General features: G+C 71.9%; 211 protein-coding genes, 5 tRNA genes and 2 pseudogenes (1 of these 218 only partly in view). 89 read left to right on the top strand and 129 right to left on the bottom strand.

The features are described from left to right. A protein-coding gene (locus tag ACTWLT_RS08385) for a snapalysin family zinc-dependent metalloprotease (protein WP_445317785.1) crosses the window boundary here: on the top strand, positions 1–96 show its final stretch. 480 nt of this gene lie to the left of the window's left edge; 96 of the gene's 576 nt are visible here — the last part of the coding sequence; its start codon lies off the left edge, out of view; the stop codon is at positions 94–96. A gap of 59 nt (positions 97–155) precedes the next feature. Here the strand turns inward: ACTWLT_RS08385 and ACTWLT_RS08380 are convergent, their stop codons facing one another. From ACTWLT_RS08380 to ACTWLT_RS08370, 3 genes are all read right to left on the bottom strand, one after another. After that, the gene (locus ACTWLT_RS08380) at positions 156–1,067 is read right to left on the bottom strand and encodes a hydroxymethylglutaryl-CoA lyase (protein ID WP_445317852.1); all 912 of its coding nucleotides are present in this window, start codon (positions 1,065–1,067) and stop codon (positions 156–158) included. Positions 1,068–1,249: 182 nt separating this feature from the next. Next, a complete protein-coding gene (locus ACTWLT_RS08375) occupies positions 1,250–2,587 on the bottom strand; it encodes an acetyl-CoA carboxylase biotin carboxylase subunit (protein WP_445317784.1) in 1,338 nt (445 codons plus the stop codon). Positions 2,588–2,659: 72 nt separating this feature from the next. Further along, positions 2,660–3,259 (bottom strand): TetR/AcrR family transcriptional regulator, encoded by a 600-nt coding sequence (locus tag ACTWLT_RS08370; protein ID WP_445317783.1) that lies wholly within the window; start codon positions 3,257–3,259, stop codon positions 2,660–2,662. A gap of 109 nt (positions 3,260–3,368) precedes the next feature. Between ACTWLT_RS08370 and ACTWLT_RS08365 the strand changes: the two genes are divergently transcribed. Beyond that, positions 3,369–4,634, top strand: a complete 1,266-nt coding sequence (locus ACTWLT_RS08365; protein ID WP_445317782.1) for an MFS transporter — start codon at positions 3,369–3,371, stop codon at positions 4,632–4,634. A gap of 15 nt (positions 4,635–4,649) precedes the next feature. Here the strand turns inward: ACTWLT_RS08365 and ACTWLT_RS08360 are convergent, their stop codons facing one another. Then, complete coding sequence (locus ACTWLT_RS08360; RefSeq protein WP_445317781.1) at positions 4,650–5,807, bottom strand: FAD-dependent oxidoreductase; 1,158 nt, start codon at positions 5,805–5,807, stop codon at positions 4,650–4,652. A 107-nt stretch (positions 5,808–5,914) separates the two neighbouring features. Between ACTWLT_RS08360 and ACTWLT_RS08355 the strand changes: the two genes are divergently transcribed. The 3 genes from ACTWLT_RS08355 (at position 5,915) to ACTWLT_RS08345 (ending at position 8,307) form a co-directional block, all read left to right on the top strand. Then, positions 5,915–6,496, top strand: a complete 582-nt coding sequence (locus tag ACTWLT_RS08355; RefSeq protein ID WP_445317780.1) for a TetR/AcrR family transcriptional regulator — start codon at positions 5,915–5,917, stop codon at positions 6,494–6,496. Positions 6,497–6,565: 69 nt separating this feature from the next. Then, entirely contained in the window at positions 6,566–7,123 is a 558-nt protein-coding gene (locus tag ACTWLT_RS08350) for a SigE family RNA polymerase sigma factor (RefSeq protein WP_445317779.1), read from the top strand. Then, a complete protein-coding gene (locus tag ACTWLT_RS08345; protein WP_445317778.1) occupies positions 7,120–8,307 on the top strand; it encodes a hypothetical protein in 1,188 nt (395 codons plus the stop codon). The genes ACTWLT_RS08350 and ACTWLT_RS08345 overlap by 4 nt, the downstream gene beginning before the upstream one ends. Before the next feature lie 66 nt (positions 8,308–8,373). On the opposite strand, the gene ACTWLT_RS08340 is transcribed toward ACTWLT_RS08345, so the two are convergent. From ACTWLT_RS08340 to ACTWLT_RS08330, 3 genes are all read right to left on the bottom strand, one after another. Further along, positions 8,374–9,276, bottom strand: coding sequence for a sulfurtransferase (locus tag ACTWLT_RS08340; RefSeq protein WP_445317777.1), 903 nt, complete (start codon positions 9,274–9,276; stop codon positions 8,374–8,376). Between the two features lie 105 nt (positions 9,277–9,381). Further along, positions 9,382–9,828, bottom strand: a complete 447-nt coding sequence (locus ACTWLT_RS08335; RefSeq protein ID WP_445317776.1) for an imidazolonepropionase-like domain-containing protein — start codon at positions 9,826–9,828, stop codon at positions 9,382–9,384. A gap of 2 nt (positions 9,829–9,830) precedes the next feature. Next, positions 9,831–10,598, bottom strand: coding sequence for an SGNH/GDSL hydrolase family protein (locus ACTWLT_RS08330; RefSeq protein ID WP_445317775.1), 768 nt, complete (start codon positions 10,596–10,598; stop codon positions 9,831–9,833). A gap of 234 nt (positions 10,599–10,832) precedes the next feature. Here ACTWLT_RS08330 and ACTWLT_RS08325 point away from each other — a divergent pair, with 234 nt between their 5' ends. The 4 genes from ACTWLT_RS08325 to ACTWLT_RS08310 are packed head-to-tail and all read left to right on the top strand — an operon-like array spanning position 10,833 to position 14,218. After that, on the top strand, positions 10,833–12,602 hold the full coding sequence (locus ACTWLT_RS08325) for a proline--tRNA ligase (RefSeq protein WP_445317774.1): 1,770 nt from the start codon (positions 10,833–10,835) through the stop codon (positions 12,600–12,602). A 57-nt stretch (positions 12,603–12,659) separates the two neighbouring features. Continuing rightward, on the top strand, positions 12,660–13,085 hold the full coding sequence (locus tag ACTWLT_RS08320; protein ID WP_252416973.1) for a CBS domain-containing protein: 426 nt from the start codon (positions 12,660–12,662) through the stop codon (positions 13,083–13,085). Positions 13,086–13,127: 42 nt separating this feature from the next. Further along, the gene (locus ACTWLT_RS08315) at positions 13,128–13,556 is read left to right on the top strand and encodes a SufE family protein (protein WP_445317773.1); all 429 of its coding nucleotides are present in this window, start codon (positions 13,128–13,130) and stop codon (positions 13,554–13,556) included. 20 nt (positions 13,557–13,576) lie between these two features. Then, positions 13,577–14,218, top strand: coding sequence for a DsbA family oxidoreductase (locus ACTWLT_RS08310; protein WP_445317772.1), 642 nt, complete (start codon positions 13,577–13,579; stop codon positions 14,216–14,218). Between the two features lie 64 nt (positions 14,219–14,282). Here ACTWLT_RS08310 and ACTWLT_RS08305 read toward each other — a convergent pair whose 3' ends face one another. The 6 genes from ACTWLT_RS08305 to ACTWLT_RS08280 form a co-directional block, all read right to left on the bottom strand. Further along, a complete protein-coding gene (locus ACTWLT_RS08305) occupies positions 14,283–14,831 on the bottom strand; it encodes a YbaK/EbsC family protein (protein WP_252417153.1) in 549 nt (182 codons plus the stop codon). A gap of 95 nt (positions 14,832–14,926) precedes the next feature. Next, positions 14,927–15,121: a hypothetical protein gene (locus ACTWLT_RS08300; RefSeq protein WP_252416971.1), complete on the bottom strand. Its 195-nt coding sequence runs from the start codon at positions 15,119–15,121 to the stop codon at positions 14,927–14,929. Between the two features lie 37 nt (positions 15,122–15,158). Beyond that, on the bottom strand, positions 15,159–15,941 hold the full coding sequence (locus ACTWLT_RS08295) for an SDR family oxidoreductase (protein ID WP_445317771.1): 783 nt from the start codon (positions 15,939–15,941) through the stop codon (positions 15,159–15,161). Positions 15,942–16,046: 105 nt separating this feature from the next. Beyond that, complete coding sequence (locus tag ACTWLT_RS08290) at positions 16,047–16,700, bottom strand: GAP family protein (protein ID WP_445317770.1); 654 nt, start codon at positions 16,698–16,700, stop codon at positions 16,047–16,049. 52 nt (positions 16,701–16,752) lie between these two features. Further along, complete coding sequence (locus tag ACTWLT_RS08285; RefSeq protein ID WP_445317769.1) at positions 16,753–18,144, bottom strand: MFS transporter; 1,392 nt, start codon at positions 18,142–18,144, stop codon at positions 16,753–16,755. 59 nt (positions 18,145–18,203) lie between these two features. After that, positions 18,204–18,521, bottom strand: coding sequence for a hypothetical protein (locus ACTWLT_RS08280; protein ID WP_445317768.1), 318 nt, complete (start codon positions 18,519–18,521; stop codon positions 18,204–18,206). Between the two features lie 152 nt (positions 18,522–18,673). Between ACTWLT_RS08280 and ACTWLT_RS08275 the strand changes: the two genes are divergently transcribed. Together ACTWLT_RS08275 and ACTWLT_RS08270 are read left to right on the top strand one after the other, a co-directional pair. Then, entirely contained in the window at positions 18,674–23,191 is a 4,518-nt protein-coding gene (locus ACTWLT_RS08275; RefSeq protein ID WP_445317851.1) for a cation-translocating P-type ATPase, read from the top strand. A gap of 62 nt (positions 23,192–23,253) precedes the next feature. After that, positions 23,254–24,054, top strand: coding sequence for an MBL fold metallo-hydrolase (locus ACTWLT_RS08270; protein ID WP_445317767.1), 801 nt, complete (start codon positions 23,254–23,256; stop codon positions 24,052–24,054). Between the two features lie 85 nt (positions 24,055–24,139). On the opposite strand, the gene ACTWLT_RS08265 is transcribed toward ACTWLT_RS08270, so the two are convergent. Then, a complete protein-coding gene (locus ACTWLT_RS08265; protein ID WP_252416965.1) occupies positions 24,140–24,559 on the bottom strand; it encodes a CBS domain-containing protein in 420 nt (139 codons plus the stop codon). A 78-nt stretch (positions 24,560–24,637) separates the two neighbouring features. After that, the gene (locus tag ACTWLT_RS08260; protein ID WP_445317766.1) at positions 24,638–24,931 is read right to left on the bottom strand and encodes a hypothetical protein; all 294 of its coding nucleotides are present in this window, start codon (positions 24,929–24,931) and stop codon (positions 24,638–24,640) included. Positions 24,932–25,336: 405 nt separating this feature from the next. On the opposite strand from ACTWLT_RS08260, the gene ACTWLT_RS08255 reads away from it, so the two are divergent. Then, positions 25,337–26,170, top strand: a complete 834-nt coding sequence (locus tag ACTWLT_RS08255) for a hypothetical protein (RefSeq protein WP_445317765.1) — start codon at positions 25,337–25,339, stop codon at positions 26,168–26,170. Between the two features lie 43 nt (positions 26,171–26,213). On the opposite strand, the gene ACTWLT_RS08250 is transcribed toward ACTWLT_RS08255, so the two are convergent. The 7 genes from ACTWLT_RS08250 to gyrB form a co-directional block, all read right to left on the bottom strand. Continuing rightward, a complete protein-coding gene (locus ACTWLT_RS08250; protein WP_445317850.1) occupies positions 26,214–27,629 on the bottom strand; it encodes a PP2C family protein-serine/threonine phosphatase in 1,416 nt (471 codons plus the stop codon). 22 nt (positions 27,630–27,651) lie between these two features. Next, positions 27,652–27,727: transfer RNA gene (locus tag ACTWLT_RS08245), tRNA-Ala, on the bottom strand. Positions 27,728–27,770: 43 nt separating this feature from the next. After that, the gene (locus ACTWLT_RS08240) at positions 27,771–27,899 is read right to left on the bottom strand and encodes a DLW-39 family protein (protein ID WP_208869723.1); all 129 of its coding nucleotides are present in this window, start codon (positions 27,897–27,899) and stop codon (positions 27,771–27,773) included. Between the two features lie 42 nt (positions 27,900–27,941). Further along, a tRNA-Ile gene (locus ACTWLT_RS08235) sits at positions 27,942–28,015 on the bottom strand. A gap of 150 nt (positions 28,016–28,165) precedes the next feature. Further along, a complete protein-coding gene (locus ACTWLT_RS08230) occupies positions 28,166–29,074 on the bottom strand; it encodes a DUF3566 domain-containing protein (protein WP_445317764.1) in 909 nt (302 codons plus the stop codon). 4 nt (positions 29,075–29,078) lie between these two features. Continuing rightward, the gene (gyrA, locus tag ACTWLT_RS08225; protein ID WP_252416958.1) at positions 29,079–31,601 is read right to left on the bottom strand and encodes a DNA gyrase subunit A; all 2,523 of its coding nucleotides are present in this window, start codon (positions 31,599–31,601) and stop codon (positions 29,079–29,081) included. A 130-nt stretch (positions 31,602–31,731) separates the two neighbouring features. Continuing rightward, a complete protein-coding gene (gyrB, locus tag ACTWLT_RS08220; protein ID WP_252416957.1) occupies positions 31,732–33,678 on the bottom strand; it encodes a DNA topoisomerase (ATP-hydrolyzing) subunit B in 1,947 nt (648 codons plus the stop codon). 522 nt (positions 33,679–34,200) lie between these two features. Between gyrB and ACTWLT_RS08215 the strand changes: the two genes are divergently transcribed. Next, entirely contained in the window at positions 34,201–34,755 is a 555-nt protein-coding gene (locus tag ACTWLT_RS08215) for a hypothetical protein (RefSeq protein ID WP_252416956.1), read from the top strand. Here ACTWLT_RS08215 and ACTWLT_RS08210 read toward each other — a convergent pair. Beyond that, positions 34,740–35,234 carry a MarR family winged helix-turn-helix transcriptional regulator gene (locus ACTWLT_RS08210; RefSeq protein ID WP_445317763.1) on the bottom strand — a complete coding sequence of 165 codons (495 nt, stop codon included), beginning with the start codon at positions 35,232–35,234 and terminating at the stop codon, positions 34,740–34,742. The two genes, ACTWLT_RS08215 and ACTWLT_RS08210, sit on opposite strands and share 16 nt — an antisense overlap. 116 nt (positions 35,235–35,350) lie before the next feature. Between ACTWLT_RS08210 and ACTWLT_RS08205 the strand changes: the two genes are divergently transcribed. Beyond that, entirely contained in the window at positions 35,351–35,575 is a 225-nt protein-coding gene (locus ACTWLT_RS08205) for a hypothetical protein (protein ID WP_252416954.1), read from the top strand. A gap of 7 nt (positions 35,576–35,582) precedes the next feature. On the opposite strand, the gene ACTWLT_RS08200 is transcribed toward ACTWLT_RS08205, so the two are convergent. From ACTWLT_RS08200 to dnaA, 5 genes are all read right to left on the bottom strand, one after another. Then, entirely contained in the window at positions 35,583–36,224 is a 642-nt protein-coding gene (locus tag ACTWLT_RS08200; protein ID WP_445317762.1) for a DciA family protein, read from the bottom strand. Then, the gene (gene recF, locus ACTWLT_RS08195) at positions 36,214–37,347 is read right to left on the bottom strand and encodes a DNA replication/repair protein RecF (RefSeq protein WP_445317761.1); all 1,134 of its coding nucleotides are present in this window, start codon (positions 37,345–37,347) and stop codon (positions 36,214–36,216) included. Before recF ends, ACTWLT_RS08200 begins: the two co-directional genes overlap by 11 nt. A 16-nt stretch (positions 37,348–37,363) precedes the next feature. Next, the gene (gene gnd, locus ACTWLT_RS08190; RefSeq protein WP_445317760.1) at positions 37,364–38,236 is read right to left on the bottom strand and encodes a phosphogluconate dehydrogenase (NAD(+)-dependent, decarboxylating); all 873 of its coding nucleotides are present in this window, start codon (positions 38,234–38,236) and stop codon (positions 37,364–37,366) included. 40 nt (positions 38,237–38,276) lie between these two features. Then, positions 38,277–39,410 carry a DNA polymerase III subunit beta gene (gene dnaN, locus ACTWLT_RS08185; protein ID WP_252416950.1) on the bottom strand — a complete coding sequence of 378 codons (1,134 nt, stop codon included), beginning with the start codon at positions 39,408–39,410 and terminating at the stop codon, positions 38,277–38,279. A 786-nt stretch (positions 39,411–40,196) separates the two neighbouring features. Continuing rightward, entirely contained in the window at positions 40,197–42,026 is a 1,830-nt protein-coding gene (dnaA, locus tag ACTWLT_RS08180; RefSeq protein ID WP_445317759.1) for a chromosomal replication initiator protein DnaA, read from the bottom strand. A gap of 630 nt (positions 42,027–42,656) precedes the next feature. Here dnaA and rpmH point away from each other — a divergent pair. From rpmH to ACTWLT_RS08135, 9 genes are all read left to right on the top strand, one after another. Next, positions 42,657–42,794 carry a 50S ribosomal protein L34 gene (gene rpmH, locus ACTWLT_RS08175; RefSeq protein ID WP_007453904.1) on the top strand — a complete coding sequence of 46 codons (138 nt, stop codon included), beginning with the start codon at positions 42,657–42,659 and terminating at the stop codon, positions 42,792–42,794. A 34-nt stretch (positions 42,795–42,828) separates the two neighbouring features. Beyond that, positions 42,829–43,245 carry a ribonuclease P protein component gene (gene rnpA, locus ACTWLT_RS08170; RefSeq protein ID WP_445317758.1) on the top strand — a complete coding sequence of 139 codons (417 nt, stop codon included), beginning with the start codon at positions 42,829–42,831 and terminating at the stop codon, positions 43,243–43,245. Then, entirely contained in the window at positions 43,242–43,535 is a 294-nt protein-coding gene (gene yidD / locus ACTWLT_RS08165) for a membrane protein insertion efficiency factor YidD (protein ID WP_252416947.1), read from the top strand. Before rnpA ends, yidD begins: the two co-directional genes overlap by 4 nt. A gap of 2 nt (positions 43,536–43,537) precedes the next feature. Continuing rightward, on the top strand, positions 43,538–44,524 hold the full coding sequence (gene yidC, locus ACTWLT_RS08160) for a membrane protein insertase YidC (protein ID WP_252417151.1): 987 nt from the start codon (positions 43,538–43,540) through the stop codon (positions 44,522–44,524). 211 nt (positions 44,525–44,735) lie between these two features. Further along, a complete protein-coding gene (locus ACTWLT_RS08155; protein ID WP_445317757.1) occupies positions 44,736–45,356 on the top strand; it encodes a Jag family protein in 621 nt (206 codons plus the stop codon). A gap of 106 nt (positions 45,357–45,462) precedes the next feature. Further along, positions 45,463–46,218 (top strand): 16S rRNA (guanine(527)-N(7))-methyltransferase RsmG, encoded by a 756-nt coding sequence (gene rsmG, locus ACTWLT_RS08150; RefSeq protein ID WP_445317849.1) that lies wholly within the window; start codon positions 45,463–45,465, stop codon positions 46,216–46,218. Positions 46,219–46,683: 465 nt separating this feature from the next. Next, positions 46,684–47,781, top strand: a complete 1,098-nt coding sequence (locus ACTWLT_RS08145) for a ParA family protein (protein ID WP_445317848.1) — start codon at positions 46,684–46,686, stop codon at positions 47,779–47,781. 27 nt (positions 47,782–47,808) lie between these two features. Then, entirely contained in the window at positions 47,809–48,828 is a 1,020-nt protein-coding gene (locus ACTWLT_RS08140) for a ParB/RepB/Spo0J family partition protein (RefSeq protein WP_445317756.1), read from the top strand. A gap of 1,586 nt (positions 48,829–50,414) precedes the next feature. Beyond that, positions 50,415–51,446 carry a hypothetical protein gene (locus tag ACTWLT_RS08135; protein WP_445317755.1) on the top strand — a complete coding sequence of 344 codons (1,032 nt, stop codon included), beginning with the start codon at positions 50,415–50,417 and terminating at the stop codon, positions 51,444–51,446. 87 nt (positions 51,447–51,533) lie between these two features. Here the strand turns inward: ACTWLT_RS08135 and ACTWLT_RS08130 are convergent, their stop codons facing one another. Together ACTWLT_RS08130 and ACTWLT_RS08125 are read right to left on the bottom strand one after the other, a co-directional pair. Continuing rightward, positions 51,534–52,538 (bottom strand): D-alanine--D-alanine ligase family protein, encoded by a 1,005-nt coding sequence (locus ACTWLT_RS08130; RefSeq protein ID WP_252416944.1) that lies wholly within the window; start codon positions 52,536–52,538, stop codon positions 51,534–51,536. Between the two features lie 7 nt (positions 52,539–52,545). Beyond that, complete coding sequence (locus ACTWLT_RS08125) at positions 52,546–53,859, bottom strand: aminotransferase-like domain-containing protein (RefSeq protein WP_252416943.1); 1,314 nt, start codon at positions 53,857–53,859, stop codon at positions 52,546–52,548. 295 nt (positions 53,860–54,154) lie between these two features. On the opposite strand from ACTWLT_RS08125, the gene ACTWLT_RS08120 reads away from it, so the two are divergent. Beyond that, entirely contained in the window at positions 54,155–54,820 is a 666-nt protein-coding gene (locus ACTWLT_RS08120) for a GNAT family N-acetyltransferase (RefSeq protein WP_074315552.1), read from the top strand. Between the two features lie 19 nt (positions 54,821–54,839). Here ACTWLT_RS08120 and ACTWLT_RS08115 read toward each other — a convergent pair whose 3' ends face one another. From ACTWLT_RS08115 to murJ, 7 genes are all read right to left on the bottom strand, one after another. Beyond that, a complete protein-coding gene (locus ACTWLT_RS08115; RefSeq protein ID WP_252416941.1) occupies positions 54,840–56,006 on the bottom strand; it encodes an N-acetylmuramoyl-L-alanine amidase in 1,167 nt (388 codons plus the stop codon). Between the two features lie 170 nt (positions 56,007–56,176). Further along, on the bottom strand, positions 56,177–56,500 hold the full coding sequence (gene trxA / locus ACTWLT_RS08110; RefSeq protein WP_007453873.1) for a thioredoxin: 324 nt from the start codon (positions 56,498–56,500) through the stop codon (positions 56,177–56,179). Between the two features lie 29 nt (positions 56,501–56,529). Beyond that, on the bottom strand, positions 56,530–57,480 hold the full coding sequence (gene trxB, locus ACTWLT_RS08105) for a thioredoxin-disulfide reductase (protein ID WP_252416940.1): 951 nt from the start codon (positions 57,478–57,480) through the stop codon (positions 56,530–56,532). Positions 57,481–57,658: 178 nt separating this feature from the next. After that, complete coding sequence (locus tag ACTWLT_RS08100) at positions 57,659–58,657, bottom strand: RsmA family anti-sigma factor (protein WP_445317754.1); 999 nt, start codon at positions 58,655–58,657, stop codon at positions 57,659–57,661. Further along, the gene (sigM, locus tag ACTWLT_RS08095; RefSeq protein ID WP_445317753.1) at positions 58,654–59,367 is read right to left on the bottom strand and encodes an RNA polymerase sigma factor SigM; all 714 of its coding nucleotides are present in this window, start codon (positions 59,365–59,367) and stop codon (positions 58,654–58,656) included. Before sigM ends, ACTWLT_RS08100 begins: the two co-directional genes overlap by 4 nt. A 43-nt stretch (positions 59,368–59,410) precedes the next feature. After that, on the bottom strand, positions 59,411–61,018 hold the full coding sequence (locus tag ACTWLT_RS08090) for a protein kinase family protein (RefSeq protein ID WP_445317752.1): 1,608 nt from the start codon (positions 61,016–61,018) through the stop codon (positions 59,411–59,413). 447 nt (positions 61,019–61,465) lie between these two features. Continuing rightward, positions 61,466–63,223: a murein biosynthesis integral membrane protein MurJ gene (gene murJ / locus ACTWLT_RS08085; protein ID WP_445317751.1), complete on the bottom strand. Its 1,758-nt coding sequence runs from the start codon at positions 63,221–63,223 to the stop codon at positions 61,466–61,468. Between the two features lie 126 nt (positions 63,224–63,349). On the opposite strand from murJ, the gene ACTWLT_RS08080 reads away from it, so the two are divergent. Then, positions 63,350–64,810 carry a CCA tRNA nucleotidyltransferase gene (locus ACTWLT_RS08080; RefSeq protein ID WP_252416935.1) on the top strand — a complete coding sequence of 487 codons (1,461 nt, stop codon included), beginning with the start codon at positions 63,350–63,352 and terminating at the stop codon, positions 64,808–64,810. 67 nt (positions 64,811–64,877) lie between these two features. On the opposite strand, the gene ACTWLT_RS08075 is transcribed toward ACTWLT_RS08080, so the two are convergent. Next, entirely contained in the window at positions 64,878–66,395 is a 1,518-nt protein-coding gene (locus ACTWLT_RS08075) for a flotillin family protein (protein ID WP_445317750.1), read from the bottom strand. A gap of 27 nt (positions 66,396–66,422) precedes the next feature. Then, positions 66,423–66,944 (bottom strand): NfeD C-terminal domain-containing protein, encoded by a 522-nt coding sequence (locus ACTWLT_RS08070; RefSeq protein ID WP_445317749.1) that lies wholly within the window; start codon positions 66,942–66,944, stop codon positions 66,423–66,425. Positions 66,945–67,092: 148 nt separating this feature from the next. Here ACTWLT_RS08070 and ACTWLT_RS08065 point away from each other — a divergent pair, with 148 nt between their 5' ends. Together ACTWLT_RS08065 and ACTWLT_RS08060 are read left to right on the top strand one after the other, a co-directional pair. After that, positions 67,093–67,572 (top strand): methylated-DNA--[protein]-cysteine S-methyltransferase, encoded by a 480-nt coding sequence (locus ACTWLT_RS08065; protein ID WP_445317748.1) that lies wholly within the window; start codon positions 67,093–67,095, stop codon positions 67,570–67,572. A 112-nt stretch (positions 67,573–67,684) separates the two neighbouring features. After that, positions 67,685–68,638 (top strand): hypothetical protein, encoded by a 954-nt coding sequence (locus ACTWLT_RS08060; RefSeq protein WP_445317747.1) that lies wholly within the window; start codon positions 67,685–67,687, stop codon positions 68,636–68,638. A gap of 92 nt (positions 68,639–68,730) precedes the next feature. Here ACTWLT_RS08060 and ACTWLT_RS08055 read toward each other — a convergent pair whose 3' ends face one another. Then, positions 68,731–69,810 (bottom strand): inositol-3-phosphate synthase, encoded by a 1,080-nt coding sequence (locus ACTWLT_RS08055; RefSeq protein ID WP_252416930.1) that lies wholly within the window; start codon positions 69,808–69,810, stop codon positions 68,731–68,733. Between the two features lie 23 nt (positions 69,811–69,833). Beyond that, the gene (locus tag ACTWLT_RS08050; RefSeq protein ID WP_252416929.1) at positions 69,834–70,472 is read right to left on the bottom strand and encodes a PadR family transcriptional regulator; all 639 of its coding nucleotides are present in this window, start codon (positions 70,470–70,472) and stop codon (positions 69,834–69,836) included. Positions 70,473–70,645: 173 nt separating this feature from the next. Here ACTWLT_RS08050 and ACTWLT_RS08045 point away from each other — a divergent pair, with 173 nt between their 5' ends. The 3 genes from ACTWLT_RS08045 to ACTWLT_RS08035 all read left to right on the top strand — a co-directional run bounded on the left by ACTWLT_RS08045 (position 70,646) and on the right by ACTWLT_RS08035 (position 75,745). Then, positions 70,646–71,089: a DUF5318 domain-containing protein gene (locus ACTWLT_RS08045; RefSeq protein ID WP_445317746.1), complete on the top strand. Its 444-nt coding sequence runs from the start codon at positions 70,646–70,648 to the stop codon at positions 71,087–71,089. Positions 71,090–71,286: 197 nt separating this feature from the next. Next, the gene (locus ACTWLT_RS08040) at positions 71,287–74,127 is read left to right on the top strand and encodes a transglycosylase domain-containing protein (protein ID WP_445317745.1); all 2,841 of its coding nucleotides are present in this window, start codon (positions 71,287–71,289) and stop codon (positions 74,125–74,127) included. A 127-nt stretch (positions 74,128–74,254) separates the two neighbouring features. Beyond that, a complete protein-coding gene (locus ACTWLT_RS08035; protein WP_445317744.1) occupies positions 74,255–75,745 on the top strand; it encodes a glycosyltransferase family 87 protein in 1,491 nt (496 codons plus the stop codon). Between the two features lie 6 nt (positions 75,746–75,751). Here the strand turns inward: ACTWLT_RS08035 and ACTWLT_RS08030 are convergent, their stop codons facing one another. After that, the gene (locus tag ACTWLT_RS08030; RefSeq protein WP_445317743.1) at positions 75,752–77,911 is read right to left on the bottom strand and encodes a hypothetical protein; all 2,160 of its coding nucleotides are present in this window, start codon (positions 77,909–77,911) and stop codon (positions 75,752–75,754) included. After that, a complete protein-coding gene (locus ACTWLT_RS08025) occupies positions 77,908–78,699 on the bottom strand; it encodes a deoxyribonuclease IV (protein WP_252416924.1) in 792 nt (263 codons plus the stop codon). The genes ACTWLT_RS08030 and ACTWLT_RS08025 overlap by 4 nt, the downstream gene beginning before the upstream one ends. Positions 78,700–79,338: 639 nt before the next feature. On the opposite strand from ACTWLT_RS08025, the gene rpsF reads away from it, so the two are divergent. From rpsF to rplI, 4 genes are all read left to right on the top strand, one after another. Next, complete coding sequence (rpsF, locus tag ACTWLT_RS08020) at positions 79,339–79,629, top strand: 30S ribosomal protein S6 (RefSeq protein WP_007073791.1); 291 nt, start codon at positions 79,339–79,341, stop codon at positions 79,627–79,629. A 78-nt stretch (positions 79,630–79,707) separates the two neighbouring features. Further along, a complete protein-coding gene (locus ACTWLT_RS08015; protein ID WP_445317742.1) occupies positions 79,708–80,253 on the top strand; it encodes a single-stranded DNA-binding protein in 546 nt (181 codons plus the stop codon). 41 nt (positions 80,254–80,294) lie between these two features. Beyond that, the gene (gene rpsR / locus ACTWLT_RS08010) at positions 80,295–80,534 is read left to right on the top strand and encodes a 30S ribosomal protein S18 (protein ID WP_013289355.1); all 240 of its coding nucleotides are present in this window, start codon (positions 80,295–80,297) and stop codon (positions 80,532–80,534) included. A 14-nt stretch (positions 80,535–80,548) separates the two neighbouring features. Next, on the top strand, positions 80,549–80,995 hold the full coding sequence (rplI, locus tag ACTWLT_RS08005; RefSeq protein ID WP_252416922.1) for a 50S ribosomal protein L9: 447 nt from the start codon (positions 80,549–80,551) through the stop codon (positions 80,993–80,995). Between the two features lie 81 nt (positions 80,996–81,076). Here the strand turns inward: rplI and ACTWLT_RS08000 are convergent, their stop codons facing one another. Further along, positions 81,077–82,615, bottom strand: a complete 1,539-nt coding sequence (locus ACTWLT_RS08000; protein WP_445317741.1) for a hypothetical protein — start codon at positions 82,613–82,615, stop codon at positions 81,077–81,079. 281 nt (positions 82,616–82,896) lie between these two features. On the opposite strand from ACTWLT_RS08000, the gene ACTWLT_RS07995 reads away from it, so the two are divergent. Then, positions 82,897–87,111 (top strand): replicative DNA helicase, encoded by a 4,215-nt coding sequence (locus ACTWLT_RS07995; protein ID WP_445317740.1) that lies wholly within the window; start codon positions 82,897–82,899, stop codon positions 87,109–87,111. A 13-nt stretch (positions 87,112–87,124) separates the two neighbouring features. Here ACTWLT_RS07995 and ACTWLT_RS07990 read toward each other — a convergent pair whose 3' ends face one another. The 5 genes from ACTWLT_RS07990 to ACTWLT_RS07970 all read right to left on the bottom strand — a co-directional run bounded on the left by ACTWLT_RS07990 (position 87,125) and on the right by ACTWLT_RS07970 (position 92,915). Beyond that, positions 87,125–87,802, bottom strand: a complete 678-nt coding sequence (locus ACTWLT_RS07990; RefSeq protein WP_445317739.1) for a maleylpyruvate isomerase N-terminal domain-containing protein — start codon at positions 87,800–87,802, stop codon at positions 87,125–87,127. Positions 87,803–87,905: 103 nt separating this feature from the next. Beyond that, on the bottom strand, positions 87,906–88,298 hold the full coding sequence (locus tag ACTWLT_RS07985) for a TFIIB-type zinc ribbon-containing protein (protein WP_252416918.1): 393 nt from the start codon (positions 88,296–88,298) through the stop codon (positions 87,906–87,908). A gap of 19 nt (positions 88,299–88,317) precedes the next feature. Then, positions 88,318–88,950, bottom strand: coding sequence for a phosphoribosyltransferase (locus ACTWLT_RS07980; protein WP_445317738.1), 633 nt, complete (start codon positions 88,948–88,950; stop codon positions 88,318–88,320). 41 nt (positions 88,951–88,991) lie between these two features. After that, positions 88,992–90,344: a glycosyltransferase 87 family protein gene (locus ACTWLT_RS07975; protein ID WP_445317847.1), complete on the bottom strand. Its 1,353-nt coding sequence runs from the start codon at positions 90,342–90,344 to the stop codon at positions 88,992–88,994. Positions 90,345–90,386: 42 nt separating this feature from the next. Next, a complete protein-coding gene (locus ACTWLT_RS07970) occupies positions 90,387–92,915 on the bottom strand; it encodes a putative bifunctional diguanylate cyclase/phosphodiesterase (RefSeq protein WP_445317737.1) in 2,529 nt (842 codons plus the stop codon). Between the two features lie 685 nt (positions 92,916–93,600). Here ACTWLT_RS07970 and ACTWLT_RS07965 point away from each other — a divergent pair. The 5 genes from ACTWLT_RS07965 (at position 93,601) to ACTWLT_RS07945 (ending at position 99,712) form a co-directional block, all read left to right on the top strand. Continuing rightward, the gene (locus tag ACTWLT_RS07965; RefSeq protein ID WP_445317736.1) at positions 93,601–96,705 is read left to right on the top strand and encodes an AfsR/SARP family transcriptional regulator; all 3,105 of its coding nucleotides are present in this window, start codon (positions 93,601–93,603) and stop codon (positions 96,703–96,705) included. Positions 96,706–96,971: 266 nt separating this feature from the next. Continuing rightward, on the top strand, positions 96,972–97,463 hold the full coding sequence (gene moaC / locus ACTWLT_RS07960; protein WP_445317735.1) for a cyclic pyranopterin monophosphate synthase MoaC: 492 nt from the start codon (positions 96,972–96,974) through the stop codon (positions 97,461–97,463). Beyond that, positions 97,460–97,930 carry a MogA/MoaB family molybdenum cofactor biosynthesis protein gene (locus ACTWLT_RS07955; RefSeq protein ID WP_445317734.1) on the top strand — a complete coding sequence of 157 codons (471 nt, stop codon included), beginning with the start codon at positions 97,460–97,462 and terminating at the stop codon, positions 97,928–97,930. Before moaC ends, ACTWLT_RS07955 begins: the two co-directional genes overlap by 4 nt. A gap of 100 nt (positions 97,931–98,030) precedes the next feature. Further along, entirely contained in the window at positions 98,031–99,287 is a 1,257-nt protein-coding gene (locus ACTWLT_RS07950; RefSeq protein WP_445317733.1) for a molybdopterin molybdotransferase MoeA, read from the top strand. Continuing rightward, positions 99,284–99,712, top strand: coding sequence for a molybdenum cofactor biosynthesis protein MoaE (locus ACTWLT_RS07945; RefSeq protein WP_445317732.1), 429 nt, complete (start codon positions 99,284–99,286; stop codon positions 99,710–99,712). The genes ACTWLT_RS07950 and ACTWLT_RS07945 overlap by 4 nt, the downstream gene beginning before the upstream one ends. A gap of 5 nt (positions 99,713–99,717) precedes the next feature. Here the strand turns inward: ACTWLT_RS07945 and ACTWLT_RS07940 are convergent, their stop codons facing one another. Beyond that, positions 99,718–101,163 (bottom strand): glycosyltransferase 87 family protein, encoded by a 1,446-nt coding sequence (locus ACTWLT_RS07940; protein ID WP_445317731.1) that lies wholly within the window; start codon positions 101,161–101,163, stop codon positions 99,718–99,720. A 218-nt stretch (positions 101,164–101,381) separates the two neighbouring features. Beyond that, positions 101,382–101,927, bottom strand: a complete 546-nt coding sequence (locus ACTWLT_RS07935) for a DoxX family protein (protein WP_445317730.1) — start codon at positions 101,925–101,927, stop codon at positions 101,382–101,384. Between the two features lie 134 nt (positions 101,928–102,061). Here ACTWLT_RS07935 and ACTWLT_RS07930 point away from each other — a divergent pair, with 134 nt between their 5' ends. Next, positions 102,062–102,610, top strand: coding sequence for a GNAT family N-acetyltransferase (locus ACTWLT_RS07930; RefSeq protein WP_252417146.1), 549 nt, complete (start codon positions 102,062–102,064; stop codon positions 102,608–102,610). 33 nt (positions 102,611–102,643) lie between these two features. Here ACTWLT_RS07930 and ACTWLT_RS07925 read toward each other — a convergent pair whose 3' ends face one another. The 3 genes and pseudogenes from ACTWLT_RS07925 to ACTWLT_RS07915 all read right to left on the bottom strand — a co-directional run. After that, positions 102,644–103,885 (bottom strand): DUF8462 domain-containing protein, encoded by a 1,242-nt coding sequence (locus ACTWLT_RS07925; protein ID WP_252416908.1) that lies wholly within the window; start codon positions 103,883–103,885, stop codon positions 102,644–102,646. 133 nt (positions 103,886–104,018) lie between these two features. Beyond that, a complete protein-coding gene (locus ACTWLT_RS07920) occupies positions 104,019–104,426 on the bottom strand; it encodes an LppU/SCO3897 family protein (protein ID WP_308209434.1) in 408 nt (135 codons plus the stop codon). A 449-nt stretch (positions 104,427–104,875) separates the two neighbouring features. Beyond that, positions 104,876–105,163, bottom strand: a pseudogene (locus ACTWLT_RS07915) (LppU/SCO3897 family protein); the annotation flags it as partial. Between the two features lie 576 nt (positions 105,164–105,739). Here ACTWLT_RS07915 and ACTWLT_RS07910 point away from each other — a divergent pair. Beyond that, positions 105,740–106,744 (top strand): EamA family transporter, encoded by a 1,005-nt coding sequence (locus ACTWLT_RS07910; RefSeq protein ID WP_445317729.1) that lies wholly within the window; start codon positions 105,740–105,742, stop codon positions 106,742–106,744. A 10-nt stretch (positions 106,745–106,754) separates the two neighbouring features. Next, positions 106,755–107,408, top strand: coding sequence for an A24 family peptidase (locus ACTWLT_RS07905; protein ID WP_445317728.1), 654 nt, complete (start codon positions 106,755–106,757; stop codon positions 107,406–107,408). A gap of 277 nt (positions 107,409–107,685) precedes the next feature. Here the strand turns inward: ACTWLT_RS07905 and ACTWLT_RS07900 are convergent, their stop codons facing one another. From ACTWLT_RS07900 to ACTWLT_RS07880, 5 genes are all read right to left on the bottom strand, one after another. Further along, on the bottom strand, positions 107,686–110,871 hold the full coding sequence (locus ACTWLT_RS07900; RefSeq protein WP_445317727.1) for a UvrD-helicase domain-containing protein: 3,186 nt from the start codon (positions 110,869–110,871) through the stop codon (positions 107,686–107,688). Positions 110,872–110,932: 61 nt separating this feature from the next. Next, positions 110,933–112,177 (bottom strand): metallophosphoesterase, encoded by a 1,245-nt coding sequence (locus tag ACTWLT_RS07895; RefSeq protein WP_445317846.1) that lies wholly within the window; start codon positions 112,175–112,177, stop codon positions 110,933–110,935. A gap of 13 nt (positions 112,178–112,190) precedes the next feature. Next, complete coding sequence (locus ACTWLT_RS07890; RefSeq protein WP_445317726.1) at positions 112,191–112,445, bottom strand: MoaD/ThiS family protein; 255 nt, start codon at positions 112,443–112,445, stop codon at positions 112,191–112,193. Positions 112,446–112,448: 3 nt separating this feature from the next. Further along, the gene (moaA, locus tag ACTWLT_RS07885) at positions 112,449–113,462 is read right to left on the bottom strand and encodes a GTP 3',8-cyclase MoaA (protein ID WP_445317725.1); all 1,014 of its coding nucleotides are present in this window, start codon (positions 113,460–113,462) and stop codon (positions 112,449–112,451) included. After that, entirely contained in the window at positions 113,459–114,373 is a 915-nt protein-coding gene (locus ACTWLT_RS07880) for a fructosamine kinase family protein (RefSeq protein WP_445317724.1), read from the bottom strand. Before ACTWLT_RS07880 ends, moaA begins: the two co-directional genes overlap by 4 nt. Positions 114,374–114,567: 194 nt before the next feature. Between ACTWLT_RS07880 and ACTWLT_RS07875 the strand changes: the two genes are divergently transcribed. Both ACTWLT_RS07875 and ACTWLT_RS07870 read left to right on the top strand, forming a co-directional pair. After that, positions 114,568–115,614 (top strand): DUF4192 domain-containing protein, encoded by a 1,047-nt coding sequence (locus ACTWLT_RS07875; RefSeq protein ID WP_445317723.1) that lies wholly within the window; start codon positions 114,568–114,570, stop codon positions 115,612–115,614. Between the two features lie 131 nt (positions 115,615–115,745). After that, a complete protein-coding gene (locus ACTWLT_RS07870; RefSeq protein WP_445317722.1) occupies positions 115,746–116,453 on the top strand; it encodes a GAP family protein in 708 nt (235 codons plus the stop codon). A 9-nt stretch (positions 116,454–116,462) separates the two neighbouring features. Here the strand turns inward: ACTWLT_RS07870 and fdhD are convergent, their stop codons facing one another. After that, on the bottom strand, positions 116,463–117,329 hold the full coding sequence (gene fdhD / locus ACTWLT_RS07865) for a formate dehydrogenase accessory sulfurtransferase FdhD (protein WP_252416897.1): 867 nt from the start codon (positions 117,327–117,329) through the stop codon (positions 116,463–116,465). 101 nt (positions 117,330–117,430) lie between these two features. Here fdhD and mobA point away from each other — a divergent pair, with 101 nt between their 5' ends. The 3 genes from mobA (at position 117,431) to ACTWLT_RS07850 (ending at position 119,602) form a co-directional block, all read left to right on the top strand. Further along, entirely contained in the window at positions 117,431–118,099 is a 669-nt protein-coding gene (gene mobA / locus ACTWLT_RS07860; protein WP_445317721.1) for a molybdenum cofactor guanylyltransferase, read from the top strand. After that, the gene (locus tag ACTWLT_RS07855) at positions 118,096–118,362 is read left to right on the top strand and encodes a DUF6457 domain-containing protein (RefSeq protein WP_445317720.1); all 267 of its coding nucleotides are present in this window, start codon (positions 118,096–118,098) and stop codon (positions 118,360–118,362) included. The genes mobA and ACTWLT_RS07855 overlap by 4 nt, the downstream gene beginning before the upstream one ends. Positions 118,363–118,495: 133 nt before the next feature. Next, positions 118,496–119,602, top strand: a complete 1,107-nt coding sequence (locus ACTWLT_RS07850; RefSeq protein ID WP_252416894.1) for a T3SS (YopN, CesT) and YbjN peptide-binding chaperone 1 — start codon at positions 118,496–118,498, stop codon at positions 119,600–119,602. A gap of 7 nt (positions 119,603–119,609) precedes the next feature. Here ACTWLT_RS07850 and ACTWLT_RS07845 read toward each other — a convergent pair whose 3' ends face one another. Together ACTWLT_RS07845 and ACTWLT_RS07840 are read right to left on the bottom strand one after the other, a co-directional pair. Continuing rightward, entirely contained in the window at positions 119,610–120,566 is a 957-nt protein-coding gene (locus tag ACTWLT_RS07845) for a zinc-binding dehydrogenase (RefSeq protein WP_445317719.1), read from the bottom strand. A gap of 81 nt (positions 120,567–120,647) precedes the next feature. After that, the gene (locus ACTWLT_RS07840) at positions 120,648–121,106 is read right to left on the bottom strand and encodes an Lrp/AsnC family transcriptional regulator (RefSeq protein WP_074315467.1); all 459 of its coding nucleotides are present in this window, start codon (positions 121,104–121,106) and stop codon (positions 120,648–120,650) included. A gap of 59 nt (positions 121,107–121,165) precedes the next feature. Between ACTWLT_RS07840 and ddaH the strand changes: the two genes are divergently transcribed. Next, on the top strand, positions 121,166–121,999 hold the full coding sequence (ddaH, locus tag ACTWLT_RS07835; RefSeq protein ID WP_445317718.1) for a dimethylargininase: 834 nt from the start codon (positions 121,166–121,168) through the stop codon (positions 121,997–121,999). Between the two features lie 75 nt (positions 122,000–122,074). Here the strand turns inward: ddaH and ACTWLT_RS07830 are convergent, their stop codons facing one another. Together ACTWLT_RS07830 and ACTWLT_RS07825 are read right to left on the bottom strand one after the other, a co-directional pair. Beyond that, a complete protein-coding gene (locus tag ACTWLT_RS07830; RefSeq protein WP_445317717.1) occupies positions 122,075–123,262 on the bottom strand; it encodes an ABC transporter substrate-binding protein in 1,188 nt (395 codons plus the stop codon). Positions 123,263–123,341: 79 nt separating this feature from the next. Further along, positions 123,342–124,139, bottom strand: coding sequence for an alpha/beta hydrolase family protein (locus ACTWLT_RS07825; RefSeq protein WP_445317716.1), 798 nt, complete (start codon positions 124,137–124,139; stop codon positions 123,342–123,344). Between the two features lie 85 nt (positions 124,140–124,224). Between ACTWLT_RS07825 and ACTWLT_RS07820 the strand changes: the two genes are divergently transcribed. Next, positions 124,225–124,827 carry a bacterial proteasome activator family protein gene (locus ACTWLT_RS07820; protein ID WP_252416890.1) on the top strand — a complete coding sequence of 201 codons (603 nt, stop codon included), beginning with the start codon at positions 124,225–124,227 and terminating at the stop codon, positions 124,825–124,827. A 20-nt stretch (positions 124,828–124,847) separates the two neighbouring features. Here the strand turns inward: ACTWLT_RS07820 and ACTWLT_RS07815 are convergent, their stop codons facing one another. The 3 genes from ACTWLT_RS07815 to ACTWLT_RS07805 all read right to left on the bottom strand — a co-directional run bounded on the left by ACTWLT_RS07815 (position 124,848) and on the right by ACTWLT_RS07805 (position 127,368). After that, positions 124,848–125,660, bottom strand: a complete 813-nt coding sequence (locus ACTWLT_RS07815; protein ID WP_252416889.1) for an HAD family hydrolase — start codon at positions 125,658–125,660, stop codon at positions 124,848–124,850. Beyond that, on the bottom strand, positions 125,660–126,481 hold the full coding sequence (locus tag ACTWLT_RS07810) for an HAD family hydrolase (RefSeq protein ID WP_252416888.1): 822 nt from the start codon (positions 126,479–126,481) through the stop codon (positions 125,660–125,662). The genes ACTWLT_RS07815 and ACTWLT_RS07810 overlap by 1 nt, the downstream gene beginning before the upstream one ends. A gap of 155 nt (positions 126,482–126,636) precedes the next feature. Next, the gene (locus tag ACTWLT_RS07805; protein WP_445317715.1) at positions 126,637–127,368 is read right to left on the bottom strand and encodes a hypothetical protein; all 732 of its coding nucleotides are present in this window, start codon (positions 127,366–127,368) and stop codon (positions 126,637–126,639) included. Positions 127,369–127,499: 131 nt separating this feature from the next. Here ACTWLT_RS07805 and ACTWLT_RS07800 point away from each other — a divergent pair, with 131 nt between their 5' ends. From ACTWLT_RS07800 to ACTWLT_RS07790, 3 genes are all read left to right on the top strand, one after another. Continuing rightward, entirely contained in the window at positions 127,500–127,931 is a 432-nt protein-coding gene (locus ACTWLT_RS07800) for an OsmC family protein (protein WP_252416886.1), read from the top strand. Positions 127,932–128,082: 151 nt separating this feature from the next. Then, on the top strand, positions 128,083–128,430 hold the full coding sequence (locus ACTWLT_RS07795; RefSeq protein WP_445317845.1) for a metallopeptidase family protein: 348 nt from the start codon (positions 128,083–128,085) through the stop codon (positions 128,428–128,430). A 106-nt stretch (positions 128,431–128,536) separates the two neighbouring features. Continuing rightward, the gene (locus ACTWLT_RS07790; protein ID WP_252416885.1) at positions 128,537–129,259 is read left to right on the top strand and encodes an AIM24 family protein; all 723 of its coding nucleotides are present in this window, start codon (positions 128,537–128,539) and stop codon (positions 129,257–129,259) included. 52 nt (positions 129,260–129,311) lie between these two features. Here ACTWLT_RS07790 and pheA read toward each other — a convergent pair whose 3' ends face one another. The 5 genes from pheA to ACTWLT_RS07765 form a co-directional block, all read right to left on the bottom strand. Further along, complete coding sequence (gene pheA, locus ACTWLT_RS07785) at positions 129,312–130,268, bottom strand: prephenate dehydratase (RefSeq protein WP_252416884.1); 957 nt, start codon at positions 130,266–130,268, stop codon at positions 129,312–129,314. Positions 130,269–130,277: 9 nt separating this feature from the next. Continuing rightward, positions 130,278–130,796 carry a hypothetical protein gene (locus ACTWLT_RS07780; RefSeq protein ID WP_252417142.1) on the bottom strand — a complete coding sequence of 173 codons (519 nt, stop codon included), beginning with the start codon at positions 130,794–130,796 and terminating at the stop codon, positions 130,278–130,280. A gap of 141 nt (positions 130,797–130,937) precedes the next feature. Beyond that, positions 130,938–131,327 (bottom strand): ACT domain-containing protein, encoded by a 390-nt coding sequence (locus ACTWLT_RS07775; RefSeq protein WP_252416883.1) that lies wholly within the window; start codon positions 131,325–131,327, stop codon positions 130,938–130,940. 75 nt (positions 131,328–131,402) lie between these two features. Next, positions 131,403–131,861, bottom strand: a complete 459-nt coding sequence (locus ACTWLT_RS07770; RefSeq protein ID WP_445317714.1) for a hypothetical protein — start codon at positions 131,859–131,861, stop codon at positions 131,403–131,405. A gap of 164 nt (positions 131,862–132,025) precedes the next feature. After that, positions 132,026–132,766, bottom strand: a complete 741-nt coding sequence (locus ACTWLT_RS07765; protein WP_252416881.1) for a hypothetical protein — start codon at positions 132,764–132,766, stop codon at positions 132,026–132,028. Positions 132,767–132,929: 163 nt separating this feature from the next. Here ACTWLT_RS07765 and ACTWLT_RS07760 point away from each other — a divergent pair, with 163 nt between their 5' ends. Beyond that, entirely contained in the window at positions 132,930–134,147 is a 1,218-nt protein-coding gene (locus tag ACTWLT_RS07760) for an arginine deiminase (protein WP_252416880.1), read from the top strand. A 66-nt stretch (positions 134,148–134,213) separates the two neighbouring features. Here the strand turns inward: ACTWLT_RS07760 and ACTWLT_RS07755 are convergent, their stop codons facing one another. The 15 genes and pseudogenes from ACTWLT_RS07755 to ACTWLT_RS07685 form a co-directional block, all read right to left on the bottom strand. Next, positions 134,214–135,101 carry a DUF5926 family protein gene (locus ACTWLT_RS07755; protein WP_252416879.1) on the bottom strand — a complete coding sequence of 296 codons (888 nt, stop codon included), beginning with the start codon at positions 135,099–135,101 and terminating at the stop codon, positions 134,214–134,216. Between the two features lie 61 nt (positions 135,102–135,162). Then, positions 135,163–135,579 (bottom strand): ATP-binding protein, encoded by a 417-nt coding sequence (locus ACTWLT_RS07750; protein ID WP_445317844.1) that lies wholly within the window; start codon positions 135,577–135,579, stop codon positions 135,163–135,165. Positions 135,580–135,646: 67 nt separating this feature from the next. After that, complete coding sequence (locus ACTWLT_RS07745; protein ID WP_252416878.1) at positions 135,647–137,101, bottom strand: PAS domain-containing sensor histidine kinase; 1,455 nt, start codon at positions 137,099–137,101, stop codon at positions 135,647–135,649. A gap of 57 nt (positions 137,102–137,158) precedes the next feature. Further along, positions 137,159–137,947 carry a glycerophosphodiester phosphodiesterase gene (locus ACTWLT_RS07740; RefSeq protein WP_445317713.1) on the bottom strand — a complete coding sequence of 263 codons (789 nt, stop codon included), beginning with the start codon at positions 137,945–137,947 and terminating at the stop codon, positions 137,159–137,161. 10 nt (positions 137,948–137,957) lie between these two features. Further along, positions 137,958–138,293: a rhodanese-like domain-containing protein gene (locus ACTWLT_RS07735; protein WP_445317712.1), complete on the bottom strand. Its 336-nt coding sequence runs from the start codon at positions 138,291–138,293 to the stop codon at positions 137,958–137,960. A gap of 58 nt (positions 138,294–138,351) precedes the next feature. Continuing rightward, a complete protein-coding gene (locus ACTWLT_RS07730; RefSeq protein WP_510182479.1) occupies positions 138,352–139,266 on the bottom strand; it encodes an LCP family protein in 915 nt (304 codons plus the stop codon). Between the two features lie 234 nt (positions 139,267–139,500). Continuing rightward, complete coding sequence (locus ACTWLT_RS07725) at positions 139,501–140,760, bottom strand: LCP family protein (RefSeq protein WP_445317711.1); 1,260 nt, start codon at positions 140,758–140,760, stop codon at positions 139,501–139,503. Between the two features lie 205 nt (positions 140,761–140,965). Further along, positions 140,966–142,201: an LCP family protein gene (locus ACTWLT_RS07720; protein WP_445317710.1), complete on the bottom strand. Its 1,236-nt coding sequence runs from the start codon at positions 142,199–142,201 to the stop codon at positions 140,966–140,968. Between the two features lie 76 nt (positions 142,202–142,277). Next, positions 142,278–143,255 carry an NAD-dependent epimerase/dehydratase family protein gene (locus ACTWLT_RS07715; RefSeq protein ID WP_445317709.1) on the bottom strand — a complete coding sequence of 326 codons (978 nt, stop codon included), beginning with the start codon at positions 143,253–143,255 and terminating at the stop codon, positions 142,278–142,280. A 92-nt stretch (positions 143,256–143,347) separates the two neighbouring features. Continuing rightward, on the bottom strand, positions 143,348–145,021 hold the full coding sequence (locus ACTWLT_RS07710) for a monocarboxylic acid transporter (RefSeq protein ID WP_252416872.1): 1,674 nt from the start codon (positions 145,019–145,021) through the stop codon (positions 143,348–143,350). Beyond that, a complete protein-coding gene (locus ACTWLT_RS07705; protein WP_252416871.1) occupies positions 144,999–145,364 on the bottom strand; it encodes a DUF485 domain-containing protein in 366 nt (121 codons plus the stop codon). Before ACTWLT_RS07705 ends, ACTWLT_RS07710 begins: the two co-directional genes overlap by 23 nt. A 186-nt stretch (positions 145,365–145,550) precedes the next feature. Further along, a pseudogene (locus ACTWLT_RS07700) lies at positions 145,551–146,105 on the bottom strand (flavin reductase family protein); the annotation flags it as partial. Then, complete coding sequence (locus ACTWLT_RS07695; protein ID WP_445317708.1) at positions 146,095–146,967, bottom strand: alpha/beta fold hydrolase; 873 nt, start codon at positions 146,965–146,967, stop codon at positions 146,095–146,097. The gene ACTWLT_RS07695 and the pseudogene ACTWLT_RS07700, both read right to left, overlap by 11 nt. 102 nt (positions 146,968–147,069) lie before the next feature. Further along, positions 147,070–148,704: an ABC transporter permease gene (locus ACTWLT_RS07690; RefSeq protein WP_445317842.1), complete on the bottom strand. Its 1,635-nt coding sequence runs from the start codon at positions 148,702–148,704 to the stop codon at positions 147,070–147,072. 53 nt (positions 148,705–148,757) lie between these two features. Continuing rightward, positions 148,758–149,522 carry an ABC transporter ATP-binding protein gene (locus ACTWLT_RS07685; protein ID WP_252416869.1) on the bottom strand — a complete coding sequence of 255 codons (765 nt, stop codon included), beginning with the start codon at positions 149,520–149,522 and terminating at the stop codon, positions 148,758–148,760. Between the two features lie 172 nt (positions 149,523–149,694). Between ACTWLT_RS07685 and ACTWLT_RS07680 the strand changes: the two genes are divergently transcribed. Together ACTWLT_RS07680 and ACTWLT_RS07675 are read left to right on the top strand one after the other, a co-directional pair. After that, entirely contained in the window at positions 149,695–150,195 is a 501-nt protein-coding gene (locus ACTWLT_RS07680; RefSeq protein ID WP_445317707.1) for a SigE family RNA polymerase sigma factor, read from the top strand. After that, a complete protein-coding gene (locus ACTWLT_RS07675) occupies positions 150,188–151,048 on the top strand; it encodes a hypothetical protein (protein WP_445317706.1) in 861 nt (286 codons plus the stop codon). Before ACTWLT_RS07680 ends, ACTWLT_RS07675 begins: the two co-directional genes overlap by 8 nt. Before the next feature lie 13 nt (positions 151,049–151,061). On the opposite strand, the gene ACTWLT_RS07670 is transcribed toward ACTWLT_RS07675, so the two are convergent. The 10 genes from ACTWLT_RS07670 to ACTWLT_RS07625 form a co-directional block, all read right to left on the bottom strand. After that, a complete protein-coding gene (locus ACTWLT_RS07670) occupies positions 151,062–152,702 on the bottom strand; it encodes a sodium/solute symporter (RefSeq protein WP_252416866.1) in 1,641 nt (546 codons plus the stop codon). A gap of 1 nt (position 152,703) precedes the next feature. After that, entirely contained in the window at positions 152,704–153,117 is a 414-nt protein-coding gene (locus tag ACTWLT_RS07665) for a DUF485 domain-containing protein (RefSeq protein ID WP_252416865.1), read from the bottom strand. Between the two features lie 44 nt (positions 153,118–153,161). Further along, on the bottom strand, positions 153,162–155,054 hold the full coding sequence (locus ACTWLT_RS07660; RefSeq protein ID WP_445317705.1) for a DUF4153 domain-containing protein: 1,893 nt from the start codon (positions 155,052–155,054) through the stop codon (positions 153,162–153,164). Then, positions 155,051–156,100 carry a sensor histidine kinase gene (locus ACTWLT_RS07655; protein ID WP_445317704.1) on the bottom strand — a complete coding sequence of 350 codons (1,050 nt, stop codon included), beginning with the start codon at positions 156,098–156,100 and terminating at the stop codon, positions 155,051–155,053. The genes ACTWLT_RS07660 and ACTWLT_RS07655 overlap by 4 nt, the downstream gene beginning before the upstream one ends. Positions 156,101–156,129: 29 nt before the next feature. Then, positions 156,130–156,807 carry a response regulator transcription factor gene (locus ACTWLT_RS07650; RefSeq protein ID WP_445317703.1) on the bottom strand — a complete coding sequence of 226 codons (678 nt, stop codon included), beginning with the start codon at positions 156,805–156,807 and terminating at the stop codon, positions 156,130–156,132. A gap of 172 nt (positions 156,808–156,979) precedes the next feature. Continuing rightward, positions 156,980–157,639 carry a DUF5701 family protein gene (locus ACTWLT_RS07645; RefSeq protein ID WP_445317702.1) on the bottom strand — a complete coding sequence of 220 codons (660 nt, stop codon included), beginning with the start codon at positions 157,637–157,639 and terminating at the stop codon, positions 156,980–156,982. A 65-nt stretch (positions 157,640–157,704) separates the two neighbouring features. Continuing rightward, positions 157,705–158,466, bottom strand: a complete 762-nt coding sequence (locus tag ACTWLT_RS07640) for a LytR/AlgR family response regulator transcription factor (RefSeq protein ID WP_445317701.1) — start codon at positions 158,464–158,466, stop codon at positions 157,705–157,707. Between the two features lie 31 nt (positions 158,467–158,497). Further along, complete coding sequence (locus tag ACTWLT_RS07635) at positions 158,498–159,724, bottom strand: sensor histidine kinase (protein ID WP_445317700.1); 1,227 nt, start codon at positions 159,722–159,724, stop codon at positions 158,498–158,500. Between the two features lie 40 nt (positions 159,725–159,764). Beyond that, the gene (locus ACTWLT_RS07630) at positions 159,765–161,336 is read right to left on the bottom strand and encodes a sugar transferase (protein ID WP_252417138.1); all 1,572 of its coding nucleotides are present in this window, start codon (positions 161,334–161,336) and stop codon (positions 159,765–159,767) included. Positions 161,337–161,600: 264 nt separating this feature from the next. Further along, positions 161,601–162,461, bottom strand: a complete 861-nt coding sequence (locus tag ACTWLT_RS07625) for an Fpg/Nei family DNA glycosylase (protein WP_252416858.1) — start codon at positions 162,459–162,461, stop codon at positions 161,601–161,603. An 80-nt stretch (positions 162,462–162,541) separates the two neighbouring features. Here ACTWLT_RS07625 and ACTWLT_RS07620 point away from each other — a divergent pair, with 80 nt between their 5' ends. Next, positions 162,542–163,813, top strand: a complete 1,272-nt coding sequence (locus tag ACTWLT_RS07620; protein WP_445317699.1) for a glycosyltransferase — start codon at positions 162,542–162,544, stop codon at positions 163,811–163,813. Positions 163,814–164,081: 268 nt separating this feature from the next. On the opposite strand, the gene ACTWLT_RS07615 is transcribed toward ACTWLT_RS07620, so the two are convergent. The 5 genes from ACTWLT_RS07615 to ACTWLT_RS07595 all read right to left on the bottom strand — a co-directional run bounded on the left by ACTWLT_RS07615 (position 164,082) and on the right by ACTWLT_RS07595 (position 167,858). Further along, positions 164,082–164,804, bottom strand: coding sequence for a CDP-alcohol phosphatidyltransferase family protein (locus ACTWLT_RS07615; protein WP_445317698.1), 723 nt, complete (start codon positions 164,802–164,804; stop codon positions 164,082–164,084). Then, complete coding sequence (locus ACTWLT_RS07610; protein WP_445317697.1) at positions 164,779–165,846, bottom strand: iron-containing alcohol dehydrogenase family protein; 1,068 nt, start codon at positions 165,844–165,846, stop codon at positions 164,779–164,781. Before ACTWLT_RS07610 ends, ACTWLT_RS07615 begins: the two co-directional genes overlap by 26 nt. After that, entirely contained in the window at positions 165,834–166,565 is a 732-nt protein-coding gene (locus ACTWLT_RS07605; protein ID WP_252417137.1) for a phosphocholine cytidylyltransferase family protein, read from the bottom strand. The genes ACTWLT_RS07610 and ACTWLT_RS07605 overlap by 13 nt, the downstream gene beginning before the upstream one ends. Positions 166,566–166,644: 79 nt before the next feature. Continuing rightward, positions 166,645–167,412 carry a hypothetical protein gene (locus ACTWLT_RS07600; RefSeq protein ID WP_445317696.1) on the bottom strand — a complete coding sequence of 256 codons (768 nt, stop codon included), beginning with the start codon at positions 167,410–167,412 and terminating at the stop codon, positions 166,645–166,647. Further along, on the bottom strand, positions 167,409–167,858 hold the full coding sequence (locus ACTWLT_RS07595) for an NUDIX hydrolase (protein WP_445317695.1): 450 nt from the start codon (positions 167,856–167,858) through the stop codon (positions 167,409–167,411). Before ACTWLT_RS07595 ends, ACTWLT_RS07600 begins: the two co-directional genes overlap by 4 nt. A 114-nt stretch (positions 167,859–167,972) precedes the next feature. On the opposite strand from ACTWLT_RS07595, the gene ACTWLT_RS07590 reads away from it, so the two are divergent. The 4 genes from ACTWLT_RS07590 to corA all read left to right on the top strand — a co-directional run bounded on the left by ACTWLT_RS07590 (position 167,973) and on the right by corA (position 171,600). Further along, positions 167,973–168,365 (top strand): CBS domain-containing protein, encoded by a 393-nt coding sequence (locus tag ACTWLT_RS07590; protein WP_252416852.1) that lies wholly within the window; start codon positions 167,973–167,975, stop codon positions 168,363–168,365. A gap of 102 nt (positions 168,366–168,467) precedes the next feature. After that, entirely contained in the window at positions 168,468–168,926 is a 459-nt protein-coding gene (locus ACTWLT_RS07585; protein ID WP_445317694.1) for an ester cyclase, read from the top strand. A gap of 106 nt (positions 168,927–169,032) precedes the next feature. Beyond that, entirely contained in the window at positions 169,033–170,127 is a 1,095-nt protein-coding gene (locus ACTWLT_RS07580) for an aminotransferase-like domain-containing protein (RefSeq protein WP_445317693.1), read from the top strand. 327 nt (positions 170,128–170,454) lie between these two features. After that, positions 170,455–171,600 (top strand): magnesium/cobalt transporter CorA, encoded by a 1,146-nt coding sequence (corA, locus tag ACTWLT_RS07575; RefSeq protein WP_445317692.1) that lies wholly within the window; start codon positions 170,455–170,457, stop codon positions 171,598–171,600. Between the two features lie 73 nt (positions 171,601–171,673). Here corA and ACTWLT_RS07570 read toward each other — a convergent pair whose 3' ends face one another. After that, positions 171,674–172,444 carry a hypothetical protein gene (locus tag ACTWLT_RS07570; RefSeq protein WP_445317691.1) on the bottom strand — a complete coding sequence of 257 codons (771 nt, stop codon included), beginning with the start codon at positions 172,442–172,444 and terminating at the stop codon, positions 171,674–171,676. A gap of 84 nt (positions 172,445–172,528) precedes the next feature. Here ACTWLT_RS07570 and ACTWLT_RS07565 point away from each other — a divergent pair, with 84 nt between their 5' ends. Together ACTWLT_RS07565 and ACTWLT_RS07560 are read left to right on the top strand one after the other, a co-directional pair. Then, the gene (locus ACTWLT_RS07565) at positions 172,529–173,059 is read left to right on the top strand and encodes a peptidylprolyl isomerase (RefSeq protein ID WP_252416847.1); all 531 of its coding nucleotides are present in this window, start codon (positions 172,529–172,531) and stop codon (positions 173,057–173,059) included. 100 nt (positions 173,060–173,159) lie between these two features. Then, positions 173,160–174,071, top strand: a complete 912-nt coding sequence (locus tag ACTWLT_RS07560; RefSeq protein ID WP_445317690.1) for a rhomboid family intramembrane serine protease — start codon at positions 173,160–173,162, stop codon at positions 174,069–174,071. A 9-nt stretch (positions 174,072–174,080) separates the two neighbouring features. Here ACTWLT_RS07560 and ACTWLT_RS07555 read toward each other — a convergent pair whose 3' ends face one another. After that, on the bottom strand, positions 174,081–174,512 hold the full coding sequence (locus ACTWLT_RS07555; RefSeq protein ID WP_445317689.1) for a PH domain-containing protein: 432 nt from the start codon (positions 174,510–174,512) through the stop codon (positions 174,081–174,083). Positions 174,513–174,638: 126 nt separating this feature from the next. Here ACTWLT_RS07555 and ACTWLT_RS07550 point away from each other — a divergent pair, with 126 nt between their 5' ends. From ACTWLT_RS07550 to ACTWLT_RS07520, 7 genes are all read left to right on the top strand, one after another. Further along, entirely contained in the window at positions 174,639–175,811 is a 1,173-nt protein-coding gene (locus ACTWLT_RS07550) for a thiolase family protein (RefSeq protein WP_445317688.1), read from the top strand. 64 nt (positions 175,812–175,875) lie between these two features. After that, on the top strand, positions 175,876–176,877 hold the full coding sequence (locus tag ACTWLT_RS07545; RefSeq protein ID WP_445317687.1) for an aminoglycoside phosphotransferase family protein: 1,002 nt from the start codon (positions 175,876–175,878) through the stop codon (positions 176,875–176,877). A 106-nt stretch (positions 176,878–176,983) separates the two neighbouring features. Continuing rightward, positions 176,984–177,913 (top strand): DUF1906 domain-containing protein, encoded by a 930-nt coding sequence (locus ACTWLT_RS07540; RefSeq protein ID WP_445317686.1) that lies wholly within the window; start codon positions 176,984–176,986, stop codon positions 177,911–177,913. A 132-nt stretch (positions 177,914–178,045) separates the two neighbouring features. Then, a complete protein-coding gene (locus tag ACTWLT_RS07535; protein WP_445317841.1) occupies positions 178,046–178,558 on the top strand; it encodes a hypothetical protein in 513 nt (170 codons plus the stop codon). A 103-nt stretch (positions 178,559–178,661) separates the two neighbouring features. Next, complete coding sequence (locus tag ACTWLT_RS07530; protein WP_445317685.1) at positions 178,662–179,354, top strand: response regulator transcription factor; 693 nt, start codon at positions 178,662–178,664, stop codon at positions 179,352–179,354. 46 nt (positions 179,355–179,400) lie between these two features. Next, complete coding sequence (locus tag ACTWLT_RS07525; protein ID WP_445317840.1) at positions 179,401–180,831, top strand: sensor histidine kinase; 1,431 nt, start codon at positions 179,401–179,403, stop codon at positions 180,829–180,831. A 56-nt stretch (positions 180,832–180,887) separates the two neighbouring features. Then, positions 180,888–181,502: a hypothetical protein gene (locus tag ACTWLT_RS07520; protein WP_445317684.1), complete on the top strand. Its 615-nt coding sequence runs from the start codon at positions 180,888–180,890 to the stop codon at positions 181,500–181,502. Positions 181,503–181,547: 45 nt separating this feature from the next. On the opposite strand, the gene ACTWLT_RS07515 is transcribed toward ACTWLT_RS07520, so the two are convergent. Both ACTWLT_RS07515 and ACTWLT_RS07510 read right to left on the bottom strand, forming a co-directional pair. After that, positions 181,548–183,149 (bottom strand): ricin-type beta-trefoil lectin domain protein, encoded by a 1,602-nt coding sequence (locus ACTWLT_RS07515; RefSeq protein ID WP_445317683.1) that lies wholly within the window; start codon positions 183,147–183,149, stop codon positions 181,548–181,550. Positions 183,150–183,323: 174 nt separating this feature from the next. Further along, entirely contained in the window at positions 183,324–185,501 is a 2,178-nt protein-coding gene (locus ACTWLT_RS07510; RefSeq protein WP_445317682.1) for a glycosyltransferase family 39 protein, read from the bottom strand. Positions 185,502–185,624: 123 nt separating this feature from the next. On the opposite strand from ACTWLT_RS07510, the gene ACTWLT_RS07505 reads away from it, so the two are divergent. Together ACTWLT_RS07505 and soxR are read left to right on the top strand one after the other, a co-directional pair. Continuing rightward, the gene (locus ACTWLT_RS07505) at positions 185,625–186,329 is read left to right on the top strand and encodes a glycosyltransferase family 2 protein (protein WP_252416836.1); all 705 of its coding nucleotides are present in this window, start codon (positions 185,625–185,627) and stop codon (positions 186,327–186,329) included. Positions 186,330–186,394: 65 nt separating this feature from the next. After that, positions 186,395–186,853 carry a redox-sensitive transcriptional activator SoxR gene (soxR, locus tag ACTWLT_RS07500; RefSeq protein WP_445317681.1) on the top strand — a complete coding sequence of 153 codons (459 nt, stop codon included), beginning with the start codon at positions 186,395–186,397 and terminating at the stop codon, positions 186,851–186,853. A 15-nt stretch (positions 186,854–186,868) separates the two neighbouring features. Here soxR and ACTWLT_RS07495 read toward each other — a convergent pair whose 3' ends face one another. Further along, positions 186,869–187,843 (bottom strand): NAD(P)H-quinone oxidoreductase, encoded by a 975-nt coding sequence (locus tag ACTWLT_RS07495; RefSeq protein WP_445317680.1) that lies wholly within the window; start codon positions 187,841–187,843, stop codon positions 186,869–186,871. Between the two features lie 172 nt (positions 187,844–188,015). Between ACTWLT_RS07495 and ACTWLT_RS07490 the strand changes: the two genes are divergently transcribed. Further along, a tRNA-Ser gene (locus tag ACTWLT_RS07490) sits at positions 188,016–188,102 on the top strand. A gap of 5 nt (positions 188,103–188,107) precedes the next feature. Here ACTWLT_RS07490 and ACTWLT_RS07485 read toward each other — a convergent pair. Continuing rightward, entirely contained in the window at positions 188,108–189,316 is a 1,209-nt protein-coding gene (locus tag ACTWLT_RS07485; protein ID WP_445317679.1) for a low temperature requirement protein A, read from the bottom strand. 79 nt (positions 189,317–189,395) lie between these two features. Further along, complete coding sequence (locus ACTWLT_RS07480; protein ID WP_445317678.1) at positions 189,396–189,542, bottom strand: hypothetical protein; 147 nt, start codon at positions 189,540–189,542, stop codon at positions 189,396–189,398. Positions 189,543–189,695: 153 nt separating this feature from the next. Here ACTWLT_RS07480 and ACTWLT_RS07475 point away from each other — a divergent pair, with 153 nt between their 5' ends. Further along, positions 189,696–190,238: a YbhB/YbcL family Raf kinase inhibitor-like protein gene (locus ACTWLT_RS07475; RefSeq protein WP_252416831.1), complete on the top strand. Its 543-nt coding sequence runs from the start codon at positions 189,696–189,698 to the stop codon at positions 190,236–190,238. Between the two features lie 107 nt (positions 190,239–190,345). Here the strand turns inward: ACTWLT_RS07475 and ACTWLT_RS07470 are convergent, their stop codons facing one another. Next, positions 190,346–191,056: a class I SAM-dependent methyltransferase gene (locus ACTWLT_RS07470; RefSeq protein WP_445317677.1), complete on the bottom strand. Its 711-nt coding sequence runs from the start codon at positions 191,054–191,056 to the stop codon at positions 190,346–190,348. A gap of 211 nt (positions 191,057–191,267) precedes the next feature. On the opposite strand from ACTWLT_RS07470, the gene ACTWLT_RS07465 reads away from it, so the two are divergent. Next, a complete protein-coding gene (locus ACTWLT_RS07465; RefSeq protein WP_445317676.1) occupies positions 191,268–193,094 on the top strand; it encodes a DUF6311 domain-containing protein in 1,827 nt (608 codons plus the stop codon). A 7-nt stretch (positions 193,095–193,101) separates the two neighbouring features. Here the strand turns inward: ACTWLT_RS07465 and ACTWLT_RS07460 are convergent, their stop codons facing one another. Next, positions 193,102–193,884: a hypothetical protein gene (locus ACTWLT_RS07460; RefSeq protein WP_445317839.1), complete on the bottom strand. Its 783-nt coding sequence runs from the start codon at positions 193,882–193,884 to the stop codon at positions 193,102–193,104. Positions 193,885–194,212: 328 nt separating this feature from the next. On the opposite strand from ACTWLT_RS07460, the gene ACTWLT_RS07455 reads away from it, so the two are divergent. Continuing rightward, positions 194,213–195,742 (top strand): peptide deformylase, encoded by a 1,530-nt coding sequence (locus ACTWLT_RS07455; RefSeq protein ID WP_445317675.1) that lies wholly within the window; start codon positions 194,213–194,215, stop codon positions 195,740–195,742. A gap of 67 nt (positions 195,743–195,809) precedes the next feature. Here ACTWLT_RS07455 and ACTWLT_RS07450 read toward each other — a convergent pair whose 3' ends face one another. Beyond that, positions 195,810–196,925: a globin domain-containing protein gene (locus tag ACTWLT_RS07450; RefSeq protein WP_252416827.1), complete on the bottom strand. Its 1,116-nt coding sequence runs from the start codon at positions 196,923–196,925 to the stop codon at positions 195,810–195,812. Between the two features lie 146 nt (positions 196,926–197,071). Between ACTWLT_RS07450 and ACTWLT_RS07445 the strand changes: the two genes are divergently transcribed. Beyond that, the gene (locus ACTWLT_RS07445; protein WP_445317674.1) at positions 197,072–197,842 is read left to right on the top strand and encodes a CPBP family intramembrane glutamic endopeptidase; all 771 of its coding nucleotides are present in this window, start codon (positions 197,072–197,074) and stop codon (positions 197,840–197,842) included. A gap of 4 nt (positions 197,843–197,846) precedes the next feature. Here the strand turns inward: ACTWLT_RS07445 and ACTWLT_RS07440 are convergent, their stop codons facing one another. Further along, the gene (locus tag ACTWLT_RS07440) at positions 197,847–199,322 is read right to left on the bottom strand and encodes a hypothetical protein (protein ID WP_445317673.1); all 1,476 of its coding nucleotides are present in this window, start codon (positions 199,320–199,322) and stop codon (positions 197,847–197,849) included. Positions 199,323–199,467: 145 nt separating this feature from the next. Here ACTWLT_RS07440 and ACTWLT_RS07435 point away from each other — a divergent pair. The 3 genes from ACTWLT_RS07435 (at position 199,468) to ACTWLT_RS07425 (ending at position 200,398) form a co-directional block, all read left to right on the top strand. Further along, a tRNA-Ser gene (locus ACTWLT_RS07435) sits at positions 199,468–199,558 on the top strand. Positions 199,559–199,593: 35 nt separating this feature from the next. Further along, positions 199,594–199,666 (top strand) — tRNA-Arg (locus ACTWLT_RS07430). Between the two features lie 168 nt (positions 199,667–199,834). Continuing rightward, on the top strand, positions 199,835–200,398 hold the full coding sequence (locus tag ACTWLT_RS07425) for a histidine phosphatase family protein (RefSeq protein ID WP_445317672.1): 564 nt from the start codon (positions 199,835–199,837) through the stop codon (positions 200,396–200,398). A gap of 1 nt (position 200,399) precedes the next feature. Here ACTWLT_RS07425 and ACTWLT_RS07420 read toward each other — a convergent pair whose 3' ends face one another. Continuing rightward, positions 200,400–200,849 carry a MarR family winged helix-turn-helix transcriptional regulator gene (locus ACTWLT_RS07420; RefSeq protein WP_445317671.1) on the bottom strand — a complete coding sequence of 150 codons (450 nt, stop codon included), beginning with the start codon at positions 200,847–200,849 and terminating at the stop codon, positions 200,400–200,402. Between the two features lie 101 nt (positions 200,850–200,950). On the opposite strand from ACTWLT_RS07420, the gene ACTWLT_RS07415 reads away from it, so the two are divergent. Next, entirely contained in the window at positions 200,951–202,018 is a 1,068-nt protein-coding gene (locus ACTWLT_RS07415) for a GNAT family N-acetyltransferase (protein WP_445317838.1), read from the top strand. A gap of 272 nt (positions 202,019–202,290) precedes the next feature. Here ACTWLT_RS07415 and ACTWLT_RS07410 read toward each other — a convergent pair whose 3' ends face one another. Then, positions 202,291–203,211, bottom strand: a complete 921-nt coding sequence (locus ACTWLT_RS07410; protein ID WP_445317670.1) for a serine hydrolase — start codon at positions 203,209–203,211, stop codon at positions 202,291–202,293. Further along, complete coding sequence (locus tag ACTWLT_RS07405; protein WP_445317669.1) at positions 203,208–204,098, bottom strand: LysR family transcriptional regulator; 891 nt, start codon at positions 204,096–204,098, stop codon at positions 203,208–203,210. The genes ACTWLT_RS07410 and ACTWLT_RS07405 overlap by 4 nt, the downstream gene beginning before the upstream one ends. Positions 204,099–204,240: 142 nt before the next feature. On the opposite strand from ACTWLT_RS07405, the gene bla reads away from it, so the two are divergent. Then, a complete protein-coding gene (gene bla / locus ACTWLT_RS07400; RefSeq protein WP_445317668.1) occupies positions 204,241–205,161 on the top strand; it encodes a class A beta-lactamase in 921 nt (306 codons plus the stop codon). A gap of 75 nt (positions 205,162–205,236) precedes the next feature. Here the strand turns inward: bla and ACTWLT_RS07395 are convergent, their stop codons facing one another. The 5 genes from ACTWLT_RS07395 to ACTWLT_RS07375 all read right to left on the bottom strand — a co-directional run bounded on the left by ACTWLT_RS07395 (position 205,237) and on the right by ACTWLT_RS07375 (position 213,129). After that, complete coding sequence (locus tag ACTWLT_RS07395) at positions 205,237–207,849, bottom strand: right-handed parallel beta-helix repeat-containing protein (RefSeq protein ID WP_445317667.1); 2,613 nt, start codon at positions 207,847–207,849, stop codon at positions 205,237–205,239. Between the two features lie 111 nt (positions 207,850–207,960). Then, positions 207,961–210,462, bottom strand: coding sequence for a hypothetical protein (locus tag ACTWLT_RS07390; protein ID WP_445317666.1), 2,502 nt, complete (start codon positions 210,460–210,462; stop codon positions 207,961–207,963). Positions 210,463–210,621: 159 nt separating this feature from the next. After that, the gene (locus ACTWLT_RS07385; RefSeq protein ID WP_445317665.1) at positions 210,622–211,986 is read right to left on the bottom strand and encodes a permease prefix domain 1-containing protein; all 1,365 of its coding nucleotides are present in this window, start codon (positions 211,984–211,986) and stop codon (positions 210,622–210,624) included. Continuing rightward, the gene (locus ACTWLT_RS07380; RefSeq protein ID WP_445317664.1) at positions 211,983–212,357 is read right to left on the bottom strand and encodes a PadR family transcriptional regulator; all 375 of its coding nucleotides are present in this window, start codon (positions 212,355–212,357) and stop codon (positions 211,983–211,985) included. The genes ACTWLT_RS07385 and ACTWLT_RS07380 overlap by 4 nt, the downstream gene beginning before the upstream one ends. 97 nt (positions 212,358–212,454) lie before the next feature. Then, positions 212,455–213,129 carry a type 1 periplasmic-binding domain-containing protein gene (locus ACTWLT_RS07375; protein ID WP_445317663.1) on the bottom strand — a complete coding sequence of 225 codons (675 nt, stop codon included), beginning with the start codon at positions 213,127–213,129 and terminating at the stop codon, positions 212,455–212,457. 177 nt (positions 213,130–213,306) lie between these two features. Here ACTWLT_RS07375 and ACTWLT_RS07370 point away from each other — a divergent pair, with 177 nt between their 5' ends. From ACTWLT_RS07370 to ACTWLT_RS07355, 4 genes are all read left to right on the top strand, one after another. Beyond that, positions 213,307–214,524, top strand: a complete 1,218-nt coding sequence (locus ACTWLT_RS07370; RefSeq protein ID WP_445317662.1) for a HupE/UreJ family protein — start codon at positions 213,307–213,309, stop codon at positions 214,522–214,524. A 142-nt stretch (positions 214,525–214,666) separates the two neighbouring features. Continuing rightward, a complete protein-coding gene (locus ACTWLT_RS07365; protein WP_445317661.1) occupies positions 214,667–216,640 on the top strand; it encodes a purple acid phosphatase family protein in 1,974 nt (657 codons plus the stop codon). A 90-nt stretch (positions 216,641–216,730) separates the two neighbouring features. Continuing rightward, positions 216,731–217,801 carry a COG1361 family protein gene (locus ACTWLT_RS07360; protein ID WP_445317660.1) on the top strand — a complete coding sequence of 357 codons (1,071 nt, stop codon included), beginning with the start codon at positions 216,731–216,733 and terminating at the stop codon, positions 217,799–217,801. A 134-nt stretch (positions 217,802–217,935) separates the two neighbouring features. Next, complete coding sequence (locus tag ACTWLT_RS07355) at positions 217,936–218,907, top strand: quinone oxidoreductase family protein (RefSeq protein ID WP_445317659.1); 972 nt, start codon at positions 217,936–217,938, stop codon at positions 218,905–218,907. Here the strand turns inward: ACTWLT_RS07355 and ACTWLT_RS07350 are convergent. Further along, positions 218,904–219,644 carry a TioE family transcriptional regulator gene (locus ACTWLT_RS07350; RefSeq protein ID WP_445317837.1) on the bottom strand — a complete coding sequence of 247 codons (741 nt, stop codon included), beginning with the start codon at positions 219,642–219,644 and terminating at the stop codon, positions 218,904–218,906. The two genes, ACTWLT_RS07355 and ACTWLT_RS07350, sit on opposite strands and share 4 nt — an antisense overlap. Positions 219,645–219,710: 66 nt before the next feature. On the opposite strand from ACTWLT_RS07350, the gene ACTWLT_RS07345 reads away from it, so the two are divergent. Continuing rightward, positions 219,711–220,220, top strand: coding sequence for a DUF6194 family protein (locus tag ACTWLT_RS07345; RefSeq protein WP_445317658.1), 510 nt, complete (start codon positions 219,711–219,713; stop codon positions 220,218–220,220). 4 nt (positions 220,221–220,224) lie between these two features. On the opposite strand, the gene ACTWLT_RS07340 is transcribed toward ACTWLT_RS07345, so the two are convergent. The 4 genes from ACTWLT_RS07340 to ACTWLT_RS07325 all read right to left on the bottom strand — a co-directional run bounded on the left by ACTWLT_RS07340 (position 220,225) and on the right by ACTWLT_RS07325 (position 223,351). Next, the gene (locus ACTWLT_RS07340; protein ID WP_445317657.1) at positions 220,225–220,815 is read right to left on the bottom strand and encodes an HAD family hydrolase; all 591 of its coding nucleotides are present in this window, start codon (positions 220,813–220,815) and stop codon (positions 220,225–220,227) included. Positions 220,816–220,872: 57 nt separating this feature from the next. Next, on the bottom strand, positions 220,873–222,153 hold the full coding sequence (locus tag ACTWLT_RS07335) for an RNA polymerase sigma factor (protein WP_445317656.1): 1,281 nt from the start codon (positions 222,151–222,153) through the stop codon (positions 220,873–220,875). Positions 222,154–222,155: 2 nt separating this feature from the next. Next, positions 222,156–222,503: a YciI family protein gene (locus ACTWLT_RS07330; RefSeq protein WP_445317836.1), complete on the bottom strand. Its 348-nt coding sequence runs from the start codon at positions 222,501–222,503 to the stop codon at positions 222,156–222,158. Between the two features lie 188 nt (positions 222,504–222,691). Continuing rightward, on the bottom strand, positions 222,692–223,351 hold the full coding sequence (locus tag ACTWLT_RS07325; RefSeq protein ID WP_445317655.1) for a winged helix-turn-helix transcriptional regulator: 660 nt from the start codon (positions 223,349–223,351) through the stop codon (positions 222,692–222,694). 72 nt (positions 223,352–223,423) lie between these two features. On the opposite strand from ACTWLT_RS07325, the gene ACTWLT_RS07320 reads away from it, so the two are divergent. Beyond that, positions 223,424–224,146: a hypothetical protein gene (locus tag ACTWLT_RS07320; protein ID WP_445317654.1), complete on the top strand. Its 723-nt coding sequence runs from the start codon at positions 223,424–223,426 to the stop codon at positions 224,144–224,146. Positions 224,147–224,206: 60 nt separating this feature from the next. On the opposite strand, the gene trpS is transcribed toward ACTWLT_RS07320, so the two are convergent. The 3 genes from trpS to ACTWLT_RS07305 form a co-directional block, all read right to left on the bottom strand. Next, entirely contained in the window at positions 224,207–225,265 is a 1,059-nt protein-coding gene (gene trpS, locus ACTWLT_RS07315; protein ID WP_445317653.1) for a tryptophan--tRNA ligase, read from the bottom strand. A gap of 86 nt (positions 225,266–225,351) precedes the next feature. After that, complete coding sequence (locus ACTWLT_RS07310) at positions 225,352–225,528, bottom strand: hypothetical protein (protein ID WP_252416796.1); 177 nt, start codon at positions 225,526–225,528, stop codon at positions 225,352–225,354. A gap of 48 nt (positions 225,529–225,576) precedes the next feature. After that, on the bottom strand, positions 225,577–226,077 hold the full coding sequence (locus tag ACTWLT_RS07305; protein WP_445317652.1) for a PRC-barrel domain-containing protein: 501 nt from the start codon (positions 226,075–226,077) through the stop codon (positions 225,577–225,579). Between the two features lie 150 nt (positions 226,078–226,227). Between ACTWLT_RS07305 and ACTWLT_RS07300 the strand changes: the two genes are divergently transcribed. Beyond that, positions 226,228–226,491: an SCO4848 family membrane protein gene (locus tag ACTWLT_RS07300; protein WP_445317651.1), complete on the top strand. Its 264-nt coding sequence runs from the start codon at positions 226,228–226,230 to the stop codon at positions 226,489–226,491. The last annotated feature ends 555 nt before the right edge of the window (positions 226,492–227,046 follow it).

Raw genomic sequence — 227,046 nt, 5'->3', positions numbered from 1 at the left:
GCCGGCACCCGCATCGCCACCGAGCGCAGCACGGACCGCGCCGGGTCCGAGATCTTCCGCGACAGCTGGCCGGCCGCGCTCACGTCCGTGAGCTGACCGACCGGGCACGACGGAGGGGCCGGCACCACGCCGGCCCCTCCCGCGTCTCCGGACGGTCAGCTCGGCATCGGCGTCAGACGGGTGCGGGGACCGGCGCGCAGCACGCCCGACGGGAGCTTCTTGCCGAGCAGGTGCTCGGCCAGCTCGGCCGCCTCGATCAGGGCGGCCAGGTCGATGCCGGTGTCGATGCCCATGTCGTGCAGCATGTGCACGGCCTCCTCGGTGGCCAGGTTGCCGCTGGCCCCCGGCGCGTACGGGCAGCCGCCGAGGCCGCCCACGCTGGCGTCGAACTCGGTCACGCCCAGCTCCAGCGCGGTCAGCAGGTTGGCCAGCGCCGTGCCCCGCGTGTTGTGGAAGTGCAGCAGCACCGGCACCTGCGCGTTGCGGTCGCGTACCGCCGTCAGCAGCTCGCGGACCCGGCGCGGAGTGCCCATGCCGGTGGTGTCGCCGAACGCCACCCGATCCGCACCGTCGCGGACCACCCGGTCCACGATGCCCGCCACCCGCTGCGGGTCGACATCCCCCTCGTACGGGCAGCCGAAGCTGGTCGCCACGATCACCTCGACCCGCGCGGACGCCCCGTGCAGCAGGTCGATCAGCTCGGCGATGTCGTCCAACGACTCGTCGGTGGAACGGTTGACGTTGCGCCGGTTATGCGTGTCGCTGGCCGAGACCACCACCTCGATCTCGGTGAATCCGGCGGCCAGTGCCCGCTGGGCGCCCCGGGTGTTGGGCACCAGTGCCGAGTAACGCACCCCGTCGGCCTTCACCGCCCGCTGCCACACCTCGTCGGCGTCGGCCATCTGCGGGATCGCCTTCGGGTGCACGAACGACACCGCCTCGATCCGGCGCACACCCGTGCCGGAGAGCGCGTCGAGCAGCCGCACCTTGGCGTCGGTCGGGATCGGGTCCTCGTTCTGCAGCCCGTCCCGCGGCCCGACCTCGCGGATCGAGACGGAATCTGGCAACTGGCTCATCGGTCACCTCGCTGTGACGTCGGATCGGGGTGGGGTTCGGCCGCTTTGCTCTGCTTCAACCACCGCAACGGCGACCGTCCGATCTCCGGACAACCGCTGTTGCGTCCAGGTAAGCAGAGCAAAGGGCGCGGGTACCAGTCTCGCCGGGCCGCCGGAACGACGACCTGGCCGGATCAGCGCATGCGGGAGACGATGCCCGTGTCATAGGCCCCGGAGAGGAACTCCTCGTTGTCGAGGAGCTCGGCGAAGAAGGGGACGTTGTTCTTCGGGCCCTCGATCTGGAAGGCGGCGACCGCGACCTTCGCGCGCTCGATCACCTCGTCGCGGGTGGCGCCGCTGATGATCAGCTTGGCCATCAGGCTGTCGTAGAACGGGGTGACCGTGTTGCCCTCGGTGTAGCCGGAGTCCACCCGGACACCCTCACCCGTCGGCTCGACCCAGGTCCTGATCACGCCGGGGCCGGGCAGGAAACGTTTCGGGTCCTCGGCGTTGATCCGCATCTCGATGGCGTGCCCGCGCGGCACCAGCGCGTCCGGGTCGAAGGTCGGCGCCAGGCCCGACGCCACCCGCAACTGCTCCTCCACCAGGTCGACGCCGTAGACGTACTCGGTCACCGGGTGCTCCACCTGGAGCCGCGTGTTCATCTCCAGGAAGAAGAACTCGTTGGTCGCAGGATCGAGCAGGCACTCCACCGTGCCGGCGTTGCGGTAGCCCACCGCCTCACCGGCCCGCACCGCGGCGGCCAGGAAACGCTCACGCAGCTCCGGCGAGACCGCTGGAGAGGGGGACTCCTCGACCAGCTTCTGGTTGCGCCGCTGCACCGAGCACTCCCGCTCACCGAGCGCGATCACCCGGCCGTCGGCCAGGCCGAGGATCTGCACCTCGACGTGACGCACCCGGGGGAAGTACCGCTCGATCAGCACCGAACCGTCGCCGAACATCCGCTCGGCGAACGCGCGTACCTTGTCGTACTCGGTGCGCAGCGCGGCCTCGTCGGCGGCCACACCCATGCCCATGCCGCCACCACCCGCGGCGGCCTTGACCATCACCGGGTAACCGATCCCGGCGGCGGCGGCCACCGCCGCGTCCAGGTCGGCGGCCGGGTCGGTGGTGCCGGGCGCGACCGGAACACCGGCCGCCGCCATCAGGTTCCGGGCGTTGATCTTGTCGCCCATCGCGGTGATCGCGTCCGCGCCGGGTCCGACCCAGATCAGGCCGCTCGACTCGACGGTACGGGCGAACTCGGCGTTCTCCGACAGGAAGCCGTAGCCGGGGTGGATCGCCTGCGCGCCGGTCGACTTGGCGGCGGCGAGGATCGCCTCGACGTTGCGGTAGCTCTGTGCCGGATTCGGCGGGCCGACGAGGACCGCCTCGTCCGCCTCGGCGACGAACGGCAGGTCGGCGTCGGCCTCCGAGTACACCGCGATCGCGCGGATGCCGAGCCGCCTGGCGGTCCGGATGATCCGGCGGGCGATCTCGCCCCGATTGGCGACCAGCAGTGACTCGATCATGATTCCTCCCAGCGTCCAGGATTTGGGACGGTTGTCAGGGAACCATGACCGGTGCCGTGCTGACGAGTCGGCTCAGGCGAGCAGCGCGGCCAGGGTGGCGTCGCGCAGCAGCTCGGCGCGGCGTCGACGGTCCACCTCACCACCGAGGAAGGGGGTCGAGTTCATCAGGCCGAATGCGGCGTGCGCCAGCACCCGGGCCTCGCCGTCGGGCATGCCGGGGTGCAGGGCCGTGAGGACCGTCACCCACTCCTCGACGTAGAGCCGCTGCAGCCGGCGGATCCGCCGCCGCGGCTCCTCGGGCAGGCGGTCCAGCTCATGGAGGTGCAGCGCGATCACCGCCGGGTTGGCCAGCGCGAACTCGACGTGGAAGTCGATCAGCGACTCCAGCGCGCCACGCGGGTCATCCGGGTGTCTCGCGGCGCGTTCCCGGCCGCCGGCCAGCAACCCGTCGCTGACCGGGATCAGCGCGGCGGCCAGCATGGCCTCCTTGCCGGCGAAGTGGTGGTAGAGCGCCGGACCGGTGACCCCCGCGGCCGCGCCGATGTCGTCCATCGACACGCCGTGGTAGCCGCGGGCGGCGAACAGACCGACCGCGATCTCCAGGATCTCGTCCTTGCGGGACCGACGCCGGCCCGGACCCGCCGCACCCCGTGCCTGCTGCTCCACCGTCACCGGGCAAGCCTAGACCGCGATCTGCCCGCGGTGGAGCGGTGGTTACCGCCCGGTTGCGCACGTCTCCGGGCTTGACCCTCGACCCGGTCGAACCCGCACCGTCACCGGTATGACCTCCTCCGCTCTCGGTCGGGACTTCCGGCTGCTCTGGTCCGCCGCCGTCTCCTCCCGGTTCGGGGACGCGCTGCGGACGCCGGCGCTCGCGCTGCTGGCTGCGACGCTCACCCGCGACCCCCGGGTCATCGCAGCGGTCACCGTGGCCGGGCAGCTGCCGCCACTGCTCTTCGGTCTGCTCGGCGGCGTGTACGCGGACCGCTGGGACCGGCGACGCACGATGGCCCTGGTGGACGGGGCACGCGCCGCGGTGGTGGCTGCGCTGGCCGTGGCGGTCGCCCTCGACCGGGCGGGGATCGCGGTGCTGCTGGTGGCCGCGTTCCTTCTCGCCGCGCTCGGCACCCTCTTCGACTCGGCCTCGTTCGCGCTGCTCCCCGCGCTGGTGCCGCCTGCGGCGCTACCCCGGGCGAACGGCCGGCTCCAGGCGGGCACCGCGGTGGCCGGCGGATTCCTCGGCGCGCCCGCCGCCGGCGTGCTCTTCGCCACCGCCCCCGCCCTCCCGTTCACCCTCGACGCCGTGACCTTCGCCGTGGCCGCCCTGCTCGTGCTGGCCCTCGCCCCGACCACCGCTCCGATCACCGCCACGGGAGCGCGGCGTGGATCGGTGTGGGGCGAGATCGGCGAAGGGCTGCGCTGGCTGCGCGCACACCGGACCCTGTGGCGGGTCACCCTGCTCGCGGCCGCCAGCAACCTCGCGATCAGCGGGCTGCTGGCGGTGCTGGTGCTCTACGCGCTGGACGTGCTGCGGGTGCCGCCGGCCGGGTACGGGCTGTTCGCGGCCAGTGCGATTCTCGGCGGTGTGGCCGGGGCGCTCGGGGCGGGTCGCCTCGCCGCCCGGCTCGGCACGGTGCCCGCGCTGTGCGCGGTGCTCGCCGCGCAGACCGTCGCGTTGACCGGGTTCGCGCTGGCCCGGCATCCAGTGCCGGGCGGGTTCGCGTTGGCCGTCTTCGCCGCCGGCACGGTGGTGTGGAACAGCCTGTGGGCGTCGTACGGGCAGCAGCACGTGCCGGCCGGGCTGCTCGGTCGGGTGGGTGCCGCACAGCGGATGGTCGGGCTGTTCACCGCACCGGTCGGCGCGGTGCTCGCCGGGCTGGTCGCGGCGGCACACGGAACGGTGCCGGTGGCGGGTGCCGCTGCCGGCACGTTCGCGCTGGTCACCCTCGCGGCGTGGTGGTCACTGCGACCGGCATCGCCGGCTGACGCGCCCACCAGCGGCGGGACAGCAGCCCGGCCAGCGCCGCACCCGTCGCGTCGGACCTGACCCACGAGGCGCAGCCTAGCCCTGCGCGCGTTCCCGGTGGGACAGCCCGGACAGGCGAAGCGCGATCCGTCGGCGGGCCGGCGGTACGGCACCGAGCAGCCGGAGCAGCACGTCACGGATCGGGCGGCGAGCCGGCGAGAGGGTGGCCAGCCGGGTCAGCCCGGCGGCGAAGCTCAGCACGTCCTCGGCCATCGGGCGTTGCCGGGCCGTGTAGTCGTCGAGCAGCGCCTCGGGCCCGCCGTCGAGCACGTCGGCCAGCGCGGTGCCGAGGGCCACCGCGTCGCAGATGCCGAGGTTCATGCCCTGCCCTCCGGCAGGGCTGTGGACGTGCCCGGCGTCGCCGGCCAGCAGCACCGGCCCGGACCGGAAGGTGTCGGCGATCCGGTGGTGCACCCGGAAGCGGGAACCCCAGAGCACCTCGGTGACCCGGTCGGGTCGCTGTGCCGGGCCGCGCTCGTCGAGCAGCGCCTGGAGGTAGGCCGCATCCGGCTCGGCCGGGGCCGTCGCCACGGCGGCGACCAGCCGGACCACCCCGTCCGGGAGCGGTGCCCAGATCAGCGGTCCGGAGCGGGCGAGGAAGAGCGCCGCCTCGTCGCGGGGCAGGGTGCTGTGCACGCGGACGTCGGCGAGTACAAAGGACTCCTCGTCGCTCGGGCCGGTGAAGCCGATGCCGGCCAACCGACGGACCGTGCTGTGCAGGCCGTCCGCGCCGACCACGAACCGGGCGCGCAGCGCCGCACCGTCGATCCGGGCGAGCACCCCGTCGCCGGTCCGGCTCAGGCCGGTCAGCCGGCACGGTCGCCGCACCTCGACGCCGCGGTCGGCCAGTTGCCGGGCGAGCACCGCCTCGGTGATCGCCTGGGAGACCAGCAGCGCGTAGGGAAATCGGGACGGCAGTTGGTGGAACGGGACCGACAGCAGCACCCGGTCCCGGTCGCGCACGGTGAAACGCGGGGCCCGTACCCCCTGGGCGACCAGCGGCGCGGCGGCACCGATCCGGTCCAGCACCTCCAGGGTGTACGCGTGCACGACGGCCGCCCGCGAGGTCGACGGCGGTTCGGCCAACTGGTCCAGCACGGTCACCTCGAACCCGCGCCGGGCGAGTGTCAGTGCGGTGGCGAGGCCGGTGGGGCCGGCGCCCACCACCAGAACGTCGGTACTCGTGGGCAGCATGGCCACCTCCGGAACGACCGTTGCCAACAGGCGTTGGCAAACACTTGTTGGCAACGCTAGGACGGCCCTCGTTGTGTGTCAACAGTTGTTGGCATACGGTCGTTGACATGACAGCGCCCGCCCACCCGAACCGCCCGCGCCGCTCGGACGCGACCCGCGCGGCGATCCTGCGGGCAGCCCGCGAACGGTTCGCCGCGGACGGGTACGAACGGGCCACGATCCGGGCCATCGCCGCCGACGCCCGGATCGACCCGTCGATGGTGATGCGCTACTACGGCAGCAAGGAGGGGCTGTTCGCGGCGGCGGCGGAGTTCGACCTACGGCTGCCCGACCTGACCGCCGTGCCTCCGGGGCAGCTCGGCGAGGTGCTGATCCGGCACTTCCTCGCCCGGTGGGAGGGCGACGAGACGCTGGCGGCGCTGCTCCGGGCGGCCAGCACCAATCCGGGCGCGGCCGAACGTATGCGCGGCCTCTTCGCCGACCAACTCGTCGCGGCCGTCTCCACGTTCGGCACCGACCCGGCCACCACCGCGCGACGCGCCGGCCTGGTGGCCAGCCAGGTCCTCGGCCTCGCCTTCACCCGCTACATCGTCCGCCTACCGCCGATGGTGGACGTGGATCCGGAGGAACTGGTTTCCTGGGTCGCACCGACCCTGCAGCGCTACCTGACCGGGCTGCCGGAGAACTGACCCAACCTTTTATCCCTCCCCGTGCGTCTGGCAGGTGACGCGGCAACGCGACGGCCGGGAGGTGGGCGGATGGGACCGGCGGCAGACGACGGGCGCGAGAGTTACCTCGCCTTCGTGGAGAGCCACCAGCACCGGCTGCTGCGCGCGGCGTACCTGATCTGCGGCAACCGCCACCAGGCCGAGGACCTCCTCCAGGACGCGCTGCTGAAGCTGGCGCTGCGCTGGGCCTCGGTCCGCGACGGTGACCCCGCCGCGTACGTACGAGCCATCCTCTATCGGGACACGGTGTCGTGGTGGCGTCGCCGGCGTCGGGAATGGCTCAGCGCCGACCCGCCGGAGCAGCCTGCTCCCGATCGCGACGGCGCACTGCGGCTGACGATGCACCACGCGCTGGGCCTGCTGCCACCCCGGCAGCGGGCCGTGCTGGTGCTGCGCTACTACGAGGACCTGACCGAGGTCGCCACCGCCGAGGCTCTCGGCGTGACCGTCGGCACCGTGAAGAGCCAGTGCCACGCGGCGCTGCGCCGACTTCGCGAGGTCGCTCCGGACCTCGCCCGGGACGCCCGACCGGGCCGAGGCCCGGCGACGCCCGGCGACCTGCCCACCGGCCTGGAGGTGAACCCGTGAACGAGCAGGACCTGCGTCAACTGCTGACCGTCAGCGTCGAGGACGTCCGGCCCAGCCACCCGGCGGTGGCCGGTTGGGAACGGGCCCGGCGCACTCGGCGTACCCGCCGGGCCGTCGGCACGGTTGCCCTGGCCGTGGTGCTGGTCGGCGGCGGCACGGTTGCCGCCCTGCGACCGCCCGCCAACCCACCGCCGGACCATTCGGTGGCCCCGACCCCGACCGTCGCGCCCACCCACGCGGGGCCGGTGGTGCGGGCCCCCGCCGAGCTGACCTTCCCACCCGACCCGCTGGCCCGGCTCGGTGACCCGGCGACCGTGCCACTCTCCGCGCGACCGGTCCAGCGGGCCTTGGCGCTGTTCCAGCCGATGGACCAGGAGTACCGCGCGGACGGCCCGGTCCGGATCCTCGGCGACGACGGCGTGGTGCGCAGTCTCGACGTGGTGACCCCGGCACCCACTCGGGACGAGGACGGCAACCAGGCGCCGGCCGTGAAGCCCGGGGTGCTGTCGCCCGACGGTCGGTCGGCCGCGTTCGCACAGACCAACGAGCTGATCATGGTGGACCTCACCGCGGCGACCGTGCGCCGGATCCCGCTCGACGGCTACCTGGAGCTGGTGGTCTGGGCTAGCGACCGGGTGCTGGTCGGCGGTGACGACCGGACGTACGCGGTGGACCGGATCACCGGTTCGGCGAGCGAGGTCGACGTGTCGATCTGGGATCTGGTCGCACCCGACCCGGCGGCCGGCCGCCAGGCGGCGCTCGTCGAGGTGGGCGGCGAGCGGGACGGCCTGATGCTGCGCAGCCGGACCGCCCGCGAGGGCAGCGTGCGCTCCGAACAGAAGGTCACCGGCACGGCGATGCCGGTGCCGTACCAGGTCAACGAGTTCTACGGCCGGGGTTGGTTGCACGGCGAGCGACTGGCCCGGGCGGCGTGGATCACCAACAGCCAGATCGACGGGGCCGAGGGTGTGGCCGTGCTGGACGCCCGCACCGGCGCGGTGACCCACATGCTCGACCTGGGCCGGGACCGGACGAAGGGCTGCTGCGACGTGCTGGGCTGGGACAACCAGGGCGCCGTGCTGGTCCGCCTGCAACCGGCCGGCGTGGCGCGCTGGCACCCGGAGACCGGTGAGGTCACCGGCGTTGTCCGCGACCTGAACGGGGTGGTGGCGCTGGCCGGTTGAGCCCTCGTCCCCGCGCGGCCGGAGGGTCGCGCGGGGACGGGTGCCGCGGCGGGACCGCCGGGTCGATCAGGCGGCGAGGCCGCCGGGCTGGTCGCCCTTCACGACGGGAGCCCGGACCAGGTTGCCCCACTCGGTCCACGAGCCGTCGTAGTTGCGCACCTGCGGGTAGCCCAGCAGGTGCCGCAGCACGAACCAGGTGTGGCTGGACCGCTCACCGATCCGGCAGTACGCGATCACGTCGTCGTCCGGGCTCAGTCCGAGCTGGTCGGCGTAGATCGCACGCAGCTCGTTGCGCGACTTGAACGTGCCGTCGTCATTGGCCGCCGACTTCCACGGCTTGCTGACCGCACCCGGGATGTGCCCGCCGCGCAGCGCGCCTTCCTGCGGGTAGTTCGGCATGTGCAGCGTCTCGCCGGTGTACTCGCCCGGCGACCGGACGTCCACCAGCGGCCGACCGGCGGCGATGTGCGCCATCACCTGCTCGCGGTAGGCCCGCAGCGGTGCGTCGTCGCGCTCCGGCACCGGGTACTCGGCGCGCGGTCGGCTCGGCTTGTCGCGGGTCAGCTCGCGTCCTTCGGCGATCCACTTCTGCCGGCCGCCGTCGAGCAGCCGTACGTCGGCGTGGCCGAAGAGCGAGAAGACCCAGAGGGCGTACGCGGCCCACCAGTTGAAGTTGTCGCCGTAGAAGACGACGGTGTCGCCCCGGCCGATGCCCTTGGCGGCGCACAGTTCGGCGAAGCTCCTGGCGTCCAGGTAGTCCCGGGTCACCTGGTCGTTCAGCTCCAGGTGCCAGTCGACCTTGACGGCACCCGGGATGTGACCGGTGTCGTAGAGCAGCACGTCCTCGTCGGACTCGACAACCACGAGACCCTCGTCGCCCAGGTGCTCGGCCAGCCACTCGGTGGTGACCAGCCGCTGCGGGTCCGCGTAGGACTGGAGGCGGGGATCAGGATCGTTCGGCACAGACATGATCCCCAAGGTACGCCGGATCCCTGCCCGCCGGCCCGCCATCGGTAATCGGGTGCTGCGGATGTGACCGCCGGCACGACGGACCACAGGGGATGGGCCTCGGTGTCAGGCCCGCCGGTGCACCAGCCGGCCGGCGACGACAGCGGCGAGGCAGGTGCCGTCGGCGGCGAAGACAGCCAGGTCGGCACGGGCGGACGGCACCAGTGCGTGCCGCCGTACCTCGTCGAGCACCGCGACGTCGTTGCGGACCGCGGCGGCCCGCAACGCCGGCTCGGCCACGTGCGCGGCCAGGACCGCGGCGGCCCCGAGCTGGAACAGCGCGTGCACGCGTTCGCGTGGGCTGGGCGCGGGCGGCAGGGGCCCGTCGTGCACCAGCGCCGGCCCGAGCGTGCCAGCCCATCGCCGCACCCGCACCTGCGGGTACGCCTGCGTCAGCTCGTCCAGTGACGCCACGGCCTCGATCCGGGAACCGGTCACCAGCACCGCCCGACCGGGGACCGGCTCGTCCTCCGGTGTCACCCGCAGCAGCGTGGCGGTGTGGATGGTCCGCACGATCAGTCGGCGAACGGCCCGAGCAGGGGACGCTTCGCGGTGACCGTGTCGCCGGAGGAGCGACCGGTCAGCCGCCGCTTGATCCACGGAGCCAGGTGCTGCCCCGCCCAGCGCAGGTCGGCCGCGCGGGCGGCGAGCCACGGGGAGGGCGCGGGGTGCGGTGGCACCATCAGCCACTCCTCGTCGCAGCCGACCCCGAGCGCGTTCAGCACCTGCCCGGCGACCCGCCGGTGACCGGCCGCCGAGAGGTGCAGCCGGTCGGTGCTCCAGAGCATCGGGTTGAGGAAGGTGTCGTCGGCGTACAGGTCGACCATGATGGCGCCGTGCCGCTCGGCGGTCTCGCCGACCGCCTGGTTGAGCAGCTGCACGCGGGGTGCGACGAGGCGCTGGCCGGGCAGTCGGGCCATCACGTCCGCGAACCGGAAGAGCAGCACGTCCGCGCCGCCCGAGCGCAGTTGGCGGACCACCTCGTCGAAGCGGGCGACCAGCGTGTCCGGGTCGAAGGTGCGGCGCAGCACGTCGTTGCCGCCGGCCGCGAAGCTGATCAGGTCGGGCTTCATCGCCACGGCGGCGGGCACCTGCTCGGCCACGACGCTGGGGAAGAGCCGACCGCGGATGGCCAGGTTGGCGTAGCGGAAGTCGGGGCCGGCCTCCGCCGCCAGCCGGGTCGCCACGAGGTCCGCCCAACCCCGGTAGGTGCCGTCCGGGTACGCGTCGTCCATACCCTCGGTGAAGCTGTCCCCGACCGCGACAAAACTGCGCCAGCGCACCCGCGCCCCCTCACGCCACCCGTTGCCTGCGGCGACCAGTCTGTCACCGGAGACGCGGCCGTCGGTGCCCCGAACCGGACGACGTGGCGGAGGTCATTGCTCGTCCGCGGGGTGCCTGCCTCCCAACATCACGCAAGCCGAGTCGATCACGCGAACAGCCTGCCGCTTCGAGCACCATCGGCACAGGTCCGAATTGGGTCGCTCATCCCAGCTCACCGCTCGTAGGCTGCGCGAATGCTGCTACGCATGTCGACCCTGCTGCTGCGAACCCTGCGCGAGGACCCGGCCGACGCGGAGGTGCCGAGCCACCGGCTGCTGCTGCGCGCCGGCTACATCCGTCGCGCCGCACCGGGCGGCTACACGTGGCTGCCGCTGGGCAAGCTGGTGCTGGACCGGATCACCGAGGTGGTGCGCCGTGAGCTGATCGCGATCGGCGACCAGGAGGTGCACTTCCCGGCGTTGCTGCCGGCGGAACCGTACCGGAGCAGCGGCCGGTGGACGGAGTACGGCGACGACATCTTCACCCTCGCCGACCGGCGCGGCGCCGAGCACCTGTTGGCGCCCACCCACGAGGAGATGGCGGCGCTGCTGGTCAAGGACCTGTTCACCTCGTACCGGGACTTCCCGGTGACGCTGTTCCAGGTGCAGACGAAGTTCCGCGACGAGGCGCGGCCCCGGGCCGGTCTGCTGCGCGGCCGGGAGTTCCTCATGAAGGACGCGTACTCCTTCGACCTCGACGAGGCGGGGCTGCGCGACGCGTACGGACGGCACCGGGCGGCGTACCGGCGGATCTTCGACCGGCTGGGCCTGGACTACACGGTGGTGCACGCGATGTCCGGGGCGATGGGTGGCTCGGCGTCGGAGGAGTTCCTGGCCGCCACGCCGGTCGGTGAGGACACCTTCGTCGGCTGCACCGCCTGCGACTACGCGGCGAACACCGAGGCGGTCACCACCCCGGTGCCCGCCGCCGGTGACCCGGCCGCACAGCCGGCCGTCGAGGTGCACGACACGCCCGAGACCCCGACGATCGCCAGCCTGGTGGAGCTGGCCAACGCCCGCCGGCTGGGTGGCCGGGACGGCTGGACGGCCGCCGAAACCCTGAAGAACGTCGTGCTGTCCGTACGTCAGCCGGGCGCGGAGCGGGCCGAACCGCTGGTGGTGGGGGTTCCGGGTGACCGCGAGGTCGACCTGAAGCGCGTCGGTGCCGCCCTGCACCCGGCCCAGGTGGCCGTCTTCGACCAGTGGACCGACCATCCGGAGCTGGTTCGCGGGTACATCGGGCCGCAACTGCTCGACAAGCTGGGCATCCGCTACCTGGTCGATCCGCGGATCGTGCCCGGCTCGGCCTGGCTGACCGGGGCGAACGAGCCGGGTCGGCACGCGACCAACGTGGTCTGCGGCCGGGACTTCACCCCCGACGGCACGATCGAGGCGGCCGAGGTACGCGCCGGTGACCCGTGCCCCGACTGCGACGACGGCGAGCTGACCATCCGGCGGGGCATCGAGATCGGCCACATCTTCCAGCTCGGCCGCCGCTTCACCGACGCGTTCGCGGTCGACGTGCTCGGGCCGGCGGGCAAGCCGGTCCGGCCGACCATGGGCTGCTACGGCATCGGCGTGTCCCGGGCGGTGGCGGCGATCGCCGAGCAGCACCACGACGATCGTGGGTTGGTGTGGCCTGCGGCGGTCGCGCCGTTGGACGTACACCTGGTCGTGGCGGGCAAGGGGCCTCAGCTCGACGCGGCGCTGGAGCTCGGCGGGCGGCTCGCCGAAGCCGGCCTGCGGGTGCTCGTCGACGACCGGACGCACGTCTCGGCCGGGGTGAAGTTCGCCGACGCGGAACTGGTCGGCATCCCGCGCACCGTCGTGGTCGGCCGCCGGCTGGCCGACGGGTACGTCGAACTGCGCGAGCGGGCCGGCGACGGACGCACCGAGCTGCACCTGGACGGCCTGGTGGAGCGACTGGTCCACGAGGTACGCCGGGACCGTGGGAGCCTGGTGTAGCCATCGCATCACGGGGTACCGCAGTTCGATCGGGTGGAAACGTCTTCGGAGGCTCTCATGACCGGTTACCGGGTCAGCGACGTGATGACCAAGCAGGTGGTCTACCTGCCGGCGGAGACCACCCTGGACGAGGCGGCCAGGGTGATGAAGGAGGCCGACATCGGCGACGTGGTGGTCACCGACGGCGCCAGCCTCGCCGGCATGCTCACCGACCGTGACATCGTGGTCCGGGCGGTGGCCGAGAACAGCTCACCCGCGGCCACCACCATCGGCTCGATCGTCACCCGCGAGGTCGTCATGATCGAGCAGCACTGCACGGCGGGCGAGGCGGCGGCGCTGATGCGTGATCGGGGCATCCGGCGGGTGCTGGTCTGTGACACCGACCGCAAGCTGGTCGGCATCGTCTCGCTTGGCGACCTGGCCATGCAGCTCGACCCCACCAGCGCCCTCAGCGAGATCAGCGAGCAGTCCCCGACCGTTTGAGGTGCGGGGAAGGGCCCCCGCCGACAGCGGTAGCCTCGACGCATGGCTGACATGCCCGCCCGACTGGCCGAGATCGTCGACGAGTTCGCCTCCGCACCGCGTGACCTGGTGCTGGAGATGTTGCTGGAGTACGCCGACGTCATCCCGCCGCTGCCGGCCGACGCCACCGACCGCGAGGGCATGGAGCAGGTGCCGGAGTGCCAGACCTCGTTCTTCCTGCGCGCCCGGGTGACGCCGGAGCGGACCGTCGAGACGCTGTTCGACTGTCCGCCGGAGGCACCGACCACCCGGGCGTTCGCGGGGATCCTCGCCGAAGGGCTGGCCGGCGCGAGCGCCGAGGAGGTGCTGGCCGTGCCGGACGACCTCTACCAGCGGATGGGGCTGGCCCAGGCGATCAGCCCGCTGCGGGTACGCGGCGGCACCGCGATCCTGGGTCGGCTCAAGCGTCAGGTCCGGGAACAACTCGGCTGAGCAGGCAGTTGCCACCGATCATGGAGATCGAGATCTACGCGGACGTCGTCTGCCCGTGGTGCTACATCGGCAAGCGCCGGCTGGAGCAGGCCCTCGCCAGCTACGACGGCGACGTGACCGTCCGCTACCGGCCGTTCCAGCTCGACCCGTCGCCGGTGTCGGAGCCCCGCCCGCTGGTGGAGGCGATGGGCGCCAAGTTCGGTGGTCCGGAGCGGGCCCGGCAGATGTTCGCCCACGTGACCGAGGTCGCGGCGGGTGACGGGCTGCGGCTGGACTTCGACCGTGCGGTGATCGCGAACACCTTCGAGGCGCACCGGCTGGTCTCCTACGCCGCCGACCACGGTTTGGCGGCGGAGATGGTGGAGGCGCTCTACCAGGCGCACTTCACCCAGGGCGTCGATGTCGGTTCCCGCGAGGCGCTGGCCGCGCTGGCCGGCGGGATCGGCCTGGACGTCGCCGACGTGCGCCGGTTCCTCGACTCCGACGAGCGGACCGCCGAGGTCGCCGCCGAGTTGGCCGCCGCCCGGGAGTTGGGCGTCACCAGCGTGCCGACCTTCGTGCTGGCCGGGAAGTACGCGGTCACCGGCGCCCAGGACGCGCAGACGCTGCTCGCCGCGCTCGCCGAGGTCGAGCAGCGCGAGTCCGGGGCGCACTCGCACTGAGCACGGCGCCCGGCATCGACACGCGTGATGTTTCACGTGCAACGACATCGATGCCGGTGCCCGGTCAGGCCGGCCTGGCCAGACCCTCCACCACCTGCGCGCCGGGCAGCGCGCCAAGCGCCGGCCCGGGCAGCGCGATCTTGCTGTGCCGCACACCGGATCCGATGATCACGTGTGGAGTGGCGATCACCCGCGCGTCGACCAGGATCGGCCACTGCGCCGGCAACCCGATCGGCGTGATCCCGCCGTACTCCATGCCGGTCAACTCGACCGCGTCGTCCATCGGGGCGAAGCTCGCCTTGCGGACGTCCAGCGCCCGGCGGGCCACGCCGTTCACGTCGGCCCGGGTGGTGGCCAGGATGATGCAGGCCGCGTAGCGGACCACACCCTCGCGCTTGCCCGCCACCACGACGCAGTTGGCTGACACGTCCAGCCCCACCTCGTACGCCGCGCAGAAGGCGGCGGTGTCGGCCAGGTCGGCGTCGATCGGCGCGACCAGCACGTCATCGACGTTCACCGGCGCGTCGGCCGGCCACTCGGAGATGGCCGCCGCCACCGGCGGGGCGAGCAGGTCGAGGCGGACACGGGCCGGTTCGGTCTTCAGCGTTCCCATCACGGGTGCGATCCTCGCAGGTGTGCGGGCGGGCCGCCCGGCGACTCCGGAGCCGCGACGCGACACCACCCGTCCGGGCCGAACCGATCGGCGGCTCAGCTCCCGGCGAGGAAGGCGTTGTCGCGCAGGAAGGTGCGGTCACGGGACGCGGCCAGCTCCTCGGCGCGCTGGGCCTTGGCCCGTTGCAGCTCCAGGTCCTCCAGCGCGTGCCGGACACCCAGCCGGATCACGCCGTAGAGGAAGACGAAACCGAAGACGTAGAGGATCACGGTGACGACGACAGCGAACATGGCGTCACCGTAAGGCGAATGTGAACCGGGCTTCCTCTCATCTCCGCCCGGTTCCCCCGTACGTGTCAGCGAGATGGTCGGCCCAGGTGCGTACGCCTCGGGGCGGCGCCTCGGTGACCAGCCCGCCCGCGCGCAGCTCGCGACCGAGGCGGCCGGGTATCCGCACCGGCAGCAACAGCCGGTGTGAACCCCGGGCCTGCCGCCAGGCGCGGACCGCCTCGTCGAAGCGGAGCACCTGCGGCCCGCCGAACTCCTCGATCCCGCCCAGCGGGCCGGCGAACAGCCGGGCCGCCAGCCGGGCCGCCACCTCGGCCGGGTCGACCGGCTGGGCGAGCACCGCCCGGTCTCCGATCACCGGACCCAGCCGCGCACTGGCGGTCAGCAGGTCGTCCAGGAACTGCGGGAACTGGGTGGCCCGCAGCACCGACCAGGGCACCGGGCTGGCCGCGACGACCTGCTCGGCGGCGAGCTTGTGCCGGTAGTACGGGATGGGCACCCGGTCCACTCCGACGATCGAGATATAGACCAGGTGCTGGACGCCGGCCGCGCCGGCCGCGACGACCAGCCGGCGGGTGCCGAGCACGTCCACCTGGTGGGTCTGCCGACCCCGCGGCGAGGATGCCAGGTGCAGCACCGCGTCCACTCCGGCCACCGCCTCGGTGAGCCCGTCCCCGGTGGCCAGGTCGGTCACCACCCACTCCACCCCGGAGCCGGTACGCGGCCGTCGGCTGGTGGCCCGGACGTCGACCCCGTCGTCGCGCAACCGGGTCAGCACCGCGCTGCCCAGGTGGCCGCCCGCCCCGGTGACCAGAACCCTCATCTCGTCCTCCCGTCCCGCCGCGAACCACGGCATCCGTCCGCCCGCTGAGCCGTCACCCGCTGATGACGGCGTCCGGACACGACCCGTGACCGGGTGTGCGACGGCTCACCCAGACCGGATCAGGTCCAGCACGGTCAGCACCGCGAAGAACCCGATCAGCAGCTCGTTGACCACCCAGGCGTGTCCCTCGGCCCAGGCCCGCATCCGGGCCAGCACCCGCGCGGCGCGACGCCCCAGCAGGAGCAACGCCAGCAACGGAAGGGCCAGCAGGGTCACGGTGAGCAGCACGAACGGCAGCAGGTGCCACCACGGCAGGTCGTGCCGGGCCACGCTCGCCCCCACCGCCGCCATGGTCAGGTCGTCGGTGGGCGTCGCCACGAAGAGCAGTGCACCCAGCCGCAGCGCCCAGCGCGGGTCGGCGTGCCCGATACTCCCCAGCCACCGTGGCGACGCGGACCGGTTCCGACGCAGCCAGACCACCACGGCCAGGACGAGCAGCAGGGCGAGCACCACCAGGTCGATGGCGGGGCCGCGGTCGACCCGGCCGGCGACGGCGCTGGCGTCGGTGGCCACGCCGCCCACCAGCCGGGTGAGCAGCCAGCTCACGGTCACCCCGGCGGCGACCACCAGCCCGGCGCCGGCGAGGAAGCCCAGCGAGGCGGCCCGGGGCCGGTCCGACGAGGCGAGGAAGACCGCCACGACCAACTGGGTCCCGGCGACCATCACCACGGCCAGCGGCAGGACGGTCAGGAAACTCATCGCCCCGCCATCCTCCCGGCCGACCGGGACCGGGCGCCGTCGAATCTGCGGATCAGCCGCCCGGCCGTGCCGTCCCGCCCACCACCACCCGGCCGGCCAGCAGCGCACCGAGCAGCGCCAGGCCGGCGGCGACGCCCAACGTCGCCGCGTAGCTGGCCGGGCCGGGCGCGCTACCGGCCGCCAGCACGGCCCCGGTGAGCGCCAGCACGGTGGCCGCGAAGAGCGAGTCGCCCAGTTGCAGGGATGAACTGTTGCGGCCCTGTTCCCCGGGGGCGGACAGCTCCAGGGTGAGCACCGACAACGACGGGTAGAGCAGACCCATGCCGAGGCCGGCGACCGCCCAGCCCAGCACGGCCACGGCCACCGGCAACTCGGGCCGGACGGCCAACGCCACCGTGGCGGTACCGACCGTGATGCAGCTCAACCCGGCCCGGGGCAGGCTGGCGCGGGACGCCGGCAGGGGGATCCGGCCCTGCACCCACGAGCCCACCGACCAGGCCAGTGCCCCGACCGTGAGCACCAGCCCGGCGGCGGTCGGCGACAGACCTCGCTCCCGGGAGAGCATCAACGGGATGACGACCTCGGCGCCGACGAACGCCGCCGAGGCCAGACCTCGCAGCCCGATCACGGTGGGCAGACCTCGGGCCGCCCGGAGGAACCCGGCCGGCAGCAGGCGCGGGGCGCAGACCAGCAGGCCGGCCACGGCGAGCGCGATCAGCGCCAGGGCTGCCGGACCGCGCTGCTGTCCCCCGATGTGCAGCAGTGCGGCGCTCACCCCCGCCCCGCACGCCCAGCCGATCCGGGCCACCGCGCCGGCCGGCGGCCGGGTCGGCGTGCTCCGGTCGAGCGACCGCAGACCGGGGTGGACCAGCAGCACCGCCGGCACCGCCACCGCCGGCACCGCCAGGAAGACCCACCGCCAGCCCAGGTGCTCCACGATCAGGCCGGCCAGCGCCGGCCCGACCAGCGACGGGACGACCCACGCCGCCGCGAACGCCGCGAAGATCCGCCGGTGCAGCTCCTCCGGGTACGCGTGCCCGACGATCACGTAGAGCGCCACCGAGAGCAGCCCGGAGCCGAAGCCCTGCACCACCCGGCCGACGACCAGTGCGCTCATCACCGGGGCGGTCCCGGCGATCAGCAGTCCGACCACGAACCAGGCGACGCCGTGCCACATCGGCCCCCGGGGTCCCCGCGCATCGCACCAGATCCCGGAGACCACCATGGCCAGCACGCCCGCGGCGAACGGGCCACCGAAGGCGATTCCGTACAACGCCAGGCCGTCCAGGCTGCGAGCCACGGTCGGCATCGCCGTGCCGACCGCGAGCGCCTCGAACGCGAGCAGCGAGATCAGGGCGACGCTGCCCACCGTCATCGCCCGCAGTCTGGGTGCGAACAGTCCCGGTGGGGCCGCCGGTACGGCGGTGGCGGATGGACTCGGCATGGACGAAAGCCTGCGACCTCAACCCGGATTCATGTCAATCAGAGGTGGCGTGGCTCTCGTCAGGCGTTCTCCAACGCACCTCCGAAGCCCCGCACCAGCCCTGAAAGATGCTGGTCGGCCAGAAGGTGGCCGGCGGTGATCACCAGGGCCAGCGGCCACTCGATGACCTGGAGCGCGGCGAGCAGCCCGAGCCCGGCGTAGTAGGCGAGCTTGTCCGGCGGTGGAACCGCCATCTCACCCAGCATCGGCACGTCCACCCGCCGGCTGTACATCTGGACGGTCTCGCGCGAACCGTTGAGGTGTCGCGTCAGTGTGCTCATTCCGGCCTCCCCCGTGTCCGGTGACCTTCGCGGGATTCCACCGCCCACGCCGTCCATGCCCCGCCGACGACGGAAAGTTCCGCTGCCCGGAGGGCATAACGGATGCCAGGTCGGGAAGCCAGGCCGCCGGACGCGAGGCGGTGGGAGGACGAGATGACCGACGGCAGAACCGGCAGCAGCGGGGAGCGTTCGTCCTGCCGTACGCCTCGATGACGGCCGCAGCCCGCGCGGTCGGCCGTCTCCTGCCGTCCATCGGCGTGCCGCACCTGGTCGGCGAGGCGTCCCGGACGGTGGGTTCGGCCGCGACCCGACTGGCCCGGACCGCCGGGCTGACCCGGCGTCGGGTCTGGTCCCGACCCGGGCGGCACCACATCGAGGTGCACGGCGTCTGCCAGGACGGCGGCGACCGGCTGGCCCGGCAGGTGGAGGGCGCGCTGGAGCGGCTGCCCGGGGTGGCCTGGGCCCGGGTGAACGCCCCGTCCGGCCGGGTGGTGGTCGCCGTACAGGACCCCGAGCCGAAGCTGCGCGACCTCATCACCACGATCGCGCGGGTCGAGAAGACCTGCGACCACGAACCTGATCCGGAGATCCCGCCGCCGCACCCACCGGAGGAGGGGCCGCGCACCCCGCGCACCCTGGGTGCGCTCGCCTCCGACGCGCTGGGCCTCACCCTCTCGGCGGCTACCCGGCTCCTGCCGTTCGCGCCGGTGCCCGGCGAGGTCGCCGGGCTGCTCGCCGCGGTGGATCTGCAACCGAAGCTGCACGCGCTCGCCGGCCGTGGGCTGCGCGCCGACCCTCGCGCGGACATCATCTTTCCGCTCGCCGAGGCGGTGGTGCAGGGTCTGGCCGGCGGCTGGACGGGGATCGTCATCGACGGCGCCCAACGGATCGTGCAGTGGGGTGAGGCGCGAGCCCAGCTCACCGCGTGGGAGCGGGCCGAGCCGCGGCTCACCGGCGCCCCGGAGCGCGCCGAGGCACGCTGGCCGGTGGCCGAGCGCCCCCGGCCGAAGCCGGACGGCCCGGTCGAGCGGTACGTCAACCGGTCGTTGGCCGCCGGCGCGGCGGCCGCTGCGGCGGCGGCACCGTTCGCCGGGCGCAAGAGGGCCGCCGCGCTGGGTCTGTCCGCGCTGCCCAAGGCCCCGGGCAGCGGACGCGAGGGGTACGCCGCCCAGCTCGGTCAGATCCTGGCCCGACGCGGGGTCATCGCGATGGACCGAGGCGTGCTGCGGGAGCTGGATCGGATCGACACGCTGGTGCTGGACGCGGCGGTGCTCGGCTCGGACCGGGGCGTGCTCGCCGACCTCGCCCCGGCGCGCGGAGTGGACGTCGACCAGGTGGCGGAGCGCGCGTTCGCGTTGTTCGACCCGGCCGATCCGGGCGGCTCCCGAGGTGCGGACGGTTGGCGGCTCGGGCCGCTGGACCAGCTACCCGGCACCGACCCCGGTGACATCCCGGACAGCGATCGGCTGCGAACCACCGGCGGCCAACTGGTCGGTCTGGCCCACGGCGACCGGCTGGCCGCGTTGCTGCGGGTCGAGCCGGAGCCCGCGCCGGGCGTCGACGGCCTGCCGTCCGTCGCCCGGCAGGCGGGCCTGCGGCTGGTCGTGGCCGGCGGCGACGAGCAGCGGTACGGCTTCGCCGACGCGATGCTGCCCGGCGGGGACCGGCTGACCGAGTCGGTACGCGCGTTGCAGCGCGACGGGGCGGTGGTGATGCTGGTGTCCGGGGACCGGACGGCGCTCGGCGCGTCCGACTGTGGCCTCGGAATGTCCGCTCCGGAGGAGCTGCCACCGTGGGGTGCGCACCTGCTGGTCGGCGCGGACCTGCGGGTGGTGGCCCTGCTGATCGAGGCGACCGGGGTGGCCCGGCGGATGACCGAGCAGAACATCCGGCTGAGCATGGCCGGCACCGGTCTCGGTGCGCTCGGTGCGTTCACCGCCGCACCGGCCCAACTGCCCCACCGCGCGCTGGTCGCGGTGAACGGCGCCTCCGGGTTGGCCTTCGCACACGGCGTCTGGCGGGCGAGGCGGCTGCCCGACCAGTCGGACACCCCGGCGCCGGTGGCGACGGCCTGGCACCTGATGCCGGCCGGCGCCGTGCTCGACCGCCTCGGCACCCGACCGGACGGCCTGGACAGCGCGGAAGCACGGCGCCGCCACGACGGAGGCGGCGCGACCGGCGGTGACGCACCCGGAGGCGGGGGCCTTCTGCGCGCCTTCGTGGACGAACTGGCCAACCCGCTCACCCCGGTGCTGGCCGCCGGGGCGGTGCTGTCCGCGTCGTTCGGCTCGCTGGTCGACGCGGCGCTGGTGGGCAGCGTGGTCGGCGGGTCCGCCCTGATCGGTGCGGTGCACGAGCGCAACACCGAACGGTCGCTGGCGGAGCTGCTGTCCCGTTCGGCGGTGACCGCCCGGGTCCGCCGCGACGGCGCCGAGCGGGTGGTCGCCGCCGAAGACCTGGTCCTGGGGGACGTCATCACGCTCGAGCCGGGTGACTCGGTGCCCGCCGACTGCCGGGTGCTCGAATCGGTGGGGCTGGAGGCGGACGAGTCGTCACTGACCGGCGAGTCGCTGCCGGTCGCCAAGACCGACCGTCCGGTGGTCGCCGCCTCCGTCGCCGACCGGCACTCGATGTTGTACGAGGGCACCACCGTCGCCGCCGGGCACGGAACTGCCGTGGTGGTGGCGCTCGGCACCGACACCGAGGCCGGGCGCAGCCTGGCGCTGGTACGGCAGGCGCCACCGACCAGTGGGGTCGAGGCGCGGCTCGGCTCGTTGACCAGTCTCGCCATCCCGTTGGCCGCCGGTTCGGCGGTGGCGGTGGCCGGCGCGGGCCTGCTCCGGGGCGTACCGCTGGCCGAGACGGCCGCGACCGCCGCGAACCTGGCCGTGGCGTCGGTGCCGGAGGGGTTGCCGTTCCTGGTCAGTGCCGCGCAGCTGGCGGCGGCCCGGCGGCTGGCCGAGCACGGCGCGTTGGTCCGCAACCCGCGAACGATCGAGGCGCTGGGTCGGGTGGACGTGCTGTGCTTCGACAAGACCGGCACCCTCACCGAGGGCCAGCTGCTGCTCGCCGGGGTCGGCGACGGCGTGGCCGACCGGTACGCCCCGGTGGACCGGCTGGACGACCGGCTCCGGTTGACGCTGGCCACGGCGTTGCGGGCCACCCCCGCCGCGGCCAACCCGGAGGAGCTGGTGCTGCAGACCGACCGCGCGGTCCGCAAGGGTGCCGCCGTCGCGGGGGTGGTGGAGCAGACCGGCGCCGACGGCTGGCGGGCTGTCGGCGGGCTGCCGTTCGAGCCGTCCCGCGGGTACCACGCGAGCATCGGGGAGACCGGTGGCCACCTGCTGTTGAGCGTCAAGGGCGCCCCGGAGTCGGTGCTGCCACGCTGCTCGGCACGGCGTACCGACGGCCGCCGGGAGCCGTTGGACGACGCCGGCCGCGCGGAGTTGCAGCGGGTGCTCGCCGACCGGGCCGGGGCGGGGCACCGGATCCTGGCCGTCGCCGAGTGCCAGGTGAACGACCCCACGGTGTCCGACGGGGACGTCCGGGGCCTGACCTTCGTGGGGTTCCTGGCCCTCGCCGACGGGGTCCGGGAGAGCGCGGCGCCGGCGGTGCGCCGGATCCGGCAGGCCGGCGTGCACACCATCATGATCACCGGCGACCATCCGGCGACGGCCGAGGCGATCGCCGCCACCATCAGCGAGCACGACGAGCAGCGTGTGGTCACCGCCGGCGAGCTCGACCAGTTGGACGACGAGGCGCTCGCCGAGCGGTTGGCCCGTACGGATGTCGTGGCCCGCTGCACCCCGGCGCACAAGGTGCGGATCATCCAGGCGTTGCAGAAGTGCGGGCGGACCGTGGCGATGACCGGCGACGGCGCCAACGACGCCCCGGCGATCCGGCTGGCCGACGTCGGCATCGCCCTCGGCCAGCGGGGCACCCCGGCCGCACGGGCCGCCGCCGACCTGGTCGTCACCGACGACCGGCTGGAGACCATCATCGCCACCCTGGTCGAGGGTCGGGCGATGTGGTCATCGGTGCGGCACGCGCTCAGCATCCTCGTCGGCGGCAACCTCGGCGAGATCGCGTTCAGCGTGCTCACCGCCGCCGTGACCGGCCGCTCCGCGCTCACCGGACGGCAGCTTCTGCTGGTCAACCTGCTCACCGACCTGGCGCCGGCGCTGGCCATCGCGATCCGCCCGCCTGCCTCCGACCGCACCGACAGCCTGCTGCGGGAGGGCCCGGACGTGTCGCTCGGCGAGACCCTGACCAGGGAGATCGGGCTGCGGGCAGGAGCCACCACGCTGGGCGCCACCGTCGGCTGGACGCTGGCCCGGTACACCGGCCGCCGTCAGCGGGCCGGCACGGTCGCGCTGGTCTCCCTGGTCGGCACCCAGCTGGGCCAGACCATCCTGGCCGGCGGCACCAGCCCGGCGGTGCTGGCGTCCACGGCGGCGTCGCTGGGAGCGCTGGTCGTGGTCGTGCAGACACCGGGGTTGAGTCAGTTCTTCGGGTGCACCCCGCTCGGACCGGTCGGTTGGACGATGGGGGCCGGCTCCGCGCTCGGGGCCACCTTCGCCAACGGCGCGCTCACCCGGCTGATGGAGCACCTGCCCCAGACCCGATCCGACGCTGCCGGCAAGCCTCCGGCCGACGCCGGCGAACCGGGGTCGGACACCGGAGCGTCCACGGCGGACGGCGGAGGCGCGGGCGCGTCCGCCGGTTGACCGCCGGCCCTCCGCATGGCCGGGGCCACGGGGGGTACGGCAGGGGGCAGGAGGTGGGCCGCATGGTGGAGCAGCCGCAGGTCACATTCATCGGTACCGCGACGACGGTGCTGCGGATCGGCGGTTTCACCCTGCTGACCGACCCGAACTTCCTGCACCGGGGCCAGCGCGCGTACCTCGGCAAGGGTCTGTGGTCGCGCCGGCGCACGGACCCGGCGCTGCGGATCGCCCAGCTCCCGGAGCTGGATGCGGTGGTCCTCTCCCACCTGCACGGCGACCACTTCGACCGCGTGGCCCGCCGTGAGCTGGACCGCGAGCTGCCGATCGTCACCACTCCCGCCGCCGAACGCAAGCTGCGCCGCTGGGGCTTCCGGGCCGCCGAGGGCCTGCCGACCTGGTCGTCACGGGAGCTGCACCGCGACGGTACGACCGTGCGGCTGACGTCGATGCCCGGCCAGCACGGCCCGGGCGCGCTGGACGTGCTCATGCCCGACGTGATGGGCACGATGATCGACGTGGAACGCGCCGGGACGCGCGAGTTCCGGCTCTACGTCACCGGCGACACCCTGAACCGGCCGCTGCTCACCGCCGTCCCCGAGCGGTACCCGGACATCGACGCGATGCTGATCCACCTCGGCGGCACGAAGGTCGCCGGGATTCTCCTCACGATGGACGCCCAGCAGGGCGCCGACCTGGTGGAGCTGATCCGGCCGAAGCTGACCGTGCCGATCCACTACGACGACTATCCGGTGTTCCGCTCCCCGCTGGCGCACTTCGTGGAAGAGGCTCGGCGCCGTGGATGGGTGAAGCAGGTACGCACCATCGCCCGCGGTGAGACCGCCCCGCTGACGCCGCCCTCCTGAGCACCCCGGTCACGCCAGGCGCCGCGAACGCCGATCGCCGCCACCCGGCGTGGCCGGTGGCGGCGATCGTTGAGGGGTGTGACGGTCAGCTGCGCTCGGAGATGGCCTCGATGAGGTCGCCCACCGGGCGCTCCGGAAGGGACCGGGCCACGTCGGCCACCGCCACGATCCCGACGAGTTCGTGCCCGTCGATCACCGGCAGCCGGCGTACCTTGTGCTGACCCATGGTCCGCAGAATCTCGGCCGCGTCGTCGTCGGCGCCGATGGTCACCGCCTCGCCCTGGGCCAGCTCACCGGCGGTCACGTTGGCCGGGTCGCGCCCCTCGGCCAGCACCTTCACCACGATGTCGCGGTCGGTCAACATGCCCTTGAGCCGGTTGTCGTCGCCGCAGATCGGCAGCGAGCCGACCCCCAGCTCGGCCATCCGCTTCGCGGCCGACTTCAGGTCGTCCTGCTCGCGGACGCAGCTCACGTCGTTCGTCATGATCTCGCGTGCGGTCGGCATTGGTCTGACACCTCACTTCCGGGGGGTTGTTGCCGTTCCTCCTACCCCGAGGACTCCCGACCATGCGAAGCACCTGGTTCAGAACACGTCGCGGCGCGGGCCGGGCTCCGCCCAGCACTGGCCACCGCGGAACTCGACACCGGGCACACCGTCAACCACCCGACTGATGTCCGCCACGCTCGCCAGCGAGGTGGCGAGTTGACCCCGCAGCTCGGCGGCCGCCGAGTCGAGATCGTCGTCCTCTTCGGACCAGTCGATGTCGGCCGCCCGTAGCTCGGCGACCGCGAAGTCGGCTACAGCCGCCGGGTCGGTGACCACCACGTCGACCCGGCAGTACAGGTGCAGGGTGACGGGCTCTGACTGTTCGTCCATACAAGGATCATGGTCAGCGCGCACCGTGCACGGAAGCCGGCACGCCTCAGGATCACCTGCTCGACCGATCGCTCACGTCGGCAACTGTCGCAGCCGCCCGTTAGACAGGGCGCATGAGCGGGCGGCCAGAAGCACGGTGGTATCACGCAGCGGGGGTTCACCTTCAGGCGTACGACCCTGACTGGCCAGCGAGTTACGCCGAGGACGCTCGTTCGTACGTCGCGTTGAAACGAGACCTCGCTGCCCGGCGCGCGGCCGATCCCGCCCGCTACACACGGGACAAGCGGGACTTCGTGAGGGAGATGGAGGAGAGGGCCGGGGTCCGACTGGATGCACAAGCTGGCTAGCCAAGCTGCGCGGAACCAGACCACGGAACCGGCTGCGGTGGTCCGGCGTCACATCCCGGTGCGATCACCCGCCCGGCTGTCCGGTTTCTTCTCCCTCGTCGTGGCGATCATCTCGGCCGGCGTCCTGACCGGCTCGACACCGCGTTTCAGCGGACGGGACGTCCCCGAACCACCGTCCGATCCAGACACGCTGGTACTCCAGCTACACCTGTGGCGGAGTATGAGCGGGCCGCCAGAGCTGGCGGAGCTGCCGGAGTTCAGCCTCTATGGCGGCGGCCGGGTGATCGTCGGAAACGGCTGGAACGGCTCGCTGCACCGGGCCTGGGAGCTCACCCTCAGCCCGGATCGGTACCGGCAGATCTACCGCCTGGCACACGCCGCCGGGCTCGGCCGCTCCCGGCACCTTCCCGATCGGGGAGAGACCACCGACGGGACACTGCTGGTCGCCGAGCTGCGGTCGGCCGGGCACCTGCGCACCACCACCGTGGTCTCCCTCGGGCGAGGGTTCGAGACCGGGGCGCGCCGCCGGATAGCCGAGTTCCGCCGCACCATACAGCAGCTCGCCGTCCCCGCAGGTCCGACCACCGGCTACCAACCGGATCGGGTCGCCGTGCTTGCAACCGGCGGCTGGTCCGTCGGGGGCGTCAGCCGTGTGCCCGAGCAGCGGTGGGCGGACGGAGATCTCCTGGCCGGCGTCCGGACGGACCTCGGCGAGTGCACGACGCGCAGCGGCGCAGCGGTGCCGGCCATCGAGGCACTCGGCCGCGGCACCCCCCTGGGCACCCAGTGGCGGAGCGGCGAGAAGCAGTCCGGGGGCGTCGTCGTCCTCATTCGGCTGCTGTTGCCGGACGAGGACGACTGCGCCGACCTGAACCGCCGGCAGCCGGGCTAGCCACCAGGGACGTTCTCTTGCGCTCGGCGCCGCCGCCCGCTTGCTAATCCCCGTGGGGTTTGCTGGCCCGGTGAGGGTCGGCGCCGGCTGTGGTGTGACGAGTGTTGCCGTGCCCTCCGTGCCAATCGAGGATCAGTAGGCAGGCGTCGTCGGGTAGGACGGGTCCGGCGACTTCGAGGACGAGGTCGGCGAGGACGCGAACCACCTCTCTGGGGTGCAGTTCGCTCAGGTGTTGCAGTCGTGTGGACAGGTCGAGGGCGGCGGCGCCGCGTTCGAGCATGCCGTCGGTGAGCAGCACCAGACGGTCGCCGGGTCGCAACTCGATCTCGGCAAGTTGATAGGGCTTGTGGCGAAGCACCCCGAAGGGTCGATTGACGGGCAGTGCCACGGCTTGGGTGACGCCGTCGCGGACGAGCAGCGGTGTGGGGTGCCCGGCGTTGACGACGTGAAGGATCCCGGTGGACAGGTCGAGGCGGCCGAGGAGCCCGGTGGCGAAGGGCGACCCGGAGGGAGCATTGGCGATGAGCGCCTGGTCTGCGGCCTGTGCCTGTTGAAGCAGGGTGCCGCCGCGGCGGCGGGCGTTGCGTAGTGCGCTGACGCACAGGGTCGCGGTGAGCGCGCTGTGCACGCCGTGGCCGACCGCGTCGGTGATGCTCAGGTGCAGCAGGTCGCGGGCCAGGCTGTAGTCGAAGGTATCGCCGCCGATGCTGGCTGCCGGTTCCAGCCACGCGGCCAGGGTGAACGAGTCGGCTTCGCAGGTGAACGACGAGGGTAGGAGCCGCCGTTGGATCTCCGCGGCGAGGGTGAACGGACTCGTTCGTTGGCCCCATTCGAACAGGTCGGTGTGTCGACGGTTGGCGATCACCACGAACGCCAGCGTGTGTGCGGCCCGCGACACCTGCTGCACGACCGCGGCGGTCGGTGCGGCAGACAGTGCGATCTCCAACAGACCGATGGCCTCGCCACGCTGGGTGACAGGTGCGCGCACCACGTACTGGTCACCGACGTATTCGACCAGCACATGCTGTGCGCGTAGTGCCTGCTCCTGCGGGCCGCCGTCGAAGGGCAGCACCATCGCGACGTCCTCGTCCTGCCGTCGGCCGCCGGGCAGGTCGCCGATCGGGACGTGGATCAGGCGTACGAGGGCGCGGCCGCTCATGTCCGCCACGAGGAACGACACCCACGAAGCGTCGAGGCTCATCCCGATGCTGCGCGTCACCGCCTGCACGGCGTCGACCGGGGCGGCCTTCTCCACCGCGAGCAGCACATCGTCGAGATTCACGCCGCTCACATCGTTCTCGGTCACGCGGCGGAGCCTAGACCAGATGCTGGTAGGAACCGCATGCCCAGCATTTCGACGCCGGGCGAAGCCCCGCAGGCGTACGCCTGGTGAGTCGGACCCCGTCAGCCAGAGGCCAGGCGAAGGAACGGCACATGAGCGCTTGGCTGTACCCGACACCGCGATCAACCAAAGAAAGTGCTGGTGGAGCCCAGGGGACTCGAACCCCTAACCCCTGCCTTGCAAAGGCAGTGCTCTGCCAGTTGAGCTAGGGCCCCGTGGGCGGGCGGCGCCGCCTACCACTCGCCGCCGTGCCGGACCTCAGCGCAGGTCGGGCGCGGTGGTCGCCTCGTGCCACAGGGCACGCTCGTCGTTGGACGCCTTGACCTTGTTGAACACGACGGCGGCCACGCCGACGACGCCGGCAAGAATCAGCAGCTTCTTGAACATGGGGCGACCCCTCGCGCTCGACTACCGTCGGACGACCTGCGGTGGGGCTAGATGGAATCGAACCATCGACCTCAGAGTTATCAGCTCTGCGCTCTAACCGACTGAGCTATAGCCCCGCGTTGCGACGAGCAAGATTAACCCATCCGCGGGGCCGGCCCCAAATCGGGGTCCGGGCCTGCGAGCCGGGCCGTTGACGCCTCCAGAACCTAACCGAGTGCGGAGCGCCGGAGCGACCGCTTTACGCGGCGCTCCGGCGCTCCGATCGCTCAGTCCCGCTCGGCGAGGGTCAACTCGATCCCGCCGACCAGGTCGGCACAGACGTTGTAGACGAACGCTCCCAGCGTGGCCAGCGCGGTGAACAGCACCACGTTGACCAGGCCGATCAGCGCCGAGCTGAGGATCACGCCCTTGGCGGTGATCTGGAAGCCGTTGGTGCTCTGCCCACCGCCGGCGTTGACCAGGTCGCTCAGGCTGTCGTTGACGCTCTGGAACACGCCCATCGCGTCCAACGCCAGGTAGAGCACCGAGGTGGCGACGACCACCACGATGAAGAGCACCACCGAGACGGCGAACGCGAACTTCATCACGGACCAGGGGTCGATCCGCTTCAGGTTGAGCCGGGCCCGGCGCGGTCCGCGGGACGCGGCCGAGCTGACCGAGGTACGCGCGGCGCGTACCGCGTCACCGACCCGGGCCGCCCCGACGGCGGACGCGTTGCCGATGCCCGGGGGCAGGCCGCCGCCGCTGGCCGGGCGGCCGGCAGGGGTGGCACGGCCCTGGTCCGGCTGCGGCTGGGTCATGCCGGGGGTGATCCGCGGCTGGGTGCCGGTGGCCCCGGTGGACGCCGCCTGACCGGCCCGGACGTTGATCGGCTGGGTGGTCGACGGACGGGCCGAAGCCGAGGCCGGTGCCGCCGCCGGGGGTGTGCCGGGGGCGGCCGGCGCCTCGACGGACGTCTCGGTCTTGTCGCCCGACCCGCCGTCCTCGCCGGGCTGGTCCGGCGGTGGTGTCATGCCGGGAGCCCGGGTGAATTTCGGGGCAGGCGCGTCGGCGGGGACCGTCGCCCGGCCCACGGCCGCGCGGCCGGTCGCTGGTGTGCCGCCCTTGGCGGCCTCCTCGTCGACCGGGTTGGCCGAGGTCCCCGTGTTCCCCGACTTCGCCTGTGTCTCCGTCATTCAACTAGTCCTGTTCGTCAGGCTCGTCGGCATTGCGAGCAATCGCCACGATAGTCACGCCGTCCGGGAGGTCCATCAGCTTGACCCCCATTGTGTTCCGGTCACGCGTACGGCGTACAGGCTTCACCGGAGTCCGGATGACACCACCGTTGCTCGTGATCGCGAACAGTTCGTCGTCCGGGTCGATCACGACCGCGCCGACGAGACCACCGCGCCGCTCGGTGATCTTGGCAGTCAGCACGCCTTTACCTCCCCGGCCCTGCACCGGGTATTCCTCGATCGGGGTACGTTTCGCGTATCCCCCGTTCGTGGCCACCAGAACGTCCAGGCCCTCCCGAACGACCTCCATGGCGAGCAGGACGTCGTCGTCCGTGAAGCGCATGCCGATCACACCCGAGGTGGCCCGACCCATCGGCCGCAGCGCCTCGTCCGAGGCGTTGAACCGGATGGCCTGCGCCTTCTTGGAGACCAGCAGCAGGTCGTCGTCCGGGGCAGCCAACGCCGCACCGACCAGCTCGTCCTCATCGCGCAGGTTGATCGCGATGATTCCGCCGGAACGGTTGGAGTCGAACTCCTCGAGACGCGTCTTCTTCACCAGGCCGTTCTTCGTGGCCAGTACCAGATAGGGGGCCACCTGGTAGTTCGGGATTTCGATGATCTGCGCGATCTGCTCGTCGGGTAGGAAGGCGAGCAGGTTTGCCACGTGCTGGCCCTTGGCTACCCTACTGGCCTCCGGCAGCTCGTACGCCTTGGCCCGGTAGACCCGGCCCTTGTTCGTGAAGAACAGGATCCAGTCGTGCGTTGAGCATACGAAGAAGTGGCTGACAATGTCGTCCTGCCGGAGCGTGGCGCCGCTGACGCCCTTGCCGCCACGCCGCTGCGAGCGGTAGAGGTCGACCTTGGTCCGCTTGGCGTACCCGGTCCGGGTGATCGTGACGACCACGTCCTCCCGCGCGATGAGGTCCTCCATCGAGACCTCGCCGTCGAACGGGATGATCTGCGTGCGCCGGTCGTCGCCCCACTTGGCGACGATCTCGCCCAGTTCCTCGGAGACGATCCGCCGCTGCCGCTCCGGCTTGGCGAGGATGTCCTTGAGGTCGGCGATCTCGATTTCCAGCTTGGCCAGGTCGTCCACGATCCGCTGCCGCTCCAGGGCGGCGAGGCGACGCAGCTGCATGTCCAGGATCGCGGTCGCCTGGATCTCGTCGATCTCCAGCAGCCGGATCAGGCCCTGCCGGGCGTCGTCCACCGTCGGCGAGCGCCGGATCAGGGCGATCACCTCGTCCAGTGCGTCCAGCGCCTTGCCCAGACCGCGCAGGATGTGCGCCCGCTCCTCGGCCTTGCGCAGCCGGAACGCCGTCCGCCGGCGGATCACGTCGATCTGGTGCTCGACGTAGTAGCGGATGAACTGGGCCAGGTTGAGGGTGCGCGGCACCCCGTCGACCAGGGCCAGCATGTTGGCGCCGAACGTCTCCTGGAGCTGGGTGTGCTTGTAGAGGTTGTTCAGCACGACCTTGGCGACCGCGTCGCGCTTGAGCACCAGCACGATCCGCATGCCGGTACGCCCGGAGGACTCGTCGCGGATGTCGGCGATCCCGGCGAGCTTGCCCTCCTTGATCAGCTCGGCGATCCGCTCGGCCAGGTTGTCGGGGTTGACCTGGTAGGGCAGCTCGCTCACCACCAGGCAGGGCCGGCCGCGCTTGTCCTCCTCGACCTCCACGACGGCGCGCATCCGGATCGAGCCGCGCCCGGTGCGGTAGGCGTCCTGGATGGCGGTGGTGCCGACGATCAGGCCGTGGGTCGGGAAGTCCGGACCCTTCACGATGCCGAGCAGGGCTTCGAGGGTGGTCTCCTCGTCCTCCTCCGGGTGCTCCAGGCACCACTGCACCGCCGCGCCGATCTCGCGCAGGTTGTGCGGCGGGATCTTGGTGGCCATGCCGACCGCGATGCCCTCGGAGCCGTTCACCAGCAGGTTCGGGATCCGCGACGGCAGGATGGTGGGCTCCTTGGCCCGGCCGTCGTAGTTGTCCTGCAGGTCGACGGTGTCCTCGTCGATGTCCCGCAGCATCTCCATGGCCAGCGGGTCGAGCTTGCACTCGGTGTACCGCATGGCGGCGGCCGGGTCGTTACCCGGCGAGCCGAAGTTGCCGTTGCCGTCCACCAGCGGGTAGCGCAGCGACCAGGGCTGCGCCATGCGGACCAGGGCGTCGTAGATCGCCGAGTCGCCGTGCGGGTGGAACTGGCCCATCACGTCGCCGACCACCCGGGAACACTTCACGTAGCCCCGGTCCGGCCGGTAGCCGGAGTCGAACATCGCGTAGAGGATCTTGCGGTGGACCGGCTTGAGCCCGTCCCGGACGTCCGGCAGCGCTCGACCGACGATGACGCTCATCGCGTAGTCGAGGTAGGAGCGCTGCATCTCCACCTCAAGCCCGACCGGTTCGATCCGGTCGTGCGCGACCACGGCGGCGATGGCGTCGGCGGGGACCTCGGGCTCGTTCGGTGTGGACTCGGGAGAATCGGTCACTGTATACCCTTATCAGACTCAGAGTCGTTTTCGTGCTGTGGATAACGGCTGTGGATACCGGCCAAGCTGTGGATAACTCTGTGGATCGGTGGGCCGGTCGGGTACGACCCGACCGACCCACCGCGGTCCATCAGATGTCCAGGAACCGGACGTCCTTGGCGTTGCGCTGGATGAACGACCGGCGCGCCTCGACGTCCTCACCCATCAGCACGCTGAACAACTCGTCGGCTGTCGCCGCGTCGTCGAGCGTGACCTGACGCAGGGTACGCGTTGCCGGGTTCATCGTGGTTTCCCACAGCTCGGGATAGTTCATCTCGCCGAGGCCCTTGAAGCGCTGGATGTCGTCCGGCTTCGCGTTCGGCTTCTTCTGCTGGCGCAGCGCGATCAGACCGTCCCGCTCACGGTCGGAGTACGCGTACTGCGCGTCGTCGCCCTTCTTGTTCCACTTGATCTTGTAGAGCGGCGGAGCGGCCAGGTAGACGTGGCCCAACTCGACCAGCGGACGCATGAAGCGGAACAGCAGGGTGAGCAGCAGCGTCTGGATGTGCTGGCCGTCGACGTCGGCGTCGGCCATCAGCACCACCTTGTGGTACCGCAGCTTCTCCATGTCGAAGTCGTCGTGGATGCCGGTGCCCAGCGCGGTGATCAGCGCCTGGACCTCGTTGTTCTTCAGCACCCGGTCGATCCGGGCCTTCTCCACGTTGAGGATCTTGCCGCGGATCGGCAGGATCGCCTGGGTCCGCGGGTCGCGCCCCTGCTTGGCCGAGCCGCCGGCCGAGTCGCCCTCGACGATGAACACCTCGGACTCACGCGGGTCGGTGGACTGGCAGTCGGCCAGCTTGCCGGGCATCGAGCCGGACTCCAGCAGCGACTTGCGCCGGGCCAGCTTGCGCGCCTGCTGCGCGGCGATCCGGGCGCGAGCCGCCTGCGATGCCTTCGTAATGATCATCTTGGCTTCGGCCGGGTTGCGGTCGAACCAGTCGACCAGCCGGTCGTTGCAGATCCGCTGGACGAAGCTCTTCACCGGGGTGTTGCCCAGCTTGGTCTTGGTCTGGCCCTCGAACTGCGGGTTGGCCAGCTTGACCGAGATGATCGCCGCAAGCCCTTCCCGGATGTCCTCGCCGGAGAGCTTCTCGTCGCCCTTGAGCAGCTTCTTGTCGGTGCCGTACCGGTTGACCACGCTGGTCAGCGCGGACCGGAAGCCCTCCTCGTGGGTGCCACCCTCGTGCGTGTTGATCGTGTTGGCGAAGGTGTAGACCGATTCGCCGTACGACTCGTTCCACTGCATGGCGATCTCGACCGACATGCCCTCTTCCTCGGCGTCGAACTCGACCACGGTCTTGTGGATCGGGCTCTTCGAGGCGTTGAGGTGCCGGACGAAGTCGGCGATGCCGCCCTCGTAGTAGAAGGTGACCTCGCGCTGCCGGCCGTCCTCCTCCTCGGCCACCCGCTCGTCGAGCAGGTGGATGCGCAGCGCCCGGTTGAGGAAGGCCATCTCCTGCAGGCGCCGGTAGATCGTCTGGAAGTCGAAGTCGACGGTCTCGAACACGTCGGGGTCGGGCCAGAAGGAGACCGCCGAACCGGTGCGGTCGGTGGTCTCGCCCTTGTCCAGCGGACCGGGCTTGGAGTTGTTGTACTGCTGCCGCCACACGAAGCCGGACTTGTGGATCTCCACGGCCATCCTGGTGGAGAGCGCGTTCACCACGGAGACGCCGACACCGTGCAGACCGCCGGAGACCGCGTACGCCTTGCCGTCGAACTTGCCGCCGGCGTGCAGCACGGTCAGCGCGACCTCGACGCCCGGCTTCTTGAGCTTCGGGTGCAGGTCGACCGGGAAGCCACGGCCGTTGTCGGTGACCCGGACCCCGCCATCGGCCAGCAGCACCACGTCGATGGTGTCGCAGTATCCGGCCAGCGCCTCGTCGACAGCGTTGTCGACGACCTCCCAGACGAGGTGGTGCAGGCCGCGTTCGCCGGTGGACCCGATGTACATACCGGGCCGCTTGCGGACCGCCTCCAGCCCCTCAAGAACGGTGATCGACTCTGCGCCGTACTCCTGCTTGTCCTGCGCTGCCACCCTCGGCCACTTTCTCGCGTCGTCCGCGCCAGGAGGGCGCGTCGGGCGCGGGTTCGGCGGACAGGACGCGACGTCGGCGCGCGGACCGGTGCCGGAGACCTCCGGACAGCGGGTCGAACGCGCCGGTCGCCGCGGTTGCCCGCGGATCGCGATCGGCTCGACCCGACGTGGAGAATGATGTTGGGGCCACCGGCCCCGTCCCTCGCTCCGCACCGGGTCTTCGTCTCACTGTCAATCCTACTGTGCGCGGAGGACAGAACCACCACTCGGCACCCTCAACGAGGCGGCTGAGAAAGCCGTAGCCGGCAGAACCCCATTGCCCACGACTCCCCCCACACGCCACGCTCCGATCGGACGCGCCGCCGCCGGACGGGTTGACCCGCGGTCGGGCGGGTCGGGGGTCGCGGTCGGATCGCCGGTGCCGTACGTTTGCGGCGCCCCGGAAGCGGCCTTGATCTTTACGGGCCGGAACCGGGACTATCGACCCGATCGACCCGACACGTGCTCTTTAAGAGGTGACAGATGGGGCTGGACAACGTCGCGGTGCACTGGCCGCGGACCGGCCGCTTCTACGATCCGGTCGCGCCGGCCGAGTTCGTCGACTTCGGCGAGATCGTCGACCTGCCGCGAATCTCCGCGCCCACAGCCGCCCTGGCCGAGTTGATCGCGAAGACCGGCACTGTCCGGGCGACCGCCTACACCGAGCTGGTGGATCTCCTGCTCGGCCTCGAAGGTGTGTTGTACGCCACAGACGCCGCGGCTGAGGACGAGGATCCGGTGATCGATCCGGACGGCTGCGCCTGGATCGCCGGCGGCATAGAGCGGTTCGTGGCCGGCCACCGCCCGCACGGCGAGGCGGTCACCTTCGAATCGGTCAGCACGGTGCTGCGCTCGCTGCTCGGCGACGGGCGGCTGGCCGAGCAGCAGCTGCGGTGGCTGGAGAACCGACTCGACGCCCTGCGCGACGAGAGCGGCAACCCGCCGCAGTGGAACTTCACCTGCGCGGAGCTGGGCGTGCTCGCCGCGTTCTACCGGCGCTGCGCCGAGCGCGGCTTCGCCGTCTACGCCGACGCCTGACCGGCCGGGTCCGGGGCGGGCTGGTCGGCGCCCGGCCGGTTCGCCGCGGCGATCACCTGGGTGAGCACCGCGTGCAGGTGTTGCAGGTCCTCCAGGGGCAACCCGAGCCGCTGCACGATCGCGGCCGGGATCAGCTCCGCCCGGCTGCGCAGCGCCGCCCCGCTCGCCGTGAGGGTGACCGCGAGGCTGCGCTCGTCGGCGGCGTCACGCTCACGGCGCACGTAGCCGGCGGCTTCGAGCCGCTTGAGCAGGGGTGACAGGGTGCCGGGGTCGAGCTGCAGGAGACGGCTGAGGTCGCGGCCGGACAGCGGCGCGTGCTGCCAGAGCGCCAGCATGACCAGGTACTGCGGATGGGTCAGGCCCATCGGCTCCAGCAGCGGCCGGTAGACGGCCACGACGCTCCGTGCGGCCACCGACAGCGCGAAGCAGACCTGCTGTTCCAGGGCCAGCGGGTCGACGCCGTCCGGTCGTTCGCTCATCGGTTGCCCTCCCCAAGCACGATGGCTATGGTACCGATGGTTGGTGCACCAAGCATTGGTGCCCCAAGCATCTGTCCGGGCGGCGGGCGGAGTGGCGACGCAGGAGAGGGCGGCAGATGAGCGAGGACGGCGCGGCCACCAGGTCACCGGGCGAGGGAGGCCGTTTCATGCGCTGGGCCTACCGGCACCTCGCCGGGCCGGCCGAGGTCCAGGGAGCGGTGCAGGGCGGCTCGGCGCAGGCCCGCGAGCTGTGGAAACGCGACCTCGAAGAGCGCAAGCGCTACACCCGGGAACAGCGCGCACGCAAGCGCGCCGCCCGCGAGGCCGACCGGCGGAGCTGACGCCGGCTCAGCCGTAGGTGTCCCGCGGCCCTCGGCCGCGCACCCGACGCGGCCCCTTCTGCCAGGAGGGTGCGGCCGGGCCGTGGATGTGCAGCTTGCGCACCACGTTGTGGCCGACCTCCTGGGCGATCTGCCTGAGCAGCGAGCCGGCCAGCAGCCGCAACTGGGTCGCCCACGCGGTCGAACGGGCCTCCACGGTCAACTCGCCGTTCTCCAGCTTGACCGGCCGGCTGTGCTGGGCGACCTCCGCGCCGACCACCCGCTCCCAGGCGCCGAACACGGTGGCCTCGGCCGCCGGTTGCTGCCAGCCCCGCGCCTTCACGAGCCGGTTCAGCACCGCGCTGAGCGGCTGCGGGTCACGTGGGTCGGGGCCTGGGCCGGAGTAGCCGCGCAGCCGCCGTCCCGAGCCGCCGGCGCCGTCGCCGCTCCCGCCGCCAGGGGTACGCCGGGCGCGGGCCGCCGCCTGCCGCCGGGACAGCGCCGCGTCGAGCACCGCCCGGGCCAGCTCCGGCCCGCTGGCGGCCGCCGCCGGCCCGCCGCCGTCGGCGCCGCCGGTCGCCTCCGATCCGGCGGTACGCGCGGACGCCCCGTCGCCCGGACCGGCCCGCCGGCCGGCGTCACCCTTGCTGGTGCCCGACTCATCCGACACGTCGTACCGTCCCCTCGCCGACCTGGTAGCGGGTGCCGCGCAGGGCAGCCGGCACATCGTCGTCCACCGCGCAGGTGACCAGCAGCTGGCTCGCCCCGCCGACCAGCTCCGCCAGCCGTTCCCGGCGCCCGGTGTCCAGCTCGGCGAAGACGTCGTCGAGCACCAGCACCGGCTCGATACCGTCGGCACGCAGCAGGTCGTACCCGGCCAGTCGCAGCGCCAGCGCGAACGACCAGGACTCGCCGTGGCTGGCGTACCCCTTGGCGGGCAGCGGGCCCAGGGTCAGCGCCAACTCGTCGCGGTGCGGGCCCACCAGGGTGGTGCCCCGTTCGATCTCGGCGGAGCGGGACGCGGCGAGGGCCGCGGTCAACGCCTCCGCCAGCGCGGCCCGGTCGGTGGTCAGCTCGGCCAGCTCGATCGACGGCCGGTAGGCGATGCCCGCCGCCCCCCGACCGGCGGCCACCGCGTCGTACGCCTTGGCGACGTGCGGTGTCAGCGCGGCCACCAGCTCCAGCCGGCCGGCGAGCAGCTCCGCGCCGTGCTGGGCCAGGTGGGTGTCCCAGACGGCGAGGGTGCCGAGGTCACCGCCCCTCGACCCGCCGGTCTTGCGGGCCAGGTACGCGGTACGCAGCAGGGCGTTGCGCTGCTTGACGACCCGCTCGTAGTCGGCCCGCACACCGGCGTACCGGGGCTGCCGATTGACCAGCAGGTCGTCCAGGTAGCGGCGACGCTCGGCCGGGTCGCCCCGGACCAGCTCCAGATCCTCCGGAGCGAAGAGCACCAGATGCAGGGCACCGAGCACGTCACGTGCCCGCCGGGCGGGCGAACGGCCCAGCCGGGCGCGGTTGGCCTTGCCGGGCACGATCTCCAGCTCCACCAGGAGTTCCCGCCCGTCGTGCACCACCGCGCAGCGGATCACCGCCGAGGTGGCGCCCATCCGGACCAGTGGCGCGTCCGTGGCGACCCGGTGCGAGTCCAGGGTCGCCACGTAGCCCAACGCCTCGACGAGGTTGGTCTTGCCGACGCCGTTGGCGCCGATCAGGACGTTGGCCCCCGGCTGGAGGTCGACGCCCACCCGCTCGTACGAGCGGAAATCGACCAGTTCCAGCCGGTGGACGTACACAGGTTGTGGATACCGCTCAGCGCTTGTGGACGGCGTGGCCGCCGAACTGCTGGCGCAGCGCGGCGACGGCCTTCATGGCCGGCGAGTCGTCCTGCCGGGAGGCGAAGCGGGCGAACAGCGAGGCGGTGATGACGTTCAGCGGCACAGCCAGCCGGACCGCCTCGTCGACCGTCCACCGGCCCTCGCCGGTGTCCTCGGTGTAGCCGCTCAGCTCGGTGAGCTCCGGGTCCTCGTCGAGCGCCCGGTCCAGCAGGTCCAGCAGCCAGGAGCGCACGACGGTGCCCTCGCGCCAGGACTTGAAGACCCCGGGCACGTTGGTGACCAGCTCGGAGGCCGCCATCAGCTCGTAACCCTCGGCGTAGGCGTGCATCAGGCCGTACTCGATGCCGTTGTGCACCATCTTGGAGTAGTGCCCGGCGCCGACCGGCCCGGCGTGCACGAAGCCGAACTCGCCCTCCGGCTTGAGAGCGTTGAAGATCGGCATCAGCCGCTCGACGTGCTGGTCGGCCCCGCCGACCATCAGCGCGTAGCCGTTCTGCCGGCCCCAGACGCCGCCGGAGACACCGACGTCCAGGTAACCGATGCCGCGCTCGTTGAGCCGCTCGGCCCGCGGGGCGTCGTCGCTGAACCGGGAGTTGCCGCCGTCGATGATGATGTCGCCCTCACCGAGCACCCCGGCGAGTTCGTCGATGGTGGCGTCGGTGACACCGGCGGGAACCATGACCCAGACCGCGCGCGGCGACTCGAGCTTCTCCGCGAGCTCGGCCAGGCTCGCCGCGTCGCTCAGCTGCGCGTTGTGGTCGAAGCCGACCACCTCGTGGCCGGCCGCCCGCAACCGCTCGCGCATGTTGCCGCCCATCCGGCCGAGTCCTACCAGGCCGAGCTGCATGTGTTCCTACCTCCGTGGATCTGGGTGTTGCTGGGCGCGATCAGCGGGACACGCGGATCGGCATGATGAGGTACCGGTACCCGGGGATGACCTCGCCATCCTCGCCGGCGGGCGAAATCACCGCGGGCTTGAAGGCGTCGACGAACGAGAGCATGGCCGTCTGCGAGCCCAGGTTGGCCAGGCCGTCGATGAGGTACTGCGGGTTGAAGCCGATGGTCAGGGCCTCACCGGTGAAGGTGGCCTCCATCGCCTCGCTGGCCCGGGCCTCCTCGGAACCGCCGGCCTCCACGACCAGCCCGTCGGCGCTGAAGCTGAGCAGCACCGGGGTGGTCCGCTCCGCGACCAGCGCGACCCGCTTGACCACCTCGATCAACGTGCTGACCGGCACCCGTGCCTCGGCGTTGTGGGTGGCGGGGAAGAGCGAGCGCACGGGCGGGTAGTTGGCCCCGTCGAGCAGCCGGCTGGTGGTGCGCCGGGTGCCGCCCGCGAGGCCGACCATGCCCTCGCCCGCGGCGCCCTGGGCGAGGGCGAGGGTGACCTCGCCACCCAGCGGGCCGAGCGCCTTGGCGGTGTCGTTCAGCGTGCGGGCCGGCACCAGGGCGTTGATGCTCACCTCGGGGTCGTCCGGCCGCCACTGGATCTCACGCAGCGCCAACCGGTAGCGATCGGTGGCGAGCATCGACAGGGTGCTGCCGGAGAGCTCGACGCGGACGCCGGTCATCATCGGCAGCGTCTCGTCACGGCCGGCGGCGACGGCCACCTGGGCGACGGCGGTGGCGAACGCGGCGGCGTCGACCGTGCCGGCGCTCTGCGGCATCTCGGGCAGCGCGGGGTAGTCCTCCACCGGCATGGTCGGCAGGGTGAACCGGGCGCTGCCGCAGACCAGCTCGAGGTGGGCACCGACCGCGGCGATGTCCACGGGCTTGGCCGGCAGCGCCTTGGTGATCTCGGCGAGCAGGCGACCGGAGACGAGCGCGGCGCCGTCGGCGTCACCCTGCACCTCGACGGTGACCTGGCTGGACACCTCGTAGTCGAACCCGGAGACCCGCAGGTTGCCGTCGGTGACGCGAAGCATCACACCAGCGAGCACCGGTACGGATGGCCGGTTCGGCAGGCTCTTCGCGGTCCAGGCCACGGCTTCGGCGAGCGCGTCGCGCTCCACTCGGAACTTCATCAATGCCTCCGCGTCGACGTCAGCGACAACTCTCTCATGCCGACCGCTGCCTACCGTCCCGCCCAACCGTGCGGGTACCCATCGCACCTTAGGGCGCGGGGGCATCGGCTGTGCGCCCGACCCCGTGGTTCGTGTCGGTGCTGACGGGTTGATCCGGCAGTGCTCGGCCCGATCCACAGAAAGTCCAACGGTGATGATTGGTTTTTGTTCTCTTAGAAGAGATAACTCATCGTCTTCATCGCACCTGTGCAAACTGTGGAGAACTCGGGTCTGCGCAGCTCAGACAGGTTATCCACCGGTGATTTGCCTGTGGAGAACCGGGGGTACAACCGCCTGGTTCGTCCACAGCCCGGCTGCGGCGGCTGGTTGTCCACCGTTGTCCACCGGTTGTCCACCGGTAATCCACCGACTTTCTCCCCATGCCTGTGGATCACCGAGAAGATCACCATTGCCGTCATCCCCAGAACCTTCAACAGGTCGTGCACAGGGCGACGCTTGCCGGTGGACAACGGCGACGTTGTCCCCAAGCGTCCACAGCGTCGTACACAGGGTTTCTCCACAGCCTGTGGGTAACCGGCGTGGGACGGACCGTAGTTATCCACCGTCGGTGGACAACGAGCTGTGGACAACGAGCGAGGATCGAGGCGGACACGGCGTCGATGCTGTGGTCTACACCATGTCGAGGGTCAAGCCGGAACGGCGCCGAAGACGAAAAGAACGCCCGGCCGGAGGTCCGGCCGGGCGTGTTCCCGGGGCTGCGTGCCGTCGCGTCGGCTTACGTACCCCTCAGGTGTTCTGCTTGATCCGGTTCGTCAGCTCAGCGATCTGGTTGTAGAGCGAGCGGCGCTCGGCCATCTGCTGACGGATCTTGCGGTCGGCGTGCATCACGGTGGTGTGGTCCCGGCCACCGAAGGCCTGCCCGATCCGGGGCAGCGACAGCTCGGTCAGCTCCCGACACAGGTACATGGCCACCTGGCGGGCGTTGACCAGCACCCGGGAGCGCGACTGACCCCGCAGGTCCTCCAGGCTCACCCCGAAGTAGTCCGCCGTGGAGACCATGATCTGGTCCGCGGTGATCTCCGGGCCGGCGCCGTCCGGGATGAAGTCCCGCAGCACCTCCTCGGCCAGCGACAGCTCGACGGTCGACCGGGTCAGGCTGGCGAACGCTGTCACCCGGATCAGCGCGCCCTCCAGTTCCCGGATCGAGTTCGACACCCGGGAGGCGATGAACTCCAGCACGTCCGGCGGGGCGTAGAGCCGCTCCTGCGCCGCCTTCTTCTGCAGGATCGCGATCCGCGTCTCCAGGTCCGGCGGCTGGATGTCGGCGAGCAGACCCCACTCGAACCGGGTCCGCAGCCGATCCTCCAGCGTCGCCAACTGCTTCGGCGACCGGTCCGAGGTGATCACGATCTGCTTGTTGGCGTTGTGCAGGGTGTTGAAGGTGTGGAAGAACTCCTCCTGCGTGCGCTCGCGGTTCTCCAGGAACTGGATGTCGTCGATCAGCAGGATGTCGACGTCGCGGTAGCGCCGCTGGAACGCGCTGGTCTTGTCGTCCCGGAGCGAGTTGATGAAGTCGTTGGTGAACTCCTCGGTCGAGACGTACCGCACCGACCGGGCGTTGCCGAGCGTCGTGGCGTAGTGCCCGATGGCGTGCAGCAGGTGCGTCTTACCCAACCCGGAGCTGCCGTAGATGAACAGCGGGTTGTACGCCTTCGCCGGCGACTCGGCCACCGCCACGCTCGCCGCGTGGGCGAACCGGTTGGACGAACCGATGACGAACGTCTCGAACATGTACTTCGGGTTGAGCCGGTTGCCGCCGGTGTCGGCGCCGGGCAGCCGACGATCGTCGCGGCCTCCCGCCCGGTGGTCCACGCCGCTGCGGCCCGGGCCACTGTCCGTTCCGCTGTCCCGAGGAAGCGCACGGATCACGTGCTGGTCCCGCGGCGACGCCGCGTCCTCCCGGTAGCGCGGCTCGTAGGGCCGGGTGTCCGGGCCGGGCGGGTCCAGGCGGGCGGTCTGTTCGTCGTAGGAGCGCCGGTCCGGGCCCGACCGGGGCGGCCGCTGCGGCTCCACGAACGCGGCGCTGAACAGCGCCTCCTGCCCGTCCCGGCTGGTCGGGATCAGACCCGACCGGTGCCCGTCGAGGCTGGACGCGGCGGGCGGACCGGCCGGCGCCGGTGGCGGGCCCGGCTCGGAAGCTCGCGTCGGGTGCTGCTGCTCGGGGACGCGGCCCTCGGGGTTCGGTCGTCCGGCAGGGTCGTCGTCGAACGGCCCGGCGGGGGGACCCTCGACGTCGACCGGCCCCGGTTCCGGGGCACTGCGGTAGACGGTGCCGGCCGGGCGGCCCGCGGCGTCCTCGGCCACCCGCACGGTGACCGCCACCTGGATCGGCCGGCCGAGCCGGCGGGTGAGCGCCTCGGTGATCGCCGGACGCAGCCGTGACTCGATCACGTCCCGGGTGAACGCGTCCGGGACGGAGAGCAGCGCGGTGTCCTCGACGATCGCCCGCAGCCGGGTCAGTCGGAGGTAGGCGCGCTGCTGGGCGGAGATGATCTCGTCGGCGAGCTCGTCGGTCGCCGCTAACCACACCGCGGCAAGGTCGGTCGTACCGGCCACCGTCGTGCCACCCCCTCGCCTCTGCTCCCGGCCGCCGCTGTCTGCCAGCCGGCCGTCCCGGGCCCGCCGCGTTCGCGGGTGGAACATCACCCACCCGGACGGTTGACCAGTGGTCGTCCACAGGTTATCCACAGCCTGTGTACCGACCGATTGTGGCCTCCCGCCGGACGCGGGTGGGACCTGCCCCTGCCTGAACGGGCGTTGAAGCGGGTTCACCGTGCCGAACGATTCACTACCTTGTCCGGTCTTGCCTGCGCGCGACGACCGGAGCATCCGACGCTCACCGCAATCGGGCACGGTAACAGCGTTGTCCCTGCGCCATCAACCGGCGACGTGCCCGGGTCCTTCTCGGCATCAGCGAAAACGGCCGCTTCGGTCCCGGGCGCGTCCCAGTGTCCGCCGCCGCGGGGTGTTTGACGGTCATTGCACCCCTGCGTAGGCTGGAGCGGCTGCTATTTCGCCCTCTGCTAGGGTGATGGGTGCTTGCTGTCCGCGGTCGCATCCCCGCAACGCCGAGGTCCCGCTCCGCCGGGCAGCACCGATCGGGGGCCACCGTCGAGGTGGCCTGGACCACCCCACGACCCCGGCGATCCCGTCGCGCGGGGCGCGTACGAAAACGGAGAGCCTGACGTGAGCAAGCGCACCTACCAGCCGAACAACCGCCGGCGCGCGAAGACCCACGGCTTCCGGCTGCGCATGCGCACCCGTGCCGGCCGTGCCATCCTGTCGAGCCGTCGCGCCAAGGGTCGCACCACCCTGTCGGCCTGAGCCGACCGGGCCGGTCCAGGGGACGTGGGCAGTCGTGCTGGCCGCCGCACAGCGACTGCGGCGCAGTTCTGACTTCGCCGCAGCGGTTCGCGGTGGCCGACGCGCCGGACGAGGCGCCGTCGTGGTCCACCTGACCGTGCCGGCGCCCGTGGCCCCCAGCACACCGACCTCGCCGGAGCCGGCGCGGCACACCGGTGCGGAGCAGTCCTCCGCCCCGGCCCGCGCCGGCTTTGTCGTGTCCAAGGCCGTCGGCAACGCGGTGGTCCGTAACCGGGTCCGGCGCCGCCTGCGGGCGCTGGTGCGGGAGCGGCTGGCCGCACTTCCCGCCGACAGCACCCTGGTCGTCCGGGCGCTGCCCGCCGCTGCCGACGCGTCGTACCCCCGACTCGCCGCAGACCTGGACGCCGCCATCGCGGCCGCCCGGTCGCCCCGAGAGCGGCGGTCCAGATGAGTGCCGGCCCGACCACCCCGCGCCCGCAGTCGACCGGTGCCAAGGTGCTGATCGCGCCCATCATCGCGTACCGTCGGTGGATAAGTCCGGCACTGCCGGCCCGCTGTCGGTTCTACCCGTCGTGCAGTGCGTACGCCCAGGAGGCGGTAGCCCGGCACGGCGCGCTCCGGGGAGCCGCGCTGGCGGTCCGGCGGTTGCTGCGCTGCCACCCCTTTCACCCTGGTGGACATGACCCGGTGCCGGAGCCGGGCGGCCGCCGACGTGCTGATGTGACTGGAGCCCCGAATTGAGTCTGAGTCTCGACTGGATCTACTACGCGATTTCGTGGATCCTGCTGACCTGGCACTCTGCCTGGGACGCCATCGGGGTGCCCGTCGGCGCGGTGATCGGCACCAACTTCGCCTGGATTCTGGCCATCGTCTTCCTGGTGGTCACCGTCCGGGTGATCCTGTTCCCCGTCTTCGTCAAGCAGATCAAGTCGCAGCGGGCCATGCAGGCGCTGCAGCCCAAGGTCAAGGAGCTGCAGGAGAAGCACAAGGGTGACCGGGAGACGCTCCAGAAAGAAATGATGGAGCTCTACCGGAAGGAAAAGGCCAACCCCCTGATGGGCTGCCTTCCGATGTTCCTCCAGATCCCGGTCTTCCTCGGCCTCTTCCACGTGCTGCGCCGGCTCGACCCGGCCAAGCAGAGCAAGACCCTCTACGGCTGGACCGCCGACCAGTTCGAGAGCGCCTCCCAGGCGAAGCTCTTCACCGCCCCGATCGCCGGCAAGTTCGGCTCCACCGCGGACGAGCTGGCCCGCCTCGGCGCCAACGGCACCACCGTCAAGGTCATCGCCGGCATCCTGGTCCTGGTCATGATCGCGACCACCTACCTGACCAGCCGTCAGATGATCCTCAAGACCGGCTGGGCGGAAGACCCGCAGCAGCGGATGATCCAGCGGCTGATGCTCTACGGCATCCCGGCGTCGCTGCTGATCTCCGGTGCGATCTTCCCCATCGGCGTGATCATCTACTGGGTCACCAACAACCTCTTCACCCTCGGCCAGCAGCAGTGGGTGCTGCGCAAGTTCCCGCCGCCGGTGACCGCCAAGAAGACCACCCCCGCCGTTGGCACCCGCAACCCCGTCCAGCCCGCCAAGTCCGGCGGCCTGTTCGGCCGCGGCAAGTCGGCCCCGCCGGCGCCGGTCAAGGCGACCGCGCCCAAGGTGGCCGGGCCGAAGCCGGGCGCCAAGCCGGTGAACCCGAAGAAGAGCCGCCCCGCCAAGCGGCAGGGCTGACCCGTCCGGGCCGTCGCCGGGCAACCGGCGGCGGCCCGTTCCGCACCGCGCAGCCGCCGTATGGCCGGCGCCGGGCGGAACCGACCGCGCGTGACGCGGCCACGGGCGACACTGCCCGTACAGACGTGCCCGTGGGCACCGGCGACCTCCCGCCGGCCCCGGGAAACCAGCGGACCCGACGGTCCGGCCGAGCGAGTACGGAGATGAGACCGTGACCGAGACCAGCATCCCCCGCGCCGAGCAGTCCCTGGACGAGGAGGAGACCGCGCCGCTCGCGGTGGACGACGACAACGACGACGACGAGACCGACGCCCCGGAGTCCGACGACACCGAGGCCGGCGCCGGCGGCCGTACGAAGAAGGCGGTCGGCGAGGGCGACCTGTTCCGGCAGAGCGAGATCGCGGCCGACTACGTGGAGGGGCTGCTCGACATCCTCGACTACGACGGCGACATCGACGAGCTGGTCGCCGGCGGCCGCCCGGTGGTCGAGGTGGTCGGCGCCCGACTGCAGAACCTGGTCGGTCAGCGCGGAGCCACCCTGGAAGCGCTCCAGGAGCTGACCCGGCTCGCCGTCTTCCGGCAGACCGGGACGCCGAGCCGCCTGCTGCTCGACGTCGGCGGCTACCGCGCGAACCGCCGTAAGGAACTCGCCGCGGTCGCCAAGAACGCGGTCGAGAAGGTCAAGGAGTACGGCGAGCCGGTCCGGCTGGAGCCGATGTCCGCGTTCGAGCGCAAGTGCGTGCACGACGTGGTCAACGCCATGTCCGGTGTGGCGAGCGAGTCCGAGGGTGTCGAGCCGAGCCGCCGCATCGTCGTTCGGCCGGTGGACTGACCGGGTGACCCACGACGACACCACGGCCGACGCCGTGACCGGCCCGGGCGGCACGCCGCCCGGGCCGTCCCCTGTCCGGCCCGAGTCCCCGGGCACCGATCCGGCGCTGGACGGGGCGGGTGGCGGTACGCCGCCGCCGGCCGACGCGGCGCTGCCGCCCGAGCTGGCTCCGGCCGCCCTGGCGCTCTTCGGCGAGCGCCTCGACGTTGCCGCCGCGTACGCCGAACTGCTGGCCACCGACGGGGTGGTCCGGGGTCTGATCGGCCCCCGCGAGGCACCTCGGATCTGGGACCGGCACCTGCTCAACTGCGCCGCGGTCGCTGAGCGCATCCCGGCCGGGGCGACCGTGCTCGACGTCGGCTCCGGTGCGGGTCTACCCGGTCTGGTCCTGGCCATCGCGCGCCCCGACCTGACCGTCACCCTGATCGAACCGCTCGCCCGGCGGACGTCGTTCCTGATCGAGGTCGTCGAGCGACTCAGTCTGACCAGGACGGTGCGCGTGTTCCGCGGTCGGGCCGACGAGGCTGCCAGCGGGTCGAGCGGCCGGGAGCCGATCAGCGGGGACGTGGTGACCGCCCGCGCGGTCGCACCACTGGACCGACTGGCGGCCTGGAGCCTGCCGCTGGCGGTGCGGGGCGGACGGCTGCTGGCGCTCAAGGGTTCGTCCGCGGCAGCGGAGATCGAGGAGCACGCCGACGTGGTGGCACGCCTCGGCGGTGGGGAGCCGGCCGTACACCTCTGCGGCGTCGGAGTGATCGACCCACCCGCCACCGTCGTGGAGATCGTCCGCGAGCGGATGGTCGGTCCGGCCCGTCCGGCCGCCAGCAAGCGATCTCGGGGCGGACGCTCCCGTCGCCGCTGACGGTGCGCGCCATCGGGCGTCCGGCCGGTGGGTTGCCTCGTTGTACCGGTGCGGATGGACGAGGGGATGAGAACCCGACGTGGACCGGCCGCGCCCGTCCGCCGTAGGCTGACCGCGCGTCGATAGTGTGGAACGGCCGGCGGCGTCACGGGTCTCCGACCGCTCCCGAGGGTCGTACGCTCCGGGGTGCGAGCGCGGGTGCGGCCAAGGTGACCGGGGCGCGGACCGACCATCCGAAGCGGGCAGGGATGACAGGTGCATGACGACGGTAGGTACGACGATCCACGCGTGACCGGGTCAACCAGCGACCCTGTTTCACGTGAAACCGACTACCCCAGCTGGTCGCCCGGGTCGTCGCCTCAGCCGGCGGAGAGCGATCCGCCGGTGGTACGCGACGAGCCCGGTGGGCACGCGACCGGATCAGAGGTCCCCGAGCCGACGGCTGCTCGCCGGGCATCGGAGGGATTGGCCCGGCCGGTCAACGCCGCAGAGGTGCGAACGGCCTCGGGGCGACGGAACACCGCAGCGTCGGTCCGCTTCGAGCCGGCCGTACCGCAACAACCCAACGCGGCGGGTCGGGACGCCGCGCCGGCGGTCGCCGACATGCCCGTCGCGTCGGCCGAGTCGCTGGCCGCCGTTGCAGACGACTCCACGTACGTTTCACGTGAAACCCCGACGCGCGAAGAGGATGACCCACCGTTGGCTATGGAGGCGATGCGCGCCGTGCAGATCCTGAATCCCAGTGGCGAGGTGACCATGCCTCGGCCGGACCGGACCCGGGTCATGTGCGTCGCGAACCAGAAGGGCGGCGTGGGCAAGACCACGACCACCGTCAACCTTGCGGTGGCGCTCGCCCTGCACGGCAACCGGGTGCTCGTGGTCGACCTGGACCCGCAGGGCAACGCCTCGACCGGGCTCAACGTCCCGCACCACACCGGCATCCCCGACGTCTACGACTGCCTCATCAACAGCGTGCCGCTGTCCGAGGTGGCGCAGGCGGTCGAGGGCATCCCGAACCTCTGGTGCGTACCGGCGACGATCGACCTGGCCGGCGCGGAGATCGAGCTGGTGTCGGTGGTGGCGCGGGAGTCGCGCCTCGACCGGGCCATCGCTGCCTACCCCGGGCAGTTCGACTACGTCTTCATCGATTGCCCGCCCTCGCTCGGCCTGCTCACGGTCAACGCGTTGGTCGCCGCGCAGGAGGTGCTGATCCCGATCCAGTGCGAGTACTACGCGCTGGAGGGGCTCAACCAGCTGATCAACAACATCAACCTGGTGCGGCAACACCTCAACCCCAAGCTCGATGTCTCCACCATCCTGCTGACCATGTACGACCGCCGTACCCGCCTCGCGGACGCGGTCGAGCAGGACGTCCGGAACCACTTCGGCGACAAGGTCCTCCAGGCGGTCATCCCCCGCAACGTCCGAGTGTCCGAGGCACCCAGCTACGGCCAGTCGGTGATGACCTACGATCCCGGTTCGCGGGGTGCCACGAGTTACTTCGAGGCGGCTCAGGAAATCGCCGAGCGGGGCGTGAAGGAGCCGGTGGGCCGGAATGCGTAGTGCGGACGAATCGCTGGGAGGCGTGGCATGAAGAACCGTCCTCGGGGCGGTCTGGGTCGAGGCCTTGGGGCGCTCATCCCGACCGGGCCGGCGCCGGGTTCCGCCGGCACCGTGACGGCCGAGCCGGAGAACGGGCATGTGGATGACGAGGCGGCCGCCGCTGCGCTGCCGGCGGTGACGCCCTCCGGCCCGCCGCCGCAGCCGGAGTCGACACTCAGCCCGGTGCCGGGGGCCCGCTTCGCCGAGATCCCGGTCGACGCGATCGTGCCCAACCCGAAGCAGCCCCGGCAGGTCTTCGACGAAGATGCGCTGGAGGAGCTGAAGATCTCGATCCAGGAGGTCGGGTTCCTCCAGCCCATCGTCGTCCGCCAGCTCGACGACGAGAAGTACGAGCTGGTGATGGGCGAGCGGCGGTGGCGGGCCGCCCAGGCCGTCGGGCGGGAGAACATCCCGGCGATCGTCCGGGACACCCGCGACGACGCCATGCTCCGCGACGCGCTGCTGGAGAACATCCACCGGGCCAACCTGAACCCGCTCGAAGAGGCGGCCGCGTACCAGCAGCTGCTGGAGGAGTTCGGCGCCACCCACGAGGAGTTGGCCCGCCGGATCGGGCGGAGCCGCCCGCAGATCTCCAACACCATTCGGCTGCTGAACCTGCCGGCGCAGGTGCAGCGGCGGGTCGCCGCGGGGATCCTGTCCGCGGGCCACGCCCGGGCACTGCTGAGTCTCGACGAGGCGGAAGCCCAGGAGCAGTTGGCGCTGCGAATCGTGGCCGAGGGCCTGTCCGTTCGGGCGACCGAGGAGATCGTGGCTCTGACCCTGAACGACGGGTCGGCGAAGGGCCAGGCCGCGAAGCGGCGCCCGAAGCCGCACGCGCCGGCCCTGACCGACCTGGCCGATCGGCTGTCGGACCGGTTCGACACCCGGGTGAAGGTGGACATCGGCCGGAGCAAGGGCAAGATCACGATCGAGTTCGCGACGGTGGACGACCTGGAGCGGATCGTCGGGATCATCGGAGTGCAACAGGAGGGCGGGGCCGAGGACTGACCTCCCCTGCCTCCTGCGGCCGCGCTTCCCTTCGGGTGCGCGGCCGCTCTGCATTCCGCCTCCGCCGGTTTCACGTGAAACGGGTGCGGTTCGCGGCCGGGGCGTCGAGACGGTTCGCCATCCGCCCGATCGCCGAGCCCGACCGGCTCGACGTCCTCGTCCTGCCGGTCCGTCCCGCCGATCCGGCAGCCGGTGGCGACGCCCCAGGCGAGACGGTGCCTACCGCCGTGGCGCCTCCGGACGGCATCGCCGAGGAGGCCGCGGTGCTGGCCCCGGTCGCCCGGCTGAACGGTGGAGCCGGAGAGATCCCTTGTCCTCCTCGCAGATCCGGCTCGTTTCACGTGAAACGGAGGCTCGTCACTTTGATTGCGGACCGCCAGGGTCGACCGGCGACGGAACGGCCCTTGTGGGCCGCTGAGTGCCCCGCTGCCGCCTTGAACGCCGCGCCGGGTGGTCTTGGTGGTCGAGTCGTCTCACGGGCCTGCTGGCCGCTGTGGATTGCCGACGTCTGCGCCACTGCTGCGGCGGCCGCGTGCCCCGCGTCTCCAAGTCCGCCTCTCCGCGTCCGCGTCTCCCACCTTCGGGCCTTCAGGCCGGTACTCCCGCGTGCCCCGCACCTCCGCACGTGCCGTCTACTCGACGCCTCCCACCTCCCACTCCCTCTGGCCTAACGGCGCAGCGTCGAAGCCCTGCCTGACGCCTGAAAATCAACGCGGCGACCGGCGCGGGCCACAACTTCAGGGATGTTGTTGGCTCCTGAGCGGTGGAGACCACAACATCCCTGAAACTGTGTAGATCTTGGCCCAGCACGGCGGCGTGGAGGCGAAGGCCACGGGCCGCCGTCGAGTCCTTGGTGGTGGTTCAGGCCCTGAGTGTCGGCCGCCTCAGGGTGACCCCCGGTCTTCGGATGGTCCTGGCCTTGGGCCGTCGTGCGGGCTCGCGGGGTGGCCGGGGGCCTAGACGGTCGTCCGGTCTGGGAGGCGATCGGGCGATCGGACCGGCCTCGCGTGCCCGACCGAAGCAGGCGGCGCAGAGCGGCTGGACCAGGACCTGGCGGAGCAGCCTCAGGACGTGCGACGAGCAGACCCGGATCGGCCGGCGTGATCTGCGCCAGAAGACATCCGTCCTTCAAGGCGGGCACGCCGTCTGGCGCCCGGTACGGCCGCCGTGCCCGCCGCTCATTCCCTCAGTCGCCATTGGCGCCCGGCACCACGCGCCGGTGTCGCTGCCCCGAACGAGCGGCCCACTGGCCGGCCCACCATCGAGTCCCGACACCGTCCCGAAGCCGACGGGTGGCGGAGCCCTCGCCGACCCCTAGGAGCGGTTGTCGGGCAACGACTGAGGGGCCGAAAAGTTATCCACACCGGTTGTCCACAGGCACCCCCCGTTTCACGTGAAACACCGCGTGAAAGCGGGTGCCAGCCTGTGGATGACGGGGTGTATTCAGGATCTCGGCAGCCTGTGGATATCGCTGCATCGTGAAGCCGGTGGCCCGTACCTCGATCGACGATGAGCACTGATTCGGGCGGCCCATGCCGATCGAACAGGTAGGGACAGCGGTGCCAGACTCGGTTAGGGTCAGCGTCGTGCACGACACCCCTCCCTCAGTCCCGGACTTCACCCAGTGGCCCTCCTTCCCCTTCGAGGGAGACCTCCGCGTGAAGCAGCTCGACGATCCGGTCCCGGTCGAACCGCCACGCAAGGGCGAGGGCCTCCGGGAATGCACCGCCTGCAACGCTCCCGACGACGCCTACATCTGGGTGGGTGAGCGGTGGCGCGTACGTGCCATGGACCGCCCGACCGGCCTGCCCATGGTGCTCATCCTCGAATCCCGCACCCACCTCGACCTCGGTGACCTGCCGAACCTGCTCGCCGCCGAGTTGGGCGTGATGACCGTCCGCCTGGAGCGGGCCATCCGTTCGCTGGACGGCGTGGCGCGGGTGCACGTCAACCGGTGGGGCGACGGCTCAGCTCACCTGCACATGTGGTTCCTCGCCCGGCCGTACGGTCGCCTTCAGCTGCGGGGCACCTTCCTGTCGCTGTGGGACTCGATCCTGCCGCCGATCTCCGAGGCGCAGTGGCGGGAGAATCTGGCGCTCGTGGCCGCCTGGCTGGCCGAGTTCGGTGGCCGGCCGCTCGCCGAGCCGCCCCGCATCCAGTGGCAGGCACCGTCAAGTCTGCTGGCCCAGTCGGCCGCGGCGGACGCCGCCGCGGCCGCGGCGGAGGCCGTGTCGGTCATCGAGGCGGCCGGGGAGATTCCGGAGCCAACGCCCGAGTCCGACGGCGACGGTACGGACACCGGGACCGGTGCGGCAGACGAGCCGGCCGTCCCGGCATCCGCGGCCAGGACCACCGCATCGGCGGTCGCGCCGACGGCCGATCCGGTGCCCGGCACCAACTCCGGGGAGGCCGCCGCCAAACCGGCATCCACTGGCAGCGCCCAGACGGTCGTCACCGCCGATCCGACCGCCCTCGACCGTGGCACCGCCACGGAAGCGGCGGCCGACACCCCGCCCGCCTCCGCTGCTGCGGCCGACACCCCGTCCGCCGCTGGGGCGGCCGACACTCCACGCGACAACGGCCGCAGCGCACCGACGGACGTGCCGACGATCCGCTGATCGTCAGCCGGTCATGAGGTTGGCGGCGGCACCGCGTGTGGCGTCCGCCAACCCATGACCGGGTGGGCCGGCTACTGAGTTCGGAGGTCAGCTGGTGATGCGGCGCGCGACGGCCCGGTTGACCAGGGAGCCGAGCAGCCGGCCGAAGTCCAGGCCGGCGGCCTGCACGGCGAGCGGGAGCAGCGACGTCTCCGTCATGCCGGGCGACACGTTGACCTCAAGTACGTGCGGCTGGCCGGCCGCGTCCACGATCACGTCGACTCGGGAGAGGTCCCGCAGACCGAGCGCGGTGTGCGCGGCGAGGGCCACGTCGGCCACGGTGGCGGCCACCTCCGGGTCCAGCCGGGCCGGAGCGTGCCACGTGGTCCGACCGGCGGTGTAGCGGGCGGCGTAGTCGTACACCCCGTTGCGGGGCACGATCTCCACCGGGGGCAGCGCTTGCGGGCCGTCACCGAGGTCGACGACCGAGACCGCCACGTCCATGCCGGGTACGTAGCGCTCCACGAGGGCCGTGGAGTCGTACGCGAAGCAGCCGACCATCGCGGCCGGCAGCGACGCGGTGTCCCGGACCACGGCGGCACCCAGCCCTGAACCGCCCTGGGCGGGCTTGACCATCAGGGGCAGGCCCAGCCGGTCGGCGATCCGGTCCAGCACGGCGACCGCGCCCAGCTCGGAGAAACGGTCGTGGGGCAGGGCCACCCAGTCCGGGGTGGGGATGCCAGCCTCGCGGAGCACGGCCTTGGCCGAGGGCTTGTCCCAGGCGAGCCGGGAGGCACGGGCGTCGCAGCCGACGTAGGGGACGTCGCACAGGTCCAGGACGCCGCGCAGTGAGCCGTCCTCGCCGGTGGCGCCGTGCAGTGCGATCACCACCGCGTCCGGCGGGTCGGCGGCCAGCGCCGGCAGCAGGGCCACATCGGCGTCCCGCAGGTCGGCCTCCATCCCGACAGCGCGCAACGCGTCGAGCACTCGGCGACCGGAGCGCAGCGACACGTCCCGCTCGTAGGAGAGCCCGCCGGCGAGTACCAGCACGCGCAGGTCGGCCGCGATGGCGGAATCGGTCACGAGGAAGCGCTCGGCAGCGGTCGTACCCATGCCGGCATCATGCCAAGTCGGGGCCCGGCACGTCGGAGCCGGCCCGGCCGCGTCGCCCGGCGGCACCGCCCACGGCGCCGAAGACCCGGCGCATCGCGATCTCCTGCTCCATCACGCCGGCCAGCCGGCGGACGCCTTCACGGATCCGCTCCGGCGGCGGGAAGCTGAAGTTGAGCCGCATGGTGCCGGTGCCGGTACCGTCGGCGTAGAAGCCGGTGCCGGGCACGTAGGCGACCCGGGCGGCGACCGCGCGCGGCATCATGGCCTTCGAGTCCAGCCCGTCCGGCAGGGTTGCCCAGACGAAGAGGCCACCGGCCGGGGTGGTCCAGCTGGTGCCCTCGGGCATCAGGTCGGCCAGCGCGTCGAGCATGGCGTCCCGGCGTTCGCGGTAGACCTCGCGGTAGACCTTGAGCTGCTGCCGCCACGGCATGGTGCTCAGGTACGTCGCCACGGCGGCCTGGGCGTAGCCGCTGGGGCAGAGGATCTGCGCCTCGCTCGCGATGACCAGCTTGTCGCGGACCGCGTGCGGCGCCAGGATCCAGCCCACCCGCAGCCCTGGGGCGAAGGTCTTGGAGAAGGTGCTGAGGTAGAAGACCCCGTCGCGGCGGCGGGCCCGCAACGGCGCCGGCGCCTCGCCCTCGAACCCCAGCTGGCCGTACGGGTCGTCCTCGACGACGAGGAGACCGGCGCGCTCGCAGATGTCGAGGACGCGTTCCCGGCGCTCCTCGCTGAGCGTCACGCCGGTCGGGTTCTGGTAGGTGGGGATGGTGTAGAGGAACTTCACCCGTCGGCCGGCCCGGGCCAGGTCGTCGATGGCCGTCTCCAGCGCCTCCGGGATCAGCCCGTCGGCGTCCATCGGGATGTGGACCACCTGCGCCTGGGCGGCCTGGAACACTCCGAGCGCGCCGACGTACGTCGGCCCTTCGGCGAGCACCACGTCACCCGGGTCGAGGAAGAGCCGGGCCACCAGGTCCAGCGCCTGCTGCCCTCCCACGGTGACGACCACGTCCTCCGGCGACGCGCCGCAGGCGGCGTCGATCCCGGAGAGGGTCATCACCTCGCAGATCCGCTCGCGCAACTCGAGGGTGCCCTGACCAATGCCGTACTGGAGGGTGGTCACACCGTGCTCGGAGCCGAGCCGACCGAGCATCTCACCGACCGCGTCGAGCGGCAGGGCGGCGATGTACGGCGCTCCACCGGCGAGCGAGACGACCTCCGGCCGGCTGGCCACCGCGAAGAGTGCTCGGATCTCGGAGGCGGTCATCCCGCGTACCCGCCGGGCGTACCGGTCGGTGTAGTCGTCGAGCGTCGTGCCGGTCATGACCTCACCTCGATCGCTGCTCGGGTGGTTCCCGCTGCGGGTACCCCGGACGCTGGCGACCATGGCGGCGGGGACACCGATTGTCGATCCTAGTCCGCCGGAGCCAGGGTGCAGGCCTGCCGAGGCGGACCTTCCACATCCCGGACCGCTCCCGGTGTCCCCCGGTGCGGTGGCCATCTGCGCGTCCCCTCCCGTACCGCCGATCGGCGGCGTACGATCGCTCGTCGGGGGCAGGAAGGCGGCGCTGTCGTTCCATGCCGGTCTTACCACCGAGCCTATTGTGGGGATGCGCCATATGTCGCGACGTCTGGTCAGCCTGACCCTCGACACGTTGGAAGACCTTCCTCGCCCGTGCCGCCAGTGCGTCTACTGGGAGTTGGACCCGGTCTCCGCCGACCGGGCCTGTGCCGCCGGGGATCCGGGCCTGGAGAAGGAGGCGTGGGTCTCCCAGACGCTGCTGGAGTGGGGCTCCTGCGGCAAACTCGCGTACGTCGACGGGATGCCGGCGGGCTTCGTGATGTACGCCCCGCCCGCGTACGTGCCCCGGTCGATGGCGTTCCCCACCTCGCCCGTCTCCGCCGACGCGGCGTTGTTGATGACCGCCAACGTGGTCGCGGCGTTCGCCGGCGGCGGGCTGGGTCGGATGCTGGTGCAGGGCGTCGCCCGGGACCTGACCAAGCGGGGGATCAAGGCGATCGAGGCGTTCGGCGACGCGAAGTTCGGCGACGCTGACGACCCGGCGGGCGGCTGCGTCGCGCCGGCCGACTTCTTCCTCTCCGTCGGGTTCAAGACCGTCCGTCCGCATCCCCGGTTCCCCCGGCTGCGGTTGGAGCTGCGCACCGCGCTGAGCTGGAAGTCCGACGTCGAGTACGCGTTGGAGAAGCTGCTCGGCTCGATGAGCCCCGAGACCCTGCTCCGGCCCGTCCGTCCGGCCCCGGCCACCCGTTCCACCGGCGGCTGACCGAACGCCGACGCCGGCCTCAGTCGATCACGGTGCCGGCGGCCACCACAGCCCGCAGCTCGCTGACGTCGATGGAGCCGGTCGGCACGTCCCGCTCGATCGGGAAGTACATCCGCTGTACCGCGGCCACGATCGCCTCCACCACCCGGTCCCGGAACCGCGGGTCGGTCAGGCGGGCGCGGTCCGACGGCGAGGTGAGGTAACCGACCTCGACCCGTACCGCCGGCATCCGGGTCAGCCGCAGCAGGTCCCACGCCTTGGCGTGGGTACGGCAGTCCCGCAGCCCGGTCCGCGCGACGATCTCGCGTTGCACCAGCCCGGCCAGCCTCTCGCCCGTCGCCGAGGTCACGCCGTTGTCGGTGCCGTAGTGGTAGGTCGCCACCCCCTCCGCGTCCGGGTTGGCGTGCCCGTCCAGGTGCAGGGAGATGAAGACGTCGGCGCCGAGCGAGTTGGCCAGCAGCGCGCGGTCGGTGTCCGGCAGGCAACTGTCGGGCGCCGGACCCCGGGTGAGCTGCACCCGTACGCCGGACGCGGCGAGCCGCCCCTCCAGCCGGCTGGCGAGGTCGTGCACCAGGTCCGCCTCCGTCCAGCGCAGCGGCCCGTCGGGCACCACCACGCCCGGGTCGGTGCCCCCGTGGCCCGGGTCGATGACGACCGTCTTGCCGACCAGCGCCGGCCCGGACTGCCGGATCGCGTCGGACTCGCGTAGCCACTGGGGGCGGCCGCCGACGACCTTGCGGCCGATGCGGCGCAGCGCGTTCATGGTCTGCGGTCCGCAGGAGCCGTCGGGCGTGAGCCCGACCTCGCGTTGGAACTGGGCCACCGCGCGGGAGGTCCGGATGCCGTAGATGGCGTCCGCCCGGCCCACGTCGTACCCCATCTCCAGCAGTCGCTCCTGGAGCGACCTGACGTCCTCGCCGGTGAGGGGCACGGGGACCGCGTGGTAGAGGGTGCGGGCGCCGAGCCGCCAGCGGGCGGCGTCCAACGCACCCCAGGTCTCCGATCCGACCCGGCCGTCCACGCTGAGCCCTCGCGACTGCTGGAAGGCGCGGACCGCCCGCTCGGTGTCGAGATCGAACTCGTCCACCGGTGGGCCGGCGGTGGAGGCGAGCAGGTCGAGGCCGGTGAGGATGGTACGGATCTCGGTGACCGCGGGTCCCCGGTCACCGGGTCGGATCGGACGCACGCACGACCCCCTCTGCACGACGCTGGCTGGCCGGGCGGCCCAGGCTTGAGGCTATGCGTTCCGGGGCGGCGAGGTGGCTCGGGCCGGAAAAACGCCGATGGCGTGGGTCCGGAAAACAGCGAACCCCGCACCCGGGGACCGGGTACGGGGTTCGGTGACGTTTCTGCTGGTCAGAGGGCCGATTCAATAAGCCGGACCAGCTCGCCCTTCGGCTTGGCGCCAGCGATCGACTGCACCGGCTGGCCGTTCTTGAACACGGTGAGCGTCGGCACCGACATCACCCGGTAGGCCCGCGCGGTCTCCGGGTTCTCGTCGATGTTGAGCTTGACGATGGTGACCTGGTCACCCATCTCGCCCGCGATCTCCTCGAGCAGCGGCGACACCTTGCGGCACGGCCCGCACCACTCGGCCCAGAAGTCCACCAGAACCGGCTTGTCGGCCTGCAGCACGTCGGCGACGAAACTCGCGTCCGTGACCGCCTTGGTATTTCCCACTATGCCCCTCCTCCGGGATGTTTCCGTTGTCAGCTGATCGTCGCGATGAACCGCTCGGCGTCGAGCGCGGCGGCACAGCCGGTGCCGGCCGCGGTGATCGCCTGACGGTAGGTGTGGTCGACCAGGTCGCCAGCGGCGAAGACGCCGGGCACGCTCGTCCGGGTGCTGGGAGCCTGGACCTTCACGTACCCCTCGTCGTCCATCTCGACCTGGTCGCGGAAGAGCTCACTGCGGGGGTCGTGGCCGATGGCCACGAAGACGCCGGTCACGTCCATCACCTTGGTCTCGCCGGTGTGCACGTTGCGGACCCGCACGCCGGTGACCTTGCCGTCCTCGCCCAGGATCTCCTCGACGGCGCTGTTCCACTCGACCTTGATCTTCTCGTTGCTCAGCGCCCGGTCAGCCATGATCTTGCTGGCCCGGAACGAGTCGCGCCGGTGGATGATGGTGACCGACTCGGCGAAGCGGGTGAGGAAGCTGGCCTCCTCCATCGCCGAGTCGCCGCCGCCGACGACGACGATGTGCTGGTTACGGAAGAAGAAACCGTCACAGGTGGCGCACGAGGAGACGCCGTGGCCGAGGTACTCCTGCTCGCCCGGCACACCGAGCGGACGCCAGGCCGAACCGGTGGAGAGGATGACGGCGCGGGCCCGGTAGGCGGTCTCGCCGACCCACACGGTGCTCACCGCGCCGGAGCCGATGTCGCCGGTGTCCACCAGCTCCACCCGGGTCACGTCGTCGGTCAGGAACTCCGCCCCGAACCGCTCGGCCTGCTTACGCATGTTGTCCATCAGCTCGGGGCCGAGGATGCCGTCGGCGAAACCGGGGAAGTTCTCCACCTCGGTCGTGGTCATCAGCGCGCCACCCGACTGCACGCCCTCGATGATCAACGGCTTCAGGTTGGCGCGCGCGGCGTAGACGGCCGCCGTGTAACCGGCCGGCCCGGAGCCGATGATGATCAGGTTGCGGACCTCGTCCACTGCCGTCTCCCGAGTTGTGTGTATTCGGCGTCGGCGCGCACCGATGCCGATCCAAGTCCGGCAACCCAGGGGTGCCGGAACTGACTTCCAGAACGCCATCGTACGAACCGGGGATTCCCGAGACGGGCATCCGGTGGGTCAGGTCACGTAGAAGGTCATCGCGCAGGTGACCGTGGATTCACCCTACCCGCGCCGAATACCGGCTGTCCGAGCCGGACCCGGGGACCCCGCACTCCGGTCCGGTCACCCAGGCCCAGCGGAGCCCGGCCGCGTCGGTGAACCGGATGACCAGCGCCGGTTCGCCCCGGAACTGCGCGTAGTCGATCACTTCGACCACCAGCGGGGCAGCGCCGTGCTCGGCCGCCACGTCCGCCAGGCAGGTGGTCAGCGCGGCCTCGTCGGTCAACCGCGCCAGCGGGTCCAGCCCGTTCGGCGAGGGCCGACGGCCCTCCTCGGCGTCCACCCGGGGCTGCTCGTCCGGAGAACCGCTCGCCTGTTGCCGGGCGGACGGCTCGACGGTGGCGCCGCCGAGCATCTGGGGCGTGTAGTCCGTGCCGCTGTGCAGTGCCGGTCCCGTGGTGCGTACGGCACCGGCCGCCGCCGCGCCCTCGGGTGCGCTGGCCGGCTGGTTCAGGGCGCCGGTGTCGGCCGTGTCCGAGGCGTTCCTGGACAGCTGGTTGAGGCCGAGCCCGACCCCGATGACGGCGACCGCGGCGACCGCCACCGCCGGTGCCCCGCGCCGAACCCAACGTCGCCGCCGGCGACCCGGACCGGTGGGTGTGCCGCGCTCCGATTCGACCGGGGATGGGCCGGCGGGCGGGCGACCGGGACCGCTGCCACCCTGCACCGGAAGGACCACACGAGTGGGCGCGCCGGGAGCCGGCTCGGTGTCCTCGCCGGTTTCGGTGTCGTCGGGCACCGGATCCGCGGCGGCCAGCGCTGCGGCGATTCGTTCGGCGACCGCCGACGGCAGCTCCAGGGAGGGCTCGGCCCACCGGGCCAGATCGGCGCGGACCTCCGTCACCGCGGGGGCCAGCAGCGCGTACGCCTGGGCCCAGCCCGGGTCGGTGTCCACCAGCCGGGCGACCTCCGCCTGCTGCGGCGTGCCGTCCAGCGCCTCGCCGAGGTAGTCAGCGAGCAGGTCGTCGTCGACCTCCCTGAATCCCTCGGTCGTCACGTGTCCTCCTGATTGGCGTCCCGCCGGTACCGGCCCGACCCCGATCCGACGCCGTCGGCCAGGCGGGGGTTCCCCGGGGTGACGATGGGCACGTCCGAGACCGGCTTGGCACCCGGGTGGGCCGACGGCGTCGCGCTGGCGGCGGGGCGGAGGTGCCCGAGCAACACGGCCAGCCGGGCCCGCCCCCGGGCGCACCGGCTCTTCACCGTCCCCTCGGCGACACCGAGGATGCGGGCCACCTCTGCCACCGGGTAGCCCTGCACGTCCACCAGCACCAGCGCGGCCCGCTGCTCGAAGGGCAGTGCGGCGAGGGCCTCGCGGACGACCAGTGCGGTGTCGTGGTCCTGCGTCGGTGCGGCCGGCTCCACACCGCCGGTACGCGACCCGTCGTCGATCCGGGTGCCGTCGGGCAGCGGCACGGTGGGGTGCGCCTGCCGGCGTCGGATCCGATCGAGGCAGGCGTTCACCACGATGCGGTGCAGCCAGGTGGTGACGGCCGAGTCGCCCCGGAAGCGGCCGGCCGCACGGTGCGCCGACAGCAGGGCGTCCTGGAGGGCGTCAGCGGCCTCCTCGCGGTCCCCGAGGGTTCGCAGGGCCACCGCCCAGAGCCGGTCGCGGTGCCGGTGGAACAGCACCGTGAAGGCGTCCCTGTCCCCGTCGACGTGGGCGCGCAGCAGCTCCAGGTCGGTTGCGGCGTCGCGCCCGTCCATCACCGCGTCCAGCGGAGGCGGTGCCCTGGTGGAGGTGCCAAGCTCACGACCCCTGGACCGTGATCTCCTGCACCCCCAGCTTGAAGCCACCTTCGGCCGGGGGCAGTTCAGTGATCCAGAACAGCAGGTACTGGTACTTCGTGTCCGCGTCGAATCCGTTGAACGTCATCGTGGTGCCGTCGTGCTCCTCGAACGGCTGCCCGATGGCGGTCTTGTAGTTCGCGACCAACTGCTTGTCGCCGTTCGAACTCGACGGCGGGTTGACCGTGCCGGCGAGGAGTTGGGCGGACGCGTTGGTGGCCGAGAGCACCGCCTGCACCGACTTGACGTTGCGCGGTTCGCCGAGGTCGAGCCAGACCCCCATGCCCTTCTTCAGGTTGCCGAAGTTGGGCCGGTCCCGGTAGGTCTCGGTCTCCCAGCCCTTGTCCTCGTCACCGTCGATGACCTTGTCGGCGCCGTCGAGCTCGCTGCGGTTCTTGCTGTCCGGGTCGATGATCCGGACGCCCTTCACGGTCAACTTGCGTGCCGTGCCGGCGGCCGGGGTGGCCTCGGTGGCAGGGGCGGTGGCGGTGGGCGCGGCCGCCGCGTTGTTCTGCGGCTTCTTGTCGTCGTCGTTCAGCGCGCTGATGCCGATGAGCAGACCGACCAGGGCGACCGCCAGCAGGCCGGCGATGCCCACGGCGACCTTGCGACCGCCAGCCGCGGCCAGCGGAGACGGCTCTTCCTCGGTGTCGGCGGCGAACCGCAGCGGCCCGCTGTTGTCCAGGTAGTGCTCGTCCTCGGCCGGCACGTCCAGCCGGGCCAGCTCGGCGGCGAGCACGTCGGACGAGGGTGGCGCGATCTCGGCGTCGAGCAGGTCCATGGTCAGGTCGTCCAGGTACGCGGGCACGCCGGCCCGGACCTGGCGGGGGGCCGCGATCCCGCCGGCGGCGTCGCGGACCGCGTCCGGGATGGCGGCCCGGCCGTGGCCGGCGGTGGCGCCGCGCAGCGGTGCCTCGGCGTGCGGCCAGTGGCCGGTGAGGGCGAAGTAGAGGATGCCGCCGACCGCCCGGATGTCGTTCTCCTGGCTGTCGTCACCGTCGGTGCGGGCGTCGGCCAGGACCACGCGGCCCTCGTCACTGATCATGACGGTGCCGGGGTGGACGTTGCCGTGCACCATTCCGGTGGCGTGCACGGCGGCGAGCGCGCTGGCGACGGAGTTGCCGATCGCCGTTGCCCGGGCCGGGTCCAGTGGACCCTCGGTCGCCAGGTCGCGCAGGGACTGCCCGTCGACCCACTCGCGCACCACGTAGGCCCGCTCGGCCTCGTCGATCGCGTCGTAGACGCCGACCAGGTTGGGGTGGATCACCCGGCTGGCCGCGACGGCGGCCTGGAGCATCTCGGTGGCGGAGTCGCCACCCGGGTATCGCAGCACCACCGCGACGGGACGGCGCAGGATGACGTCGACCCCGCGCCAGACCAGCCGACCCGCGCTGTCGTTGTTGATGTGCTCAACCAGCTCGTACCGCTCGGCGAGAATTTCACCGGCCGTGGGAGCACCGAAGGTCATGACCGGCGGAGCGCTCTCGTCCGCCTCCTGACCCTCGCCGACCTGGGTCACCCGTCCTCCCTCGGTGATCGTGTCGATCGATGGACCCGAACTGCTGGGCATGTGGCTTCCCGCTCTGCCGTCGAAGGAACCGGCCGACCGGTGTCGACGCGCAGCGTCGGCGCCCTGCCGTACCCGTCGAGAGCGACCTTACCCGGGTTGCCCGTCTCTCCGACATGTCATCTTCCCGCCGTACCCGGCGGGGTGCCGGGAGTCGGGGAAGTCGTCCGGTTACGACCGTTGTCAGCCACGTTGCTGGCACATGTACTAGCCAATCTACGGCTTCACCGCAAGTGACCGACGCCGGGGCCGGCCCCGGGTTGGCGCTCCCGCCAACCGGCATGTTCCCACCGATCGGGTCGGCACGCTCAGCCGTACGGTTGGTTATCCACAGGCCGATCCGGCGGGTGACCGGCGAATCGCGGAGTTATCCACAGGAGCGTCCCCAGCCTGGTGATCCGCAGTCACGGACCGTGGGGACACTGACCGCTGGTGTGTGGATGGTCGCGGTCAGCGACCGAGTCGGCGGCGGACCATACCCACCACCTCGGTGATCTCCCCGATCCGCAGCACCATGGCCAGCCCCAGGTACGTTCCGCCGATCACCGCGCCGCCGATGACCAGCTGCACCACGGCCTGCACCCAACTCGGCGTGTCGCCGCCGGGAAGGAGGCTCACCACCAGCAGTCCGACCAGTGCGGCGCCGAGCGCGGCGACCGCCACCCGGCCGAGAGTCCGCAGGATGGCGCCCATCCCGATCCGACCGATCCGGGGTCGCAGCAGCCAGGCGGAGGCGAACGCCGCGGCCAGATAGGAGACGGCGTTGCCGATCATCATGCCGGCTGCCGCGAAGTGGGCGGCGAACGCCACGTAGAGCACCACCTGAACGCCGATCCGCAGCGCCACCACCGGAATGTTGATCAGCGCTGGGGTGCGGGTGTCCGGCAGCGCGTAGAAGGCGAACGTGAAGAGCTGGCTGATCGCGAAGGGCACCAGCGCCAGCGCGGCCAGCAGCAGCACCAGCGAGGTGTCCGCGGCGTTCTCGTCGCTGAACGCGCCGTAACGGAACAGCGCCACGGCCAGCGGGGTGGCCAGCACGGCGTAGCAGACCGCGATCGGGGCGAGCACCGCCGAGACGGTGCGGGTGCCCCGGGACAGGTCGGCGGCGACGTCGGCGTACCGGCCGTCGGCGGCGGCCGCGCTCATCCGGGGCATGAGTGCCGTGATGATCGAGACGGCGATGATGCCGTGCGCCATCATCAGCAGCAGGAAGACGTTGTTGTAGATCAGCGGGCCGGCCGCGTTCTCCTTGCCGGCCCGGTTCAGCAGGTTGAACAGCACGATCAGGCCGACCTGGCTGACCGCGACGTAGCAGAACATCCAGCCGCCGAGGCGGCCCAGCTCGCGCAGCCCGAGGGTGCGGAAGTCGAACCGGAACCGCCAGCGGAAGCCGACCTTGCGCAGCGCCGGCAGCAGCCCGGCCGCCTGGATCGCGACGCCGAGCAGGGTGCCGCCACCGATCAGCAGGATCCGGCCGGGGGTCATCTCGTCGGGCCGGACGATCTCCGCACCGAAGATCGCGATGTACAACCCCGCGGTGGCGATCACCACGATGTTGTTCAGGATCGGCGCCCACATCGGGGCCGCGAAGTGCCCCCGGGTGTTGAGCACCGCGCTGATCAGCGCGCTGAGGCCGGTGAAGAAGATCATCGGCAGCATCAGGTACGACAGCGCCTTGACCAGGTCCCGGAAGTCATCGCCGGTGTTGTCACCGGCGTAGAGCTTGGTCAGCAGGCCCGCCGAGAGCACCGCCAGCAGCGCCGCCCCGGCGAGCGTCAGCACCGCGAGGGTCAACAGCCGCTGGGCGTACGCCTGGCCGCCGTCGGCGTCGATCCTGCGCCGGCGGACCAGCACCGGGATCAGCACGCTGGTGAGGATGCCGCCGAGCAGGAACTCGTAGACCATCCCGGGGAGGATCTGCGCGGTCGTGTACGCGTCACCGACCAGTGCCCCACCGAGCGCGGCGGTCAGCACCAGTGTGCGCAGGAAACCCGTACCCCGGCTGACCAGGCTGCCGACGGCCATCACCGCGCTGTTGGCGGCGGCGCTGGCCTCGCCCACCTGCTCCTGCGGAGGTGCGGTCGACTCCATGGCCGGCTGGTTCAGCGGCTCGGCGGAGATGAACGTGGCGCCGTCCCCCGGGCGCACGCCGGCTCCCGCACCGCCGTCCTGCGCGGCGTTCGCGCTGCGGTAGAGCCCGCCGCTCATCTCCAGCCTCCAAGGGGTACGTCGAGCCGGTCACCGACCCGCACGTCACAGACCATAGTCAACCGGTACCCGTTACCCGCGCCCGGCGGATGGGATGCGGACCACGCCCGATAGGCTGGCGATCCCATGTCCGAAGCCTCCGCTCCCCACGCCGCCGACCGCCGCGAACTCACCGCCGCGCAGCGCAACGCCGTCGCCGAACTGCTCCGGGTCTCCCCGGTCGCCGACGAGTTGGGCCGTCGGTTCGTCCGCGCCGGGTACGAGTTGCACCTCGTGGGCGGTTCGGTGCGGGACGCCCTGCTCGGTCGCCTCGGCGACGACCTGGATTTCTGCACCGACGCGCACCCCGACGAGACGCTGCGGATCATCAAGGGTTGGGCCGAGTCGATCTGGGAGACCGGCCGGGAGTTCGGCACCATCGGCGCGCAACGCGACGGCCTCCGGCTGGAGATCACCACGTTCCGCGCCGAGTCGTACGACCAGGTCACCCGCAACCCCGTGGTCGTGTACGGCACCAACCTCACCGAGGACCTGAAGCGGCGTGACTTCACCATCAACGCGATGGCGGTCAGCCTGCCGGAACACCGGTTCACCGACCCGCACGGCGGGCTGGAGGATCTCTCCGCCAAGGTGATCCGCACCCCCAGCGCGCCCAGTGAGTCGTTCGGCGACGACCCGCTGCGGATGCTGCGGGCCGCCCGGTTCGCCGCGCAGCTGCGCTTCGCCGTGCACCCGGACGTGCACGCGGCGATGAGCCGGATGGCCGCCGACCTGGACCGGATCACCGCCGAGCGGATCCGCGACGAGTTCACCAAGCTGCTCTGCGGCGCCGACCCGATCACCGGACTGCGGCTGCTGGTCGACACCGGGCTGGCCGAGCGGTTCCTGCCCGAGCTGACCGGGCTGAAGCTGGAAATCGACGAGCACGCCCAGCACAAGGACGTCTACGAGCACACGCTGACCGTCGTCGAGAACGCGGTCTCCTACGAGGAGGACGGCTGCGACTTCATCCTGCGGATGGCCGCCCTCATGCACGACGCGGGTAAGCCGGCGACCAAGTCGGTCGGCTCCGACGGCAGGGTGAGCTTCCACCACCACGAGGTGGTCGGTGCCCGGCTGACCAAGGCCCGGATGAAGGCGCTGCGGTATCCCAAGGAGATCACGGCGAAGGTGACCGCGCTGGTCGCGCTGCACCTGCGCTTCTACGGGTACGGGCGGGGCGAGTGGACCGACTCGGCGGTGCGCCGCTATGTCGCCGACGCCGGTGACCTGCTGCCCCGGCTGCACAAGCTCACCCGCTCGGACTGCACCACCCGCAACCGGCGCAAGGCCGCCCAGCTCGCCGCCGACTACGACGCGCTGGAGGATCGGATCGCCCGGATCGCGGCCGAGGAGGACCTGGCGCGCGTCCGTCCCGACCTCGACGGCAACGCGATCATGGAACTGCTCGGCGTACCGCCGGGGCCGGTGGTGGGGCGTGCCTGGAAGCACCTCAAGGAACAGCGCCTGGAACACGGCCCGCTGGACCGCGACGCCGCCGAGGCCGAACTGCTGCGCTGGGCCCGCGCCGAGGGCATCGTCGACTGACGGCACTGACCCGAAACGACGGGCGCCGCCCCCGATCTTTGGGAGCGGCGCCCGTCGGCGTACGGCGTCAGCGCGCCTCGACGGCCGTCCCGTCCACCGAGGCGGTGCCCTTGCCGGCCGGGGTGGACGCGGAGCTGAGCCGGGCCAGCAGGCCGGCCAGGTCGACCCCCGTGAGGTCGCTGCCGAGCTGGAGCCCCTGGGCCACGTTGCCGGCCACCGACCTGGTCAGCGACGAGGCGCCGTCGGTGGAGATGACGGTCATCTTGTCGATCGCCCCGATGGGGGCGCTGGCTGCCTCCACCACCTGCGGCAGCACCTTGACCAGCAGGTCCAGCACCGCCGCCTCCCCGTACGCGGCGAACGCCTCGGCCTTGCGGGCCATCGCGTCCGCCTCGGCCTGGCCCTTCGCCAGGATGGCCGCCGCCTCGGCCTGGCCCTCCCGCTCGACCGCCTCGGCGATCGCGGACCGCCGGCGCTGCTCGGCCTCACCCTCCTTGGCACCCTCGATCGCGTTCGCCTCGGCGAGCGCGGCGCGCCGGGCACGCTCGCCCTCACCGGTGAGCCGTGCCTGCTCCGCCGAGGCCTGCGCGGCGGCGATGACCGACTGCCGTTGCGCGTCGGCGTGCAGCACCGCCGCGTTGCGGGCCGCCTCGGCCTCCTGCTCCACCTTGTACCGGGCGGCGTCGGCGGGCTTGCGTACCTCGGTGTCCAGTTGGCGCTGCTTGAGCTCCGCGTTGCGCTCGGCCACCTTCTGCTGCTCGGAGAGGATCGCCTGGTCGCGTTCCGCCTGGGCCAGTGGCCCGGCCGCCGCGGACTTCGCCTTGGCCGCGTCGATCTCCGCCTGGATGCCGGCCTGCTTGAGGGACAGGTTCCGGTTCGCCTCGGCGATGGCCTCCTCGGCGAGCAGTCGTTCCTGCTCGGCCTGCTGCCGGGCCCGCGCCTCCGCGATTGCCGCGTCCTTGAGCACCCGGGCCGCCTCGGGCCGGCCCAGGTCCTGGAGGTAGGAGCCTTCGGCCAGGATGTCCTGGAGCTGGAAGGTGTCCAGCACCAGCCCCTGGTTGGTCATCGAGTGCTCGGCCTCCTCGGCGACCGCGCTGGCGAACGCCGCCCGGTCCCGGATCACCTCCTCGACGGTGAGCCGGCCGACGATCGAGCGCAGCGCCCCGGCCAGCACCTCACGGGTGAAGTTGTCGATCTCGTCCTGTTGGTGCAGGAACCGCTGTGCCGCGGCCCGGATCGCGTCCTCGGTCCCGCCGACCTTGACGATCGCCACGCCGTGCAGGTCGGTGCGGATGCCCTGCTTGCTCACCGCGCCCCGGATGCCGACGTCGATCCGTCGGCTGGACAGGTCGAGTGACTGGAGTTTCTGCACCACGGGCAGCACGAAGACCGAGGCGCCCAGAACGACCTTCTGCCCGGACATGTCGGTCGACCGGGCGCCGTCGGCGGTCTGCGTGGTGCGGCCCTTGCGGCCGGTGACGATGAAGGCCTCGTTCGGCCCGGCCACCTTGATCCGGGAGAGCACGAAGAACACCAGGATGAGTACGAGCAGTACCGCGCCGCCGATGGCGATCAACAGGGGCATGGCGAAAGTCCCGTCTGCGAGGAGGAGTCAGTAGGTCTCGACGTGCACGCTGGTCTCGCTGAGCGCCTGTACGACGAAGACCTGGGCGCCGATCGGGATCGGCTGGTCGGCGCGGGCGTTGAGCTTGACCGGCTGGCCGGCGACGCGTACCCGGACCTCGCCGTAGCCGTCGACCGGCACCGGCGTGACGACCAGGCCGAGCGCACCGACCAGGTCGTCGCGGGTGGGGGTGGGATCGGTGTGCATGTTCCGCGCCGCCCGGCTCAGCCGGGACGCCAACCAGGCGATGGGCACGGCGGCGAGCAGGCCGCCGGCCGCCGCGCCGGCGATCATGCCGGGGGTACGCGCACCGAGCAGTTCGTTGACGATGGCTCCACCGAACCCGAACGCCCCGGCGAAGCCGGCGACCGTCTCGGTGGAGATCGGCCCGTCCACGTCGGCGTGCCCGAAGTGGAACATTTCGGTGCCGAGCAGGGCGAGCGCCAGCACACCGACGCCCGCACCGCCGATGATCAGAAAGATGAGCGTCCCCGTGGCCACGACCTGCACGGTATCGACGCCACGCAACGTCCCACGGCTCCGCGGGACGCGAGAATGATCTCCGGATGCGGGCTCCGGAGCAGACGTGGCCAGGTCCGGCGGTCGACCATGGTGGCCGGGACCGACCACTGTCGGTGGGGTCGGGGACAATGGGCCCATGCGCTGGACCGTGCTCGACTCACCGATCGGCGAGTTCTCCGTGGCCAGCGACGGTGTGAGCGTCCGCGGCACACATTTCGGGCGGGTCGACGCGGCGGCGGACGAGCCGGACCAGGCGTTGTCCCGGCAGGCCGTCGCCGAGCTGCGGGCGTACTTCGCCGGTGAGCTGACCGGCTTCACCGTTCCGGTGTCGATTCCGCGCGGGTCGGATTTCGAACGGGCGGTGTGGCGGGAGATGACCCTGATCCCGTACGGCGAGACGTTGACCTACGGCGAGGTGGCGCGCCGGGTCGGTGATCCCGGAGCGGCCCGGGCGGTGGGCGTGGCCTGCAACCGGAACCCGATCCCCGTCATCGTCCCGTGCCACCGCATCGTCGGCGCCGGTGGTCGGCTGGTCGGCTTCGGTGGTGGCCTGCCGCGCAAGGTGCACCTGCTGGAGTTGGAGGCCCGGGTGGCCCTGCAACAGGCGTGGTCCTGACCGGTCCGAACCCCTCGGGAAGATCTCTCGTTTATCGACCGATCGGTCGATGTGGACACGTGGTCGTAACCGTCATGATCGGGCGTCATTTCACCGACTCTGCGGGGGACCGATGACCGAGCACGAGGACAAGACCGTTAACCGCCGCCGGCTGCTGCGCCGCGCGGGCACCGTCGCCGCCGGCGTCGCCGGCACCACCGTGGTGGGCGCCGCCGTCGCCGGCCCCGCCCAGGCCGACCCGGGCCAGGCGGTGCTCCAGGGCGCCGCGAACAACGCCGGTGCCACCACCACGGCGCTGACCAGCACCGGGGCCGGGGCCACCCTGCGTCTGGAGAACACGAGCACCACCACCGTCGACGGCACGGTGTTCGCCCGGCCGTCGCTGCAGCTGACGCCGCGCGGGAACGTCCTGAACCCCGCCTCCGAGGCCGGCTCGATCGGCATGGACACCGACGGCAACATCCAGGTGGTCGCCGAGTTCGGCGGCTACAAGTACCTCGAGTACGTGCACACCACGGGCAACTCGAACCAGATCGTCCCGATCACGCCGCAGCGGCTCGTCGACACCCGCTCGGCGGCGTCGCGCGCCCGGATCGTCAACGCCTCGTCGACCACCCTGGACAGCTCGGGTCGCCTGCGTGACGGCCAGACCATCCACATCGACCTGAGCGACTTCGTCAACTTCGGCGACGCCCTCTTCGGCAACCTCACCGTGACGACCGCGGTCGCCGGGGGCTTCGTGCAGATCTTCCCGTTCGGGGCGCCGCGTCCGGCGAACTTCTCGACGATCAACTACCTGACCAACCAGGTGCTCTCGAACTCGTTCATGTCGGGCATCGGCTACGAGGACGTGGAGAACGGTCTGACCGACGCCATCTCGGTCTACGCCGCCCGGACCACCCACATCATCATCGACGTGGTGGCGTTCGTGGTCGGCGTCGGCTCGGTCCACCCGGACATCATGCCGTTCTCGGCCAGCGCGTCGGCGCGCAGCGCCGAGTCGGCCGAGCAGCGTAAGGCGCGCCGGGCGGCCGCTGCCATGAAGAGCACGCCGAGCTGGCAGTGAGCCGGTCGCCGTATCCGGCGACGAGGCAGTGAACGCGGCGAGGGCCGGGTCCTTTCGGACCCGGCCCTCGGTCGTGTGTGGCGCTCAGCGGGTCAGCGCTCGACCTCACCGGCGATGAACTCCTCGACGGCCTGGTGGGCGTCGTGGTCGGCGTACTGCACCGGCGGGGACTTCATGAAGTACGACGAGGCCGACAGGATCGGGCCGCCGATCTTCCGGTCCAGCGCGATCTTCGCGGCCCGGACCGCGTCGATGATGACGCCGGCCGAGTTCGGCGAGTCCCACACCTCGAGCTTGAGCTCGGCGTTGAGCGGGGTGTCACCGAACGAGCGGCCCTCCAGGCGGATGTACGCCCACTTGCGGTCGTCCAGCCACGGCACGTGGTCCGACGGGCCGATGTGCACGTCGCTCTTGCTCATCTCGTGCGGGATCTGCGAGGTGACCGACTGGGTCTTCGAGATCTTCTTCGAGACCAGCCGCTTACGCTCCAGCATGTTCATGAAGTCCATGTTGCCGCCGAAGTTGAGCTGGTACGTGCGCAGCAGCTCGACGCCGCGGTCCTCGAAGAGCTTCGCCAGGGCGCGGTGCACGATGGTGGCGCCGACCTGGCTCTTGATGTCGTCACCGACGATCGGCAGCCCAGCGTCCTCGAACTTCTTCGCCCACTCGGGGTCGGAGGCGATGAAGACCGGCAGGGCGTTGACGAACGCGCAGCCGGCGTCGATCGCGGCCTGGGCGTAGAACTTGGCGGCCTGCTCGGAGCCGACCGGCAGGTAGCAGACGACGACGTCGACCTGCGCGTCGCGCAGCGCCTGCGCCACGTCGACGGGGGTCGCGTCGGACTCCTCGACGATCTCGCGGTAGTACTGGCCCAGACCGTCGAAGGTCGGACCGCGCTGCACGCTGACGCCGGTCGGCGGCACGTCGCAGAGCTTGATGGTGTTGTTCTCGCTGGCGACGATCGCCTCCGCGAGGTCCATGCCCACCTTCTTGGCGTCCACGTCGAATGCCGCGACGAACTCCACGGCGTTGACGTGGTAGTCGCCGAAGGCGACGTGCATGAGACCCGGGACGCGGTCGTTCGGGTCGGCATTCCGGTAGTACTCGACGCCCTGAACCAGGGACGAGGCGCAGTTACCCACACCGACGATGGCGACGCGGACGGAGCCCATAGCGTCTGCCTCCTTCTTTTCTGTCACGGCCGCTCTTTCCTGGTCTCTCCAGGCGGAGGCGGGCTGTTGTCTTCTCGTCGGCCGCCGGCCGTCCCGGTGTTCGGGACCGTCGGGGCTCGGCCGGAGCGCTCGTTGGCGATGAGCTCCTCCAGCCAGCGGACCTCGCGCTCACAGGCGTCAAGGCCGTGGCGCTGCAGTTCCAGGGTGTAAGCGTCGAGGCGCTCGGCCGCCCGGCCCAGCACGTCGCGAAGCCCTTCGCGACGCTCCTCGATCTTGCGGCGGCGACCCTCCAGAATGCGCAGGCGGGTCGCCTGGTCGGTCCGGGCGAAGAACGCGAAGTGCACCCCGAAGCCCGTGTCGTCGTACGTCTCGGGCCCGGCCTGTGCGATCAGCTGGGCGAAGCGTTCCTTGCCTTCCGCGGTGATTTTGTAGACCACCCGACCTCGTCGGCTGGTCAGCGCGGGAACCTCCTCGGCGGTGGCGGGCGTCTCGGCAGCTTCGGTGATCCATCCGGCTGCCTGCAACCTGCGCAGGGTCGGATAGAGCGAGCCGTAGCTGATCGCCGCCCGGATCGCGCCGAGTTTGGCGGTCAACTCCTTGCGCAGCTCGTAGCCGTGCATTGGAGACTCCTGCAGGAGGCCGAGGATGGCGAACTCGAGCACTGGCCACCCTCTCTTACCCCCGGCGCGGAGCCGTAACCGCCGCGATGTATCGGACCGATACATCGCACGTTAGCGGTTCGCGGGTGCCAGGGCAAACCCTCGTTCCGAGACCCTGTTGTCACGGATCGTGACCGTGGTCGCCTGGTCGAGCCGGACCGCGTACCCTTCTCCGCATGCGTACGCAGCGCCAGGTCGTCGACTACTCGCTACAGAAGCGAGCGGTGCTGCGTGAGCTCCTGGCCGGCCGGGTCGGCACGTACGACGTCTGCGACGCGTCGCCGTACCTGAAGAACGCCGCCCGGTTCCACGGCGAGCCGACCGACCGGCGCTGCCCCATCTGCCGCAGCGAGAACCTGACCAACGTCCACTACATTTACGGTGACGAACTCAAGCAGTCCGCCGGCCAAGCCCGGACGCTGGCCGAGTTGCCCGTGTTGGCAATGACGCTGCGTGAGTTCCAGGTCTTCGTGGTGGAGGTGTGCCTCGGCTGTGACTGGAACCATCTCGTCGAGCAGTACCTGCTCGGTCGGGACGGTCTCAGCGGCGACGGCGATGGTGAGCAGGACGCGGCGGGTGCCGGAGGCACCGGTCAGCGGAGGCGAGAGGCGCAACGGTGATCTCAGCTGGTTCGACTGGCCCCGGGGCCGTAGACATGACCCGGGACGGTCGACCGCTCGTTGGTCTGATTAGCCCGATTGATACTGCAATGACCTCGGTGAACCGGCACCCCCGTGCCGGTGTCCCGGGTGAAGCAACTCACGGCAACCCGGTGGCGGCGCAGCAGCGCCCCACCGCGACCGGCAGGGTGTGAGGAATGAACTCGTACGGCGATCCCAGTTCTGCGCGCGGACGGGCCCAGTACCCGGGTCCGAACGGCGACCCCGGACCGGGCGCGGACGACGCGTACCGCCGAACCGGCGGTGACTCTCGTGGGAGTGGCTGGTCGGCCCCGGAGGTCCCAGCGTCCCCCGGTCGTGCCTCGGTGACACCGCGGGCCGCCGGTGGACGGGCCTCCGTGGGTGGTTCGGCCGCGGTCCCGCCACGCGGCGCCGCCGGCTCCGCCTCGGTCGGTCCGGCCACGCCCGGCCGACCCGGCCGGGCGTCGGTGCCGGTGTCCCCGGCACCGGGTGTGGCCGCCGGTCGTGCCGGCGCCGGCCGGGCGTCGGTGCCCGTGTCCCCGGCCCCCGGTGCGCCGGCGGGTCGGGCCACGGTGGGCGCGGCGTCCGTCGGCGCCGCCTCGGCGGGCCGGGCCAGTGTCGGCTCCGCGTCCGTGGGCGGCCGGGCCGCGGTCGCACGGGCGAGCGTCTCACCGGTCTCCGGCGGCCCGGGTGGCCCGGGTGGCCCCGGTGGGCCGAACGGTCCGGGCCGTGGTGGTCGGGGCGGTCGCGGTCCGGGTGACCCGGGCGCGGCGGCCAAGGCGAAGAAGCGCAAGCGGATGAACCTGCTGATCGCCGGGTTCGCGGTCTTCATCATGCTCGCCGGTGTCGGCGTGGTCGGCTTCACCTACTACTCGACCAACGTCGTCATGCCCGACGAGATGCCGCTGCCCCTGTCCACGACGGTCTACGCCAAGGACGGCAAGACCCAGCTCGCCAAGCTGGGCAGCGAGAACCGCAGCTTCGTCACCATCGACCAGATCCCCGAGTACGTGCAGCACGCGGTGGCCGCCGCCGAGGACCGGAACTTCTACCGGCACTCGGGCGTCGACTACAAGGGCATCGTCAGGGCGGCGTGGAACAACGTCTCCGGGGGCGACAAGCAGGGCGCCTCGACGATCACCCAGCAGTACGCCCGTAACGCGTTCGAGAATCTCCAGGACGACACGTACGGCCGCAAGGTGAAGGAGGCGATCCTCGCCTCCAAGCTGAACGAGAAGTACGACAAGCCGGAGATCATGCAGCACTACCTCAACGTGATCTACTTCGGACGCGGTGCGTACGGCATCGAGGCTGCGGCGCAGACCTACTTCGGCAAGCCGGCGAGCAAACTCACCGTCGCCGAGGGCGCCGTCCTGGCCGCGGTGATCAAGCAGCCGGTGGCGAGCGAGACGCACAAGGGGTTCGACCCGGCGGTCAACCCGACCGACGCCAAGTCGCGGTGGGACTACGTGATCGCCGGCATGAAGAAGGAAGGCTGGCTGGACGCCCCCGGTCAGCAGGCGGCACCGGTCGAGTACCCCAAGGTGCTGCCCCCGAAGAAGGACGGCGTCGGGTTCGGTGTCGACAGCCCTCGCGGCAACGTCATCAACTACGTCCGTCAGGAGATGGACGCGATGGGTCTCTGCTCCGACAGCGGCGCGGAGGGCAAGACCAGCTGCGTCGACGCGCTGCGGGACGGCGGTTACCGGATCACCACGACCATCGACCCGAAGCTCCAGGCGGCCGCCGAGAACACCGCGATGCAGTCGAAGAAGGGCTCCGAGCTCAACGACCAGCCGAAGAACCTGATGGCTGCCGTCGTCTCGATCGACCCGAAGAAGGGCCGCGTGCTCGCCTACTACGGCGGCGACAGCGGTGCGGACTTCGACTACGCCGGCAAGAACACCGACAAGAACGGCGACCTGACCGGTGGCCACCAGCCCGGCTCGTCGATGAAGGTGTACACCCTGGCCGCCGCCATCGAGGCCGGCATCTCGGTCAAGTCGCACTGGGACCCCACGCCGTACAAGCCCGAGGGTTCCAAGGTCGCGATCGGCAACGCCGGCCGCACCAACCTCAAGTGCGGCAAGTGGTGCACCCTCGAAGAGTCGACGATCCAGTCGTACAACGTGCCCTTCTACTGGGTCACCAAGGAGGTCGGCGCCGAGAAGGTGGTCGACATGGCCAGGAAGGCCGGCGTGACCACCATGTGGGGCGTCGACCCGCCGCAGGCCTTCGACCTGTCGAAGAAGGGGCCGAACCCCTTCGACAACTACACCGGTTTCGGCAAGTACCCGATCACGGTGTTCGACCACGCCAACGCCATGGCCACGTTCGCCAACGACGGCAAGTACATCAAGGCGCACTTCGTCATCAAGGTGGAGCAGCAGGACAAGGACACCGGCAAGTGGAAGGTGGTCGGCAGCGAGCGCATCAAGCCGGAGCAGCGGATCGACAAGAAGATCACCGATGAGGTCACCGGTGTCCTGAAGCAGATCCCCGCCCCCAACAAGCTCTCGCTCGAAGACGGCCGCCAGGCCGCCGCCAAGACCGGCACCTGGGAGTACGACAATAAGGACAACGCCCACGCGTGGACGGTCGGCTACACCCCGCAGAACGCCACCGCGGTCTGGGTGGGCAGCCGGGATCCGAAGAAGCCCCAGATCCGCCTCGCCAGCGGTAAGGCCATCGGCGGTTCGACGCTGCCCGGCCCGATCTGGGAGAAGTACATGAACACCGCGCTGAAGGGCCAGGAGGAGGTCCCCCTGCCCAGCGTCACCGGCGAGGGCGACGCCACCAAGGGCAACGGCAAGGAGCCGGTGGTTACGCCACCGGTCATCCCGGGTCTGCCGGGTGGGCCCGGCGGACCGGGCGGGCAGCCGCCCTGTGACCCGCTGACCAACCCGTTCTGCCCGCGTACCGACGGCAACGGTGGCAACCCGGGCGGGCCAGGAAACGGCAACGGCGGCAACGGCGGCGGGCTACTGCCCGGCCAGGCACCGACCAACCGGGACTGACCCGCACCCACTCCACGACGCCGCCGCCGGCCGGACGACCTGTCCAGCCGGCGGCGGCGTTTCCGTATCCGGATCCGGCGCGCCGGGACGGGACGCGCACCCCCGCCGTACGGCAGGATGCCTTTCCATGAGCACCCAGTCGACGCCCGGCATCGACGACGCCGGAACCACCGACCACCCGTCCCGCTCCGACGGGTTCGTCCGCGGCATCTCCGGCGTGATCGGCGGTCCCCTGGGCGACCACGCGACGGCGCTGGACCGGCCGGCCGGCGGTGAGCGGCGCTTCTGGACCGCCGTCCGGATCGTGCTGGCGCTGGCCTGCCTCACGCTCGCCCTGCACTGGGTGCAGAAGTCCCCCTGCCAGGACGGTGCCTGGCAGAACAACGAGCAGTACACGAAGTTCTGCTACACCGACGTGCTCGCCCTCTACTACGCCGAAGGGCTCAACGAGGGCAAGGTGCCCTACCGCGACCACCCGGTCGAGTATCCCGTGCTGACCGGCTACTTCATGGGGGCGCTTGGTCTGCCGGTGCACGCCCTCGGCGACGGCGACCCGAGCATCAACCAGGGCCAGTGGTTCTACAACCTCAACGCACTGGTGCTGGGCGCGCTCGCGGTGGCCACCGTGGCGGTGATCCTGGCGTTGCGCCGTCGACGACCCTGGGACGCCGCGCTGTTCGCGCTCGCCCCGGCGCTGCTGCTCACCGCCACCGTCAACTGGGACCTGCTCGCCATCGGGCTGGGCGCGTTCGGCCTGCTGGCCTGGGCACGCAAACGGCCGGCGCTGGCCGGTGTGCTGCTCGGCCTCGCCGGCGCCGCGAAACTCTGGCCGCTGTTCCTCCTCGGCCCCATCCTGGTGCTGGCGTTGCGGGCCGCCCGGCTACGCGCCGCGCTCATCGCGGTCGGCAGCGCCATCGCCGCCCTGGTGCTGGTGAACCTGCCCCCCGCGCTGGCGTACCGGGAGAACTGGGACCGGTTCTTCGAGCTGAACAGCACCCGACCGATCGACTGGGGCACGCTCTGGTACATCGGGCGCTACCTGGACGGCAAGGTCGGCGGCGACCCGGCCCGGCTCGGCCCGTTCGAGTGGCTGAACGTCAACATCGGAACCCTCAACACCATCTCGTACGCCCTCTTCGGGCTGGCCTGCCTCGGCGTGGCCGTGCTGGCGCTGCGGGCACCCCAACGACCGCGGCTTGCCCAACTCGCCTTCCTGGTCGTCGCCGCGTTCCTCATCTTCAGCAAGGTCTGGTCCCAGCAGTTCGTGCTCTGGCTGCTGCCGCTGGCCGTACTGGCCCGGCCGAAGTGGGGCGCCTTCCTGGCCTGGCAGCTCGCCGAGGTCTGCTACTTCGTCGCCTTCTACGGCGAGCTGCTCGGCGCGGCGACCAGCCGTCCGGTCTTCCCGGAGGGAGTGTTCGTGCTGGCCTCGACGCTCCGGCTGGCCACCGTGGTGGTGCTCTGCGTGCTGATCGTCCAGGAGATCCTGCATCCCGAGCGGGACGCCGTGCGGACCACCTATCCGGACGACCCGGACGGCGGCGTGCTCGACGGCGCGCCCGACGCACCCTGGCTGGACCGATGGCGCCGGCCCGCACCCGAACCCGTCACCACCACCTGACCCCGGTCAGAGCCGGTAGACCACCGCGTCGCCGACCTCCTGCCGGGTGATGCCGAGCGACTCGACCGGCGTGTTGATGGTGATCTCCCACGGCGTGCCCGGCACCTGGTTGCGCAGCAGCACCACCGTGCGGACGCCGAGCGTGCGCAGGTAGTCGACGCTGGTCTGGTCGGGGAACGACTGGCTGACCCGGCGGACGTCGTCGAGCTGACGCGGGGTGAAGCCGCTGCCGCCGTTCACCACGTCCGGGAAGCCGTCGGTCGACCAGAGCATCACGTGCTGGTCCAGGCTCTGGTTGCTGGGCAGCACCAGCAGCGGTCCCTCCGCCGTGCGGAGCGCGGCCGGCTGGGTCGGCACCACCGGATGCGGGGTGGTGTTCAGGCCCTCGACGGTGACCAGCAGCAGCGGCAGCAGGGTCGCCAGCCGCAGCCACGGGCCAGGCCAGGACGGGATCCGCTGTGCGGCCAGCTCGCGTACCCGGTCGGTGAGGGCGGTGACCGCGCCGGCCGCGAGCAGGGCGAGCAGCAGCGTGGTCCAGAGCATCAAACGCCCGGGGGTACGCAGTGCGCTCCAGCCCGGCGCGTGCTCGAAGAGCGGGATGTAGGTGAAGGTGCCGTCGAAGAAGCGGGTGCCCATCGCGAAGGCCATGGTCACCAGCACACCGGCGAGCAGCAGCAGTCGGTGCCGTAGGCGCCAGACCGAGAAGAACAGCCCGCCCGCAGCCAGGGCGTAGAGCACGAAGCCGGGCAGCAGGGTCATCTCCGGGTGCCACGGCAACGCCGCCCGGGCACCCTCGTGCAGCTCACCCCAGATCCGTGACTCGGCGGGTGCCGTCACGAAGCCCGACGCCGGCGGGGAGAAGAGGCTGATGTCGCCGACGGTGCGCTCGGCGTACGGGTGCAGCTCGGTCACCTTGAAGAACGGGATGGCCATCAGCAGACCGACCCCGGCGAAGAGCACCCCGCCCACCACGTCGGCGATGAACAGTCGGCGGCCGAACGGCGGCGCCTGCCCGCTCCGGAGCCGCCTTACGAGGTAGAGAACGGCGGCGACCAGCACCGCGCCGGCCAGGAAGTACGCGAACGGCAGGCCGATGCCGAAGCCGAGGCTGAGCTGCCAGGCCGCCACCAGCCAGCCGGCGTAGACCCAGCCGTCGTGCCGGCGTTCCGGGCGGTAGCCGTGCCGCAGTGACCAACCGTGCCCACGAGCCAGCATGGCCAGCGCCAGGGGGATGCCGCCGTTGGAGAGCACGTGCAGGTGCCCGGCCTGGGCCAGCCACCACGGCGCGTAGGTGTACGCGACCCCGGCGACGGCGGCGCCGATCCGGCCCGAGCCGAGCTGTCGGGCCAGCGCGTACGCCCCGAGCGTGGCGAGCGCGTGCGCCAGCACGAACATGATGTTGTAGCGGAGCACGGCGTCCTCGGGGCCACTGCCGAGCATCCCGGCGGGGGCGTAGCCGAGGAGCGTGTCGGAGAACGCGAAGCTCCACAGCTCGGGGAAGAACGTGTTGGACTGCCAGAGGTGCGCCGGGTCGGTCAGCAGGATGTGCCCGGACCAGGCCATCTGCCACGCCTGCAGGCTCGGGTCCCAGTAGTCCTGTGGGAGCGTGTAGCGCGGGTACCGCAGCGTCGGCCAGGTCATGAGCACGGCCAGCGCCAGCGCGCCGAGGCTGGCCAGGGTCCACTCGTGGATCAGGAACCGGCCGACGGCGCGGGCCGCCCTGGTGAGGCGGCCGGGCACCGGCTCGGGCGCGGAGGCGAAGGCCTCCCAACGCTCGGGTTCTGTCGACTTCGCCGCACCGTCGCCATCTGCCGCCGCCGCGCCCTTCCCGGCGGCTTCCTTCGCGGAGTCGTCCTTCGCGGTGGAGTCCTTGGCAGGCTCGGATGTCTTGCCCGTCATGGTGGCGACCTTGGCATCGGGAGCGGTGTCGACCTGCGCGTCGCTGTCCTTGGCGGTGTTGGTCTCGCCCACGGCGTCCGCGCTGTCGTCCCTGGCCTTGGAGTCCGCGCTGCCGTCCTTGGCAGCGGTGGTGGTGGCTGCGTCGGACGCGGTGCCGGCCGTGCGGGCGGCGGGGGTGCCGGCGGCGGGCGGGGTGGCCGGTCTGGTCTCGGTGTCACCCGTGGCGGCGGGCCGGGCGTTGCCGGTCCCGGACTGTCCGGTCGTCATGCCGCCGGGCTCTCCGTGCCGAGCTGCTGGCGGAGGAAGTCGATGTCGGCGGACTGCCCGGTCACGCCGCCCGGGGTCTCGACAACCACCGGCGCTCCGGCCGCCCGGATCACCGCCACCACCAACTCCGGGTCGATCGTCCCGCCGTCCAGGTTGTCGTGCCGGTCCTGACCCGAGTTGAACGCGCCCTTGGAGTTGTTGGCGTGCACCAGGTCGATCCGCCCGGTGATCGCCTTGACCCGGTCGACCAGGCCGAGCAGATCCTCGCCGCCGGCGTACGCATGGCAGGTGTCGAGGCAGAAGCCGACCTCGTGGTCGCCGACGGCGTCCCACAGTCGGGCCAGCGCGTCCAACCGGCGGGCGCAGGCGTTGTCGCCGCCGGCGGTGTTCTCGATCAGGACCGGGACCCCGAAACCGCCGGAGTCGGCCGCGTACGCGAAGGTCTTGCGCCAGTTGTCGAAGCCGACGGCCGGGTCGTCGCCGGCGTTGACGTGCCCGCCGTGGACGATCAGGCCCTTGGCGCCGATCGCGGCGGCGGCGGTGGCGTGCCCGAGCAGCAGCTTGCGGCTGGGGATCCGGATGCGGTTGTTGAGCGTCGCCACGTTGATGACGTACGGCGCGTGCACGTAGAGATCGACCTCGGCCGCGCGTAGCTGCTCGGCGTCCTCCCGTGGCTTGGGGGCCTTCCACCCCTGGGGGTCGGAGAGGAAGAACTGCACGGTGTCGGCAGACCGGGCGGCCGCCTCCGCGAGCGGGTCGGTCGAATCGACGTGGGCTCCGATACGCATGCGAGCGAGCCTACGTCGCGCCCCCGACGGGTGGGGTGATGGCCGGCGCGGTGTCGGACGTCGACGCGTCACCCGTGGGACCGACGATCGTTGATGGGTTGGAGCCGGCGGCCAGCGCCCGGTACCGCCGTCGGCGCGAGCGCCGCGAACGGCAGCCGGTGGTCGACGGACCGACAGCGAGGTCACCCCCGTCGCGCGGCCCGGCGTGGCGGGGGGCGACCCCTTCGAGAGACCAGTTCCCGCCGAAGAACAATCTCGGAAATTTGTGCTTTTTCCCCCGACAAGGTACGAGAGCCGTTGTATCGTCAGGTAACAACACGATAAAGCTCCGCGGGGCGTCTTCGGTCCAACCTCATCGGTGTGGTCGTTCCTCCCCAGGTCCCACCCAAGGAATGCGGACGGGACGCCCCGCGGCCTCGTTGACGGGGGTCCACCACCGACCGGTGACGGTCGGACGGTGGGCCCCCGTCGGCACGTTCCGGCGCTGACCCGACCACCCCGGGCATGATCGTCCGGACCGGGTATCCTGGTCAGGTTGTCCGCGTCCGGCCGGGTTCCCCCGGCACGTGCGGGCAGCGACGCACGACCTCCTGCCACGGAAGGACCGTGGCCGCTTAGCCCACAGGAGGTGAGCACGTCTTGCGTCATTACGAGATCATGGTGATCCTCGACCCCAGCCTCGAGGAACGCACCGTCGCCCCGTCGCTCGACACGTACCTGAACGTGATCCGGACCGCGGGTGGCTCCGTTGAGAAGACGGACGTGTGGGGCCGCCGGCGCCTCGCGTACGAGATCAACAAAAAGGCCGAGGGCATCTACGCCGTCGTCGACCTGCAGGCCACGCCTGCTGCCGTGGCCGAGCTGGACCGTCAGCTCCGGCTCAACGAGTCCGTGCTGCGCACCAAGGTCATCCGGCCGGAGATGCGCTAAGCATTCAACCCGGTTCGCCCGGATCAGCCTCCGCGGCTCTGTCGTACGGCTCTGGGAGCCTGTACGACGAGACGCTGAGTGCGCGAGGAGATGGTCATGGCAGGAGACACCACCATCACGGTCATCGGCAATCTGACCGATGACCCCGAGTTGCGGTTCACCCCGTCCGGTGCGGCGGTCGCCAAGTTCCGGGTCGCTTCGACGCCCCGTTTCATGGACAAGACCACCAACGAGTGGAAGGACGGCGAGCCGCTCTTCCTGGCCTGCACCGTGTGGCGTCAGGCGGCGGAGCACGTCGCCGAGTCACTCCAGCGGGGCGCCCGCGTGATCGTCTCGGGTCGGCTGCGTCAGCGGTCGTACGAGACCCGCGAGGGCGAGAAGCGCACCGTCATCGAGCTTGAGGTCGACGAGATCGGCCCGTCGCTGCGCTACGCCACGGCGAAGGTGCAGAAGATGTCCCGCTCCGGTGGCGGTGGCGGCGGCTTTGGTGGCGGTAGCGGTGGCGGTGGCGGTGGTGGTCAGGGTGGCGGCGGAGGCAACTTCGACGACCCCTGGGCTTCGGCTGCACCCTCTCCCGCGCGTGCCGGTTCGGGCGCCAATTTCGACGAGGAGCCACCGTTCTAATGGCGCCGAGCGCCCGCGATCGCAAACCAGGAGCACGTGCAATGGCCAAGGCTGCGGCACTTCGCAAGCCGAAGAAGAAGGTGAACCCGCTCGACAAGGACGGGATCACCTATATCGATTACAAGGACACCGCGCTGCTGCGCAAGTTCATCTCCGACCGCGGCAAGATCCGCGCTCGGCGGGTGACCGGCGTGACCTCGCAGCAGCAGCGGCAGATCGCCCGTGCGGTCAAGAACGCCCGTGAGATGGCGCTCCTGCCGTACACGGCCACCACCCGCTGAGAGGAGGCACCGATATGAAGATCATCCTGACTCAGGAAGTGTCCGGCCTCGGTGCCCCGGGCGACATCGTCGAGGTCAAGGACGGCTACGGCCGTAACTACCTGCTGCCGCAGGGCTTCGCGATCGTCTGGACCAAGGGCGCGGAAAAGCAGGTCACGGTCATCAAGCGGGCCCGCGGGGCACGTGAGATCCGCGACCTCGACCACGCCAACGAGGTCAAGGGTCAGCTCGAGGGTCTCAAGGTCAGCCTGAAGGCCCGTGCCGGCGACGGCGGGCGGCTCTTCGGCTCGGTCACTCCGGCCGAGATCGTCGACGCCGTCAAGGCGTCCGGCGGCCCGGTCCTCGATCGGCGCCGGCTGGAGGTGCCCGGTCACATCAAGTCGATCGGCAGCTACCCGGTGAAGATCAAGCTGCACCCCGAGGTGACCGCGTCGTTCAGCCTGAACGTCGTTCAGGGCTGACGCCAGCAACACCACCACGAAGGCCCGTACCGAGCGATCGGTACGGGCCTTCGTGCGTGTTCGTCGTGGTGCCCGCGCCGGTCAGCCGATCGGTTGACCGGTCACCGCGCTGATCAGCACCGTCGAAAGGCCCCCGCCCACCACCGCCGCGGCGACCGCGATGGTCGCCGAGCGCCACGTGGTGCCGACGCGGCGCAGCAACGCCGCAACCACCAGGCTGCTCACCAGCGCCAGCCCGAACCGCGGCGCGCCGGCGAGCAGCGACTCCAACGCCCGCGACCGGGCCGAGTCGCAGCCACCCCCGCTGATGTCGGTGACGCAGCCGGCCGGCGGCTGGCCGTCCAGGGTCAACAGCCAGACGAAGATCAGCACCGCCGGCACGAGGTAACAGGCCGCGGTGTACAGCAGCGACAGGAAGGGCCCGCTGGGATCCGGGTCGAGCAGGTCGTCCTCCAGGCGCCGCGCCCAGGCGCCCGTGGCCGCCGTCTCGACCCGCCGGCGCACCGACGCCGTCCCGACCGGCGGCTGAACCGTCCGGCGCCCCGGACCGCCAGCACGCGGCACGGGCGCGCTGCGCGGGCGCGGGGCGGTGTACCCGACCACCGGGGACCGGGGTGCCGACGTCGACGAATCCATCCACCGGGGGTCGTCTCCGGCCAGCCGGGTGCCCGACCAGAACCCCTCGGCCCGGCTCGGCCAACCCTCCGCCGCCACCGACCGGTCGGAGCGTGGCGGCACCGTCCGATCCCACTGGTCGTCCTCGACCGCGGACCGCTCCCACTGACCGGTGCGGTCGGACCGCTCCCAGCCACCGATGCTCTCCGCCTGCGACCACTGCCCGCTCAGGTCCGTGTCGTCCGCACCGGCCGCCGGCGGCCAGGCGTGCGCGCCCGAGGCGTCCCACGGGTCGACCGCCGGGGCGTACGTCGGCTCGGGCTCCACCGCCCGCTCGGACCCGCGCTCCCACGGGTCGACAGCCGGTCGGGACCAGGACTCCTCCGCGGCACGGCGGCTTCGTCGGCTGGGCCGGTCCGGGTCCCGTCGGGGCGCCGGCTCGACCGGAGCGGGCTCCAGGTCACCGCCGGACCAGACCACCTGGGGACGGCCGGCGGGCGCACGGCGGGGACGGCGGTCCGGGACCGCTCCCGAGACCGGCTCCCCCTCCACCGAGTCGGCGCGCCGGCGGCCGGAGTATCCCTGGTCCTGCGGACGGTCGAGCGTCCACTCCTGGGTGTGGTCCGAATGTGGCGCCGCGCCGAGTGCCGGCTGCTCCCGCCAGCTCGTTTCGCTGGCCCGCCGCCGGCTGCTTCTCGTCTCGGTGGACCGCCAGCCGGCACCGGAACTCGGCGGCTCCGCTTCGGGATCGTCATCGTCGGGCGCGGCGTGCCGGCCAGCGCCGTCCGCGTGCCGAACCCCCGACTCCAACGCCCACCGTGGAAGGTAGGCGTCGGCTGGCTCGTCCTGCCCACGGTCCAACGCCCGCCGGCGGCTCGAGGTGCGGTAGCGCACGTCCTCGTCGTACGGGTCGACCGGAAGCGCCGGCGCGGGCTCACCCCACGAGGCGATCGGCTGGCGCTCGCGCGGGCTGCCCTCCCCGCGTCCCCAGTCCCGGTAACTCACGGCCGGAGTGTGACCCTTCTGAACCGAAAGCGGAATCCGCTGTCCAGGTGTAGCCGTTCGCTGGAGATAGTACGGGACGATCGTGTCACAGGCCCGACCGAAATATTTCCCTCCACAGGCTGGGGACCACATAACCCCAGGTCAACGCGTTATCGCCGAGAATTCCCCAATGGTTGTCCACAGCCTGTGCACACCCTGCGCACATGCTCGCCCACCGGCGTCCACAGGTTGTCCCGAGGCTCGTCCACCGGCCTTGTTGAGTCGCTGACCTCGGCATCCGTATGGTTGGCCCTCGACCGCCGGCGCGATGGCCCCCGATCGACCGGCCCGGTCGGACGGAAATGTCGTACCCCGGCGATACAGCTGGGACCGGATCCGGCGCAGTGGAGGGGGGACCCGTGTCGGTCACCGACGACATGCGGGCGGAGCAACGCTCCGGCGGCCAGCCGCCCGCGCAGCGAGATGGCCAGTTCGACAAGACCCCACCGCAGGATGTCGCGGCCGAGCAGTGCGTCCTCGGTGGCATGCTGCTCTCCAAGGACGCCATCGCCGACGTCGTCGAGATCCTCAAGACCAACGACTTCTACCGGCCGGTGCACGCCACCATCTTCGACATCATCCTGGACATCTACGGCCGGGGTGAGCCGGCAGACCCGATCACGGTGGCGGCGGCCCTGACCGACTCGGGTGACCTGGCCCGCATCGGCGGCGCGCCGTACCTGCACACGCTCATCGCCAGCGTGCCCACCGCCGCGAACGCCGCGTACTACGCGCGGATCGTCAGCGAGCGGGCGGTGCTGCGCCGGCTGGTCGAGGCCGGCACCAAGATCGTGCAGCTCGGTTACGGCACGGCCAACGGTGGCAGCCGCGACGTCGACGACGTCGTGGACCTCGCCCAGCAGGCCGTCTACGACGTCACCGAACGCCGGGTCAGCGAGGACTTCGCGGTCCTGGCCGACATGTTGCAGCCGACGCTGGACGAGATCGAGGCGGTGGGCGCGCAGGGCGGGATGATGACCGGCGTCCCGACCGGCTTCACCGACCTGGACCGGCTGCTCAACGGCCTACACGCCGGGCAGCTCATCATCGTGGCCGGCAGGCCGGGTTTGGGTAAGGCGCTCGCGCTCGACACCCCACTGCCGACCCCGGACGGCTGGACCACCATGGGCGAGGTCAGGGTGGGCGATCAGCTACTGGCGGCGGACGGTACTCCGACCACGGTCACACATGCCTTCGACGTCATGCATGACCGTCCCTGCTACGAGGTCGAGTTCTCCGACGGCACCGTCATCGTTGCGGACGCGGAGCACCTCTGGAAGACCACCAGCCGGGCGAGCCGGCGGCAGGGACCGGCGCGGCAGAGGCGGCACTGGTCCGAGCCGTCGCTGGCCAAGGTGCGCTCCGCGCACAAAAGTCTCAGTGCCATGGGGAATCAGCCGATCACGCTTTTCGACACGATCGAGCAAGTCGGGCCGGAGTTCCGGCATGTCCTGCATACCGTTGCCCGTGAGGTTGGTTCGACCGGGCGGATCAGCCGCCCCGTCGTCCGTTACGGCAAGGAGCGCAACTGGACCGCTCCCGGCTATCCGGCCGCTCCGCTTCTGACCGCCCTTCTTGAACGCGCCGAGCGGGAGGTAAACGCCAATAGTCGAGCCGACCACGACGGTGTTGTCACCACTGCTGAGATCGCTGCCACTCTGCGCACTGACACCGCCGAGGGGCGGCTCAACCACGCCGTACGTAACAGCGCCCCCCTTCATCTGCCGACCCGTGAGTTGCTGGTCCCGCCCTACACGCTGGGAGCATGGCTCGGTGACGGCCACACCGGCGCCAGTCGCTTCACCACCGCAGATCCTGAAATGATCACCCAGGTCGAGGCGGATGGTTTCGTCGTTCGGCCAAGTGGGCCGATGGTCTACAGCATCCTGCTGCAGCCCGACTCCGCTGCTCGGACGTCCGGCGTCTGCCGGGACTGCGGTACGTCCACCCGTGCACTGCGAGAGAATCCAGAGACCAGGCGGTGTGCTCGCTGCCACGACCAGAACGGTTCTTTCCTCGGGCTGCTGCGTCAGATCGGGGTGGCGGCGGACAAACACATTCCCGGCGTCTACCTGCGCGCCTCCGAAGCCCAGCGTCGAGCGTTGCTGGCTGGTCTCATGGACACCGACGGCACCGTCGCGCCTATGGGTAACCTCCAGTACACATCGACCTCCAAGCGGCTGGCGGAGGACGTGCGCGAGCTGATTGTCAGCCTCGGCTACCGCTGCACTGTCAACATGAAGGCGGTGCGCGGTCGCACTCCCGAGTCGTCAACCGCGTACACGCTGAACTTCTCCACCCCGGACGTTGTCTTCCGGCTCAAGCGGAAGCAGGATGCGCACGCCGGACGCCGGCGCACCGCCTCTGATGTCCGGACGACCTCGCGGTTCATCGTCGATGTTCGCCCGGTGCCGAGCGTTCCGGTCCGGTGCGTCACGGTCGACAACCCCGAACATCTCTATCTGGCCAGCCGGGCGATGATTCCTACCCACAACAGCACGGCAAGTATGGACTTTGCCCGAAATGCCGCTATCCGTGCCAACCAGGCGGCGGCCATCTTCTCGCTGGAAATGAGCAAGGTCGAGATCGTCATGCGACTGCTCTCCGCCGAGGCGCGGGTGCCACTGCACGTGCTGCGCAGCGGGCAGCTCTCCGACGACGACTGGACCAAGCTGGCCCGGTGCATGGGTGAGATCAGCGAGGCGCCACTCTTCGTCGACGACACGCCGAGCATGAACCTGATGGAGATCCGGGCCAAGGCCCGCCGGCTCAAGCAGCGGCACGACCTCAAGATGATCGTGGTCGACTACCTCCAGTTGATGACCTCGCCGAAGCGCACCGAGAGCCGGCAGCAGGAGGTCGCGGACCTCTCCCGTGGCCTGAAGCTGCTGGCCAAGGAGGTCGAGTGCCCGGTGATCGCGGTCAGTCAGCTGAACCGTGGCCCCGAGCAGCGCACCGACAAGCGGCCCCAGCTCTCCGACCTGCGTGAATCTGGGTGCCTCACCGCGGAGACGCGAGTCGTACGGGCGGACGACAACACCGAGATCACCCTCGGCGAGCTGTTGGCCAACAGCGCAAAGGACATCCCGGTCTGGGCGCTGGATGAGAGCCTGCGCTACACCCCCCGCACCATGACCCACGTCTTTCCGAGCGGCAACCGCGAGGTGTTCCGGCTGACACTCGCATCGGGCAAGCAGATCGACGCCACGGCAAACCACCCCTTCCTCGCGTTCACCGGGTGGGTACCCCTCGGTGAACTGTCGCCAGGAGATCGCGTCGCCACACCACGCCACCTACCGCCGCCGATGGCCACCCGGCCGTGGGCCGAAGCGGAGGTGATCATGTTGGCGCACCTGCTGGGCGACGGCTCGTTCGTGCGGCGTCAACCCATCCGGTATGCAAGCCGAGACGAGCTGAACCTTCAGGCCGTAGCGGAAGCGGCGAAGCACTTCGGGATCTCTGCCGTCCGAGACGAATATGCGTCTGCGAGGGTGACGACTCTCCGGCTGCCTGCCCCATATCGACTGGCCCGCGGTCGGCGCAATCCAATCGCAGCGTGGCTGGATGACCTGGGCCTCTTCGGTCTGCGATCGCATGAGAAGTTCCTCCCCTCGGCCGTCTTCAGCCTGCCCAAGGAGCAGATCACCATCTTCCTGCGGCATCTGTGGGCCACGGACGGCTCGGTGACCGTGAATCGTTCAGGCGGGGGCGGGCGCGTCTACTTCGCGTCCACGAGCCGAAGGATGCTCGAGGACATCTCCCGGCTGCTTCTCAGGTACGGCATCACGGCCCGGCTCAAGACCGTCCCGGTGGCGGAACGCCGGCCGCAGTACACGCTCGACATCTCCGGCCGCGACGACCAGCTGAGGTTTCTGCGCGAGATCGGCGTCCACGGGCAGCGGTCGGACGGATGCGTGGCTCTGCTCGCCGCACTCGAGTCGACCCAGAGCAACACCAACGTCGACACCGTTCCGCGCGAGGTGTGGACCAGGGTCAAGGAGATCCTGGTCGAGCAGGGAATGACCCAACGTGAGTTCGCAAAGGCCATGGGCACCCAGTTTTGCGGCAGCACCCTCTGGGAGCGAGCGCCCAGCCGCTCCCGCCTAGCGGCGATTGCCACCGTCCTCGACGCGGCCGACCTGGACCTGCACGCGACCAACGACATCTTCTGGGACTCGATCGTCTCCATCGAGTCGATCGGTGAGCAAGAGGTGTTCGACGCGACCGTGTTGGGGAAGCACAATTTCATCGCCAACGGCATCGCCACCCACAACTCGATCGAACAGGACGCCGACGTCGTGATCCTGCTGCACCGCGACGACTACTACGACAAGGAGTCGCCGCGCGCCGGAGAGGCCGATTTCATTGTTGCCAAGCATCGGAACGGCCCCACCGACACGGTGACCGTCGCGGCCCAGCTGCACCTGTCCCGCTTCGTCGACATGGCCATCGTCTGACCGGCGGGCACGCTCAACCGAGCAGCGGAAACCAACCCGCCGACTCGCCCAGCTCCAGCCGATCCCGATCGGTGAGCGGGAGCCGCCCGGTGGCCTTCAGCAGGAACTCGTGGTCGTCCCAGCCGGTGGGCCGAACCGTGTCGTCGCTCAGCAGCCCGTCCATGGCGGCCACCGCGACCCGTACCGCCAGTGGCCCGGGCGGCGGCGCGCCGGGCAGCTCCGGCGTCAGGTCCAGGTGGTGCACGACAGCCTCGGTGGTCAGGGTCGCGAGGAAATCCGGTACGCGCAGCACGTGCCCCTGCGTGGCCACGTACCCCGCCTGGTCCGCTGCCCTGGCCGCCCGGACCGCAGCCGGTGCGGTCTCCGCCCAGAGCCGCACGATCCCTGTCGGCCGGTCGAAGGCGGCGGCAGACCGGCGGACCCACCAGGCGTGACGGGCGTCGTCATCACCGCCGGCGGGGAAACCGCGCCAGTAGGTCACGTCGTCCACGTCGGCGGGGCCGGCGGCGGGGGTGGCCAGGGCGACCAGGGCCCGTTGCGCGTCGCCGAGCACATGGAAGAGCAGGTCCGCGACGAGCCAGCCCCGGCACCGGGTTGGACGTTGCAGGTCCGCGTCGTCGCGGCCGTCAACCACCGCGGTGATCCCGTCGTACGCCTGTGCCAGCGCCTCGTCCGGTCGGATCGCGGTCATGCGATGCAGCCTCGCACGGACCCTCCCGCCCGCCAACCGGTGGCGGTGGGCGATACGCCCGGGCCGACGCGTGGATCGGCCCGGGCGGGATGTCGGTCCGGGCTCAGCCGAACATCTCGTCGAGGAAGCCCTTGCGCTTCTTCTGCCGGTAGTGCCCGTGGTAGCCGTGGTGCTGCTGCTGGCCGTGACCGCCGTACGCGGGGGCCGGCGGGTAGCCGTGGGCGGGCGGGGGCGGCGGCGGGGGGACAGCGCCGTAGCCGGGCTGGTGCTGGGCCGGAGCGTGGGGTGGCGGGTAGCCGCCCGGCTGCTGGGCGGGCTGGGGCGGCGCGCCGCCGGCCTGCTGGCGGCTCCAGTTGGCCTCCGCCTCGAACAGCTTCTCCAGCTCGCCGCGGTCGAGGAAGATGCCTCGGCACTCCCCGCACTGGTCGATGACGACGCCGCTGCGCTCGTACTGACGCATTTCTCCGTGACACTTGGGACAGGTGAGACTCATCATCCGAAGGTACCCGGTCGAGTCACGCGGTCGCGGTTAGCGACTCGATCACCTCGTCGTCGGACACCTCGTGGAAGTCCTCGTAGTAGACGCTCACCGCGCCGAAATCGGCCGGGCGCTGGGCGCAGACGACCTGGTCCGCCTCGGCGGCCAGTAGCTCGAACGCCTCCTGCGCACCCACCGGGACGGCGACCACCACCCGGCGCGCCCCGAGGTGGCGAGCGACCTCCACGGAGGCTCGGGCGGTGGCTCCGGTGGCCAGCCCGTCGTCGACGATCACCGCGGTCCGTCCGGTGAGGTCCAGCGGTGGGCGACCGCCCCGGTAGAGGCGCTCCCGGCGCTCCAACTCGGTCTGCTCCCGCTGGCTGACCTCGGCGATGTCGTCGCTGCTGAGTCGGCTGGCCACCGCGTCGTTGAGCACCTGCACACCTCCGGGGCCGAGCGCACCGAAGGCGACCTCCCGGGCCCACGGCATGCCGAGCTTGCGAACCACCAGCACGTCCAGTGGCGCGCCGAGTCGTTCGGCGACGACCCGGGCCACCGGTACGCCGCCGCGGACCAGGCCGAGGACGACGACGTCCGGTTCGCCGATGAGTGCGGTGAGTCGCTCGGCGAGCACCCGGCCCGCCTCTGCCCGGTCGCGGTATGTGGTCATGCCTTCAGGTCTACGCCCTGCCGGGCCGTTCCGCCCGGCAGTTACGCCGAACTGGCCCGACCGGCCAGGTGGCCGGGCATCGCGACGGTCGACGTGTCGGCCTCCCGGTGCAGGGCGGGAGCCCAGGTGAGCAGGGCCAGCGGGTACAACAGGTAGCCGAACCGGGTCGAGGGCATGAGGGCGATCGCGACGAGCAGCCCGTACCCGCAGATCACTGCGGTGGCGACGGCGGTGCGAGGCGGGCGGCGGGCGAGCCGGACGGCGATGGCCAGGCCGGCCGCGACCAGCAGCGCGGCGGCGATCAGCCGGCCGGCGGGCAGCGCGTTGGCGATCAGGTAGCCCGGGAACGGGGACTGTGCGGGGCTGGTGACCAGGCCGTGGCCGAGTGGGAAGCGCAGCACGTTCTCGGTCAGTGCGTCGCGGTCGACCAGCAGAGCGGGCAGCAGCGCCGCCACGGGCAACCCGATCGCGCCGGCGGCGACCCGGCCGCCGGCCCGTCGGGTCAGCCCCCAGACGATCAGGACCAGGGCGACCGGCCAGGCGAACAGCTTCAGCGCGCCGGCCAGCCCGACCGCGAGGCCGGCCCGGCCGGGTCGGCCGGCGGCGGCGAGCGCGAGGGCCAGCAGGCAGAGCGCGAGTACGGGGAGGTCGTCGCCGCCGGTGGCGAGGGTGAGCGCGCAGATCGGCAGGACGGTGGCCGCCTGCACGCCCCGCAGCAGCGCGGCGTCCCGCCGGTCATCCGTATCGGCGGGTGTGGCCGGAGAAGCGGGCCGGGCGCTTGCCGGCGCCCCGCGTAGGGCGGCCACCGCAAGGGCGAGCGCCAGCGCGGTGCCCACGGCGAACCAGACCCGGGCGTCGGTCCACCAGGCGTCGACGAGTGCCCTGGGCAGGCCGAACATCGCCATGCCGGGCTGGTACGGGGTGTAGCCGAGCAGTTGCTCGCCGGGCGGCAGGGCGGCAATCGCGTCGGGGCCGAGGTACGGCGTGCCGTGCTCCAGCAGGCGGGCGCCGGAATGCTCCACCACCAGCACCTCCTCCTGGGCCCGATCGGTGCGTCCGGCGGACCGCTCGATGCTCTGCCAGAGCACGGGCAGCAGCGCGGTGCTCGCCCAGGTGAACCCGGTGACCGCCCACCGACCCGGCAGGCCGACCAGCCGGGAGGCCGGAGTGCGGCGCCGCAGCGACAGTTGGACGACCACGGCCAGCGTCGCGACCAGGTAGCCGACTGCGGCGACCGTGCCCCAGGCCCGGTGCGGCAGCAACGTCGAGGTGACCGCGGTGATCGCGGCGAAGATGGCCGAGACGGCGTACAGGCCGAGGTCGAGGGCGAGCCCGCCGGCGGCGGTGTCGAGCGTCCGCCAGCGACGGTGGCGGGCGGTCTGGTCGTCGGCCATCACGCGCGCCAGTCTGGCAGACCCCGCTGACGGGCCGCCGGGTCAGGCGGGGAGGTGCGGAAGGCGGTCGGGGCGGGTACGCCCGCCCTGGCGGCGGGTCTGGCTCAGCCGGATCACCGCGCCGGCGTCGTGCAGCGGCGGCGCGAGGGTGCCCGGCCGGCCGCCCGAGCCGCGTTGCAGCGCCGCGAGCAGGGCGCCGGCGGGCATCGGTCGGGCGAACAGGTGGCCCTGGCCGGCGGCGCAACCCAACTCCCAGAGGGCACGGCGCTGCGGCTCACTCTCCACTCCCTCGGCCACCACGTCGAGGTCGAGGCTGCGGCCCAGGTCGAGGGTGGAGCGGATGACGGCGGCGGCCTCCGCCGAGCTCTCCATCGTCGTCACGAAGCTGCGGTCGATCTTCAGCTCGTGGACCGGGATGCGGGAGAGCAGGGAGAGCGAGGAGTAGCCGGTGCCGAAGTCGTCGAGCGCCAGCCGGACGCCCTCGTCGCGCAGCCGGCTCAACACCCGGTCGACCACGTCGAGTTGGCTGAGCGTCAGCGTCTCGGTCAACTCGAGCACCAGCCGGTCCGGCGGCAGGTCGTGGGCGCGCAGGCGGGCCAGCACCGAGCCGGGGAACCGCGCGTCGAGCAGGCTGCGCGGGGACACGTTGACCGCGACCGGTACGTCGAAGCCGGCGTCGCGCCAGCCGGCAGCCGCGATCAACGCCTGGTCGAGGATCGCCTCGGCGAAGGCCGGTAGCAGGCCCGAGCGCTCCACCGCCTCGAGGAAACGCAGCGGATCGATCATGCCGTGGGTGGGGTGGTGCCAGCGGGCCAGCGCCTCCGCGCTGGTCACCTCGCCGGTGCCCAGGTCGACGATCGGTTGGAAGTTGACGACGAACTCGTGGTCGGCGACCGCCCGCGGCAGGTCACCGCCGAGGGTGAGGCGGCTCAGGTCGGCCGTGTCACGGGTCGGGGCGTACGTGGAGATCCGTTGCCCGGCGCGCTTGGCCTGGTACATCGCCACGTCGGCGCGACGCAGCAGCTCGGCCATGCCGCCGCTGGCCGGGGCGACGGAGATGCCGCCGCTGGCCTCGACGCTGATCCGCATGCCGTCGAGCTCGAACGGCTCGTGCAGCGCGGCGAGCAGCGTCTCCGCCCGGTGCGCGGCCACCGCCGGGGCCGGCAGCCCGCGCAGGAGTACGGCGAACTCGTCACCGCCGAGGCGGGCCACCAGGTCACCACCCTGGGCGGCGCCTCGCAGCCGTTCGGCGACCTGCACCAGCACCTGGTCGCCGGCGGCGTGCCCGAGCGTGTCGTTGACCTCCTTGAAGTGGTTGAGGTCGATCAGCACCAGCGCGGTCACCCCGTCGGCGTGCCGGGCGCTCAACTGCTCGGTGCCCTCGTCGAGCAGGTGCCGACGATTGGCCAGGCCGGTCAGCGCGTCGTGCGCGGCGGCGTACGCGTGCTCGTCGGCCACCCGGGCCAGCTCGGCGTACGCCTGGGCGTTCCGGACCGCCGTGCAGAGGGCGGAGGCGAAGGTACGCAGGGTGTACTGCTCCCGCTCGGACAGCTGCACCGGGCCGCGGAACCGCAGCCGCAGGACGCCCACGTCGACGGAGCGGTCATGCCCCTCCAGGGGAGCGGGGACGATGGTGCCGTCCACGTCGGTGGGCGTGCCGGTCGGGCCGTCGAAGGTGAGGCCGCCGGTGCCGCCACGTACGGTGCGGCCGCCGTCGCGCAGCTCGATCTCGACCTCGTCGGCCGAGAACAGCTCGGCGGCCTGGGTGACGGCGGTGGTGAGGACGTTGTCGAGGTCCACGACGTTGAGCGCGTCGGTGGTGCGGGCGAGGCGCTGCCACGCCTGCTGCTCGGTCCTGGAACGAATTCTCGTTGAGTAGGCGAGGTGCAGGCTGAGCACGAGTGGCGGAACGGCCACCAGGAGGCGTGGGTCCGCCCGGAGGAGGAGCAGGGTGCAGACGGCGACGAGGAATCGCAGCGCCACACCGACGCCCCGCAGGTCCCAGTTGGCGCGGAACTGCTGGCGGACGCTGCTACCGGAAGCGATTGCGATGACCGGGATGGCGATGATCTCGTCGAGCAGCGTGGCGGCCAGGTATGCGAGGGCTACCGGGCCTACAAGTTCCATGATCTTTGAGGGTGGCCAGGCCCAGTCCAGTGCCACCAGGGTCATTCCGGCACCGGTGGCCACGAGGGCGTTCTTTCCGATGCTGAACGCCATCTTGATCGCCGGTAGACGCAGGGCCGCGAAAGCCACCGCTACCCCGGCTGCCGTGCACAGTACGACCCAGGACGCCGGCGCGATTGCCACACCGACGACGATCGCCGCCTCATTCCAAGTGATCGAGTGGGTGGTCGATCGAATTCGCACCCTTGCCTTCACCATGGTGGCAACGGCGATCATGGAGGTGAGTGCTATGACAGTGGCAACCTCGTTGACGGTTGCCGGGGGGTCGGAAATGGTCGCCGCCAGGGACAGCGCACAGACCGCCGCAGCTGCAGCGACGATGACGCCAATGATCTGGGTCAGCCGTCGATGATCTTCCTGGTCGTGTTGCGCTTGGGAAGGCATGCCGCTCCCGAGGGTGCCCGGTTCGCTCCTGGCACCGTAGCGCACGACTGTGGGCCAGCGGCAGGCCCGCTCGTTGTCACATCCACTCGTTGCCGCGCATGACTACCTCCCGGGCACTGAGGCATTAGTGGCAAACGATTGATTCGCCATTAATGCACGACTTGCTGACGGGGGTAGCCTAGTGGAGATATGCGCCGGTACAGGTTGTCATATGTCTCTATGCGCAACATTAGCCAACTAGGCGGTAGTTTGTGACGTTCTGTCCGCAGTCCTGAGCGCACTGTGGATGTTCGGAACTTCTATGCCAGGTGCCGTTGCTCACCGCCATAGGTTGATTCCGATGGGTTACGCCAGCCCTATTCTCTCGAGTCTGACCGCTTCTCGCCCACCGCATCATCTGGAGTTCGGCCAGAGGTAACAACCGGTTGGGCCCGTTGTAGGTCTCCAATGCCGTTGAGGCGTGACCAATTACCCCTCGGACCCCCGGTGCGCCACCCTGCAGGTCGCTCTTAGGCGAGAACGTCGCAACCTGCAGCAGGCATGTTCCGCCGCGCTGGCCAGGGTCGCCGCCAGGAGGCCCTTGCCGTTGACGACCGCTCCGCAGGTTGCCTCCGTCCCGTTACGTACCGTGCCCGTAAGCTTCGTTGGGTGATCGATTGAATACCCCGCTGGAGCAGGGGGACGGGTGGAGATTCAACTTCTGGGCGGCCTCTCGGCGCAACTGCCCGCGCGCAAGCTGCACCTTGGTACACCCAAACAGCAGGCCGTTTTCGCGATGCTCGCAGTGCAACCCGGTCAACTGGTGACGATGAACGACCTGGTCGACGAGTTGTGGCCTGATGGCCCTCCACGCTCTGCTGTTGCAAATGTGCGTACCTACGCCGCCAATCTGCGCCGGACCTTCGAGACGTTCGAGTCAGGGCGAGGAGTGATCGTCCGGCAGCAAACGGGTTACCGGCTCGTCCTCAGGCCGGAACTGATCGACATATTCCGTTTCGAGATGGAGCACAACGCGGGTCGGGAGGCCCTGATGGCCGGCCGCCCGGGCCACGCCGTCGAACTGCTCGGGCGGGCCGTGGCGCGGTGGCAGGGGCCGATGCTCGCTGGCATCTCCCTCGGACCCGTGCTCGCCGCACGCACCGCGGCCGCCGAAGAGGAGCGGCTGTTGGCCGTGGAACTCCTCGCCGATGTACAGCTGAGGTCGGGACGGGACGACCTGGCGATCCCGCTGCTGCGGGAGGTGATCGCGCGTCACCCTCTGCGCGAGCCGGCGTACGCCCTTCTCATGCGGGCCCTCTACGAGCGCGGTGATCATGCGGGCGCGCTCGCCGCGTACGGTGAGGCCCGGGGGAAGCTGAAGGCGGACCTGGGCGTTGACCCGGGCGCCGACATCCAGGATCTCCACCGCTCAATTGTCGCGGTGACTCCGCCTCGGCGTTCGTTGAACAGCGTCGTGTCCCGGCCGGCCGCACGGGATGAACTTCCCGCCCAGGCCGCAACCGCTCTAGCTGGTCTTCCGGTGTCCGACGGGCCACGTCGACCCGATCCGGTGGATCACCTCCCCCGGGCGGTGACCGACTTCGTCGGTCGGGAGGACGTGATGTCGCGGCTGCTGTCGGAGACGCGGCGGGTCGAGGATCGGGTCCCGGCCGTGCACGTCATCGACGGCATGGCGGGCAGCGGCAAAACGACCCTGGCCGTGCACCTGGCGCGCCGGTTGTCGGAGCAGTATCCGGATGCCACGTTGTACGTCGACCTGTGTGGGCATGGTGAGAGGAGCCCGGTGGAGCCCTCCACCGCCCTGCTCACACTTCTTCGTCAGCTCGACGTACCGGCCGAGCGGGTTCCGATCGAGTTCGACGCCAGAGTCGAACTGTGGCGGCGTGAGCTCGCGCGCAGGAGATCCGTGATCGTGCTCGACAACGCCGCGAGCAGCGACCAGTTCGCGCCCCTCCTACCGACCGAGCCGACCACCGTCGTGCTCGTGACGTCACGACGACGACTCTCCCACCCGGATGTAGGGCCTTCGCAGACGCTGCCGGTCATGACAGCGCAGGAAAGTGTGGATCTGCTGGCCTTCAGCGTGGGACGGGCCCGGGTCGAGGCCGAGCCCGAGGCGGCAGCCGAGGTGACCCGACAGTGCGGCCATCTCCCACTGGCGATCCGGCTGGCTGGAGCCCGGCTGGCCCACCGGCGAGGCTGGCGGTTGGCGGACCTCGCCGAACAGTTGGCCGGTGGTACGCCAGCGCTGCGACATCTGGCCCGGGAGGAGAGCACCGTGGCCGGTGCCTTCGCCGCTTCCTACGAGCCGCTCCCAGGGTCGATAAAGCGAGTCTTCCGCTTTCTGGGTCTGCATCCCGGCACCCGGTTCAGCCCGTCGGCCGTCGCCGCGCTCACCGGCCTGACTGTGGCCGAAGCTGAGGCTGCTCTCGACGAACTCGTCGACCGGAACCTGGTGGAGGACCTGGACTCCAGGCGATACAAGCTGCACGACCTGGTCCGCCAGTACTGTGTCGAGCTCTGCTCCCGCTCCGATTCCCCGGCCGATCGGAGGATGGCCCTGGGTCATCTCTTCGACTTCACGCTGGAGGCGGCTCTGCGAGTCGCCGAGTTACTGGAACCCGGCGTCATCAAATCCCAGATCCCTTCCACCCCTTCCGTGCGACCGGAACTGATTGAGGCCCTCGGCGAACGGACTGTCGACTGGTTGGAGGCGGAGCGGGCGGACCTGGTGACAATGGTGGTCTCGGCGCAGCAGTCCGACTTTCCGCAGCACTCCTGGCGACTGGCCCGCGCCCTCTGGCGGTTCTGTTACATCCGCGGTTACTTCGAGGACATCATCCTGACCCACCGTCACGCGCTCGCCGCAGCGGAGGCCACCGGGGACGTCGACGCGATGGCCCTGATGAACAACTACCTGGCCTCCGCCTACGTACGGACCGGCGACAATCGCGGAGCGCTCGACCACCTGACCCGTGCCGTCTCACTCTCGCGCAACTCGCGGGACCGATTGAACACGGCGCGGTACCGCGCCAACCTCGCCGCGGTCTACTGGTGGAGCGGCAACCTGACCGAGGCGGTGACGGTCGGTCTGGAGAGCCTGCGTGACTACAAGGGTTACGGCCACGTCGAGACGCCGATGGTGCTGCCCAACCTCGGCATAGCCCTGACGTCGTTGGGACGTTACGAGGAGGCTTTGCGGATGCATCGCCTGCACCTGAGCTGGGCGCGGGCGAACTCCGACGACTTCCACATCCTCAACGCCCTCAGCCATATCGGTACGGTACGGGCGCGGATGGGTGACCTTCCCCAGGCGATCCGCATCCTCAACGCCTCGTTGGCGCTGCGTGACCGGACCGGCCACCGGTACGCCGAAGCCGAGGTGCGCAACGACCTCGGGATCGCCTATCGGGGTCTCGGTCGTCTCGCCGAGGCCGAGCAGGAGCACGAGGTGGCCCGGCGACTGGCGGTCGCTTCGGGGGAACGGCACGTCGAGGCGGCGGCGTTGAACGAGCTCGGCCGCACCCTGCGGGCCAGGGGGCGGGAGGAAGAGGCGTTCGAGATGCACCAGGCGGCGTTGCGGTTGGCCACCCGGATCTCACATCCGCACGAGCAGGGCCGGGCCCTGGTCGGCCTCGCCGAACATCTCACGCGCGTCGACGCGGCCGAGGCGCGACGGCACTGGGAGCGAGCGCTGGCGATCTTCCGTCGGATGGGCGTGCCAGAGCGCTTCGAGGCCGAGCGCCGCCTCGCCGAACTGGGTGACACCGCGATTGACGCGGGGCGTTGACCTGCCCGAACGTCGCTTATCGATTTCTTATCGCCGAGCCCGGTAGCCTCTCGGCCGTATCGGCGAACGGGGGAGGTTCTGCCCCTGGGCAGAACCGGGTCGCCGACACACGCCCGCTGCCAGGTCCCCCCAGCGACTTCGGTGGCGGGTTGGTGAGGGAGGAGCGGCGCACCGCCGCCGCGCCGACAGCACTCGGCGTGGCCGGCACTGTGGCGCCGCTCCTTCCGTCCGCCGGGACGTCGTACCGCACCGATAGGCTCACGACCGTGACCGAACCCCCGCAGCTCAGCCACGTCGACCGCTCCGGCGCGGCCCGCATGGTCGACGTCTCCGCCAAGGCGGTGACCGGTCGGCTGGCAGTCGCGGCGGGCCGGCTACGGACCACGCCCGAGGTCATCGACCTGCTGCACCGCGACGGTTTGCCCAAGGGTGACGCGCTGGCGGTCGGCCGGTTGGCCGGCATCATGGGTGCCAAGCGCACGCCGGAGCTGATCCCGCTCTGCCACCCGATCGCCCTGCACGGCGTCACGGTCGACCTGCGGTTGACCGCCGACAGCGTGGAGATCACCGCCACCGCCCGCACGGCGGACCGGACGGGAGTGGAGATGGAGGCGCTCACCGCGGTCGCGGTCGCCGGTCTCGCCCTGGTCGACATGGTCAAGGCGGTCGACCCGGCTGCCTCCGTGGAGGCGGTCCGGGTGTTGCGCAAGGAGGGCGGCAAGACCGGCGAGTGGGTCCGGCCGGAGGACCGGCCGTGATCCGGGCCCGGGTGATCGTCGCTTCCAACCGGGCCGCGGCCGGCGTATACGCCGACACGAGCGGCCCGCTCCTCGTCGCCGGTCTGCGCGAGCTGGGCTGCCAGGTCGACGAGCCGGTGGTGGTGCCCGACGGTGCCCCGGTCGGCACGGCCCTGGAGGCCGCACTCGCCGACGGCGTCGACGTGGTGCTGACCAGCGGGGGCACCGGTGTCACCCCGTCGGACCGGACGCCGGACGTGACCCGGGCGCTGCTGGATTACGAGGTCCCGGGCATCGCCGAGGCGATCCGCTCGTACAGCCGCGACCGGGTGCCCACCTCGGTGCTCTCCCGGGGCCTGGCGGGGGTGGCCGGCCGGATGCTGGTGGTCAACCTGCCCGGCTCGACCGGTGGCGCCCGCGACGGGCTGGCCGTGCTCGGGCCGATCCTCGCGCACACCGTCGACCAGCTTCGCGGCGGAGACCACTGACCGGTCCAGGTCGGCACCACCGACCGGTTCGTGGCGGAGACCACGGACCGGTCCGCGTTCAGGCCCGGCAGGTGTCGGTCCGCCCCGATAGGCTCGGCGGGTGAGCACGGAAACCGCACCAACCGCGGACCGGGTCGCCGCGCCCCCGCCGGCCGGGTGGGAGGAAGCCCGGTCCCGGGTCTACGCGGTGGGCCTGGCCGCCGCGCTTCCCGCCGTCGCCCGGCCGCTGGTCGACGCCGACGGGCTGACCCTGGCCGAGCCGTTGACCACCCGCACCGACCTGCCAGCCTTCCCGACCTCCAGCGTGGACGGCTGGGCCGTTCGCGGCGCCGGCCCGTGGCGTGTGGTCGGCCGGGTGCTGGCCGGCAACACCCCGGCACCGCTCACCGAGGACGACACGACCGTGGAGATCGCCACCGGCGCGATGGTCCCCGAGGGTGCGACCGCCGTGCTGCGCGTCGAGGAGTCCGCCATCGTCGACGGCCTGGTCAGCGGCACCCCCCGGGAAGCGCCGGAGTGGCGGCAGCCCGGCGAGGAGGCGTACGCCGACGAGGAGCTGCTGCCGGCCGGCACGCCGGTCGACCCGGCGGTGATCGGTCTGGCGGCTTCCTGCGGGCACGACGTGCTGCGGGTGCGGCGGGCGCCGCGTGCCGCGCTGCTGATCTTCGGCGACGAACTGCTCACCGCCGGCCCGCCCGCGGCCGGCCGGGTCCGCGATGCGCTGGGTCCGGCGGTGCCCGCGTGGCTGCGCCGCTACGGCTGCCAGGTCCGTCCCTCCGACGTGGTCGGCCCGGTGGCCGACACGTTGCCCGCCCACGTGGCGGCCCTGCGCGCGGCGCTCGCCACCGCCGACCTGGTCTGCACCACCGGTGGCACGATGAACGGCCCCGTCGACCACCTGCACCCGACCCTGGAGGCGCTCGGCGCCGACTACGTGGTCAACACGGTGGCGGTGCGGCCCGGTTTCCCGATGCTGCTGGCCCGGATCGTCGACCCCGACGGGCGGGTCCGGTTCGTCGCCGGGCTCCCTGGCAACCCGCAGTCCGCCATCGTCGCGCTGGTGTCGCTGGTCGCCCCACTTCTCGCCGGCCTCCAGGGCCGCGCGATGCCGGTGCTGCCGCAGGTCACGCTGGCCGAGGCGGTGCCCGGTCGCGGCAACCACACCCATCTGGCGCTGGTCCGCCTGGACAGGGCCGCCGGCACGGCGTCCCCGGTGCGGCACGTCGGCTCGGCGATGCTGCGTGGGCTGGCCGGGGCGGACGGGTTCGCGGTCATTCGACCGGGCACCAGCGGGGAGCCGGGTGACCGGGTGCCGATCGTGCCACTGCCGTTGCTGCCCGGGGAGCGGGCGTCATGACCGCTCCGGCGACCACCTTCGGCGAGGTCACGGACCGGCCGCTCGACCTGGCCGCGCACGAGGCGGCCGTTGCCGACCGTCGGGCCGGCGCGGTGGTCTCCTTCCAGGGCGTGGTCCGCGACCACGACCACGGCCGTCCGGTGGTGAGCCTGGAGTACGAAGGGCACCCGAGCGCCGAGCAGGTGCTCCGCGAGGTGGCCGCCGAGATCGCGGCCGAGCCCGACGTCTACGCGGTGGCTGTCTCGCACCGTGTCGGCCCACTGTCGATCGGTGAGGTGGCGCTCGTGGCCGCGGTGAGCACCGCGCACCGCGCGGCGGCCTTCGCGGCGTGCGCCCGGCTCGTGGACGAGGCCAAGGCGCGACTGCCGATCTGGAAGCGGCAGGTCTTCGCCGACGGCACCGAGGAATGGGTCAACTGCCCCTGACCGCCTCAGCGGCGGCCGTTGCCCACCACTGCCCGGGCGAGCCGATCGCCGTAGAACGCCGGCTCGGCACCCGGACGCCAGGGCAGCGCGGCAACCAGCACGATCAGCGCGAGTGCGAGCGAGTTCTCCATCAGGGCGCCGAACAGACCGTCCTGGTAGTGCGACATCTCCGGCAGTTGGTGCTCGTACGGCCAGATCGGGGAGATCAGGAAGAGCAGGTAGAGCCCGACCGCGGCGACGCCGTGTCGGAGCCCGGTCAGTGTCGGGTACCAGATCGGCGGTCGGAGCGCGTTGAGCCCCGGCAGCCCGCCGAACGTGGGCCCCGGGCCGGTGCGCAACGCCAGGCCCCGACTCGCCTCCCGTCGGCGCACCGCGGCGTCAGCCAGCACGATGATCGCCGGGATGACCCAGACCAGGTGGTGCGTCCAGGAGATCGGGCTGATCACGTTGGCGGTCAGACCCACCAGCGTGAACGCGGTCAGCTCGTCACCGTCGGCGCGCGAGCTTGCCGCCCGGGACAGGCCCAGCGCCAGGATCAGCACCGAGAAGGAGAGCCAGAGCAGACCAGGCGTCTCGATCGAGTCGTACAGCCGGGCCAGCAGACCGGCGAGCGACTGATTCGGCGTCATGTCGGCCGCGCCGACGCGCTCGGTCTGCCAGAGCACGCCGCCGAAGTACGCCCGTGACTCGTCGCCGACGATCGCGAACGTCGCCACCGTCACGCCGATCGTGGTGCCGATCGCGGTGGCCGCCACCCGCCACTGGCGGGTGATGAGCAGGTAGGCGATGAACAGCGCCGGGGTGAGCTTGACCGCGGTGGCCAGGCCGATGCCGGCGCCGGCCCAGGCGCCGCCGTAGATGAAGCGCAGCAGGGGGCCGTCGGTCGCGGCGTAGTGGGTGCCCCGGCGGGAGCGCCAGCGCAGCCCGATCAGGTCGGCCATGATCAGCGCGAACAGCAGGATGTTGACCTGCCCGTAGCCGAGCGTTTCCCGAGCCGGCTCGATGGCGACCGCGAGGGGCACCGCCACGGCCACGGTGAACCACAGAGGCCAGGCCAGCCGGTCCACGATGGGGCGGAGCAGCCCGGCCAGCACCAGCGCCAACGCGGCGATGCTGGCGAGGGCGTTGACCATTCCGGCCGCTTCGATCGGCAACTGCGCCATCGGCAGCATGACCAGGCCGGCGAACGGCGGGTAGGTGAAGCCGAGGGTGGTGCCCGGTGCGATGAACTCGTACAGCTCATGGCCGCTCGCCCACCACACGACCGCGCCGTGGTAGATCTTCATGTCGAAGAAGTTGTACGGCCGTCCGAACGCACCGATGGCGAGCCATGCGGCGTACGCGACGGCGGCCACGATGGCACCCCGTACGACATTCCTGCGATCGATCCCACGCGTCACGCGTTGGATCGGGGCGAGGCGGTCCGCCCGTCTACCGACGGTCGTCGGCATGGCGTGGCCACCCCCATACCAAGGTCGTCGTCCTACCCGTCCAGGTCCTGCACGGAGCCTAGAACGGCGCCTCACGTCAGTGCCTCCCGCGTTATGCGACCGTGTCCGATCCCACACATGTTTTTGACATTTCCACCGCGTTAACGCCTACCGGGTGGTTCAGGTAATTCGCGGCCTTAGCGGGGGGTGGGGGCGGCGCAGGGGGGCATCGACGCAGGTCAGCCCGGGAGTCGACGAGCGGTGGCGGCGGACCGGACGGCGATCCGGGCGTCCCGACGGGCGGTACGGACGGCGCGCTGCACGGAACGTCGAGAGTGGCCGATGCGATGACCCGTCCGCCAACGCAGACCCGGCTTGCCCCCGGTGTCCGCCGCGGCGAGCAGCAGGCCGCCGAAGAGGCCGAGGTTCTTCAGGACGTGGACCTGGTTGTTGTTGCGTGCGATCGGGTCGTCGTTGTTCCAGAAGGGATGCCCGGCGATGGTCACCGGCACCAGCGTACCGGCGAGAACCAGTGCGGCCGGTCGGCTGAACCGCCCGGTGGCCAGCATCAGGCCGGCGCTGACCTGCACAGCGGCGTTGAGCCGGATAAGGGTCTTGGTGTCGGTGGGGAAGCTCGGGTGTGCCTTCTGCAGGAGCGGGGCGACCTTGTCCGTCACCGGCTGGGCCGTCGCCGCCAGACGGTCCGGGTTGCGGAAGTTGCGGTACCCGCTGACCACGAAGATGCCGCTCAGCATGGCGCGGGCTAGAGAGCGTACGGGCGTCATGGATCAGTCATACCCCGTCGCGGGGTTTGCTACCCCGGCAACCGGCGGATCCGGATCGGCGGCCGTGCACATGCGCCACGCCGATTCGAGCGACCATCGCTGATGGACCGGCCGTGACGGGTAACGTCGCGCGGGTGACCACGCTGCGGCTACGACCCGAGGACCCGGCCGACGCCGGCCCGGTACGTCGGGTGCTGGCTGCGGCGTTCGCCCGGCCGGACGTGGCCACACCGCCGGAGGTGGGCCTCGTCGACGCGCTGCGGGGCACCGATGCCTGGCTGCCCGAGCTGGCCATGGTCGCCGAGTACGGCGGCGAGGTGGTCGGGTACGCCCTGCTCACCCGGGTACGGGTGCGACCGGAGCGGGGTGCCGACGTGCCGGCCCTCGCGTTCGGGCCGGTGGCGGTCGCGCCGCACCGACAGCGGGTCGGGCACGGCACCGCGGTGGTACAGGCCGCTCTGGACGCCGGGACCGAGCTGGGCGAGCGACTGGTCGTTGTCCTCGGTGATCCCGCCTTCTACCGCCGGTTCGGCTTCGCGCCGGCCAGTGACCTGGGGCTGACCAGCCCGTGGGCGGGTCTCGGTGAGCCCTGGCAGGCGCTGGTGCTGCCGCCGTCCACCAGCGAGGAGGGGCCGCCGCCGCGCGGCGAGGTCATCTTTCCGGCGCCCTGGTCCCACGTCTGACCGCGCCGACCCGACGCGATCCCCGGTGCCCGCTCAGGCCGGCTGGGTGCGCAGGTACCGGCCGAAGTGCGGGACGGTGAAAGCCACCGTGCCCCGCTCACCCGAGTAGATCAGCCCCTTCTTGATCAGGGCGTCCCGGGCCGGGGACAGGCTGGCCGGCTTACGACCGAGAGCCCGGGCGATCTCCGCGGTGGGCACCGCGGCGTCCATGTCGTCCCGGACCACACCCCCCGACTCGCCCTCCACCAGGGACAGCGTCGCCATCGCCCGCATGTACTCCCGCTCTGCGGGTGTGGCCCGCTCGAACCGGGAGCCGAAGAAACCGACCGCCAGCTCGGCCTCCGCCTCCGGTGCGGCGACCCGGACGTCGGCCGCGGTGATCGGCGAGCGCGGAGCATGGTCCCAGGTGGCCTTGCCGTACGCCTGGACGAAGTAGGGATACCCGCCGGACTTCTCGTAGAGCAGGTCGAGCGCCTTCTGCTCGTACTCCACCTCCTCGCGCTCGGCCGGCGCGCAGAGCGCCTGGTCGGCGGCGATCCGGTCGAGCCGGTCGATGCGCTGGTAGCGGAAGAGCCGCTCGGAGTACGACTTCGCGGCGCTGAGCACGGCCGGCAGGTGCGGCAGGCCCGCGCCCACGACGATGAGCGGCGCGCCGAGCTGGGACAGCTCGTGGCAGGCGGCGCAGAGCGCCGACACGTCCTCCGGGCCGAGGTCCTGCATTTCGTCGATGAAGATGGCGATGCCGGTGCCCACGTCACTGGCCACGGCGGCGGCGTCGCTGAGCAGCTCGACCAGGTCGATCTCGATGTCACCGGAGTCGGCCCGACCACTGGCCGCGGGTACGTCGATCCCTGGCTGCCACCGGTCGCGCAGCTTCGATGCGGTGCCGGCACGGCCCGTCGGAGCGGACCGTTGGGCGAACGCCTTCAGGACCCCCAGGAAAGCATCGATCCGGTCGGGTGCCCGGTGTCGGGGGGCGAGCTCCCGGACCGCCATGTGCAGCGCGGCGGCAACCGGGCGGCGCAGCGACTGGTCCGGCCGCGCCTCGATCTTGCCGCTGCCCCAGAGCCGGCTGATCGCCTGCGACCGGAGGGTGTTGAGGAGGACGGTCTTGCCGACGCCGCGCAGCCCGGTGAGCATGAGGCTGCGTTCGGGGCGACCGCGGGCGATGCGCTCCAGCACGATGTCGAAGACGTCCAGCTCCCGCCCCCGCCCGGCGAGTTCGGGCGGGCGCTGGCCGGCGCCCGGGGCGTACGGGTTGCGGACCGGATCCACGCATCGCACAGTATCGGGCCATCTAGCGGCGAGGCTAGATATGGATAGATGGGGCTACGGCGTGTCGGTCTCGTCGACAACAAACTAGGGCTATCTAGCGTCCACGCTAGACAGCCCTAGTTTTGGCTACCGGTCATCGCTTCCGCAGGCAGAGCACGTAGTCGAACAGGTCGATCGAGTTGTCGTGCACATAGTTCGCGGTGGCCTGCGGCGCGAGCGTCTCGCACCGGTCCCCGTCGGTGGTCGCCGGAATCCGCAGCAGCACCTGGTAGGTGTTCGGGGCGCAGGGCACCTTGCGCAGCTCCGCGTCGTCCTCGGTGCCGTCGTTGACCACGCAGTCGCCCTTGGCGAACTCGACGTCGCTCGGGCTGGGCGCGGCCGTCGTCGGCGCGTCGCTGGGCAGCGCGGGTGGTAGGGCCCGCGCACTCGCCGACGGCGTGGGCGCCGCGGTGCTGTCGCTGTCGGCGGCCCTCCAGACCGCCCAGCCGGCCAGGCCGAGGCAGGGACAGAGCAGGAGGAGCACCACCAGCGCGATGATCAGGGCGACCTTCCGGCCGGTCTTCTTCTCCGGCGCGACGGGCGGCATCCCGTACCCACCGGGTGCCGGCGGACCCCACGGCCCGGGCGGCTGACCCGGCACCGGACCCGCAGGCGGGAACGGCCCGGGCGGTGGCGGGTATCCGGCGCCGGAGGTGGGCGGCGGGTAACCCGCGCCCGAGCCGGGCGGCGGCCCCCAACCCGGACCGGCAGGCGGCGGGTAACCCGGCCCGGAGGCCGGCGGACCCCACATGGGTGCGGTCGGCGGCTCCGCGCCCCCGGGCGGCGGGCCCCACTGCGACGGCTGCCCGCCGGGCGGACCCCACTCCGGCAGGGTCGGGTCGACCGGTGGCGGGCCGTCGGGGCCGGTCGGCGGGCGCTGGTACGGGTCGTCCGGCTGCTCGGAACCCTGTGGTCCGTAGGTCGTCATGTCATCCCCAGGGGTGGGTGGTCTCAGCGCTGCTTGAGGCAGAGGACGAAGTCGAGGGTGTCCAGCTCGCTGTCGAAGAAGTACCAGTTGGTGTAGCCCTCGACCTTGGCGCACTTGGCCTCGGCGTCCCGCTCACCGCTGGTCGCGCCGTCGATGCGGCGCAGCACCTCGTACGACTTCGGGGCGCAGCCGCTGATCAGCAGCTTCGGCTTGCCGCCGGCCGTACCGTCGTTGCGGACGCACTGGCCGACCTTGACGAACCGCGGGTCGGCCGACGACTCCGGCGCCGCGGCGCTCGGCACCGGCTCGACCGGTGCGGTGGCGTCGGCGCTGGCATCCCCGTTGACGGCCGGTCCCGTTGGCGCGGCCGACGGTGCTGGATCGTCCGACCTGTTGAAGAACCAGAACGCCCCACCGCCGGCGGCCACCAGCAGCAGCACGACGGCCACCACCGCGATCAGCGGACCCCGACCGCGCCCGCCCGCCGGCGGCGGGGGATCCCCGCCGTACGGGCCGTCGGGCCGGAACGACTCCCCGCGGTACGCCGCCTCCGTCGGCCGGTACGGCTCACCACCGTAGGAGCTGCCCGAACCCTCGCCGTAGGGCCTGTCGCCGTATGGCCCCGGGCGCCCCTGGGCGCCTGGCGGGTAGGACGGAACGGCCGGCGGGTACGTCTCGGGCGCCGGCGGGTACGGCTGCTGTGCGGGCGGGTAGGGCTGCTGAGCGGGCCGCCCGGGTGTCTCGTCGGGTCGTTGCCCACGCCACGGTCCGGGGACGCCGCCCCCCGGTGGCCCGTAGTTCGTCATGCGGCCCTCCTGCACGAGTGGTGAGAGGCCGGCCACCAAAGCGCGACGCCGACTCCGAGGTCACCGTAGCGTGGTCCACCGATGAGCTCATCTCCACCGAGCGCCGCCGGCCTGGCCGGCCGTGGCGCCGGCGCCGCACCCACACTGATCTGGACCGCGTTGATCGTGGTCTACCTCCTCTGGGGCTCCACCTATCTCGGCATCCGGATCGCCGTGGAGTCGCTGCCCCCGTTGACGTCGGCCGCCATGCGGTTCGCCGCCGCGGGCCTCGTGCTGGCCGTGGTGCTGCGACTGCGCCGAGGGCCGGGCTCGCTGCGGGTGGACCGCCGGCAGCTGGGCTCCGCCGCGCTGGTCGGGGTGCTCCTGCTCGCCGGTGGCAACGGGCTGGTGGTGCTCGCCGAGTCCGGGCCGCCCGGAGTGGCCGTGCCGTCCGGGATCGCCGCGCTGCTGGTGGCGACCGTACCGCTGCTGGTGGTGCTGCTGCGTTCCGCCACCGGGGACCGTCCTCCGGTCCTGACGTTCGCCGGTGTCACCCTGGGCTTCGTCGGTCTGGTCCTGCTGGTGCTGCCCGCCGGAAGCGCGGACGCGGTCCCCCTGATCGGGGCGTTGACCGTGGTCGCGGCGGCGACCTCCTGGTCGGTCGGGTCGTTCCTGTCCGGACGGATCCGGATGCCCGCCGACCCGTTCGTCGCCACGGTGTACGAGATGATCGCGGGTGCGCTGGTGCTGGCCGTGGTGGCCGCCGGCCGGGGCGAGCTGCGCGACTTCCATCCGGCGGAGGTCAGCACCCGGTCCTGGCTCGCGCTGGGCTACCTCATGGTGGCCGGCTCGCTGGTGGCCTTCACGGCGTACGTCTGGCTGCTGCACAACGCACCGCTCTCGCTGGTCTCGACGTACGCCTACGTCAACCCGGCGGTCGCGGTGGCGCTCGGCGCGCTGCTGGTGGCCGAGCCCGTCACCCCGCAGGTGCTGCTCGGCGGTGCGGTCATCGTCGCCGGGGTGGCCCTGGTCGTGACCACCGAACGTCCCCGCCGCCCGGCCCCGGCGTCGCCGTCGGGGGCGGCGCGGGTGGGCGACCGCCGGTAACGTCCCGCCCATGTCGGCCGCAGCGCTGGTGCCGGTGGCGCTGGTCGGCGCGCTGGTCGGCCTCGCCGTACCCCCGCTGGCCCGGCGCTTCGCCACCCCACCGGACCGGACGGGGGCGGATCCGGAGCCTCGGCCCACCGTGTGGGCGTGGCTCAGCCCGATGGTCGCGGCCGTGGTGTTCGTCGGCCTCGCCGTCGCACGGGGTGACGACCCGGCGCTGCCGGTCTTCCTCGCGGTTGCAGCCGTGGGACTGGTGCTGGCCGGGGTCGACCTGGCCTGTCTGCGGCTGCCGGACCCGCTCGTCCGCACCGCCGCGCTGCTGGCACTCGGCGGCCTGACCGCTGCGGCGCTGCTCGCCGGCACCCCTGACCGGCTGCTCGGCGCGCTGGCCGGGGCGGCGGTCGCCGGCGCGGCGCACGTGCTGCTGGCCCTGCTGCCCGGGTCCCGGTTGGGCTTCGGCGACGTGAAGCTCGCCGCCGTCCTCGGCCTGCCGCTCGGCTGGCTCGGCCGGGACGCCCTGCTGGCCGGCCTGCTCCTGCCACACCTGCTGCACGGCGGCCTGGTCCTCGGCCTGCTCGCCGCCCGACGGGTACGCCGGGACACCCTGCTGCCACTCGGTCCGGCCCTGCTCGCGGGCGCCTGGCTCGCCGTCCTGCTCGTCTGACCAACGCGCCTCCCGCCCGGCGAGGGCTTCCCGTCCGCCACCGTTCTCTGGCCTGACTCACTGGCTGATCTCACTGTGGGTGACGCCGCTGACGGCGCTCACTTGAACAAGCGTGATACCTCAGAGTCATATTTATGCCTCTGAGGTATCACGCTCATTGGTCCGTCCCGTCCCCCGGGGGGCTCTGCGCGGGCCGCTGGTCGCCGCCCCCGTCGGCGCGAGCCCGACCGGTGGACGAGCCGCGAGCGGTGAGCGGTGAGCCGAGGAGCCGGGGGCGTCAGATGAGGCGGAGCTGGCGATCCTTGGGACGACGGGGCTCGGCCTCGCCGAACCGCTCGAACAGGCCAGGGTCGATGGCGCCGAGGAACGGCGACGGAGCGCAGTCGCGTTCCACGCCGTGGCGGGTCCGGCGTGCGGCGTGGCTGACGTACAGGCGGTCCTGGGCTCGGGTCAGGCCGACGAAGAAGAGCCTGCGCTCCTCGGCGACCGCGTCCTCGTCGGGCGTCGAGCCCGGCCAGCGCAGCGGCAGCAACCCGTCCTCGACGCCGACCAGGAAGACCACCGGGAACTCCAGGCCCTTCGCGGCGTGCAGGGTGAGCAGGGTGACCGCCTCCGCGCGCGGGTCGAGCGCGTCCACCTCCGCGCCGGTGGCCAGTTGCGACAGGAACGTCTCCAGGTCGTCGCCGCAGCGTCTCGCGAGCGGGGTCAGCAGGTCCACGGCGGAGCGGACGTCCTCGGGGCGGCCCGCGCTGGCGCCGTCCAGGGTGGGCACGGCGAAGCGCTCCGCCACCACCTGGCCGGCCAGCCGCACCCGGGCGGCGAGGGAGCCGGCCAACCCGTCGGCGTGCCGCAGCTCGCGGGCGATGGCCGCCACCCCGGGCCGGTCCCGCAGCCGGTCGTGTGAGCGCTTCTGCACCGGGATGTTGGCCCGGGTCAGGGCGTCCACGATCGGCGCGGCCTGCGCGTCGGTGCGGTACAGCACGGCGATGTCGGAGAACGACAGTGTTGTGGACCGGCCATCGATCCGGCCCGAGTCGAGTGACCGGTGGGACAGGCCGCCGACCAGCTCGTCGACGGTACGTACCACGAAGTCGGCCTCCTCGGCGACGGACGCCGCCGGGTAGCGGCCGACGAGCGGCGCCTCCGGGTCGAGCCGGGCCGGGTCCAACCTCCGACCCCGGACCAGTGAGGACGGCGCGATGGCCTGCACCGCGGCGGCCAGGATCGGTGCCGACGAGCGGTAGTTGCGGTTGAGCCGGACCAGCCGGGCGTCGGTGAAGTCCTGGGAGAAGCGCAGGAAGTAGCCGACGTCGGCTCCTCGGAACGAGTAGATCGCCTGGTCCGGGTCGCCGATCGCGCAGAGGTTGCCGTCGGCGGGACTGAGCAGGCGCAGCAGCTCGTACTGCACCGCGTCGACGTCCTGGTACTCGTCGACGAAGATCCACCGCCAGCGGTCCCGATACCGATCGACCAGCTCCCGGTCGGCCCGCAGCAGCTCCACCGGCAGGCTCACCAACTCGTCCAGGTCGACCAGGTCCTGCTTGCGCAGCAGGGCGGTGTAGCTGGCCGGGTCGTCACCGGCCTCCGACCGCGCTGCCGCACGCTCGGTGTCGTCGGCGATCCGGAAGGTCGCCGGCAGACCGGCCGCGTCGGCGTTCTCGCGGAGGATGGTCAGCCCCAGCGCGTGGAAGGTGCCCACGGTGACGTCCTCGGCGACCGGGCCGAGCAGGCCGTCGAGGCGGTGCCGCAGCTCCTCGGCGGCCCGGCGGGTGAAGGTGATGGCCAGGCAGTGCTCGGGAAAGACGTTCAGCTCCGCGCACAGGTACGCGATCCGGTGGGTCAGTGTCCTGGTCTTGCCGGTGCCCGGGCCGGCCACGATGAGCAGCGGACCACCGGGCGCGGAAGCGGCCACCCGCTGCATCGCGTCCAGCCGGTCCAGCAGGCCGGTGCCGACCTCCTCCATGCCCGCGAGCATCGGCTCGAACGGCTCGTGCGGTGACGGCGGTGGCGCGATCGGCGGGGCGGGCGGTGGCGTGGGCTTGCGTTTCGGCTCCGCCTTCGTCGCCGCCGGGCGCTTCACCCTCGCCGCCGGCTCCGCGGGTCGGCGCTGCGCCGGCACCGGTACGTCGAACAGCGTCTCCTGCGTCGTGTCGGCAGCGGCACCCAGCTCCGACGGGTCGAAGAGGGTGATCACGCCGTACTCGCCGTCGTAGCCGGGCACCCGGCGCACGTCGCCGCGCCGCAGCCGCCCGATGCCCTCCGCGAGCAGTTCACCGCCGGCCTGGGCGATGTCGGTCAACGGTGTCGTGGTCAGGATCTCCAGCTCAGGGCCGAGAGCGGCGAGCAACTCGTTGAGCCGCCCCTCGACCTTCTTCGAGCGGGCACCCACCTTGTTGATCTCGCCGAGGATCTCGGCGAGCTGCACCAGGTGGGTGACCTCCCGGGCGTGCGCCGGCCGGTGCCCCTCCGCGCGGTCGGCCAACTCCTCGACCCGGCTCAGGACGCCCACGGTGAGCGGCTTGCCGCACTCGGGGCAGCGGCCGTCGGCAGCCCGGGTGCGCTCCGGCGACCAGTTGATCCCGCACAGCCGGTGCCCGTCCGCGTGGTACTTGCCCTCCTCGGGAAAGAACTCGATGGTGCCGGCCAGGCCGTCGCCGGTCCGCAGCGCCTCCCGGACGGCGAAGTAGTCCCGCTGGGCGGTCAGCACGGTCGCCTCGCGACCCAGTGCCGGCGGGGAGTGCGCGTCCGAGTTGGAGACCAACTGGTAGCGGTCCAGGCTGCCGACCCGCCAGTTCATCGCCGGATCGGAGGAGAGGCCGGTCTCCACGGCGAAGATGTGCTCGGCCAGATCCGCGTAGCAGTCGGCGATCGCGTCGAAGCCGGACTTCGAGCCCAGCGCCGAGAACCACGGCGTCCAGATGTGTGCGGGGACGAGGTAGCCGTCCGGGCTCGCCTCGAGGGTGATCTCCAGCAGGTCCCGGGAGTCCAGGCCGAGGATCGGTCGACCGTCGGAGCCGAGGTTGCCGATCCGGCCGAGCGCGGCGTTGAACCGGGCCACGGCCTCCAGGTCGGGCAGGTAGATCAGATGGTGCACCTTGCGGGTCCGGTCGTCCCGCTTGTAGATGGTCGAGATCTCGACGCTCAGCATGAACCGGACGGGGTCCGTCTCCGCCGTGCTGGCGAGTCGAGGCGGCAGTCGACGGGCGATGTCCCGCTCCGCGTCCGGGTCGAGGCGGTAGAGCCCCGGTTCGGCCGGGCGCAGCGTCTCCCGCAGGTGGTCGTACCAGGCGGGGTGGGTGAAGTCTCCGGTGCCGAGCAGGGCGATGCCCTTACGCCGGGCCCACCACGCGAGGTTCGGCAGTGTGAGGTCCCGGCTGCACGCGCGCGAGTACTTCGAGTGGATGTGCAGGTCCGCGACGAATGGCGGGAGGCCACCGGGGGGTACGGCGCTGAACGGGGGCACGCCGCATCCTGTCACGCCCGCCGCGGCGACCGCCTGCCGCCACGCGCGGACGTGACGTCCGCTATGCCGAGCGCAACTCGACCAGGGTGATCTGCGGTTCGGCGCCGACCCGGACCGGTGGACCCCAGAAGCCAGCGCCGTTGGTCACGTAGACCTTGGTGCCGTCGACCTCGCCGAGCCCGCTGACCACCGGCTGTTCGAGCCGGACGGCCAGGTTGAACGGCACCATCTGCCCGCCGTGGGTGTGCCCGGACAGTTGCAGGTCGACGCCGTACGTGGCCGCCTCGACCGCCGCCAACGGCTGGTGCGCGAGCAGGACCACCGGCCGGCTCGTGTCGCGGTCACCGAGGGCGGCGGCGAAGTCCGGCCCGGCGGCGAGGCCGGTGCCCGTGCCGGACAGGTCGTTCACGCCGGCCAGGTCGAGGACGCCGCCCCGGGCCCGGATCTCCTGCCGCTGGTTCTGCAGGACCCGCAGCCCGAGTCGGTCCACCTCCTGGACCCACTCCTCCACGCCGGAGTAGTACTCGTGGTTGCCGGTGACGAAGAAGTTGCCGTACCGGGAGCGCAGGTCGCGCAGCGGCGCGGCGGCCGAGCCCAACTCGGCGACCGAGCCGTCGACCAGGTCACCGACGACCGCCACCAGGTCGGCGTCGAGCCGGTTGATCGCGGCGACGATCCGCTCGGTGTGCGCGCGGCCGCGCAGCGGGCCGAGGTGGATGTCGGAGACGGTCGCGATGCGCAGGCCGTCCATGCTGCGGGGGAGTTTCGCGAGCGGGATCCGCACCCGGTCCAGGTGGGGCGGGCCGAGCGCGGTGCGTACGCCGTACCCGGTGACACCGACGGCGGTGAGGCCCGCGAAGATCGCGGCGCCCCGGGCCAGCAGCAACCGGCGGGCAGGGTCGTGGTCGGGCGCCGCAACGGCACCGGCGGCCGGCGGCTCGGTCGGCCCGGCGGCGCCGACCAGCACCGGCTCGGGCGCGGCGGTGGTCGGCTCGGCGGCGACCACCCGGCGGCGCAGCACCAGCCGGGTGACCAGCATCGGCACTTCCAGCACGGCGAGCAGGACCAGCAGGTAGAACATCAGCGCGAGCCAGAGGTAGCCCGGCCAGGCGAGCCAGTAGAGCCCGGCCTGGGTCCCGGCGAGGGTGACCGGCACGAGCAGCGCCAGCACCAGGGCCGCTGTCCCGCCGATCCGTCGCCAGCGGCCGGGCGCGGTGGTGTCGCGCACCAGGCGCTTCCACAGGTAGAGATGGATGAGACCGGTGATCAGCGCCAGGACGGCCACGAAACCCACAACCGCCATTATCTGTGCGCCTCTCTCAGCCGCCCGCGAACGGGGGCAGGACATCGATGGTGGCCCCGCCCGGCAGGGGTGCCCGACGATCATGACAGGTCACACCGTTCACCAGGAAACTCGCCACCCGCAGTACGGCGGCGAGTTGGTCGCCGTGCCGCTGGGCCAGCTCGACCGTCAGGTCGTCGAGCGACCGGCCGGCGGGGGTGACCTCCTCGGCACGGCCGGCGGCGGCGCGTGCGCCCGCGAAGTAGCGGATGGTCAGCGGCGTCGGCTCCACGACTCAGCCCCCGATCGCGGACATCGGGCGGGTCGGCTGGAGGAAGGTCGGGTCGTCGATGCCGTGCCCGGCGCGCTTGCCCCACATGGCGGTGCGCCAGCGCCGGGCCAGCTCGTCGTCGTCGGCGCCCCCGCGCAGCCCGGCCCGCAGGTCGGACTCCTCGGTGGCGAAGAGGCAGGCGCGGACCTGGCCGTCGGCGGTGAGCCGGGTGCGGTCGCAGTCGCCGCAGAAGGGGCGGGTGACGCTGGCGATCACGCCGACCCGGGCCGGCCCGCCGTCGACGAGCCAGGTCTCCGCCGGTGCCGCGCCGCGTTCGGTCGGGTCGGGGCTGAGGTCGAAGCGGGTACGCAGGGAGGCCAGGATCTCCTCGGCGGTGACCATCGTGCCGCGGTCCCAGCCGTGTTGGGCGTCCAGGGGCATCTGCTCGATGATCCGCAGTTGGTAGCCGTGGTCGACGGCGAAGCGGAGCAGCGCCGGTGCCTCGTCGTCGTTGACGCCGCGCATCAACACGGAATTGATCTTCACGGGGGTGAGCCCGGCGGCGGCTGCCCCGGCCAGCCCGGCGAGCACCGCGTCCAACCGGGAACGGCGGGTGAGCTGCGTGAACCGTGCCGGGTCCAGGGTGTCCAGTGAGACGTTCACCCGATCGAGGCCGGCGGTGCTCAGCGCGGGGGCGAGCCGGTCCAGGCCGATGCCGTTGGTGGTGATGGAGATCCGTGGTCGCGGCTCCAGCGCGGCGACCGCGCCGACGATGTCGAGCAGCCCGGGCCGGATCAGCGGCTCACCGCCGGTGAACCGCACCTCCGTCACGTCGAGCCGCTCGACGGCCACCCGGACCAGACGGACGACCTCGTCGTCGCTGAGCAGCTCGGGGCCGGCGAGCCAGGGCAGCCCTTCGGCCGGCATGCAGTAGGTGCACCGAAGGTTGCACTTGTCGGTGAGGGACACGCGCAGGTCCCGGGCGACGCGGCCGTACCGGTCGACGAGGACGCCGTCGGTCCGCGGGGCGACGCTCACCTGTCGACCGTAGCGCGCTCGGGCCGGCCCAGGGCGGCTCGGGCGTGCTCAATGACCGCATCGCGGTAGCCACCGCCGAAGAGCGCGGTGTGCACGAGCAGCAGGTGCAGCTGGTGCAACGGCACCCGCGATCGCCAGCCGTCGGCCAACGGCCAGCTCTCCTCGTAGGCGGACAGCACCCGGCCCAGGTGTGGGAGGCCTCCGAAGAGCGCCAGCTGGGCGAGGTCGGTCTCGCGGTGCCCGCCGTGCGCCGCCGGGTCGACCAGCCAGGCCCGGTCGTCGGCGCCCCACAGCACGTTGCCCGGCCACAGGTCGCCGTGGATGCGGGCCGGCGGCTCGTCCCCGCCGAACTCGCCGACGCGGCCGATCACCTGCTCGACGAGGGCGGCGTCGGCGCTGCCCAGCGCGCCGTTGTCGACCGATCGCCGGAGGTAGGGGACGAGTCGTCGGTCGGCGAACCACGTGGACCAGGGGCCGTCGTCGGGGGTGTTGTCCTGCGGGAGCGCACCGATGAAGCCGGGCCAGCTCGCACCGAAGGCCGGTGCCCCGGCGCGGTGCAGGCCGGCCAGCTCCCGGCCGAAGCGGTCGGCGGCCTCCGGCGTCGGCTCGCCGGGCTCCACCCAGTCGAGCGCCAGCAGGTCGGGCAACGCCACGATCACCTCGGGTACGGCGACCGTGCCGGTCTCCCGCAACCAGCGCAACCCGGCCGCCTCGGTGGCGAAGAAGCCCTCCGGCACCGGCCGGGCGGCCCGCTCGGGCCAGGACTTGGCGAAGACGGAGTTTCCGTCGTCCAGGGTGAGCCGGGCGGCGGCGCAGATGTCCCCACCGGCGACCGGAGTCTCCCGGATCCGCTGGTGGGTCAGGAACGTCGGCAGGTGTGCCGGGTGCGCGCGCAGGTACGCCAGGTCCATCAGCGCACGGTAACCGCTCCCCATGACACATCGGTGCCGCCCGAACACATCGGTTCGACTCCCGAGACGACCGGCCCCTTCCGTGCACGTCCTGAGCTGCGTTGAGCAGGGACAACACGGTGAGTGACTGTGGATAAGTCGCGTGTCGTCCACAGGGGCGGCGAAGCACCGTCGGCCCGCCGCAGGCTTCCGGCATGACCTCGACCGAACGCCCCCGGCTCGCCGTGCGCTCACCCGCCGACCTGCTCGCCGCTGTGCCGTATCTGCTCGGTTTCCACCCGGCCGACAGCGTGGTCGCGGTGGCGCTGCGCGGACGGCGGATCATCTTCGCCGCCCGCGCCGACCTGCCCGATCCGTCGGACGACCCGGTCGAGCGGGCTCGCCACCTCGCCGGGGTGATCCGTCGGCAGGGTGCCGAGGCCGCGACCGTGGTCGGCTACGGGCCGCGTGAGCGGGTGACGCCGAGCGTCGACGCGGTGCGCGCCGCCCTGACCGGGGCTGGGCTGGAGGTGCTGGACGTCCTGCGCGTGACCGACGGCAGGTGGTGGTCCTACCTCTGCACCGAGGCCGACTGCTGCCCGCCGGAGGGCCGGCGTCACGACCCGGCGGCCAACCAGGTGACGGCCTCGGCGGTCTTCGCCGGTCAGGTCGCTCTTCCCGACCGGGCCGCCCTGGTGGCACAGGTGTCGCCGGTGGATGGTCCGGCCCGGGACGCGCTGGTCGCGGCGACCGCCCGGGCCGAGCGGCGACTGAGCGAGCTGGTGGAGCAGGCACCGGCGACCGACCTGCTCGGCGGCCGGGCGCTGCGCTCCGCCGGGGTGGCGGCGGTCCGCGAGGCGCAGCGCCGGCAGCGGCGCGACGAGCGGCTTGACGACGACGAGGTGGCCTGGCTGGGCCTGCTGCTGACCCACCTGCCGATCCGCGACCACGCCTGGGAACGCACCGACGGTCGGGACCGGGACATGGCCCTCTGGACCGACGTCCTGCGCCGGTCGGAGCCGGCGCTGACCGCCGCGCCCGGTGCGTTGCTGGCGTTCGCCGCCTGGCGGGCGGGGCAGGGGGCGTTGGCGGCGGTCGCGTTGGAGCGGGTGCTGAGCGTGCACCCCGACTACTCGCTCGCGCTGCTCCTCGACGACCTGCTCCGGCGCGGGGTGCCCCCGTCGGAGCTGGACGCCTGGCCGTCGGTCGGCCTGCCCGGCGTCGTCCGTCCCCGCAGGCGGAGCCGACGTGGCCGCCGCTGAACCGTGGATCATCCTCGAACCGGCTGACGCGTCCGTCGAAGGATGTACGCGTCTCTCCTGTTCACGGCCGACTCGGCGGAGCAGCCACCCCCGGACAATGGTCTCGTGTCCGCTCCCCGCACTGGTACGACATGACCATCGCGTTGCTGCTCTCGCTGGCCGGGCTGGCGTTGGTGGACAGCACCAGCATCGGCACCCTCTTCATCCCGGTCTGGTTGCTGCTCGCGCCCGGGCCGGTCAGCGTCCGGCGCATCCTGGCCTACCTCGCGACGATCGCCGCCTTCTACCTCGCGGTCGGGCTGCTGCTCGTCTGGGGCGGTGCCAGGCTGGCCGACGCGCTGGGTGGGGCCATGGACAACCGCGGGGTGCTCTGGGCGCAACTGGTCCTGGGCGTCGCGCTGCTCGCGCTCAGCTTCCGCTACGACGGCAAACGGCGTCCGCGAACCGGTGGCGTGCTCCGTTGGCGGGACCGGGCGACCGCCGGCGACTCGTCGGCTCGTTGGCTGGTGGGGCTCGCGCTGCTCGCCGCGCTGGCCGAGGTGGCGACCATGCTGCCGTACCTCGCGGCGGTGGGTCTGTTGGCCACCTCGGAGGTCGGCTCGGCGACCGTGGTGGTCCTGCTGGCCGGATACTGCCTGGTCATGGTGTTGCCGGCGGTGCTGTTGCTGGCTGCCAGGGTGGCCCGCCCGGCGTTGGTCGAGCCGGTGCTGGCCCGGTTGAACGCCTGGATCAGCACGAAGGCGGGCAGCGCGTTCGGTTGGCTCCTCGGCATTGTCGGCTTCCTGGTCGCCCGCGACGCCGCCGTCCGGCTGGAGCTGTTCGACCTGCTCAACCGCTGAGCTGCCCCGTCAGGCCGGCTGCTCCACGGTGATCCGGTGCGGGCCGGCGTAGACGTTCATGGTCCGGCCGCGCAGGAAGCCGACCAGGGTCATGCCCGCCTCGTCGGCGAGTTCCGCGGCGAGGGTGCTCGGCGCCGAGACCGCGGCGAGCAGCGGCAGCCCGGCCATCCACGCCTTCTGGGTCAGCTCGAAGCTGGCCCGGCCGGAGACCAGCAGCAGGTGCCCGGCCAGCGGCAGCCGGCGTTCCCGCACCGCCCAGCCGATCACCTTGTCCACGGCGTTGTGCCGGCCCACGTCCTCCCGGAGCACCACCAGCTCCCCGGCGGGGGTGAACAGTCCCGCCGCGTGCAGGCCGCCGGTCCGGTCGAAGCCGCGCTGCGCGGCGCGCAGCCGGTCGGGCAGTTCGGCGAGGAGGGCCGCTGGCACGGTGAGCGGGTCCGCCGCGACGGGGAACAGCGAGCGGGTGCGTACCGCGTCGATGCTGGCCTTGCCGCAGACCCCGCAGGAGCTGGTCGTGTAGAAGTTCCGGGACGGGTCGGTGGTTGGTTCCGGCACGCCGGGGGCGAGCACCACGTCCACCACGTTGTACGTGTTGGGCGTCTCGGCGCCTGCGCAGAGCTGCGCGGTGAGCACGTCGTCGGTCGAGCGGATCAGCCCCTCGGTCAGCAGGAACCCGATGGCCAGGTCGAGGTCGTCTCCGGGGGTGCGCATGGTGACCGCGAGCGGCCGTCGCCGGCCGGGGCCGGCCGCGCCGACGCGGATCTCCAGCGGCTCCTCCACCGCCAGGTTGTCCGGCCGGCGGACGGATCCGCGCCCGTCGGCCGCCGCGTCCAGGTCGATGCGGAGTACGCCCCGTCGGTCAGTCGCCCGTCCCATCCCGCCATCCTGCACCCCGGGCCGGTACGCCCGCACGGCCACCGGGCATCGGGGCTCGGCAGCGGATGCCGACCGGGTGTCGACACCGTTACCGTGACCGGATGGGGACGTACGCCGCAGTGGTGCTCGCCGGTGGCGCCGCCCGGCGGATGGGCGGGGTCGACAAGCCCGCGCTGCCGGTCGGCGGCCGACCGATGCGTGACCGGGTGCTGGCCGCCGTCGCCGACGCGGCGCCGCGGGTACTCGTCGGCCCGGCCGACGCCGTCCCGGGCGGGGTGCGGGTGACCCGGGAGGATCCGCCCGGTGGGGGACCGGTCGCCGCGACGGCGGCCGGGTTGGCGCTGCTCGACCCGGGTACGACCCTGGTGGCGCTGCTCGCCGCCGACCTGCCGCTGCTGACCCGCGCGGCGATCGGTGAGCTGTTGACCCACCTCGACGACCCGGAAGGCGCCGGTGCCCGTCCCGTCCTGGACGGCGGCACCAGCTCTTCCCGCCCGGAACGCGGCACCGGCCAGCTCGACGGGGCGTGTTTCGTCGACGCGGACGGGCGGCGGCAGTCGCTGTGCGGCGTGTGGCGGGTGGCCGCGCTGCGGGCGGCGTTGGACCGGCTGGCCGCCGGGCGGGGTGGCACGGTGGCGGGGGCTCCGGTCCGGGCGCTGCTGGGTGACCTCGTCGTCCGGGAGGTGCCCTGGTCCGGCGACGGCCCGCCGCCGTGGTTCGACTGCGACACTGACGAGGACGTACGCCGGGCGGAGGAGTGGGTGCGATGACGGTGATGGACGACTGGGTCACGGCGGCCTGCGCCGAGCTGGACCTGGATCCGACCCAGGTGTCCGTGCCCGCGGTGCTGGACCTGGCCCGCGACGTCGCCCACCAGGTGCTGCGGCCGGGGGCGCCGGTCGCGGCGTACCTGCTGGGGCTGGCGGTGGGTCGGGGTGCCGACCCGGCCGACGCCGCGGCCCGGCTCGGTGCCCTGGCCGGCAACTGGCCCGTCGAGCTGGGCGCAGAGCCGGCCGATCCGACGCGCCCCTGACCATCAGGCGCCGCGAGCAGGCGCTTCTCGGCATCCGAGAGCCGGCGGGGCGAGCCGGGTGTCCGATCCCGGTCCGGGCTGATTGGGCCGCCGGGCGGCGTGGGTAGGGTGATCGTGACGGACGGAGGCGATCATGACGGCTGACCACCCCTCGGCGCCGGTCGGTGAGCCCGGCGACACAGCAACGGCCGAGCCGGCGGAGTCGATCCTGCTCGACGAGCCCAGCACCACCGACCTGCGGGCCAAAGTGACCGAGGCGTGGCAGGAGTTCGCCCGTGCGCTCGCCGTACGCCTGCGGGAGTTGCCCGCCGACGCGCACCTGGAACTGACCCTGGACCCCACCGCCTCCGGGACCGGGGACGCCGTCTACTCGATCAGCGTCGACGTGGACGGCGACGGCTCGCTCTCCGCCCGGGCGGTCGGCAACGCCACGCTGCCGCAGGGGTACCGGCTGGACCGCACCGCGGTGGCCGACATGATCGCGCTCGGCTGGTCCCCGCCCGGGGTGGTGGCCGGCTCCGGCGGTTCCTTCGGGCTGGACGGTACGGCGGCGGAGGCGCCCCGGATCGCCGCGTTGCTCTCCCGGACGCTGCGCGACGTGTACGGCGCCCCGCACCCGGCGTTCCTCGTCTACCTGGTGCAGGACGCCGAGGGCGAGCCGCTGGCCGTGGAGCCGCTGGGCACCGCGCGCAGCGAGTTCGGCCCGGACGCCGACGTCGAGGGCGACCTGGAGGAGGCGCTGGCCGAGGCGGCCGCCGCGCAGGTCGAGCGGGACGACGTGCTCGACCTGGCGGATCGGGTCCGCACCGTGGTCTCCACCATGCTGAAGTCCGACACGGACCGGTTGCAGATCGACTCGGACGGCGACATCACCATCCGCGCCGGTTCGGCGATGGTCTTCGTCCGGGTGCGGGACAACCCGCCTCTGGTGGACGTCTTCTCCCCGGTGCTCACCGAGGTCGAGCCGACCGAGCGGCTCTACGTGAAGCTCTCCGAGCTGACCAACCGGATGCCTATCGGCCGCCTCTACTGCGCCGACGACACGGTGTGGGCGTCCATCCCGGTGTTCGGCCGCAACTTCCAGGCCACGCACCTGATGCTGGCGGTGCAGGTGATGACGGGGCTCGCCGACGAGCTGGACGACCGGCTGCACGGCGAGTTCGGCGGCAAGCGGTTCTTCGGTGAGGGCGACAAGCCGCGCCGCGACGAGTCCGAGCACCGTACCGGCATGTACCTCTGAGCGCGGTTCAGGAGACGTCCAGCAGGGTCTTGCCGACTGTCGCGCGGGATTCGATGGCGGCGTGCGCGTCGGCGGCGCGCTCCAGCGGGAAGCGCTGCCCGATCAAGGGTCGGAGCCGGCCGGCCGCCGCGTCCGCCAGCGCCTGAGAGGTGTACGCGCGCAGCCGCGCGGGCGGCACCTCGGGCCGGACCAGCGTGACCTGCCGGGCGACCGCGTCCTCGGGGGACACCGGGGACCACTCGCCGCTGGCCAACCCGAAGCTGACCATGCGGCCACCCGGGGTCAGCAGCTCGAACGCCGTTCGGGCGACCGCACCGCCCACACCGTCGAGCACCACGTCGATTCCGCCCACTACCTCCCGGATCCGGTCGGCCCAGCCCGGCACGCGGTAGTCGACCGCCAGCTCGGCACCGAGCCCCGGCAGCAGGTCCACCTTGCGGGCCCCACCCGCCACGCCGATCACCCGCGCGCCGGCCCGGGCGGTGAGCTGCACCAGCAGGCTGCCCACGCCGCCCGCTGCGGCCTCCACCAGTACCCGGTCGCCCGGACGGACGCCGACCGCCTCGACCAGCATGGTGGCGGTACGTCCGTCGGCCAGCAGCGCCACCGCCGCGTCCAGGGCCAGCCCGGCCGGTACCTCGAAGGGGGCGGAGGCGTCGACCGCCGCCCGTTCGGCGTACCCGCCGGAGCCGCCGGTGGCGCTGACCACCCGCCGTCCGGTCAGTGCCGGGTCGACGTCCGCCCCGACGGTGGTGATCACCCCGCCGACGCCGTTGCCGGGGATCAGTGGTGGGGTGACCCGGAACGGTCCGGGGCGGCCGGAGCGCTGCTGCGTCTCGACGAAGGTGATGTTCGCGTGCGCGACGTCGATGAGCACCTGGCCGGGGCCGGGCCTCGGGTCGGGTGCCGGGCCCGGCACCAGCGCCTCGGGCCCGCCGAACTCACGTAACCAGACCGCCCGCATGGAAACCTCCCCGGCCACGGTGGGGCACGGTGCCCGCACGCCACGACCAGTTCAACTCCTCAAGCGGGCTTGAGGTCAAGGTCAGCGGGTGGACGGACCGACGCCGGGCGACTCGACCAGTCGGGAGAGCACGATGGTGCTCCGGGTGGAGGTCACGAACGACTCGGCGCGCAGCCGCTCCAGAGCGGCCTCCAGGTGGGCGATGTCGGCGGCACGCAGGTGCACGAGCGCGTCCGCCTCGCCGGAGACGGTGTACGCGCCGACCACCTCGGGGTGCCGGCGGGCGGCCACGCCGATCTGTGCCGGTGTGGTCCGGCCGGCGCAGAACAGCTCGACGAACGCCTCGGTGGTCCAGCCGACGGCGGCCGGATCGACCACGGCGGTGAATCCCCTGATCACGCCGGTGGCGCGGAGCCGGTCGACGCGGCGCTTGACCGCCGGGGCGGAGAGTGACACCCGGGTACCGATGTCGGCGTACGACGCACGGGCGTCGGCGACGAGCAACGCAATGATCCGCTGGTCTACCGCGTCTATCTGCAACGTTCCGCCTCTGGGAAGCAATGGTTGTGGCTGTTACCAAAGTTCAACGGTACCTACTCTTGGTGACCGTGAACCAGCAGCGAGTCCCGCGAAAGCGGACATATCTCATGTGCTCGCCCGAGCACTTCGCGGTCGAGTACGCCATCAATCCGTGGATGGACGTGACCACCCCGGTCGACCGGGAACTGGCCGTCAAGCAGTGGGACCGGCTGCGCGAGACGCTGGTCAATCTCGGGCACGAGGTGCACCTGCTCACCCCCGAGCGGGGCCTGCCCGACATGGTCTACGCCGCCAACGGCGGTTTCATGGTGGACGGCAGCGTCTACGGCGCGCGGTTCAAGCACGAGCAGCGGGCCGCCGAGGCCGCCGCGCACCACGCCTTCTACGAGTCGCAGGGCTGGCGTTTCATCGCCCCGAGCGAGACCAACGAGGGTGAGGGTGACTTCGCGTACGTGCCGGAGGCGCACGGCGGGCTCATCCTGGCCGGGCACGGCTTCCGCACCGAGATCCCCGCGCACGCCGAGGCGCAGGAGGCGCTGGGCCGGCCGGTGGTGTCGCTGCGCCTGATCGACCCCCGCTTCTACCACCTGGACGTGGCGCTCGCCGCCATCGGCGACTCGAACGTCGTCTACTTCCCCGGCGCGTTCTCCGCGGCCAGCCAGCGGGTGCTCACCCAGCTCTTCCCGGACGCGGTGGTCGCCGACGACGAGGACGCCATGGCGTTCGGACTCAACCTGGTCAGTGACGGCGCGAACGTGGTGCTCAACAGCGAGGCCACCCGGCTGGCCGGCAAGCTCAAGGCCGCTGGCTACAACCCGGTCCCGGTCGAGCTGGCCGAGCTGAAGAAGGGCGGTGGCAGCGTGAAGTGCTGCATCGCCGAGTTGCGGCACTGACCCGAACCCTGCCGCGTACGTCAGGGGCCGACCTCCCACCGGGAGATCGGCCCCTGATCGCGTTCGGGTGGGCGTTCAGCCCAGCGTGGCCAGCTCGTTGATCAGCACGTTCGACATGACCTGGCCGTCGCGCTGCACCTCGCGCAGGTACCACTTCTGTTGCGGCGTGCGGGGCTGGTTGAACTGCCAGATGCCGCGCGGGCTGTCGATCTGGCCGATCTTGCCCAGCGCCAGGTTGACCTGCTGCGGGGTGGGCGACCCACCGGTCAGCCGGATCGCCTGGTCGAGCACCTGCGCCGCGTCGTACGAGGCCATGGCGTAGGTGGTCGGCGTGACCTGGTACTTCTTGCGGTAGGCCGAGGCGAAGACCCGGTTGGACGTGTTGTTGAGGTCGGCCGAGTAGTTCAGGGCGGTCTGGATGCCCAGCCCGTCGCCCCTCAGGCTCTCCAGCACGGTGCCCTCGGTGAGGAACCCGGGCGCGTAGATCGGCCCGGAGTACACCTGGCGCAGTTGCTTGATGAACTCCACGGCTGCCGCGCCGGCGAAGAAGCAGAAGACCGCGGTCGGCTTCTTGGCCAGGGCCTTGTTGATGTCCGAGACGTACGTCGACTTGCCGGGGTTGGGGGTGCCGTTGGTGTAGGTCACCGGGTTGGCGATGCGCGCGTCGGTGGCGCCGAACTCCTGCCGGAAGCCCCGCACCACGTCCGGGCTGCCGACGTTCTCCGGCATGATGATCGCGACGCGGCCGTTCGCCGGCAGCTTCTCGCGGAGGTAGCGGCCCAGCGCGCGGCCGGCCTCGTCCAGGACGTAGGACGTCCGCCAGATGTAGAAGACGCTCTGCAGGCTGCTCGGTGAGGCGTTGGAGCCGATCAGCGGCACGCGGGCCTGCTCCACGGTGTCCCGGATGCCGACCATCACCGACGAGTTGACCACACCGGTGAGCGCCAGTACGCCCTGCTTGAGCAGGTCGTCGACGGCGGCCTTGCCGCTCTTCGCGTCCTCACCCTCGTCGGCGGTCAGCAGGGTCACCGGGTGTCCGGCCAGCCGCTGGTCGTGCAGGTCCAGGAAGAGCTGGAAGCCGTTGGTGATGTCGTCGCCGATGCTCTTGAACCCGCCGGACTGCGGCGTGATCAGACCGATCTTGATCGGGCTCCGGTCGGCGCCCGGCTCAGCCTCGGTGTCGGAGCCGCATCCGGCCACGAATCCGGTCGTACCGAGCGCGGCCAACAGTTGGAGCGCCCGCCTGCGGTTCATCTGCGACACCAAGTTCCTTCCAGGAGCGTTGCAGGGCAGAACAGCGCCCCTCCGGCGTTCTACCTGCTCGGCGACGCTGCGTCAATGGCTAGTGATCATCGTGCAGGGACCGCAACACATCGAGGACCCGGGGCCAGGCCGGGGACTCCGGGTCTATCAGCCCGAAATGCTCGCATTCTGGCAGCTCAACAAGGGAGATATCGGATCCTGCCGCACGGGCGGCTGTGACGAAGTCGCGGCTCATCGCCACCGGCACCTGCCGATCCACCGAACCGTGCATGACTACTGTCCGTGCTTGCATCGGCACCAACATCCGTGGATCGGCGGCCGCGTACCGGTCCGGAACCTGTGCCGGCCCGCCGCCGAGCAGCGCGGCCACCGCACCCGAGTCCAGGTCCAGCCGGTACGCCTCCCCGAGGTCGGCCACCGGGGCCAGGGCGAGAACCCCACCCACCGTCGACGGCGCGGTGGCCGCCACGTACAGCGCGAGCTGGCCGCCGGCGGAGTGACCGACCAGGATCGGCGCGGCCTGGCTCACCCGGCCGGGCAGCGCCTCGGCGGCCAGCCCGGGCAGCTCGGCCACCCCGGTCAACACGTCGGTCAACGTTCCCGGCCAACCTCCGCCGGGCTGCCCGGTCCGCCGGTACTCCAGCTGCGCCACCGGGTACCCGCGAGCGGCGAGCGCGGCGGCCAGCGGCCCGGTGTGCCGGCGGTCGTACTCGGCCCGCCAGAAACCGCCGTGCACCACGACGACCAACGGGCGCGCCGGCCCGGCGCCGGCCGGGTGGCGGAGGTCGGCCACCTGGTCCGCGTGGTCGCCGTACGCCACGGTCCGGTCCGGCTCCGGAGCGGGCCGGGTCAGCACGGCGCGCGGGTCGGCAGACATGGCGCGAACGGTAGCGCGCCTCGCCCGGGTGGTTCGGCCCCGGGAGTCGGTCCCGGCAGGCATGGGTCGGCCCCACTGGGTAAAGATGGACCCCATGACCGAAGCGCGCTCCTCTGGACAGAACGACGAGCCGGGCCCCGAGGGCACCGGTCACTCCGGCACCGTGGTGGTGGTCGGCCCCGACGGCCAGCCGGTCGCCACGGTGCAGACCGACGAGGGTCAGGGCGAGGATCCGACCCGCCTGGTCGAACAGCCGGCCAAGGTGATGCGGATCGGCAGCATGATCAAGCAGCTGCTGGAGGAGGTCAAGGCGGCCCCGCTCGACGACGCCAGCCGGCACCGCATGCGCGAGATCCACGAGCGCTCGATCGTCGAGCTCAAGGAGGGTCTCGCCCCCGAGCTGCGCGACGAGCTGGAGCGCATCTCGCTGCCCTTCACCGAGGACAAGGCCCCGAGCGAGAGCGAGCTGCGGATCGCGCACGCGCAGCTCGTCGGCTGGCTGGAGGGCCTGTTCCACGGCATCCAGGCGGCCCTGGTCGCCCAGCAGATGGCCGCCCGGGTGCAGCTGGAGCAGATGCGCTCCGGCCGGCAGGCGCTGCCCAGCGGGCCCGGCGGGGTGGTGCCCGGCATGCCCGGCATCGGCCAGCCGACCGGCGGCGAGGGACACAACACCGGCCAGTACCTCTGACCCGCCGGGCACCGGCCCGGTCAGTCCAAACCGAAGACCTTCTCCAGGTACGCCGCCACGCCGTCCTCGGAGTTCGCCCCGGTCACCTCGTCGGCGACCGCGAGGACGGCGCGGTGCGCGTTCGCCACCGCCACACCGCGTCCGGCCCAGCTCAGCATCGGCACGTCGTTGGGCATGTCGCCGAACGCCAACACGTCGGCTGCGGCCACGCCGAGCCGGTCGCAGTACCAGTCGAGCCCGGCCGCCTTGGTCACCCCGGCCGCGGAGATCTCCACCAGCCCGGAGGACGAGGAGTGGGTCGCCTCCGCCACACCCGCCACCACCGCGGCCACCAGCGCCGCGAACGCGTCCGGGTCCTGCTCGCCAGCACGGGCGAGCAGCTTCACCGCGGGGACCGAGAGCAGCTCCTCCGGTGTCTCGATCGGCCGGATCCCCTCGGGGTCGGCGTCCCAGCGCAGCGGGTAGTCCGTCTCGTGCCGCATCTGCCGGCTGTCCAGGATCTCCACCGCGAAGCTGATTCCGGGCACCTCGGCGCGGAGCCGCCGGGCCACCTCGGCCAGGTGCTGCGGCGCGAGCGGGTCGGCCCGCAGCACCTCGTCCTCGACCGGGTCGTAGACCACGGCGCCGTTGGCGCAGACCGCCGGCAGCGGCTCGGCCAGCTGGTCGTACACCATCTTGAGCCAGCGGACGGGACGGCCGGTGACCAGCACGACCGGCGTGCCCCGCGCGGAGATCCGCGCGAGCACGTCGGCGGTGTGCGCGCTGACCGTGTGGTCGTCGCGGATCAGCGTGCCGTCGATGTCGGTGGCGATGAGCCGGGGCGTCTCTCCCATCACCGGGACAGTAGCCGGTCCAGGTACACCGCCACCCCGTCGTCGTCGTTGCGAAGGGTCACCTCGTCGGCTGCGGCGCGCACGGTCGGGTGCGCGTTGGCCACCGCCACCCTCGACCAGCCGGCCCACTCGAACATCGGAAGGTCGTTGGGCATGTCACCGAAGACCAGCACATCGGCCGGGTCGACGCCGAGGGACTGCGCCACCACGGTCAGGCCGGTGGCCTTGTCGACGCCGGGCGGGCAGATCTCGATGAAGCCGAGCCCGGCCTGGGTGAGCGTGGCGACCTGCGGCGGGACGATCCGGCGGGCCACCGCCAGCAGTTCGTCCACGTGGTGGTCCGCCGTCCGGGCGAACGCCTTGATCACGTCGCAGGAGAGGCACTCCGCACGGCTGCGCGCCTCGAACCTGTCCTGGTACGGCCAGCTCGCGTGGTAGTCGCCCCAGAGCGGGGCGTCGTGCTCGTCGGACGCCTCGACCATCACGGTCAGCGGGCCGACCTCGGCCTCCAGGTCGGCGAGCAGCCGGGCCAGCACCTCGGCGGACAGCCGCTCGTCGCGGAGCACCACAGGGCCGGTCGGGTCGCTCTGGTCGACCACCCGCCCGCCACCGGCCATCACGAGGAAGTCGGCGGCCCGGATGTCGTTGCGGGTCAGCTCGGTCAGCCGAGGGCCGCGCCCGGTCGCGGCCACCACCGGAATTCCAGCGGCCCGCACCCGGTCGAGCACCCCGTGGGTGTACGCGGAGACGGTGTCGTCGCTGCGGACGAGTGTCCCGTCGAGGTCGGTCGCGATCAGCTTGGGCAGTCCCGGGCGGGTCATCGTTCCTCCTTCGCCCGCCGCCGTCGCAGCCTGCCGTGCGGTACTGGTGCCGAGACCCGGCGTGACGGCGGGCAGCAACCGTACCTCGCGATAAGGGTCGCAACCATGGCTTCCAGGCGAATCGGACGCCAACGCCGGGGGCGCTGCCGCGCTGCTCAGCTCGGGGATTCGGGGCGGGCGAACGGGACGGCCGGGGTGACGGTCAGGTCGGCCGGGGCGGCCCTGCCGTCCTCGTCGATCGGGTCGCGGTCGCGGCGGCGACGCCAGCCTCGTCCCGCCGTGTCGTCCCCAGCCCCGTCGTCCTCCGCCGGCCCGCTCGAAGCGGCCGGTGCGAGCCACAGGGCGACACCGAGCAGCACACAGGCGACGAACGCCATCACCAGCCCCCGCCCGTACTCGGCCCGGAAGCCGTCCTGCGCCGAGAAGAGGAAGCTGCGCTGCGCCGGGTCGTCGAGAGTCGCCACGGCGGCCACCAGCAGTGCCAGCAGGGCTCCGACCAGGGTGAGCCCGACCAACCGGGCGTTCGGCCGGACGGCCGCCGTGCCCCGCAGCGCCAGCGCCAGGACACAGACCAGGCCGAGCAGCCCGACCAGGTAGCCGACCCCGAAGCCGCCGACCTCGGACAACCCGGCGGGCACCTCGATCGCGCTGTTCCCGTCGGGTCCGGCGTCCGGCACGGTCATGACCAGCCACTCGCCGACCAGTGAGGCGACCCCGGCCACCGCGCCGAGCGCAGCCAGCAGCAGGGGCAGTCGCGGGTCACGGGTCAGGCCGGCCAGGGACCGGCCGAACCGCCGTCGCGGGGACGCCTCGACGGCACCCCACTCGATCACGGCGGGGCCGTCGGACCGGTCACCCTGCCGGGGGATCGGCAGCTCCTCGGACATCGGCCATCCTTCCGCCGGTCACGGGCCTGCGTCGAATCATGGCACAGCCCGGGCGTGGTGACCGGAATCGCAGGGCACGCGTCGGCGCCGGTCGGTCGCTCGGCGGTCGCCTTTCCGCTAGCGTTCGGGTCATGCCAATCCGTACCGCTTCCGCACAATGGCAGGGCAATCTCACCGAGGGCTCCGGCACCGTCCGCACCGGCAAGGGCGGCCTGTCGGGCAACTACTCCTTCAAGTCGCGCTTCGAGGAGGGCGAGGGCACCAACCCCGAGGAGTTGATCGCGGCCGCGCACGCCGGCTGCTTCTCGATGGCGTTCTCGAAGGCTCTCGCCGACGCCGGCTCGACGCCCACCTCCGTCGAGACCACCGCCAAGGTCCACCTGGACAAGACCGACGCCGGGATGACCGTCACCCGGATCGACCTGGAGACCGTCGGCCAGGTCCCGGGCATCGACGACGCGGAGTTCCAGAAGCTCGCCGAGGCCGCCAAGGCCAACTGCCCGATCTCCCGCCTGCTCTCGCCGGGCGCCGAGATCACCCTCACCGCCAGCCTGACCTCCTGAGTCGGACGACCCGTACGCCGCTCGTTCACGGAAGGAGTCGCCGCCCGGTTCCGGGCGGCCGCTCTCTCCGTGAACGCGCGGAACCCGCTCAGGGCCGCGGATTCTGACCGGGTCGGCCTGTTCGGCGTCGGGCAGAATAGGTGAGATGCCGGTGCAGATGAGCCGCGAGCGCTTCGAAGAGTTGGTCGCCGACGCCCTCGACGAGGTGCCCGGAGAGCTGCTCGGGCTGATGAACAACGTGGTCATCCTCGTCGAGGACGACCCGCCGTCGGGCGAGCCCGAGCTGCTCGGCCTCTACGAGGGGCATGCGCTCACCGACCGGGGCTGGGACTACGCGGGCGTCCTGCCGGACCGGATCTTCATCTACCGTCACCCCATCCTGCGCATCTGCGACAACGACGACGACGTCGTCGACGAGGTGGCGGTGACCGTCGTGCACGAGATCGCCCACCACTTCGGCATCGACGACGCGCGGCTGCACGCGCTGGGCTGGGGCTGAGCTCCCGGCCCCGTCGTTCCGACTCGCCGCTCGGCTGATGTCCCCTCCTTGCCCTGGTCGCCTACCGTCGGTGCAGCGACCGCGACCCTTTCAGGAGGCACGTTTCATGCGCAGCGAGCTGTTCTCCTCGGAGAATCTCGAGAAGGAGTCCGCGCAGCCCGGAATGCGGCTGCAGAACTCGAAGATGTTGAAGATCGAGCTCAACGGCGAGGCGATGGCCCGCGTCGGCTCGATGGTCGCCTACCAGGGGCAGGTGCAGTTCCAGGCGCTGGGTTCGGGCGGGCTCGGCAAGTTCCTCAAGCAGAAGCTCACCGGCGAGGGTGTCCCGCTGATGAAGGTCTCCGGGCGGGGTGACGTCTTCCTCGCCGAGCTGGCCAAGGACGTGCACATCATCGACCTGGAACCGGGCGACGCGCTCTCCATCAACGGATCCAGCGTGCTCGCCTTCGACTCGACTCTCCAGTACGACATCAGGATGGTCGGCGGCGCCGGAATGGCCTCGTCGTCCGGCCTGTTCAACTGCGTCTTCAGCGGCCACGGCCGGATCGCCATCACCACCAGGGGCACCCCGGTGGTGCTCAACGTGGACGCCCCGACGTACGTCGACCCGCAGGCCGCGGTCTGCTGGTCGGCCAACCTCCAGACCGGCTACCACCGGGCCGAGCAGCTCGGCCTCGGCACACTGCTCGGCCGGCGCACCGGCGAGTCGTTCACCATGAGCTTCGCCGGTCAGGGCTTCGTGGTGGTGCAGCCGTCCGAGGAGCCACCGATCATGGGCAGCGGCGCACAGCAGCAGGAGGGTGGGCTGCTCGGCGGCCTGCTGAGCTGACCACCCCGGTGCCGGCGCTCCCGATCGCGGGGCGCCGGCACGTCCGATCAGCTCAGCTCAGCTCGCCGGTGCGCAGTCGAGCCAGCCAGGCCGCCGCGTCGGCGTAGTCGACGTCGGAGAGGCCGGCCGGCGCGGGCACCGGCCGTTCACCCGCCGCCCCGGCCCAGCGGTGCCGGGGGTACGAGCCGAGGAAACGCACGTCGGCACAGACCCGGCGCAGCCCCTGCAACGCCTCGCCCAGCCGGACGTCGGCCACGTGCCCCGTGCAGTCGAGGAAGAAGACGTACTGGCCCAGCGCCTCGCCGGTCGGGCGGGACTCGATCCGGGTGAGGTTGACCCCGCGGACGGCCAGCTCCATCAGCACCGAGAGCAGCGCGCCGACCCGGTCGTGCGCGATGTAGACCGCGAGCGAGGTGAGGTCGTCCCCGGTCGGCGGCGGGGGCGGCCCGGGGCGGGAGACCAGCGCGAACCGGGTCACCGCGTCGGGGTGGTCGGCGATCTTGTCGGCGAGCACCGCAAGGCGGTGCCGGGTCGCCCCGATCGGCGCGCAGATCGCGGCGTCGTACTCGCCGGACCCGGCGCCGGCGGCTGCCGCGCCGTTGGAGAGCACGTCGACCACCACCGCGTCGGGCAGATGGTCGCGCAGCCAGCCCCGGCACTGGGTGGACGCCTGGGGGTGGGCCGCCACCGTGTGGATCGAGCTCAGCTGGGTGCCCGGTCGGGCGCCGAGCACGAACTCCACCGGCAGGACGACCTCCCTGGTGATCACCAGAGGCTCGCCCTCGGCCATCTCGTCCAGCGTGACGCCGACCGCGCCGCCGATCGAGTTTTCCAACGGCACCAGCGCGGCGTCGGCGTCGCCGGCGCGGACGCTGTCCAGCGCCTCCCCGACGCTGCGGGCGGGCGTACGGCTGCCGTGCTCGGCGGCGGGGACGGTGCGCAGGGCCTGTTCGGCGAACGTGCCCTCCGGACCGAGGTAGACGAAGCGCGTCGGCGGTGTTCCCGGCATGCCGCCAGCCTACGCACCCGGCCCGACGGCCGGACCGGCGTCGCAGGCGAGCGTCCGGATCCCACTCGGACCGGTGGCCCGTACCTCGATGGTGCAGACGTCGGTGCCGGCGGTGACCAGTTCCGGCGCGGTGGGCCGGCCCCGGGTGACCACCTGAAGCTCCTCGTGCCCGGTCACCGTCAACACCGTGTACTGCCAGTCGGCGGCGCAGAGCGGCCCGGTGCGGACCTGCACCCGGACGTTGTCGGGCAGCACGGCGGCCCGGCCGCGCAGCAGCTGCACCACCCGCTGCCCCGTCGGCCCGTTCGGGCAGGCGGTCGCGACCAGCCCGGCGTCCGGGGTGGCCGGCGGCGCGCCGACCGGTGGTCCGGTGGGCGCGAGGGTCGGTGCGGCGCTCGGGGTGCCGGTCGGGCCCGGTGCCGTCGGGGCTCCGGTGCCGGGCGGCACGGCGGCCGGGTCCCGCAGCTCGGGCGGAGCGCCGCAGCCGGTCAGCGCCGCGGTCGCGAGCAGCGTGAGCACCGGCGGCAGAAGGCGCGTCGCCGCCCATGGTGGGGCGGACGCACGGCGGGGCGGGGTGAACGGCACGGGCCGATCCTCGGGACATCGGAAACGTCGTCGCGGCCGGGGTGGCCGAGCCCATCGTAGGGGGAGCGGCCGGTGGCGTGAAGGTCAGCCGAGGACGCGGTGACCGGCGCGCTCCAGCGCGGCGGTGCCCTCGGTCAGGCGGACGGCCGGCACCAGCAGATAGTCGGTGTCGAAGGTGGAGAACGTGACCACGCTGACCCGGGCCTCGGCGAGTGGGTCGACCAGCGCGGCCAGGGTGCCGGTGCCCGCGAGGTCAGCCGGACCGGCGACCCGCAGGCAGCGCCAGGCGGTCTCCACCACGGCCTGCGCCGGGGCGCGGTCGGCCGGGCAGATCACCGAGATCCCGTCGGCCGTCCAGCTCACGGTGACCACGTCGGCGCGGCCCAGCCCGCTCGACAGCGCGTGCGGCAGGGCGGCGTCGGCGGCCAACCGGCACACGGCGTACTCCCCCGGCAGCAGAGCGATATCGAGCATGAGGGCACCTTACGGCCTCATCACCGGCCCGCCCCAGCATTGCCACGTGCGGCGAACGACACACTCCGTCGCAGGTCAGACCTCGGAGAAGAAGGTGAGCGAGCCGGCCACGGCTCCGTCGGCGAGCACCGGAGTGGAGATCGCGTCGACGGTCGCGTCGGAGCTGTCGGCCGAGGCCGCCTGCACGCGGAGCAGCCCGCGGGCGAGCCGGCCGGAGGAGAGCGCCAGCAGAGGCGGGATCTTGTCGATCTCGGCCTCGGTCAGCTCACCCCGGTTGGCGGTGAAGTCGAGCAGGCGCAACCCGCCGTCGAGCAGCGGCCGCCCGATCAGGCCGTCCGGCTCGCCCAGACACAGCAACTCGCAGCCGGCGGTGGAGATCGCCACCACCCGGGTGTCGGCGTCGATCAGCAGGCAGGGCTCGTCGGCCCGGCAGACTGTCGAGGACCAGTGGCCGAAGTTGTCGGACTCCGCCTCTGTCGAGACCCGCGCCGCCGGCACGAACACTTCCGAGAGCGAAAGTTCGACGTGGGCCACCGCGCCTCCTATGTGCACCGACGAACTGTCCACGCTAGCCGGTCGCCGACGGAACCACCGAGCGCACCGGGCCGCCGGGCCGCGCTGCCATGAGCAGGCGGCCGCCGACGGCGCGGGACCGGGTGGGGGACGGGGACCGGGGCCGCGTGGCGTCGCCGGTGACGTTACCGGCGGTGGGCCGGCTTGTCAGCGGCCGTTCGGCCCTCGTCGTACCACCGGTAGTCGCCTGTTGGACGGTACGTGCCGTTCAGCCAGGTGCCGGGGTGCTGCGCGACGCGCGACAGCTTCTCGGCGGTGGCGGGGCTGATCCGACTGCCGCCCGCCACGAGGAGCCGGTCCAGCTCCCGGTGGGTGGCCATCAGACAGTCCTTCGGCAGGCCGTAGACGCTGATCACGCCGGAGCCGACGAAGGTCAGCACCGGCGTCACCGGGACGGGCAGCCCCACGGCGTCGGAGAGGGCCTTGCTCGCCCGCTTCGCGTCCCGGCGGGCCTCGGCCACGTACGGCGGCCGTTTGCCGTTGATCTGCACGACGTCCCCGGCGACGAGCACACGGGCCCGCCCGTGGTCGGCGATGGTCACCGCGAACAGGCCGCTCGGCCCGATGGCGAGGAACCCGGCGCGCTCGTCCTGGCCCCGATCGAGGAGGACGTCCGTCACGTCGGTGCGGGGCCACTCGATGACGTGCCAGGCCGGCCCGAGGTGGTCGAGCTGGCCCAGCGCCCGCGCTCCGGCCGCCTCCAGTCGACGGGCTCCCCGCTCGGCCCGGCGACGGCGGGCCCATTCGAGCGGTGTGGGACGGACCGGTGCGAGAGCCCCCGGCGCCTCGACGCGGGGGTGGGGCACCGCGACGGGCGGCAGTGCCCGGGCGGTCGGTACGGCTCGTCGTGCGGGAAAGACAGTCATCGCGACCTCCGGCAAAAGGTCCCTCGAAGTTATGTCCTCACTACCCTACGTTGCTACTCCCGGTGTTCTGCAAGCCGGAACGCCGGAGTGACTGTGGATGAATGCCATATTCATCCACAGTTCTTTTCTCGGATGCCGCCAAACCCTGCCCTACGCTGCGGGGGTGACCCACTACGTCGACAGCGAAGTCGGCCGGCTCGGCACCGTACTGCTGCACCGGCCCGGCCCGGAACTGGCCCGGCTCACCCCCCGCAACAACGACTCCCTCCTGTTCGACGCGATCCCCTGGGTCGGCCGCGCGCAGGAGGAGCACGACGCGTTCGCCGCCGCACTGCGCGAGCGCGGCGTCGAGGTGCTCTACCTCGCCACACTGCTGGCCGAGACCCTGGCCGTCGCGGACGCGCGGGCCGAGCTCACCGAGCAGGTGCTGCGCTCCCGCCGGCTCGGCGACACCCTGCGCGCCCGGGTCGCCGACCACCTCTCCTACCTGGACCCGGCCGCGCTCGCCGACGTGCTCACTGCCGGGCTGGCCCACGAGGAGCTGCGGATCAGTTCGGAACGGCCGGGCGGGCTGGTCTACACCCTGATGGACCGCCACGACTTCGTCATCGACCCGCTGCCCAACCTGTTGTTCACCCGGGACTCGTCGCTGTGGATCGGCGACCGGGTCGGCGTCACCAGCCTGGCCATGCCGGCCCGCCGCCGGGAGACCACGCTGACCGACGCCATCTACCGCCACCATCCACGCTTCGCCGGCACCGAGTTCGTCTACCGCCCGCACCTGGAGCACCTGGAGGGCGGGGACGTGCTGCTGCTCGCCCCCGGGGTGCTGGCGGTCGGGGTCGGCGAGCGGACCACGCCGGCCGGCGCCGAACGCCTCGGCCGGCAGGTCTTCGCCGCCGGGCTCGCCCACACCATCCTGGTGGTGCCGATCGCCCAGGAGCGCGCCACGATGCACCTGGACACCGTCTGCACGATGGTCGACGTGGACGCCGTGCTGATGTACCCGAACATCGCCAGCACGCTCTCCGCGTACACGGTCATCGCCGGGGCGGACGGCGAGGACCCGCGGGTGGACGGGCCGGCGCCGTTCCTGCGGGCCGCCGCCGACGCGATGGACCTCGACCAGCTCCGGGTCATCGACACCGGGCTCGACCCGGTCACCGCGGAACGCGAGCAGTGGGACGACGGCAACAACACCCTGGCCCTGGCGCCCCGGCTCTGCGTGGGCTACGAGCGCAACACCGAGACCAACGCCCAACTGGAGCGGGCCGGCATCGAGGTGATCCCGATCGCCGGCTCGGAGCTGGGCTCGGGGCGGGGCGGCCCGCGCTGCATGTCCTGCCCGATCGTCCGCGACCCGCTGCCCGTCGCCGGCTGAGCGGTTCGCGCCGGGCGCCGGTGGCCGGCCGGTCCGGTTTCGGGCCGGACCGCCGGCCGTCCCGGCTCAGCGCAGGGTGAGCTGGCGGCCGAGCAGACCCTGCCGGGCGCGGCGGCCGGCGGCGTCCAGCGGGCCGGTGGTGGCGAGCGCCTCGGCGTACCGCTTGGCGAACTGCGCCACCGGGTCCTCCCAGTCGGTCGCCGGGGTCTCCTCCGGCAGGTCCCAGACCGGCGCCAGTCGGCCGTGCGCACGGAACATCCCGGCGAACCGGGTCTGCTCGCCGAGCGGCAGCGTGCCGGCCGCGCCGAGCCGGGCCAGCGCGTCCAGGGCGGCGTCCTCGTCGTCGGGCAGCACCAAACGCACGTGCGCCTTCTCCGGGACCTGGCACCAGTACGCGGCCTTCGCAGCGGTCAGCCGCACCGTCGGGTAGATGGCCGCGTTGGCCCGCTCCAGCGACGCCTGCACGGTCGGGTCGTCCGTGGCGCCGGGGTCGAGCCAGAACTCGAACCCGTCGTGCATGGTGATCTCCAACGGACCGTCCACGAGGATGTCCTGCAGGCGGGGGCCGGGGCCGGGCAGCGGCGGCACGGCCACCTGGTCGCCCGGCTCGGTCCGCAGCGCGCAGAGCAGCGCCTCGGCCAGGTCCCGGGAGACGTCGCCGGACTGCTGGTGGCGTTGCAGACCGATGAGCACCCGGCCGTCGGGCTTGGTCATCGCCGGCGCGGCCATCGGCAGCACCGTGGCCAGCGTGGCCGGCCGGTCACCGAATTCCTCGACCAGGGCGGGTGCGAGCCGCAGCGGCGCGGAGGCGGCGGGGACCAGCTCGCGTAGCGCGATCCACTCGGGCTCGTCGATCAGCCCCTCGAACGGTCGCGGCACGAAGATGTCCCGCACCTTGTCCCTGCGCGGGGCGGTGTCGGCGGCGGTGCGCTGGCTCTTTCGACGCTTGCTCACGGCGTCACAGCCTAGAGGCCCGACCGGCTCGTCGTGGGCGGGACCCGCCCCGAGCCGCCGCTCAGCCCGTCGCCACCAGGTCGGGCCGGGTCGTCGGGGCCGGGTCGAACTCCGCCCAGACGCGCTGGCCCAGACCGTCCCGCTCGACGCCCCACCGCGTGGCCAGACCGGCCACGATGTGCAGCCCTCGCCCGTCCGCCGCGTCGGGGTCGACCGTCCGGAGCCGTGGACCGGTGCCCGCGCCACCGTCGGTCACCCGCAGCTGGATCCGCGGGCCGTCGGCCGAGGGCCGCAACCGCCAGGCCACCCGGACCACGCCACCGGGCAGCGGCCGGGCGTGTCGCACCGCGTTGCCCACCAGCTCGGCGAGCACCGCGATCAGGTCCGCGAGGAGCGTCGGGGGTACGACATCCGCCAGGTCACCGGCGAGCCGGTGCCGGGCCAGCCGTGCCCCGGCGGGGTGGTGCGGGACAACCACGCACCAGGCCCGTTCCCTCGCTACCACTGCCGTTGCCACCGTCGCCTCCACGTCGCGCCGCCGCCGGTCAACCGCGCGGCAGCCGCACCTCTGCGACCGTACCGCCGCCGGTCCTCGGACGTAGGGATACCCATCCATTCTGTTGTTCAACGATCCGGCGGACGAGATAGAGGCCGAGCCCCGCGCCCGGGTAGCCGCGCCGGTCGCCCGACTCGCCCTGCCAGAACCGGTCGAACGCCCGCTCCACGTGCTCCGGGCGGATGCCGATGCCCCGGTCGCTGACGCGGAACGCCACCAGCTGGCCGTCGACCGCCGCGGTGATCTCGATCGCTGAGTCGGGCGCCGAGTACTTGCCGGCGTTCGTTGCCAGCTCGGTGAGAACGGTGGCCAGGCTGGGCCGGTGGCCGAGCGCCTTGGGCAGGTCGGCCGGTAGGCGGAGCACCAGCCGTCGGCGCAGCTCCGCCGGCAGGTCGACCACTGCGGAGCGCAGCGCCTCGCCAAGGTCGAACGGGGTGGGCGGGTCGTCCCCCGGCCCCGCCTCGGCGGCTGAGGAGAGCAGCCGGTCGACCAGCCGGGCCAGTTCGTTGGCGCGTTGCCCGATCACCCGGGCGGCCTGCCGGCGGTCGGTCTCGGTCAACGACTCCCAGTGGTCGGTGAGGGTGTCGGCGTACCCCTTGATCACGGTGACGGGCGTGCGCAGCTCGTGGCTGGTCACCGCGACGAACAGCTCCCGGTCGTGGTCACGGCGCTGCTGGTCGGTGATGTCGCGGAAGGTGACCACGCGCAGCGTGCCCGGGCCGGGCAGGTCGCCGGAGGTGATCCGCAGCCAGCGCCCGTCCGGCAGCCGGTGGTCGCGGACCTGTCCCGAGGGCGGCAGCGGGAACGGCAGGGGGCGGCTCAGCGCCTGCTCGGCCGCCCGACCGGTCACGTGGGCGGCCGCGGGGTTCCAGAGCCGGACGTGCCCGTCCCGGTCGACCACGGCCAGCCCGTCGGCGAGCGCCGCCACCACCGGCCCGTCACCGTGCACCGGCAGCCCGCTCTGGTCGCCGTACATGTGCCCGACGCAGGCCGCCAGGTAGGCCACCACACCGTGCTGCTCGGCGCTGGGCTCGTCGTCCGCCGGATAGAACGCGTGCAGGCTGCCGACGGTGTGTCCGCCGATCTCCGCCCGGGACACCACCATCCGGCGCAGGCCACTGCCGGCAAGCTCGCCGGCGAGATTGCCGTTGAGGTGGTCGACCCTGGCCTGGCGGGTCCGGGGGCCGGAGAGCAGACAGACGGTGTCCGGATCGTCGGCGGGCAGCGGGCGGCCGAGGGTCCACTCGGCCGCACCGGTCGCGGCGATCACCCGGCCACCGGTCGGGCCGAACTCGGCGAACGCCATGCCGGCCGCGCCGAGCGCCGGCTGGGCCACACGGAGCAGCTGGGTGAGGACCGGCAGGCCGGCGTCCCCAGAGTTGATCATCTCGATCACGATGGTGTGGCCGGCGATGAGAGCGGGGAAATCGATACGCTCCGGCATGTGCCGAGTCTGCCCCGCCGACCCGGGTTTCGGCACCCCCACCCGGCCGGCGGCCGGTCAGCGATCCAGCCGGGCCAGGGTCTGCGCCGGTCGATCGGTGATGATCCCGTCCACCCCGGCGGCGAGCACCAGCTCCAGATCGGCCGGCTCGTTGACCGTCCAGACGTACACCTGGTTGCCGGCCGCACGCAACGCGGGCAGCAGTTGCGGACGGGCCCGGACCAGGCCGATGCCCGGCCCGGCGACGCTGGCGCCGAACGGCAGCCGGCCCAGCCGCAGCCAGCGCGGCAGCACCTCCAGCAACAGCACCGTGGGCAGCGTCGGAGCAAGCTCGCGGACGCGCCGCACCGCCAGCGGGGAGAACGACATGACGGTGACCTGGACCGGGTCGTCCGGCGCGGGATCGGCCAGCCCGTAGCGGCGCAGCAGCTCGATCAGTCGCCGTTCCACGTTCGAGCCGTGACGCGACGGGTGCTTCGTCTCCACCAGCAGCCGGACCGGCCGGCCGGCGGCCAGCACCGCGTCCAGCAGTCGGGCCAGAGTCAGCAGCCGGGTGTGCGACTCGTCCGGCGGCAGGTCACCGGTCGGCGCGCTGCCCGGATGCCACGAGCCGAAGTCCAGCAACTCCAGCTCGGCGAGGGTACGGGCGCTGACCAGCCCACGACCGTTGCTGGTGCGGTCCAGCCGCCGGTCGTGGACGCAGACCAGATGCCCGTCCCGGGTCAGCCGGACGTCGCACTCCAGGCCGTCCGCGCCCTCGTCGAGGGCGCGGAGGTAGGCGGCGAGGGTGTGTTCCGGAAGGTCGTACGAGGCGCCGCGGTGCGCGAAAACCAGAGGGCCACCCATCCCGCCCGCCTCAGATGACCTGACCGGGCTGTCCGTTCGCGTCCACCACCGGGCGCCCGACGGCGGCCCACTGGCGCATTCCGCCGTCGGCGTTGCGCACCTGCTCCCAGCCGTTGTTGACCAGGTAGGCGACGACCTGGGCGGAGCGCCCCCCGGAGCGGCAGATGACCGCCACGTCCCGGTCGGTGGGCACCTCGGCCAGACGCGCCGGAAGCTCCATCATCGGCAGGTGGTGGGCGGCGGGAGCGTGGCCGGCCGCCCACTCGTCGTCCTCCCGCACGTCGAGCAGGTAGGTGTCGTCGGCGATCTCGGTCACGGGCACGGTGGGAACCTGGGGTCCGAACACAGGAAGCAACACTAGATCCTCGTCGGCCGGATCGGCACCGACCCGGCCGTCGGACCCGTCACAACCGGGTCACCCACTGCGGGTTGCCCTGAGCCCACGCGGGCATGCGGGTGCCGCGTACGGCCTCGAAGAGCCCGTTGCCGCCGTTGTCGAGCACCACGTACGAGACCTCGTCGATGGTCTGCGGGGACGACGGCACCTGGACGCCGCGCATCCCGTCGGGCGGCAGCGCGCGTAGCGCGAGGAGCAGGTCCTCCAGGGGTACGCCGTTGGTGTCGACGGTCAACGAGCTGCCGACCGCCCGCAGCACCCGGTCCAGCTTGACCGGATCGCTGCGCAGGTCCGCCCGGCCGGCGCTGTCCAGCATCGCCCGGAGCAGTTGCTGCTGGTGGTGCTGCCGGTCGTAGTCGCCGCCGGGGAGGTTGTAGCGCTGCCGCACGTAGTCCAGCGCCTGCGCGCCGTTCATCTGCTGACAGCCGGTGGGGAAGACCCGGTTGGTGTGGATCGAGCGGACCTCGGAGTCGACGCACATCTGCACCCCACCGAGCAGGTCGATCACCTTCCGGAAGCCGGAGAAGTCGATCAGCGCGGCGCCGTCGAACCGGATGCCGGTGAGCCGGTTCAGGGTGGCGGAGAGCAGTTGGACGCCGGCCTGCCCACCGCCGCCGTGCTCGTACGCCGCATTGATCTTGTCCTGGCCGCCGCCGAACCCGTTCGCGGGCGGGATGGCGACCAGCAGGTCACGCGGGATGGACACCAGGTACGCCTCTTGTCGCCCGGCGGGCACGTGCACGATGAGGATGGTGTCGGAGCGCTGGTCCGGCGCGGTGTCGCCGGGCCGCCGGTCGGAGCCGACCAGCAGGTAGTTGAGCGCTCCGTCGAGGTCGGTCCGGTCGGTGCGGGCATCGGGGTCGAGCAGTTGTTCCCTGGCGACCGTGCGCTCGTAGCGGTGGCTGAGGGCCTTGAGCCCGATCAGCGTGAGGCCGGCCAGCAGGACGAGGGTCAGGCCGATGCCGAGCAGGATCCGTGACCAGCGGGTGCGGCGCGAGCGGGCGGATCCGGCCTCGCCGGCCCGACCCGCTGCGTTCCGCCCCCACCTGGACGTGACCGCCTCCCCGCAGCCGATACGTGAAACCCGCTCACGTCAGGCTACGCAGGGTGACGGGACGGTCGCCGGCTTTCCGGGACTTCCGGCCCGCCGCCGCCGTCACTTGCGGCCGGAGATCACCTCGGGGTGGTTGAAGACGAACTCGGCGAGCTTGTCCTGCTTGACGGCCTGGAACATGGCCATCGTCTCTTCGTTCAACGCCTCGCGGTTGTTGCCGTTGCCGTGGAACGTGCCGTTGTTGGTCTTGAGCATGGTCAGCTCGTTCGCGGTGACCCCGCGCATGGTGAAGATGAAGTCCTCGGTCCGCGCGCCGCCGGTGTCCAGCACGAGCGCCTTGCCGGCCGCCTTGATCAGCTGCTGGAGCTTCGCCGGGTTGGTCAGCATGCCGCCGTCGGTGGCCTTCTTGGCCATCGCCTTGATCAGCTGCTGCTGGTTCTGCTGCCGGTCGTAGTCGCCGTTGCGGAGGGTCTTGCGCTGCCGGGAGTAGTCGAGCGCCTCCCAGCCCTCCATCTCCTGGCAGCCCTTCTTGTGCACCACCGGGGTCATCGACTTGCCGGTCTTCTTGGCGTCCGCGTTCCACATGGGCTTGCCGTCGACGTACGACATGTGCAGCGACTTGACCTCCTGGGTGACGCAGATCCGCACCGTGCCCAGGGTGTCGACGATGTTCTTGAAGCCGCCGAAGTTGATGATCGCCGCGCCGTCGAAGCTGACCCCGGTGAGCCGCTTGATGGTCTGCGCCATCAGCTGGGCGCCGCCCTCCCAGCCGCCGCCGTTGCGGGCGCCCGCCTGGAAGGCGGCATTGATCTTGTCGGTGCCGCCCGCGAAGCCGCTCTTCGGGAACGCCGGGATCTGCGCCTCGGTGTCCCGGGGAATGGAGATCAGGTACGCCTGGTCGTGCGAAGCCGGGATGTGCAGGATGATGATGCTGTCCGAGCGGACATCGTCGGCGGCCCAGCGCTCACGCGCGTCCACCCCGAGCAGCAGCATGTCGATCGGGCCGTCGAGGCTCGCCCCGCCCTCGGCGTCGGACTTGCCGGCCTCGCCCAGCAGGTTGCGCTGCGCGATGTCGCCGGTCGCCTGGCCGATCAGCACCTTGCTGCCGACGATGGCCACGCCGCTGCTGAGCATCAGCACGGCACCGAAGATCACGGTCAGTCGGGCCCAGAGCGGATCCTTGCGCCGGGGCCGCTTCTTCGCCGCCCCACCGCCGCCGCCGGACCGGCCACCGTCGCCGGGCGGGCGACCACCCGGTCCGCCGCCCGCGGGGCGCGACTGGACGGGAATGGACGCGGCGATCCGGCCGCTGGGCGCGGCGGACCCGACGGAGGAAGGGCGACGGCTGGCCTGAACCGGCATGCGTGCTCCAGCTCGTGATCAGGAGGGGGCGGCACCACTGTACGTACATCATTTCGACTTGGCGAGTTCATCCCGGGTCAATTCGGACGCCAATTTCACCAGGGTCGGTCGATCGTCGCCACTCGATGGCCCGAACGGGCGGTCGACCGTCCGGCGGCCGTGCGGTCGCCACGGCCGTGCCGCCGGGGCCAGCCGCCCGGCCCGGTCAGCCGCCGGCGGTGCCCTTCGGCGGGTTGGCCTTGACCCAGTCCGCCATGGTGTCCGCCGACATGGCCCGGTACATCGCGAGCGCCTTCTCCCGGTCGGAGACCACCACGGACTCGCCGTTGATCGTCTCGCTGCCGGAGTTCGGGCTGGTCACGAAGGTGAGGTTCTGCCCGCGCAGGTTGCGGAACTGCAGTGCCATGTCCGTCACCGAGAAGCCCTCGTCGACGGTGGCCGCCGCCGTCACCGACTGCAGGAAGTCGTTGAGCTTCTTCGGGTTGGCCAGCGTGCCGGTGCTCGCCGCCTTGTCCATCAGCGCCCGGAGGAACTCCTGCTGGTGCCGCATCCGCGCGAAGTCGCCGTCCGGGAACTGCTTACGCTGCCGGATCCAGTCCAGCGCCTCCGCGCCATCCATGTGGTTGGTGCCCTTGGTGAACGTGCGGTAGGGCTTGTGGATCGAGGTGATCGTCCGCTCCACCTTCAGGTCGACCCCGCCGAGCGCGTCGGTGACCTGCTTGAAGCCGGCGAAGTCGATCGCCATGACGTGGTCGATGCGGACGTCGGTGAAGCACTCCACGGTGCGGACCGCCAGCGGCAGGCCGCCGAACGCGAACGCGGCATTGATCTTCGCGCGCTGGCCGGAGCCACACTCCGCGCCGGCGCTCTCCGGGATCGGCACGTAGAGGTCACGCGGGATGGAGACCAGGTACGCCTCCTGGTGGTCGGACGGAATGTGCATCACGATGATCGTGTCGGCCCGCCACTGGCTCTTCGTGTCGACCGGCGCGTCCGGATCCCGGGAGTCGCTGCCGACCAGCAGGATGTTCAGCGCGCCGTCGACGGTCTTGGCCGGCCGGCCGCCGGTGATCTGCGCGAACGGGTCGGTCCGCGCCAGGTCGTTGTCCAGGTTGCGGGCGTACATCCAGGCGCCGATGCCGCCGAGCAGGGCCAGCACCAGCACCGCGACCCCGGCCACCAGGCCGATCCGCCCCCAGCGTGGCCGTGGGCCGCGCCGGCCCGGCCCGGCGGCACCACCCGGGCCGCCGGGCCCACCGGGGCCCTTCGGCCCGTCCGGGCTGCTCGGCCGGGGCCGCTCCTCGTCGGGTGACGGGTACCAACGCGCCTCGGTCGGACGGGCGCGCCCGGAGGCGCCCCGGTCGGGGCCGGGCACCGACGCGCGCCCGGCGCTGCGGTGCAGGTACGGGTGCGGAACGCCGGCAGACGAGGTCGCTGACATGTAACTCAGGGTACGTAGCGCGGGCCACTGCCGCCTTCAGGTGACGTTCAGCGACCGACCGCGCGTCGCCGGCTGGTTACCCTAGCCGCGCCCGGAAGTACTCGATCGTGCGTCGCAGGCCGTCTTCGGGCGCCACGGTCGGCTCGTATCCGAGCAGTTCGCGGGCGAGCGTCAGATCGGGGCGGCGCATCTCCGGGTCGTCGGCGCTGCGGGTGATGTAGGTCACCTGGGAGCTGCTGCCGGAGAGCGACACGATCAACTCAGCCAGTTGCCGCATGGTCAGCTCGTGCTCGGTGCCGCAGTTGACCGGGCCGGTCTCGGTCGAGTCCAGCAGCAGCAGGATGCCCCGCACCAGGTCCTCGACGAAACAGATGGACCGGGTCTGGTTGCCGGTGCCGTGCACGGTGATCGGCTCGCCGCGCAGCGCCTGGGAGATGAAGGTGGGAATGGCCCGACCGTCGTCCGGGCGCATCCGCGGGCCGTACGTGTTGAAGATCCGCACGATCGCCGCGTCGAGCCCCCGGTAGCGGTGGTACGCCATGGTGGCCGCCTCGGAGAAGCGCTTCGCCTCGTCGTAGACGCTGCGGACGCCGATCGGGTTGACGTTGCCCCAGTACGTCTCGCGCTGCGGGTGCTCCTTCGGGTCCCCGTACGCCTCCGACGTGGAGGCCATCAGGAACCGGGCGCCGTCGGCGACCGCGCGGTCCAGCAGGTGCAGCGTGCCCACCGAGCCGACCCGGAGGATCTCCACCGGCAGTTGGGCGAAGTCGGTGGGGCTGGCCGGCGAGGCCATGTGCAGGATCGCGTCGAACCGCTCGGCCAGCGCCGGGTGGTGGGTCGGCAGGCCGTCGGAGATGTCGGCCTCGACCAGGGTGAAGGTTGGCCGGTCCAGCAGGTGGGCGACGTTCTCCTTGGAGCCGGTGACGAAGTTGTCCAGCGCCACGACCGTGCAGCCCCGCGCGATCAGGGCGTCCACCAGGTGCGACGGGACGAAACCGGCCCCGCCGGTGACGAGGATGCGGTGACCGGAACCGAAGCGCTCAGCAACCTTCATGCCGGTCAGCCTACCGACCCCCGAAATGGGGGAAGGGCCCCCTGCGGACGCGTGGCGTCGTGCAGGGGGCCCCTCCTGAGGGGTGTCCGCGGTCAGTGGGCGCCGGAGCCGGTGAGGGCGCGGACCTCCAGTTCGGCGTACTTCTCCTCGTCGTGCTCCTTGGAGATGATGGTGCCGATCCACCCGCAGAGGAAGCCGAACGGGATGGAGAGGATGCCCGGGTTGGACAGCGGGAACCACTGCCAGTCGTGATCCGGGAACATCGAGGTCGCAGCCCCGGAGACCACCGGCGAGAAGAACACCAGCAGTACGGCCGAGAGAAGCCCGCCGTAGATCGCCCACACCGCTCCGGAGGTGTTGAACCGCCGCCAGAAGAGGCTGTAGAGGATCGCCGGCAGGTTGCCCGAGGCGGCCACCGCGAACGCCAGCGCCACGAGGAACGCCACGTTCAGGTTCTGCGCGAAGATCGACAGGGCGATCGAGACCGCGCCGATCACCAGGGCGGAGATCCGGGCGACCCGTACCTCCTGCCGCTCCGACGCCTCACCCCGCTTCATGACGTTCGCGTAGAAGTCGTGCGCCAGGCTGGACGACGACGCCAGGGTCAACCCGGCGACCACCGCCAGGATCGTGGCGAAGGCGACCGCCGCGATGATCGCCAGCAGGGCCGCCCCACCGAGATCCCCGCCGAGGAAGTCGATGCCGAGCGCCTCGGCGAGCTGCGGCGCGGCCGTGTTGCCGGCCTTGTCCTGGGCGGTGATCGCCTCGCTGCCCACCAGCGCCGCGGCGCCGAACCCGAGGGCAAGGGTGAGCAGGTAGAAGCTGCCGATGATGCCGATCGCCCAGAGCACGCTCTTCCGGGCCGCCTTGGCGGTAGGCACGGTGTAGAAGCGGATCAGGATGTGCGGCAGACCGGCGGTGCCGAGGACCAGGGCGATGCCGAGGGAGAGCAGGTCGACCTTGTTGTAGAAGGTCTGTGTCGCGTTGCCGGCGACCTCGACGCCGTACCGCAACCCTGGTTCGAGGAACGCGCTGCCCTTGCCGGAGGAGGCGGCGGCGTCGCCGAGCAGCGACGACAGGTTGAACTTGTACTTCGCCAGCACCAGCAGGGTCATCACCAGCGCGCCGCCCATCAGCAGGAACGCCTTGACGATCTGCACGTAGGTGGTGCCCTTCATGCCGCCCACGGTGACGTAGATGATCATCAGGGCGCCGACCATGATGATGGTGGCCACCTTGGCGGTGGCCGCGTCCATGCCGAGGAAGGTCGTCCCCGGCCGGATGCCGAGCAGCAGCGCGACCAGCGCGCCGGCGCCCACCATCTGGGCCAGCAGGTAGAAGATCGAGACGGTGATCGTGGAGACCGCCGCCGCCGTACGCACCGGGCGCTGGCGCATCCGGAACGCCAGCACGTCGGCCATCGTGTAGCGGCCGGAGTTGCGCAGCAGCTCCGCGACCAGCAGCAGGGCCACCAGCCAGGCGACCAGGAAGCCGATCGAGTAGAGGAAGCCGTCGTAGCCGTAGAGCGCGATGATGCCGGCGATGCCGAGGAACGAGGCGGCCGACATGTAGTCGCCACCGATCGCCATGCCGTTCTGGAAGCCGGAGAAGGACCGGCCGCCCGCGTAGAAGTCGGTCGCCGTCTTGGTCTGCCGGCTGGCCCAGATCGTGATGGCCAGGGTCACCGCCACGAAGACCAGGAAGAGAGTGATGGTCAGGTTGCGGGCGGTGTGGTTACCCGCCTCAGCCGCGAGGACCATTCTCATGGTTCACCTCCCCGATCTCGGCGCGGATCCGGTCGGCAACCGGGTCGATCTTCCGGTCCGCGTACCGCGAGTAGAGCCAGGCGATGACGAACGTGGACACGAACTGGAGCAGGCCGAAGATCAGCGCAATGTTGATGTTGCTGCCGAAGAGCTTCGTGCCCATGAAGTCCCGGGCGTACGCGGAGAGAATGACGTAGAGCGCATACCACAGGAAGAACGCGACGGTCATCGGGAAGACGAAGCCGCGCAGCGCGCGCCGCAGCCCGGCGAACTCGTCCGACCGCTGTACGGCCAGATACTTGTCCGGCTGGGAAGCGGTCGGCGCGGGTGTGTCCGTGGACATCTGTGGATCACCACCTTCACAGGCGTCGGGGGAGTTTCGCGCACCGTAGAGAGCACGCTCCCCGCCGGGGAAGGCCGAGATCGACGCCGGTCGGCGAGTGCGCCGAGCGGTTGGCTGGCTGCGCCGAGTGACCCAGGTCACTCCGGTGACCGGTTGCTGGAGGTGGCTGCCCGTCGGGCCGCCCGGTCAGCCCGGCAGCTCGTGGTAGCGACCGCGGTAGTGCAGCAGCGGGGTGGCGTCCTCGGCCAGGTCGACCGCCTCGATCGTGGCCTCCACCAGCAGCGCCCAGCCGTACTCCCGGGCGGTGTCCAGCCGGCAGCCGACCCAGCCGCCGGCGTCCGCCGGGACCGGCCCGTACGGGGTGTCGGTCCACACCCCGGCCGCGAAGAGCCCACCCGGGGAGGGAAAGAGGCCGGCGAACCGGTCGGCGAGTTGCCGGTGCGGCGGGCCGAGTGGCGCGACGGCGAACCGCCCCGCGTCCTCGACCGCCGCCCAGAGATCGGACTCCGCGTCGATCAGCCCGAGCAGCCGGTCGGGTTCTCCCTCGGCGACCAGGGTGGACGAGACGGTCAGCCCGGCCGGGCCGGGGGCCGTCCAGAGTGTCACCGGAGAGGCGAGTCGACCCCGCAGCCGGCGGACCGGCGACCGCTGCCCGGTCGGCACCGCGAACGGGTCGGTGTGGTGGATCTCGGCACCCGGCTCATGATTCACGTGAAACATTGTGACCCCGTCATCCCGCCTGAAGGACCCGGCCGGCGAAGGTCCGGACCAGCGTCGCCACCTCGTCCGCCTGCGTGTCGAGCACGAAGTGCCCGCCGTCGAGCAGGTGCACCTCCGCTTCCGGGACGTCGTTCCGGTACGCCTCCGGCTCGGTGATCTCGAACGACGTGTCATGTCGACCCCAGACGACCAGCAGCGGCGGCCTGGTCCGGCGGAGCCAGTCCTGCCAGGCCGGGTACGAGGCCACGTTCGTGCGGTAGTCGTACTGCAGGTCCAACTGGATCTCGATCTCACCGGGGCGGCTGAGGAAGGCGTGCTCGTCGGCCCACAGGTCGGGGTCGTACCGCTCGGGGTCGGGATCGTCGCCGACGTGCCGGGTTCGGATCGCCGCCAGCGAGAGGACGTTCTCCCGCACCGCCGCCTCGTGCCCGGCCCGGTCCTGCCAGAAGGCCCGGCGGGTCGCCCAGAGCGGGCCGAGCCCCGTGTCGTGGGCGACGGCGTTCTGCACCACGAGGCCGAGCAGTCGACCAGGGTCCGTGAGGGCCATCCGGAACCCCACCGGGCCGCCGTAGTCCTGAACGTAGAGCAGGTACCGCTCGACACCGAGGGTGGCGGCGAACCGCGACATCATCTCGGCTATCCGGTCGAACGTGTAGGGGAAGGACCGTGGGTCCGGGGCGTCGCTGTGCCCGAACCCCGGATAGTCGGGCGCGATCAGCCGGAACCGGTCGGCGAGCCGGCCGAACAGTGGCTCGAACATCCGCGACGAGGACGGAAAGCCGTGCAGGAGCAGCAGCACGGGCGCATCCGGCGCGCCGGCCTCCCGGTAGAAGATGGAGAGTCCGTCGACGACCACGCTGCGGTAGCGGGTGTGCGAGTTCACGACTGCCTCCCTGCCCCGGATGAACGCACCATAACGGGCGGTCGGCGGGCGCTGCGGGGGTTCGGCCGGAGCCGACCGGACGCCGAGGCCGGCGGTGCGGTCTCAGCGGCGCGGGGTGACGGTGGCGAGCAGCTCCGGCTGCCGTCGGTCCAGCACGTCACCGGCCAGGTACGCGCCCAGCAACGCCGCGCCCAGCCCGTACGCCACCCCGACCGGAAGGGCCAACCACAGCCAGGCGTCACCGAGCAGCGCCGCCGCGACCACCATCGGGACCGCGACGATCGCCGAGACGACCATGGCAAGCAGGGTGAGCAGGCCCTTCGCCACGCCCGCGCCGCTGTTCATCGCGAACGGGTTGCTCGTCTCCGGCAACGAGTACGCCCCGAGCACCGAGACGTAGCTGTTCACCGCCAACCCGGCACCGTAGGTGGCGGCCAGCGTGCCGGCCGTCAACCCGATCCAGCCCGGTCGGCCCAGCACCGCCGACAGGACCACCGCGACGACCGCCAGCATCGGCAGCACGTACAGCGAGAAGGCCGTCATCCGGGCGCGCAGCTCCACCCGGCCGGGCACCCCGGCCACCACGTTCACGGCGTAGGCGCTGCCGTCGAAGCCGAACTGGTTGGCCAGGGTGACCGAGGCGAGCACACCGACGAAGAGCATGGAGAGGGTCACCAGGACCGGTGAGCTGTCGCCGGCGCTCGTCGTCAGGCCCTGCTCGTTGTCGGCCGCGAAGCCCGCGCCACCCAGGTTGATCATCACGGGTACGAAGATGCCGACCACCGCGATCGTGATCAGGTTGGCCCGGCGGCGGGCGTCCCGCCACCAGTAGCGGGTCTCCCGGGCGACCAGCGCACCGAACCGGTCCCGCCGGGCCCAGGCGGCAGCCCGGGGAAACAGTTGAGCGACGGCCCCACCGGTGACGCCGCGCCGAGTGGGTGCCTTGCCGGCGCTCGCCGCGCCCACCATCGCCGACTCCAGCGACCGCGACCACCAGGCCAGCAGGGCCCCGAGCGCCACCACCGTGATCAGCAGCTTGACCGGAGCCGCCCACACGCGACCCTGGGCCACGTCGATCCCGGCGGTCCACGGCGCGCCGAACGGCGTCCAGCCGATCACGGTCGCCACACCGGTCAACCGCGTCCAGTCCGTCTCGCGCAGCGCGGCGAGGCCGAAGACCTGCAACGGGCCGAGCAGCGCGGCGACCACCGCCAGCAGGACGGCCGCCAGGTCGCGCACGCGTCGGGACCGCAGCATCGTGGCGAAGGCACTGGTCACCGCCCGGCTGGCGGCGACGCAGAGGAGCAGCCCACCGAACACGCCGACCACGGCCACCAGAGCGGCGGACCAACCACCCAGCGCCCAGGCGGTGAGCACCAGGCCCAGCGACGCGATCAGCACCGCCAGCACCGGCACACTGATCAGGGCCGCGGCGAACAGGCCGGTGACCAGCGTGCGGCGGGGCAGCGGCAGCAGCGCGAACCGGGCCGGATCCAGAGTCTCGTCCACACCGAAGAAGACCAGCGGTAGCAACAGCCAGCCGAGCACCAGCAGCCCGCCACCGGCCGCCGCGACCAGCACCGCGTATCGGCCGTCGCCCGCGATGCCGGGCGCCGCGAAGAGGAAGAAACCGCCGACGGCGAACCACAGCCCGACCAGCGCGCCGCCGACGAACAGCGCGATCCGCCAGCCCTGCCCCCGGAAGTTGTTGCCCATCACCCGCAGCTTGAGGCGCATGAAGTGTCGGGCGGAGACGGCGCGGACCGGCCCGGCGGGCACGGTCGCGGCGCTCACTGGGAGAGCCACGACAGCTCCTCACCGGTGGCCGTACGCCCGCCGACCACCTCGACGAAGACCTGCTCCAGCGAGCGGTCGCCGCGTACCTCCGCGATCGTGCCCACCCGCTTGATGGTGCCCGCGGCGAGGATCGCCACGTGCGAGCAGAGGCGCTCGACGACCTCCATGACGTGACTGGAGAACACCACCGTGCCGCCACCGGCCGCGTACCGGGTGAGGATGTCGCGGATCAGCGCGGCGGAGACCGGGTCGACCGCCTCGAACGGCTCGTCCAGCACCAGCACCCGGGGGCCGTGCAGCAGCGCACACGCCAGGCCGATCTTCTTCTTCATGCCCGCCGAGTAGTCCACCACCAGCGTCCGGCCGGCGTCGCCGAGCGCCAGCACGTCCAGCAGCTCCGCGGCCCGCTGGTCGACCACCGCCGGGTCCATGCCGCGCAGCAGACCGTTGTACGCCAGCAGCTCCGCCCCGGTCAGCCGGTCGAACAGCCGCACCCCGTCGGGCATCACACCGAGCAGCCGCTTGGCGGTGACCGGGTCCCGCCACACGTCGTGGCCGAGCACCCAGGCCGAGCCGGCGTCGGGCCGCAACAACCCCACCGCCATCGACAGGGTGGTGGTCTTGCCGGCACCGTTCGGCCCGAGCAGGCCGTAGAAGGAGCCCGCGGGGACATCGAGGTCGACGCCGGCCACCGCGATCGTGCCGTCGAACCGCTTGGCCAGGCCACGCAGTGCGAGCGCGGGTTGCTCAACAGTCATGCGCCGACGCTATCCGTCGATCGCCAGTTCCGCCCTCCGGCGTGGGGCGGAGCCGTCCTCCTCCCCGAGACGTACGCGGCCGCGCGATGAACGGCACGCCGTGTTCGACCCGGAGGCAACCGGCCGTCGTCCTGGCGGGTGACAGTGGCAGAAGCGACACGGGGAGGGGCCAGTGAACAAGGACGAGGGGTTCGAGGAGTTCTATCGAGCCACCAGACATCGGGTCGTCACCGTGCTGTACGCGCTCGGTGGCGACCTCCACGAGGCGCAGGACGCCGCGCAGGAGGCGTACGTACGGGCCTGGCAGCGCTGGCAGCGCATCGCCGATTACGACGACCCGGAGGCGTGGGTACGCGTCGTCGGCCACCGTCTCCTGCAGAACCGCTGGCGCAAGATCCGCAACGGGATCACCGCCCACCGGCGGCACGGCCCACCCGCCGTGGCGGGGCCACCGTCGGAGAACACCGTCGCCCTCGTGGCGGCGTTACGCCGGTTGTCGCCCGAGCAGCGCGAGGCGATCGTCCTGCATCACCTGGCGGACCTCTCCGTCGCGGACATCGCGAACCAGGTCGGCGTTCCGGTCGGCACCGTCAAGGCCCGGCTCGCACGGGGCCGCAACGCCCTCGCCCCTCTGCTCGGCACCACCCTCCCCGAGGAGGTCAGCAATGCCTGATCAGCTCTTCACCGACATGTACCGCGACACCGAGCACCTGACCTGGGCCCCGACCGAGCAGGTGCGTGAGCGTGGCCGTCGGCGTACCCGCCGGACGAGGGTCGCGGCGGTGCTCGCCGGCGCGGTCGCCGTGGCGGTGGTGGCCACCGGCGCGGTGGCCCTGGCCGGTGGCCCGGACGCCGCGCCGACGCCGGTGCTGCCGGCCACCGGATCGCCCACGCCGACACCCGCGCCGTCGGCCACCCCGACCCCGACCCCGTCTCCGCCGCCGCCAACCGGCACCAACCCTGCCGGGCCACCGTCGAGCCCGTCCACGGCCGATGGCCGGTCGACGACCGGTTCCACCAGCCCGGCCATCCCGACGGCGGCGCTGCTGCGCGCGTCGGACCTGCCGTCCGGCTACCGGGCGGACGGAAGTGACATGGATGGTGACTGGTCGTTCGACTTTGCCGCCATGTACGTCTGCGCGGACACGCCTACCCCGACGGCGGAGCAGCGAGCCGAGCGGGGGGCGGTGTTCCGCAAACCCGTCGAGTCGACGGTCGTCGAGCGGGTGCGGCGATACTCCGCCGACGGCGCGAAGGCGACCATGGACTGGGTCCGGCGGACGGTGAACGAATGCGAACCGGACGGTCAGCAGAGTTCGCTGTCGATTCTCGACTCCGGATTCGTCGGAGACGGCTCGCTTCTGATCAGGTTCAACGCCCAGGGCGTGGTCAGCTACACGCTCTTCGTCCGGCAGGGCGACCTGGTCGCCGAGGTGTGGCTGGACACCCTGACCGACCAGGCGGACGTCCGGCAGGTGGCGCGACGGGTGGCCGATCGACTGTGCCTCGGCACCGACGCCTGCTGACAGCGACGAATCGTCACAGGCGGAGGGCCTCGGGGGTGTGCAGGCGGAGCATGGTGGCGGCGACGTCGGCGGGAGCCCGCCGACGGGTCGCCACCGACACCGCGACCATCACGATGAAGGCCAGGGGCACCGTCCAGGCGGCCGGCTGCGCGATGAGCGTGGCCGGCCAGCCGGACAGCGGCGCGCCGAGCACCGTCACCAGCACCGCGCCGATCGCCGCGCCGCCGCCCACCAGCACCCCGGCGGCGGCGCCCAGGTCGGTCAGCCCGCGCCACCAGATCCCGAGCACGAGCAGCGGGCAGAAGCTCGACGCGGCGACGGCGAAGGCCAGCCCGACCACCTGCGACACGTCCAGTCCCGAGACGTTGAGCGCCAGCACCGCCGGCACGCCGCCGGCGATCACCGTGGCCAGCCGGAAGCCGCGCACCGATCCCCGGCCGAGCACGTCCGTGGAGATCACGCCCGCGACGCTGGTCAGCAGCCCGGACGAGGTGGACAGGAACGCCGCGAACGCGCCCGCCGCGACCAGCGCGGCGAGCAGCCGCCCAGCCAGCCCGTCGCCGAGGGCCGCGCCGGGCAGCAGCACCACCACCGCGTCGGTCTGCCCACTGATCAGCAGTTGCGGGGTGTAGATCCGGCCGAGCACCCCGTACAGGGTGGGCAGCAGATAGAAGGCGCCGACCAGGGCCAGCACGACGAGGGTGGTCCGGCGTGCGGCGGCGCCGTCGGGGTTGGTGTAGAAGCGGACCAGCACGTGCGGCAGGCCCATGGTGCCCAGGAAGGTGGCCAGGATCAGGGAGTACGTGGCGAACAGGCCCCGGTCGTCGTCGCCGGCGGCGCTGGGCAGCAGCCAGTCGCTGGCGTCGTTCGCCACCCCGGACACCTCCGGCACCGGGTCGCCGGCGGCGAAGGTCAGCTCGTCGCCGGGGCGTACCTCCCGGATGTCACCGTCGGGCAGGGTGAGGGTCGCGCGGTGCTCGACCACGACGGTGGTCGCGGTCCGGAACGTCGGCCCGTCGGGCGGGGTCACCGCGGGCCGGGCGTCGGCCTGCCACTGCAACGCCAGGAAGATCGCCGGTACGGCGAGCGCCGTCAGCTTGAGCCAGTACTGGAACGCCTGGACGAAGGTGATGGCGCGCATCCCGCCGAGCGCCACGTTCGCGGTGACGACGGCGGCCACCAGCAGGGCACCGACCGGGTACGGGGAGCCGGCCACCGTCGCCAGGGTGAGCCCGGCGCCCTGTAGTTGCGGCACCAGGTAGAGCCACCCGATGAAGATCACGAACGCGGTGGCCAGGATGCGCAGCCGGCGGGAGCCCAGCCGCAGCTCGCAGAAGTCGGGCAGGGTGAACGCGCCGGAGCGACGCAGCGGCGCGGCCACGAAGAGCAGCAGCGCCAGGTAGCCGGCCGCGAAGCCGACCGGATACCAGAGCACGTCCACGCCGTACTTGAGGACCAGGCCGGCGATGCCGAGGAAACTCGCCGCCGACAGGTACTCCCCGCCGATCGCGGCGGCGTTCCAGGTCGGACTGATCGCCCGGGAGGCGACCAGGAAATCGGAGGTGGTCCGGGCCAGCCGCAGCCCGTAGAAGCCGATCCCCACGGTGACCAGGGTGACCGCGACGATGGCCGGGACCACGTAGTCGTTGCCCACCTCAGCGCTCCGGCCGCTGCACCAGGTCGGTGAAGTCCTGTTCGTTGCGCTCGGCCAGCCGCACGTACGCCCAGCCCACCGCGATCAGGAACGGGAAGGAGGCCACACCGAGCAGCAGCCAGGGCAGGTTGACGCCGGCGACGGTGGTCCGGCCCAGCGACGGCGCGATGGCGAACAGCCAGGGCAGCCCGCCGAGCCCGATCGCCACCACCAGCGAGAGCCGCAGCGCCAGAGCGAGCTGCGCCCGGACCAGGCCGCGGACCAGCGCCTCGCCGACCTGGGTCTGCTGAGCCAGCTCGGTGCGGGTCCGCTCGGCCCGGCTGTCCGGTCGGGTGATCTCGGCCAGCACGATCCGGGTCCGCCGGGGCGGCGGTACCGCACCGCCCGACCCGACGTCAGGGAGTTGCTTGGCCACCTCGGCAGTCTCGCCCGCCCTGCGGGATTGTCAAGCGGTCCCGCTCACCACCGCCGCGGACCGGGACAGTCCACCGCCATGGCGGTCGCCGTCGTCGATCCCAGTTCGCGCCGTGCCCGCTCCCGGCCGAGGTTCGCCGCCCAGAGGCCGTCCCGGGGCAACTCGGCGGCGATCTCCCGCAGCGCGCACGTCCGCATCGGCTCGGGCAGCCGGTCCAGCGCCGGCACGGCGTCGGCCGACAGCCGGGAGACGTACCCGACGTCCAGCCGGCCGGTCTCCAGGTACCGGTCGACGTTCCGGTCGGCGATCAGCCGATCGGGGTTCACCAGGGCCAACCCGAGCAGCGCCAGCACCGCCGTGCCGACCACCAGCCGGGGCAGCCAGTCGGCCCGCAGCCGCACCACGGCCACCCCGACCAGGACGAAGAGCAGGCCCAACCACAGCTCGACGGTCGCTACGACGAGCCTGAGGCGGGTGGCACCGTACGCGTCGGCGTAGACCTGCATCCGGTAGAGGGCGGAGGCGACGACGACCAGGCTCAGCACCGTGAGCGTGCCGAGCAGTGTGCGGACCACCAGCCGGTCGGCCCGCGTCGCCCGCGGTGCCCGGCGGGCGGCGACGGCGATCACCAGCAGCGTGAGCGCGGTGACGGCGAGCAGTTGCCAGAAACCGCCGCGCGCGTACTGGGCGTAGGTGAGCCACGCCGTCCGCAGCACATGACCCGCGCCGCCGAAGAACATCGTCAACTGGACCAGCACGAACGCGGCGAAGAGGGCGTCGAGCAGCGCCAGCGGGAGGATCCACTCCAGCCGGTGCGCCGGTCTGGTCGGCGCCGCCCGCAGCCCTTCCAGGTCGGGTGGGCGGCTGACCAGGTACGCGCAGCCGAGCAGGCCCGTGCCGATCAGCAGCAGGCGGACCAGCCAGCCCAGGACACCGGCCGGTGAGATGTCGGGCAGCAGACCCGAGAGCAGGTCGGCGAAGACCGCGTCGGCGGAGGAGAAGAGCAGACCGAACAGCGTCAGCAGCCCGGCCGAGACCGCGAGGCTGGTCAGGATCCGCCCGACCCCGGGGCCGGCCGACCGCGTACGGCGCAGTCCGCGTACCGCCCAGGGGAGCGCACGGAAGGTGGCTGCCGGCGGCAGCGTGGCGGCCAGCAGCATCCCGAACGGGCTTCGCCCGCCGGTCACCGCGAGCGTCGCGGTGACCGCGGCGGCGATGAGGCACAACACGAAGAGCCAGCCCGCGGCGCGGACCGAGCCGACCGCGACCAGTGCGACGGTGGCGGCGGCCCAGGCGACCTGCGCCACCCGCCCCGGTGCCCCCGTGGCACCGGGACGGGTGGTGGCCGCCGCATCCGTCGTGGCCGGCCCGGCGGTCGTGGGCGGCACTGCGGTCGTGGGCGGAGTCGGGGGTGAGGTCGGCGCTGCGGCGGTCGTGGGGGTGCTGGCGGTCGGGGCGGGTGCGGCGGTCGTGGGCGGCGCCGCGGTGGCCGGGGCGTCGGCGGTCGCCTCCGGTGCCCCGGCCGGCGCCGCTGGGACGCCTGCTGCCGTGCCTGAGCCGGCTTGCTGCGGCACGCCCGCCGGGGGGTTCGTCCCGCGTCGGGCGACTCCGGCGGTGACGAGGGCGACGGTGGCGGCCAGCGCGGCGACCAGCCAGCCGACGCCGGGGCGGACCATCGGCAGCGCCGAGGCACCGATCGCGGCGGCCGCCGTCAGCGCGCCCAGGGCCAGCGGGTGGGCGGCGCCGGACGGCCCCGGCCAACGACGTTGGAGCAGCGACGGTGGCCGGGGCCCGACCGGCGGCGCGGGCCAGGGTTGGGGCCGGCCAGCCGCCGGCGGGAGTGCCGGTCCGTGCCCGGCCCAGGGCGGGCCAGCCGCAGCGGGAGCCGGCACTCTCGGACCGGTGGGCGGGACCTGCGTACTGCCGGGGCTGGTCATGCGGCCTCTTCTCGAAGTGGTCCGTCGCTGGGGATGGTGACCTGGATTCGACAGCCGGGCTGGGGGCCCGCGGACGATCCGGCGGGGTCGAGGACCCGGATGCGGCCGCCGTGCAGTTCGACCACCCACCGGGCGATGGCCAGGCCGAGTCCGGTCCCGCCGCCGGCCGACCGATCGCCGCGGGTGAACCGTTCGAACACCCGGGAGCGCTCGGCCGGCGGGATCCCCTGGCCCTCGTCGCTCACCTCGAAGCGGAGCTGGCCGGCCTGCTCCTCCACGCTCACCCGTACGGTGCCGCCGGCCGGGCTGTGCCGCGCGGCGTTGTCGAGCAGGTTCGCGAACACCTGGTGCAGCCGCCACGGGTCCGCGTGCACGGTCAGCGGCGTCGCCAGCTCGCGGAGCCGGAAGTGCACGTCCAGGCCGGCGCCGCTCGCGCTCGCGGTGGCGTGCTCCACCGCCTCGTCGAGGAAGTCCCCGACGTCGATGCGGACCCGTCGCAGCGGGACCACCCCGGCGTCGAGGCGGGACAGGTCGAGCAGGTCGGCGACGAGGTGGCCGAGCCGCTCGGTCTGGGACAGCGCCGAGCGCAGTGCCGCGGGTTCGGGCGCGGCCACGCCGTCCACCATGTTCTCCAGCACGCCCTGCAACGCGGTGATCGGCGTCCGCAGCTCGTGGGAGACGTTCGCGATCAGCTCCCGTCGGCGCTGGTCGGCGGCGTGCAGGTCCTCGGCCATCTTGTTGAACGCCTGCGCCAGCTCACCGACCTCGTCACGGGAGGTGGCGCGTACGCGGCGGGTGTAGTCGCCCCGGGCCATCGCTCCGGCGGCCGCCGTCATCTCCCGCAGCGGTGAGGTCATGCCGTGGGCGAGCACCTGCGAGGTGAGCAGGGCGACGGCGATGGCGGTCGCCGAGGTCACCGGCGGTGGCCAGCCGATGCCGTACGAGAAGTAGGCCAGCCCGGCCGCGCCGGAGGCGACCAGCAGGACGCCCAGTTTCAGCTTGATGGAGCGCACCGGATCCAGCGGGCGGGGCAGCAGCTCCAGCACCCGGTCGAGGCGGGCGAGCAGGACGGCGCTCAGGACGACACCTCCAGTGCGTAGCCGACCCCGTGCACGGTGCGGATGAGGTCGGCGCCCAGCTTGCGGCGTAGTGCCTTGACGTGGCTGTCCACCGTGCGGGTGCCGCTCCCCTCGGCCCACCCCCAGACGTCTGCGAGCAACCGCTCGCGGGGGAGCACCGTGCGGGGCCGCCCGGCGAAATGGACGAGCAGGTCGAACTCGGTCGGCGTGAGGTGCACGTCCGCGCCGGCCCGGCGGACCCGCCGCTCGGCCTCGTTGATCTCGATGTCGCCGAGGCGGATGGCGGGTGGCACGGGCGCGGCGGCCCGTTCCACCCGACGCAGCAGGACGTGCACCCGGGCGGCCAGTTCCCGCATCGAGAACGGCTTGGTGAGGTAGTCGTCCGCGCCGACCGCGAGCCCCACCAGCAGATCCGTCTCGTCGTCCCGGGCGGTGAGCATCAGCACCGGCACCGGCCGGACGGCCTGGATCCTGCGGCACACCTCCAAGCCGTCGAAGCCGGGAAGCATCACGTCGAGGACGACGAGATCGGGCTGTCCGGTCCGGAACCGCTCGACCGCGCTGGGACCGTCCGCCGCGATCTCCACGGCGAATCCCTCGGCGCCCAGTCGTGCGGCGACCGACTCGGCGATGGTTCGTTCGTCCTCGACGACCAGTACCCGGCGTTCCCTCATGGGCCCTGACTGTAGGGAGCCGGCGTGGAGATCAGTGGGTGGCATTGTGAATAACCTGTGGAGAACGAGTCACCCCTGTGGATAACCCGTGGAAGAACCTCGTGCCGCCTCCGGGCACGAAGCGGGGCCGGTGGGAGTGCCACCGGCCCCGCTTCGTCGACCCGTCAACGGGTCACTCCAGTCCGCTGCGCTCCGGCCGGGCCGAGGCGGAGCCGAGCCAGGTGTGCGGGTTGCCGTACCAGCACCAGCCCAACTTCGGTGCGCCCTGGCTGATCCAGAGCGCCGGCACCCGCTTGTCGCCGCACCGGGAGCCGACCAGCGAGAAGCACCTGTTGCTGGCCAGCGCGGCCGGGTACAGCGTGATGAAGGCGAGCCCCTCGTCGATGGTGAGCGGCAGCCGGCCCTGAGCGGTGATCCCTTCCATCGCGGTGGCCGGTGCCAGGTTGCGGAACTCCTCGCCCCGGTCGACGTCGAAGAGCAGGTACGCCGGCCCGTCCGGCACCTCCAGCTCCTTGATCGGGTCGAAGCGCCGCAGGTCATCCTCGGCGTAGTGCCGGTCGAGGAAGCCCGGCTTGCGCTTGCCGGCCAGGGTGGTGAGCTCCAGCCGCGCCTCCACGCCGATCAGGTCGCGCGTGGTGACGAGCAGGAACGGCACCCGGGCCTCGGTGGGCGCGGGCAGGCCGGCGGAGCCTTCGACCGCCCTGGCTCGCAGCGGTGCGACCAGGTCGCGGAAGGCGGCCTCGGTCAGGTCGGCGAGGGCGGGGTAGCCCAACTGCACCAGTCGGTCGAGTTGGCGGTCGAACTCGGTCTCGGCGTCGAACGGAGCGGACACGGCGGCCTCCCGGAAGTCGTACGGACTAGCGTACAACGTACGGAAGTTGTCGTTCCATTCCCGGCTCAGCGATTCCAGTCCTGTTTCGCCGCTCTGACGAGCTTGTCCTTCAGCTCCCGGGTGTGCCGGCGGCTCACCGGCAGTTCGGTTGCGTCGATCACCACCACGTAGCCGGAGTTGACCAGGCGCAGTTCCGCGATCAACTTCAACTGCACCAGGTACGAGCGGTGCACCCGGACGAAACCGGCGTCGGCCCACCGCTCTGCGAGCGTGGCGAGTGAGACCCGCACCAGGTGCGACCCCTCGGCGGTGTGCAACCGGGCGTAGTCCCCCTGCGCCTCCACCCAACGCACCGCCGAGCGGGGCAGCATCCGGGTGGTGCCGGCCAGCTCGATCGGGATGGTCGGGTCCTCCTCGGCCCGGGCGAGCGCCGCCGGATGCGAGGGGACGACCCGCGAGCCGATCACCCGGCGCAGGGACTCGGCCAGCCGCTCGGCGCGCACCGGCTTGCGCACGTAGTCCGTCGTCCCCAGGTCGAAGGCGTCCACCGCGCCGTCGTCGTACGCGGTGACGAAGACGATCGCCGGTGGCCGGGCGAACCGGCGCAGCACCCGCGCCAGCTCCATGCCGTCCAGCCCGGGCATCCGGATGTCGAGGAAGACCACGTCCACGTCACCGTCGCGCAGCAGCCGCAGCGCCTCGGTGGCGTCCCCGGCGGTGTGCAACCGGGCCACCCGGGGGTCGGCCCGCAGGTGGTACGCCAGCTCGTCGAGCGCCGGCGGCTCGTCGTCCACCGCCAGCACCCGGAGAAACCCGGACGCGCTCACTCGGCGGCCCCGGGTCGCTCGCCGTGCGCGCTCACGATCCGGCCCGCACGCCGGGGTGGAACTTCGGCACCCGCATGCTCACCCTGGTGCCCGAGCCCAGCCCGGTCTCGACGACCAGGCCGAACCGGTCCCCGAAGACGGACCGCATCCGCTCGTCGACGTTGGAGAGGCCGACGTGCTGGCCCGGGTCGTCGCCCGGGTCGCCGGTGCTGCGGGCCAGCTCGGCGATGCCGGCGGTCAGCGTGGTCGGATCCATTCCCACCCCGTCGTCCTCCACGGTGATGTGGCATTCGGCGCCCGCGTCCCGGGCCTCGATGCTCACCATGCCCGTGCCCGGCTTGCGGGACAACCCGTGCCGGACGGCGTTCTCCACCAGCGGTTGGAGGCAGAGGAACGGCAGCGTCACCGGCAGCACCTCCGGGGCGATCTGCAGCCGTACCTGCAACCGGTCGCCGAACCGGGCCCGCTCGATGGTCAGGTAGCGGTCGATCGACCGCAGCTCCTCGGCCAGCGTGGTGAACTCCCCGTGCGCCCGGAACGAGTACCGGGTGAACTCCGCGAACTCCAGGATCAGCTCCCGGGCCCGCTCGGGGTCGGTGCGGACGAACGAGCCGATGGCGGTCAGCGCGTTGTAGATGAAGTGCGGGCTGATCTGCGCGCGCAGCGCCCGGATCTCGGCCCGCGCCAGCCGCTCCCGCGACGAGTCCAGCTCGGCCAGGGCGAGCTGGTTGCCGGCCCAGTGCGCGGTCTCCAGGGTCGCCTGCACCAGCCCTGGCGCCGGCGGGCTGTCGGCGATGGCCACCAGCGCGCCGACCACCCGGCCGTCCGCTCCGTGCAGGGGCGCGATGACGGCTCCCCGTACCGGGCAGTCGACCCGGTCGCAGTGCAGATCCTGCTCGCTGAGCACCGTCGAGCGCCCGGTCTCCATGGCCCGCCGGGCGGCCGCGAGCAGTTGCTCGCCGTGGTGTGTGCCGCGCCCGTCGAGGGCGAGCACCACGTCGGCGTCGGTGAGCGCCAGCCCGGCCGCGCCGACCAGGGCACGCAGATGGCGTACGGCCTTCGCCGCGCCCGCCGCGCTCAACCCCGCCCGCAGTGGCTCGGCCGCCAGCCCGGCGGTGTGCAGCACCTCGTAGGTGGCCCGCTGGGTGGCGGTGGCGATGCCCCGACGAGCGCGCAGCCGCAGTACGGCCAGTAGGGCCGCGGTCAGCGCGGTGACCAGTGAGACGACGCCGACGACGGCGGAGAGGTTGCCACCCACGCAGCGATCCTGGCCCCTGCGGCCCGGTCCGCCAACCCCCTTAGTAGGCGCCCTTGCGGGCGAGCACCACTCCGACGGTGCGCCACAGGATGCTCAGGTCGTACGCCAGCGACCAGTTGTCGACGTAGTAGAGGTCCAGCCGGACGGACTCGTCCCACGACAGGTCGGAGCGGCCGGAGACCTGCCACAGGCCGGTCATGCCGGGGCGGACCAGCAGCCGGCGGCGCACGTCGCCCAGGAAGTCGCCGTCGTCGGCCGGCAGCGGGCGGGGCCCGACCAGCGACATCTCACCCCAGAGCACGTTGATGAGCTGCGGCAGCTCGTCCAGCGAGGAGGCCCGCAGGAAACGGCCCACCGGGAAGACCCGGGGGTCCTCCTTCATCTTGAACAGCATGCCGTCGGTCTCGTTCCGGTCGACCAGGCTGGCCAGTCGGTCCTCGGCGTCGACGTACATGGTCCGGAACTTCCACACCCGGAACGTGCGCCCCTCGTGCCCCACCCGCGGCTGGCGGAAGAAGACCGGCCCGGGGTCGGAGATCCGGATCGCCACGGCGACGGCCAGGAAGAGCGGGATCAGCAGCAGCAGGCCGAGGCCGGCGGCGACCCGGTCCATCAGGTTCTTGGCGAGCAGCGCCGGCCCGGAGAGGGTCGGCTCCTCGACGTGCAGCAGCGGCAGACCCTCGATCGGCCGGATGTGCACCCGGGGGCCGGCGATGTCGGTGAGCTGCGGTGCGACCACCAGGTCGACGCCGGAGCCCTCCAACTGCCAGGCCAGGCGGCGCAGCTCGCCGGGCTCGGCACTGGCCGACCCGCAGACCGCGATGGTGTCGCCGCCGACCTCCCGGACCAGGGCCAGAACGTCCCGGCCGGCGTGCACCGGCACCGGGGTCGGCATTCCCCGGGCGGCGGCGTAACCGTCGGTGATGTGGATGGCGACCGGCACCAGCCCGGCGTTGGGGCTGCGCGTGACGGCCGCGTAGACCTCCAGGCACTCCGGCAGGGTGCCGACCAGCACCATCCGGTGCGCGGCCTGCCCGGCCCGCCGGCGGATGTAGTGCAGCGCCCAGCGGGCCACGAACCGGCCCCAGAGGATCAGCAACAGCGCGCCGAGCAGCGCCGTGCCGACCGTCCACCGGGACAGGGCGGTCTTGGTGGCGAACGCGAGGAAGGAGACGCTGGCCGCGACCGTCACGGCGGCCCGGATCACCCGCTTGAACTCGTCGGGCCCGAGCCCCAGATAGCGCCGGTCGTAGGCCCGGTTGCTCCAGAGGATGACCACCCAGCCGAGCGGCAGCAGCAGGTAGGAGACGGTGTGGAACCAGGTCGGGTCCTGCTGGGTGCCGGTGAAACCGGAGGCGGCCTGGTCGAAGAGCTGAATCGCGATCCAGCTGGCGAACGCCGCCGCGGCGAAGTCGAGCACCAGGAGGATCGCCGTGTAGGGGCGGTGCCAGCGGGAGACACGGCGTCGCGCCCTGGCCCATGCCGACCTGGGGACACCGTTGTGCGACGGCGGCGTCGGCGGCTGGATTTCGAAGCTGTCGACGTGCCGCACGAGTCTGCTCCGGCCTTCGTTGGTTACCGGGCGCTGGAGGCTTGCCGTCACCTCACCCATGTCCTCCCGCATGACACGTGCCGCTCACTCGCAGTGAGGGCCCGGGTCGCCCACCGTCCCAGTCTCCCACGCGGGCTCCGACCGGTCGTTGCCCCGAAGGAGATTGGCGACCGATGGTGCCGGCGGGATCTGGCCGGCTCCGCACCATTTCAGAAGCCGGGGACCGGGCCACTATACCGATGGATGCGCCTGTGGCGAGAACGGTGGACCGGAGCTTCGGCTCAGTCGGGTCGATTCCGCTCCGTAGTCGGCGAGTGGAATTACTCACCGTACGAGTCGAGACAACCGACGGTCAGCGAGAGGCTTGCCGCCGGTCTGGCAGGTCGGGCAGTACTGGAGGGAGGAGTCGGCGAACGACACCTCCCGCACGGTGTCCCCACACACCGGGCACGGCAGCCCCGTGCGGGCGTGGACCTTCAGCCCGGAGCGCTTCTCGCCCTTCAGCTCGGCGGCCCGCTGGCCGAGGGAGCGCTCGACCGCGTCGCCGAGCACCTGCCGGGTGGCCGCGTGCAGGGTGGCGAGCTGGTCGTCGGTGAGGCGGTCCGTGATCGCGAACGGGGACAACCTGGCCGCGTGCAGGATCTCGTCGGAGTACGCGTTGCCGACCCCGGACAGCACCGACTGGTCGGTCAGCACTCCCTTGACCTGCCCGCGCCGGCTGCGCAGCCGCTCGACGAAGGTGGGCAGGTCCGCGGCGAGCGCGTCCGGGCCCAGCTTGGCCACCCCGGGCACCTCCGCCGGGTCGGTGACCAGGTACGCGGCGAGCTTCTTCTGGGTGCCGGCCTCGGTGAGGTCGAAACCGGAGCCGTCGTCGAGGCGGACGCGTACCGCGATCGGGCCCTTGCCGGGCCGCAGCGGGGTGGTGGTCGGGAACGCCTCCCGGTAGTGCAACCAGCCCGCCCGGGCCAGGTGGACCAGCAGGTGCAGGTCGCCCTCGAACAGCACGTCGAGGAACTTGCCGTGCCGGCGGGCGTCGACCACCGCCCGACCGGCCACCGCGGTCGGTGCCGGGTCGTACGTCTTCAGGGCGCTGATCGCGGCGATCTCCAGCCGGTCGACACGCCGCCCCACCGCGCGCTGCCGCAGGTAACCCGCGAGCGCCTCAACCTCCGGTAGTTCGGGCACGACACAACGGTAGCCTTCTTTCCGGTGAGCGCGAGGAATGAGCTTGCGAGTCCCGCAATCGCGAACGAAAGGCGAGCTCCGTGAGAATCGTGGTGGCGCACAACCGGTACCGGGAAGCCCAGCCCTCCGGCGAGAACACGATCGTCGACTCGGAGATCGCTCAGCTCACCGCCGCCGGGGTCGAGGTGCTGCCGTTCATCCGCAGCTCGGACGAGATCCCGTCGATGTCGAAGGCGGCCAAGGCTCTGCTGCCGATCTCGCCGATCTGGGCTCCGCGCGCCCAGCACGACCTGAGCCGGCTGCTCACCGAGCACCGGCCGGACGTGCTGCACCTGCACAACCCGTACCCGCTGCTCTCGCCCTGGGTGGTGCGGACGGCGCACCGGCACGGCGTGCCGGTGGTCCAGACGGTGCACAACTACCGGCAGGTCTGTTCCTCGGGGATCTACTTCCGGGACGGGGTGATCTGCCAGGACTGCAAGGGCCGGGCGCTGGGCGTGCCGGCGATTAGGCACCGCTGTTACCGCGACTCGGCGGCGCAGAGCGCGTTGATGGCGACGACCCTGGCCGTGCACCGGGGCACCTGGCGGTCGGTGGACCGGTACGTGGCGCTGACCACGGCGATCGCCGATCACCTACGCGAATACGGCATTCCGGACGAACGCATCGTGGTGAAGCCGAATTCCGTACCCGACCCGGGTCGACCGGCGCCGCTCGGCGACGGGTTCCTCTACATGGCCCGGCTGAGCCCCGAGAAGGGCGTCGACCTGCTGCTGGACGCGTGGCGTCGGCATCCGGTCGGCACCCTGGGGACCCTGCGGGTGGCCGGCGACGGCGAGCTCCGGTCGCTGGTCGAGGCCGCCGCCGCCGAGCGACCCGACGTGGTCTACCTGGGTCAGCTCGACCGGGCCGGGGTGCGGGCGGCGGTCGAGGCGAGCGCGGTGGTCATCGCCGCCTCGATGTGGCACGACGTGCTGCCGACCGTGATCATCGAGGCGTTGGCGAGCGGCCGGCCGGTGCTCGGCACGGCGTTGGGCGGCATTCCGTACCTGGTGGGGGCGGACGCCCCGCACGAGCCCGCCGGCACCGGGCCCGCCGAGATCGCCTCCGCGGTCGCCGGGGGCGGCGGCGGGTCACCCATGCCGGCGGGGATCGGTCTGGGCGAGGCCGGCTGGGTGGTGGCCCCGGAGCCGGCCGCGCTCGCGGCCGCCCTTCCGGTCGCCCGCGCCGGTGCGTCCGGGCTGAGCCTGGCCGCCCGTGCCCGCTACGAGCGCGCGTTCCACCCCGACGTGGTCACCAAGCAGCTCATCGACGTCTACGCGGGCATGGCCCGAACCCCCAACCACGTCTGAACCCCGTCCCGCCCGGCATGATCGCGCTCGATCCAGGAAGTAGTCCCATCCGGCTGTTCCGAGGCCACTACATCCTGGATCAAGCGCGATCTTGGCGGCGGACGCCGCGCCGCCGCCGCCCTCCCGCGCGGCGCTGCGGACGGGCAGGCGGATCTGCCCGCAAGATCCGCGCAACATCAGGGATGTTGGGGTCTCCCGCCGGCCGGAGGCAGCAACTTCGGGGAAGTTGGGTGGATCTTGCGGACGGGCGGCGCGCGGGCGCGGCGGGTCAGCGCACGGAGGCGCGGGCGGAGAAGGCGATGCTCGCCAGCAGGAAGCCACCGTTGACGATGGTGAAGGCGACCATCACCCAGAGGACCAGCGCGGGGGCCACGGCCAGCACCAGGGCGGCCACGAAGATCACCGCGCCGTAGTCACGGACCAGCTTCACCAGGCGGACCGGCAGTGAGGTCGAGGTGACCATGCTGGCGGCGTTCGGGCCGGCCTGCATCACCGAGGTGACCAGATTGACCATCCAGGTGCCGGCGAAGGTGGCCACCAGCCAGGTCGGGGTCGACGGCTCCTGCGCCACGGCGGTGGCGGCGAGCGCGGCCACCAGGGCGATCTGCGCGGCCACGTCGCAGAGCACGTCGACCCGGGCGCCGGCCGCGCTGCCCTGGCCGGTCACCCGGGCCAGCTGCCCGTCGGCGCAGTCCAGCGAGTACGCCACCTGCCACCCGACCAGGGCGAGCAGGCCGACCACCCAGGCCGGTACGCCCCCGTCGGCGACCGGGCCGGCCAGCGCGACCACGGCGACCGAGGTGGCCAGTCCGAGCACCAGGTTGGTGATGGTCAGCGCGGTCGGGCGCAGCCCGAGGCGCTGGGCGACCAGCGCGAAGACCGCCCCCAACCACTGGCTGATCGACTCGCTGAACAGGCCGCCGCCCCGGTTCACCCGGTGGAAGTCGGCGACGGTGGGACGGGGGTCAGCCAAGCTGGTCGCGGATTGCACCGGCGTAGTCTGCCAGCCGCTCCCGCGTCCCGGTAGGCGACAGGGCCAGGTGTTCGAGGATGGTGTACCGGTCCGGCCGGGTACGTGGCGCGAACTGCACCGCCTCCACGAACTGCTCGTCGGTGAGCCCCACCTCGGCGGGGAGCCGGGGCAGACCGTGCCGGGACAGGCAGGCCGACATCTCCCCGAAGCGGCGCAGATCCCCGCGCAGCCAGGTGCAGAACAGCGCACCCAGCCCGGCCAGCTCGCCGTGCGAGGCGGTGCCCGGAAACAGCGCGTCGACGGCGTGCATGATCTCGTGGCAGCCGCCGCTGGACGGGCGACTGGTGCCGCAGACCGCCATCGCCAGGCCGCTGGAGATCAGCGCCTCGGCCAGCACGGTGACGAACGCGTCGTCGGTCATGTCGCCGGGATGGTTGAGCACCGCCTCCGCGCCCGCCCGGGACAGGGAGGCCGCCAACCCGTCGACCGGTTCGCCGCGTACCTTCCGAGCCAGCTCCCAGTCGGCGAGCGCGCTGATGTTGCTGACCACGTCACCGATGCCGGCCCGGTTGTGCCGGTCCGGGCCGCTCTCCACGAAGTCCAGGTCGACGATCACCGCGATGGGGATGTGCACCCCGTAGGAGCCCTTTATTCCATCGGTGATGAGGCTGGACACCGGGGAGGCGATCCCGTCGTTGGCGAGGCTGGTCGCCACCGACACCATCGGCAGCCCGCGGCGGGTGGCCGCGTACTTGGCGACGTCTATCGTCTTGCCGCCGCCGATCCCGACCACCGCGTCGTACGAGCGGGCGCGGAGCTTGCCGCCCAGGTCGTCGGCGGCGTCCAGGGTCCCCCCGGCGACGGTGAACACGTCCGCCGAGCGCAGAGACGGTCGGATCAACTCCGCGATCTGGGAGCCCTGACCCGGCCCGACCACCACCGCGACGTCACCGCCGGCGGAGATCCGCCCGTCGGCCAGGATCGCGCCAAGGTCGGCCACCGCCCCGCGCCGCACGTCGATGTGCAGCGGGGTGAGCACGCTACGGGCTAGTAGCGGCACGCGATCTCCCGCGCGCGGGCCAGGTCGGCGTGGTTGTCGACCTCGACCCACGGGACGTCGCCGATCGGCGCCGCCCGCACCTCCCCGCCCCGGTCGGAGAACTCCTGGTAGCCGTCCTCGTAGTAGAGGTTCGGGTCACGCCGCCAGGTCGCCTCCAGGGCGTCGGCGAGCGCGTCGGCGACCTGCGGCTCGATCAGCGTGGCGCCGATGTACTCCCCGTACGCCTCGCCCGGGTCCATCAGCTTGGTGATCCGGGTGAGCTGGCCGGCGGCGTCGAAGGTGGTCTTCATCTCCTCCTCGGCCAGCGGCTTGAGGGTGTCCACCGCGAGCAGGATCCCCGGGCCGCGCTCGGCCAGCAGGGTCTTCTCCACGCTCACCGGGTGCACGGTGTCCCCGTTGACCAGCAGCACCCCACGGGCGAAGTACTCGCGGGCCAGCCAGAGGGAGTACGCGTTGTTCCACTCCTCGGCCTTGTCGTTGTGCACCAGGGTGAGCGTGACCCCGTACCGCTTCTCCAGGTCGGCCTGCCGCTCGCGGACCGCGTCCGCCGCGTAGCCGACCACGATCACGACGTCCGTGAGCCCGACCTCGGCCAGGTTGCCCAGCGCGATGTCCAGGATCGTGGTCTCGCCGTCCACCGGCACCAACGCCTTGGGCAGAGTGTCGGTGTACGGGCGCAGCCGGCGCCCGGCCCCGGCAGCGAGCACCATCCCGATCATCGGCACATCCTCCCTCGTCCTGCTCCCCGTCACCGGTGGAGGATAGCCCCGGGTGGCCGCGCGGCTCCGGCCAACCGGGTCAGCCGGGCAGGGCCGCCAGGTCGGCGAGCATGGTCAGCCGCTCCTCCGCGCCGAGCGTGGCGTACGGGCCGGCCGCCCGACGGTCGGTCTCCAGCTCGATGGCGAGCCGCTCGGGGCCGGCCGGCAGGGCCGCGATGCTCGTGGCGGTGTGCCCGGCGGCGGTCCAGGCGGCGGCGTGCGCGTCGGCCCGGTGGTAGCGCAGCGTGCCCAGGCGGTTGAGCAGTAGCACCCCCGACGGGGTGCCGTCCGGCTCGTGCGGGGGTGCCATCGCGGCGAAGGCCGAGCCCCTGCGGTCCCCCTCCTCGTCGGCCAGCACCAGGGCGTAGGAGAGCAGCCGGCCGAGCGCGGACACCAGGCGGGACACCCGCTCGTCGTGCCCGGCCCACAGCTCCTCGGTGACCTCCGCGTGCACCTGGTACAGCTCGGTGAGGAAGGCCGCACCCCGCTCGGTGGCCCAGAGCGCGCCGTCCGGGCTGCGGTGGAGCATCCCGTGCGCCACGTGTTTGTCCACCGTCCGCTGGCAGACGACCGGGTCGTGGTACCGGGTGATCGCCGCGAACCCCGGCGCGTCGACCGTGCCTCCGGGTGCGGCCAGCCGGGTACGCAGGTCGACCAGGAAGCCGGCCGCCGCCGGTCCGCCGTACCGCTGGGTCAGCTCGGCGCCGCCACCGTCGCGGCCGGCGAGCATGCCGGCGCGGAAGGCCCGGTCCACGGCCGGTGCGAGCAGCCCGGCGAACCGGTGCGGCGCCAGCTCGACGGTGTTCACAATCCGATCGACCGCAGGACGGCGAAGCCCTCCTCCGCGATCCGCCGGATCAGCCCGTCGTTGACGTCGCGGTGCTCGTCCAGCACGGTCACCTCGTGCTCGGCCAGCCAGCGGTACTCGGTGTGCTTGCCGGCCTCCAGCGTCGGGTGGTCGAGGTCGCCGTCCACCCGGACCAGGAAGTCGTGTTCGATCCGGGCCAGGCCGTCGTCGCCGACGTACTGGTATTCGCCCACCTGGCCGAGCACGTGCGACAGGATCCAGCCGGTCTCCTCGGTGACCTCCCGGCGGAGCGCCTCGTCGATCTCCTCGCCCGGCTCCAGGTGGCCACCGACGATGTCCCAGCAGTTGGGAAAGAGGCGCCGGTACGGCGATCGGCGCTGAAAGAAGATGCGGCCGTCGTGGTCGACGATCAGCGCGCCGGCGCAGCGCAGGGGCTCGGTGGACACCGCTCGACAGTAGCGAGCGGTCGGGTGCCGCGACGATGCCCGGTCTTGTTCAGAAAACATTCACGGACCACCATGTCCGTACCGGATGCCACCGTCCCAAAGGGGTGATGCGTGATGCAGGTACGGGAAGCGATGTCCAGCCAGGTCCTCGTCGTCGGTCCGGAGCACACGCTCCGCCAGGCGGCCCGGATGATGTCGGCCCGCGGTGTCGGGTCGGCGGTCGTGATAGACCCGGACTCCGAGGGGATCGGGATCATGACCGAACGCGACGTGTTGAAGGCCATCGGCGCCGGCCTGGACTGCGACGTGGAACGCACCGGCGCCCACCTCACCTGGGAGGTGGTCTACGCCGGCCCGGAGTGGACGGTGGCCGAGGCGGCCGCCGCGATGGCCCGGGGCGGTTTCCGGCACCTGGTGGTGCTGGACGGCCGCGAGGTGGCCGGCGTGATCTCCGTTCGGGACATCATGCGGGTCTGGGCCGAGAGTCAGGCGGTGGCCGCGACCTGACCTGTCCCGCAGGGGATCCCGGCGAACAGGTGTGCGGGCCGGATCGACGGGTAGGGATTCCTTGCGGGCGCGGAGGTGCCGTGGCCCGCAGGGGAGGGCCCGATGCGTGACGCGGAGCGCCTGGTCGAGCAGCAGTACGCCATGCTCCTGCGTCGGGACGTGGCCCGGCTGCCGGATCTCTACGCCCCGGAGGCGTTCTACGCCATGCCCGGTGTCACCGTCCGCCCGATCGAGCTGCCAGCGCTGCTGCGTACCTGGACGGGGGCCTTCCCGGACCTGCGGGTCGACCCGTTGGGCGCGGTGCGTACGGCCGGTGGAGTGGCTGCCGAGCTGCGCCTGACCGGCACCCACACCGGCACCCTGCACTCGCCGTTCGGCACCGTCGCGCCCACCGGGCGGATGGTGGGCTGGGAGGTGGCCGACGTGGTGCGGGCCCGTCGGGGGCGGATCGTCGCCTGGCGGTCCTACTTCGACTGGAGCCAGCTCCTCGACACGCTCGGCGTGCAGCTGGAGGGACTTTCCCGGGCCGCGCAGCACGACTCGCTCGCCCTTCCGGTCTGATCTGTCGCCGTCCGGTGGAGTCGGGTCACCCGACCCGGTGGCTCAGGATGCGGACATCGCCGTGCCGTCCGCGCGCCCCCCGTCGCCGCCCGTACGCTCAACATCCATGACCGCCGAGCAGCTGATCTCCTTCGCCCGTGGGGCTCCCTCGCTGGACATCGTCGATGTCGAGGGGCTCAAGGCCGCCGCCGTCCGCGCCTTCGACGCCGACCCCGCGGGGGTCACGGCGTACGGCACCTCCGTCGGCTACGTGCCACTGCGGAAGTGGATCGCCGAGAAGCACGGGGTCGCGGCCGACCAGGTGCTGGTCACCAACGGATCGCTCCAGGCCGACGCGTTCCTCTTCGACCACCTGGTCCGCCCGGGCGACTCGGTCGTGGTGGAGCGGCCGACGTACGACCGGACGCTGCTCAACCTCCAGCGGATGGGCAGCGAGCTGCACGGTGTCTCGGTGCAGCCGGACGGCCTGGACACCGCCGAGCTGCGCAAGCTGCTGGAGTCCGGTGTCCGGCCGCGACTCGCGCACGTCATCCCGAACTACCAGAACCCGGCCGGCGTGACGCTCTCGCTGGAGAAGCGCCGGGAGCTGCTCGACCTCGCGGCCGAGTACGAGTTCACGATCTTCGAGGACGACCCGTACGCGGACATCCGGTTCCGCGGCGAGGCCCTGCCGTCGATGCTCTCGCTGGACACCCGCAACGTGGTGGTGCACGCGTCGAGCTTCACCAAGACGGTCTGTCCGGGCGTGCGGGTCGGATACCTGGTGGGCTCGGCGGACCTGATCGCGGACATCGCCAAGAACGCCACCAGCCTCTACATCTCGCCGGGCATGGTGTCCCAGGCGATCGTGCACCAGTTCTGCGTCTCGGGTGACATCGACCGCTCGATCGAGACCGTCCGGGCGGCGCTGGGTGAGCGGGCCCAGGTGCTCGCCGAGTCGCTGCGGCGGCACCTGCCGGAGGCTCGGTTCGTGGAGCCCGACGGCGGCTACTTCCTCTGGGTGGAGTTCCCGGAGGACGTGCTGGTCGACCGGCTCGCCCCGGCGGCGGCGGAGCGTGGGGTCGCCGTGGTCAAGGGCAGCGACTTCGTGCTGGACGGCGGGCGGCACGCCCTGCGGCTGGCCTTCTCGGCGGTGACCGCCGACCGGATCGACGAGGGTGTCCGCCGGCTGGCGGCGGCCGCGGAGGCCGTCCGGAGCTGATTTCTGTCGGGTTCCCGACAGAACGACGATGCCGGCCGTCCCGGGACTCCCGCCCGGGCGGCCGGCGGCTCACAATGCTGCGAGCGTCACTCATCAGTGGCAGCGGTTGTCACGGCCCGTCGCCGGGCTCATCCCCGCCGCCCCCGGGTGACGCGAGCAGCACAACCCCCCGCCCCCACAGGGCGCCGGGTGGGCCGTGTCGTCCCCGCACCCCCCCGATGCGGCCCGGCCCGCCCGGCGCCGCCCCCGTGCGACCGCCGTCACCCGTGCCCTCGGCCGCGACCGGCGTAGCCTGCAAGCCGCAGCTGAGCGTGGGGAGGTGGCGCGATGACGGATCGGGAAGAGCGGGGCCGGACGCCGTTGAACACCGGCCGGGTGCTGCGACCACGGGCGTGGCCGTCCCCGGTCCGGGCGATGACCCGGATACTCAACGCCGACGACTCAACGCCCGCGCCGGCCCCCACCGGCACCGGTCGCAGCGGCGTGGTCGACTGCGCGCTCTACGTCGACGGCAAGCGGCAACCCGGTGACTGGACGTACGCGGAGGCCCTGGCCGCGGCGCGCCGCGAGGAGAACGGCTTCGTCTGGATCGGGCTGCACCAGCCCGAGCTGGCGGAGATGACCGCCATCGCGGAGACCTACGGGCTGCACGAGCTCGCCGTCGAGGACGCGGTGAAGGCCGAGCAGCGCCCCAAGCTGGAGCGGTTCGGCGACGTCAGCTTCCTGGTGCTGCGGACCGCCCGGTACTGCGAGCACGCCGAGCTGACCGAGAACTCCGAGGTCGTGGAGACCGGCCAGGTGATGCTCTTCATCGGCCCGAACTTCCTGATCAGCGTCCGGCACGGGGATGCCTGCCGGCTCTCCCCGGTGCGCGCCGACCTGGAGACCAAGCAGGAGCTGCTGCTCCAGGGCCCGTGGGCGGTGGCGTACGGGGTGACCGACCGCGTCGTCGACCTCTACCTGGAGGTCGCCGACCAGCTCGAGGACGACCTGGACATGCTGGAGGCCGAGGTCTTCGACCGCAACAGCCACGGCCGGATCCAGCGGATCTACCAGATGAAGCGGGAGCTGGTGGAGTTCAAGCGGGCGGTGGTGCCGCTGCAACGGCCGCTGATGACGCTGACCACGCAGGCCAACCGGGACGTGCCGAAGGAGATCCGCCGCTACTTCCGGGACGTGCAGGACCACCTGAGCCGCACGGTCGAACAGGTCAACTCCTACGACGACCTGCTGAACTCGATCCTGCAGGCGCGGTTGGCCCAGGTCACCGTCGACCAGAACAACGACATGCGCAAGATCGCCGCCTGGGCCGGTATCGCCGCCGTGTGGACGGCCATCGCCGGCATCTACGGGATGAACTTCGACAACATGCCCGAGTTGAGGATGACGTACGGCTATCCCGTCGTCCTGGCCCTCATGCTCGGCGTCTCCCTGGCGCTCTACCGCTGGTTCCGCCGCAACGGTTGGCTCTGAGCCGACCGCGCAGAAGCGCCGGCGGGCGGGGAGGACCCCGCTTTCGCCGGCGCTCGGTGCGCTGCCGCTGAGGTCAGCGGCGGCCGTTGGTGCGGGCGGTGTCCTTGCCCAGCGCCTTGGTGAGGTCGTCGGCCGGACGCCCGGAGGCGTCCTTGGCGCCCTCGGCGACCGAGGGGACCTTGTCGGTCGGGCGGACGCTGGTCGGCTTGGCCGTGCCCGTGGTGCTGGCGCTGTCGCCGCCGGCGACCGCCGAGCTGCCCGCGCCGGTCATCCCGGCCATGGCGGACCCGTCGGTGCCCTTGCTGGTGGCGGACGGGGTCCGCACCTCGATCGAGTCCACCTCGTCGCGCATCGGCTCCAGGGTGCGGGTGGGGTCGTACTCGGCCCACTCCTGCTGCTCCCGGCGGCGACGCAGGGCGACCGCGCCGGCCAGGCCGGCGATCGCACCCGCCGCCAGCAGGCCGGTCATCATCGAGCCGCGACGACGCGGCTGCTTCTTCTTGCCGGTGATCCGCATGTTCTTCGACCTGGCCTTCCTGGTGAGCGGCCCCGCCTGGGCGGCGCCATCACGGGCCGCCGCGGCCAGCGGTGCCAGCGTGGTGAGTGTCGTCCCCCAGCCGGTCGACGCGCGGTCGCGCACCTTCGTCGCGGCCGGCCCGACGTAGCCTCGGGCCACCTGGACCCGCGGGCCGACGGTCGCACCGGCGCCCTTGGCGGCGTGGTTGGCTGCCTGCACCAGGTGGCTGATGCTCTGGTTCAGCTCGGCCTTCGCCAGCTGCCCCTGGGACTTGCGCCGCCCGATTCCAAACACGGTCCTACCTCCTGGGAGTTGTTCCTTCGTCATCCTCCACCTTCGGATGCCTCCGCGATGCCAGATCGGGCACATGGGAGGATCCGCATGGAACTGACCAACGAGTGAGGAGTACCCGTGGCCGAGGCTGTCTACGCCACCTTGCACACCAACGCTGGCCCGATCCGGCTGGAGCTCTTCCCGAACCACGCGCCGAAGACGGTCCGCAACTTCATCGACCTGGCCGAGGGCAACCGGGAGTACACCGACCCGCGCACCGGTCAGCCGGGCAGTGGTCCGTACTACGACGGCACCATCTCGCACCGGGTGATCAGCGGTTTCATGGTCCAGATGGGCGACCCGACCGGCACCGGCCGGGGTGGGCCGGGCTACAAGTTCGCCGACGAGTTCCACCCGGAGCTGCGCTTCGACCGGCCCTACCTGCTGGCGATGGCGAACGCCGGACCGGGCACCAACGGTTCGCAGTTCTTCATCACCGTGTCCCCGACCCCGCACCTCAACAACCGGCACACCATCTTCGGCCAGGTCGCCGACGAGGAGTCGGTGAAGGTCGTCGACTCGATCGCGAACACCCCGACCGGCCCGAGCGACCGTCCGCTCCAGGACGTCGTCATCGAGCGGGTCGAGATCCAGCGGTCTGCTGCCTGATCGACGGGCGAGGTACCTTTGCTCGCATGATTGAGCGCTCCGGAGCACCGCACCGGCTGGCGCCGGTGGACCGCGCGGTGGCGGACGGAGGGTCGGCCCGGTGAGCGAATCGCCGCCGACCACCCCGGTCTGCTACCGGCACCCCGGCCGGGAGACCTACGTCCGGTGCACCCGCTGCGACCGGCCGATCTGCCCGGACTGCATGCGGGAGGCGTCCGTCGGGCACCAGTGCCCGGAGTGCGTCAACGAGGGGCGTCGCAGTGTCCGGCCGGCGCGTACCGCCTTCGGTGGCGGTGCCGCCGGCCGACACGGCTACGTCACCAAGGCGCTGATCGCGCTGAACGTGCTGCTCATGCTGCTCTCCATCGCCTCCGACCGGGGTGGGGACGCGGCGGTGGGCGGCTCCGGCTTCGGCGGCCTGATGGGGGGCAGCACCCCGCTGACCAACTGGGGTTCGGTGCTCGGGCTGGCGGTCTTCCCCGACGGCACGCTCGGCGGGGTGGCCGACGGCCAGTGGTACCGCCTGGTCACGGCGATGTTCCTGCACTACGGCGTGATCCACCTGCTGCTCAACATGTGGGCCCTGTGGGTGCTCGGCCGGTCGCTGGAGGCCAACCTCGGGCCGCTGCGCTTCGGCGCGCTCTACCTGATCGCGGGCCTCGGCGGTAACGTCGCCGCCTACCTGTTCAGCGCCCAGAACTCGGCCACCGCCGGCGCGTCCACCGCCGTCTTCGGCCTCTTCGCCGCGCTGATCATCATCGAGCGCAAGTTGGGCCGGGACATCTCCCAGGTGATCCCGATCCTGGTGATCAACCTGGTGTTCACGCTGACCGTGCCGGGCATCTCGATCCCGGGGCACCTGGGTGGCCTGGTGGTCGGTGGGGCGATGGCCCTGGTGCTCGCGTACGCGCCGCGCGGCCGGCGCACGTTGGTGCAGGTCGCCGGCGGCGCGCTCATCCTGCTGGTCCTGCTCGCCCTGGTCCTGTTCCGCACCGCGCAGCTGCTCGCCTGACCGGTCGGGTCACGCGTCGCGGCGGGCGGCCTGCAGCGCCTCGGCCACCTCGTCCGGGGCGGCGCCCAGGTCATACCGGCTGAACAGGTGCAGCGACTCCCCGGCGTCGATCTCCAGCTGTTCGGTGGTCAGCCCGAGGCGTGGCCGGCGGTCCACGGTGATCCGCTCGACCGCGGCCCAGGGCAGCAGGCGGCGGCCGGCGAAGCCCCGGGTGACGACCACACCGGCCGGGTCGACCGCGAGTCGGACCGGTGCCAGCAGGTCGCGCAGAGCCCAGCAGGTCAGCCCGGCGACGACCAGCCCGACCACCGTCAGTTGCACCGGGTCGCCCTCGGCGAAGAGCAGGCCGAGCGCCACCAGCACGACCGCGCCGGCCAGTTTCGCCAGTGGCACGGTGGTCGGCACCCGCCACTGCCGGATCGGGGAAGCGTCGGCGTCCATGCGATCAGCATGCCAGCGTCTGCCGGGGGCCGCGACGGCCCGGCGCCCACCGGCGCGGAAGGCGGGCGGACGGCCGGTCCAGGAACGACGTAGGATCGGGACAGCCCAGGTTACCGGGGAGTAAACATGAGTGACGCGGTCATCGTCGGCGCGGTCCGTACCCCCGTCGGTCGGCGCAAGGGCAGCCTGTCCGGTGTCCACCCGGTCGATCTCTCGGCGCACGTGCTGCGTGCCCTCGCCGAGCGCACCGGCCTCAACCCGACCCAGGTCGACGACGTCTTCTGGGGCTGCGTCTCGCAGGTCGGCGAGCAGTCGTGGAACATCGCCCGCAACGGCGTGCTCGCCGCCGGCTGGCCCGAGTCGGTGCCCGGCACCACGCTGGACCGGCAGTGCGGCTCCAGCCAGCAGGCACTGCACTTCGCCGCCGCGACGGTGCTCTCCGGCCAGGCCGACCTGGTGGTCGCCGGCGGCGTGGAGTCGATGACCCGGGTGCCGATGGGCTCCAGCGTGGCGGGCGGCATGCCGTTCAGTGACCAGCTCCGCGACCGCTACCGGGGCGTGGAGGGCTTCGCCGACGACGCTCCGCTGCCGTTCAACCAGGGGGTGGGGGCCGAGCTGATCGCCCGGCGGTGGCGCTTCTCGCGCACCCAACTTGACGAGTTCGCGCTGGCCAGCCACGAGAAGGCGGCCGCCGCGCAGGACGCCGGCGCCTTCGACCCGGAGCTGGCGCCGGTGCCGCTCGGCGACGGCGGCAAGTTCGCCGCCGACGAGGGCATCCGCCGGGACACCTCCCTGGACAAGCTCGGCGAGTTGGCCACCCCGTTCCGCGCCGACGGGGTGGTGACCGCCGGGTCCGCGTCCCAGATCTCCGACGGCGCCGCGGCGCTCGCGGTCACCACCACCGAGTGGGCCAGCCGGCACGGCCTGCGCCCGCTCGCCCGGATCCACACCGCCGTGGTCGCCGCCGACGACCCGGTCACCATGCTCACCGCGCCGATCCCGGCCACCGCGAAGGCGCTGCGCCGCGCGGGGCTGGGCATCGAGGAGATCGGGGTGTACGAGGTGAACGAGGCGTTCGCCCCGGTGCCGCTGGCGTGGCTGGCCGAGACCGAGGCGGACCCGGAGCGGCTCAACCCGCGCGGCGGGGCCATCGCCCTCGGCCATCCGCTCGGCGGCTCCGGTGCCCGGATCATGACGACGATGCTCCAGCACATGCGGGACAACGGAATCCGCTACGGCCTGCAGACCATGTGCGAGGGCGGCGGCATGGCCAACGCCACCATCGTCGAGCTGGTCTGACACGCCCCGGCGGGTCCGGTAAAACATCTCGCCCCGGCGCGGCTGGGCCGCCTAGGGTGCGCACGTGACGACGACAGCCGACAAGCACGCCCCGGACTGGTCCGGCGAGCAGTGGCAGGTGCGGGCACGGTCCTGGGTCGACGGGCAGCTGAGCCGGGCCGGCCGGCGGGTGACCGGGCCGGTGGAGCCGCGCGTACGCCCGTGGTCGCTGGTATGGCGGGTGCCCACCGACGACGGGCCGGTCTGGTTCAAGGCCAACAACCCGGGCACCGCGCACGAGGCCGTCCTCATCGCGGCGCTGGCCCGACTGGCACCCGAGCGGGTGCTCGCGCCGATCGCGGTGGATCCCGAGCAGGGCTGGTCGCTGCTGCCGGACGGCGGAGAGTCGCTGCGCGACGTGCTGGGCCGGGACGGGGACCTGACGCACTGGGAGCGGGCACTGCCCGGGTACGCGGCGCTGCAACGGGCCACCACGCGGGAGGCTGACGAACTGATCGCGGCCGGCGTTCCGGATCACCGCCCCGAGGTGCTGCCCGGGTTGTTCGCCGAGCTGCTCGACGATCGCGGGTCGCTGCGGATCGGTGGCGAGGGCGGGCTCAGCCCGGAGACGTACGAGCGGCTGAGGGCGGAGCTGCCGGCGTACGCCGAGCGGTGTCGCCGGCTCGCCGACATCGGGATCCCGGCGACCGTGCAGCACGACGACCTGCACGACGGCAACGTGTTCGCCGGCCCGGCCGGATACCGCTACTTCGACTGGGGCGACGCCTCGGTGGCGCACCCGTTCGGCACCCTGCTGGTGACCCTGCGCTCCGTCCGGTACGCCAGCGAGCTGCCGGCCGACGACGCCCGGCTGGGCCGGTTGCGCGACGCCTACCTGGAGGCGTGGACCGACCGGTACGACCGCCGGACCCTGGTCGAGGCCGCCGACCTGGCGGTGAGTCTCGGCGCGGTGAGCCGGTCGCTGTCCTGGCGGCGGGCACTGGACACTCCCGACCCGGCCCGCGCCGAGTACGCCGAGGCGGTCCCCGGCTGGTTGGAGGAGTTGCTGGAATCCGATCCGGCCTGAGAGGGCGACGGTGACGTCCGATCCCGGGGTGCCGGTCTGGACAGGCGGCGGGCCGAGCGGGCAGGATTCTGGGCCGACCCGCCGTCCACATCAGATCGGAAGACACGTGACCCTCAGCCCTCCTCGGCTCGGCCCGCGTCGTGGCACCCGTGTTCTCGCCACCCTGGCGCTCGTCGTGGTCGCCGCGGGTGCGGCGCTGACCGGCACCGCCGCGCCGGCGCGTGCCGCTGCCGCCTACGACGGGCCTCAGCCGGGGACGTTCACGGGGCTGGGGTTCGACACGTGCGCAGCCCCGTCGAACGCGGCGATGAAGGCGTGGCTGCAGTCGCCGTACCGGGCGGTCGGCATCTACATCGGCGGCGTCAACCGGGGCTGTGCCCAGCCCAACCTGACCCCGACGTGGGTGGCGACCCAGCAGGCGGCCGGCTGGCGGATGTTCCCGCTCTACGTCGGCCTCCAGGCGCCCTGCTCGACGTACCAGCGGAAGATCGATCCGGCCCGGGCCGCGGCGCAGGGCCGTGAGGCGGCCGACGACGCCGTCCGCAACGCCCGGAGTCTCGGTCTGTCGCTCTACAGCACGATCACGCTCGACATGGAGAACTACCCGGCCGGCAACGCCGCCTGCACGACGGCGGTCAACTCCTTCGTGAGCGCGTGGACCACCCGGCTGCACGAGCAGAAGTTCTTCTCCGGCTTCTACACCAAGGTCAGCTCGGCGGGGTTGTCGGACCAGGTGGCGGCCTACCAGCGGCCGGGGCACGCCCGCCCCGACATGATCGACTTCGCGCGCTGGGACGGCGTCCAGACCGTGTCGGACAGCGCCCTGCCGGCGTCGTACTGGATGCCCGGTCAGCGGATGAAGCAGTACCGGGGCGACCACCACGAGACCTGGGGTGGGGTACGCATCAACATCGACAGCAACTACCTCGAACTCCGGCAGCCTCGCCAGATCCAGCCGAGCTGGGCGGGCTCGCGGATCTTCCGGGACCTGTCCCGCATCCTCGGTCGGCTCAGCACCCCGCCGCCGACCCGCTGACGGCGGACGATTGTCACACCGCGAAGGCGGGGTCGCCTCGAAGTCGCACAGTCGGTGCGACCCCGCGCGTGGAAGTTCCAAAAAAACGACGTGACCCGCGTCACCCCCGCCGGGGAGGTCGTTGGGCAGGTCATGGACGTCTTCTCCCGAACGTTCCTCCCGGCCGCCGCCGAGGCTGGCCTGGCCGTGCAGACCCTGAGCCGGCACATGCCGGTCTTCCGGCGCTGCGTCGGCTCCGGTGACGCCACCATCCTGGTCACCCGCTGCAGCCGCCCCGACCGTCCGGTCACCGGCGACTACCTGCTGCTGCTCACCCACCGCCGGCTGGTGGTGACCCAGCAGACCCGGCTGCTGCACCGGCTGCGTCTGCACCTCAACACCGAGCTGCGCGAGTTGAGCAACGTCACCTGGAGCCCGGACCCGCGGCTGCACTCGGTCGAGCTGGCCGCCACCGCGATCGACGGGATCCGGGAGCGGTTCCTGATCCGTACCAGCCACCCGAAGCGGGTGTGGCAGCTCGACGCGCTGCTCAACCACGCCTTCCGTACCCGCCTGCGGACGCCCCGCGAGCGGATCGTCGCCACCATCGGCGACGGGCCGGCCCCCGCGCGGCCCAGTGTGTTCCGCCCCGCTGTGGCGCGCTGAGAGCCGACCGGTCGCACACCCGCGACGGACCCTTGCGTCGCCCTTACCGAACTCGAACACGCACCGATCGCGCTGAGGCCGTCGGGTCGGCAATCATGGGCCGGTGACCGTCGAGCCGCCGCACCGCGGGCTCGTCCTCGTGGTGGAGGACGAGCCGGCCATCGCCGACCTGGTGCGGCTCTACCTGACCCGCGACGGGTTCGGGGTGCACCTGGAGCGGGACGGTACGGGCGGCCTGAGCGCCGCCCGCCGGCTCCGCCCGGTGGCCTGCGTCCTGGACATCGCCCTGCCCGGCCTGCCCGGCACCGAGATCTGTCGCCAGCTCCGCGAGGCCGGTGACTGGACCCCGGTCATCTTCCTCACGGCACGGGACGACGAGGTGGACCGGATCGTCGGCCTGGAGTTGGGCGCCGATGACTACGTCACCAAGCCGTTCAGTCCGCGCGAGTTGGTCGCCCGGGTGCGCGCGGTCCTGCGCCGATCCGCGGGCGGCCCGGAGGGAGCCGACCGGCCGCGCGTCGTCGGCCCGGTGACGCTCGACCCGGCCCGCCGGACGGTCACCGCCGCCGGTGCCCCGGTCCAGCTCACCTCCACCGAGTTCGACCTGCTGGCCCACCTGATGGCCCGTCCCGGACGGGTCTTCACCCGGGAGGAGCTGCTGGCCGGAGTGTGGGGCTACGCCGCGCACGCCGGCACCCGCACCGTCGACGTGCACGTCGCCCAGGTCCGGGCGAAGCTCGGCCCGGCCAGCGTGATCCGGACCCATCGGGGTGTGGGGTACGCGGTCGATGCCTGACCACCCCGGCCGTCAACAGCCCACGGCGCGCCCGGAGTCACCGACGATGGCGCTGCCACTGGTCGGCGCTCGGCCGTCGGGCGTGCCTCGGCGCAGCCGGTTCGGCCGGACCCTGACCGCCCGGGCGGTCCTGGTCACCTGCGCGGTGGCCCTGGTGTCGGTGCTGGTCACCGCGATCGTGGCAGTGCCGTTGGCGATCCGGGGCGCGGAGCGACGCGACCAGGAGGCGCTGGCCGCGCAGGCCCGGCTCGCCGCCGAGGTGCTGCGGACACGGCTGGACCGGGGCCGCACCGCCGACGAGGAGCGGCTCATCCAGCAACTGCGCAACCAGGGCATCGACGCGTACCTGATCCGGCGCGGGACAGTCGACCGGCCGGGCCTGCCGCCCCGCGTGGTGCAGCGGATCGAGCAGGGCCGCACCGTCTCGGTCCGCCGCCCGGTGAACGGCAGGCGCGCGCTCGTCGAGGGCCGGCCGCTGCCCGGCGGCAACGGGGTGGTGCTCTCCCGCGCCTCGGCGACCGGGCTGTGGCGGCAGGTGCTGCTCAGCCTCTGGTTGCCGCTGCTGGCCGGGCTCGCCGCCGGCGTGGTGGCCGGGCTGCTGCTGGCCCGGCGGTTGGCCCGGCCGATCCGCGTCGCGGCCACCGCCGCCGCCCGGCTGCGCGCCGGTGACCGCGCCGTCCGGGTGCCCGTCGAGTCGCCCGACGAGGTCGCCGACCTGGCCGAGGCGTTGAACGGATTGGCCGCCGCGCTGGCCACCAGCGAGGGCCGGCAGCGGGAGTTCCTGCTCTCCGTCTCGCACGAACTGCGGACCCCGTTGACCGCGATCCGGGGGTACGCCGAGGCGCTGGCCGACGGGGTGATCGACGCGGACGGCACAGCCGACACCGGCCGGACGGTGCTGGCCGAGGCCCGGCACCTGGACCGGCTGATCGGGGATCTGCTGGCGCTGGCCCGACTGGAGGCCGCCGACTTCCCGCTCGAACCGGTGCCGGTGGACCTGGTCCGGTTGGCCGTCGACGCCGAGCCCACCTGGTCGGGCCGGTGCGCGGCGGTGGGAGTGCCGTTCCGGGTGGAGACGCCCGACGGGCCGGTGCCCGCGTACACCGATCCGGGACGGATCCGGCAGGTGGTGGACGGGCTGCTGGAGAACGCGCTGCGGGTCGTACCCCCGGGGGCGCCGGTGGTGCTCGCGGTCCGGGCGGCCGGCGCGGACCCGGCCGCGGGCGGCGTGCTGGAGGTCCGTGACGGCGGGCCCGGCTTCACCGACGACGACCTGGCGGTGGCGTTCGAGCGGGGTGCGCTGCACCAGCGGTACCGGGGGGTGCGCAAGGTGGGCAGCGGGTTGGGGCTGGCGCTGGCCACCGGGCTGGTCCGCCGGCTCGGCGGGGAGATCGTGGCGGGCCACGCGCCGGAGGGCGGGGCGGCCTTCACGGTCCGGCTGCCCGGCGATCCTTACCGGACCCGAACATCGGCCTGACGCTTCGCTCGTGGTCGCGGTGCAGGCTGGGATCTCCACGGACGAGAGGGAGAGCCATGCCACGTTGGGGATTCGCCACCACCACGTCGTTGCTCGCGGCGGTCGCACTCGGTGTCAGCGGCTGCGGTGCGGCCGAGGTGGCCAGCCAGCCCGCCCGGGAGGCGACCGTCGAGGTCGCCGCGGCGCTGGGCGTGGAGGGCCAGGCGCTGGCCGCGATGGGCTTCGACGCCGACGACCTGGACGTGCAGACCGTCGCCGCACCGGCCACCCCGGCACCCGAGGGATCGGCCACGCCCGGTGCCTCCCCCAGCGCGGAGGAGAAGGCGCGCCAGAAGCGCGGCGAGGAGTGGCGCAAGCGCCGCCAGGCGCGCGTGCAACTGCGCAAGAACACCCTGCACGGCGAGGCGGTGGTGAAGACCAAGGACGGCGGTACGCAGACCGTCGCCGTGCAGCGCGGCGAGGTGACCGCCATCGACGGTGACTCGATGACCGTGAAGTCCACCGACGGCTTCACCATGACGTGGACCTTCGGTGACGACCTGCGGGTCGTCGAGCGGCGTGCCACCGTGCAGCCGGGTGAGGTGAAGGTCGGCGCGACGCTCGGCGTCGCGGGCGCGAAGGACGGCGACAAGGGCGTGGCCCGGCTGATCCTCATCCCTCCCACCAAGTAAGAGGAAGGGGCCCCTCGACGAGGGGCCCCTCCTTGCTGCGGTCGGTCAGTAGACGCGGGAGCCGATGAAGTCGTCGTGACCGTAGCCGACGGGGTTGGCGGCGGTCCGGGACTCGAACGACCACTGCTGCCGCGCGCTGGTGGAGCAGCCGGCCAACCGCAGTCGGGGGCTGCCCAGCCACGGGTTGTCGAACGCCACGCAGAGGTTGCTGGCGGCGGCCGGCCTGAGCTGGTTGCCGGCGAAGACGAACTGCTGGGCGGGGCTGCCGTTGCAGTCGTAGATGTTGACCGCCGTGCCGGAGGTCATCGACCCGTTCGCGACGTCGAGGCACCGGTCGTGGGACAGCTCCGAGTGCAGCGACCGTCGGGCCGGGTCGTACCAGAAGCCCTGGTTACGCCCGCCGTGGCAGCTGTACGGCTGCTGCACGGTGCCGTTGCGGGAGTCGTAGCCCTTGCCGTCGACGCAGGTGCCGGTGGCCAGGTTCCGCAACTGCTTGAACTCCAGCAGGCCCGGGTAGAGCACCCCGCCGCCGGTGCTGGCCGGGTCGACGCAGCTGGCCCGCTCCTGCCCCGAGGTCCAGAACTGCGTGATGCACTGGGCGAACATGCCGTGCCCGCGGGCGTTGGGGTGGAACGACTGTCGGGCCGCGTTCTCGTCCCAGACGCCGATCTCGATGTAGAGGCCGCGGACGGAGGTGTTGTCGGTGCACACCTCGTGGCCGTGGAAGAGCCGGCTGGCGTCCAGGTAGCGGGTGCCGGTCTGGGTGGCCGCGGCGCGCAGCGCCGACTCGAACATCGGCACCGCCTTGTTGCGGGCGAACGCCGCGTCGGCCAGGTAGAGCAGGCAGCCGCCGGAGTACCAGCCGGGGAAGTTCGGGTTGTCCTCCACGTCCGGGCTGCCCGGGCTCGGGTACGACATGAGCACCAGCTCGTAGTCCGATCGCAGGTAGCCGGCGTTGGTCATGGTCTGCCGGATGTCGGTGAGCGCGTCGACCACGGCCTGGCGACTGCCGTCGGTGCGGACCGTCCACTGGTCGGTGTAGCGCGGGTAGCAGGGGCCCTGGAAGAAGACCCGGCTGATGGCGCAGTCGGTGGCGACCGGGCCGAACTGGATGGTGCCGTCGCCGTTCGCGCCGACCACCACCCAGATCAGCTTCACGTGCGTGTTGCGCGCCTTGATCCCCAGGTGGTCGCCCTGGTTCAGCTCGTTGTGCTGGGTGGGGCCACCGGCGATCAGGTTCCACGGGGTGGCGCCGGAGCAGGCCAGGTTGTACTGCGCGTCCGACGGGATGCCGGTGCGGAACACCGCCTGGTCGTACGAGCGGTCGCACCAGTTGCCGGGCTGGTGGGTGCCGGGAACGTAGTTGCCGACGCCCTCACCGGAGATCTCGCTGTCACCCATGGTGATCAGCGCGGTGCGGCGTTGCTCGATCGGGCGGATGGCCGGGCTGCCGTAGAGGGCGGTCGCCTCGGCGGCCCGGATGGCCTCCAGGTTGGCGGGCAGTGGTTGGACGGTCGGTCGGTCGGCGGCGGTGGCGGGGGAGGCCGGTCCGGCGAGCATCGGCAGGACGAGAGCGGCGACGGCGACGGCGACGGTGAGTGCCCGTCGTCGGGTCGCGCGTTCGGGCCTGGCGGGGGTTGCAGGCATCGACGCACTCCTTTCGGCTCAATCGCGGGACGTCGATTGAGTTACCAGACGGTAACGTGCGGATCAACGGATGTGAATGTGCTTCGGATCCTTGCGCGCGGGATGCAGAACCGCCCGGATCGGACGATCCGGGCGGCGGGGGTGGTGGTGGTGGTGGTGGTGGGCTCCGCGGCGTCAGCGGCTCGGTGGCAGCGCGTACCCGACGTAACCGCGGAACTCCAGTCGCCAGCCGGCCGGAACCAGCTTGGCGCACGCGGGCTGGCTGCCGGTGCAGACGATCGCCTCCACCGAGGCGGGGTCCGCCGGCGGTCGCTCCGGCAGCACCGACTGCAACGCCACCAGCTCCGGCGAGCGGCCGTCCGGGTGCCGCAGCAGCAGCCACCACGGGTACTCCCAGTTGTCGTTCTGCTGCACCAGCCCGATGCGGTGGGCGCCGCTGTCCCCGACCGCCGCCGCGGCCCAACGGAACTCGTCGGCCCACTGGGGACGACGCAGGAACCGGGTGTCCCAGTCGGAGGTGGTGAAGACCGAGCCGGCACCGACCAGCCGGCGCGGGAAGCCGTACGACAGCGCGAGCACCCCGGCCAGTGCCGAGGTGGCCAGCACGGTGACCGCCGCCAGCGTGGCCACCGACCGCCGCCCACGGCCGGTTCCGGGCCCGTCCGCCGGGACGGGGGCGTGGCGGCGGAAGAGCGCGTCCAGCCAGAGCCCGGCCAGCGGCACGGCGAGGACCAGGGCGTAGAGCAGCAGCCGGTTCCCCCACGGCTGCCACTTGATCATCGAGGTGTGCAGCAGCACGGTGACCAGCACCACCAGCGCGTACGCGCGCAGCGGCCCCGCCTGCCCGGGGTCGACCCGGCGCGGCCGGGCGAGCGCCACCACCGCGCCGATCAGTGCCAGCGCCCCGGCGAGCGGGAACGCCGCCCGGTCCTCGTCGGGATACCAGGCGGGCTCCGGAAAGATCTCCCGACCGAAGGTGATCGCTCGGTCCTGCGGGTCGACCCCGATCGCGTCCGCACCGCCGATGATCGCCTCGGCGCCGGCGCGGCGGAGCGGTGCCAACGGCGTGTCGAACGCCGTGTGCCCGATCCGCAGCGCGTTGACCAGGATCGACGGCGGATCGTGCCGTTCCATCGGGATCGACTCGCGCAGTCGGGGCGGCCCCAGCGGGTGCCCGAACTCGGCGGTCACCCGGGCCAGGAACGGGCCGACCACCACGGCCGCGACCAGCAGGATCAGCACCGAACCGCCGACCGTACGGGCCAGACCGCCAGTCGGCCGGCGGGCGGCCGGCGTGCCACGCGGCGTGTCGGTCAGGGCCAGTCGTAGCTGGGCCAACCCCCAGAGCACCAGCAGCGGGCCGACCGCGATCAGCCCGCTGGTCTTGGTCACCGCGGTCAAACCGGTGGCAGCGCCCAGCCCCAGCAGGGTGCCCCAGCCGGTCCGCCGGCGCAGCCCGTCCAGCACCAACGTCGCCGCGCAGGCCACCCACGCCGCGCAGACCAGGTCGGTCTGCGTGCTCGTCGCCTGCAGCACCACCATCGGCGTGCTGGCCACCACGAACGCCGTGATCAACTGTGCCCGCCGGCCGCCGCCGAGCTGCGCGGTGATCCGGGCGGCCACCAGCAGGCAGAGCACCCCGGCCGCCCACTGCACCAGGTTGTGCAGCTGGTCCCCGCCGGTGAGCAGCCGCAGGTGCAGCAGCAGATACTCGGCTCCGGGCGGGATGGTCACCTGCCGGTGGATGGCGGTGGGCCAGAAGTCCAGGTCGCCCTGCGCCACCCAGTGCTCCACCTTGGGCAGGTGGTACGTCTGCGAGTCGAAGTTGTTCGGCTCGGCCAGCAGCGCGACCAGCAGCTCCAGCAGGACCAGCCCGCCGACCGTGCCGGCGAGCAGCCGTTCGCCGCGACCCGCCGTACGCCAGGCGTCGGCCGCTCTGACGAGCAGGCCGGCGCGGACCGGCGCGGGGTCGTGCCCGCCCCCGGCACCGTCGGCGGTCGGGGCGGCCGGTTCCAGGCCGGTTCCGGCGGGCACCCCGGCGCCGACCGGCACCGGGCGCGGCGCCGCGGCCGGCGGCTGTGTGGGCCGCGCCCTCCGACGCCACCGCAGCCTCGCTGCCGTGGCCGCGCCGGCCAGGAAGAGCAGCCAGGCGGCGACGAACGCCGGTCGGGTCAGGGCGTGCAGCGCGCCGAGCACCTCGACGACGAGCACCGCGTACACGCCGGTGAGCAGGGCGGAACGCACCACGGCGAGCCGCAACGGCGCCACGGCGCCGACCGGCCTCGTCGCGACGGTGAGCAGGAGCACCGCGGCGGCGGGCACCACCGCGAGCAGAGAGCCGGCAGCCGACATGGCGGGAAGTAAACACCATCGCGCTGGACCCGCCACGCCGGCCGCCCGACGGTGCGGCACGCGTCGGGCTGACCAGCCAGGCTAGGCTATGCCCGACGTGTTGTCGCCACCGTGGAGATTCCCGTGAAGCTCTCGATCCTCATGCCGGTCTACAACGAGGAAGATCGCATCGCGGATGCCCTCAAGCAGGCATTGGCGGTGGACTATCCGTGCGAGATCGAGCTCGTGGTGGTCGACGACGGCAGCCGTGACGGCACCGGCGAAATCCTCGGTCGCGCCGACGACGCCCGCCTGCGGGTCATCACCCACCAGCGCAACGCCGGCAAGGGTGCGGCCATCAAGACGGCGGTCGACAGCGCCGAGGGCGACTACATGGTCATCCTCGACGCCGACCTGGAGTACGACCCGCAGGACATCCCCAAGCTGCTCGACCCGGTGCTCGACGGGCGGGCCACGGTGGTCTACGGCAATCGCACCTTCGGCAGCCACAGCGCCTACAGCTTCTGGTACGTGATGGGCAACAAGGGCGTCACGATGGCGGCCAACGTCCTGTTCAACTCGTACATCGGCGACCTGGAGACCTGCTTCAAGCTGATGCCGGTGGCGCTCTACCGGTCGCTGGAAGTGCGCTCGCGTGGCTTCGGCATGGAGGCCGAGGTGACCGGCAAGCTGCTGCGCCGCCGCATCCGCCCGTACGAGGTGCCGATCAGTTACCGCGCGCGTGGCCGGGAAGAGGGCAAGAAGATCACCTGGAAGGACGGCGTCGAGGCGATCTGGATCCTCGGCCGGGAGCGCGCACGCCGTCGTCCCGTCCCGTCCGCCCGCTGACGACGGTCCTCGCGCCAGCCGGATAGCCTATGAGTTGAAGTCGACTTCAACTCAAGGACCCGGTGATGCAGGAATCCCTGACGATCGGCGAGCTGTCCGTCCGCTCCGGCGTCGCGCCGTCGGCGCTGCGCTACTACGAGCGACTCGGTCTGATCCGCGCCGACCGCACCGGCGGCAACCAGCGCCGGTACGCCCGCGCCGAACTGCGGCGGGTCGCCTTCATCCGGATCTCCCAGCAGGTCGGCGTCTCCCTGGACGAGATCCGTGAGGCACTGGAATCGCTGCCCGACGCCCGCACCCCCAGCCCTCAGGACTGGGCGCGGCTCTCCGCCAGTTGGCGGGGCCGGCTGGACGAGAAGATCCGGTTGCTCAGCAAGCTCCGCGACGACCTCGACGGCTGTATCGGCTGCGGCTGCCTGTCCATGCAGCGCTGCACCCTCTACAACCCGGGGGACGCTCTGGCCGGCGAGGGCCCCGGTGCCCGCCTGATGCTGCCCCGGCCGGCGGCCGACGAGGTCGCCTGACCTCGCCCACCCGCGTCACCCGACGGTGAGCAGCACCTTGCCGAGGTGGTCGCTCGACTCGACCAGCCGGTGCGCCTCCGCCGCCTCGCTCATCGGCAGCCGCCGGTCCACCACCGGTTGGATCATGCCGGCCTCCACCAACGGCCACACCTCGTCCCGTACGCCCCGGACGATCTCCGCCTTCTCCGCCAGCGGCCGGGCGCGCAGCGAGGTCGCCGCCACGGTGGCCCGCTTGGTCAACAACGCCCCGAGGTTCAGCTCGGCCTTGCGACCACCCTGCAACCCGATCACCATGAGCCGGCCGCCGGTGGCCAGCGCGTCGACGTTCCGGCCCAGGTAGGAGGCGCCCATGATGTCGAGGATGACGTCGGCGCCGTGGCCACCGGTGACCCGCCTGACCTCCTCGACGAAGTCCTCCTCGCGGTAGTCGATCGTGTGCGCGGCGCCCAACTCGCGTAGCCGGGGGTGCTTGGCGGCCCGAGCGGTTGCCAGGACCGTGGCGCCGAGGGCAGCGCCGAGCTGGATCGCGAAGGTGCCGATCCCGCTGCCTCCGCCGTGCACCAGCAGCGTGTCACCCGAGCCGAGCCGGCCCAGCCGGACCACGTTCGACCAGACCGTGCACGCCACCTCCGGCAGCGCGGCGGCATCGACCGGGTCGCAGGCCGGCACCGGCAGCAGCTGCCCGGCGGGCACGGCGACCTTCTCGGCGTACCCTCCGCCGGCCAGCAGCGCGCAGACCTGCTGCCCGACGGCCCACTCGGCCACCTCCGGGCCGACCGCGCTGATCACCCCGGAGCACTCCAACCCGAGGTATTCGGGCGCGCCCTGCGGCGGCGGGTAGTGGCCCTGCCGTTGCAGAAGGTCGGCACGGTTGACCCCGGCGGCCCGTACGTCGACGATCACCTCGTCCGGGCCGGGCTCCGGGTCGGGCACCTCGGCCCAGACCAGCGCTTCGGGTCCACCGGGCTGCGGAACGGTGATGGCTCGCATGGGCTCAGTCTTACCCGATGCCGCCGAGGGCCGCAGGCGCACCCCGTTCGCCGCGACGACCACTGTGGAGGGCCGGACCGGCATGATCGGCCTGATCGGGGAGGGACACCGGGCCGCCGGCCGAGTGCCGTGGCAGACTATGCACGGCCGTTCACCCACGGGTGGCGGCCCAGGAGGGTTCGCCTAGTGGCCGATGGCGCTGGTCTTGAAAACCGGTAAGGGGGCAACCTCTTCGTGGGTTCGAATCCCACACCCTCCGCTCCTTCACCCGGCAGTCAGGTCGTCTGGGTCTCGCCTGCGTCTGGACACCGCCTCGTAGCCGACGAGAATGGCGAGGAACGCCGTGAGCAGGCCGAGAGCGACCAGACCGGGCAGAAAGCGGCCGGCGGGAAGCAACAGCAGCGCCGCAGCGGGGGCGACGAGTTGTCCCGGTGTGACGGACCGGACGCTGAGACTCAGGAAGACCGCCCGGCCCGCGAGGTACAGGGCGGTCCCACCGAAGAGCGCGACGGTCGGGGTCCAGTCCAGGCGCAGCCCGGCGGTGTCGTGGGACTGCTCGTGCGCCAGGCGGGCGAGCACCTGCTCGACTCCCAACGCCACGTAGATGGTTCCGGCGACCAGCGGAAAGTGGGCGATGCTGTAGGCGTTGGCGGCCAGCCGGCCGCGTCGTGGCCCGGACTCCGCCCTCAGCACCTTGCCGGCGGTCGCCGCGCTGTCGGAGTACAACCGGTACAGGCACACGGTGACGGTGAGGGTGAGTAGTGCGGCCAGCAGGATCGGTCGACGGGTCATCTCCACACCGACCCCGGCGCCGACCGAGACCAGAGACTCGCCGAGCGCGATGATCAGCACGAGGCTGTGGCGCTCCGTGAAGTGGTCCGGACTGCGTACCGGCCAGCCGCTCAGGACGGAGGCGACCACTCCGCCGGCCAGGTCGACGGCGAGCGCCGCCGTCCAGAGCAGGACCTGCGCGGTGCCGCCGAACACGGCACCGAGGACGAGCGGGACCCAGGCCAGCGCGGTCGAGAGAGTGTAGAGGCGAATGGTCCTGCGCAGGCGCAGGTTGCCCTCCGCAGCCCAGTAGTAGAGGGCCAGGTGGATCACCCGCACCACGATGTAGGCCAGGACCAGGATCAGCCGCGGCTCCACGGTTCCCTCGCCGGATTGCCAGACGTCGGGGATGACGAGGGCGGCGAGAAAGACGGCTGCCATGGCGAGGGTGGTCCCGGCGCGGATCAGCCCGACGTCGATGCGGGCGTAGTTTCCCAGCCAGGAGTAGACCAGCCAGGAGATCCACAGCAACAGCAGAACGACAAGCCCCTGGGTCAGGGTCATCGGCGTGGGCCGCGCGCTCATGAACTCGGTGACCCTGATGAGAGCGAAGACGAACACCAGGTCGAAGAAGATCTCGAACAGGGTCGTCCGGTGTGTCTCCGCCGTCACCACCGCCCGTGACCTGCCGATCCGCCCCATCAGCTCATCTTCACCGTTCGCCGTGTCGCGCCTGCGACGATCAACGGGACTCCGGGCGATGTTCCGGCGGTGGAGGCTGTCACTCCGGCGGGTCGGTGGACCGCCGGTTCTGCGCGATCTTCTCGTCGGCCAGCCGCTCGATCGCGCGCCGGCGCTCGTCGGCGACCGCCCGCTCGTCCGGCTTCCGCACAGCGGTGACCAGGGCGACCAGGAAGTCGCGCCACATGCCTGCCAAAGAATTCCCCTCGTGGAAGGTTGCGGATGACAACGCTAGTGCGGACGGCGTGATCGTGGACACCGGGTACTTCCGGTCGTCCGGCACCCTCCGACGGGGTATGAAGGGGCAGGAATCTCCGCACACCGGAAGGACGCGCTCCCGATGACACTGGAACGACCGATCGCCCCGGACCCGTACGAGCTGCTGCCGACGGTGCCCTCGTTCACCCTGACCAGTGACGACGTGCAGAACGGCGAGCCGATGGACGTCCGGCACGCACACGGCAGCACCGGTGGTGAGAACATCTCTCCGCAGCTGAGCTGGTCGGACTTCCCGGCCGAGACGAAGAGCTTCACCGTGACCTGCTACGACCCCGACGCACCGACCGGCAGCGGCTTCTGGCACTGGGTGCTGGTGAACGTGCCGGTCGACGTCACGCAGCTGCCCACCGGCGCTGGTGGCGCGGCGGGCACCGACCTGGGCGGGGCGTTCTCGGTCCGCAACGACTACGGCGAGCAGGGCTACGGCGGAGCGGCTCCGCCGGCCGGTGACCGTCCGCACCGGTACGTCTTCGCGGTGCACGCCCTGGACGTCGACCGCCTGGACGTGACGCCCGACGCCACCCCCGCGTACGTCGGCTTCAATCTGACGTTCCACACCCTGGCCCGAGCCGTCATCCGCCCCACCCACCAGATCAAGGCCTGACACCTCCTCGCCCACCGCGATCTTGCACTTACTGTTCCGACAGGCCCGGCAGACGGGTCGTGAGGGGCCGGAAGTGCAAGATCGCGGGGTGAGGGGTGCGGGCCGGGTCAGGCGGGGACGCGGGCGACGGCGAAGACGGACTGGCCGAACGGCGGGCGGACGCGCTGCTCGGCGGCCTTGGTGGCGGGGAGTACGACGGTGTCGTACACCTTCACCATCGGACCCTCCTTCGGCATCAGCCGGAAGACCTTGGTGGCCATGAAGTAGCCGATGAGGCCCAGCGCGTTGGCGTAGTGGATCTTCTCGACGGTCAGCCCGGCCTCGGTCATCGCCGCCTGGAGGGTCTTCTTCGTGTAGCGGCGCACGTGACCGGTGGCGATGTCGGCCGGGCTCATCGCGAACTGGAACGCCGGCACGATGATGATCACCGCCCCGCCGGGCCGGACCAGGTCGCGCATGCTGCGCAGCGCGTCGACGTGGTCCTCGATGTGCTCCAGCACGTTGTACGAGACCGCCGCGCTGTAGTCGCCCCGGTCGTTGTGCGGCAGGAGCATCTCCCGGACGTCGATGTTGGGCTGGTCGGCGAGGCGCTCCTTGAGCTGCACCAACCGGTCCGGATCGGCCTCCGTGGCGGTGAACCGGGGCAGCCGCCGCGACCATTCCAGTGCGTAGTCACCGAGACCGCTGCCGATCTCGATCGGGTCGTCACCGAGGTACGGCACCGCCAGTTCGACGAACCAGCGGCGGTGGTTGACAGCGGTTGCCAGGCCCTCCAGAACCTCGGACTGGACGCGCTGATCCCCAGTGATTTCTGCCATGCGTCGATTCCTCACGATATGAACTCGACCCGTGCCTGGACCGACAGAGTGAATCATCCGCTGGGACGGCAGAAGAATCGGGGCAGCGGGGTAGCCGAATTGCGGTCGGGGGTGGGCACGTGATCGGCGGTCGGCGAACCCGGCACATAGTACGGCAGTACCCCGAAACATGTCACGGCGCCGCCATACGCTGACTACCCTATGAATTGTCATGACTACTCCTGAACCGGACGCGCCCGGCGACGGCCCGGCCACGGCGACGCCGGTGGAGGGGGCCGGCGGCGTACGCCTACGCCGCAACGGAAAGTGGGCGGATCTGCCCGCCCTGCTGAGCTTTGTGGTGCTCGGCTTCTGGGTCACCGGGCGGCTCTGGCTGGAGCCGGGCAGCGCGGTGCGGGACAACCGCACGGATCAATCGCAGTTCGAATGGATGATGGCGCACGGTGCACGGGTCATCACGCATTTCGCATACCCGTTCCATTCGGACCGGATGAACGTGCCGGACGGCGTCAATCTGATGGCTAATACGTCCGTATTATCCATTTCGCTGCCAATGACACCTGTCACCCTGCTGCTCGGGCCCCGCGCGGCATTCCTGCTGTTTCTGACCGCCGGAATGATTGCCACCGCCGTGGCCTGGTACTTCCTGCTCTCCCGCGTTCTGATCGGTTCTCGCGGGCCGGCCTGGCTGGGTGCCGGCTTCTGCGCCTTCGCGCCGGCCATGGTGTCGCACGCCAATGGGCACCCGAACATCGTGTCGCAGTTCGTGGTCCCACTGATCATCTGGCGCACCCTGCGGCTCGGTGAGCCGGGCCGGTGGCTGCGCAACGGGGTGCTCCTGGCGCTGGTGATCGTCTGGCAGGCGTTCCTCAACCTGGAGATCCTCCTGATGACGGCGATCGGGCTGGGCGTGATCGTCGGCGCGCTCGCCCTCGGCCGCCCCGCCCTGCGGTCGCAGACCCGGACCTTCCTCGCCGGCCTGGGCGTGGCCGCCGGAGTCGCCGGGCTGCTGCTGGCGTACCCCCTGTACGTCCAGTTCTTCGGGCCCGGCGCCTACGCCGGGCTGCCCCGCCTGATCCGCGGCTACTCCAGCGACCTCGCCTCGTTCGTGGCGTACTCCCGAGAATCACTCGCCGGCAACGCGCGGACGGCGGCAAACCTGGCCAAGAACCCGACCGAGGAGAACAGCTTCTTCGGCTGGTCCCTGCTGGTGCTGGTGGTCGCCCTGGTGTGGTGGATGCGGCGCTCGGTCGTGGTGCTCGCGCTGGCCGCCCTCGGGCTGCTCTTCGCGGTGCTCTCGCTCGGCCGGGAGGTCGACCTCGCCGGCCGCGACACCGGTGTGCCGGGGCCCTGGGCGGTGCTGGAGAACCTGCCGATCCTGCACTCGGTGGTGCCGACCCGGTGGGCGTTGGCGATCACCCCGATCATCGGGCTGCTGCTCGCCTACGGCGCCGAGCGCGCCCGTGAGGTGGCACGGTCGGCACCGACCGCCCGGCGGCAGATCCACTTCGCCACCGCCACCGTGCTCACCATGGCCCTGCTGCCGATCCTGCCCACCCCGCTTCCCGTGGCCCGCCTCGACCCGGTTCCCGCCTTCGTGACCGGTGGGGCCTGGCGGCCGTACGTGGCTGGTGGGCGCAGCGTGGTCACGCTGCCGCTGCCGGACACCAACTACGCCGAACCGCTGCGGTGGTCGGCGGCGACCCGGCTGGACATGCCGCTGGCCCGGGGCTACTTCCTCGGCCCGGACACCCGGCCCAGAGCGGAGGCGCCGCGGATCGCGCTGTTCGGCGCACCGCCCCGTCCCACCAGCAGCTTCTTCGCCACCATCCGGCGCACCGGTGCCGTGCCGCCGATCACCCCGCAGAGCCGCGTGAAGGCGGTCGACGACCTGCGCTACTGGCGGGCGGGCGTGGTGATTCTCGGCCCGCACGAGCACGAGGCGGCGCTGCGGCGGGGGATGACCGAGCTGACGGGGATCCGGCCGGTCTTCACCGGCGGAGTGTGGGTGTGGGACGTCCGGTCGTTGACCGACTGAGCGGGGCTCAGCCCTGGCGGACGCAGCAGCCCTGGCAGACCTTCGGGCTGGGCAGGGTGAAGGCGAGACAGCAGGTACGCCGCTGCACGCTCGGCTCACCGGTCGGGCCCGGCACCAGCTCGACCAGGTCCGCCAGATCGAGCGCACCGAGCAGGGTGTCGATGGTCTGCACCGTGGAGCCGGGCAGCCCGTCCGCGGCGCGGAGGATGCCGTGCGAGATGCCGGAGGCGACCGAGCCGAGCAGCGTCCGCGTGCCCACGCGGACCTCCGTCTGGATCGCCGCGATGAGCGGTGCCAGGTGGGCGTCGAGCAGCGAGGCGCGCAGCACGGCCAGCAGCTCCGCCTCGCCGGCGACGACCCGTACCTCCGGGTGGCCGGCGAGCGCCAGCGGGTCGCTCGGCAGCACCGCCACGGTGGTGCTGCGGCGTAGGCCCAGGGTGAGCAGCGGCCGGTGGTCCTCGAAGTGGATCAGCACGTCGGACGGGTCGAGCAGCGGCACCCGCCGGGCCGAGGCCCAGCCGAGCACCACCGGCAGCGCCGTCCAGTAGCTGTACGACTTCCAGGCCAGCGCGGCGCAGGCGTGCGGCGTGCCGCCCCAGCGCAGGGTGGCAGCGTGCAGCAGCTCCGGCAGCCGGCTGCCGTCGATCAGGGTGGTGGCGGGCGCCCAGCCGAACTCGTCGTCGACCAGCAGGCCCCGCGCGAGGCCGGGCAGGTCGTCGGTGCCGAACATGGCGCGCAGCGCCGCGGTGACGGGGGCGAGCGGCGTGGCGGACACGTCCCGCCTCGGCATCACCGCTGTCACCGTGTCATCCCCCGTCTGCGTGACCGAGGAGCTGACCTCGGCGGACGACCGTGCGTCCTGAGCTAAGGCTAGCCTAACCACGCCCGCAGGTCTAAGGGAAGCCTCACCTCAGTCTGATCGGGAGCTCCAGGTCACTGCCGCTCCCGGTGGAGCAGGCTCCGCGCCCCGGCGTACTACCCCGCTTCTGCCCGGGGAAACGCCGGCGCAGCATCGATGAACATCGGTGGATTGTCAAGCGATGTGTCGGCAAGGTGCCATATGCGTGTGCGCGCCGGCACGGAACGTGAAACTGATACTCCCGGCCACGAGGAAGCCGATGACGACAACACCCCTCGAACGGGCTGCCGATTCCTTCGCGGCCGAACTCGCCCGCCAGCGGACCGGGCGGGGGTTGTCCAAGAAGCAGTTGGCCATCCTGATGGGGTTCGACCCGTCCTACGTCAGCCACGTCGAGGGGCGCCGGCACCGCCCGACCGAGGACTTCGCCCGCCGTGCCGAGGCCGTCCTGGAGGCCAGCGGCGCGATCTGGCAGCGCTTCCGGGAGTACGACGAGCTGCGCCACGCGCGCCCCGCTCAGACGCACCGCGAGCCGCACCTGCCCGGCCAGTGGCTGCCACCGGGCACCGGCCTCGTCGTCGAACGGGAGCTGGCCACCCTCACCCACACCGAGGACGCCTACCGGTGCGTCATCCACCGCGAGCTGTACAACGCCGGCACCGAGCCGGTCACCCGCTACCTGGTCCGGGTAGCCGTCGACCGCTACCCGAACGACCCCGGCCGCTCCAACCGGCACCACCGGGAGCACCCGCTGACCTTCGCCGAGCTGCAACTGCAGGCCCGCCGGGTCGACGGCGGCGGCGACCCGGAGGCGATGCACTGGCGGGCCAAACACGACCGGGACGCGTTCAAGGAGATCTGGCTGCTCTTCGAGAACGGTGAGCGGCGGTTCCCGCTCTACCCGGGCGACCGGGCCACCATCGAGTACGCGTACAGCGTCGGGCAGGAGAAGTGGGGTCCCTGGTTCCAGCGGGCGGTCCGCCTACCCACCCAGCGGCTCGCCGTACGCCTGGACCTGCCGGCGGCGCTCGACCCGCAGGTCTGGGGCGTGGAGACCTCGCTCTCGGCGGAGGAGGGCCCCCTGCGGACGGCGCCGCAGCGACGCGACGAGGGCGACCGGGCGATCTTCGACTGGCACACCGACGACCCGCCGCTGAACGCCCGCTACCGCATGCAGTGGCGTTTCCGCGCCCGACCGGAGACCGACCCGGACGTCGGCCCCGGCGGCGCCCGCGTCCGGCCCAGCGACCGGATGCGCGGCATCGGCATCGTGCAGCGCGGCGACGACCTGCTCCGCCAGCGCTGCCGCCCGTTCGACCTGCCCGGCGAGGAAACGGTGGCCCGGGACGTGGTCGACCGGCTCAGCACGGCCCTGGCCCGGCTGGACGAGCTGCACCCGTTCAGCAAGGGGGTCGGCATCGCCGCCCCGCAGCTCGGCATCGGTCGGGCGGTGGCCGTGGTCCGGCCACCCGACCGTTCGGCGGAGCCTGTCGTGCTGCTCAACCCCCGGGTGGTCGACGCCTCACCGGACAGCGACGAGCAGTACGAGGGCTGCCTCTCCTACTTCGACCACCGCGGTCTGGTGCCCCGGCCGCTGCGACTGGACGTGGAGCACGCCCAGTGGGACGGCAGCCGGGTCATCACCTCGTTCGAGTTCGGCATGGCCCGACTGGTCGCGCACGAGATCGACCACCTTGAGGGCCGGCTCTACGTCGACCGGATGGCGCCCGGCGTGCCGCTGGTGCCGGTGGAGGAGTACCGCGAGACCGGGCACCCCTGGCGCTACTGACGCCGAGGGACCGGGGCGCGTGCCCCAGGGGGCAGGGGCACGCGCCCCGGTGTGGGGGGAGGAACGACTAGAGGTCACCGAAGGTGTCGTACCGGATGTGCGGCGGTGGCACCTCGTCGGCGGCCAGCACCCGCAGCGTGGACCGGACCATCTGGGCCGAGCCGGAGACGTAGCAGTCGTGCGTGGTCCACGGGCCGTACCGGGCCACCACGTCCGGGATGTCACCCAGCTCGCCGTCGAAGTCCGGCTCCTCGCTGCACGCCGCCGTGACGGACAACCACGGATGTACGGCGACCAGCTCCTGCAACCCGGCCAGGCCGTACAGGTCCGCCGCCTGCCGGGCGCCGTAGAAGACGTGCACCCACCGGGTCCGGTTGTACGAGGCCAACTCCTCCACCAGAGCCTTGATCGGTGCCAACCCGACCCCACCGGCCACGCAGAGGATGTCCCGCTCGGAGGAGCGGTCGAGGGTCATCGACCCCATCGGCGCGGCCAGCCGCAGCAGGTCACCAGGGCGCACCCGCCGGACCAGCGCGCCGGACACCCAGCCGGCCCCGGGTGCCCGCACGTGGAACTCCAGCACGTTGTCGTCGTTCGGGGCGTTCGCCACCGAGTACGTCCGCCACACCCGAGGGTGGTGGCGGGGCACCTCCAGGCTGACGTACTGGCCGGCACGCCAGGGCAGTGGATGCTGCAACGCCCGGCAGGTCAGCACGGCGGTGTCCGGGCCGTACCGCTCGTGGGTCAGCACCTCGGCGTGCCAGAACGGCGGGTTGTCGTCGTCCGCCGCCCCGGCCACCATCTTCGCGGCGATCGCCGCGTAGGCGTCCCGCCACGCCTGGTCGTACTCCAGGTTCCAGCCGTCACCGGCGGTGCTGCGCAGTGCGTCCAGCAGCGCGACGCCCATCGTCGCGTAGTGCTGCTCGTCGACGTGGTACTTGCGGTGGTCGCGACCCAGCGCCCGGAGGAACTCGTCGAAGCTCTCCGGGTCGTCCACGGTGTGGATCGCCGTGATGATCGCTTCCAGCAGGCGGTCGCCCTGGCCGGTCATCTGCACCGGGAAGAGCTGCCGCAGGGCGGGGTCGAGCAGGAACAGCCGGGCGTAGAAGTGGCCGCTCAGCCGGTCCCGGTGCTCCTCGACCAGGGTCCAGCTCTCCTTCAACAAACGCGCGACGTCGTCCACGGGGCGCTCCCTTCTCCAGACGGCAGCGGATCGGGCGCCCATAGAATCTCCACGGAGAGTGCCCACCGGTCGCACAGAATGTGCGATCGGTTCATGCCGCCCGATCGGCCGTGCCACCGGCGTCGCCCGTCGGGCAGAGTGGTGCGGTGACCGTTGAGCTGACCCGCCCGGTGTCCCGCCGGCTGCTGGGGACCGAGACGCTGCTGGTCCTCGGCCTCTCCCTCGGCCAGTCCGCGGTCTACGCGGTGGTCTCGATCATCGCGAAGCTGACCGCTGACGGTCCGCTCTCCAAGCAGACCGCAGCGCTCAACACCTCGGCGTCGGCCCGCCCCTGGCTGGACCTGACGTACCAGCTGCTCGGCATCGCCTTCGCGCTGCTGCCGGTGCTGCTCGCCGTACACCTGCTCAGCCGCGACCCCGGCGACCCGGCGCGGGCCCTCGGCCTGGACGCCCGGCGGCCCGGTCAGGACCTGGCCCGCGGTGCCGGCCTGGCCGCGCTGATCGGCCTGCCCGGGCTGGCCCTGTTCTGGGTGGCGGCCCAGCTCGGCGTCAACGCCACGCTGGTGCCGGCCTCGCTGCCCGACGTCTGGTGGGCGGTGCCGGTGCTGATCCTCGCCGCCGTGCAGAACGCCGTGCTGGAGGAGGTGATCGTGGTCGGCTACCTGGTCACCCGGCTGCGCCAGCTCCACTGGAGGCTCGCCACGATCATCGCGGCCAGCGCCCTGCTTCGCGGCTCATACCACCTCTACCAGGGCTTCGGCGCGTTCGTCGGCAACGCGGTGATGGGCGTCGTGTTCAGCCTCTTCTACCTGCGCACCCGGCGGGTGATGCCGCTGGTCATCGCGCACACCCTGCTCGACGTGGTCGCCTTCGTCGGGTACGCGCTGCTGCCGAAGGAGTGGTTCGACTGGCTCTGACCGGTCAGCCGGCCGCCGGCTCGGCCGGGCTCCGCCGGTAGACGGCCACCGCCCGCGCCGCCAGCCGGTCGGCCGCCGCCGCGTCACCGAGCGCCGCGGCGAGCACCGCCGCCCCCGGCAACAGCCGGGACGCCAGCCGCAACGCCAACCAGCCGCCGGCCTGCGCCGTCAACGGTGCGGCCAGCCGCCACGCCGCCTCCGCCGCCCGCGCCCACGTCCCGTCGGCCGGGTCGTCCGCGACCTGCGCGGCAGCCAACGCGTCACGCGCGCTCGCCACATCCGGATGCACCTGGGTGAGCACCAGCAACTCGGCCGCCCGGTCCGGATGCGCCGGATCCCGGCCGTACGCCGCCGCCAGGTGCAGCACCAGGTTCGCGTGGGTCCAGAGCACCGAGGCCAGCTCGGCCACCGGCGCGAAGAGCCCCGCCAGCGCGGCGGCTCCCCCGCCCGCGCCCGCCGAACGGACGAACCGCCGGGTCGCCAGCCGGGCCAGGCCGTCGGCCGGAGCGTCCGGGTATCGGGCACGGAGCCGCTCGGCCCAGTCGGCCGCACCGGGGCCGAGCGACCGCACGGCGGCGAGGGCCAGCAGCTCCGGGGCGAAGCCGGGGTGGTCGAGCAGTCGCGCGGTGACCGCCCGCAGCTCCGATTCGGGGGTACGCGCCAGAGCCGGCGCGGTGTCCCGCCGGTCCGGGACGGCTGGCTGTTCCGCCGGTTGGGCGGGAGTCTGGGGCACGACTGCGGTCGAGGTCTGCTCGGGCGGGGTTTCCGGTGCGGGGGCGGGGACCGCCTTCTTCGGCGCGGTCTTCCGGGCGGACGCCGCTCGCTTGGTCGGGCTCGCGGTGCGCTTGGTGGGGGTCGCGGCCGAGGCCGCGGTGCGCTTGGTGGGGGTCGCCGTCGGGGCGGTCGGGGCCGCGTCGGCCGGCGGTGCTGTCGTGGCGGACGCCTCGGCCGACGCGCCGGCGGCCTTCCTCGCGACGGCCTTGCGAGCGGGAGTGGTCCGGCTCGCCCGGGTCTTCGGTGTCCGGTTCGCCGGCTGCTCCGAGCCGGCCTCGGGTGCCGGCCCGTTCGCCGGAGCCGCCGCTGAGCTGACCGGGCCGGTGGGCTCGGCACTGCCCGGCTGCTCGACGCCCGCCGCCGGCGCGTCCGGCCGCTCTGTGCCGGCTGCCGGTACATCTGGCTGATCGACCTCGGATCTGCCGCTCCCGGCCATTGGCGGGCGGACCGGCTGCCGGGGCAGCGGAAGGTCCGGGTCCGGAGGCTGGAAGAGCACCGCCGGCGCTGCCTTGGCGCGTCGAGCGCGCTGGCCGTTCGGGGTGACCGGGGTCACTGCCGCCCCGGACGCCGCCTCCTCCACGGACTGCTCGGTGATCTCCGCGGACTGCTCGGGGATCGGCGGCGTGAAGGTCGCCCGTGGTGGGCGCCGACGCGCACGGTCAGCAGGCTCTCGGCGGGTCGGCTCGCTCGGCGGCTGCTCCTGCATATCGATGGAGCGTAGTACCGATCACGCCGGCGCACAGCGGGAAAACACGGGAGCCGGCAGCCTCGGTGGGCGTACCCCGGAAGTCGTTTTGCCCCCGGCGGCTGGCGACCTGTATCCTCGGGCGCGGTGGTCTGCGGGCCACCAGGGAGACTTCGCCTAGTCTGGTCTATGGCGCCGCACTGCTAATGCGGTTGGGGTCTTAAAGCCCCTCCCGGGTTCGAATCCCGGAGTCTCCGCGCGAAAGCCGGGTGTGTACACTGGCTGAGCACCTGCGCCCGTAGCTCAATGGATAGAGCATCTGACTACGGATCAGAAGGTTAGGGGTTCGAGTCCCTTCGGGCGCACAGCAGATCAAGGGCCGTTTCGGGAAACCGGAGCGGCCCTCTCTCATGCTGGTACCTCGCGTCACCAGGTTATGTCTCGCGGATCTTGATGGCCCGGGGCGACGATCGATCGGACGTTCGCTCCCGTGTCGCCGGCTGCCCGTCCCATTCCGTCGATAGCATCCCCCGATGCCGACCGAGATTGTCTTCGAAACGCACTCGTGGAGCGAGGACAACGACCGGGGTCTTGCCAGCGGGTGGCTACCGGGCCAGTTGTCTTCCAGAGGACGAGCATTGGCAGCCGAGGTCGGCCAGCGCAGACGAAGTGACGGCATCGAGGCGGTGTTCGTCTCTGACCTGCGCCGGGCTGTGGAGACGGCCGACATAGCCTTCTCGGGAACCGCGATCCCCGTCCTGCACGATTGGCGCCTGCGGGAGTGTGACTACGGGGAGCGTAACGGCATGCCGTCCGCCGAGCTGCACGAGCGGCGCGGCCGGCACCTGGACCGTCCCTACCCAGGTGGTGAGAACTGGCGACAGGCCGTGCACCGGGTCGGGCGCTTTCTCGATGACCTGTCGCTGCGGTGGACGGGCCGGCGAATCCTGGTGATCGGGCACGTCGCCACCCGGTGGGGACTCGACCACTGGATAGACGGAGTCCGGCTGGAGGACCTGGTTGACGCCGACTTCGCCTGGCGTGAGGGCTGGGAGTACCGGATGACGGACCACCAGGATCCGCGAATCGGCCCCTAGTTCAGTCAGGCAGGTCGGCGATCCGGGTCGACAGTTCGCGCAGCAACGCGAGTTCGTCGGGACTCAGGTGATCGAGGAAGCGTGCGCGTACGGAGACGACATGGTGCGGGGCGGCCTCGTCCAGCACCCGGAAGCCTTCGTCGGTCAGGAGCAGGATGCAGCCTCGCGCGTCCTGTGGATCGGGCTCCTTGTCGATGAGTCCCCGGGCCTGCATGCGGGCTGCGTGATGGGACAGTCGGCTGCGCGACCACTCCATCTTGGCGGCGAGGTCCTTGAGCGCCCACCGCCGGTTCGGCTTCTCCGACAGCGTGCTCAGCACCTCGTAGTCAGCCGGTGACAGCCCTGAGTCGCGGGCCAGGTCCTGGCTGAGCCGTGCCGGCAGCGCTATCAGCAGGCGCCGAAAAGCGCGCCAGGCTTGTTCCTCGTCCTCGCTCAGCCAGGCAGTGTCCACGCGGTCACCCTACACCTCGTTGACACGTCATAGAAAGGTCAGTTAATGTCTGTGACATGTCATCGAACGCACCGAACGCATCGAACACGCCACTGCACGTCATGGTCATCGTCGCCAGCACCCGCCCCGGACGGCTGGGACCAGCGATCGCCGACTGGTTCGTCCAGGCGACCCTTCCGGCGGCTGCGGCGGGCGGGGTCACTCTCGACGTCGCGGACCTGGCCGACATGGGACTGCCGCTGCTCGACGAGCCCGAGCATCCCTCCAGCGGCATCTACGTTCACGAGCACACCCGCGCGTGGAGCCGGAGGGTGGCCGCGGCTGACGCCTTCGTGGTGGTGACACCCGAGTACAACTACGGCATGCCAGCGGCACTGAAGAACGCCTTCGACTTCCTCTACCACGAGTGGGCGTGGAAGCCGGTGGGGTTCGTCAGCTACGGCAACACCTCGGCCGGCACCCGATCGGTACAGATGACCAAGCAGGTCGTCACCACCTTGAAGATGATGCCCATCGGCGCCACCGTCGCCCTGCGCATCGCCGACAGCACCCACAACGGACAGGTCCTCCAGTCCGCGGGACTCGACGAAGCCGGTCGCAGAATGCTGCTTGAGCTGACCCGGGTGGCCTCGGCGATGCGGCCTCTGCGCACCGCACCCGACAGCGACCCCACCAGCGTGTCCGGGCCGGTCGAAGGACTGACGCTGACCACCGCGCAGCCCGGCGACCTGGCCGAGCTGCTCGTGCTCCAGCGGTGCTGCTGGGTGCAGGAGGCCCTCGCGAACGACACCCTCGACCTGCCGCCGCTGACGGAGACACTCGACGACCTGCGCGAATCGATGTCGACCTGGCAGCTGTGGTGCGTACGCCGACACGGACGCCTGGTCGCAGCGGTCCGAGCCCGGGCACGTGAGAGCGCCTGGCTGATCGGTCGCCTCATGGTGGCTCCCGACCAGGCCGGAAACGGCATCGGCTCCTGGCTCCTCGCGTACGCCGAAGAGCGGGCCCCCGAGGAAACCGAGCGCTACGAACTGTTCACCGGCCACCGCAGCACGCGCAACATCAAGTTGTACGAACGCGCCGGCTACGCCCTCACCTACGCTGACGGCATCCCGGACGGCAGCGTCCACCTCACCAAACAGCGGCAATCGACCGCCGGCGCCAGGTGACAGCGCGCAGGGGATCTCTGTAGTTCATCCCTGCGTGAGACAGCCCGCTCGTGGAGAATCCGCAGTCGTGGCCCTCTATTTCTTCTGCCGGTGTCGCAGGCATCTCCCTCCGCCCCCGAAGCCGGAGTGGCCGGGTCAACGGCTCTACTCCCAGCTGCGGAAGTGTCCCCGCTGTCTCCGCACGTGGCGCCTGAGCGTGGGCTTGTACGGTGAGGGCCCCTACCGCTGGGAGCGGCTGCAGGACAGCTCGGGTGGCGCCTCCAGCTCCTGAACTAGGAACGATCCCAGGTTGGGAAGGCGCGCAGGTGATCCCGCAGGGCGCGTGCCACGTGTGCCATGACGGCCTCCGCGTCCGGCTGGTTGATCGCCGGCACCCGGGATTCGGTGAGGACGGCGACGGCGAACGTCTGTCCGTCGGCGTGTTCGACGACGCCGACCTCGTGGCGCAGGTTGAGCAGGGTGCCGGTCTTGGAGGACCACCGGGAAGCGTCCGACGTGAAGTCTGGTGCGAGGCGGTGGCGCTGGAGGCTGTTCCCCATCAGGTCGCGCAGGCGTACGGCGGTGGCGGGATGGAGCGTGGATGGTCTCCAGATCCCCTGGAGCAGGTCGACGAAGGCTCGCGCTGATCCGGTGTTGGCGCGGCCGACGTCGAGTTGGGCGACTGGATGCCCGTGCCCTGCGGTCGCCGCGTCGATGGCGAGGGAGTGCGCCAGGTGGGCGTCCACCGGGCCGAGGCGTTCGGCCGGCGTCTCGGTGAGGTCGCGGATGAGATGGCGTACGGCTATGCCGTCGAATCCCAGCCGTCGCAGTTCGGCGGCGACCGCGTCGGGGGGTGTGAGGGCGAAGAGAGCGTCCGCGGCGAGTCCGTCGCTGACTGACGTGCTGAGGTAGAGCAGGTCCTCCACCGCGACGGTGGCCGGATGACGGAACCTGCTCAGGCCGGTTGGTCCCGGCGTGGTGATCCGGCCCGGTGCCACCTGGATGGGTGCCGCCGGGTCGAGTTCGCCGCGTGCCACGCGCTCCAGCGTGGCGACCGCCAGGGGCACCTTCACCAGCGACGCGATGGGAAGTTCGACGTCGGTGTCGATGCCGATCTCCTCGCCGGAATCGAGGTCACGTACGAGAAACGACCCCCGTAGGCCCGCATCGTCGAGTTCCTCCCGGGCGCTGCGGATCACCTGCGCCGGGTTCACGCCGGCCGCCCGTCGTCGGCTGGGACGCCCAGGCAGCGTCCTATCCCGTGCAGCAGGCTGCGTAGCTGGTGGGCGTCCTCCCGGACTGCGGCGGCGATGTCGTAGCCACGCGTCAGGGGTGTCCCGCTGAGAGGCCGCCAGCGCAGGCCCAGCTCGTCAGCCTGATCGGGTGAACAGAGCAGGAGGTCGGTGGAGCCCAGGGTTGTGGCCGCGGCGTCGACGAGGGAGGGGGCCACCGCAACCTGCGCGGGTTGCAGCCCGACGGCCTGGCCCAGACGGGTCAGTGGGTCGCGGATGTGGGGCACGTCGTCCTCCGGCTGGATCCAGATTCGGGCGCGGCGCTCGGTGCTGCGGGCCCGGCCGGGACGGAGGGCATCCAGGAACACCGTCGGGGGTTCGGGATGAGTCTGACCGGCGAGCCCCAGCGGCACCTGCCAGGTGGCCTCGGCCGCCGGCACCGCGACGATCGCGGCACGGACGTCGAGGGTACGGCAGAGCTCCCGGCGCGCGGCCGGTCCGGCCTTCCTCAGGTCCAGGTGCAGGTGGTGCTTGCGGCCCTCGGCGACCAGGTGGGCGAGTGGCCGGGCAGCGCAGATCGCGGGTACGGCCAGTCGGAACGGACGCAGTCTGGCTCGCTCGGCGTCGTGCTTCATCGCGTCGGCGAGGTCGACGAGTCGCCTGGCCGAGGGCAGCATGTCGCGGCCGAACGGCGTCAGTGTGACGGCCCTGGACGACCGGTCGAACAGCCGGTCTCCGAGATGCTCCTCGAGGGCGGCGATCCGGCGGCTCGCGACCGACTGCGGGATGCGCGCGGCGGCGGCGCCCGCGGTGAAGCTGCCGTATCCGCTCACACTCACGAAGGCCCGGCAGGCCGCGACGACGTCCATGGCGAATCACTCTATGCCGGATCGGCATCAGTGCGACCATTTGTGTCTTGGACAGCATCACGCGACCGGTGCGATGGTTCCCACCAGTGCCTGCCGGTCAGCCGTACCGGTCCCACCGCCACCGAAAACCGGGAGATGCGTCATGACGACTTTTGCGACCCGACGGGCGACAGCCGCGATAGCCACGGCGATCGCGTTGGCTCCCCTCACCGCCTGTGTCACCGCCGATGCGCCCGCTGAGCCGACGCCGAGCACGGCGACCCCGACGGCCACGGTGCGGGAGTCGCCCGAGCGGGGGTTCGGTGAGCTGGAAACGGCGTTCGACGCGCGGCTCGGGGTCTACGCGATCGACACCGGCTCCGGCCGCACGGTCGAGCACCGAGCCGATGAGCGCTTCGCGTACGCGTCGACGTTCAAGGCGCTGGCCGCCGCGGCCGTTCTGGACAGCACGTCGGCCGCCGACCTCCAGCGGGTGGTCCGCTACAAGCAGGCCGACCTCGTCACCTACTCACCCGTCACCGAGAAGCACGTGGCCGACGGCATGCCCCTTCGCGACGTGGCCGACGCCGCTGTCCGCTACAGCGACAACACCGCCGGCAACCTGCTGCTGCGCCACCTCGGCGGCCCGCAGCGCTTCGAGGAGGCGCTACGGCAGATCGGTGACAGGACGACCGAGGCGGACCGCTACGAGACGGACCTCAACGAGGCCACGCCCGGCGACAGGCGGGACACGAGCGCCCCTCGGGCCCTCGCCACCGACCTGCGGGCGTACGCGGTCGGGGATGCCCTCGATCCCGCCGACCGGGACATCCTCAATGGACTGCTGCGGGGTAACACCACCGGCGCGGCACTCATCCGGGCCGGTGTCCCGACGGGCTGGGAGGTCGGGGACAAGACCGGTGCGGGCGGCTACGGCACCCGCAACGACATCGCGGTCATCTGGCCCCCCGACGGCGCGCCGATCGTGCTGGCCATCCTGTCCAGTCGTGACGGCAGGGACGACACCTACGACGACGCCCTCATCGCGCAGGCGGCGAAGCTCGCCATCACACACCTCCGTTGATCCGGTTCAGCCTCGGCCAATGCGGCGGCGGCCGCACCCGAGGTGGGATGCGGCCGCCGTGAACCTGACCGATCGTCAGGGGGCAGCGATGAAGTATCCCGACTGGTCGACGATGACGTGGGTGGAGCCGCTGCTGTTGTTGTACGCGGCGATCCGCGCCTCGGCACCGACTTTGACCACGGCCAGGTTGGACGCCGTCTCCTTCGCCAGGAAGTTGACGTTCGACGTCGAGGGTGTGCCCCCGGGCGGGTAGACGGCCAGAACGCCGGCGGTGGTCGGATCGGTGACGGTCACGTTCACCACCGCCGCCCTCGGTGTCGGGCAGTCGTCCTCGCAGAAGTCCCCGGCATGACGGGCGCTGACCGTCGCCTTCTCCCCCGCATGGAAGGGCTCGTTGTAGAAGGGCCGGTCCCAGCCGCTCAGGCCGCGGCTGTCCGCGATCCGGTACGACCCGTACGGGACGTACGTCTGGTCGGCGACCCCGTACGACGGCGCGGCGAAGTAGCCGGCGACGTCAGCGACCACGTGGGTGGTGCCGGAGCTGGCATTGCGGATCATCGCCTTGCCGGCCACCAGCGGCACGATCACCAGGTTCGGGATGGTCTGTCCGGCCACGAAGTTCACGTTGGATGCCATGGGTGTCGGCCAGGTGTCCGGATAGAGCGTCAGCACGCCGCCGGCCGTCGGCGCGGTCACCGTCACGTTGACGATCGCAGCCTTGGCCTCCGCTGGCACCTTGCCGGTGAGGTCCAGGCGCAGGTATCCGTTGGCCGCGATCGGTGTACCGGCCCCGGTGCGGGTGTCGAGCGCCCGGATCGGTGTGAGCGGCTGCATGGCGGCGCCGTACGAGCCGTAGAAGCCCTGCAGGTCGGCGATCACGTGAACGGTGCCGCCGCTGCTGTTGCGGAACCGGAGCTTTCCGTTGGTCATCGGCACGGTGGCCAGGTTCGGGACCGTCTCGTTGGCCACGAAGTTGACGTTCGACGAGGTCGGCAGAGGGGCGCCGTCCGGGTAGACGGTGAGGAACCCGGCGGTGCTGGGCTGGGTGACCGTCACGTTGAGCACCACCGCGCTGATGTCCGCGGCGGCTACCCCGTTGATGCTGGGAACGTCGAGAACCACCTCGGACTTCGCCGGGACCGGCGTGGTGGTGGGCGTGCCCAGTGCCTCACGGGTGTCGAGTAGCCGGGTCGGCTGAACCGTCTCGTAGAGTGCGCCGACCTGAGTGCAGCGGTAGGAGGAGAACTCGGGTGAGAGCCGGAAGCCGGTGTAGCTGATTCGGATGCGGACGCAGGCCTGACCCGCCCGGTGGAAGGTGTGGTCGAGCGTGCGGGCTGTGGTCACCCGCCAGAACTGCTCACCCTCGAACTGGTAGGCGATCGAGCCGCCCTCGCCGCCGACGGGCCAACCGTACTGCGGAGTCCCGGAGGCAGTGACCGCGAAGGGGTTTCCGCCCGGCTTGCGCCGGACCGTGGCCTGGCCGCCCGGAGCGCCCTGCGCCTCGACCGCACCCCGGTCGTGGTAGCCGGCACCGGTGCCGCTGTTGGCGATCGCCGGGTTGTCGGTGCGCGGGTTGCCCAACATGTCGGTGCCGGTGGCGCCGCGAGCCGAGGCATCCCCGGAATCGACCGCTGGCGAGGACGGGTCGATCGTGTGCCAGGGCCGGAGTGACCCGTTGTAGGCACCGATCATCGGGTCCGCGGCGAGGTCGTGTCCGCCCTGCCCGGTGGCCTGTCGGAACGCCGGCAGGTCCTGGTATGTGCCGTCGCCCCAGGCGTACAGAGCGCCGCCGGTGATCGGGTCGATCAGGTTGTGGTCCGCGAAGGTCCCCGGCACCGACCCGGCCGAGACCGATATCGCTGTCGCGTTCGCCGGGGTGGCGCAGGCCTGCCGGAACGGGTGGGTGCGGACGATGTTGTTCTGGACCGAGACGCCCGTCGAGGCCCCGGTCACCTCGATCCCTACGGCGCAGTACGTCAGCAGGGTGTTGTTGGTGATGGTGGTGCCCGGCGCGTCGGTGACGCGCAGGCCCGAGTAGGAGAGCTCGTTGCCGCTCACGACCGCGCCGACGACTCCGGCGTCGATCGCCAGGCTCGGGTTGCCGACGGGTGCGCTCGACAGGTAGCTACGGCTGACGGTGACACCGCCCGAGCGGCCCGTCACTCGCACCGCACCGAGAGTGGCGCGGGAGCCGCGGACGATGACGCCGTCGAGGGTCACCCGCTGCGACCCGTTCACCACGAGGGCCGACTGGTCGGCGGGGCTCTGCAGACGGAATCCCTCGACCACGATGTCGTGCACGTTGTTCAGGGCGAACACCGTCCCGGTGACGGCGCCCACGGTCGTGTCGCCCACCGTCACAGTGCCGTCGGGCCCGTTGACGGCCCGGAAGGTGATCGGTGCGCCGACCTCGCCCGACCGGGTGATGGTCACCGCCTCGGGGTAGTCGCCGGGCTGTACCAACACCGTCTGCCCGGGCGCGGCCAGGGCTGCCGCCCCCGAGATGGTGCAGAACGGTGCGTCGACGGTGCCGTACCCGCGCGGGTCGCAGGCCTTGCTGTTCACGTACAGGTCCCTGATCGCTGCGGGCGCGGGCGCGGCGACGGCCGCGGGCGCCGCCGGGACCACCAGGCCCAGGACACCGACCAGCGGTACGACCCCGAGCCCTGCCCATGCGCGTATGTCCATGCATCCCCCGTGGAAGTCGATCATTTGATGCGGGGAGAGTAGCGCGACGTCGACGGAGAAGAGCAGCGCCGATCGGGCATGGCAACCAGCCGGTCGGCCCGACTCAGGTTGTCACGCGGCCGGGCGGCGCGTGTCCGGCCATGGCGTTCCCGGCTGCACGAGTGGCCGGTGAGGGGGTCGGGTCACCGTCGCCGTGGGGGCCGAGACGGCCGTGGCGGCGGTGTAGTCGTCCCGACTGGCCGTCACCGCGACGGTGAGCCGCCTTCCGTACAGCGCCAGGGGGATCGTGAACGTCGCGCCCGTCGCGCCGGCGATCGGAACACCGTTCGCCGACCACTGGTACTGGTAGGCGGTCGCGGTCGGGTTCCACTGGCCCGGGTTCGCGGTGACGGTGCCCCCGACGGCCACGGTCCCGGTGATCGTCGGTGGGCTGACCGTGCCGATCGGCGGAGGCGGGGTGATCGTGAAGGCGCCGACAAGGACCACCGGCTGTCCTGCCCCATAGGGGCGGAGGGTCACGCTGGCCTGGCCGGTCGGAGCGCCGGCGACGTTCACGTCGGCCGTCATCGTCGTGCCGTCCGCCGAGACGGACTTCACCGTCGCGCTCCGGGGCTGCCCCGCGGCGGGGGTCACCTGGAGTTCGTCATGCGGGTGCAGCCCGGTGCCGCGGACGGTGATCGTCCGGACGCCGACCGCCGGCACGGTGGCCGGAGCGACCGAGGTGACCGTGGGGGGACCTGCCGCGATGGTGAAGCGGTACCGGGCGATCGCGGACGGGAAACCAACGGCGTTGACGCGGCGGACGTCCAGGCTCTGCGGACCGGACGCCGTCGGCGTCCAGGTCAGCGTGGCGGTGCCGTCCGCCTGGGCGGGGATCGAGACGTACGGTTCCGAGTTGATCGAGTAGAGGTACCCGACCGGGTCGGGCAGGGTCGACCTGAAGGTGAAGGTGCCTGTGGCGAGCCGGCCGGTGCCGGTCGTCGGGAAGTCGGTCGAGGTGACCTGCGGCTCGTCCGTCGTCGTCCAGACCGAGCTGCCGCTGTCCGTCTGCACTCCGGCGGCGTCGCAAGCGACGACGATGACGTAGTTGTGGCCGATCGCCATCGACGTGAAGCCGAAGGTGGCGCTGCCGTCGGCGGCCGGCTTGAGAACCTGCTTCGTGGCCTCGTCGCTGTTCAGCGTCGCCACGTACTCGACGATGTTCGCCATTCCGCTGCGGGCCTTGAAGGTGGACGGCGTTCCGGCGTAGGTGTCGCCGGTGCGGGTGACGGTCGGTGCCGCGCCGTCGACCGAGATGGGTTGCCAGCGGGGCTCGGAGAGCGCGCCGCCCGCGTCGCGGCTCTGGATGCGTAGCCCGTCGAGGCCGGTCTCCGTGGCCGTCCAGGTGAGGTCGGCGGTGCCGTCGGCGCGAGCCGGAACGACGGTCTTCTCGATCGGCCGGTCCTGCTGTCTCGAGTACGCCGGCCAGTAGAGGTAGGCCTCGACGTTCGGTGTCCGGGGCGTGAGGTGGAAGGTGAGTGACGAGCCGATCGTCACGTCCCCGCGCGTGTCACCGGTGACGGTCGGGCCGTTGTCGACGAGGAATTCGTAGGCGCGGGGAGCGTGCGCCGAGCCGTCGCGGGTGACGCTGTGGACGTACAGGGTCTGCAGGCCACCGCGGGTCGGGGTGATCGTGGCCGTCGCCGTCCCGTCGGCGGCTGCCGGCACGCTACCCGAGGGGCCGTTCCCGTCGATCCGCCACACGAAGGACTCCGTGTCGGCGACGGTGGCGGTCAGCGTGAACGCGCCGGGCACGCCGACGTTGTAGTCGAGGTTCGAGCCCGAGTTCGGGTACGCGTACGAGTACACCGACGGGCGGGTCTCCTTGACCATGTAGTCGTGGGCGGTTGGCGCGGACCAGTTCCCGGCCCGGTCGACGGCCCGGACGGTGAGTGAGTGGTAGCCGGCCACCAGGGGCGTCCAGTTGAGCGTCGCCGGGCCGCCGAGCCCCTGCGCATCCACGGTGGACTCCACGTACTCGTACGGCAGTTCGCTGGAGTGGAACCGGTAGCGGTAGCTGACGGTGTCGTCGGAGGCCGAGGTCAGGGTGAAGACACCCGGTACTCCGATCGCGCCGTTGCCGATCCAGCCGCTGGCCGGATATTGCGCAGAGGTGACAGTGGGTGCCGGACCGGCGGTGCGGTCGACCGTGAAGTGGCACGTGCCGCTCCACGGCGAGGCGTCCGCGTGATCGAGGATGCGCACGCGCCAGGCGTAGGTGACCCCGTCGAGCTGCTTCGCCCTGTCCGAGAGGTGGACGAAGACCTGGTCGCTCTGCTCGGCGATGTCGACGAGCCACTGCTGCGGGTGCGCCGGGTCGACGACGTCCCACACCTGGAAGTCCGCCCGCAGGCCGGCCCCCTCGCCCGTACGGCTGAAGGTGCCCTGTAGCGCGACAGCCTGGGCGATGCCCAACCTTTCCGGGTTCAGGTACGGCCCCGGCGCAGCGGTGACACACGGCTGACCGGCGGTCGTGAGGTTGGTCGGTGCGGCCACCACGGCGGCGGCTGCCGGAGCGGCCGTGACCCCCAGAGTGGCCCCGCAGCCGAGCGCCGATGCCACGACCAGCGCCATGATCCGACGATGAACACGCGAAGGTGTGCGCAACAAGGTCTCCCATGGGGTGACGGGCTCTTGATCACCCGCGGGGAGAAGGATCGCATGGCGGTCCGACCAACGGGAGCCCCGTTTGCCGGCGGCACGTGAGCCCAGTTGTCGGAGGCGCGTTCCGGCTCAGGCGAAGTCGAACAGGGGCGGGAAGGCGAGGACGACCGCCCAGGCCCACGCGGCGTACACGACCACGTAGCGGGTCTGCCAGCGCTCCAGGCGGGCGAAGGGCATGCGGCCACGCACGAAGCCGAGGTACAGCCATGCCGACCAGACGAGGTTGGTCAGCAGGACGAGGTTCTCGCCCAGTGCGGCCGTCTTGTTGGGGCTGAATCCCCATTCGGTGATCCGACCCGTGATCGCGGCCAGCACCAGGACGTCGATGACCAGAGCGCTGACGACGAGCGCGAGTTGCAGGCGGTCGAAGAGGCCGGGGCGGGCGGTGAGGTCACGGGCGGAGATGGCGTACAGCAGCATGCCCAGCACGATGACGAGCAGCAGGTCGAAGAGGATGAGCGCGTCACGCTCGACGTCGATGCCGCTGGTGGTCCAGATGATGGCCACGAGGAAGGTCAGCAGGGTGGCCGTGAAGAGCGGCGTGAAGACGCGGGTCAGCACCGGCGCCATGTTCTCGATGACGCTCTGCTTCGCCTCCACCAGCCACGCCGCCACGATGACCGCGGCCACGGCACCGCAGGGCAGCAGCCAGGACTGGATGAACCCCTCGGCGTCCAGGCCGATGGCTCCGAAGGCGTTCACCGTGAACGCCGTGAGCACACCGCCGCCCAGTCCGATGAGGACGAAGTAGATCAGCCACTCGCCGGTGAACCGGATGAAGTCCATCCGTCGCCGGTCTGACCGCCAGTCGCCACCGGCGTACGCGACGCCGACGACCAGCCACAGGGCTATCGGCAGGTGGATCGCCGTGAGCACCACGGTCTGCGAGTCGTCGGCCAGCGGATACGCGTTCGCGGCGACCGCACCGAGCACGAACAGCAACGCGAGTGCCCCGATGACGCGAAGACCGACCCGGCGTTGCCAGGCGAAGTACGCCGCGAGCGCCGGCAGCGCGAAGAGGCTGGCATTCCGCGCGTAGAAGCTGCCGTCGTCCTCGGACAGGTCAAGCCCGAACAGGGCCGGCACCTTGATCGCGAGCGCCGCGACGGCCGCGCAGAGCACCATGACGGCCAACTCGCGACGGGATCGGGCGGCGGTGGGCGCGTCGGGCTCGCCGGGCAGCACGAGTTGTTTCCAGAGCCGCTCGGAGTGCTCGCGAGCGAACTCCCGGGACAGCTCGTCGAGGCTGCCCATCCGCTTGACCGCGATGAGGAACGACTCGTCGGGTCGGAGCCCAGCCTCTGTCAGTTCGGTGATCCGGCTGCGGAGGTGGTCTTCCAGCTCGTCGGCGTCGGTGTGGTGCAGCTCCCGGCGGCGGTGCATGTAGGCCCGCCACTCGGCGATCTGGCCCTCCAGGTCGTTGTCGACGGTCACAGCCCCGCCCCCCAAGCCGGTGCCGGGATCGGCCTGATGGACGGCGTCGTGCTCCAGACGCCCCGCAGGGCGTCGACGACCGCGGCCCACTGGCGGCGCTGCTCGGCGAGCTCGGCCCGACCCTGGTCGGTGATGCGGTAGTACTTGCGGCGTCGCCCCCCTTGCGGGGTCTCCCAGGCCGACTCGACGTGGCCGAGCCGCTCCAACCGGTGCAGCAGGGGGTAGAGCAGGCCGTCGGTCCACTCGAGCTGCCCGCCCGAGAGGTCGTTGACCTGCTTGAGGATCGCGTAGCCGTAGCTCTCGCCCTCAGCGAGGATCCCGAGCACCAGCGGCGTCGCCGAGGCCGCGACGAGGTCTTTGGTGATGTGCATGCGAACCGCCTATACCTAGAGCTGCAATGCATAGTAGTTCTAGGTATAGCTCTCACGCAATCGAACCTCCGTCAGGGGCGCCCCGTACCCACCCCGTTCACTGGGACTCGTCGAGCCAGACCACGATCCCGGTCAGGTCCGTGAGCACGGCGGCAACGCCCGCCCGGATGGCGGCCGCGCAGCGCTCGGCCGTGAACGAGTCAGGGTCGTACGTCGAGGACATGCCGAGCCCTTCACCCCGGAACGACGCGCCGGACCAGTCGGCCGCCGTGACGTTGTGGGTGGGCTCGGCCAGTTCTGCGCCCACCACGAGGAACTGCTGGTCCAGGTGGTTGGGGGTGACCAGCGCGAGGGGGTCGATGAGGTCGTTGCCCGCCGTGACGATGAGATCCGGGCCCATCTCCATGGCCCTGGTGATGCCTGGGACGGCGTCGTGGGCGTCGCCGACGACGACCTTCCTGAGGGCGACGCCCTCGTCGTCGGCCCAGTCCTCGACCGCCGTCACGAGCGCCTTGGTCGGACGGTCGTCGCCGGCGGTGAGCAGCACGACCCGGTAGTCCTTCGAGGGGTGGACGCCGGCCCACGAGCCGGGTCGCGGCTTGACGGTCGCCTCGGGAGCGGGCGTGGTGGAGGGGTCGATGAATCCCGGGCCGAGGGAGCCGATGGCGGCGGGCCTGGGGCGCGGCTGTGACCAGTCGTCACCGGAGTTGCATCCGGTGATCAGTGCGGCGGTCGCGGCCAGCATGGCAACGGCCCGGAGCGGGGGGCGCAAGGTGATCGTCCTCCGGAGGTGGTGGCGGAAGGTGTCGCTTCGTATTCCTATCTCAGATCCGGTCGTCGAAAATCCGTAGGCGGCCGTTCCGGGTCTTTGTTTTCCAGCGGTTCTCCGGCGGGCGGGCTCGTGTTCACCCGTGCCGTGCAACGTGCACTGGCCAACCGAGGGAGCCGCATGTCAGGGCACGTCCGCCGTACCGTTGTCGTCGCTGTTGTCTCGATCGCTGCGGCGATTCTTTCCTTTTTGAGCGCCGGACCGGCGTCGGCGCACGGGTTTGCGTCCACCGTCTACGCGAAAATCATTGCGGGAGACGAGGGTCACATTCGGACGGCGTTGGGGCTCGAATACGACCTTCTCGTCGTGTCCGCCGCCGATTCTGGCGACGATGATGCGCTCTTCCAGGCGGGAACGGCCGCCTTCGAAGCGAAGGACACCCCGCGAGAGGCTGGGGCGCTCAACACCCACGCCGAAACAGTGATGAGGTATGTGACCGACCGTTTCTCGGTGACCTCGAAGGGCGTGGCCTGTCGGCCGACGCAGGTGACCGACGCGATCATCGGCTGGCGCGAAGGTGTGCCGTACGCCACTCTGCTGCTCGACTGGACCTGCCCGCAACGGGCCGACGAGCACGAGGTGCGCAGCGGCCTGTTCGCCGACGACGAGGGCTACGTCAAGGGCACCAAGACGATCGTCACCTACGACATCGACGGCCGGTCGGGCAGCGCGGCGCTCGACGCCGCCAACCCCTCGTTCTCCACCGGCCAGGCCTGGTACGAACGGTTCGGGGAGTTCTTCCTGCTGGGTGCCGAGCACCTGCTCTCCGGGATCGACCACATTCTGTTCCTGCTGGCGCTGATCGCCGGGTCGCGGCGCCCTCGGGAGATCGTGCTCGCGGCCACGAGTTTCACCCTGGCGCACTCGGTGACGTTCATGCTCGCCGCCCTCGGCCTGGTCGACGTGCCGGCGAGCATCGTGGAGCCGGTCATCGCGCTGTCGATCGCCGTGGTGGCGGGCTGGCACCTGTGGGGGATCTGGCGGCGCGGCGGCCATGCCACCGACCTCGATGCCACGGGCCGCGGCCATTTCGATCTGGACCGATCCGGCTGGATCCGTCTCGGCGTGGTGTTCTGTTTCGGCCTCGTGCACGGCCTCGGTTTCGCGGGTGCGCTCGGGATCGACGAGGCATGGTCGTGGACCCTGCTGTGGTCGCTTCTGGTGTTCAACGTCGGCATCGAGGTCGTTCAGTTGGCGATTATCGCCGCAGTCTTTCCGCTGCTGATCGTGTTGCGACGCCGTACGCCGAAAGTCGGCCTCTGGGCGACCGGCGCTGTTTCCGGGGCGGTGTCCATTATGGGCCTGATCTGGTTCGTGCAACGCGTGTCCGGATCGTGAGTAAGGCTAAGTACCTCGGGAAGTGCAGCCAACCGCAAGATCACGTTCACGGTTGGTTCATCAGGCAGCGAAAGCTTGAGTTTGCTTGCCCATCGTCGGGCGAAGCTCATCCATTTCTCTATTTGAAAAGGGAACAATGTCGATGACATTGAGCACCTCGACAGGGGCCCGCGGGCTCGCACGGCGGCGCGCCGTCGCCGGGGTCGTGGCGGGATTCCTCGGAATCACCGTGGCCCTCGGCAGCGGCCTGACGGCCTCCGCCAGCGCGGCCGAGTCCACCACGATCACCGGCATCGTCCTCGGCGTCGGCGCGAACGAGACCCAGCGGGTCGTGACCTGGTACTCCTCCGCCGACACGGCGCAGAAGATCCAGCTCGCCCCGACCGCCGAGATCGTGAACGGCGAGTTCCCGGCCAGCGCCGTCAGCTTCGACGCCGTTGGCGCGGCGAACACCTCCACCACCGGCTTCAACCGGCACGCGACGATCAGCAACCTGCGTGAGAAGACCGCGTACTCGTACCGGGTCGGCTCCGAGGGCAACTGGTCCCCGGCGTACGCCTTCAAGACGCAGGACTTCGAGGGCGACTACGACTTCCTGTTCTTCGGCGACCCCCAGATCGGCTCCTCCGGCGACCGGCTGAAGGACCAGGCCGGCTGGGAGGAGACGCTGAAGGTGGCCACCGGGGCCAACCCGAACGCCGAACTGCTGGTGTCGGGCGGCGACCATGTCGAGAGCGCCAACGACGAGGGCCAGTGGACCTCGTTCCTGGCGCCCGACCAGCTGCGTCAGTATCCCCTCGTGGCGACGATCGGTAACCACGACGTCGGCGGCAAGTCCTACGAGCAGCACCACTTCACCCCGAACACGGACCGCTCGTCGCAGTACTACAGCGGGGACCAGTCGACCCGGTCCGGCGGTGACTACTGGTTCATCCACAAGGACGTGCTGTTCATCGACCTGAACAGCAACAGCTACGCCAACCCCGCGGACGGCTCCCTCGGCGGCGACGCGGCCCACGTCGCCTACGTCACGGACGTCATCAACAAGCACGGCGCCGAGGCGAAGTGGAAGGTGCTGGTCTACCACCACTCCATCTACTCGCCGGCCAGCCACGCCACCGACACCGACAACAAGCAGCGTCGGGAAGACTTCACCACGGCCTTCTCGAACCTCGGCGTCGACATGGTGCTGCAGGGTCACGACCACAGCTACTCCCGTAGCTACTCCATCAAGAACGGCCAGAAGGAGAACCCGGCGGAGAAGCCGGGTGCTGCCGACGTGTTCCCCGGCCCGGGCGGCGTCCTCTACGTGACGGCCAACTCGGCCTCGGGCTCGAAGTACTACGACATCAAGAAGCCGGACGCCACCGGCACCGGTGTTCGCGGCAACGGTCCGGACCCCCTGGACCCGAGCAAGTACTGGTACAACTCGGTGCAGAACCAGGAGCACGTCCGCAGCTACGTCAAGGTGCAGGTGCGCGGCGACAAGCTCGTCCTGCAGAACGTCCGCAGCGGCACCTGCGCGGCGCCGAACGCGGCCGTCGAGAAGGGCCTCTCCTGCACCAACACCGCCGAGGGTCAGCCGGTCGGCTCGATCGTCGACAACGTGACGGTGCACCCGTACCACGGTGACGGCCAGGCCATCCAGGTCAACGTGCCGAGCCCGGCTCCGGGTGAGTTCGGCTGGACGATCGACGGCTACAACGGCCTCGTCGACCTCGGTACCGCACAGGAGCGTGACGGCACCTACTTCCAGGCGAACGGCAAGATCAACCCGATCCTCGTGTCGGACAGCCGCCGCACGCTCGCCCCGTGGTCGATCTCGGCCAACGTGGGTGACTTCCAGGACGCCGACAAGACGTTCTCCGGCTCCTACCTGGGCTGGACCCCGTACGTGCTCGACGCCGGCGCCGGCGCCGAGGCCGGTGCTCCGGTCCTGTCGGGCTTCGACGACCAGGGCAAGGGCCTGTCGGTCTCCAGCGGCCTCGCCGCGGCCGCACAGGGTCACCCCCGCGGCGGCGCCAAGCTCGGTGCCGACCTGGATCTGAAGATCCCGGACAGCATCGCGAAGGGCAGCTACCGCACCACCCTCACGATCACCGCGCTGAGCAGCTGATCGATCCGTTCCACCGGGCGGGGTAGGCACCAGAGGGTGCCTACCCCGCCACCCGTTGCAAGCCTCCCAAGATCACCTCAAGGACCCGACATGAACGCGTCCGTCAGGCGCTGGAAGACCACGACCGGCACACTCCTTCGTACGGCCACTCTGGCCCTGCTCGCCACCTCCGCCGTCGCCGGCCTGGCCCCGGGTCCCGCCCTCGCGGCGGACGGCGACGTCGCCTGGACGGTCCGGACGGCCTCCAACAGCTACGGCGCGGCCCGGTCCAGCTACAGCTACAACGTCAACCCCGGTGGTGTGGTCGAGGACGAGATGGTCGTCGCCAACCGCGGCAAGGCGCCCTTGAAGCTGTCCGTGTACGCCGCCGACGGCTTCACGACCGAGGCCGGTCAACTCGACCTGTTCCCCCGGGACAAGACGTCGACCGCGATCGGGGCCTGGGCCCGGGCCGGCACCGGCAGCGTCGCCATCCAGCCTGGGAAGACCGCCCAGGTCCCCTTCAGGATCAGCGTTCCCGAGAACGCCACGCCCGGCGACTACGTCGGCGGCATCCTCACCTCCCTGACCCAGGCCGAACAGGCCGAGGGCATCAACGTGGACCGGCGCCTCGGCATCCGGATCACGTTGCGGGTCGGCGGCGAGCTGAAGCCGAGCCTCGCGATCGACGACCTCCACGTGACGTACGCCGGCACGTTCAACCCGTTCAGCAAGGGTGACGCCACCGTCACCTACACGATCCGCAACACCGGCAACGCCGCCCTCGCCGGCAAGCAGGCGGTGTCCGTCTCGGGCCCGTTCGGGTCCCTGCGGGTCAGGGCGGGCGGGATCTCCGCACCGCCGGAGTTGCTGCCGGGTGAGAGTTGGAAGGTGACGGTGCCCGTGCACGGCGTCGCTCCCACGGCCCGGCTGGCGGCGACCGCGACCCTCACGCCACTGCTCACCGACGCGTCGGGCTCCATCACCCCGCTCAAGCCGGTCCAGGTCACGGCGCACGGCTGGGCACTGCCGTGGATGCTCGTGCTGGTGCTCGTCGTGCTGATCGCCGTGCTCGTCGGCGCGCTGCTGTACCGGCGCCGCAACCGCGTCGCGCGCAGGGCGCGTGAGGACGCCCGGGTGCGCGACGCCGTCGAGCAGGCGCTGCGCGGCCAGGAGGCGTAGACATCGCATCCGTGCCCGAGGCCACCGGCCGGCGGCGGTCGCCCTTGTGGGTGAACGGTGCGCGGGCCCGGACCGGGTCCGCCCCGGAGCCGGCATGCTGCGACGGGTGATGCCGGCGCGGAGAGGGAATCCAGATGGCTGACGGAGATGTGCCCGAGCGGATGCAGGCTGCGGCCTTCGACGAGTTCGGCGGGCCGGAGGTGATCAGCCTGCGGAAGCTGCCGGTACCTCAGGTCGCCGACGACGAGGTGCTCATCAAGGTGTGGAGCGCCGGCGTGGGGGTGTGGGACGCGTACGAACGCCAGGGCGTGCTGGTGCCCGAAGGTGCCGAGTTCCCGATCGTGCCCGGCTCCGACGGCGCGGGGACCGTGGTCGCCGTCGGCAGCCAGGTGACCAACGTCGCGCCGGGCGACCTGGTCTACGTGTCCGCCACCACCCGACCGAAGGGCGGCTTCTACGCCGAGTACGCGGTGACGAAGGCGCAGTACGCGGCCAAGCTGCCCGAGGGTGTGCCGGTGGAGCACGCCGGCGCCATGCCCACCGACGCGTTGACCGCCCTGGCGGGGCTGGACACCCTGAGCCTGCCGGCCGGTGCCTGGCTGTTGATCTTCGGCGCGAGCGGCGGGCAGGGCCACCTTGCCGTGCAGTTGGCCAAGCGCCAGAGGCTCAACGTGATCGCGGTTGCCTCCGGGCGGGACGGGGTGGCGCTGGTGACCCGGCTCGGTGCCGACGTGTCCCTCGACGGCCACGGCGACCCCGCCGAGGTGCTGGCGCGGATTCGGGACGCTGCCCCGGAAGGGGTGAACGGCATCCTGGCCATGGCCGGCGGCAAGACGCTGGACCGGCTCACCGAGGCGCTCTCCGACGGCGGCGTGGTCGCGTACGCCCACGGTGTGCAGCCGGAGCCGAGCGAACGGCCCGGCATGTCGGTGCGGGCGTACGACGGTGTGGCCAACCCGCAGCAGTTGCAGCGCCTCAACGAACTGATCGAGGCCGGACCGTTCCAGGTGCACGTCGCCGAGACGTTCCCCCTCGGCAAGGCGGTGGAGGCGCACCGGCGGCTCCAGAGCTCCCACCCGGGCAAGCTGCTGCTGACGATCGTCTAGTGCCGGGCGGCCGGGCTGTCACCGTTCGTCGCCACGAGGTAGCCGGCGAGGTGGCCGGCGCCAACGAGCATCGCGTGGCCGCGGACGGCCAGCCGCTGCCGCCAGGCGTGCAGGGACGCCGCGAGCGGCTCGGGGCCGTCGGCGGCGCGTACCTGCCGAATCACCGTCGCGATGTGGTCCAGCAGGTAACCGCCCCGGCGCAGGAGGTGGGCGAGTTCGGCGTCCCGGACGTCGTCCGGGCCGTACAGGCGCTGGCGGGAGGTGCGGTCGCGCGCCGGGGACAGGACGCCTGCCCGTTCCCACTTCCGCAGGGTCGCCGGTGTCACGCCGAGCCGGTGGGCGAGGTCGCCGACGGTCAGCGGCCGACCGGGCGGGCGGGGCGCGGGCGCGGCGGTGAGCACCCCGATCGTCGCCTCGACGGCGTCGAGGGTCTCGCGGTCGCGTACCAGTTGCACGTGACCGCTGTCGACGGCGCGCAGGGCGGCGTCCAGGTCACCGCGGACGGCCGCCCGCATGATCTCGCCGGCGCCCGCGTATCCGTGGCCCGCCACCAGCGCCAGGTAGGCGCGCAGCGCCGCGGCGTGCACCTCCGTGTACGCGCGGTAGCCGTTCGGCGTGCGCCGGGCGGCGGGGATGACGCCGTCGTGCTCGTAGTTGCGGACCGCCTGGCTGGAGATGCCGTGCTCCCGGGCCAGGTCGACCGGCCGGTAGGCGTGTCCTGCTCTTTGAGGGTTCAGCTACCGCTCCCTGAAGCGTTCGTGCGTACAAGTCTCAACGGGTGGTTCAACGATACGGTGAAGGTCATGGCTTCTTCATCAATGCCCGCCGCCTGGTCGTTCGGCCTCGGCGCCGACGACATCGCCGATCTCATCCTCGCCCTGCCCGAGGTTGCGGTCGTACGGGCCGACGAGGCGTCGGGCGCCCCGCAGTCCAGTTGGGGCGACCGGTTCTTCTTCGTCGGCCCGGACCGTCGTCGGCCGTTCGCCACCCTCGTCGGGCAGGACACCGCCGGCTTCGACGAGGATTCGCAGATCGATCGGCCGGGCATCTTCCGGCTCAGCCTGGACCTCGGCCGCGAGGAGTTCCAGAACCTGTTCGGCTATCCGCCGGCGCAGTCCGACGACCACCGTCGCGTGGTCGACTTCACCGCCCTCGACCAGGTCGTGCCCCATCCCGTCTACGGCACCCACGGCTGGGCGTGTGTGCTCAACCCGGGCCCGCGCAGCCTGGCGGAGGTCGACCGGTTGCTCGCGCACGCACACCAGCGGGCGTCGCGTCGGCACCAGCGCTCGCTGGACCGGCAGCGGCGCTGAGCGGTCAGCGCTCGCGGGGGTGCGGCACGCGTACCGACGCCATGCCGGCCGCGGTCGCGGCCTGGATGCCCAGGTCGGTGTCCTCGAAGACCAGGCAGGACCCCGGGGGTACGCCGAGGTGCGCCGCCGCCAGCAGGAAGGCCTCCGGGTCGGGCTTGGCCCGCGTGTAGTCGTCGGCGCACACCAGCACGTCGAACCGGTCGAGCAGGCCCAGCGCGTCGAGGGACGCGGTGACCGAGGCCCGGGTGCTGCCGGAGACGACGGCGAACGGCACCCTCTGGTGGGCGTCGTGGATGTGCACCAGCACCTCCGGCACGGCGGCGAGCTGTGGCAGCAGCTCCTGGTAGTAGCTCTCCTGGCGCTCCATGACGGTCGCCACCGGCATGGTCAGACCGTGCCGCTCGTTCAGGGTGGCGATGATGTCGGCCACCGGCCGGCCACCCCAGGCGTAGAACAGGTCCTCCGGGAACTCGCAGCCCCACTCGTCCAGGACCCGCTGCCAGGCCAGGTAGTGCAGCGGCATCGAGTCGACGATGGTGCCGTCACAGTCGAACAGGTACGCCGCGAACTCGCCGGGTGGCACGGTCAGACTCACCGGTGCAGGCTACAGCGCCTGCCGTGGCCGGCCAGGGGCGGCGGCCGGGCCCTCAGGTCAGTCGGACTGTCCGCCGGTGGTGACGGATTCGAGCCGGCGGAGCAGCTGCGCCCGTTCCGGCTCGGTGCCGACCAGCGTCAGGGCGCTCCGGTACGCCGCCGCGGCCTCGCCGTACCGGCCGAGTCGACGCAGCAGATCCGCCCGGGTCGCCGGATAGAGGTGGTAGCCGCGCAGCCGCGGATCGTCGGCCAACCCGTCCAGCAGGGCGAGCCCCGCCTCCGGTCCGTCCCGCATGGCCACCGCCGCGGCGCGGTTGAGTGCGACCACCGGCGAGGGGACCAGACCGAGCAGTACGTCGTACAGCGCCACCACCTGCGGCCAGTCGGTGCTGGCCACGTCGGCTGCCTCGTCGTGCAGCGCGGCGATCGCCGCCTGCACCCCGTACGGCCCGGGCGACCGGCCGGTCAGCGCGATCACCACCAACCCGCGCCCCTCCTCGATCATGGGGTGGTCCCAGCGTCCGCGGTCCTGGTCGTCGAGGAGGATCACCTGGCCGTCCGGCCCGGTACGCGCGGCGCGCCGGGCGTGGACCAGCAGCATCAGCCCGAGCAGCCCGGCGACCTCCCGCTCGGCGGGCAGCAGCCGACGCAGGATTCGGGCCAGCCGGATGGCCTCCTCGGCGAGGTCGATGCGCTGGAGGTCCGGGCCGGAGCTGGCGGCGTAGCCCTCGGTGAAGACCGAGTAGATCGCCTGGAGCACCGTGGGCAGACGTTCGGGCAGCTCGTCGGCACCGGGCACCCGGAACGGGATGCGCGCGTCGCGGATCTTCCGCTTGGCCCGGACGAGTCGCTGGGCCATCGTCGCGGGCGGCACCAGGAAGGCCCGCGCCACCTCGACCGTGGTGAGGCCGGCGAGGAAGCGCAGAGTGAGGGCTCCGCGATCCTGGGCGGGCAGGGCCGGGTGCGCGCAGGTGAAGAAGAGTGCCAGCCGGTCGTCGGGCAGGTCACGGTCCGCGTCCGCGGGCGGAGCCGGCGCGGCCCGTTCCGCCTCCGCCCGGAGCACGGCGAGCCGGGTGGCCAGCACCCGGTCGCGGCGCAGCCGGTCCACGGCACGGCGGCGGGCCGTGGTGAGCAGCCAGGCACCCGGCCGGCTCGGGACGCCACCGGTCGGCCAGTGCACCAGCGCCGCCTCGATGGCCTCGGAGGCGACCTCCTCGGCCAGGTCGAGGTCGCCGAAGCGGTGCACGAGCGAGGCGAGCAGCCGGCCGCGTTCCTCCCGGAACACCGCCTCCACCGACGACACGACAGGCCGCGCCCCGGCTGCCTCCTCGCGCGACACCGTCAGACCTCCACCTCGATCTCGGCGACCGGACGCACCTGGACCGACCCGCCGCCGAGGGCGCCCGGGCTGCGGGCCGCCCACTCCAGCGCGGCGTCGAGATCCGGCACGTCGATGATGTCGTACCCACCGAGCACCTCGCGGGTCTCGGCGAACGGCCCGTCGGTGATCGTGCGTTCGCCGGCCGGCCCGACCTGCACCGTCGTGCAGGTGGTGAGGTCCTGCAACGGGTGCCCGGACACCCAGATGCCGGCGTCCTTCATCTCACGGTCGTAGCGGATCCAGTCCTCGAAGTCGCACCCGTCGACGGGCGTCTCCCACTCCGTCGTCGGGCTCATGAACAGCAGCATGTACTTCACGTTCCGGCTCCTCTCGGTGCGGCGGGGTCGCCGTACAGCATGACGACGAACGGACACCGGGGATGTCGACACGGCAGTCGGAGATCTTTCCCGGCCTCACCCGTCGGGTGGCAGGTCACAGCGAGCAGGAGGACGGTCAGCAGCGCGAGCGCGGCAAGCGGGAACAACCGGTCGGCCGTTCAGCCGCGCTCATCGTCCGTCGGCGGCGAGAAGAGGGGAAAGAACCGCTCGGCGACCCGGATGTCGCCCTGCACCTCGATCGCTCCACGGGAGATCGCCGACCGCACCGGCGTGCCCCCGAACATCAGATCGCGCAGCGCGGCGACCGTGCCGGTGACCGTCACGTCGGCCTCGCTCGTCCGGCCACGGACCACGGTGATCGTGTCCTGCCTCACCCCGACGTCGAACGCGTCGCTGCCCACCCGCAGCCCCAGCCGAGCGGTCAGTGGCTCGCCGGTCGGAGGGCGGTAGAGAGCCTTGAGCAGCAGCATGAACGCGTCCGTGCTCATCTCGCCGTCCGACTCGTCGGGCAGGCCGGCGCCCCAGCGGGACAGCTCGATCAGCGTCGACTCCAGCAGCCGCCCCCGCTCGGTCAGCTCGTACGCGTGCACGCTGGCCGGCGGCCCGAGCTGGACCCGCCGGACGATGCCGGACTGCTCCAGCTCCCGCAGCCGCTGGCTGAGCACGTTCTGGCTGGCCTTCGGCAGGCCTGCCCGCAGGTCACCGAAGCGCTTCGGCCCGAAGACCAGCTCCCGGACGACCAGCAGGGCCCAGCGCTCGCCGATGAGGTCCATCGCGCGCGCCGCCCCGCAGGCGTCCTGATAACTCCGCTGTGCCACGGCCCGATTCTAGTCGTTGTCCACCATCCGGTGCTACGGTCGCACCGACCAGTCCTAACTTAGGAGTAAGCAATGGACGCACTGCTCGCTCACGTCGTCGAGCGACACGGCGGTCTGGACCGCTGGAACACCGCCTCGACCCTCACCGCCCGGGTCACCTACGACGGGCCGTTCTGGGAGTTCAAGGGCCGTCCGGAATTCGCCAGCACCGAGCTGGTCGAGGCCGACCTGCACCGGCAGCAGGTCCGGCACGTTGATCAGGGAAGCGGCCAGGTCGTCGAGTACGACCGCGAGGCCGATCGTGTGACCGTCACCGCGGCGAACGGCACCCTGACCGAGGAACTGGACCATCCCCGGGCCAGCTTCGACGGGTACACCCGGGAGAGCCAGTGGTCGATCGCCCAGGCCGGCTACTTCCGCGCCTACGCCACCTGGCACTACCTGGTCGAGCCGGTGCTGTTCACGTGGCCCGGCGTCGAGGCCCACGAGGTCGAGCCGTGGACGGAGAACGGCGAGGTGTGGCGAGGTCTCAGCGTCACCTTCCCCGAGAACGTGGACACCCACAACGAGACCCAGCTGTACTACTTCGACGACGGCGGGCTGCTGCGGCGGATGGAGTACCAACCGGTGGTCAACGGCTACTCGCCCACCGCGCACTACGTCAGCGGGCACACCCGGGTCGACGGCCTGGTCGTCCCGACGCGGCGCCGGATCCACATCCGCCAGGAGGACCGCACCCCGGACCTCTCCTGGACGCCCATCACGCTGGACCTGGCGGACGTCCGCATCCGCTGAGTCCCGCCGGGTGCGGGCGCGGCGGATCCGGCGCAGCGTCGGTGACCGGACGCCCCGGCCTCAGACCGGGGCGTCCGTCCGCCGTCGGCTCCGCTCGGCCCGCCGACGAACCTGCTGGTACGCCCCGGTCAGCCCCATGGCCCGCCGGACCTCGACCAGCGTCTGCCGGACCTCCTGCCGGGTCCGCTCGGTGCCCTCGACGATCAACCGGTCGACCAGCCCCCGGTCGGCCTCGATCTCGGCTCGACGCTCCCGGATCGGCGCCAGGAACCGCTCCAGCGCGTCGACCAGCCGCTCCTTGACCTCCACGTCGCCAACCCGCCCGGCCCGGTAACGCGTGGCCAGGTCGGCCACCTCGTCACGGTCCGGGTTGAACACCTCGTGGTACGCGAAGACCGGGTTGCCCTCCACGGTGCCCGGCACGTCGGCCCGCACCCGGTTCGGGTCGGTGTACATGCCGAGCACCTTGCGACGCACCATGGCAGCGTCGTCGGACAGGGCGATCGTGTTGCCGCGGCTCTTGCTCATCTTGGCCGCGCCGTCGGTGCCCACCAGGCTCGGCGTGTCCGCCGGGAGCAGCTCGGGCACCGGGAAGACCGGCCCGTACAGGTGGTTGAACCGGCGGGCGATCTCCCTGGTCACCTCGACGTGCGCGGCGTTGTCCCGGCCGACCGGGACCACCTCCCCCTTCACGCAGAGGATGTCCGCGGCCTGGAGCACCGGGTAGCCCAGCAGCCCGTACGGCATCTCCTCCTTGCCCGCGTCCCGGGCCATGTCCTTCAGCGACGGCACCCGTTCCAGTCGGGGCACGGTCACCAGGTTCTGCAGGAGGGTGTTCAGATCGCCCACCTCCGGGATGGCCGACTGGAGGTAGAACGTGGCCCGTGCCGGGTCGACGCCGGCGGCGAGGATGTCGGTCACCATCTCGCGGGCGTTGCCGGAGACCTGGTCGATGTCCTCGCGGCGGTTCCTGGTGGTCAGCATGTGCAGGTCGGCGATGATGAAGAAGCTCTCGTACCGGTGGTGCAGCCGCACCCGGTTGGCGATGCTGCCGACGTAGTGGCCGAGGTGCAGGCGGCCGGTGGGCCGGTCGCCGGTGAGCATTCGTGCGACGGACATGGTGGTGTGCCTCTCGTGCGGAAGGTGGATGACGCGTGGGCGCGCGCCGAGCGGGACGAATTCGCCCCGTCGGTCAGCGGGTCGGCTCAGCGAGCCGTCCGCCATCGCGCGCCGGCGCGGTACCGCAGACCACCAGCACGGAGTACGTCGAGGAGTTGCTCACGGCCATCGCCGGAGCTGATCGGGAACCCGGGCACCACACCGAGCGGGAGGCAGTCGACCATCTCGACCGCCTCCGGCGTGCAGTTGCTCGTCCGGACCACGGCTTCACGGTACCCGTGGTGCCGCACCCGCACCGCCCGGTCGGTGGCTCAGCGCCGCGGGTCGCCGGCTTCGGCCGGGCGCTCCCGCTCGGGGTCCGCGGACTCCTGTGGCCGGTAGCGCTCCGAGTAGTAGCTGCCGACGCGTTCCCGGTACTCCGGGCCCGCCGACCCCGGGTCGAACGGCGGTGCGTCCCTGATCTCCTGCCGGCTCCGGTCGACGTGCACGATGCGGTCCAGGTGGTCGACCCGGGCCACCGTGCCGGCCGGGAGCAGCACCTTGTGGCCGAGGATCCATGGACCCGTGTCGACAACCAGGTACCGCGCGTCCGCCTCGTGGCTCGCCTCGTCGATGGTGCCGATCCGGCCGTCGGTCGCCTGCACCCGGTAGCCGACCAGGTCGATCGGCGTGCCGGGGCCCGGTGCGTCCGGCCCGTCGTGCCCACCGTCGGCGTTGTCCGGAGGGGTCACCGAGGGGGTCGTCTGCGTGTACCCGCCGGCGAGGGCGGACGGGTCGCGCCAGTCCCAGGGACTGAAGGTCGAGGGTTGCACGGGACACCTCCGGTGACGGTCTTCGGCTGTCCCGTTCCGCAGTGCCCACCCCGCTCCGAGCGGAAACGGCGGCAGTGCCGAGTGGAGGAGGAGCGCCGCCCGGAACAGGTCGCAGCTGGGTGAGCAGGTCCGCTGGCATACTCGGCTGCCATGGTGCTGTCGCGTGGGTGGGCCGTCTTCCTGGTCGGGGTCGGAATCTGGACCTGGGTGATCTGGCCGAGGTTCGCCGTCGCCATCTGGCAGGACCCGCGTTCCTGGGCGTCCGGAACGGTGGGGGACGGCGCGGCGACCAGCTTCCTGTGGGTGCACGCCCTGCTGATCGGCGCGTCCCTGGCGATCGGAACCACCGTCGGTGTCCTCGGCATCCGGGCCTGGTTCGCCGCGCGCCGGCGCCAGCAGCGCCCGGCGGCCTGACGGCCCGCGGCCCCAGTCGGGAGCCGCCCGGTCACAGTGGGTGAACCGACGACCCTCCCAGCCGCGCCCGCGCTACGTCGAGGAATCGTCAGATCGCGCTGACCTGGAGAAACGTCTTGGCGCAGCGAGTGTGACGCGGGACGCTTCCCGCGGATTTGACGATCAAACCCGCAGACGCGTAACTTTCTCTCTGCCAGCGCGGAACGGACGAAACAGGCGAAAGCCTGAGAGGCCGGAGCGCGGGAATGGCCGCCGGGTCGGAGGGGTTACACCTTCCAGACTTCGGTGCCGGGAGGTGCCCCCAAGGATCGCCGCGAGTCGGATTTGGTGCGGCGAAGCCGACCGGGTAAGGTTTACGACCGGCAGGGAACCGGGCGAGCTAGCGGGAGACCGCAGCGGCCGGCCTGCCAAATCCGACGACCTGACGCAGCGGTTCGCTGCTGCGTGAGTGCGCCGGGACCAACCCGTACGAAGCACGACAGACCGGGACACACGGTTTGACACGGCGAAGACGGTGAGGTAACGTAGTAAAAGTGCCCGGCGCCACTGAGCGGC

It is taken from the genome of Micromonospora yongxingensis, from assembly GCF_052601155.1.
This window is presented reverse-complemented; position numbering and strand designations above follow the sequence as displayed.

Excerpts from the sequence above, each read along its gene's own strand:
- ACTWLT_RS08375 (WP_445317784.1), bottom strand. The coding sequence starts at position 2,587 with ATGATCGAGTCACTGCTGGTCGCCAATCGGGGCGAGATCGCCCGCCGG.
- ACTWLT_RS08365 (WP_445317782.1), top strand. The coding sequence starts at position 3,369 with ATGACCTCCTCCGCTCTCGGTCGGGACTTCCGGCTGCTCTGGTCCGCC.
- ACTWLT_RS08360 (WP_445317781.1), bottom strand. The coding sequence starts at position 5,807 with ATGCTGCCCACGAGTACCGACGTTCTGGTGGTGGGCGCCGGCCCCACC.
- ACTWLT_RS08355 (WP_445317780.1), top strand. The coding sequence starts at position 5,915 with ATGACAGCGCCCGCCCACCCGAACCGCCCGCGCCGCTCGGACGCGACC.
- ACTWLT_RS08350 (WP_445317779.1), top strand. The coding sequence starts at position 6,566 with ATGGGACCGGCGGCAGACGACGGGCGCGAGAGTTACCTCGCCTTCGTG.
- ACTWLT_RS08340 (WP_445317777.1), bottom strand. The coding sequence starts at position 9,276 with ATGTCTGTGCCGAACGATCCTGATCCCCGCCTCCAGTCCTACGCGGAC.
- ACTWLT_RS08325 (WP_445317774.1), top strand. The coding sequence starts at position 10,833 with ATGCTGCTACGCATGTCGACCCTGCTGCTGCGAACCCTGCGCGAGGAC.
- ACTWLT_RS08320 (WP_252416973.1), top strand. The coding sequence starts at position 12,660 with ATGACCGGTTACCGGGTCAGCGACGTGATGACCAAGCAGGTGGTCTAC.
- ACTWLT_RS08315 (WP_445317773.1), top strand. The coding sequence starts at position 13,128 with ATGGCTGACATGCCCGCCCGACTGGCCGAGATCGTCGACGAGTTCGCC.
- ACTWLT_RS08310 (WP_445317772.1), top strand. The coding sequence starts at position 13,577 with ATGGAGATCGAGATCTACGCGGACGTCGTCTGCCCGTGGTGCTACATC.
- ACTWLT_RS08305 (WP_252417153.1), bottom strand. The coding sequence starts at position 14,831 with ATGGGAACGCTGAAGACCGAACCGGCCCGTGTCCGCCTCGACCTGCTC.
- ACTWLT_RS08300 (WP_252416971.1), bottom strand. The coding sequence starts at position 15,121 with ATGTTCGCTGTCGTCGTCACCGTGATCCTCTACGTCTTCGGTTTCGTC.
- ACTWLT_RS08295 (WP_445317771.1), bottom strand. The coding sequence starts at position 15,941 with ATGAGGGTTCTGGTCACCGGGGCGGGCGGCCACCTGGGCAGCGCGGTG.
- ACTWLT_RS08290 (WP_445317770.1), bottom strand. The coding sequence starts at position 16,700 with ATGAGTTTCCTGACCGTCCTGCCGCTGGCCGTGGTGATGGTCGCCGGG.
- ACTWLT_RS08285 (WP_445317769.1), bottom strand. The coding sequence starts at position 18,144 with ATGCCGAGTCCATCCGCCACCGCCGTACCGGCGGCCCCACCGGGACTG.
- ACTWLT_RS08280 (WP_445317768.1), bottom strand. The coding sequence starts at position 18,521 with ATGGACGGCGTGGGCGGTGGAATCCCGCGAAGGTCACCGGACACGGGG.
- ACTWLT_RS08275 (WP_445317851.1), top strand. The coding sequence starts at position 18,674 with ATGACGGCCGCAGCCCGCGCGGTCGGCCGTCTCCTGCCGTCCATCGGC.
- ACTWLT_RS08270 (WP_445317767.1), top strand. The coding sequence starts at position 23,254 with ATGGTGGAGCAGCCGCAGGTCACATTCATCGGTACCGCGACGACGGTG.
- ACTWLT_RS08265 (WP_252416965.1), bottom strand. The coding sequence starts at position 24,559 with ATGCCGACCGCACGCGAGATCATGACGAACGACGTGAGCTGCGTCCGC.
- ACTWLT_RS08260 (WP_445317766.1), bottom strand. The coding sequence starts at position 24,931 with ATGGACGAACAGTCAGAGCCCGTCACCCTGCACCTGTACTGCCGGGTC.
- ACTWLT_RS08240 (WP_208869723.1), bottom strand. The coding sequence starts at position 27,899 with ATGTTCAAGAAGCTGCTGATTCTTGCCGGCGTCGTCGGCGTGGCCGCC.
- ACTWLT_RS08230 (WP_445317764.1), bottom strand. The coding sequence starts at position 29,074 with ATGACGGAGACACAGGCGAAGTCGGGGAACACGGGGACCTCGGCCAAC.
- ACTWLT_RS08215 (WP_252416956.1), top strand. The coding sequence starts at position 34,201 with ATGGGGCTGGACAACGTCGCGGTGCACTGGCCGCGGACCGGCCGCTTC.
- ACTWLT_RS08210 (WP_445317763.1), bottom strand. The coding sequence starts at position 35,234 with ATGAGCGAACGACCGGACGGCGTCGACCCGCTGGCCCTGGAACAGCAG.
- ACTWLT_RS08205 (WP_252416954.1), top strand. The coding sequence starts at position 35,351 with ATGAGCGAGGACGGCGCGGCCACCAGGTCACCGGGCGAGGGAGGCCGT.
- gnd (WP_445317760.1), bottom strand. The coding sequence starts at position 38,236 with ATGCAGCTCGGCCTGGTAGGACTCGGCCGGATGGGCGGCAACATGCGC.
- dnaN (WP_252416950.1), bottom strand. The coding sequence starts at position 39,410 with ATGAAGTTCCGAGTGGAGCGCGACGCGCTCGCCGAAGCCGTGGCCTGG.
- yidD (WP_252416947.1), top strand. The coding sequence starts at position 43,242 with ATGAGTGCCGGCCCGACCACCCCGCGCCCGCAGTCGACCGGTGCCAAG.
- ACTWLT_RS08140 (WP_445317756.1), top strand. The coding sequence starts at position 47,809 with ATGAAGAACCGTCCTCGGGGCGGTCTGGGTCGAGGCCTTGGGGCGCTC.
- ACTWLT_RS08130 (WP_252416944.1), bottom strand. The coding sequence starts at position 52,538 with ATGGGTACGACCGCTGCCGAGCGCTTCCTCGTGACCGATTCCGCCATC.
- ACTWLT_RS08125 (WP_252416943.1), bottom strand. The coding sequence starts at position 53,859 with ATGACCGGCACGACGCTCGACGACTACACCGACCGGTACGCCCGGCGG.
- ACTWLT_RS08120 (WP_074315552.1), top strand. The coding sequence starts at position 54,155 with ATGTCGCGACGTCTGGTCAGCCTGACCCTCGACACGTTGGAAGACCTT.
- sigM (WP_445317753.1), bottom strand. The coding sequence starts at position 59,367 with ATGGACGGGCGCGACGCCGCAACCGACCTGGAGCTGCTGCGCGCCCAC.
- ACTWLT_RS08090 (WP_445317752.1), bottom strand. The coding sequence starts at position 61,018 with ATGCCCAGCAGTTCGGGTCCATCGATCGACACGATCACCGAGGGAGGA.
- murJ (WP_445317751.1), bottom strand. The coding sequence starts at position 63,223 with ATGAGCGGCGGGCTCTACCGCAGCGCGAACGCCGCGCAGGACGGCGGT.
- ACTWLT_RS08080 (WP_252416935.1), top strand. The coding sequence starts at position 63,350 with ATGTCCGAAGCCTCCGCTCCCCACGCCGCCGACCGCCGCGAACTCACC.
- ACTWLT_RS08075 (WP_445317750.1), bottom strand. The coding sequence starts at position 66,395 with ATGCCCCTGTTGATCGCCATCGGCGGCGCGGTACTGCTCGTACTCATC.
- ACTWLT_RS08065 (WP_445317748.1), top strand. The coding sequence starts at position 67,093 with ATGCGCTGGACCGTGCTCGACTCACCGATCGGCGAGTTCTCCGTGGCC.
- ACTWLT_RS08060 (WP_445317747.1), top strand. The coding sequence starts at position 67,685 with ATGACCGAGCACGAGGACAAGACCGTTAACCGCCGCCGGCTGCTGCGC.
- ACTWLT_RS08055 (WP_252416930.1), bottom strand. The coding sequence starts at position 69,810 with ATGGGCTCCGTCCGCGTCGCCATCGTCGGTGTGGGTAACTGCGCCTCG.
- ACTWLT_RS08045 (WP_445317746.1), top strand. The coding sequence starts at position 70,646 with ATGCGTACGCAGCGCCAGGTCGTCGACTACTCGCTACAGAAGCGAGCG.
- ACTWLT_RS08040 (WP_445317745.1), top strand. The coding sequence starts at position 71,287 with ATGAACTCGTACGGCGATCCCAGTTCTGCGCGCGGACGGGCCCAGTAC.
- ACTWLT_RS08035 (WP_445317744.1), top strand. The coding sequence starts at position 74,255 with ATGAGCACCCAGTCGACGCCCGGCATCGACGACGCCGGAACCACCGAC.
- ACTWLT_RS08030 (WP_445317743.1), bottom strand. The coding sequence starts at position 77,911 with ATGACGACCGGACAGTCCGGGACCGGCAACGCCCGGCCCGCCGCCACG.
- ACTWLT_RS08025 (WP_252416924.1), bottom strand. The coding sequence starts at position 78,699 with ATGCGTATCGGAGCCCACGTCGATTCGACCGACCCGCTCGCGGAGGCG.
- rpsR (WP_013289355.1), top strand. The coding sequence starts at position 80,295 with ATGGCCAAGGCTGCGGCACTTCGCAAGCCGAAGAAGAAGGTGAACCCG.
- rplI (WP_252416922.1), top strand. The coding sequence starts at position 80,549 with ATGAAGATCATCCTGACTCAGGAAGTGTCCGGCCTCGGTGCCCCGGGC.
- ACTWLT_RS07995 (WP_445317740.1), top strand. The coding sequence starts at position 82,897 with ATGGTTGGCCCTCGACCGCCGGCGCGATGGCCCCCGATCGACCGGCCC.
- ACTWLT_RS07990 (WP_445317739.1), bottom strand. The coding sequence starts at position 87,802 with ATGACCGCGATCCGACCGGACGAGGCGCTGGCACAGGCGTACGACGGG.
- ACTWLT_RS07985 (WP_252416918.1), bottom strand. The coding sequence starts at position 88,298 with ATGATGAGTCTCACCTGTCCCAAGTGTCACGGAGAAATGCGTCAGTAC.
- ACTWLT_RS07980 (WP_445317738.1), bottom strand. The coding sequence starts at position 88,950 with ATGACCACATACCGCGACCGGGCAGAGGCGGGCCGGGTGCTCGCCGAG.
- ACTWLT_RS07975 (WP_445317847.1), bottom strand. The coding sequence starts at position 90,344 with ATGGCCGACGACCAGACCGCCCGCCACCGTCGCTGGCGGACGCTCGAC.
- ACTWLT_RS07970 (WP_445317737.1), bottom strand. The coding sequence starts at position 92,915 with ATGCCTTCCCAAGCGCAACACGACCAGGAAGATCATCGACGGCTGACC.
- ACTWLT_RS07945 (WP_445317732.1), top strand. The coding sequence starts at position 99,284 with ATGACCGCTCCGGCGACCACCTTCGGCGAGGTCACGGACCGGCCGCTC.
- ACTWLT_RS07940 (WP_445317731.1), bottom strand. The coding sequence starts at position 101,163 with ATGCCGACGACCGTCGGTAGACGGGCGGACCGCCTCGCCCCGATCCAA.
- ACTWLT_RS07935 (WP_445317730.1), bottom strand. The coding sequence starts at position 101,927 with ATGACGCCCGTACGCTCTCTAGCCCGCGCCATGCTGAGCGGCATCTTC.
- ACTWLT_RS07910 (WP_445317729.1), top strand. The coding sequence starts at position 105,740 with ATGAGCTCATCTCCACCGAGCGCCGCCGGCCTGGCCGGCCGTGGCGCC.
- ACTWLT_RS07905 (WP_445317728.1), top strand. The coding sequence starts at position 106,755 with ATGTCGGCCGCAGCGCTGGTGCCGGTGGCGCTGGTCGGCGCGCTGGTC.
- ACTWLT_RS07880 (WP_445317724.1), bottom strand. The coding sequence starts at position 114,373 with ATGGACCTGGCGTACCTGCGCGCGCACCCGGCACACCTGCCGACGTTC.
- ACTWLT_RS07875 (WP_445317723.1), top strand. The coding sequence starts at position 114,568 with ATGACCTCGACCGAACGCCCCCGGCTCGCCGTGCGCTCACCCGCCGAC.
- ACTWLT_RS07870 (WP_445317722.1), top strand. The coding sequence starts at position 115,746 with ATGACCATCGCGTTGCTGCTCTCGCTGGCCGGGCTGGCGTTGGTGGAC.
- fdhD (WP_252416897.1), bottom strand. The coding sequence starts at position 117,329 with ATGGGACGGGCGACTGACCGACGGGGCGTACTCCGCATCGACCTGGAC.
- mobA (WP_445317721.1), top strand. The coding sequence starts at position 117,431 with ATGGGGACGTACGCCGCAGTGGTGCTCGCCGGTGGCGCCGCCCGGCGG.
- ACTWLT_RS07855 (WP_445317720.1), top strand. The coding sequence starts at position 118,096 with ATGACGGTGATGGACGACTGGGTCACGGCGGCCTGCGCCGAGCTGGAC.
- ACTWLT_RS07850 (WP_252416894.1), top strand. The coding sequence starts at position 118,496 with ATGACGGCTGACCACCCCTCGGCGCCGGTCGGTGAGCCCGGCGACACA.
- ACTWLT_RS07845 (WP_445317719.1), bottom strand. The coding sequence starts at position 120,566 with ATGCGGGCGGTCTGGTTACGTGAGTTCGGCGGGCCCGAGGCGCTGGTG.
- ACTWLT_RS07825 (WP_445317716.1), bottom strand. The coding sequence starts at position 124,139 with ATGTCTGCCGACCCGCGCGCCGTGCTGACCCGGCCCGCTCCGGAGCCG.
- ACTWLT_RS07820 (WP_252416890.1), top strand. The coding sequence starts at position 124,225 with ATGGACCCCATGACCGAAGCGCGCTCCTCTGGACAGAACGACGAGCCG.
- ACTWLT_RS07815 (WP_252416889.1), bottom strand. The coding sequence starts at position 125,660 with ATGGGAGAGACGCCCCGGCTCATCGCCACCGACATCGACGGCACGCTG.
- ACTWLT_RS07810 (WP_252416888.1), bottom strand. The coding sequence starts at position 126,481 with ATGACCCGCCCGGGACTGCCCAAGCTGATCGCGACCGACCTCGACGGG.
- ACTWLT_RS07805 (WP_445317715.1), bottom strand. The coding sequence starts at position 127,368 with ATGTCCGAGGAGCTGCCGATCCCCCGGCAGGGTGACCGGTCCGACGGC.
- ACTWLT_RS07800 (WP_252416886.1), top strand. The coding sequence starts at position 127,500 with ATGCCAATCCGTACCGCTTCCGCACAATGGCAGGGCAATCTCACCGAG.
- ACTWLT_RS07790 (WP_252416885.1), top strand. The coding sequence starts at position 128,537 with ATGCGCAGCGAGCTGTTCTCCTCGGAGAATCTCGAGAAGGAGTCCGCG.
- pheA (WP_252416884.1), bottom strand. The coding sequence starts at position 130,268 with ATGCCGGGAACACCGCCGACGCGCTTCGTCTACCTCGGTCCGGAGGGC.
- ACTWLT_RS07775 (WP_252416883.1), bottom strand. The coding sequence starts at position 131,327 with ATGCTCGATATCGCTCTGCTGCCGGGGGAGTACGCCGTGTGCCGGTTG.
- ACTWLT_RS07765 (WP_252416881.1), bottom strand. The coding sequence starts at position 132,766 with ATGACTGTCTTTCCCGCACGACGAGCCGTACCGACCGCCCGGGCACTG.
- ACTWLT_RS07745 (WP_252416878.1), bottom strand. The coding sequence starts at position 137,101 with ATGCCGGAGCGTATCGATTTCCCCGCTCTCATCGCCGGCCACACCATC.
- ACTWLT_RS07740 (WP_445317713.1), bottom strand. The coding sequence starts at position 137,947 with ATGGGTGGCCCTCTGGTTTTCGCGCACCGCGGCGCCTCGTACGACCTT.
- ACTWLT_RS07725 (WP_445317711.1), bottom strand. The coding sequence starts at position 140,760 with ATGCCGGTTCAGGCCAGCCGTCGCCCTTCCTCCGTCGGGTCCGCCGCG.
- ACTWLT_RS07720 (WP_445317710.1), bottom strand. The coding sequence starts at position 142,201 with ATGTCAGCGACCTCGTCTGCCGGCGTTCCGCACCCGTACCTGCACCGC.
- ACTWLT_RS07715 (WP_445317709.1), bottom strand. The coding sequence starts at position 143,255 with ATGAAGGTTGCTGAGCGCTTCGGTTCCGGTCACCGCATCCTCGTCACC.
- ACTWLT_RS07710 (WP_252416872.1), bottom strand. The coding sequence starts at position 145,021 with ATGAGAATGGTCCTCGCGGCTGAGGCGGGTAACCACACCGCCCGCAAC.
- ACTWLT_RS07705 (WP_252416871.1), bottom strand. The coding sequence starts at position 145,364 with ATGTCCACGGACACACCCGCGCCGACCGCTTCCCAGCCGGACAAGTAT.
- ACTWLT_RS07690 (WP_445317842.1), bottom strand. The coding sequence starts at position 148,704 with ATGCGCCTCAAGCTGCGGGTGATGGGCAACAACTTCCGGGGGCAGGGC.
- ACTWLT_RS07685 (WP_252416869.1), bottom strand. The coding sequence starts at position 149,522 with ATGACTGTTGAGCAACCCGCGCTCGCACTGCGTGGCCTGGCCAAGCGG.
- ACTWLT_RS07675 (WP_445317706.1), top strand. The coding sequence starts at position 150,188 with ATGCCTGATCAGCTCTTCACCGACATGTACCGCGACACCGAGCACCTG.
- ACTWLT_RS07660 (WP_445317705.1), bottom strand. The coding sequence starts at position 155,054 with ATGACCAGCCCCGGCAGTACGCAGGTCCCGCCCACCGGTCCGAGAGTG.
- ACTWLT_RS07650 (WP_445317703.1), bottom strand. The coding sequence starts at position 156,807 with ATGAGGGAACGCCGGGTACTGGTCGTCGAGGACGAACGAACCATCGCC.
- ACTWLT_RS07630 (WP_252417138.1), bottom strand. The coding sequence starts at position 161,336 with ATGGGTGAGGTGACGGCAAGCCTCCAGCGCCCGGTAACCAACGAAGGC.
- ACTWLT_RS07605 (WP_252417137.1), bottom strand. The coding sequence starts at position 166,565 with ATGATCGGGATGGTGCTCGCTGCCGGGGCCGGGCGCCGGCTGCGCCCG.
- ACTWLT_RS07590 (WP_252416852.1), top strand. The coding sequence starts at position 167,973 with ATGCAGGTACGGGAAGCGATGTCCAGCCAGGTCCTCGTCGTCGGTCCG.
- ACTWLT_RS07585 (WP_445317694.1), top strand. The coding sequence starts at position 168,468 with ATGCGTGACGCGGAGCGCCTGGTCGAGCAGCAGTACGCCATGCTCCTG.
- ACTWLT_RS07580 (WP_445317693.1), top strand. The coding sequence starts at position 169,033 with ATGACCGCCGAGCAGCTGATCTCCTTCGCCCGTGGGGCTCCCTCGCTG.
- corA (WP_445317692.1), top strand. The coding sequence starts at position 170,455 with ATGACGGATCGGGAAGAGCGGGGCCGGACGCCGTTGAACACCGGCCGG.
- ACTWLT_RS07570 (WP_445317691.1), bottom strand. The coding sequence starts at position 172,444 with ATGACGAAGGAACAACTCCCAGGAGGTAGGACCGTGTTTGGAATCGGG.
- ACTWLT_RS07555 (WP_445317689.1), bottom strand. The coding sequence starts at position 174,512 with ATGGACGCCGACGCTTCCCCGATCCGGCAGTGGCGGGTGCCGACCACC.
- ACTWLT_RS07550 (WP_445317688.1), top strand. The coding sequence starts at position 174,639 with ATGAGTGACGCGGTCATCGTCGGCGCGGTCCGTACCCCCGTCGGTCGG.
- ACTWLT_RS07535 (WP_445317841.1), top strand. The coding sequence starts at position 178,046 with ATGGACGTCTTCTCCCGAACGTTCCTCCCGGCCGCCGCCGAGGCTGGC.
- ACTWLT_RS07525 (WP_445317840.1), top strand. The coding sequence starts at position 179,401 with ATGGCGCTGCCACTGGTCGGCGCTCGGCCGTCGGGCGTGCCTCGGCGC.
- ACTWLT_RS07520 (WP_445317684.1), top strand. The coding sequence starts at position 180,888 with ATGCCACGTTGGGGATTCGCCACCACCACGTCGTTGCTCGCGGCGGTC.
- ACTWLT_RS07515 (WP_445317683.1), bottom strand. The coding sequence starts at position 183,149 with ATGCCTGCAACCCCCGCCAGGCCCGAACGCGCGACCCGACGACGGGCA.
- ACTWLT_RS07510 (WP_445317682.1), bottom strand. The coding sequence starts at position 185,501 with ATGTCGGCTGCCGGCTCTCTGCTCGCGGTGGTGCCCGCCGCCGCGGTG.
- soxR (WP_445317681.1), top strand. The coding sequence starts at position 186,395 with ATGCAGGAATCCCTGACGATCGGCGAGCTGTCCGTCCGCTCCGGCGTC.
- ACTWLT_RS07495 (WP_445317680.1), bottom strand. The coding sequence starts at position 187,843 with ATGCGAGCCATCACCGTTCCGCAGCCCGGTGGACCCGAAGCGCTGGTC.
- ACTWLT_RS07485 (WP_445317679.1), bottom strand. The coding sequence starts at position 189,316 with ATGGGGCGGATCGGCAGGTCACGGGCGGTGGTGACGGCGGAGACACAC.
- ACTWLT_RS07480 (WP_445317678.1), bottom strand. The coding sequence starts at position 189,542 with ATGTGGCGCGACTTCCTGGTCGCCCTGGTCACCGCTGTGCGGAAGCCG.
- ACTWLT_RS07475 (WP_252416831.1), top strand. The coding sequence starts at position 189,696 with ATGACACTGGAACGACCGATCGCCCCGGACCCGTACGAGCTGCTGCCG.
- ACTWLT_RS07470 (WP_445317677.1), bottom strand. The coding sequence starts at position 191,056 with ATGGCAGAAATCACTGGGGATCAGCGCGTCCAGTCCGAGGTTCTGGAG.
- ACTWLT_RS07465 (WP_445317676.1), top strand. The coding sequence starts at position 191,268 with ATGACTACTCCTGAACCGGACGCGCCCGGCGACGGCCCGGCCACGGCG.
- ACTWLT_RS07460 (WP_445317839.1), bottom strand. The coding sequence starts at position 193,884 with ATGCCGAGGCGGGACGTGTCCGCCACGCCGCTCGCCCCCGTCACCGCG.
- ACTWLT_RS07455 (WP_445317675.1), top strand. The coding sequence starts at position 194,213 with ATGACGACAACACCCCTCGAACGGGCTGCCGATTCCTTCGCGGCCGAA.
- ACTWLT_RS07440 (WP_445317673.1), bottom strand. The coding sequence starts at position 199,322 with ATGCAGGAGCAGCCGCCGAGCGAGCCGACCCGCCGAGAGCCTGCTGAC.
- ACTWLT_RS07425 (WP_445317672.1), top strand. The coding sequence starts at position 199,835 with ATGCCGACCGAGATTGTCTTCGAAACGCACTCGTGGAGCGAGGACAAC.
- ACTWLT_RS07415 (WP_445317838.1), top strand. The coding sequence starts at position 200,951 with ATGGTCATCGTCGCCAGCACCCGCCCCGGACGGCTGGGACCAGCGATC.
- ACTWLT_RS07405 (WP_445317669.1), bottom strand. The coding sequence starts at position 204,098 with ATGGACGTCGTCGCGGCCTGCCGGGCCTTCGTGAGTGTGAGCGGATAC.
- bla (WP_445317668.1), top strand. The coding sequence starts at position 204,241 with ATGACGACTTTTGCGACCCGACGGGCGACAGCCGCGATAGCCACGGCG.
- ACTWLT_RS07395 (WP_445317667.1), bottom strand. The coding sequence starts at position 207,849 with ATGGACATACGCGCATGGGCAGGGCTCGGGGTCGTACCGCTGGTCGGT.
- ACTWLT_RS07390 (WP_445317666.1), bottom strand. The coding sequence starts at position 210,462 with ATGGCGCTGGTCGTGGCATCGGCGCTCGGCTGCGGGGCCACTCTGGGG.
- ACTWLT_RS07380 (WP_445317664.1), bottom strand. The coding sequence starts at position 212,357 with ATGCACATCACCAAAGACCTCGTCGCGGCCTCGGCGACGCCGCTGGTG.
- ACTWLT_RS07370 (WP_445317662.1), top strand. The coding sequence starts at position 213,307 with ATGTCAGGGCACGTCCGCCGTACCGTTGTCGTCGCTGTTGTCTCGATC.
- ACTWLT_RS07365 (WP_445317661.1), top strand. The coding sequence starts at position 214,667 with ATGACATTGAGCACCTCGACAGGGGCCCGCGGGCTCGCACGGCGGCGC.
- ACTWLT_RS07360 (WP_445317660.1), top strand. The coding sequence starts at position 216,731 with ATGAACGCGTCCGTCAGGCGCTGGAAGACCACGACCGGCACACTCCTT.
- ACTWLT_RS07355 (WP_445317659.1), top strand. The coding sequence starts at position 217,936 with ATGGCTGACGGAGATGTGCCCGAGCGGATGCAGGCTGCGGCCTTCGAC.
- ACTWLT_RS07345 (WP_445317658.1), top strand. The coding sequence starts at position 219,711 with ATGGCTTCTTCATCAATGCCCGCCGCCTGGTCGTTCGGCCTCGGCGCC.
- ACTWLT_RS07330 (WP_445317836.1), bottom strand. The coding sequence starts at position 222,503 with ATGCTGCTGTTCATGAGCCCGACGACGGAGTGGGAGACGCCCGTCGAC.
- ACTWLT_RS07320 (WP_445317654.1), top strand. The coding sequence starts at position 223,424 with ATGGACGCACTGCTCGCTCACGTCGTCGAGCGACACGGCGGTCTGGAC.
- trpS (WP_445317653.1), bottom strand. The coding sequence starts at position 225,265 with ATGTCCGTCGCACGAATGCTCACCGGCGACCGGCCCACCGGCCGCCTG.
- ACTWLT_RS07300 (WP_445317651.1), top strand. The coding sequence starts at position 226,228 with ATGGTGCTGTCGCGTGGGTGGGCCGTCTTCCTGGTCGGGGTCGGAATC.